Origin of the sequence: Pseudomonas sp. PSE1(2024) (assembly GCF_050990555.1) — a bacterium.
GTDB lineage: Bacteria > Pseudomonadota > Gammaproteobacteria > Pseudomonadales > Pseudomonadaceae > Aquipseudomonas > Aquipseudomonas aphyarum.
In genome coordinates this window covers 4145631-4376316 of record NZ_CP158967.1, presented here as the reverse complement: position 1 = coordinate 4376316, position 230686 = coordinate 4145631, and the positions used below count along the sequence as shown (strand labels likewise).

The window sequence follows — 230686 nt, the reverse complement described above, 5'->3', positions numbered from 1 at the left end:
CTGATCCTGCTGTCCGGACCGGGCCAGGTGATCTTCGTGGCGTTGATGATCATGACCGCGCTGCTGCTGTTCAAAGTCATCACCTCGACCGATTACAAGGGCGCGCCGATCCAGACCAAACCCAAGGAACTGATCGCGATTCCGCTGGCGTTCCTGCTGGTTCAAGGCTTGTTCGAACCGGACTTCGGCTCGTTCGCCCGGCACTTTTCGATGGTGGTGCCGGTGCTGTTCGTGGGCCTGGGTCTGATGCTGCGGGCGAACAAACCGGTGAAGGTTGAATCAAGAATTCTGAATTGAGGCGGGTGCTTTATGTCGAGCAAGAAAAAGTCCCTGGAGATCGAAACCCTGCGTGGCCTGGCGTGCCTGTTGCTGGTGCTCTATCACGTGATCGGGCCGTTGGGCGGTGGTTTGAAAATCGACATCGGCTCGCCGTTCCGGGTGATCGCCGATTCGATGGTGTACGTGCGCATGCCGCTGTTCACCTTCATCTCCGGCTACATCTATTCCATCTACAAGATTCGCGGCAATGACTTTTCCGCGTTCTTCAGCGGCAAGGTGCGGCGGCTGATCGTGCCGCTGTTTTGCGTGGGTGTGCCGTTCTCGGTGTTGCAGGCGGTGGGGCCGGGCGTGAACAAGGATGTCAGCGTGATGGATGCGCTGTTGTCGTTCTATGTGCCGATCAACCACTTCTGGTTCCTGCAGGCGGTGTTCATCATTTTCATGTTCGTCGGCCTGCTGGAATGGCGCGGGTTGCTGCGCACGCCAACGCGCCTGTATCTGCTGTTCGCGTTCGCGGCGGCGGTGTTCCTGCTGCCAGCGTTTCCGGTGGATGCGTTCGGTATCAACGGGGCGATTTATCTGCTGCCGTTCTTTGTGGCGGGCATGATCGGCCAGGAGAAAGTCAGCGAGCTGAAGCAGACGTTCAAGGTGATCGGCCCGCTGGTGTTTGTGCTGATCTCGCTGACGCTGTTGTACGTGGCGTCGGTGGACCGCGAGCTGATCGTCGACCGCCGCAGCCTGATCGGCCTGACGGTGGGCTGCGTGTCCTGCCTCGCGCTGCTGTCGAGTGACATGCGCTCGAAGGCGCTGACCTGGCTCGGCGGTTACTCCTATGCGATTTTCCTGTTTCATGTGTTGTTCGCCGCCACGTCGCGCTCGATCCTCGGCCGCTTGGGCGTGAAAGACGAAAGCGTGCTGGTGTTCTGCGGCGTGACGTGTGGCTTGCTCGGGCCGGTGGTGTTGTCGATGATTTTCAGTCGGTTCAACTTCACCTCCGTGCTGTTCCTTGGCGAACGTGCCGCGACCAAGAAGAAACCGGCAGCGACCATCGCGCCGGTGGCGCAGACCCGATGAAGGAAGCGATTCATGCTGGCTGTTGATGATGTGCCGCCGGTGGCGGCGTCGGTGGTGCAAATCGGCGATGCTCGCGAGCGGTTTGGCCAGTGGCGCGAGGGCAAGGCCGGCAAGGTGTTGTCGATCTCGGTGATCGGCGACAGCTACAGCGCCGGGCAGGATTTCTACCTGAACAAACTGGTGCAACGGGTGGCCGGGGAGGTCGGGTTTGCCGGGCCGGGTTATGTCGGCTTCAACCACGGCGCAGCGTTGGGCGGCACGCATTTCAAGTACACCCGCAGCAGCGAAAAATACTTCGGCGGCGACTGGCAGGTCTCCGGCCTCGGCCAGGCCAGCCCCGACAGCCGCACGGTGACCGGCCGCCCCGGCGCCTGGCTGCAAGTCGAGGCCAACCCGACGCCCGCCATCAACACCGCCGTCACTCAGGCGAAACTGCTCTACCTCGGCAACGGTGATTCCAGTGAGTTGCGTTATCGCTGGTCACCTTCCGCCGACTGGCAGCCGTTGAAACTCGCGGGCGAGGGTGTTCAGGAAGTCCCGTTGTCTGGCACATCCGCCGCGACCGACTGGGCTTTCAGGCTGGAAGTGGTTAAGGGCACGCCGACCTTGTTCGGCCTGTGGCTGAGCAACGATCAGAACGGGATTCGGGTGTCGAAACTGGCCGCGTCCGGCGCGGCGTCGGCTGATTTCTACCACGACGATGCCCGCTGGCAGGCGCAGTGGAAAGCCGTTGTGTCGAAGATTCCCGCAGACATTTACCTGATCATGCTCGGTGGCAACGATCAGGGTTTTGGCGTGAAGCCCGAGCAGTATCTGCACAACGTTCAGGGGCTGGTCGGCATGCTCCGCGAGATTCAACCGGCGGCGAGCATCAACCTGATCCTGCGTCAGGACACCACCCGCTCCAGCGCCTATCCGATGTCGGCTTATGCGCAGGTCATCGAGCCCTGGGCCCGTGAGCAGCGTCTGGGTTACGCCAATCTGCAATGCGCGTTCGGCACCGACGTCAAACGCTACGCCGCAGCCATGATCGGGCCGGACAAGATTCATCCGGTCCCGGCCACGGGTGGGCGGGTGATTGCCGATTACTTCTATCGTTGGGTCGTGGGCGGACAGCAAAAAGTCACGCCACAGGACAACTGTGGCGAGACTTCGAAGTAGTCGTCAGTTGTCGAACAGATCCAGATGGCTCAGCAGCTCTGCGGTTTTTTGCGGCATCAACTGCGTCACGCAACGGGTTTCCACGTTGACGATGATCGCCGGGTCGTTGCAGCAGATCCGCACGCGAAAACGCCAGTCGCTGAAAATCACTTTCAGGCCGTCGCGGTCATCGACCTCCAGCGCCTGTTCGCCATAGATCCGTTTCAGGTGGGCGAGCAGGGGATAGGGATCGCGCATCGGTCGGCGTATGTCCCCGGAGGAGGGAAACACACCGATGCGATCGACCAGCAGCAGGGTGCCCAGCCACGGGCCATTGGCGCTGGGCAATGGCTGATGGCGGGATAACCAGCTCATCACCCCGAGGTTGTCCACCTCACGTTCAATCTCTGCGGAATGTTGTGCAATGTTCATGGTTGCCTCGTTGGATGTGCGTGCTGCAATGAATCAGTGGGGGCCGCTCAGCGGCCCTTCAGGTAAACGTTGTCGTAGCAGAAGTTGGTCGCCTGCAGGTAACCCTCGGCGTCGCCGCAGTCGAAGCGCAGCCCCTTGAACTTGTAGGCCAGCACGCAACCGTTCTGCGCCTGTTTCATCAGGGCGTCGGTGATCTGGATTTCGCCGCCCTTGCCCGGCTCGGTGTCGGCGATCAGGTCGAAGATGTCCGGCGTGAGGATGTAGCGGCCGATGATCGCCAGGTTCGACGGTGCGTCTTGCGGGGCCGGTTTTTCCACCATGTGGTTGACCCGGTAGATGCCCTCGGAAATCGCCTCGCCGGCGATCACGCCGTACTTGTGGGTCTGGTCGCGCGGGACTTCCTGGATGGCGACGATCGAGCAGCGGAATTTCTTGTACAGCTCGATCATCTGCGTCAGCACGCCGTCGCCTTCGAGGTTCAGGCACAGGTCGTCCGCCAGCACCACGGCAAAGGGCTCGTCACCGATCAGCGGGCGGCCGCTGAGGATCGCGTGGCCCAGGCCTTTCATTTCCACCTGACGGGTGTAGGAGAACGTGCAGGTGTCGATCAGCTCGCGAGTGCCGGCCAGGAATTTCTCTTTCTCGGTGCCACGGATCTGGTGTTCGAGTTCGTAGCTGATGTCGAAGTGGTCTTCCAGTGCGCGCTTGCCCCGTCCGGTGACGATGGCCATGTGTTGCAGGCCGGCGTCCCGTGCTTCTTCAACGGCGTATTCGATCAACGGCTTGTTGACGATCGGCAGCATTTCCTTGGGCATGGCTTTGGTGGCCGGCAAGAAACGCGTGCCATAACCGGCAGCGGGGAACAAACATTTACGGATCATAAAAGTTTCCTGGTCATTCATGGCGCACTGCCATCGTTTATTGCAATAACGAAGGTTGCAAGTTATTGAAGCTGTACTTTAATACCTGACTCGGGAGATGAGTGGCAAATAGCAATGAGTGTAAAACACGACAATGTTATGAGATGTCGGTTTGACAGTTATTGGTTATTTTTAGTCGGCATCCGTTGATAGTGATGAATGCGCGGGAGTGCTAATAAGTACCAGGCAATACAGTTTGGCTTGTAAAAATATTTATAGCCAGTGATTGAACTGTTTTTGTTTCTGGTTGTTGTCGCGCGGTTTGTGTGAATCAAGACACACATTAAACAAACAGCGCTTGACACGCGAGTTGGCACTTTTCCCACTTATGGACCGCGCTATGAAGATTCTGGTAACGGGTGGCGCCGGCTATATCGGCTCGCACACCACACTTGCACTACTTGAAGCAGGTTATGAAGTTGTAGTTCTGGATAATCTTTGCAACAGCAGCGACGCCGCCTTGCACGCGGTGGAAGCCATTTGCGGCAAAAGTGCGCTGATGATTCGCGGAGATGTCTGTGACCGGGCCCTGCTGGACCGGATTTTCCAGCAGCACGCCATCGATGCCGTGCTGCATTTCGCCGGGCTAAAGGCCGTGGGCGAGAGCGTGCGCAAGCCGCTCGAATACTACGAAACCAACGTCAGCGGCAGCATCACGCTGTGCCAGGCGATGGCAGCGGCGGGGGTGTTCCGGCTGGTGTTCAGTTCGTCCGCCACGGTCTACGGCGAGCCTGAGCAGATGCCGATCCGCGAGGACTTCCCGACCGGCAATCCGACCAATCCCTACGGTCAGTCCAAGCTGATCGTCGAAAACGTGCTGCGCGACCTGTGCCAGTCCGAACCGCGCTGGAGCATTGCGCTGCTGCGCTACTTCAACCCGATCGGCGCGCATCACAGCGGCCAGATGGGCGAAGACCCCAACGGCATCCCCAACAATCTGGTGCCTTACATCAGCCAGGTGGCGGTCGGCAGCCTCAAGGAGTTGTCGATCTTCGGCGACGACTACCCGACGGTCGACGGCACCGGCGTGCGTGATTACATCCACGTCGTCGACCTGGCGGACGGGCACCTGAAAGCCCTGCAAACCATCGCCGACCGCACTGGCATTCATACCTGGAACCTCGGCACCGGCGATGGCTACAGCGTGTTGCAGGTGCTGCGCGCCTTCGAGCAGGCCTGCGGGCAGCCGGTGCCTTACCGGGTGATGCCACGGCGTTCCGGGGATATTGCCGAGAGCTGGGCCGACGCTTCGAAGGCGGCGAAGGAACTCGGCTGGAAAGCCACGCGCAACTTGCAGGACATGGTCACCGACACCTGGCGCTGGCAATCGAATCATCCCCGGGGTTATCAGGGATGATGGCGTTTTAGTGCAATGTTAGTTTCAGTCAGGTTGTTAGATATCGTCGGGAAATTAGACTGGCAATGCCTTTTGCAAGTCCGTAGATATAAACCTGCCGTTCGACTTTTATCAGTTGGGTAAGACTGTGAAAGAACAACGGATCTTGTTCGCGCTTTTTGCGACTTGAACTCTACCACCTCTAACGAACACCCGATGTTCAGGTGCGATGTTAGAAAGGAGTTGATATGAAGAAAGTGATGGCGATCGCCCTGTTGACGATGTTGAGCAACTGGGCCTCCGCAGCTGAAGCGCCGCTTACAGCAGTGACCAATGTATCTGGCAGTGTCGCGGCTTCTACAGCGCCTGCTGCCAGTACTGCCATGGTCGCCAGTGCTGTAGCGGCGTCCAACAGTGGTGGAAGTGCCAACGGCGGTACAACGGGTACCACCGGTACCACGGGTACAACCGGCACGCACAACTAACTGAAGTATCTGTTGGTGCAGTACAGGGTCGCCCGACGAAAGTCGGGTGACTTTGTTTTTGGATTCGCCCTTGAATAGCGTAGTGCCATTATGACCCGTCGTTTTTCTCTTTTATTGTTGGCAAGTATCGCTTTGCAAGGTTGCATGTTCTCCCCCGGCCAGTACCTGAGCACCAGTAGCATCACGCGCCAGGGTGCCAGCGAAAGCAGCCGGGTCGAGCTCATTCAGATCACCCCCAAGCTCATCGCCATGAACCGCGCCACGTACAAGCGTGAGTCGGTGCCGGCGGAGTTGTTGGCGACCCCGGCCGAATACCGCATCGGCAGCAACGATGTGCTGTACATCACGGTCTGGGATCACCCCGAGCTGACCGCCCCTTCGGGTGCGCAACAGCAGATCGATGCCAACGGTCGTCTGGTACGTTCCGACGGCACGTTGTATTACCCGTACATCAAGGAAGTCCAGGCCGCCGGCAAAACCATCCAGCAACTGCGCTCGGACATCGAGCAACGCCTCTCGGCGTTCATTGCCGAGCCGCAAGTGGATGTCGCGGTGCTGCGTTTTGCCAGTCAGAAAGTCGTGGTCTCGGGCGCCGTGGCCAAGGCCGGCCCCCAGGCGATTTCGACCAACCCGCTGAGCGTGGTCGAGGCCCTCGGTTCGGCCGGTGTCGATACCAACAATGCCGACTTGTCCGGGCTGATGCTGACGCGCAACGGGCGGGTCTATCCGCTCAATCTCGATGCGCTCAATCAGCAGGATTCCGAATTGCAGAACGTCTACCTCAAGGGTGGCGATCAGCTGTATCTGCCGTACAACGACAACAAGCGCATCTACGTGATGGGCGAGGTCAACCAGCCCCGTGCGCTGAGCTTCAAGACCGCCACCATGAATCTGTCCGACGTGCTCGGTTCGGTCGGCGGCTTGAGCCAGACCACCTCCAACGGCAACGCCGTGTACGTGATTCGCGGGGTGGAAAACCTCGACGTGGAGCCGGCGAAAATTTATCAGCTGGAAGCCGAGTCGCCGACCGCCATGGCGCTCGCCTCACACTTCGAAGTGCGGCCCCAGGACGTGGTGTATGTCGGGCCTGCCAACGTGACTCGCTGGAATCGCCTGATCAGCCAGTTGGTGCCGTCGGCATCGATTGTCGGGACCGGGGCTTCCGCTGCGAAGAACTGGAGCGAATACAGTAACAACAGCAAATAAGGCCGCCGACTGTGAAAACGTTGAAAGTGGGCGTGTGCCTGATGGCGGCCGTTTTGTTGAGTGGCTGCAATCCGCTGATGAGCGCTTCGTTGAACAACCTCAAGGCGTCGGTCATCGGGCCGGATGAACTCGATGTGTCGGCGGAGCAGGTGGCCGGGGTCAAGTATCCCCAACTCAAACTGACCACACCGTCCGGTTCCGGGGTGCTGGCGCTGGTGCGCGAACGCGAGGACCTGCAGTTCTGGGTCGCCTCCGGCAAGCAGGTGCTGCTGATGCGCGACGGCCTGGCGATGCGCAGCATCGGTCTGGGCGCGGAGGGTGATCTGGACGGCACTCGCCTGTCCGATGACTCGCCGTTCAAACAAGGCCTGCACCGAATCACCGACGGCTACACCAGCCGCCGCTGGATCGACCTCTACAAGGGCCAGGAAGTCGGGATCATCCTCAACAGCCGCTTCTCCCGCCGCGCCCTCGAAACCCTCGAGATTCTCGACAAGGAATACACCGTGCTGCGTGTCGATGAGCAGATTGACGCGCCGGCCATCGGCCTGCGCGCGACCAATCGTTACTGGGTCGATCCGGTGGACGGTTTCATTGTGCAGAGTGAGCAGCAACTGACCTCGCAGTTGCGGGTCAGGATCGTGCAACTGACCCCTGACCGCAGGCATCTCCCGTGAAGCGGCTCAGAGCGCTGGCGGCGTGTTTGATGTTGCTCACCGGGGGCAGCGAGGCAGCGGTCATCGTCAGCGGTGATGTCGCCAACCCCGGCCCGGTCGAATTGCCGGCGGGCGGGCGTTTGCGCGATGTGATCGGCGAGGCCGTGCCGAATGCCGAAGGTTATTGGCTGGCGGGCGTTCTGTTGCGTCAGTCATTGCTGGAAGAACAGACGCGACTCAAGGTCGGCGTGCTGTTCGATCTGGATGTGCTGCATCGCATGGCCATGCTGTTCGACAAGCCGAGTCGTGCGGCGCTGGCACAGCGACTGGCCGAGCAGGTCCGGCAGATGCCGGTGACCGGGCGGCAGATCGCCGATCTCGATCCGGTGGCGGTGGAAGTCGGTTTCGCCCGCAACATCCGTCTCGACGATGGCGATCAACTGATCTACCCGAAACGGGTCGACGAAGTCGAAGTGCTGGGCGCGGTCGCCGAGCCGTGCCGCTTGCCTTACCAGCCGTTGCAGGAAGCCCGCGAATACCTGCAGGGCTGCACGTTGCTGGAGGCCGACGCCGATGCCGACTACCTGTGGCTGATCCAGCCCAACGGCGAATCGCGGCGGGTCGGCATCGCCCACTGGAACCGCGAGAGCGGGCAGATGCCCGTGGCCGGCAGCAAGATTCTGGTGCCGGTGAAAAACGATGATCTGGATCCGCCTGTCCCTGAACTGAATCAGCAGTTGGCCGAATTGATTGCCACGCAGTTGGCTGAGGTGGTTCGTTGAATTTGCGTTTTGCAGCAGTGTTGTTATTGCCGTGTGGCCTGGTGCATGCCGAGCCACGCATTACCCAGAATGACTTCGGCGGCGTCGGTCTGTTGCAGACCCCGACCGCGCGCATGTCGCCCGCCGGTGAGTTGAGCGTCAACGCCAACCGCACCGAACCGTACAGCCGATACAGCGTTTCGTTGCAGCCGCTCGACTGGCTGGAAGGTTCGTTTCGCTACACCGCCATCACCAACCGTCCGTACGGTTCCGAAGCGCTGAGCGGCAGCCAGAGCTATAAGGACAAGGCGGTCGACGCCAAGGTCCGGCTGTGGCAGGAAAGCCACTGGGCGCCGGAAGTGGCGCTGGGCTTTCGAGACATCGGTGGTACCGGTTTGTTTGCCAGTGAATTCTTCGTCGCCAACAAGCGCTACGACAATTTCGATTTCAGCGCCGGCATCGCCTGGGGTTACATCGGTAATCGCGGCGACTTCGACAACCCGCTGGGCTGGGCCAGTGATCGCTTCAAAACCAGACCCGATCTGGAAGGCACCGGTGACGTCAACGCCGGGTCGTACTTTCGCGGCAAGCCTGCGTTTTTCGGCGGCGTGAGTTACCAGACACCCTGGGATCGTCTCAGCCTGAAACTCGAATACGAAGGCAACGACTACAAGCACGAGCCGAAGGACAACATCATCAAGCAGGACTCGCCGATCAACCTCGGCGCGGTGTTCAAGGTGACCGATTCCCTCGATCTGAGCGCCGCGTGGGAGCGGGGCAACACGGCGATGTTCGGCGTCACGTTCCACACCAACTTCGTCAGCCGCAAGGCCCCGGCCAAGACCTTCGACCCACCGGCCGAACCGCTGCCGGCGAAGGCGCCGGCCACGACGATGGAGGAGGTCAACTGGGCCGACGTGTCGCGCCGCTTGCAGCAGAACGCTGGCTACAAGGTCGAGCGCATCACCCAGCGCGATTCCGAACTGATCGTGTACGGCGAGCAGCAGCGCTACTTCCATTCGCCCAAGGCCGTTGGCCGCGCGAGCCGGATTCTCGACAACAGCGTCAACGACGACATCGACTGGTTCACCGTGGTCAACAAGCGCTACGACCTGCCGCTGGAAGAAACCAGCGTGCCCCGGCAGACCTTCCGCGAAGTGATCAACAACGAAGAACCGCTGGAATCGCTGCACCGCACCACCGAGATCAATCCGGCAATGCCGCGCAACGAGAAAACCCTCTACACCGAAGCGCCGCAGCACTTCAATTACGGCGTCGGCCTGGGTTTCAAACAGAACGTCGGCGGCCCCGATGGTTTGCTCTATCAGTTCACTGCCGATCTGGACGCCGAGTACCGCTTCAACCGCAACACCTGGTGGAACGGTTTGCTCAGTCAGAACCTGATCAACAACTTCGACAAGTTCACCTACGACGCACCCAGCGGCCTGCCGCGTGTGCGCACCGATTTGCGTCAGTACCTGACCACGTCGGACACCACCATGCCGCTGTTTCAGGTCAGCCACGCCGAGCAACTGGACAAGGATTTGTACGGCATGGTCTACGGCGGTTATCTGGAGTCGATGTTCGCCGGGGTCGGGGGCGAGGTGCTGTTTCGTCCAACCGGCAAGCGCTGGTCGATCGGTGCGGACCTGAACTATGTGCGTCAGCGTGAGTTCGACCAGGGCTTCGGCCTGCGTGATTACTCGGTCTGGACCGGCCACGTCACCGGCTACACCGACCTGCCGTTCGACACGCTGGCCGCGGTCAGCGTCGGGCGTTATCTGGCGGGCGACTTTGGCGGCACGGTGGATATCTCCCGCGAGTTCTTCAACGGCGTACGTTTTGGCGCCTGGGCGACCATCACCACCGCCGGCAGCGCCGAGTATGGCGAGGGTAGTTTCGACAAGGGGCTGTACCTGTCGATTCCGTTCGACGAAATGATGAGCATGTCGACCATGCGCCGCGCCAACCTGGTGTGGGCGCCGCTGACCCGTGACGGTGGCGCGCGGCTCAATCGCAGCTTCCAGCTGCATTCGATGACGGACAGTCGGGAAGGGGACATGTTCTATCGGAACTTCGGGAAGATTACCGAGTAGGTTCGGGAGAGCGGGGAGTCAGTGGGAGTGGGGTTGCTCCGGGCGGTGTTCCACCGCTATCGCGAGCAGGCTCGCTCCCACATTTGTTTGAGGTGAATAGCAAATCCTGATCCGCTCATCATCCTTGTGGGAGCGAGCCTGCTCGCGATGGCGCTAGTACAGCCAACATCAAAGCATCTGTCACTCCTCGGCTTCAGAGCCCCGACCACCCCCCAAATCCCGCCCACAAAAAAGGGGACTTTCGTCCCCTTGCGGTGTTGCCTTCTCAAGCGCTGCGTCTCAGTAAATATCCTTCGACAGCAGGGTGAACGGCGTCTTCACCAGGATCTTCACATCCAGCCACAGCGACCAGTTGTTGATGTACTTCAGGTCGATCTCGACGCGCTTTTCCATCTTGTCGAGCGTGTCTGTCTCGCCCCGGCAACCGCTGATCTGTGCCAGGCCAGTGATGCCCGGTTTGATTCGGTGGCGGGCCATGTAGGCGAGGATCTTGCCCGAGTAGTAGTTGTTGTGCGCGACGGCGTGCGGACGTGGGCCGACCAGCGCCATGTGGCCTTGCAGCACGTTGAACAGTTGCGGCAGCTCGTCCAGCGAAGTGCGACGGATAAAGCGACCGACTGGCGTGATGCGCGAATCGTTGCGGCTGGCCTGTTTGACGTCATGGTCATCGTGCACACGCATCGAGCGGAATTTCCAGACCTTGATCACCTTGCCGTTCCAGCCATGGCGATCCTGCTTGAAAAACACCGGGCCGGGCGAGGTGAGCTTCACCGCCAGCGCCACGGCCAGCAGCACCGGGCTCAACAGGATGATCGCCAGCAGGGCGACGGCTTTCTCCACCAGGCTCTTGCTCAGCGCAGCGGTCGGGCGGCTGGTCAGCGGGCTTTCGTTGAGGTAGATCGCCGGCAGACCGTCCACGACTTTCACCGAGTGGTTGAGCAGCGTCAGGCTGTTCAGGTCCGGCACCCAGACCACGTCAACGTTGGCATCCAGCAGATCGACGTACATGGCTTCGATGTTGGCGGCTTCCGACAGCGGCAGCGTGATGTACAAGCGGCGGATGTCGTGGGTCTGGATCAGCTCGAGCAATTCGTCCTGAGCGCCGACGACGCGAGGGGCGTCCGCTTCCAGGGACGGCTTGTCGCCGTTGCTGACCAGGCCGACCAGCGGCAGGTTTTCGTGCTGGCTCAACTTCTTCGCCAGGCCCAGCGCCAGTTCGCCGGTGCCGACGATCAGGGTCTTGTGTTCGCTTTTGCGCGAACGCTGGTAGAACTTCGAGAACGCATGCAGCGGTGCGTAAAGCAACGCCTGGCCGAGGAAACCGTAGACCGCCCACTCAAGGATGACCTGGCGGGAAAACAGCGCATCGGCCTTGCAGATGAAGGCGATGAACGCCAGCCCGGCCATGGTCATGAACCAGCCCACGAACAGTCGACCCAGCCCGGTCAGGTAATTGTCTCGCTTTCGATACGCGCCGCTGAAGGTATAAGCCGGCACCGAGGCCAGTACCGCCAGGATTGTGCACATCCGATAGTAGAACTCGACGGTGCCCGTGTGCTGTTCGGCGAGTATGAACAACAGTGAAACAATGAAAGTCTGTGCCAGCGCCCATTGGCCCCAAAAGGTCAGTCCCTTGAGGCCGGTGTTTCGATTGATACGAAGAGAAAGATCCATACGATATCCCCAAAAGACGTCCATTCAGGTTTCGACAGTAGAAAACCGAGTTGTTAAGCAGACTTGTTATTGTTGTTTGAGCCAGTGTCTTGAGGTAACAACGCCGGTATGCGGAACTGTCGTCAGTCAATAGACTAAGTTATTACCGGGGATGCTGTCTGACGAGTTCTAACAAGATGGCACAGTGCCAACTTATTTAAATTTCCAATATTCAAACGTTAGAAAAGGTCGAAAGGCAGGGGGTGAATAATCAATCTTGTGTTTGCTATCGTAGGTGGGGTCAGGAGGCGGGTATAACCAGGGAGGGGTGAAACCAAACAGAGTGCTTTTTTATTTTTGTAATCGCACTTGTATCTGTTTGTCTTGGTAGTGAGGGATGTTGTTTAGGCAACAACTTCCTGGATCAGGCAATAACCGCGATTGCGTACGGCACGAAACAATCGTTCACCGTTGCTGGCGTTCTTGAATTTGTCTTGAAGACGGCTCAGGCACATTTCCAGTCCCCGGTATTGCTCCGGCTCGCGACCGATGCTGAGGATCAGATCGTCCCGACTGACAACACGTTCTTCGTGGTGGAGCATTTTGCGGACCAGTGCGGTTTCGAGCCCGGTGAGACTGATTTCGACACCCTCTTTCGTCAATGCACCCTGATCATTGTCCAGGTGCCAGGCTTCAGTGCAGGGCGCGTCGGACTCGATCGTTCGGGAAGTGTCAGCGGGGTCTTCGGCCATGGCCGTGGAACTGTGGAACGAATGCGCCGATTGTGCGGCCAGCCATTCCGATTCGAGAGTGGCCAATATGCGCTGGGTATCATGTTCGATGCTGCGTGCGACATGCTTCCTTGTGCCGCGTGGGTAAGTGAACTCCATCAGCATCGGAGTGGAAGAGGGCGAAGCAACACCTTCAATAAACATTTGTGCCTGGGACGTGCCAAACGAATTGAAACGTTCGCTGGAGAGGATGTTCTCAAGTTCACGTTGCGACGCCGAGCTATTAGTCACGACAACAAAGTATTTTCTTGGGAGGGTTGTGCTGGTTTCCATGTCTCTCTCCTAAAGTACACACCAAATTTGGCGAAAAAAATAATGGGCAGGCGAGCAATGTTTTCCTCGGAAATAATCGACAGGCAGGGTCTGGGCCCAATGATGGCCCTCGATAAGTTCCACTCGGTCTGCTTTTAGAGTAATGGTTTATTGTTATGTTTAAGTGTTGCAGCGCTCATGCAATTGACAGCTTTTTATTAGATATGTGACGCAGTTAAAACAGTGAGACATCGGATTTTTAGCGCGTTGCATCAGACGTTCCCTCGTAAGCTGCAAAAGAGTGATTCCCTGAATCAGGCGGTCGAGATCAACCCCCTCATCAGACGATAGCCATACCCGCGAATGCTCTGTATGGCGTTCGTACCGTACACGTCCTTGATTTTCCCACGCAAGCGGCTGATGGATTTTTCCAGCGCCCGAGGATCGTAGAAATGGGTGTTGAGCCCCATGATGCTGGCGATTTCATCATGGCTGAGAATGTGATTGCCGGTCTGCGCAAAGGCTTGCAGGATCTTCATTTCGGCAAAGGAGATATCGAGTTTCTTGCTGGTGTCCGAGAGGCAGATGCGGGTGGGATCCAGCACCAGGCTGATATCACGCTGCCATTCTTCACTGTTGAAGAACTCGCCCAGCAGTTCGCCGCTTTCATCGGATAAGGTATTGAGTTTGATACAGAAGTCGGCACCGGCCAGGAAATACTTGATCTTGTTGAACGCGCCGCGCCCGGTGATCACCGCACAAATGATCGGCTTCAAGTTGTCACTGCGCAGGCTTTCCACCCGTGCCAGGTTGTCTTCAAGAGCCTGAGGGCTGTCGATGACAATGAATATGGCCCGATACAAGCCGTGATATTCATTTTGCTGATATGAACTAGCGTAAGAGTCGGCCTCAATGGCCATATCAGACTGCACATGCTTCGCGATTAGCGCGCTAAAGTGTTCAGCCACGCCACGGGTACGACCCAGAGTGAGAACACCTGGTTCGTCGCTTGTGCGGCGCGGGCTTCTAGTCGCTAAGTTACCTGTGAGCATCATGCATTGACTCGAAAAGGTGCTGACATCGGGATGTTAAAGCACCGGTTCTCATCTGTGACTGACAATTGGTAACATTTGCGCGGATTTTAGACGTGGCTCCCGAGTTTTCTAACAATAATTAAGCTTTTCAAGCTTTTAGTTGCTTTTTTCGGGGCTCTGAACTAACGAAAGAGGGCTCGTTAGATGGTGGCAATGTGCAATGGTGCCACTATTTTGTAATTGTGGCGACCTGTTTTTATGTCCCTTGGCCACTACTGATTTGCACGCCAGTACAGGGAGTGTGAGGTGGATCACATTTTAAGGGGCGATGTGATTTTTAGCTATAACACTGACAAGTTCACACACGGACGTTTATTAACATGCCTTGAGTGTGGCTTTTGATAAGACATATTCTCCGTCCCCGAGTCGGGCAATGGGTGTGCATCTGCCAATTGTTTTACTTCAGATACTCAATGCCTGAATGCACTTAACGGCGCGCCCTCAAATAGCGTGCCGACGGAGGATTAATGGATTTACTGACCTTGTTCAAGGTACTGATTCTTGGGGCGGTAGAAGGCCTGACCGAGTTCCTGCCCATTTCCAGTACGGGCCACCAGATTATTGTTGCCGACTTGCTGGAGTTCGGCGGCGAACGCGCCATGGCGTTCAATATCATCATTCAACTGGGCGCCATTCTGGCCGTGGTCTGGGAGTTTCGCCCGAAGATCTTCGAGATCGTCAAAGGCCTGCCGACCCAGAGCAACGCACAGCGTTTTACCCGCAATCTGCTGATCGCTTTTTTCCCGGCGGTCATTCTCGGCGTGTTATTCGCCGACACGATTCATGAATACCTGTTCAACCCGATCACCGTTGCCGTTGCATTGGTCGTGGGCGGCATCGTGATGTTGTGGGCCGAGCAGCGCGATCATGTAGTGAGTGTCGACCATGTGGACGACATGAAGTGGGCCGACGCGCTGAAGATCGGTTGCGTGCAATGCCTGGCGATGATTCCGGGCACGTCGCGCTCCGGTTCCACCATCATCGGCGGTTTGCTGTTCGGCCTGTCACGCAAGGCCGCCACGGAGTTCTCGTTCTTCCTGGCAATGCCGACCATGGTCGGTGCCGCGGTGTATTCCGGCTACAAGTACCGCGAACTGTTCCAGAGCAGCGACCTGCCAGTCTTCGCCCTGGGCTTCGTCGTAGCGTTCATCTTCGCAATGATCGCCGTGCGCGGCCTGCTGAAGTTCATTGCGAACCACAGCTACGCCACCTTCGCCTGGTACCGGATCGCCTTCGGCTTGCTGATCCTTGCCACCTGGCAATTTGGTTGGGTGAACTGGACGGCGGCCGCAGCCGCCTGATCATTGACTACTGATCAGTGCAGCGACGGCGAGGTCATTCAATTCAGAGTCGGGCGAATCCTGACGAAACCGCTGCAACGCCGAGGTGAAATACGCAGCTTGCAGCATGCCGTCACTGGCGAGGAAATAACGTGCCGCTTCTATTTCCTCTACCGAATACACACGTTTTTTCAGTCCGGAAATGTCCGACATCCCGTCGACTGTGACCATCGTCGTCGTGAAAACCAGAAAACCAGACATTTGGGTAGATTGAAAAGGGCCATTTTCCCCGTTGCCGCACCCCTTCGCAAAATCACAGGATGCATAGGCGCTTGCATAGAGAGTCGAGAGTAAAGCGAGGAGGGTGAAACGCTTGAATAAAACACAGCTGAACGTGGGCATAACCAAAAGACATCCTGTCAGTACAACAAAACACCGGGCAACGCTCATTCGTTGCCCACACGCTCAACGCGTCGATCAACGCCCGGCCAGCAACTCCGCCGCCTGATCCAGCAACGCCAGCGGATCCTTGGCCTTGTGGATATCCACCGACAACAGCTGACGAAACTTGCGCGCCCCCGGGAACCCGGTGCCCAGGCCCAGCACATGCCGGGTGATGTGATGCATCGCACCGCCGGCCAGCAAATGCTCGGCTATATAAGGCCGCAACTGCGCCAGCGCCTCGGCCCGGCTGATCACCGGCGCGGTGCTGCCGAACAACTGCTGATCCACCTCGGCCAGCAGATAAGGATTGTGATACGCCTCGCGCCCCAGCATCACCCCGTCAAAGGTCTGCAAATGCTCATGGCAGGCCTCCATCGTCTTGATCCCGCCGTTCAGAATGAACTCCAGCTCCGGAAAATCCGCCTTCAACCGCGCCGCCACGTCATAACGCAACGGCGGAATGTCACGGTTCTCCTTCGGCGACAACCCCTCCAGAATCGCAATCCGCGCATGCACCGTAAAACTGGTGCACCCGGCATCCCGCACCGTGCCGACGAAATCGCACAGCTCCTCATAACTGTCCCGCCCATTGATCCCGATCCGATGCTTCACCGTCACCGGAATCGACACCGCATCACGCATCGCCTTCACACAATCCGCCACCAACTGCGGATGCCCCATCAGGCACGCCCCGATCATATTGTTCTGCACCCGATCACTCGGGCAGCCAACGTTCAGATTCACCTCGTCGTAACCGTGTTCCTGCGCCATGCGTGCGCAAGCAGCCAGGTCCAGCGGGACACTACCGCCTAACTGCAAGGCCAGCGGGTGCTCGGCTTCGTTGTGACGGAGGAAACGCTCGTGATCGCCGTTGAGCAGAGCGCCGGTGGTGACCATTTCGGTGTAGAGCAGGGCGTTTTTCGACAGGATGCGTAGGAAGAACCGGCAGTGACGGTCAGTCCAATCCATCATCGGGGCCACACTGAAGCGGCGAGACGGCTCGGAACGGGGATGGCTAGTGTTTACGGGCGCTTCGGGTTTTTCGAAATTCATTGATACTGATCTTTTATACAGCGGTTTTTACCCATTTTTCCTTGTTTTCTGAAGTCGGTTGCTACAATGTAGCAAGCGAACTCGGCAATGTAGCAACTGGAAATGGGCACGATCACATCACGCAAGCGCAAGGACAACTCGACGGCCTACACGGCGCAGATACGGATCAATCGGGACGGGCGCACAGTTTATCAGGAAAGCCAAACCTTCGACCGAAAGCAGGTCGCGCAGGCTTGGATCAAACGGCGTGAGACGGAGCTGGCAGAGCCGGGTGCGATTGAGCGTGCAAACCGTAAGGGTGTGACGATCAGGAAGATGATCGAGCAGTACCTGGACGAGTACGAGAAGATCCGGCCACTGGGCAAGACCAAGAATGCGACGTTGAAGGCGATCAAGGATACCTGGTTGGGCGACCTCGACGACTCGGCTTTGACCAGTCAGAAGCTTGTGGAATTCGCACAGTGGCGGATGAGTAAAGAGGGTGGCGGTGTTCAGGCGCAGACAGTCGGTAATGATCTCTCCCACCTGGGCGCGGTTCTGTCCGTGGCGCGACCGGCATGGGGTTACGAGGTAGATCCGCTGGCCATGCCCGACGCACGCAAGGTGTTACGAAAGCTAGGTATGGTGAGCAAGAGCAAAGAGCGCAACCGTCGGCCGACGCTCGATGAGTTGGACAGGTTGATGAAGCACTTTTTCGAAATGCAGGTTCGTCGACCTGAGTCGATCAACATGCCGAAGATGATTGCGTTTGCTCTCTTCTCGACGCGCCGGCAGGAGGAGATCACGCGGATTCGCTGGGATGATCTTGATGAGTCCCGGCAGGCCGTCTTGGTACGTGATATGAAGAACCCCGGACAGAAGATCGGCAACGATGTGTGGTGTCATTTGCCAGATGAGGCCTGGGCGATCCTGCAGAGCATGCCCAAGACCGAGCGGGAGATCTTTCCTTACAACTCCAGGTCGGTATCCGCATCATTCACACGGGCGTGCCCGCTGCTGGGAATTGAGGACCTGCACTTCCATGATCTAAGGCATGAAGGGGTGAGCCGCCTGTTCGAGATGGATTGGGATATTCCGAGGGTGTCCAGCGTGTCGGGACACAGGGATTGGAATTCGCTGCGTCGTTACACACACCTAAGGGGGAGGGGGGACGCATACTACGCTTGGAAATGGTTAAGCGCAGTGGCAGGTAATGATGGTCAGATCGTGATGTACGGCGAGTAATTGGAAAACACGGATGTGAGAGCTGAAATGAATTAATATGACGGAATTGGTCGAGTATGTAGTGACAAAAAAGAATAAATCCTTAGGTTTTTATATCCTTTTGTCTAAGGAAGGAGAGGGGAATGAATAGTAGAACACTAAGGGACGCGCGAAATCCCCGCAAAAATCAATTAGTTTTTCTCATTTGTTTGTCAATCATTGAAAAAATTAATTGTTCAATGGTTGTAAAATTCGATTTCGGAAATATATAAAGTGGCGATCGCTCAGTCATTAACAACCACAGCAAGCCTGCATTATACGCCGTTTATCAGAGAGCTATTTGATACCCTTCTAACAGACTCATGGTGTGAGGTCAGTTCTAATAGGGCGATAGAGTTTGTTGAAGGGGAAGCTGACGTTGCTGTAGAAAAGCTCGTACCTTATGAAACCCGCTCTGAACAAGGAATTTTCTTCACTGCGGATGATATCACGATGAAGATAGTAAATTCTTTGGCAGCAGAGGTCGCAGTTGAAAAGTCATTCTTTGATCCATCCTGCGGTGCAGGAAATCTTTTATTGGGCATTGCTAAAAGCTATCCCATTAAAAAGAATCTCAATCGTACGATAGAATATTGGTCAAAAAAATTTGGCGGTTGCGATTTGCATGATAACTTCGTAATTGCAGCGAAGCTTCGATTAATTGCTCTTGCTGCGATTAGGCATGGATTGCCTAGTATATCGGAAGGTCAGTTGGCAAGTTTTGTTCGTAAATTTGATAAGTTCTATACCGGTGATTACTTAGAGGCAGACGTTGGTGGTGATTTTGATTGTGTGGTTGCCAACCCTCCGTTTGGACATGTGGTAGCAAGTCGATCTAACGAGTGGAGTAGCGGTAGAACTCAACTTGCGGCAATTTTTGTGGATAAAATTATCTCGTCGGGAAAGAAAGGACAAAAGCTCGTTGCAGTGCTTCCGGACGTGCTCAGAAGTGGTTCTAGATATGAGCGTTGGCGTGAGAAACTTGCCAAAGAGACTAGTTGCGGGGCTGTTGAACTGCATGGGCGCTTCTCGAAAAGTGTTGATGTAGATGTTTTTATATTGAATCTTAATAACAAGCCTTCAGTTGTTGGGCAAATCATTGAGTGGGTTCCTCCGGTAACAGATACAGAAGGCTCTGTGCGATTAGGAGATTTATTCCTAGTGCGGGTTGGACCTGTAGTGCCACATAGATTGGAAGAGGGGGATGAAGATTTTCCTTTTCTTTGTGCAAAAAATGCTCCCGCGTTTGGTGTTACCTTTCCTGAAGAGCGAATAAAATTTGGTGGGACTAAGTTTTTGCCACCTTTTGTTGTGGTAAGGCGAACGTCAAATCCATGTGACAAGAATCGTCTGATAACTACTTTGGTCAAAGGAATTGAACCAGTGGCAGTTGAGAATCACTTGGTTGTAATGAAGCCGTTTAAGGGAGGGGTCAACAGCTGCTTAAAGTTGATAAAGGCTCTGAAGGATCCAAAAGTTACCTCTCGCCTCAATAATGTCATCAGGTGCCGCCACCTTACGACTAAGAGCATTTCTTCGATGGTTCTGCAGGGGGTGTAGTTGTGAGTGATGTCCACTTCAGGTTTTCACCCAATATATTAGTACGACTTGGTGAGGAGTTAAACCAAGGTAGCGACCAAAGCATTCTGGAATTAATAAAAAATTCCTACGACGCTGATGCGAAAATATGCACTGTCGAGCTTATTAATACTACTACTCCAGGTGGTTCCATCATTGTAAGTGATGATGGAGACGGAATGTCTGTTGAAAACATCAAAAACTCATGGCTTGTACTTGGTAAATCGTCAAAAAATAGCTTGCAAACGACAAGGTTGGGTCGTACGCCATCTGGTAGTAAAGGTCTTGGCCGGCTCGCAGCGCTTAGGATGGGGCGGTCTGTACGTCTTGAGTCAACATTGGCGAATTCGGCCACCAGCAGTGTTTTGGATGTTAACTGGGATAAGTTTGATAATGCCGGTACCGTTGAGGATGTGGGTCTGACCATACAGTCGGTAGCCTTGAGCAAAAGTAAAGGAACAAAAACAGAATTGAACGGATTGAGGTCAGCAGTTCGTTCAGAAGAGTTACAGCGACTTGCTCGTGTGGTGTTGCTACTGACAGACCCCTTTGAAGATAAAGAATCTGGTTTTAAAGTCGATTTAAAGTCTAAAGAATTTGAAGAAATAAAGAAGCTTTTAAGCAGTAAGTACTTCGATACCTGCGAATATCATCTATCAGCGAGCCTAGATGAAAATGGCCGTGCGACTGCTCAAATCCTCGACTGGCAAGGTAAAGTCTTGTATGTCGGGGATCACGAAGATATTCGGCGTAAAAAAGATTTGAGTGGTTATCTCTCCCCAAGTTGCAAATTCGATTTCTGGGCATTCCTGTTGAAAGCGGAGGGCTTTACTTCAGGTAAGGGTGTCAATCTCAAAGATGTAAGAGAGTGGCTCAAGCATTTCGGAGGTGTGCATGTATACCAAGACGAGGTGCGAGTTTCACCTTACGGCGGGGGTGGTGACGACTGGTTAGGTATAAACTTAATTCGTACGCAAAATCCTGAGGAAAGGCCGAGTACTAACAACTCTATTGGTAAGATTTCCCTGAGCAATAAAGGGTTAAGGGTGTTGGTTCAGAAAACAGACCGTTCTGGCTTTATCGAAGATGATACGTTCGCCGAGTTAAAAACATTTGCAGTAGATTGCTTAGAGTGGATGGCGAAGTGGCGATTGAGCCAAGCAGAGCGGAGAAGACAAGGAGAAAGAGCTTCTGCGCCAGCAGCTGCTACTAAAGAGAAGGCCAACCTTACAGAAATAATTTCAGAAGCTCCGCCTAAGATACGGCAGAAAATTACTGCAGCTTTTGATCAGTATGCGAAATCCCGGGATAAAGAGGCCGACAATCTTCGTAAGGAGATACAACTTTACCGTACGCTTAGTACGGCAGGCATAACAGCTGCAACCTTTGCGCACGAGTCACATGGTAATCCGTTGAAGGTTATTGAGCTCTCGACATCGGTTTTAGAAATAAAAATGAAGCAGGCCATTGCTGCCGAAAAGCAACCGATCATTGTTACTCTTATTGAGAAAATTCGAAAAGCGCTAGATGCATTATCTACACTAAGTTCTGCCACGTTAAGCCTTGTTCGTGCAAATAAGCGTCGTATTGGCAAGGTCGAAATTAATTCGGTAATAGTGCAAATAGAGAAAATGATGTTGCCTTTTTATAAGGCGCGCGACACATCTATCAAGTTAAGTCTTAGCTCGAAAGATCCATATCTGCGATGTTCAGAAGCAGCGCTTGAATCGATACTGACGAACTTGTTGAATAATGCATTGAATGCGTTCAGGCGCGAAAATTCCAATAATCGGATTATCGAAATATCAACTACTGTTGATGGCGATACTTGCGTTATTGTGGTTGCTGACTCCGGTCCTGGTATATCACAGCGAAATGTATCTGAAATTTGGCTTCCAGGTATTACTTCTGACCCGGATGGTACAGGCTTAGGTCTTACAATTGTAAAAGATACTGTAAAGGATTTAGGGGGAGAGGTACACGTAACACCTCGTGGCGAGTTGTTAGGTGGTGCTGAGTTTAGGATTACTCTGCCAATTATAGGGAGTTAATATGCAAGCCGTAAACATCGAGGGAAGAGATATTTCCCGCGTCTTTTTAATTGATGATGATCCATCGGTCAGGGAGCTTTATGAGTACCATCTGGATGACTTGAGAGTGGATACTGAGGAGGTATTACATATTTCCGGTATGGAACAACTCCTTAAGGCGTCCAATGATCATGATGGGTTTGTTTGCGACTTTCATCTGAATAACTCTAGGTATTCACCAATTAACGGTGATGTGATTGTTTCGAGTTTGTATAATAAACATATACCTGCCGTGCTCTGTTCTAGAGACGTTGACACGATTTCCTCTGTCAGGCGATTGAGACACTCTATTCCCTGTATTATCGAGGCTCGGAATCTTAATGGCGAGAGTGTCATGGAGGCATTTGCTACGTGCATACGTGAGTTCTCTGGGAATTTTTCTAGTATTAGACGCCCTTGGCCAACTTTGATCCGAATTGAAAATATCGTGCAGGAGTCTGCAGCCATCCTTCGTGTCGCAGCTGTGGTACCTGGTTGGGAGTCTCAGTCCATAATTGAAGTCGATATTTCTAAGGCGGAAGTTGGGTTTTGTTCGGATATAGTACAGTCTCTAAAGAGTGGGGATGTGTATAGGTGTAAAGCTCAAGTGAATTTGGATGCGGAAAGTCAAAGCGATATCTATATAAAGGATTGGCTATCGATATGACATCCACTCTTGCTGTTTTAGATGTCGGCCATGGTAGCTCATGTGTTTTAATGAGCTGCGGGAAAACGGTGGTTATTGATACCGCAGATCGCACTCATCTACTTCATTATCTAGAATGTAAGGGTATTGAAGAGATCGATATGATAATAATTTCACACACTGACTCGGATCATGTTGGTGGGTTGATAAATATCCTTGCTAATCCCAAGTATGTTATTAAACATTTGGTTTTAAACTGTGACTCGAAAAAGCAAAGTAAATTGTGGGGAGATGTGCGTACGCTCGTAGATGATCTCATGAGTCGTGGCGCAATTACGGTCACTATGGGTGTCAGTGCGAGCCAAGCATATGGATGGGCGAATGTTTCTGATGAAGTATCCATTGAAATTGTTTCTCCCACGCCCCTAATGGCTTTGACCGGGGCGGGCTCCGCTCTGCCGAAAAGTGCCAAGGCTCTTACTAGTAATTCGATAAGCATTGTTGCTAGGGTTCTCTTTAAAGGTTCTCCAGTTGCTCTGGTTACCGCGGATATGGATCGCTTGGCATTAGATGAAATTCTACGTTCGGAATGTGCCGTGGAATCCAAATATTTAGTTTTTCCGCATCATGGTGGTTTGCCCGGCGGCGACGACCCAGCGAAGTTTACAGAGGATTTGCTTTCGGTTGTGAAACCAGACGCTGTAATTTTTTCAAATGGTCGAGGTCGTCATGGCACCCCGCGTGCAGAAATAATAGATGCAATTAAAATCTGTTTGCCGACAGTTAAAATCGCTTGTACTCAACTTGCTGTTAAATGCTGCGAAAAGCCATTGAGTCGCGATGATTTCAAACCTTTTGTATATTCAGCGGGCGCGGGTAGTCACTCTTTTTGCGCTGGGACTATCGAGATCGATCTCGAGACTGGCTTGGCCGATAATAGGATGCTTCAAGCACACTCAAGCTTTGTGTCGGGATTACCATCTTCCCTTTGTACTATACCCGTCGTTATGCTTCCAATAACATAGGTTGCTTAGGCCCCTTCGGGGGCCTGTTTTTTAAGTATATTAGTTGTTTCTTCCAAAAAGTTTCTTCTGTTCCTCAGTCGCTTTCGTTCGTTGTCGGTCTATATATTCGGCCAAGTCTTGTATGTGGATGCCTAAGGATGCTTTCTGTGAGTTTGCCCCTAATCTTGTTATAGGTATCTCTATTTCTCCCGATAAACATTTGCTCTTAAATTTCTCGACAGTTAAACCCATGTAATCAGTACATACTTGGCTGAGTGGTATAACTGCCTGTCCGCTATATTGCGCCATGAGTAAAAATAGCGTGTTCATGCCACCTCCTGGCTTTTATTTATAGATAACTTCATCCGTAGTTTTGATGAGTAGAGCTGCTTATACCCCACGGCAGGCTGCGCGGGCGGGCGATTTTGAGCGGTTAGCGTTGCATTGGGTGTGGCTGCCTCGCGCAGCTTTTCGTGGGGTATAAGCGCCTCGGTGGTGCTGCTGGAAGGAGCAATAATGCCTGCTGCTGCGCAGCAGAGGCTGTTTGTTTCTAGTGTGTCGACGCTGGCTTCCTTGCGGAGCAAAGCGGTCTGGGATTGGGTGTTGGGCTGGTCCTTTTGCATGCCGCTTTCCTCCGAGGTTTGATTGCGAGGTGGTTCATCAGCCGCTGATGAGGCGTGAGCCGGGTTGTGGTGGGTGTGGGGGTGGGAGCGGACTTGGCTCATGCGGCGCTCTCCTGATTTACCGGCTGCAGCAGGGCAGCCATGGCCAGCGCTTGGTCGCGGAGGGTGCGTGTGTCGCGTTCCAGTTTTTTACCGGTGCGAAAGGCGCTGAACGTCTCACAGGCAATCCGTAGTTTTTCGGCGATTTCCAGAAGGGTCAGTCGTTCTTGGTCACCCAGTTTTGACGCGGCGAGGGCGCGCTCGTAATGAGCGTAAAGTTTCTCGCGTTGGTCATTGGCCTGGCAGAGGGCGAGTTCCAACTTACGGTTCTCTTCCCAGTTTTCGGATCGCTGAATGGCTTTGCCTTCTTCCATTCCATCTTGAAATCCAACGCAGCCGCCGACGTCATAGCCTTCGCTGTAGCCCTGTGATTGGCCCTCGTCATGGCCATTACTGAAACCGTTCCGGTAGGCGAGCCAATAGATGGCGGCCATCATGAGGACGATTGCTAGCAGCGCGTAAATTTGAATTGCGGTCATGTGGTGTGCTCCTGGTGATGTCATTGGCTGGTGGTGGCAGCCGTTCGATTTATGGTTGTTACTCGTTGCTGTCATCCTGCTGTCGCTGCATGTCTTCGTCGGCCTTGTAGGCGCGGATGTCGATCAGAGAGGCGACGTGGCGGATATGGGCGTACTTCGGTGCCTTGCGGCTGGTGTCCAGCGTGGTGATGGGGAGCTGGATGCGGCCGCTGCTGATCTCGGCGACGAAGGATTGCTCGTTGAGGTTGCGGAAGTACTGCTCGCGCACTTTGTCCAGCGGGATCAGGACGTCGCCGAAGATGCGATAAAGCAATTCGACGGTGGCTGATTCCGGTGCCGGGTGCAGGCGCAGCGGGTTTTGGGCTGTGTTACTCATGGCTTTGTTGGGCCTCCTTGCGTTGTTTTCTGGCCGGGTGGTTCCAGGCGTTCAGGCAGTGCCGTTTGGTCAGCTCGCGCAGATGTTCGGGCACTTCGAGGAGCGCGGCGTTGCGCTCCTCTCGTGTCCGCATGGCGATGATCTGGCGGGCGTATTCCCTAGGCCACGTCACGGTTGTCTGCCGGAATGGCAGGCAGGTCGATGCCCAACTGTTCGGCCAGCCAGCGGATGCCGGGTTGTTTCACCCTGGTCGACTGGCTGTACTGCATGCCGAGTTGGTCGTGGTACCACTGGCCGTCCTTGATGCGCAGATAGTCGCGGTCGCGGTTGGGGTAGGCCGGTAGGTTCTTCTCATTGAGCAGGCCTTTTTCCCGCATGCGGGCGATGAGCTTTGGCCTGGTGAGGCCGAGTTGGGTTGCGGCTTGGGCGAGGGTGCGTTCCATGGCGCTCCCCTCATGCCGCGTGCGCGGCTGGGGTGGCCGCTGCAGCGAGGTGGGTGATGGACTCGGTGACCTTGCCGTAGATCTCGACATCGGTGCCGTACGCGGTGAAGCAGCGGGTGTGCGGACTTTTGTTGCCGATGCTAAGGATAGTGGTGACACCTGAGCGCGATTGGGTGCGATGCAGCGCGACCTGAAGGGGATAGTCGAAGCCCATATCGAGGCTCAGTACGCCACCGGTGCGTACCAGCTCGAACACACGTTGCTTGTCCGAGACCTCGAAGCGGCCATATTCGTGGCTGGAGTGCGGGCGGTGCACCAAGTCACTTGTGTTGCTTGCGTCGAATGGGCCGTTAGCGATCTCTTCGATGAAGTCGGCCAGCTTGAGGTGCGTTTTCTTGTCGTTCTGCAGGGTCAGCGTGTGGCGTTCGCTGCCCAGTTCGACGACGAAGGTGCTCTCCGTTGTGCCACGTTCGACCTTGAGCCGGAACGCCAGGCACTCACGCTTGGGCGCTGTCCGGAGGACGTGGTTGAAGGTCTCGGTCAGGTTGACCTGGGCGTTGAGCAACTGCAGCGTGCGATTGTCGATTTTGTACTTGATCATGCTGCATGCCCTCCACCGTTCGGATCGAATGGGGCAGGGGCGGTGCGTGCTTTCAGCTTAGGTTTGCTGGTGACAAACGCGCAGCCGCATTCGCGGGCCAGGCGGCGAATCTCGAAGATTTGGAAAGGGTTTGCAGCGGCGGGATGGACGTGCAGGCTTGCTGTGGTGTGCATGGTTTTGCCTCGCTCTGTGGTAGAAGAGTGAGGGGATAATAACCTTAAAGGTTATTTGGTCAACTGTTAAATATACCTATTAGGTTAACTTCTGTGGTTTGTATACAAAAAAGCCGCTAAATAATAGCGGCTTGCGGAGCAAGGGCATTCGTCATTGCTTCGTATTTGACGAGTTCTGAGCGGTTTGTGAGGTCTGATTTGATTGGGCGGTAGCTGCTTGAGTATTTGCAGCCTGCCCTGCGGAAGCATTGGATTTATTTGAAGTCTGTCGAAGGTTTGCCATCAAATCAAGCGACTCCTGAGATACTTGGGAGCCAGTAAGTGTGGTTTTTTCTGACATTTTTGCCGCCTTATCGATGTATGCATTCGCTGCCGTTGAGATACCAATCACGGAGGCTAAAATTACGCCCGCCATAAATGACGTTACTGCAATGCGATCTAGATGGGCAAGGACGGGATCGCTTGCCGGACCATTCGCGAGGAGGCTGTCCTGGATGTATTTTGCGTTCCGGCTGAGAATCCCGAGTACGCAGCTCAGCGTCACGAGGAAACAAATCATCGAAAGAAGACTGAGGATCAAGCTTTCGATAGATCGAACGCCGACAGTCGAAATCAGGGTGATGATCAAGCCAATGCCCCCGGCGCTAAGGGTCAAAAGGCTTTTATCTAACTCAAACTTAGTCGTCATCCATGCATTGATTGCTGCTGCATAAAATTCGACGTCTTTGGCTTCTTTGATTCGTGAATTTTCTTCGGACATTCGTGAGGCTCTGTCGCAGGAGGGAGTCTATAGGTCAGAGATTTTCCATCGTGCACGTCCGCAAATGGTCCATTCCTCTGTCATTCGGATAATTCGTTCTGGCCAGTCTGGATTTAGAGCGTAAAGGTATTGCTCACTGCCTTCCTGCCTTAGCTGTTTCAAAGTGGCGGCCTGATCTCTTGTGCGTTTTGCAGCAACGAAGTGTCCCGGTAAGGCTTCAAGTGATGGGTCAATGACTATTTTGTCTCCTTCCATGAATTTTGGCTCCATGCTCACTCCCTCGACTCTAAGAATGAAAGCACGAGGGCCTACAGGGCCTGGCGAATCGATCCACTCTTCTGCATCCCGAGGGTCAAAATTCGCGTCTGGTTCGCACCATGCTCCAGCTGCAATTGATCCCATCACTGGTAGCTTACGTCCTGTATGACTTAATACTGTGGCGTTATTGAACTCACCTAAGCCATAGGGCATATCCAAATAGCCCACATGCAAATCAAGCGCTTTTTCGAGCTCGCGTGCGATTTGATCGCCAATACCTTTTGTAGGATTTTTCCCCCCAAATGCGCTGACTTGAGCAGGAGCCTTTCCAAGACGATCTGCTATGTCTATCAGGCGTAGCTTCTTCTCGGCCAAGACACGGCGAAAATTATGGAGGCGGGTATCTGAGATTTTCATATGCCGATTCTGGCGTGATTAACCTGCAAGGTGAATTTCCGATTTGGTATTGTTTTTGATAACCCAAAAGGTTAAATTTGATTCATGGAGGGCTAGCTATGAGTTTGCGCAAATACATCAATAATTTGGACACTGAGGCTCTTGCAGCGTACGCAACTCGATGCGGCATTGCTCTGAGCTATCTGCGTCTGCATGTCAAATATGCCAGCAAAGACCCAAGTGTCTCCTTGATAAAGGCGTTGACCCGAGAAAGTGAAGGTCATGTGTCTCTGATCGAAGTACTTGAGCATTTTGGTATTACCGAATCGAGCATCGATAAAGCTGCATAGCAAAGAAAAAAGGCGACCCGAAGGCCGCCCAGTTCCTCCCGGCACGCACCACCACAGCGCTGTCGGGTCGCGATAAAGACAGGCGGGCACACCACATGCGAAACCGCCTCCCTTTATCGCGCTTTCCAAGACTCGGAAGCCTTGGTGTTGCTGCCTTTTCCACCACAGATTGGGCAGCTGTTGCGCCAGGGGTGAGCAACGGATTGCTCGCCCCGGCACGGTGCCGGTATCGATCCCGAAGATCTATCCGGCGTTTGGGCCTCTTCAAGCCACGCGGCAAATGTAACACCACTGCATGTCGCGCGGCACTGGCAACTTACAAGGATTAATGCCATGAGCCGTATCATTCTGAGCTCTCTAGACCGGGCGCAGCGGGAGATTCTGCCGCTCGATCTCGCGCTTTACCATGCCGCACGGGACTACCCCGGCGGCGCCGCTGCCATCGCCGCCACCACTGGGCGAAATGCGACCACGCTGCAGCACAAGCTTTCCCCAACACACCCCAGCCACACCGTAAACATTCAGGAATTCGGTGAGATTCTGGAACTGACCAAGGATCGCCGCATTCTGGATGCGGTGCATGCTTTGGTCGGTGACACGATCTGGCAGGAGCTGGCCGAGGCGTACACCAGTGATATGCCCGAGACGTTGACTACTGGTATCGCCGAATACTTCCGCAAGGTGGCGGATCTAGCAGACACCTGGGCCAAGAGCATCGGCGACGGTGTCGTTACTGATGATGAATTGGCTGCGATTCGCCTGCAGGTATTTCGCGGGATTCAGGGGCTGCTGGGGATGTTCAACCGCGCCACATATGTCAACCAGACAACGCGGGGTGTTCATCGTGGCTGATATCGCGGATTTTGCTAATGACCTGGTGCAGGAGCGGCTCGATCAAGCGCTCGCCGCACGCAACGCCGCCAAGCCTGCTTTGGCGGCGCATTCGTTTCTGTTCTGTGAGAACTGTGAAAACCCGATCCCTGAGGGACGCCGGATCGCTGTTCCTGGCTGTACACAATGCGTGACCTGCCAAGAGGTCCATGAGATCTTGGGGGCCGTTTATGCTCGATGAGGTCTTGGGGCAATTCGCGGATTATGGTCTTGAGCCTGCGCAGCCGCTGGTGTTTGGCAAGCTGACCCGGTGCAAAACAGCGCAGGACAAGGGCAAGGAAAAGAACGGCTGGTACATCGCCCATGAGCACCGCACCGAGAAGGGCGAGACGCTGATTTTCGGCGCATTCGGTGATTGGCGTTCGGGTGAGTCGCAGAAGATCAAGGTCAAGGCCGGGCGGATGTCGCCGGAAGAGCGTGAGGTCATGCGCGCTAGGCAGGAAGAGGCGAAGCGCCGGGCTGCGGAGATCGCAGCCAGCGCGGCGCGTCGTGCGGCCAAACGGGCGGCGGGTATGTTCAAGCGCATGCCGGAGAAGGGCCGTAGCGACTATCTGGATCGTAAGCAGATCGTCGGTATCGGTGTTCGGTATGCCCCGCGAACTGGTGCATTCCTGGTGCCGATGTGCAACGTGCGTGACGAGATTGTCGGCCTGCAGGTGGTGTTTCCAACCAAGCAGGAAGACACCGGACGGGACAAGACGTATTGGCCCTATGGGATGTCGAAGGAGGGCGCTTTTCACCTGATCGGTCCGCATCCGGATCCGGGTGAGCCGGTGTTGGTGTGTGAGGGCTACGCCACGGGCGCAAGCCTGCATATGGCGACGTCGCTGACCGTGGCCATCGCCTTTGACGCCGGCAACTTGCTGGTGGTGTGCAAGGCGATGCGTGAGCGCTTCGCCGGCTGCCCGCTGATCATTTGCCGGGACGATGACTGGAAGACCACGAAGCCCAACGGTGATGCCTGGAACCCTGGTGAAGAGAAGGCAAACAACGCGGCGCTGATCGTCGGTAGCCAGGTGGTTGCGCCGATCTTTTCCGGGGAGCGGGAGATCAAGTGGACCGACTTTAACGACCTGCATGTCGCCGAAGGTTTGGAGGCGGTGCGCCGTCAGGTACTGGCGGTGGTGAAGCCGCCGGCCGCGGGTGGCTGGAAGGACATGCTGGCTCGAAGTGAAAGCGGCGCGCTGATCGCGCACATGCAGAATGTCGAGTTGATCCGGGCCAATGATGAACGTTGGGCCGGGGTGATCAGTTACAGCGCGTTCAGTTCGAAGATCGTGAAGCTGCGTGCGGCGCCTTATGGCGGCGGCACGGGCGATTGGGCGGACATCGATGATGTGCGGGTGATGAAGTGGCTCGCGCAGCAGTACAACTTGCGGGTCAAGGCGTCGCATGTGATCGAGGCGGTGAGCGTGGTTGCGCATGACCATGCGTTTCATCCGGTGCGGCAGTATCTGCGCAAGCTTGAGTGGGATCGCGTGCCGCGCCTGGAAAGCTGGCTCACGGATGTCATGGGCGTGAAGGCCACCGATTACTCGAGCAAGGTCGGCAAGCGCTGGATGTTGTCGGCCGTGGCGCGGGTGATGAAGCCGGGCTGCAAGGCTGACTCGGTGATGATTCTTGAGGGTGCGCAGGGCGCCGGTAAGTCGACGGCGATGAGCATTCTCGGCGGCGAGTGGTTCATGGATACGCCGTTCGCCCTCGGCGACAAGGATGGCTTTCAGGCGATCCGGGGCAAGTGGATCGTCGAGCTGGGTGAGCTGGACAGTTTCAACAAGGCTGAGAGTACCAAGGCCAAGCAGTTTTTCTCGGCGTCGACGGATACCTACCGCGAGAGCTACGGCCGTCGCACGATGGACGTGCCGCGTCAGTGCGTGTTCGTGGGCACGACGAACCAGGACGAGTACTTGAAGGATGCGACCGGTAATCGGCGTTATTGGCCGGTGGCGTGTACCAAGGTGGATCTGGAGCTGTTGCGTTCGATCCGCGATCAGCTGTGGGCTGAGGCGGTGTTCTGTTACGACGCGGGCGACCTCTGGTGGGTGACGCTGGATGAAGCGGCGATGTTCGGCGAAGAGCAGGACGAGCGCTTTGTGGTGGACGAGTGGGAAGGGCCGATTCTGACCTGGCTGGAAGAGTCGCAGATCGGCGAGACCACCACCGGCAGCGACGTGCTGACCAGTGCTTTGAAACTGGACTTCGGGCATTGGGGCAAGCCGGAGCAGATGCGCGTCGGGGCGATCATGCATCGATTGGGATGGCGGCGTGTGCGGTTGCCTCCGTTGGTGAAGAGTGGGCAGCGACCGTGGGCTTACAAGAAGCCGGCAGGGTGGGGTGGGGCTTCTGCCTTGAAGCGCGAAGTGTTCGAGGAGCCTTGCTTTGATTAAGGAGATCGATTCGCTACTTCGGTTGTGGGCTCAGGAGCTGCATTCCGAGCATTCGAAAGGGGGGGCTTGCTGGGGGGAACATGGTTGCCATGATGATGGAGAGCAATGGGCAACTGATTCGGGGGCGGCGGGCTTTTCGTGCGCCGCTGGAGAGCTCTCTCGACATCGAGCTGATCGTGACCAAGCATCTGGCGCCCGAGCTGGTGACGGTTGTGCGAGAGCATTACTGCACGCTCGATGTTGATATGCGCTTGCGGTACGCGCACTGCGGTTGTGGCCGTGACACGTACTACCAGCGTTTGCATGAGGCACACCTGCAGATCTTCGGAGTGATGATGGGGTTGGCTGCGTGACCCCTGGCATTCGTCCGACTGTTGCTGTCCCACTGGCCCGTCTTGTCCCGCTGCGTTTTGATGCAGTGGGACAGGTACGGGCCTTGTCGTTGTTGGGCTGTCCCACCGTCCCGCTACAAAGTGCCTCCCGCCCGTGTAAGCGTAGCGGGCAGCAATACGCGCGTTTCACGCGCATGCGTGTTCTTAAGATTCTTCCTTTACACGAGAAAGGAGAGAGATAAGTAGGACAGTGGGGCGAAGCCCCGAATTTAGGCGCTCTCAGGCGTCCCACTTCGATTTCGAATGGTGGGACAGATGGGACGCCGCCGAAACAGCAGAATGCCGGGGTGGGATATTCGCCGACATTCGCTAGGCGTTCACCCGGTGTTACCCACATATTCGCCGGGTGGCATTAAACCGGGGTTGCTGCCACCGGAATCGACCTGTAAAAAGTAGTCATCTTCGATAGGTGCGACCGCAGAGAGCGGCAGGCACCACACCACCAAACCCGGCCATTGCGCCGGGTTTTTGCGTTTAGGGGTTGGCGATGACAAACGAGCAACAAGCGCTGGCAGAGATGCCGATCTGGTTAGTGATCGTCCTGGCCCTGGTCGGCGGCGTATCGGGGGAGATGTGGCGGGCCGACAAAGATGGGGCGCGGGGCTGGGCGTTGTTGCGCCGCCTCGCGCTTCGGTCCGGGGCCTGCATTGTCTGCGGGGTGTCGGCGATGATGCTGATGATCGCAGCCGGCATGACGATCTGGACGGCGGGCGCCTTGGGTTGCCTGACGGCAATGGCCGGTGCCGATGTGGCCATCGGGTTGTACGAACGCTGGGCTGCCAAGCGGCTGGGCGTCTGCGAAGTCCCGCCAGCCGGGGGCGAGCAAGGGTGATGCACCGATCTGGGGCGCCGAAAACCGCCGGGGACCCTGGCGAATTTCGGGGGGTACGGGGTCGGAAACCCGCGGGACTGTGTTAGCGGACGGTTCACCAGCTTAGTGAACTGAGGTGAACAGGTGAACTCGTGGGGTGAACTGGAGAATTAACCATGACAATCATCAGCAAAACGGAGTTTGCGGCCCGGCGTGGTTGGGCCAAATCCTATGTTTCAAAATTGGCCAGCCAAGATCGGCTGGTCCTCACCGAGAACGGCAAGATCGACCTGGAAGCCACTGAGGCACTGCTCGATAAAACCAGCGACCCCAGCAAGACCGCTGTCGCTGACCGGCATCAGCAAGATCGGATTCAGCGTGACGTTTACAACCATCTGTCGCCCCTTGCGGAGCCGACTTCCACGGCTGCGCCGCCGCAGCTGATGCCGAGCGACGGCAAACACCCCGATTATCAGAAGTCCCGCGCTCTGCGGGAGCACAACATGGCCAAACTGGCCGAGATCGAGCTGGGCAAAGCGCAAGGTTCGCTGGTGTCGAGGGAGGCCGTCGAGACCGGCGCCTACGACGCGGGCCGATTGCTACGCGACCAGTTGTTCGGACCGCTGCCTCAGCTGTCCTACGACTTGGCGGCCATGACCGATCCCTGGCAGATCGAAAAACACCTCACCGCGACAATCCGTCGAACGCTGGAGGAAGCCGAGCGGCTTTCATCAGCGGACCTTGATCATGCCTTAACAGTGAACTGAACCTATGCACACGGAATTTTCTGACGGTGCAAAGGTGTACCGTGAGAATTACTTTCGTGGCCTGCGGCCCGACCCCGATCTCTGGATCGACGAATGGGCCGACGATTACATGCGGATTCCGCGTGACACCGGTGCTCCTGAGCCCGGCCAGTACCGCACTTCACGGACACCTTATGCCCGCGAGCCAATGCGCTGCCTTTCGCCGGCTCATCCCTGCAGGCGCGTGGTCACCATGGTGGCTTCGCAATTGATGAAAACGCAGATCGCCTTGAACTGGATGGGTGGTCTGATCCATATGGCCCCCTCGAACATCTTGGCGCTACTGCCCAGTCTCGGCCTGTCCAAACGGGTATCGGGGCGGATTAGCAAGACCATCCAAGCCACCCCTGTATTGCGCGAGCGGGTCGCGGCCACTCGGTCGCGGGACGCGCGCAACACCATGGACACCAAGGAATTCGAGGGTGGCTCGCTGTACGTCACTACCGCAGGTTCTGCTGCCAACCTGTCGGAGCTGTCGGCACGCTACATCTACGGTGACGAAGTCGACCGCTGGGAGAACGACGTCGGCCAGGAAGGTGATCCGATCAAGCTGGCAGAGACGCGCGCGACCAACTTCGGCCGCAATGCCAAGATCTACTTTTCCAGTTCACCGACGATCAAAGGCGCCTCGCGGATTGCCGATCTGTTCGAGTCCAGCGATCAGCGCCACTACTACGTGCCTTGTCCGCACTGTGGGCACATGCAGGTGCTGGAGTGGGAAAACCTGCTGTACTCGGCCGATTTCAGCGTAGTGCATTACAAGTGCGCGGCGTCCGGGTTGGACTGTGACGTTCTGATCGAGGAGCACCATAAGAGCGACATGCTCGCCCGGGGCGAGTGGCGTGCGCACGCTAGCGGCGACGGCAAGACGGTGGGGTTTCATCTCAGCGCCTTGTACTCACCGACCGGCTGGATGGACTGGACCTCGCTTGCCATCGAGTTTGAAGACGCGAAAAAAGCTCAGGCTCAAGGCGATACCAGCCTGATGCAGGTGTTCTACAACACCCGGTTGGCCAAGGTCTGGGACAGCGCGCTCGAACAAACCAAGGCGGAAGTGCTAATGGCCCGTGCGCGGCAGGAGGCCTATACCCTCGGCACGATGCCGGCCGGTGTACTGATGCTGACCGGCGCCGTCGACGTACAGGCCAACCGCCTAGAAATGATGGTGATGGGTTTTGGTGTTGGCATGGAGCGCTGGATTGTGGATCACCAGGTCATCTGGGGCGATCCAGCCGATGAGCGCACCTGGTCGGTGCTGGACGAAAAACTCAAGGTTCGCTACCGGCATCCTTGCGGTGTTGGCTTAGGCATCCTTGCCGTTGGCGTCGACTCCGGCGGTCACCACACCGATGAGGTTTACCAGTTCTGCCGAGTTCGTCGCTGGCGCAACGTCTTTGCCATTAAAGGCGCGAGTAAGCCCGGGAGACCGGTCATCGCGCAGCGTCCATCACTGGTCGATGTGACCTGGAAAGGCCAGACCGAACGTAACGGTGCCGAGTTGTGGTTCGTCGGGACTGACACGGCCAAGGACTGGATCTACAACCGCTATCCGTTCCCGGACGGGCCAGGCTCTCTGCACTTTGCCAACGACTTACCGGACGAATTCTTCGCTCAGTGCGTGGCCGAACGCAAAGTCGTGCGTTACGTGCGCGGTCACAAGCGCATCGAGTGGGTCAAGGGTAAAGCCGAACGCAACGAAGCCCTCGATCTGATCGTGTACTGCTTGGCCATGGCCCATTACCTCGGCATCAACCGTTACCAAGAGCACGACTGGGATCGAGTGCGTCAGGCGCTGGCGCAGTCAGGGTTATTCGACGATGCGCCGGCCAAACCGGTCCCGGCCGAGCTCGTTGAACAAGCCCAAACAGCCGAAACAGTGCCGCCGGCTGCTGTCCGGCAAGCCCAGTTGTCACCACCAACACCGGCTGCATCTGTCGCACCCGCGCGACCTGCTGCATCGCCATCACAACGCCGCAGCTCTACCAGCGGTTATCTGAAGAGACGCTGATATGTCCTTTACCCAACAGCACCTCGACGTGATCGAGAAGGCCATCGCGCGCGGTGAAAAAACCGTTCGCTTTGGCGACCGCACCGTCGAGTACCGCACCATCAACGAGCTGCTGCAGGCGCGCGAAGAAATTCGCACCTCGCTGCTCAACGCTGCGGGGACGCGTTCACGCGTGGTCCGGCTTTACCACGGAGGCAAGGGACTGTAATGGCTCGTTATCCGACGCTGACCCGTAACGGATTCTTGCTGCCGTCGAACATCAAGGCCAGTTACGAAGGCGCCGGGGAGGGCCGCCGTTCTGCTGGCTGGGATGCGCCCGACAATGGCTTGAACACCATCAACACGCCGGCTCTGCGCAATCTGCGCTCACGTTCGCGGGCCGCAGTGCGCAACGACCCGTATGCCTTTAACGTCATCGAAAAGCGCGTCAGTAACCTGATCGGCACCGGTATCAACCCCAGGCCCAAGACGGACGACGACGTGCTGCGCAAGCAACTGCAGGAACTGTGGGAAGACTGGGTCGATGAATCGGACGCCGATGACCTCACCGACTTCTATGGCCAGCAGGCGCTCGCTGCGCGTACGGTGGAAACTTCCGGAGAATGCTTTATTCGTCTGCGGCCACGCAGCCTGGACGACGGTCATGCGGTGCCGCTGCAACTGCAGTTGCTCGCGCCGGAGTTCGTGCCGCACGACAAATTCGAAACTACTCGCGATGGCAACGTAATCCGTGCCGGTATCGAGTTCAACTCGTTCGGCAAGCGCGTGGCGTACTGGATGTATCGGTCGCACCCGGGCGATCCCTCATCTTTGAATTCCGGCTACAACCAACTCGTGCGGGTGCCCGCGACCCAGGTACTGCACATCTTCGAGCCGCTAGAGCCTGGGCAGTTGCGTGGCGTGCCGCGTTTGTCGCCGGTGCTCAAGCGCCTGCGCAGCCTGGACAACTACGACGACGCAGTGCTGTTTCGTCAGGAAGTAGCCAACCTGTTCGCGGGCTTCATTACCCGACCGCCGCCGGACTCCGGTCCCATGCCGCGCGATCCGGTCACCGGTCAGCCTCTGGTGACCGACCGCGACGGCTTTACGCCAATGGTCGCGCTTGAGCCGGGCACCATGCAGGAACTCGGGCCGGGCGAAGAGGTGGAGTTCTCCAAACCACCGGATGCCGGCAACAACTACCCGGACTTCATGCGGCAGCAACTGATGGCCGCTGCCGCCGGTACCGGCACGCCCTACGAGATCCTCACCGGCGATATGCGCGAGATCAACGACCGCGCCTTGCGCGTCGTGCTCAACGAGTTTCGCCGGCGGCTCGAGCAGCTGCAGTTCAGCGTTTACGTGCATCAGCTATGTCGTCCGGTACGCGCGGCCTGGATGGACATGGCGGTGCTTTCCGGTGCGTTGGTGCTGGAGGATTACGCCCAACGTCGGCGTGAGTATCTGCGTACACGCTGGGTGCCGCAGGGCTGGGCCTACATCCAGCCGGTGCAGGACGTGCAGGCGCGCACGATGGAAGTCAAAGCCGGTTTCGCCTCTCGCAGCGAGATGGTGCTGCGCACCGGCTACGACGCCGAAACGGTCGATGCGGAAAACGCCGCCGATCTCGCCCGGGCCGTTCGCCTGGGCCTCAAATACAACACCCTCGACGTCATCGAGCCGCTCGACGACAAGGAGCAACCATGAGCAAACAGGCGCGACCGCGCATTTACAACAAGGCTGGCGAGCGCGTGCAGGTCTCGGACAAGAGCTGGTACGCCATGCAGGCCAATGGCGAAGCCCAGCAGCGAACTATTGAAGTGTTCGTCTACGGCGAGATCGGTACCTGGGGCATCACCGCCAATCAATTTGTCCAGGATCTGCGCGCCTTGGATGACGGCGTGTCGCCAGTGGTGGCGGCGTTCAACAGCGTCGGTGGCGATCTATTCGACGGACTGGCCATGCACAACGCGTTGTCGCGCCTGGGAGAGCGTTGCACAGGCCGGGTTGATGCGTTGGCCGCAAGCGCCGCCAGCGTAGCGGTGTGCGGTGCGCACCGAGTGGTGATCGCGTCCAACGCCATGTTGATGATTCACAACCCTTGGACCTACGCCGCCGGCGATGCCGAAAGCTTTCGCAAGGTCGCCGATGTGTTGGACCAGACCATGGAAGCCATCATCGCGGCCTACAAGGCCAAGGCTCCTGACATCGATGAAACCGAACTGCGCCGCCTGGTTGCGGCCGAGACCTGGTTGACTGCGAATGAGGCAGTGGCACTGGGACTTGCTGACGAGGTCGGCGATGGCGTCAAGGTCAAAGCGTGCCTGGGGCAGGGCGCCGTGTTGCAGCGCTTTCAACATGTCCCAGCTGAGCTGCTGGCCCAACTCGATGAACCCACGGAGCCCGAACCGGAACCTAAGCCAATACCGGAGCCGGTGCCGCCGATTGCGGATGATCCACCGGCGCCGGCGTCCAATGCTGCGCAACTGGCGGTACTGATCAGTCAGCGTTGCACGGCAGCGGGCATCAGCAACCTGATCGAGCCGCTGCTCGCAGTCACCAAGCTGGAAAGCGAAGCGGTGGTGCAGACGGCGCTGACCCAAGCCAAAGCCATCAACGACCTGTGCGTCGCCGCGCGGTTACCGGAGTTCAGTGCCGAGTATGTCTCAGCCGGCCTGGATGCCACAGCGGTACGTGCCCGCCTGTTCGAAAAACTGGTCGGCAGCGGCAAAGGCTTCGAGATCGACAACAGCCTGCCGCTAGCCGATGACCCTCCGCCGAAAGTGCAGGCCAAGCAAATCGACCAGCCCTCGATCTGGTCTGCACGCCAAGCGGCGCAGACCGGCAAACGAACCTCACTTACTGGAGCTACTGCATGAACATTCAACGTGAACCGATGCACGCCGGCGAATTCCTGCTGTCCGAGGGCGCTGGCACCATTTCCCGCGAAGCAATCAACGTCGCCGCCGGCCCGGCGCTGGAGCCTGGTCAGATCCTGGGTCTGGTCACCGCCACCGGCGAATTCGCCCCGTACAACCCGACCGCTGAAGACGGCAGCGAGAACGCGCAGGCGATTCTCTTCGGCCCGCTGAGCATGTCCGACATTGTCCGTCGCGGACGCGCCGTGGTGCGTCTGGCCGAGGTCAGCGAAGCGCATTTGACCGGTCTGGATCTTGCGGCCGAAAAAGCGCTGGCCGCCCATAACGTGATCGTCCGCTAAGGCGATCAACTTCGAATTTTCAGCCCGCCCTGTGCGGGTTTTTTGTTTTCTGGAGACTGCTTCATGGCTGACATTCAAATCTTCAACGACGAGGCGTTTTCGGTGTCCTCGTTGACCGCCGCCATCAACGAACAGGAATACGTACCTGGGCGCATTGGCAGTTTGGGTCTGTTCCAGGAGGAGGGCATTACCACCCTGACCGTGCAGATCGAGAAGGACGGCGACACGCTTGCCCTGGTACCGGCCGGCGAACGCGGTACGTCTGGTCTGGTGGTGTCGGGCAGCAAGCGCAACCTGATCCCGTTCAACACCGTGCACCTGCCAGAACGCTTCACCATCAAGGCTGACGAGATCCAGGGTATTCGTGCCTTTGGATCGCGCTCCGAGTTGCAATCGGTGCAGGACGTGGTCAACAAGCGTTTGGCCAAGGCGCGCCGTCAATTGGACGTCACCCATGAGTTCCAGCGGCTCGGCGCGCTGAACGGCAAAATCTACGACGCTGATGGCAAAACCGTACTGCTCGATCTTTATGATCGCTTCGGGGTTCAACGTCGGTCGTTGTCAATGAAATTGACCGGTGACAAAAAGTCTTTTCGTGTGCAATGCGGTGAAGCGCTGGACATGCAGGAGGAAGCTCTGGGCAGTGTGACCCGCAGCGGTTCGCGCGCGTTCTGCGGCAAGAACTTTTGGAATGCAATGTTGGAGCTTGATGAGGTAAATAGAACGTATCTCAATACGCAGCAGGCGGCTTCGCTGCGTGGTGATGCCCGCGAGAGTTTCGACTACGGCGGCATTACCTGGGAGCGTTATCGCGGCAAGATCGCCGGCATGACCTTCGTGCATGATGACAAAGCGCTGTTGATCCCCGAGGGCGTTCCGGACCTGTATATCTCGGTGTTTGCTCCTGCCGATTACATGGAAACGGTCAACACCGAAGGCGTGCCGTACTACAGCAAGATCGAACCTCTGCCATTCAACAAGGGCATGGCAGGTGAAGCGCAGTCCAACCCGCTGCACATGTGCACCCGGCCGTTGGCACAGATTCTGTTGGAAATGTAGTCATGGGCATTCGCGAGCTGATGGCCGATGTCGACGACATTGTTTTCGAAACACTGGGCGACAGCGCGCGGATCGAGGGGCGCAGCGAACCGGTGCTGGGCATGTTCTCGGCGCCTTGGTTGCAACCGCGGATAGGTCGGATGAACACCGCCATTCGTGAGCCGCGCTTCGAGGTCCGCGTCGCTGACGCCGATGGGCTGAGCAAGGGGCTGCTGGTAAGCGTTGACGTACCGGAGCTCGACGGTGGTGGAGATTACGACCTGCTGCAGCTTGAGCCCACCGGTGACGGCCTGGTCGCCTTGATTCTGAGGAAACGGCCATGAGTGTCGGCAGCTACTTCAAGCCTTCGGCCGGCGGCGGGATGATCTCGCTGCAGACCTCGGCGGCAGACCTGAAAGCCTTTCAGGATTTCGCCGCCCTGGTGCCCAAGGCCGCCGCTGCTGCACAGCGGCGAGCCATCAACAAAACCCTGCGATGGCTCGCCACGCAAATTGCCCGCGCCGTTGGCCGACAGGAGCGCATCGCGGTGGCTGCTGTGCGGCAGCGGCTGCGAGCTTACCCAGTCAGCGGTGGGGCGAACAGCGGCAAACTCTGGTTCGGTCTCAACGCCATGGAAGCCAGTCGCATCGGTCGTCCTCGGCAGAATCGGTCCGGTGTGTCGGTGGCCGGTCGACGCTTTCAGGGCGCGTTCTTCAAGAAAGTTTATGGCAACAGCGCGGACGTCTGGATCCGCACGGCCAGCAAGCATTTCGACGCCAGTGACTATCCCGACAGTGATGTCAGCGGGGCGGGCGGGGCCAGTTCGGGCTGGATCGCCGAACACGGCAGCCGCTTTCCACTGGCGAAAGCCAAGGTCTCGCTGGAGCAGGCGCGGCCACATTTCGAAAGCTGGATCCGCAAGGCCGACGAACAGTTGCTGCACGTCCTGCAGCAGGAACTCAACTTTGAGCTGCAGAAGCACCTGAGGGGGAAATGACGTGACGGATCAAGTCGACGAGCCGTTCAGTCTTGAGCAGTTGTATTACGCCATTGAGCGGCGCATTCAGGATCACTTCCCGGGTCTGCAGGCCGTGGCCATGTGGCCGAATGACCTGGATCGCCTACCGTTGCCGGCGGTGCTGATCGAGCTGGCTGAGATGGAGCCGGGACTTGACCCGGGAACGGGCGAAACTGGTTTGGCCTGTAAGTTCGAGGCGCGGGTCATCACTGATCCTATCCAGCCGGATCACCATCAGCAGGCGGTGTTTCTGGCCGGTCATCTTGGCGCGCTACTGCGCATGCAGAGCTGGGGTTTGGCGGTCGAACCGGCCGAGTTCGTGCAGGCCATGCCGGACTGGACCAAACCCGAGCTTGACGGCTACACCGTCTGGGTCGTGGAGTGGACGCAGCAGATCTACCTCGGTGACGCCGAATGGCCATGGCCGGATCAGCCACCGGGCACCCTGGTGCTGAACATCGAACCGGGCGATGGTCCGTTCCGGCCGGAGGACGTGCCATGAGTGCCAGTTACGTCGCGGCGCAGCATGACCGCATGCTCGCCGGCTTGGTCAAGGACTGCTACGTGGTCGCAGTCGACCTTACCTCATCACCACCGGCCTGCCGCGTTTCAGACGGAGAGTGGGTCAGCGGCTGGGTGCGCTGGCACAGCATCGCTGCCGGCAAGGCGCGTCACTGGCGAGCGCCGAGCCTGAACGAGCAGGGCACCCTGATCAGTGCGAGCGGCGACGTGGCGCAGGGTACATTCATTCCTGGCCTGTACGGCAACGGCGGCCCACCGCCGGACAACCGCGACCATGTCGAAGTCTGGCATTTCGAGGATGGCGGGCGCTTGGTCTACGACTGGCAGGACAGCATTTACAGCATCACCCTGCCCACCGGCACGGTCGCCATCAAGGTCGGGGCAACCCTGGCCGAGGTGACCGACAACGCCGTCACCGTGAAGTCGGGAACGATCGATCTCGAAGGGAAAGTGAACATCAAGGGACCGGTCAATATCGACGGGCCACTGCACGCCACGCAGAACATCACCAGCGACGGTGCGATCCTGGACACCACCGGCAACACTGCCAACCACAAACACTGATAACCCTTTCCAACCAGCCCGCATTACGCGGGCTTTTTCATGCCCGGAGCAATCATGGCCAAACCTCAAGACGATTCAACGACGCAGGATTCTGCCGCAGTTATCCAGCCGATCTCGGCCTCGTCACTCACTTTTCGCGACACCCTCTACACCTCGCGCACGGTGATCCTCCCGGACGGTCGCACGCTTCCTGTGATCAAGAGCCTGGTCTCGGTCGAGGCGGGCGATGACATCGCGCTGAAGTGCCTCAAGGCCCACCCTGAATATGAGCAGCTCAAGGAGTAGACCCGATGATCGGAATGGATCGCCACACCGGGCAGCCCATCTCCGGTATCGAGCATTTACGTCAGTCGGTTGGAGACATCCTCGGTACGCCGCTGCTGAGCCGTCGTGAACGGCCGGAGTACGGCAGCAAGCTACGGCGCATGGTCGACCTGCCCATCAACGAAGGCTGGAAAAGCGCGGCGCAGGCTGAGGCCGTGCGGGCTCTCAACCAATGGGAGCCACGGCTCAAGCTTCAGCGCGTTGTGGTGGTTTCAGTCCTGGGCGGTCAAATCAATTTCAAGATCAGCGGCGAGTACCTCGGTGAACGCGGCACGTTGGAGGTGTGGGTATGAGTACCCTGGTAGATCTTTCGGAGCTGCCAGCGCCGGACGTGCTGGAGCCGCTGGACTTTGAGGACACCTACAGCGAAGCGCTGGGCGTGTTCCGTGGACACATGGGTCAGAACTGGACGGCCTCGCTGGAGAGCGATCCAGTGACCAAGCTGCTGGAGGTCGGCAGCTACATCAAACTCGGCAACCGGGCGCGAGTCAACGACGCGGCCAAGGCCCAGTTGTTGGCCTATGCCACCGGCACTGATCTGGATCACCTGGCCGCCAACGTCAACCTCAAGCGCCTAGTGATCCAGGCTGCAGATCCGTTGGCCGTGCCGCCGGTTGAGGCGGTGATGGAGTCCCACGATGCGTTGCGCGAGCGGGTGCAGCTGGCTTACGAAGGCCTGACCACTGCCGGGCCGCGCAACAGCTATATCCTCCATGCTCGGAACGCCTCGGCGCTGGTTGCCGATGCAACGGCCGAAAGCCCGAAACCGGCCTGCGTCGATGTCACGGTGCTGGGACTGGAGGGAGACGGCACGGCTGGGCCACAGATATTGGCTTTGGTTGCGGCGGCCGTAAACGACGATGACGTGCGTCCTGTCGGCGACCGCGTCACCGTTCGCGGCGCCGAGATCCTCCGGTATCGCGTCGACGCCGTGCTGCACATGAAAGGCACCGGCCCGGAAAATGATGCCGCGCTTACGGAGGCGATCCGTCGGTTGGAGGCCTGGATCAATCCCCGGCGCCGGCTGGGCGTCGAGGTGGCTCGGTCTGGTGTCGATGCGCAGCTGCATGTCGCCGGCGTCGGCCGGGTCGAGCTGAAGGATTGGCAGGATCTGAAACCCACCAAGGCACAGGCCGCTTACTGCACGGGTTACACCGTCGTGCTGGGAGGTTGAATGCGCAGTCTCTTACCGCTCAACAGCACGCCGCTGGAACGGGGTATCGAAGCGACCTTCGCCGAGACCACGTTGGTCCCATTGCGTACGTTGTACAACCCCGACACCTGCCCGGTGCATCTTCTGCCACATCTGGCTTGGGCCTGGTCGGTCGACCGCTGGGATCCGGCTTGGCCGGAGCCGGTCAAGCGCGCCGCGATCAAGGCATCGTTCTACATCCACAAGCACAAGGGCACCATCGGTGCTTTGCGTCGGGTAGTCGAGCCACTGGGTTACCTGATCGAAGTGCTGGAGTGGTGGCAGACGGTACCGGAAGGCGTGCCGGGCACCTTCGCTCTGAAAGTCGGCGTCCTCGATACCGGCATCACCGAGGAAATGTACCTCGAACTCGAACGTCTGATCGATGACGCCAAACCCGTCAGTCGGCAACTCACCGGCCTGGCCATCAGCCTTGAAACGCAAGGCGACCTGAACATTGCAGCGTCCCTCTACGAAGGTGACGAAATCGACGTCTACCCGCCTGTGATGCGTGACATCGAAGTCACGGGCAGCTTCGGCGTGATCGGACGCGAACACTCCATAGACACCCTGGACATCTATCAATGACTGATGCGAATTCTCAGTTTTTCGCCATCCTCACGACTGTGGGAAAGGCCAAGCAGGCAAACGCCGACGCGCTCGGTATTCCCTGGCTGATCACCCAAATGGGCGTCGGGGACGCCAATAACATCGATCCGGTCATCCCCGCTGAGGGGCAGACCAAGCTGATCAACGAGTGGCGGCGTAAGCCGCTTAACCGGCTGTTCGTCGACCCGGTCAACCCGGCGGTGCTGATTGCTGAGCAGGTCATTCCGGCGGACGAGGGCGGGCGCTGGATCCGCGAGGTCGGCCTGTACGACGCGGACGGCGATCTGGTGGCCGTGGCCAACTGTGCGCCGAGCTTCAAGCCGTTGCTGTCACAGGGCTCGGGCCGCACGCAGATCGTGCGCATGAACTTCGTCGTTACCAGTACTGGCAACATCCAGCTTAAGATTGACCCGGCGGTGGTACTGGCCACGCGCGCATTTGTTGAGGCGGCGATTCTGGAAGTGCTGCCGAAGAACAAGACGCCGGGTCAATACACGCGGGTCAAGGTCAATGATCGCGGGCTGGTGGTGGAAGGTGATAACCCGAACACACTGGCAGGCATGGGTATCACGGACACCTACACCAAGACGCAGATCGAGGCGATGATTGCCGCTGCCTCGGCATTGCCGGTCGGTGTCATGGCGCCGATTCCAGTCGACAAGATCCCGCCCGGGTTTCTGGAGCTGGACGGCTCGGTTAAGAGCATCGCCGTCTATCCCGATCTGGCAGCGTTCCTCGGTAGGCTCTACAACAAGGGTGATGAGGGCGTCGGCAATTTCCGGTTGCCGGAGTCGCGCGCCGAGTTTCTGCGCGGCTGGGATCATGGGCGTGGCGTCGATGCTGGGCGGGCAATGGGTAGCTGGCAAGACCATGCGTTTCAGAATCACTTGCATGCTCTGCGGCAAACAGTAACGACTGCAACCTCTACAGGCACGGGTTTGGCGGTGGTCCTCAGTGGAGCGGGTACTGGCGGCAACACTGACGTACCAATGACGGGCAACGTGGGCGCTGAAACCCGTCCTCGCAACTTGGCGGTCATGTGGTGCATCAAGGCCTGGAACGCACCGATCAATCAGGGAAACATCGACATCCAGGCGCTCACGGCGCTGGCCACGCAGGCCACGGAGGTCAAGCTCGGCACGGCCAAGATTGCTACGCAGGCGCAGACTGACGCGGGTGAAGATGACGCCACTATCGTTACGCCGAAAAAGCTGCGGATGGGGGTTTCGTGGAACTTCGGCGTCAATGGCTGGTTGGCGCTGCCGTCGTGGCTGGGTGGGCTGATTATTCAATGGGGCGGTGCAACAGCTCAGGTGGGCACGACCATTACGCAAAACACCTATGCGTTTCCAATGGCCTTTCCGAATCAGGTTCTAAGAATTCTGGGTTATCGAAGTTCCGAAATGCAAAACGGGAACGCGCCTACGACCGATCACTTTTTTACAGCAAATCTCCTTAACTGGACGGTCACTCACGTCCGTTCTCAAGGGAGCCTTGCAATCCCATTCGTCTATCTGGCCATCGGTCGCTGAGGTGAATATGAAATACGCGACTTTTAGTGATTCCGGCGAGATCATCGGGCGGTTTGATGACCGCTTTCACGCGACGATTCCCGATGACGCAGTCGTTATCCCGGAAAAATTGTGGGGGCCAACGTTGAATGACACGGATGGTGTGTGGCGTTTGGTGGACGGCGAGCTGGTCAAGCAGCCACTGCCAGAGACTCTGCCCGACTTTGTGCAGATGGTGGCCGACGAGCGCTACAAACGTGAGGCAACCGGCGTCACCGTCGAGGGTCTGCAAATCGAAACGACCCGCGACAGTCAGGCGCTGATTGCCAGCACCGGTTTGTCTGCCGTCCTTGATCCCGAATATCGCTGCAACTTCAAGACGGTGACCGGCTTTGTCGAGATCGGATCGGCGCAAATCATTGCCATCGCCAAGGCCGTGCGCACCCATGTTCAGGCCTGCTTTGACCGTGAACTGACGCTGTTGCGCGCCATTGAGGCCGGCGACTACCGCGAGGACATGCTGTTTGAGGGCTGGCCGGGTTCCATCCCGCCTGATCCTGTCGAGCTGCAATAGTCGCCCCTCACTGCAGGGGCGTTTTTCATTGCGCCCCACACAGCAATACCTTGAGCCTCGCCAATACGCGGGGCTTTTTCGTTTCTGGAGAATGAGCCTTATGAGTTTCTTTCACGGCGTCACGACCACCTCGGTCGATACCGGCGCGCGCACCATCTCGCTGCCGTCTTCGTCGATTATCGGCTTGTGCGACACCTTCACCCCCGGATTGCTCGGCGGCGGTACCGCCAAGGCCGGCGAACTCAAACTGATCACCACCGAGCGCGAGGCCATCGCCGCCTTCGGCGCGGGGGCTGCGATCACCAAGGCCTGCCAGGCGATCTACACCAAGGCCAAGGCGGTGATCGTCGCCATCGGTGTGCCGAAGATGGACGACCCGGCGCTGCAGACCTCGGCGATCATCGGTGGCGTCTTGGTGTCAGGTCAGCGGACCGGGCTGCAGGCGCTGCTCGATGGCAAAAGCCTGTTCAACACCCAGCCGCGATTGCTGATCGCACCAGGTCATTCGGCCACTCAGGCGATAGCCACGGCGATGGACGGTCTGGCGCAAAAGCTGCGGGCCATCGCCATCATCGACGGGCCATGCACCACCGACGAGGCCGCCATGGCCTACGCCGACAACTTCGGCAGCCGCAACCTGTTCATGGTCGACCCCGGTGTGCAGTTCTGGGACACCGATGCCAGCAAGACTGTTGATGCGCCGGGATCGGCATGGACCGCCGGCCTGTTTGCCTGGACCGACGCGACCTACGGTTTCTGGGCCTCCCCGTCGAACAAAGAGTTCACCGGCATCACCGGGACCACCCGAGCCGTCGAGTACCTGGACGGTGATGAGACCTGCCGGGCCAACCTGCTCAACAACGCCAATATCACCACGATCATCCGCGACGACGGCTACCGCCTGTGGGGTAACCGCACCCTGTCGAGCGATCCTAAATGGGCGTTCGTCACCCGCGTGCGCACGCTGTTTATCCTCATGGACGCGGTCCAGGCCGGGCACAAGTGGGCGGTCGACCGCTCTATCACCAAGACCTACGTCAAGGACGTCACCGATGGCCTGGAAGCATTCATGCGCGACCTGAAAAATCAGGGCGCGGTGATCAACTTCGAAGTGTTCGCCGATGAAGAGCTGAACACGGCCAGCCAGATCGAGCAGGGCAAGGTGTACTGGCGGATCCGCTTCACCGACGTACCGCCGGCCGAGAACCCAAATTTCCTCTTCGAAGTTACCAACCAATGGATGACCGAAGTGCTTGAAGCCGCCTAAGGAGGCCACCCGATGAAACCTGAAGTTTTGTCCAATTGCGCGGCGTTTATCGACGGCGTGAGTTTTGCCGGCGATGTGCCGAGCGTGACCTTGCCCAAGGTTGTGCTGAAAACCGAAACCTACCGGGGCGGCGGCATGGCCGGTGAGATCGAGATCCCGGTCGGTGTCGAAAAGCTCGAATCCGGATTCACCACCAACGGCGTGCGCCGTGAGGCGTTGAAGTGGTTCGGGCTGTCCGACCGCACCGCCTGCAACGCCGTATTTCGCGGCACGTTCAAGGGCCTCCAGGGCAAGGTCACCCCGGTGATCGTCACCATGCGCGGCGGCCTGAAAGAGGTCGACATGGGCGACTGGAAGGCCGGTGAAAAAGCCGAGACCAAACACAACATGGCGCTGACCTACTACAAGCTCGAAGTCGGCGGCCGGCTGATTTACGAGATCGACATGGTCGGCATGGTGCTGGTGATCGACGGTGTCGACCAGCTCGCAGACGAACGTTCGGCCCTGGGTCTTTAAGGAAATCCAACCATGAAGCAAGAAATTCAATCGACCACTGAAACGCAGCTCCCCAAATGGCTGCAACTGTCCGATGAGGGGTTTCGCATCACCCTCAAGTACCCAACCGAATTATCCGGTGTGACCGTCGACACGCTGATGATGCGCGCGCCCTGCGTGCGGGATGTTCGGGCGGCACAAGCGTCGTCCAACGGTGACGCGGAGCAACGTGAAATGTCGCTGTTCGCTTCGCTGACCCAAACCCCCGAAGCGGATCTGATGGGACTGAAAATGGTCGACTACCTGCGCCTGCAGGCGGGCTATTTTCGCCTGGTCACGGACGAGTAAATGCGACGGCTCAACGTTGAAGCTCCTGGCCAAACGCATGGCCAAAGAAACCGGGTTCTCGGCAGCTGAGATCACGGCCATGCCCTTCAACGAACTGGTGTGGTGGCTCTCTGACTGAGCCACCGCTCAACACTTTCCGACGCATAAGGCACGCTCATGGCGAAGAACCTCGCGCTTGGCTTTGTCATTGGCGGCGCCGTCGATCCGACGGTAGGCAAAGCGTTCAAGGACGTCGAAAGCAAGATCAAACACCTGGACTCGGTGGGCAGCAAGGCCCGAGTCCTGCAGAACACCATCGGCGACACCATGCGTTTGCGTGATGAATGGCGCAAGGCGCACATGACCGGTGCCGCAGGCGCAGACAAGCTGCTGGCCAAGTACGAAAAGAACCTCGAACTGCTTAAGAAACAGGGCGTCGAGGTTGGGCGGTTGAGTAAGGCTTACGCCACCATGGGCCGCGTGGCCGCCGGTGCCGAACTCAAAGCCCTCGGCCACCGACAGATCGAGGAGGGTCGGTCCGGCCTGAAAAGCACCCTCGGTCAAGCCGGTGCATTGACCGCCGCCGCAGCCATCCCGACCAAGGTCAGTGCCGACTACGGCGCGATCATTCGCGACATCGCGATCAAGGCCAACATTGCCAATTCGCCGGAAGAGGCGCAGCTGTCCAAGACGGTGATCGACACCTCGCGCGATACCGGTATGGCACGCAATCAGGTGGCCGAAGTGGTCAACGCCCTGGTCGGTGCAGGCATGGAGCTGGACAAGGCGCTGGCCTACGCCCCGACGGCGGCCAAGTTTGCCATCGGCCAAGGATCGGAAGGCTCCGAAACGGCCAAGATGATCAACGCCCTAGGGCAGAACGCCAAGATTACTGACCCCAAAGTAATGGAAAAGGCGCTGGAAGCCATCGCCTATCAGGGCCAGGCAGGCAGCTTTGAAGCGGTCGACATGGCCAGGTGGTTCCCCGAGCTGCTGGCCGGCATGGGCAAGCTGGGCATCACCGGCATGGACTCGGTGACGCAGCTGGGCGCCATGCTTCAGGTGCAGATGAAGACGGCCGGCGGTTCGGACGAGGCCGCGAACAACCTCAAGAACTGGATGGAAAAAATCGGTTCCGGCGAGACGGTCGACGCCTATAAAAAGGCCGGTATTGACTACAAGGGTTCGATGCAGACCGGTTTGCAAAACGGCATGTCCACGCTGGAATCCAGTTTTGCCCTGGCCCAGAAATACATTCAGGCGACCGATCCGAAGCGAGCCGCCGAGATGGCCAAGGCTACAGCCGCGATCAGCAAAGAGGCCGACCCCGAAAAGGCCAAGGCCATGATGAAGTCACTGGAGGAGGCTTTGCGCACCGGTGACTTGTTCGCTGACATGCAGGTGAAAGCAGCCCTGACGGCGTTCATGCAGAACAAGGATCTGTACAACCAGCTGAAAAAAGACTCGGCCGGGGCCACCGGTATCCTCGACAAGAACCTCGCCGAGCGTCGGCAAACCTCGGCGCAGAAATGGTCCGAGATGGCCCAGTCCATGGACGATGCCATGCGCAGCATCGGCGATGCGATTCGGCCGGTCACCGATGGCGTGGCTGATGGCATCAATAACGTCAGCCGCAAGCTGTCGGTTTTTGCCGATGAGTTTCCACGGGTCACGCTCGGCATTGGTACGGCCGTGGCTGGACTGGTTGCGCTGAAAGGCGCCGTCAGCGCCTTCAAGGTTGGCAAGGGCCTGATGAATCTCGGGCGTGGCACCTTGATGGGCAACCCGAATATCCCGCAAAAGGTGATCGTCACCAACCTGCCAGGGGCTGGGGGTGGGCTGGATGCCGGCGACTTGGATGGCGGCGATGGCAAGAAGAGCAAGAACAGAAAGAGAGGTGGCAGGGAACGTGGCGGTCGTGGTGGCTCGATCTCCGATGGCGTCAAGGGGCCGGCGATGCTCGCGGTCGTCGACGCCGGTTTCAAAGCCTACGACACCTACCAGAATGCCGAGACTCAGGACGAAAAGGCCGAAGGCTACGGACAAGCGGCCGGCAGCTTGGCGGGCACTTTGGCTGGTGCGGCCGCCGGGGCTGCCATCGGCACCGCGGTGCCGATCATTGGCAACATCGTAGGCGGCGCGATTGGAGGTTACATCGGTTATATGGGCGGCGATCTGGCCGGCGGAATTCTGGGCAAGAAACTGTTCGGCACCGACGAGTCGCTGAAGCGCGTGCCAGACGCAGGACCCTTGATGATGGCCAACGCCGGAAAAAACCTGCCGCCGGTGATGGGCGACATTGCAAAGTCATTTGAGCCCAAGCCCGCTTCTGGTCCATTGGCTCCTGCAGCGATGGGCGATGTGGCCCGGTCGTTTGCGGCTCCCGCCGTTGCCCCCGTTCCACCGGCCCTGTTGGCCGCACCAACGCCTGTCGCCAGATCCGAGGCGCCGAAGATGGAACAACGGGTCGAGATCTCGGCGCCGCTGCACATCACCGTGCAAGGCGATGCCAAGGATCCGGCACAGATGGCGCGGGAGCTGCAGCCCTTCATCGCGCAACAAATGCAGCAGGCCACGCAGCAGCTGCAGAACCGCAAACTCTACGATGAACCGCATGTGTAAGGAGGACTGATGGCCTACATGGACCAACTGCAGTCGGGGCTCAAGCAACTGGCGGCAGCAGGAGAGACCGGGCGGCGCAACCTCGACGGCATGATGGGGCCGGTCAACGGCGCGATTAGCGAGATCAGCGGCGCCGCCTCGGAGCTGGAAGGCATTCCATTTGTCGGTCCGGCAATCGGGGAAAAGCTGCAGCGTGTGATGCGCGGGGTGAATGCTGCCCAGGCCAAGGTCGGTCAGGTGGTGGCCACCTACACCAAGGCTGCGCGAGCTGTATCAGAGATCGATGAGCGCATGGGCCAACTGAAGGAACAGGCTGCCCGGGCGTCGACCGCGATCAACAAGATCGCCGGCAAGGTTAGCCCGTCGCTGGGGAACATCCTGCCGACCGGATCGCTTGCTGGTGACGCGACGCCGGTACCGGAAGCGGTGAAGCCATTCCCGCATCTGCTGATCGTGCAGCCCCTGGACCCCAAAGCGGTGCCGTATTACTTCAACCTGGATACCGCCGCCTTCGACGAGCTGCGGCGCTCGACTGAATACCGTTGGTCTTCGCAGGAACGCCTGACGCGGCGGCCGGCGCAGCAAGCGGTGGGCATCGGTGAGGAAAAGATCACCCTTAAAGGCGCGATCTTTCCGGGCTTCAAGGGCGGCATCAAGCAACTGGACACCCTGCGCAGCCTCGGCGCTCAGCAACTGCCGCTGACGCTGACCACCGGCTATGGCGACGTGCTCGGCACCTGGTGTCTGAAGAGCGTCGATGAAGAACAGAACGCGCTGCTGCAGGGCGGCATCCCGCGTAAGCAGGCATTTACTTTGGAGTTTGTTCGTTATGGCGATGACCTGCAGAACGTCTGAGGGGGATCTGCTCGACACCCTGTGTTACCACGCTTATGGTCACCTGAACGGAACGGTCGAGGCGGTGCTGGATGCTAATCAGGGCCTCGCCGACGAGCCGCAACCGCACCGCGCCGGCATCGTGATCGAGCTGCCGGATCTGCCGTCGCCCGACGACAGTGAGGTGATGCTGTGGGGCTGAAATGTCGCCTGGATTTGTGATGGCAATTTGCTAGACAAATCCGGCGCCGATAGACTTGTCATTTTTAGGAAAATGCGAGCGCTACTACATGGAAAAGTCGACAGAACTGAGAGAAGTCAAACGCAGTATCAAAGAGGAAATCCCTCATCGCATCATCTGGTTCGTCATCTCCGTTGCAGTAATAGCTCTATTAGCTTTGATCCCAGTGATCGGCTGGATTTTGGCATTGGTGATGGTGTTTGCGGTTTTTACAAAGATTTTCGGTTCTCGGGAATCCTTTCTGGTCGGCAACTGCCCTACCTGTACCAAGCTGTTGCCTGTCCCTGATACAGACGTTTTTGCTTGCCCCGTTTGCAACAGTGTTATTGCTGTTGGAGAAGACAGCCTGACCATCGTTAAAACCGACTGATCTGCAATGCCATGTAGCTAGCAGAAAAGATGAAACCTATTAAGCCCGCCTTGTGCGGGCTTTTTATTGGACGAAACAATGACCCCTATCTTTCGTGTCGTGGCCGACGGCGCTGACATCACCCAGCGGATCAATGACCGCCTCCTACAGCTGAAGACCACCGACAAACCGGGTATGGAGTCCGACGAGTTCGAACTGCGCATCGACGACCGCAATGGCGCAGTGGTGCTGCCTCCACGCGGGGCCAGTATCGAGATTTACCTGGGCTACGCAGAAACCAAACTGACCCGCATCGGCCGTTACGTCGTAGACGAGATCGAGCTGTCCGGCCCGCCGGATACGTTGGTGATCACTGGAAAGGCCAGCGACATGCGTGGCAGTGGCAAGACCACCCGCAGCGGCAGCTGGGAAAATGTGCCGTTGTCTCGGATCGTCGCCGACGTCGCGGCTCGCAACGGCTGGCTAGCGGTCTGCCCGGTTCAGACCAAGGTGCCGCGCGCCGATCAGCTAAACGAGTCGGACTTCAATTTCCTCACGCGCCTGGCCAAACAATACGACTGCACGGCCAAGGTGGCCGACGGCAAGTTGCTGGTCATGCCACGGCAAGCTGGGCAGAGCGCCTCGGGCAAGGCGTTCGGAGTGGTGACGATTCAGCGAAGTGATGTCAGCCGTTTTCAGTTCAGACTCGGCGACCGCAACACTCACAAGGCCGTATCGACCAAGCACCAGGATAAAAGGACCGGCAAGCTCGCGGTGGTCACCCTCGACAACGACGAATCGCCGGATGGCTTGCCGCCGGTGCATACCGACCGGCACATCTACCCGAACAAGTCAGCCGCCGAAGCGGCAGCCCAGGCGCGTCTCACCGCGTTCAACCGCTCCACGGCCGGCGTCCGGCTGGAGATGGTCGGACGCACCGACCTGTTTGCCGAACGATCGATCAACGCTCGAGGCTTCAAGGTAGGGCTCGACGGCGAATACCTAGTCGACTCGGTGGAGCAGGTGTTCACCCAAGCCGGCTGGAGCACAACGGTGGAGTGCAATGGCGGCAAGAAGGGTAAGGCGAAAGCCAAAGGCAAGAAGAAAAAAACGGCGAAGGATCTGAAGGTTGTTCAGATCAAGCAGTAGTGCCGCGTTCCATCACTCAGGAGAAATTCATGTCACTGACAGAACAACAGTTGCAACGCATCATGCCCAACGCCCGCCGCCAAGCGGGCGTTTTTGTTTCTGCGCTCAATGCTGCCATGGCTCACCGGCAGATCAACACTCCGCAACGCCAAGCCGCGTTTCTCGCCCAGGTCGGGCACGAATCCGGTGAGCTCAATTACGTGCGCGAACTGGGCGGCGACCAGTACCTGAGCAAGTACGACACCGGCAGTCTGGCCGTGCGGCTGGGCAACACGCCCGAAGCCGACGGCGATGGCCAGCGCTACCGTGGCCGGGGGCTGATCCAGATCACCGGCCACAACAACTACCTTCGCTGCAGTTTGGCGCTGTTCGGCGACGAGCGTTTGCTGCGCACGCCGGAGCTGCTGGAACTGCCGCAGTGGGCCGCGGAGTCGGCCGCGTGGTTCTGGTGGGTTCGCGGGCTGAATGCCCTGGCGGATCAGGGCGAGTTCGAGGAAATCACCCGCAAGATCAACGGTGGCCTGAACGGTCTGCAGGAGCGACTGCAGTTGTGGGAGCGGGCGAGGGCGGTGTTATGCGCCTCGGCGAACTGATCCCGGCGCCGTATCGGCTGTTTGGCAAAGTGGTGCTGTTGGTCACACTGGTCGGCGGATCCGCTGCCATCGCCTGGCAAGTGCAGGACTGGCGCTACGGCAAACAGCTCGCCGAGCAGGCTCGCCTCCACACCGAAACTCTCAATCAACTGGCCCTGGCCTCGGCCGCGCAGCAGCGTGCCGAACAAGACAAGCGCCTCGCGCTCGAGCAGCGCCTGGCATCCAGTGAACAAACCCACTACCGAGCTTTGAGCGATGTACAACGTGATCAAGATCGCCTGCGCGACCGTCTCGCCACTGCTGATCTGCGCCTGTCAGTCCTACTCGATGCCACCATCGATGCCGGCAACGGATCGGTGCCAACCTCCGCCACCACCGGCGGCGTGGTTCATGGCTCCGCAAGAGCCGAACTTGACCCGGCGCATGCTCAACGAATTATCGGCGTCACCGACGACGGCGACCGGGGGCTGATTGCCCTTGCGGCCTGTCAGGCATACGCCAAAGAAGTCTCAACACCGAAGTGAAAAGAGCGGCCGGTCCGGATGCGTCAACATCCGGATCGACCGCCGTCCCTGCAGATGGTCCCTGCAAGTCCAGCCAAGGCTCTTGCTCCGTGCACAAAGCGCGGCGAGCCTAGCACCTGTTTATGCATACAGTAAAGGTCTTGCTTTTTATGTCTACACCCATCATCCCTTGGATGGGCGGCAAGCGCCGCCTGGCCGATCGCCTCCTCCCGCTTTTTCCGCCACACGAATGCTACGTCGAAGTCTTTGCCGGTGGTGCCGCGCTCTACTTCATGAAGCCCCAGCCATCGCCCGTGGAAGTCCTCAACGACATCAACGGCGATCTGGTTACGCTTTACCGCGTCGTGCAGAATCACCTCGAAGAGTTCGTGCGCCAGTTCAAATGGGCGCTCAGCTCGCGGCAGGTGTTCGAATGGCAGAAAATGACCCGCCCAGAAACTCTCACCGACATCCAGCGCGCCGCCCGTTTCTTCTACCTGCAGCACCATGCCTTCGCCGGCAAGGTCTCCGGGCAGACGTTCGGCACCGCGACCACCGCACCGGCCATCAACCTGCTACGGATCGAGGAAAACCTCTCGGCCGCGTGGCAGCGCCTATCCGGCACCTACGTCGAAAACCTGCCCTGGCTTGAATGCGCGGAACGCTATGACCGTGCCCATACCTTCCACTACATGGACCCGCCTTATTGGCAGACCGCCGGCTACGGCGTGGACTTTCCGTTCGAGAACTACGAACGTATGGCCGACTTCATGCGCCGCTGCAAAGGCAAGGTGATGGTCAGTATCAACGACCACCCGGACATCCGCCGTGTTTTCGAAGGCTTCCACTTCGAGACCTTGGACATTCGCTACACCACGGCCAATCAGCGGCAGGGGAAGACTGAAGTCAGTGGCGAATTGGTGATCATGAACTGGGAGCCGGCAGCGTTGGGCGGGTTGTTCTGACGGATGCAGGTGGTTTTTTCTTTAGTTCTCACCCTCCCGTCTATCCGATATTTCCTTCAGAAATTGACCGAATGCCGTTCTGAACGTTAACTGTATATTCGTACAGTATCGGAAGTCGTGCGTCATGAGCTTTTCAATCCTAGGCCCTATTGCTGTGGCCGGTCGGAAATTACCTTTTTGTCTTTTCCGGGTTCCGGCAGGTTTTCCTTCGCCGGCAGCGGATCACATCGAAACCCACATCTCGCTCGACGAAGTGCTCAACATCCGGGCCCCGCATGTTTACTTGGTGAAAATTGCCGGAGAGAGCATGCAGGGGGCAGGAATCTTCGACGGTGATTTGGCGGTAGTGGATCGTTCACTGGAACCGGCAAATGGGCATATTGTTGTTGCGCTGCTTAACAATGATCCGCTTTGCAAGCGGCTGTGCATCCGTGGAAAAGAGGTGATCCTCCTGTCCGAAAATCCCAAGTATCCACCGCGCTACGTGCTGGAAGGCGATGAGCTGGCGATCTGGGGCGTGATCATTGGTAGCGTGCGCAGTCATGTCTAGGCAGGTGCCGGTGTTCGGCCTGATCGATTGCAACAGCTTCTACGCCAGTTGCGAGCGGGTGTTTCGTCCTGACCTGGCAAAGGTCCCCATCGTTGTCTTATCGAATAACGACGGTTGCGTCATTGCCCGTAGCTACGACGCCAAGCCATACGTGAAAATGGGCGAGCCGTACTTCCAGATCAAACACAAGCTTAAGCAGCACGGCATCGTCCCCTTCTCATCGAATTACGCGCTGTATGGTGACATGAGTGAGCGCGTCATGACGCTGATCGAGTCCATGGTGCCCGCAGTCGAGGTCTACAGCATCGACGAAGCCTTCGTCGATCTCACCGGCATCAACGATTTAGACGGCCTTGGTCGAAAAATTCGGAGTCAGGTCCTGAGGTGCGCTGGCATTCCAGTCGGGATTGGTATTGCTCACACCAAGACGCTGGCCAAGCTGGCCAACCATACGGCCAAACGCCTTCAGGCGCAGACGGGCGGTGTCGTCAATATTTGCGACCCAATTAAGCGTGACTGGGTGCTGCGCAACACTGACGTTTCAGAGGTGTGGGGTGTAGGGCGTCGAATGAAAGCGCACCTGAATACATTGGGCATCAAGAGTGCGATGGATCTGGCAAAAGCAGATCCTTGGACGCTACGCAAAAACTTCAGTGTGGTGATCGAAAAGACGGCGCGCGAACTGGCCGGCACCCCCTGTCTGGAACTAGAGGAACCCGATCCTCCGAAGCAGGAGATCTGCTGCAGTCGAATGTTCGGCACCCGGCTGACGGAACTGGCACCGATCAAGGAGGCGGTGGCCACGTACATGATGCGCGCCTCAGAAAAGCTCAGGGCGCAAAAGTCGCTGTGCAAGAAAGTGCGCGTGAGCATCCGTACCGGGATGTTCAATCCTGAGGAGGCGAAGTACGCCAATGGTGTGGTGATCGATATGCCTTACCCCACGGATGATGTCCGGCTACTGACCAAGGCCGCAGTTGATGCGCTGGATCGGGTATATCGCCCTGGTTTCAAGTACAGCAAGGCGGAGGTATTACTGATGAGCCTGTGTCAGCCAGGCGAATACACGGATGATCTGTTTGCGGCTTCTCAACCGACCGAATCTACCAGGGTGATGGCCATACTGGATCAGATCAACGAACGGTGGGGAAGGGGGACGCTGCGAGCGGCGAGTGTCCCTAGTAGCCCAGCGTGGGCCATGCGGCGTGAAATGATGAGTCAGAGCTACACGACTCGCTTGGACCAATTGTGGACGATCAACTGTAGGTAGTAAATCGTCCGCTATCGGCCAAAAGCCGCCACTCCTGGTAGTTAATTCGTCGGAGCCCCCCCGATTACTTCTATGCAAAATCGAGGGGGGCGTCGTTTTTAATTTTGGAGGCTATTTGCGAGATGTATTTTTAGCGCTAACTAACCTGCGGCGGAACCACCGACCGACTAGATGCAATCCTCTCTAAGATGGCTTCGAGCCTATCCTTTACACGAATTACTGTTGGGCCGTTGTAGTTACTTTCGGTATTTGTTAGTTTCGTTATGTCCTTGAGCATTTTTTTGCAAGCGTGCTCGAAGTCCGATTTATATCTTTTTGCTAACCCCTCGTAACATGTGTCGTAAAAATCCTTGTATTTGTCAACCTGCCTGAATTTATAAATATCGTTATCGATTTTCATGAATAGGCTATGGGCTTTTGAGAAGAGATCATGTGCTATTAGTACATTGGAAGGTTCGAGTGCTTGGAGTAAATATAAGCGACCTTGTTGGGTGTCATGATGGTTTGTATGGTAATTTACTTTCTTTTTGGCTAGCGCATAGGATTGGTCCATATACTGCTGAGCTTTGGAATACTCTTTAGATGGTAGGTGGGCCATGGCATATTGCAACCAAAAATGCGGGTCGGATTTCAACCATCTAACATTGGTTTTCAAGTTTTCATAATATCGTTTTATTGCGGTTTTCTTATTGGTATCTGGAAGCAGTCGTTCAATGAATGAAAACTTAACCAGAGAGCGGAATACTTCTGTTTCTTCTCGAACTTTTCCGTCGCGCTCGCCGTATTTTTTGACGATTTTAAGTAGCTGAGTGGTTATGTACGTTGAGGAAAAGTGATGTTTAATTAGAGAGAGGCAGAACAAGCTAGATTTCGAAGCTATGCCGCGCGACGAAATTCTGAATAGCTGGTTAAAGCTATCATTTTGCCTAAGGCTGTCTTCATATATGTCGTCATTTAATGCTATTTCAGATATAAAGCTGTTTGTTGTTGGTAATCCCATTATCTCAATTATACAGATTGCAAAGACGGTATCTTTATAATGCTGCGTTTCAGCTGACGAACAGAAGCTCATAAGCGAGTCAATTCGATGCTTTATCTGTGGTGAATTGAACAGACTGAGGAGTGCAAGCGAAATCTGTGCATCATTATCATTAAATAAGAACTCACGCTTTTGTCCTTGAGTAAGTCCTGCCTTATCACCCCAGCCGCCGATATTATCTACTATGTCGATAAACTCTTCGGCTTCTTCAGTTGAGAGATGGTCTGCGCTGAGTTCTTGATATGTAAACCCACTGTTGCGAAGGTCTAGTCTGAGTCGTTCATGCGCGTGCAGCCTAGTCATTGCTACTACAAAAATATTTTCGGGCTTATGGGTGCCAATATAACAAAGAAGTTCTAGGTGGTTGTGGTAATCGTCGATCACCAACACCGATCGCCCATTTGTTTCGCGAATTATTTCGAGGTCGTCGGTGAAGTCTGCGTCATGATCGATGATTGAGTAAACATCAAAGCCACGCACCTGAAGAAATGGCATAAGCTCGCGAGATAATATTGATTTCCCGTTACCGAAAGTACTGCTGATTATAGTGTGGCGCTTTGCTTCAAGAAACCTAAGGATCGTTTCAAGCTCTTTTCTCTTTACTATTGCAGAAATTGGCGGGGCGCTAGTGATGTTATAGTCGATGGCATTCTTCTTTATTTCGCCATGATATATTAAATTTTCTACATCCTTGTCTTGTATTGTGTATTCACCATCATCGGTAGTATACATATCAAAAAATACTAGGGAGCGCTCACTGGGCGCTTGAGATTTATTTAGCTCAATTGATTCAATGTATTTTGCAAAACCCTCTGCCCCGATCGGCAGAACATGGCCAAATTTATTTAATGTGAAAATGTTTTTAGCTGACGGGTTAGGCTGGGTTATGAAGTAGGTTTTTTCTCGCAGGTCTTTATTGTTAAAAAGTATTTTTTGGATATCAATATCATACATGGAGTACCCAATAAAAACTATAGCAGTACTTATTTCTAGGTCGCGCTTAAACTGGTAGTACCAGGGCGAATTTAAAAAGTTGTCAGAGCTAATATAAGATGATGTAGAAAGCTTGAAGCCTTGTTCAATGGATTCGGCAGTTAATGAGTTTATAGATCCGTTTATATGAATGCATAAATTGCTCGCTTTTGAATGCTGATCAGGTCTAGCGGTGAGATCGATCGAGTCCAATCTCTTACTTGATTTTAAAGCGCCTAACTCCATTACGTTATCGTAATTTGTTGTGTAATATCTTCTCCAATTTGCCGCCATAATTAAATCTTGGCTCGGAGAAGTTTGTTTGACGGTGAAGGTGTCTCTAAGTAAATCTATAAGCAAGGACTTGTTGTGATTTTCAAGATAATAATCTGCTGCGAACCTTAGGTCCTCATCCTCATCGAAATTGCCAAGGTTACAGATTTTTTTTGCGAGGTCGGCGGCACGAGGTGGGGGGAGGTTTTTGATATTGATCGCATCTGCAGAAAAGCCGGCACCTGTGAAGAGTATTGCTTTTCCAGAGGCTATGGACGATGCGATTGCGTCAAGCGTATCAGAATGTTTTTCAATTGCAGATGTCATTGTTTCGTCCTTGACATAAAAAAACAGAATGTATCTGCTGTATGGGTATGATGTCCATATGCTATCGACACCGTATAGGCAGTTGTGGGCCTTGGCGGTTATAAGTTGGCGTGCGCAATCGACAATGCCCGTGATCTGATGGTGGCCATAATCTACATCGCTTTTAGCAAACGTACGCGATCTCTTACGTCAAGGGCAAAGCCCCCCGTTTGGGACAATGTCGGTTGAGCCGCAAAGGTTATTTCTTGATTAGGTAGGGCGGTTCGATCAGTCGAGCTCCGGATAAAGAAAAATAATTCTTTAAACTCAAGAGGATGAAGTGGCCCAAGATTTTCTAGGTACATCGGACTGACTGCTTTTGGCCGAAAGCTGCCGCTCACGGAATACCGCTTTTGGCCGATTGCTGCCTGCAAAGACGATATTAGGATTGCCGTATCCGCATAATCGCATCTGTGATCGCTTTTGCATTTGTGTCTAAGGTCTCCATAGCCATCACAGCGTTATCTGCAACCACTGCTGCGCCACTGGCTGCAAGCCAAACGGCAACCTCCTCGATTGCCGCCGCCAGTGCATGCTGGTTGTGCAGGAGCAATGTCAGGGCGTCAGCAGTGGCGATATTAGAAGCTGAGTTAGTTGGCATGCGATCCATCCTGGAAATGAGGGGTTCGCGAAGCCTAGCTCATGCGGCCGCCGCAGAGAGGCTTAGATACCGCATGCTTAAAAATTGCTACGCCGCGCAGATGATTTGAGACTTTAGCCAATCAGTTGGGAGGGGAGGTGGGACACTGCATCCAATCCATCATCGGCGCGACGGAGAAACGGCGGGAAAGTGGGGCGGGTGTGGCGGTGATTGGGGGCATTGGGAGTACGGAATCGGTGTGGCTGGGAGGTGGGGGAGTTTATCAGGAATGACCGGTCGGGCTCAGTGATATCCGGCGGAAATACAACCTTATCAAGTGTGGGATTAAGCAAGACAGCCATGAAATGGACTGATAGCATCGGGCTATCAATAAGAGTGAGGAAGGGATCCCATGCTGAAAAAACTCGCATCATCTGTTCTCGTCGCCGGCGCCCTGCTTGCCTCCGCCCAAGGGGCTTTCGCCGAAGAAAAGCTGTTCAAGAACTACGTCTACCAAACCCCACTAGCAAAATTCACCGAAGCGGCCGGTTACTACGACTGCTCCGAAGACGTCGGCGGAACCGCGAGGTGCATCGACGATGTGGATTTCCTTGAAGAGAAATTCACCGTCGCGCTGATCTTCTCCGGTGACAAGCTGATGATGGTTTCACTCATCAGCCCGTTTGATCAGAACCTGTATGTCAAAGCCATCGCGGGGCTTTCGAAGTCATTCACGCTGGTTTCCATGAGCGATGAGAAATCCATCCTGGATATGTTCGATACCGCGAGAAAGTCGAGAAGCACTGAAGAGCTGACGACGAAGATTTCCAATTTTGAACAGGTTGGTCTGGCTTCGGGGAATCTGACTTATACGTTTCTTGAAGGGTTGAACGCTAAAGGGCAAACCAATGCTGTTAGTGCGTTGGCTGCTGCGCCGGAGAATATTCGGTCCGCTGAATTGGTGATGGCGGGGCAGGGGGCGGATTCGGGGATGATTATTCGGTTTACGTTTCCGCGTTTAGAGGCGAATAAGATTTTGGCTGAGGCTAAGAAGCCGGTTGAGGATTTTTGATTGTTTTGTTGAAAGACTCTAAGGAATGATCTGTTGAAAATAGTGGGGATGAGCCCAACCCAGTATTTTCTCAGTCGTCGTGCAAAACACGCTTTTCTGTCGCCTATTTATAGCTACGCTAATCGGGTCATTGAGCACATGGACAAAGTAAGAATAAAGCTCGTAATCATCGGTCATATGCCACTTCATCTAAGCCTCAGCGAGGTTTCGGCTTGGCGCTCTGAAGTATTTGAGTTGGTCGGTGGCGTTGATAATTTTGCATTGCGCTGTGACTCCGACAGGGGAGATTGGGTTTTCTCCGATAAGCTGCTAAAAACTCAACTCCCGGCACATACTGATGCTGACTTTTTAATAGCGCTAGTCAACGTGCCAATCGAAGACAATTGGTACTCGAGGCGTCTGGGAGGCAATCAAATTGTTTTCACGTTCAGCCAAATTAGAGAGTTCCTTGCCTGGGAGAATATTCCGCTCGAGAACGCGATTTTTCGAATTTTATATAGTTACACATTGTTATATCGGCGCTCGGGCAACAAAATTCCAGGCTTTGGCGTAGCGCCAAGCTTTACCCACGACGAAACACGTGGATGCCTTTTTGACATGAATGGCATAAAGTCTGATCTTGTTGAATCGTGCAACAAACCTATTGTTTGCGGAGAGTGTGAGGAGCGTCTCAGGAACGAACGCGTTTCAACCCAAATGATAAAAACAGTGCAGAAAGAAATTCGAAAAATACGGAAGCATCTGTACTACAGAGCTTTTGATTTCGTAAAGGCTAAGCCAGTAGCAACGCTAGTAATATCAAGCACGTTTGCCATACTGTTGGGTGTCGCAGGCTCATTAATCGCTTCGTATATTTACGACAACGTTAAGCCTCAGCCACCTGTAGACATACAGAGTCAAATTAGCGAAGCCACTGAAGTGGACAGTTGATTCTCAATGCGAGTCATTATTTATTCTACATCAGAACAAACGGGGGGCGGGAGGGAGGTAAATAAATCAGTCCCTATTGTTTTTTCTGAAGTTATAGCGAATTTTCAAAGTGTTAATGTGGTTGATGCTATCTAGTGCATTTGAGATCCTAAGGGTTAAGCGATAAATAAGGAGTGTTGCATGATTAAAGATGAAGCCCCATGGGCTGATGATTTGATGGGCCGAGAACAAAGCGCTAATTTTTTGACATCCTACCTTCTTGCCAATCCCAGCATAAAAGTTTTGAATGTCAACTCTCCATGGGGAGCAGGAAAATTTTTCTTTCTACAGCGTTGGAAAGCGCAGCTAAGTAAAAATCACGTTTGTGTATTTTTCAATGCTTGGGAAACTGACTATTCTTCGGAACCGTTAGTGGCATTGGTGACGTGTATAGAGCAGCAGACAACTGGCAAATCTGTAAGTGTCGAAGAAGCTGGTAGAAAGGTGATTAAAACTTCGAGCGAGCTAATAAAGAGAGCCGCACCGTTAATCGCAAAAGGCTTGGTGAGGAAGTTTACCGGCGCTGACTTTGACGAAGTGTTTGGTGACAGTGCCGCCGATGACACAGCTGATGCTGCAGGTGAAGCCACTACTGATGTTATTGAATCTCTAATTCAGGAACAGTCCAAAACAGCAGTCCATGTAGATGAGTTCAAAGACGCTGTTTCAAAACGATTGGCGGCAGCGGCTAAGGAGCACGGTCTTGAAAGTCCAGCATTTATATTTATTGATGAGTTAGATAGATGTCGTCCCACATACGCGATTGAATTGCTTGAGCGCGTGAAACATTTTTTTGAGTTGAAAGATTGCACTTTTATAGTTGCATCTGACTCCACTCAGTTGGCTCACTCGGTTCGAGCTGTTTATGGTGAAAAATTCTTTTCTGAGCGATATCTTAGTAGGTTCTTTGATGCTGAGTTTCGGTTGGATAATAGCAGCATATTTTCGATAGCAAAACAGCATGCCTTCGAGTTCCCATTGGCGGAGCTCCATCTGAAAATAGGTGGTTGGGCTCGTTCGATGCATTCTAGTCAAGGTGAAATTTCTCCTAGGGGAGATACCGTTTGGACCGATCAAAGAAACTATCCAATACATGCTTTATTGTTGGTCGGTATGACAAGATACTTTAATGTTGAGTTGAGGGAAATGCTTAGATACGCTCAACAGATAAATAGTATGGCAAGTGTTCTTCCTGAGCATGAATTTCATTATTTTTGGGCGGCGTTCTTGATATTTGCAAAAGGAACAAACGAAGAGTTGTATCAGTCTTTGTCTTTTCCCGATAAGGCGGAAAAAGTCATAAAGGAATTTGAGGCTGGGCGGGCGACGCCGGTAACCTTTACGTTTTCTTTAGGGCATGAAACTATCGGTGATATGGCAATATTCTATACAAGAATGATACATGCGACTAAAGACGAGTGGCGGAGCATGTATAACAGCGCTAAGGGATGGAGGGAAGCGGTACTTGGTCAGATGGATGAACATAACTTAGATATTGTAAAAACATATCGCAGAGTTGTAGAGCTTGCACACCGTTTGTCATGACGTGATGGAGACAAACAGCGCCAATTAGCTACGTGATGCAGTCAAATGCGCATATTTTCATTCTGTCGCACGTTTGGCTGTTTTTCCGCTAGCATAATCCATCGCAACCGCCCTTGCTTTATCAGAGCAAAGGGGTAGATTTATTTATTTTGGATTTCTGGGTGTTAAATAAATCTGTTCCCATTCTTAGTCCTAAATAAAAGAACCCGGCTGCAGCCGGGTTTTTATTATGTATCTGCCACTAAGAATTCGCGTCGCTCCTAAGGTGTGGCGACATCCTTATCTTCAATTTCATCATTGACAGCTTCTTGAACAGTATTCGTAGTGGCGTTTTTTTGCACCGGGATAGGTTGGTAAAAGAACTCTTCGCTTAAGTCTTTTGCCATGTGACTTTTTAGTACTTCTATCTTTAGAGCCGTTTGCTCTTGGAATTTTTCATGATCGCTGATGTTCAGATTTTTTGCAGAAGAATGAACTGTTTCTCGAGCTACTACCAAAAGCCTGGCAAGAGTGAGTCTGTCGCCATGGATTTTGAATATTTTTTGTATCATCGAATACGCAAGCTTCCAACTATAAAATATGGCGAGGCCAAATATGGCTGCAAACGGTATTCTCAGTACAAAGGCGGCAAGCACATCAGTTGCTGATTTGTACTCTGCGGTAAGTAGATTTCCAGCTCCCACGTATACTTGATACGTTGAGAAAATTATTGCTAGCAGGGGAAGCACTATTAATGCTGAGTAAATTTTCGCTTGTGACTTTCCTTCGTCTACATAGGGGCCATATTCGTCAGAGATAAGGTTTCTATCATTGGTTAACTTCTGTAGCTGTGTCTTCAGATCAGCAATGTTTTTATTTAAAGTTTCCGCCTGTTGTGTGAGTTGTTCTGCATTGTTTTTTGCTTCTATAGATTTGTTCTCGAGATGTTTTGTCTCTAGCTCCATTTGCTGCAGTTTTATTTTTGAGTTTTCTAAGTTTGCTAGTGCTTTTTCACTTTCTGTTTTTGTTTTTTGTTGTTGAGTTGTTAGTAGTTCTATTTCGGTTTCCAGCTCGGCTTTTGCCGCATGAATTCCGGAGATTAAATTGTTGGCAGCTGAGACTTCCGCTTTTGTGTCAATCTTGAATTGAGAAATGATGCGTTTTAGTTCAATGGTTTCTTCAATGTCCGCAGCGTATTTTGTTAGTTGTTCTTGGTTTGCGCCATATAGCTCTACTTTTTTTATTTGCGGTTTTAGAAGTAAAGATGTGCTCGATATCTCGAACCATTCGCAAAAACGCTGGACCCAAATATAAGCATAGGATTGATTGTACTGTACGGCTGCTTGGTAGGGGTCTCTGCCAGAGACTTTTATTGTTACTGTCGTGTCCTTGGATATTTTTTCCGGTTTTTCTCCGTATATATAAATTAACCGTAGGTAGGTGAGGCTATCAGGTGTGAATCTTCGTGCTGCGCTCGTGGGTTTGACGCCACCTGGAACTCCGCTTTCCGTTAGGAGTGTTTGGAACTGTGGTGTTGACTTCCAGAACATATTCTGAGATTGAACCAGCGTTGGTAGCTTTTCCTCGAGCGTGACCAGACTGCTTTCGAGATCTTCTTGTGAGTTTTCAGACATGGCTATTTCCATTTTTACGATATAGCAGAACAATAGCAGAATGGCACATTGCTGCTATTGAGGTCTCTGCAACTCCTGATTAGCAGCCCGCTTGGTTTTTTTCTGAGGCATACAACCATCGCAACATTTGCGGCTTGCATTGATCCCTAGCCGTCACAGTTCTCTCCTTCCCAGTCGTCTTGTCCCGGTAGTACGCGATGGTCCTCATGAAATCCCCCTTGTTCTCCGCCAGATCCTCAACGGTATCCTCTGGCAGGTTGCTCTCCAGTTCCAGGCTGACGGTGTATCCGTTATCCATGCTGAACGTGTGCTGCACGCTCCTGCAATACAAGATGATTTCGTGAATCTCAGGTTTCACCCCTTCAAGCTTACAGGTCAATCCGGGATCAGATCCGGCCGGTGTATGGCCAAGGTATAAACAGGGGAGGCCAGATTTATTTAAGTAAGTTTTTTAATATTTACTTGGTCAGAACCCCGCCGGAGTCATCTGATTACAGAACCAGATAAACAAGAAATTTTGTCACGTTTAAATCCGATTCTTCATTGTTACTCTTGGCCTACACATCCTTGCGCCACCCCCTACACCTAAGACAGAATCCGCCGGCTTGTGCGTCTAGCCCGTGGCTTTTATCGTTCTCGGGTCACTGAAACCAGTGATCGGGTTTGGTAGCCCGTGTGTTAGATGTACAGCGTCATCGTCTCCGGTCGTGGTTTCGGCCGGGGTCTATGGTGGTCATGTACAGGGCGTCTTCGGGCGCGCCGGCTCCTAACACCCGGTCTACCAACCTGTTCATGGCCGCCACCCTTCGTTTGGTAGCGAAAGGGTGAAGCCTTCACTAAAAGTGTTAGGAGTTTCATCCATGTTCAAACCAACACCCAACCCACCAGAAACCGATCCAGTCTCCCCCTACAAATTCCCCGATTCACGAACCCTGAACGAAGCCGCCGAGCGCGCCCTCGATCACTACCTCACCCCACAGCAACGGATCATGGGCAGCCACACCCAACATGACCCGATGTACTTCGCCAACCCGGCCTACGACACCGAATCCCTGCTCGCCAACGCCAGCGAATCCTTGGGATCAGCCTCCGAAATGCTCAACAACTTCGCCGCCACCCTGGAACCCGCCCACCGCAAAACCGCCATCGGCATTGCGCAGTTGGTGATGTTGGGGTCTTTGGCGGTGAATCAGGCGCTGGATAACGTCGAGCCGAAGTAGGTTCGGGCAACCCTCTGCTGTGGAGGGCTGATCGTCAGGCGTGGGTTCAACCTGAACCCACGCTGAAACCCCCGCAAGTTTCATCTTCCCACCACCCGCGCACGCCTACGATCTCTCTACAAGATCCCGACCCCACCCGAGCGCCAAACACCATGAACAATCCACTCAAAGCGCTGTTGATCGTCGCAACCGTCTCGGTTCTAAGCGCCTGCTCCGGCTCCGGTGGCTTGACCACCACCAGTTGTTTCTCCAGCGACTGTCAGTCGCCGCAGGCGCGTAATGTGAATACGTTGAAGTTCGGCGGGAGCAATATCGGTAACAGTTTCAACCAGTACAGCTCCGGCCTGATGCATGACGACTGAGGGTTACTGGGCCGCGGGTACGGCGATCCATTCGCTCAGGACTTTCTGGTATTTGCCGGTGACTTTGCTCAGGTGCAGCCACTGGTCGACGTAGAGTTTCCAGCTGATGTCGTCGCGCGGCAGCAGGTAGGCTTTTTCGCCGTATTGCATGAACTGGCTTGGGTTGACGGCGCACAGGCCAGGTTTGAGTTTTTGTTGGTAGAGGGCTTCGGAGGCGTCGGTGATCATCACGTCGGCCTTGTTGTCGAGCAGTTGTTCGAAGATGGTCACGTTGTCGTGCAACGCCAGTTGCGCCTTGGGCAGGAAGGCGTGGACGAAGGCTTCGTTGGTGCCGCCGGCGGGTTCGACCAGGCGCACGTTTGGCTGGTTGATCTGGTCGATGGTCTGGTATTTGGACTGGTCGGCGCAGCGCACCAGCGGGATCTTGCCGTCGACGTCGAGGGTGTTGCTGAAGAAGGCTTTTTTCTGGCGTTCGAGGGTCACCGAGATGCCGCCGACGCCGATGTCGCATTTGCCGGCCTGCATGTCTGGCATCAGGGTTTTCCAGGTGGTCTGCACCCATTCGACCTTGACGCCGAGGCTGTCGGCCAGGGATTGCGCCATGGCGATGTCGATGCCTTCGAAACCGCCGTCCAAGCGTTTAAAGGTGTAGGGTTTGTAGTCGCCGGTGGTGCAGACGCGCAACTGGCCCTGTTGCTGGATGGTGTCGAGGTGCGAGGCCGGTTCTTGTGCATGAGCGGCGCCGGCCATGGCCAGCAGGCCGCAAAAGATCATCGTGCTTTTTCGAATTGTCATGGAGATCGGGCTTGTGCAGTGGGAGTGCGGGCCAGTGTAGTGAATGCGTTTGCCGGGTGTCATCCCGGCTCCGGGCTCAGCGTGCCCAACCACGCCACCAGCCCCACGATCAACAGCGCAATCACCAGCTCCGATGCCACGCTGCGGCGCAAGGCATTGGCCGCCACCTGATGTTGCCCGGCGCGCAACGATTGTTCGAGCAACGGCCCGAGGTGGAATCGGTTCAACGCGGCCAGCACCAGCATGCCCCCGAACAACACAACCTTGATCGCCAACAGAATCCCGTAGGTGCCGAGCAGGACTTCGCCCAGTGTCGGGCCGACGATGAACAGGTAATTCGCCACGCCGGTGGCCGACAGGATCAGCACAATTGCCGCGCCGACGCCTTCGAAGCGTTTGACGGAATCGGCCAGCGAACGAATGCGCGCCTCGCTGCACAGTGCGTCGAGCCGCGACATCAAGATCAACGCGAGCATTGCGCCTAGCCACGCACCCGCCGCGAGCAGGTGCAGGATGTCGCTGAGCAGATGCCACGCGTTATCCATCGCGCCGTGACCGCTCCAGGCCAGGGAGGCGAGGGCGACTGAGCCGGCCATCGATGCCAGCCACAATCCCGGCCAGATCATCACGACAATCAGCGCAATCATCCGCAGCGTCCACGCCAGCCCGACGTCGGTTTCCAGCACCATCATTTGCAGGTGCGGCCACAGCGCCGCGAATTGTGTTTCGCCACTCATGGCGCGGGTCATCAGCACCAGACTCGCTACTGAGAGCAGTGCCCCGATCAACGCCATCCCGCGCAGCATCGGCCGAAACCGCAGCACCGCGTCAACGCTGTACCGCCCGAACAACGCCAGCCCGAACAACAGCAGCAAATCCACATACAGCGCCAGACGCAGGAGGATGTTGATCAGTTCAGCCATCGCTCATTTCACTTTGAACGTGACGTTGCCGGTGATCGGGTGCGTGTCCGACGACACTGCGCGCCATTCGACCTTGTAGGTGCCGGCCGGCAAGGGCGAAAGCGGGGTGACGAGCATGGTTTTCGGGTCGCTGCCGGCGCTGACTTTGGCCTTCATCGGCATGGGCGAGTGGGCCATGCCGGGCATTTCGGTCATCACCAGTTTGGCGCCGGAGAACTGGGTCAGCAGATCCTCCGAAAACCGTAGCTCGATCTTGCCGGGCGCCGCGCCGTCGGCACCTTCGGCCGGGGTCGACGTCAGCAGTTTCGGATGGGCCTGGGCCAGGGTGCTCAGGAGCAAACCGCTGGCGAGGACGAGGGAGATTTTCAATGTGCGCATGCAAGACCTCGGTGTTGTTTTTTGATGGGATTCAGAACCACAGCCGCACGCCGAGGACGAGTCGCGCTTCGCTGCGATCCTCGCCTTCTTCCCGTGCGTAATCGGCGGTGTGGCCGTAGGTGCGGTTCCAGGTCACGCCGATGTAGGGCGCGAATTCGCGGCGGATTTCATAGCGCAGGCGCAGCCCGACTTCGGTGTTCGCGAGGCCCGAGCCGATCCTGCGTTGCGGGTCGTTTTTGCCGTAGACGTTGAGTTCGGCGGTCGGCTGAAGGATCAGGCGATTGGTCAGCAGGATGTCGTAGTCGCCCTCCAGCCGCACCGCACTCTGACCGTTTTCGCCAATGAAGGCCGTGGCTTCGGCTTCGAAGTTGTACAGCGCCATGCCCTGCAGGCCGAATGCGGCCCAGGTTTGCGGGGCGCCGGGTTTGAAGTCCTGGCGCACGCCGGTGACCACGTCCCACCACGGCGAAATCGCGTGGCCCCACAGCGCCTGGATTTCCGCATCTTCGGTCTTGCCGTTGCTGCGTTCACCCTCGGAGCGCAGCCACAGCCGATCGATGTCGCCGCCGATCCAGCCGGACAAATCCCAGGCCAGGGTGCTGGCATCGTCGGCGTTCTGCCATTCGAGTTTGTCGGCGAGGAAGTAAGTATTGATGGCGCTGTCGTGGACCTGGTGTCCGGCATGGCTGGTGAACACGGCGGCGCGGTCGGCGTCGGTCAGCGCCGGGATCGGCGTGCGGCTTTCGGTCGGCGCGGCGGGCTGCATCATGCCGTCGTCCATGCTTTGCAGATCGCCCATCTGGCTGTGGTCCATGCCCTGCATGTCGCTGGCGGCGAATGCCGGGGCCATCGAAAGAAGTGATAACGAAAACGCGGCAAATCGAGTCATGGTCGGCGTCCTCATTCTTCCACCCGCACTTCGCGGAACATGCCCATTTCCATGTGGTACAGGAGATGGCAGTGATAGGCCCAACGGCCGAGCGCATCAGCCGTCACGCGGTAACTGCGGCGGGTGCCGGGCGGCATGTCGATGGTGTGTTTGCGCACCTGGAAGTCGCCGTTTTCGTCTTCCAGATCGCTCCACATGCCGTGCAGGTGAATGGGGTGGGTCATCATCGTGTCGTTGACCAGCACCAGGCGGATCCGCTCGCCGTACTTCAACAGCAGCGGCTCGGCATCGGAGAACTTGATGCCGTTGAACGACCAGGCGAATTTCTCCATGTGGCCGGTGAGGTGCAGCTCGATGGTGCGGCTCGGGTCGCGGCCGTCCGGGTCTTCGAAAGTGCTGCGCAGGTCGGCGTAGGTCAACACGCGGCGACTATTGTTGCGCAGGCCGAGGCCAGGGTCGTCGAGTTTCGCGGCGGTGGTCATGGCTTGCATGTCCACCAGCGGGTTGTCCTTTTCGCTGTCGGGGTGCGACTGCATCGGGCCCATGTTCATGCTCGAGTGATCCATGCCGCTCATGTCCATCGAACCATGATCCATGCCGCCCATACCCATGTCGTCCATGGTCACCAGCGGGCGCGGGTCCAGCGCCGGTACCGGGGCCGACAATCCGGCGCGGGCGGCGAGGGTGCCTCGGGCGTAACCGGTGCGATCCATGGCCTGGGCGAACAGGGTGTAGGCGTCGGCGGCGGGTTCGACGATCACGTCATAGGTTTCCGCCACGGCGATGCGCAACTCGTCGACGCTGACCGGTTTGACGTGCAGGCCGTCGGCGGCGACCACGGTCATTTTCAATCCGGGGATGCGCACGTCGAAGTAGGTCATGGCCGAGCCGTTGATCAGCCGCAGCCGCAGCTTTTCGCCGGGGCGGAACAGGCCGGTCCAGTTGGAATCGGGCGCGTGGCCGTTCATCAGGAAGGTGTACGTGGCACCGCTGACGTCGGCGATGTCGGTGGGATTCATCTTCATCTGCGCCCACATCGTGCGATCGGCGACGGTGGCGCCCCAGCCTTTTTCGCCGACGTCATGGATGAAATCGCCGACGGTGCGCTTGTGGAAGTTGTAGTAGTCGGACTGCTTTTTCAGGGTCTTCATCAGGCTGGCCGGGTCTTCGTCGGTCCAGTCGCTGAGCATCACCACGTAGTCGCGGTCGTACTGGAACGGCTCCGGTTCCCGGGCGTCGATCACCAGCGGTCCGTAGACGCCGGCCTGTTCCTGCAAGCCGGAATGGCTGTGATACCAATAGGTGCCGTGCTGGCGAACCTTGAACTGGTAGACGTACACGCCACCCGGCTCGATGCCCTTAAAACTCAGGCCCGGCACGCCGTCCATGTTGGCCGGCAGCAGAATGCCGTGCCAGTGGATCGACGTGCTGTCCTTGAGCCGGTTGCGCACCCGCAGCGTCACGGTGTCGCCTTCACGCCAGCGCAGCAGCGGGCCGGGCAGGCTGCCGTTGATGGTCATCGCGGTGCGAGGCTGGTCGGTGAAGTTGACCGGGGTTTCGCCGATGAACAGCTCGAAGTCGGTGCCGCTTAACTCATTAACCTGGCCAGGGCTGTTCAAGGCCCAGACCGGCGTGCGCAAAAGGCCGAGGCCGCCGAGCAATCCGCTGGCGGCGAGGCCTTTGACGAAGGTGCGTCTTGAGATGGTGGAAGGCATGCGCTGGAAGTCCCCGTTTGACCAATGACGGGGAGGCTAACCAGCGACAGCTTTCAGCTGGCTGAGGGGCGGATTACAGTTGTGTCAGGTTCAACCTACAGACCGAGACCTTCTTGGACGACCAACAACAGGTTGTTTTCCGTCAACGCAATCGCATCCAGCTGTTGCCCGGTCTCAAGCGTCTGCAACCACCAATGACTTTCGCCGTGTTCATCGACCGTGCGCAGCAGCGACGCTTCGCGCCCCGGCAGGACGATTTGCACGCGCCCCGAGCCGTCTTCGGTGAAACGGGCGATGGGGTCGAAGGTCAGGCTGTGGTGGTTGGCTTCGATGATCAACTGGTCGATGGCGTAGTCGTGGGTCTCGCCATCCGGTGAACTTTCGCAAACATGGGTAGGATTTCGCCGAATCTTCAGACCGACCTCGGTGACCGGTTGCAACCAGCCCTCGATGCGGTGATACAAGGCGTAGACCTGGGCCGGCCAGCAATCGATCTCCAGTTCGGCGCAGGTGATTTCGTCAGCATGGGTGTGCCGGGTTTGTTTGAGTTTCGCGGCGAGTTCGTCTGCTTTACTCATGTCGGTTCCCTGTAGTGATTTCAACTTCATCGTAGTCCTTTCAAAGTAATGCAGGTTTTGCCCTGCGTCATGCGCTTGCAACACGGGCATGACTCAATCAGCGTCTGGCCAAGTGATGGTCAGACCACAGAAACCACGGACGCACGCGTCCCAAGGAACGGGAACATGAAAAAGCTTTTTACAATTATGGCGCTGATTGCGCTGACGGTCGGTAGCATCGGCCTGAGTTCGGCACGCCAGTCGTCTGCCAGCAAGGCGGAATCGGTGGCGGGGGTATTCGATTACTACCTGCTGACGTTGTCCTGGTCGCCGACGTTCTGCCTGACCCACAAGGACGACCCGCAATGCACCGGCAAGGGCTACGGTTTCGTCCTGCATGGCCTGTGGCCGCAATACGCCAAGGGCGGCTGGCCGGAGTCCTGCCCGCCGCTGACCAACCTGTCGGCTGCCGAAACGGCCAAAGGCCTGACGCTGTTCCCGACCAAAAAACTGCTCGATCACGAATGGAGCAAGCACGGCACCTGCAGCGGCCTCGGCGCGATGGGCTATCTGGACGAAGCAGACAAAGCCGTGGCCGCGGTGAAAATCCCGGAAGAGCTGCAACCGTTCAGTAGCTCTTATTACTTCGAAGCGCAGGAAATTGCCGACCTGTTCCGCAGGAGCAATCCGGGCATCCCGTCAGACGGCATCGCCGTGATCTGCAACGGCCCGGAACTCTCGGAAGTGCGCGTGTGCATGGGCAAGGACCTGCAATTCGGCGCCTGCGGCAAGGGCGTGAAAACCCAGTGCCGGGCGGGGGATATCCGGGTGCCGCCTTCGCGTTGACCGGAGCGATTACCGACCATAAAAAACAGGCGCCTTTTCAGGCGCCTGTTTTTTTGCGTGCGGGTTTGAACAACGCCGCGACTTTGTTCATGCTTGCGCGCCAATGGATGATGACGCGACACCGCAAGGAGCTTTTCATGAGCGGAAAACCCGCTGCCCGAGTGACCGATCCGACCGCCTGCCCGTTGCCGGGACATGGCACCAGCGGTAAGAAAACCTTATTGCTTCTTCTATTGACCATCTTGTGTTCAGCCTGCGCTAAAAACCATACGGTCCCGCCTGCAAATCTCAATTTTCTGACGATAGAGAGAAAGCCCAACGGCCTGTATTACGAAATTTACTAAGGCTCTGATGTAAATCTTTTGGATCTGTTTGGGAGAGGAATGAGGGAAGGCGCCGCTTCGACAATGTTGGATTGTGCGCTGGGTGACGATCAGGACTTCTCTATCACTAACCGATTCAGGTATTCGGCGTACGGGCTGATTGATGTAGATGAGGCCAACAAAGCCGGCGGGAAATACAACTACGTGACGAGTGCAACTTTAAGGCAGACCGTAAATAACGGTTCAACTCAGGAATTTCTTTCAATTCAGGAGTTGAATGGCCTGTTGTCCGGAAAGCTCCAGGTTCCCTGCAAAGTCGTCATTACCGCCTGGGGCTACAAACCCTACTACTCAAACACCATGAACCTCCCCGTCGCTGACCTGCTGCGCGAAGGGAACAAGTTCTGAGCTCATTGCTAAAAGGGAACATAAGTGGGGTCAGGGCGATTTTCTACCAGAGAAGTAGGCAGTAAATCGTCCAGCGACTTGCTGCTTGAATCGATCATGGAGGAGCTCTCGTGAGGTACAAATTTCTTCTTTGCATACTTATGGTCATCTGCTCCGGGTGTGCAAAGGATCATGTAAAACCTCCGGCAAATTTGAGCTTTGTGTCTGTTGCAAGAGAACGAGCGCTCTACGACGTTCGGTATCAATCGGACGTGGATGTTCTGGACCTTTTTGACCGAGGCGAACGTAAAGGAATGGCGTCGGGTACTCTTGAGTGCGCCTTGGGAGACGACGAAGACTTTGCGGTTGATAAATCAATGCAGTTTTCTGCCCTCGGTTTGATTACCTCGGACAAGGGGCAGGCGAACAAAACGGGATTTTCCTATCTGACCAGCGCGTTTTTGATCGAAACCTCTAGCGACAGAAGTTCCGACAGAAATCTGTCTGCGGTCGAGCTAAACCAACTCCTCTCAGGCAAACAACAAATCCCCTGCAAAGTCGTCGTCACCGCTTACGGCTACAAACCCTACTACTCAAACACCATGAACCTCCCGGTCGCAGACCTGCTGCGCGAAGTCAACAAGCCCTGAGCTCAGCGCCATTCGGGGGGGATCAAGCAAATCCCCCCGCATCCACCCCCAATTCCCCCCGCAGAAACTCCACCAACCCCCGCTGCAACCCACTCAACACCCCCTCGCGGCTGACCAGCGCCAGCTCCGTCGGCGGCAGCGGCGGCAAGTCCGTGCACAACCGATGCTCCGGCAACACCGCCGACGCCGGCAGAACCGAAACCCCAAGCCCTGAGGCCACCGCCGCTTGAATACCGGTCAGGCTGTGGCTGCCGAAGGCCACCCGCCAGGGGCGTTGCGCCACGTCGAGCAGGCGGATCGCCCGTTGTCGGTACAGGCAGCCCTGTGGAAACAGCGCCAGCGGCAACACACCACTGGATGAGTCGAACTCAGCACCCTTGACCCAAACAAGTCGTTCCGGCCAGGTCGCCCAGGCGGGACCGCTGTCAGGTTCGCGTTTGATCAGGGCGATGTCGATTTCGCCGCTGTCGAGGCGTTGCCTCAGGTCGAGGCTCATGCCGCTGACGGTTTCCAGTCGCGCTTGCGGGTGGCTGCGGGTGAAGCCGGCGAGGATCAGCGCCATGCGTCGGGCGTCGAAGTCTTCCGGCATGCCGATGCGCAGGATTTCCAGGTCCAGATCGCTGGCCAGGGCTTCGCTGGCCTCAGCGGACAAGGCCAGCAGACGGCGGGCGTAGTGGATCAGCAGTTCGCCGTGCTCGGTGACGCTGACATTCTGCCCGGTGCGGTCGCGCAACAGGAGGGCGTGGCCGACCATTTCTTCCAGTTTGCGTACCTGTTGGCTGACCGTGGATTGGGTGCGGTGGACGCGTTCGGCGGCGCGGGTGAAGCTGCCTTCATCGACCACGCAGACGAAGGTTTTCAGCAGTTCCAGATCCAGCATGGCGGCGGTCTCGATATTTGTTTGGCAACTGACGGTTGGCTATTTATTTAATTTCACACTATCACCCCGAGTTCATAAGCTGAAGCCCTCACTTGCAGAGGAATGCCCCCATGACCTTGATCAACACACCGCGCCCGCAATGGCTGACCTTCGATTGTTACGGCACCTTGATTCAATGGGACGAAGGCCTGCGCGCCGTGGCCGAGCGGATCCTGAGCGAGAAGGGCGAGCACCGGGTCGACGCCGGGCGCCTGATCGAGGTTTACGACCGCCACGAACATCGCCTGGAACAGACGCCGCCGCACCGCTCGTTTCGAGAACTCAGCACTCTCGGCCTGCAACTGGCCCTGGAAGAACTGGGCCTGACGAGTGCCAGCGAAGACAGTCAGCGCCTGGCCGCCGCGATTCCGCAGATGCCGCCGTTTCCCGAAGTCGTCGAGACCCTCGCGCAGCTCAAGGCCAAGGGTTTCAAGCTGTGCGTCGTCTCCAACACCGATGACGACATCATCGCCGGCAACGTCGCTCAACTCGGCGGCCATATCGACCGGGTGATCACCGCGCAACAGGCCGGCGCCTACAAACCGGCGCCGCGGCTGTTCGACTACGCTCATGAACAATTGGGCGTCAGCCGCGATCAGGTGGTGCACATCTGCGCCAGCCCGATGCTCGACCACACGGCGGCCCGCGACATGCATTTTCGCTGCGTATGGATCGACCGCGGGACCGGTCGTCAGTTGCTGCCGGACTATCGGCCCGACGCGATCCTCAACACGCTAGACGAAGTGCTGCCGCTGTTCTCGTCCCTCGGCTGGTAAGAAACCTCGCCCGTCATCAAGGAGTTTCGCCATGGCCCATACCCTGACCGGCAGCGCCCGACCCACGCGTTGCGCCTCGTTGAACCTCGACAGCGAAGCCATCATCACCGCCCGTCACGAACTGGCAGCGTGCTTTCAACTGGCGGCGCTGCACGGGCTGGAGGAGGGGATCTGCAATCACTTTTCGGCGATGTTGCCGGGGCACGCTGACCTGTTTCTGGTCAATCCGTACGGCTATGCGTTTTCCGAAGTCACGGCACACAAACTGCTGGTCTGCGACTTCGACGGCAACGTGGTGGACGGCGAGGGCCAGCCGGAGGCCACCGCTTTCTATATTCACGCGCGCCTGCATCAGCGACTGCCCCGAGTAAAAGTCGCGCTCCACACGCACATGCCGAACGCGACGGCGTTGTGCCTGCTGGAGGGGCCGCCGCTGTTGTGGCTGAGTCAGACCGCGCTGAAGTTCTACGGGCGCACGGCGGTGGACGAGCATTACAACGGGCTGGCGCTGGATGAGCGCGAAGGCGAGCGGATTGCCGGTGTCATGGGCGAGGCCGACATTCTGTTCCTGAAAAATCACGGGGTGATTGTCGCCGCGCCGACCATCGCCGAAGCCTGGGACGATCTGTATTACCTGGAGCGTGCCGCGCAAGTGCAACTGCTGGCGATGGCCACGCAACGGGTATTGAAACCGGTGCCGCACGCGGTTGCGCAACGGGCGTACGAGCAGATGCGCGAGGGCGATCCGGAAAGTGCGCGGGCGCATCTGCACAGTGCGATGCGGCGGTTGTCCCGTCAGGGTTGATGCAGGCAAAAACGGGCAGGCAAAAATAATTTGTGTCGCAGGTCATCCAATTGCCCTGCGCGCCGATAGCAACAGGGTCGGGATTGTCGCGGTGGCACTTGGTTGCCCCACACAACCCGGTGGGCTACGCTCACAAAAAAACAAGGGTTTCGGGCCTTTGCCCCTGTCGTACCTGCCCAGGACACGCTTTTGCCTATCCCCATTCACGATCCGCACCAGGCCCCCGGCGGCACTCTCAAGCGTTTGCCCCTGCGCAAGGCGGCGGTGTTGTTCATCGTTGCCGTGTGTCTGTGCCTGTCCGGTCTGCTGTATTTGCAGATCGAGCAGTCGCGGCGCCAGGATCTGACGAACGCGCAGATGTCGTCGGCCAACCTGACCCGGGCCATGGCGCAGCAGGCTGAAGACACCTTTCTGGCGGCGGATCTGGTGCTGACCAGCCTGGTCGACTGGATTCAGGACGACGGCTACGGCGCGGCGCAGAAGCCGCGTTTGCAGAAAACCCTCGCGCGGCGGGTGCAGCAACTGGAGCAGTTGCACGGCATGTTCCTGTTCGACCGCGAAGGGCAGTGGGTGATTACCTCGTTCCCGGATCTGCCCCGCGGCAATGGCGTGGCGGATCGCGAGTACTTCAAGTTTCACCAGCAGAACGTGTCGGGTGTGGCGCACATCGGCCCGGCGATCCGCAGCCGCGAGAACGGCGAGTGGATCATCCCGATCTCGAAACGGGTCAACGACCGCGCCGGCAATTTCCAGGGCGTTTTGCTGGCCGGAATCAAGATGTCGTACTTCGACAAGTTCTTCAAAAGCTTCAGCCTGGACGACAACGGCACCATGTTCCTCGGCCTGACCGATGGCACCTTGCTCGCCCGTCGGCCGTTCGACGAGGCCCTGATCGGTACCTCGCTGGCCAAGGGTGAGATCTATCAGAAGCTGCTGCCCAACGCCTCCGCCGGCACCGCGATGATCGATTCGGTGGTCGACGGTGTGACGCGTCTTTATGGTTACCGGCAGTTGGAAAGTTATCCGCTGGTGGTGTCCGCCTCTTCATCGCGGGACACGATTCTTCAGGGCTGGCATGACCGGGCGTTCCAGTCCAGCGTGATCGTGGCGCTGGTGATGCTCGGCGTGGGGCTGTTCGGCTGGGTGTTCATTCATCAGGTGCGCGATGGTGAGCGGATCGAGAAAAACCTGCGCAAGGCCCAGCGGGCGCTGGAGCAGATCGCCACCCACGACAGCCTCACCGGCTTGGCCAACCGGCGCCTGTTCGAGCGCTCGCTGGAAGTGGAGTTTGCCCGGGGCGCGCGGCAGTCGAGCCCGGTCAGCCTGATCATGCTCGATATCGATTTCTTCAAACGCTACAACGATGCCTACGGCCACGTGGCCGGCGACCATTGCCTGACGCAGGTGGCGCAGGTGGTGAAAAACTGCTGCCAGCGCAAATCCGATCTGGCGGTGCGCTATGGCGGCGAAGAGTTCGCGGTGTTGCTGCCGGACACCGACATCAACGGCGCGCTGGCGATTGCCGGGCAGATCCGCCGCAGCGTCATGGACAAACACATCACCCACAGCGGCTCGCCGACCGGTTATCTGACGGTGAGCCTGGGCTGCTATTCGTTTATTCCGCTGGGCAACGACAGCCCGGAGCTGTTCATCCAGCGCGCCGATGCGGCGCTGTATCAGGCCAAAAATGCCGGTCGCAATCGCGCGGCCGTGTTGTCGATGGACGTCGGCCTCGGCGAATTGCTGCGCTCGGATCGCTGACAAAAAACGCGGTCGGGTTCAGACACAGGCCATGGCACTTACCACGGCCTGCTCTTGTTCGTTCAGCTGCCGGTGCCACCACCGGCGCCGCCAGTCCCGCCGCCGGCCGAACCGGTCCCGCCGCCAGCCCCTGAGCCTGAACCGCTGGCGCCGCCGTTGGTGCCGGTGCCTTTGCCCATGCCATCGGAAGTGCTGCCACCCGAAGGTGCGCCGGGCGTGCTGTTTGGTGGCTGGGTCGAGCCGCTGGTGGCGCCGGACTTGGTGCCCGTGGCATCGGCGCCATCGTTGGCGGCAAAACTGGCGGTAGAGGCGGCGGCCAACAAGCCTGCCAACAAAATTGAGGTCAATGTGCGCGTCATCATGGTCTGTCTCCGGAAAGGGGATCTACCTGATATTGGTCTGACGCGCACAAGGCTTGGTGCCGGCCGAGTGACGAGCGGTTTTTTAGAAGTCCACAGTCGCCGAAACCTTCAGCGTGCGCGGCGTGCCCTGGGTCAGGTAACCGCCGTTGGCCGAAGCCCAATAGGCTTCGTTGGCGACGTTCTCCAGATTGGCTCGCAGGGTGATCTGCTTCTCATCCAGTTTGAAGGCATAGCGCGAGCCCAGATCGAAGCGGTTCCACGCCGGAATGCTCTGGGTGTTGGCCGCGTTCAGGTACTGGCCGCCGGTGCGCAACATCCGCGCGCTGAGGGCGGCGCCTTCGAGGCCCGGAATGTCCCAATCGGCGCCAAGGTTGAACTGGAAGCGCGGCACCCCGACGGCGCGGTTGCCGTCATTCACGCCGTTGCTGCTGCCTTCCAGTTCAGTCTTCATCAGCGTTGCGCCGCTGAGCAGGCGCAGGCCGTCGAGCGGTTCGCCGTAGACGTTGAGTTCCACGCCTTTGTTGGTCTGCTGGCCGTCGACCCGGAAGATTCCGTCCTGGGTGTAGCTCGACGGTTGCTCGATGCGATAGACGCCGAGGTTGGCGCCGTAGCTGCCCATGTCCAGGCGCACACCGGCTTCGATCTGCTTGCTGCGCACCGGGGCGAAGGTTTCGTCGCGGTTGATCGCCGTGGTCGGCGGCGTCGGGCCCTTCGCCAGGCCTTCGATGCGGTTGGCGTAGAACGACACGTGTTCCCACGGCTTGATCACCAGACCGTAGACCGGGGTGGTGATCGACTCTTCATAACTCGAAGTGCGGGCGCCGGTGGCGGTGCTCCAGCCGTCGACTTTCAGCGCTTGGCGACGCACGCCGAGGGTCAGCAGGATGCGGTCATCGACGAAACCGAGGGTGTCGGAAATCGCCTCGCTGCGCAGGATGTTCTTGCCAGTGATGCGCGGGTCGTTGATGTCGCTGGCAAATGAGGTAGGCGCCGGGCGCGGCTTGTCGGTGACGTTGTACAGGTTGGTGCTGTAGCGCCCGGCGGTGCCAATGGTTTCAAACGCCGAGCGTTGCTCGCCCCAGATGCCCGCCCAGCCGAGGTTCAACTGGTGCGTGACGGGGCCGGTGTCGAAGCGGCCGTTGAGCCCGGCCATGGCGCTTTGGTTGTCTTCGTCGTGGGGCGAATAGAGCATGCCGCCGCGGGCATTGCCGTTGAGGTCGGTGACGGTCAGCGAAGAGTACACGCCGTTCTCGCGGGTGTGCTTGGCACCGCCGGACACGTAGGCGGTCCAGTTATCGTTCAGGTCGTATTCGGCGCGGGCCATGCCGAAGGTGTCTTCGAGTTGCGAATAGCTCCAGCTCTGGGCGTAGCTGGCGTTGGCGTGCGGCACCTTGGGGGCTTTGGTCAGGCTCGAATCGACATAGATCACAGAGCGACCCTGGTTGATGACCTGCTTCTGATAGCCGAAATCGGTCGAGACCCGCAGGCGATCGCCGCGATAGTCCAGGCCAACGCTGAACAGCGACGAGCGCTGATCTTCGTCATCGACGGCGGTGTCGCCTTCGCGCTGCATCAGGTTGACCCGCGCGCCGAAGCGGTTGTCCTCGCCAAAGCGCTGGCCCAGATCCAGATGCCCGCCGACGCGGCCGTCGGCGCTGTAGTCGAGGGTGACGCTGCGGGTCGGGGTATCCATCGCGCGTTTGGGTTGCAGGTTGATCCCGCCACCGATGCCGCTGCCGCTCGGGGTCACGCCGTTGACGAAGGCGTTCGGGCCCTTGAACAGTTCCACCCGGTCCAGCGCTTCGACGGCAATGATCTGCCGGGGCAGCACCCCGTACAGGCCGTTATAGGAAATGTCATCGGAGGCCAGCGGCAGGCCGCGGATCATGAACATCTGCGAGAAGTTGCCGAAGCCGTTGGACTGGCGCACCGAAGAGTCGTTGAGCAACACATCGCCGACGGTCTGGGCCTGCTGATCGGCCATGGTCTTGGCGGTGTAGCTGGTGACGCTGAAGGGCAGGTCGTTGACCTCCTGGTTGCCGAGCATGCCGATCTGCGCGCGGCGGGCGACCTGTTCGCCGCCGTAGGTGTCGCCGCTGTCGTCGTGCAGGGCGCTGACGTTGGTGGCGCCGAGTTCCAGCGCGCCGTCCGCCGCGACTTTCGGGGCCACGGTGTAACCGTTGTGACCGGTGCTGATCAGTTCGAAACCGCTGCCTTCCAGCAACCGGGCAAAACCGCTCTGCGCGGTGTAACTGCCTTGCAGGCCGGGGCTCTGGCGATTGCCCAGTTGCGCCGGATCGAACGACAGCGGCACGCCGACGCTGACCGCAAATTGCGCCAGCACATGGCTGAGCAGGCCGGGGGCGATGTTGACGCTGCGGCTGGCGCTTTCACTGACGCTGTCGGCGGCGTGGGCGGCGGTTGGCAGCAGTGCGCTGAAGGCCAGGGCCAGGCTCAGGTTCAGGGCCTTGAGCGCAAACGTGGCGGGACGGGGCGATGGCATTGCGGTCATTCGGTGTTCCTGTCGGGGGCGTGGAATTGAAAGGTCTATCCACTCACCGGACGAGTCGCGAAAAGGTATCAGCGAATATTGAAAATATTTTCCGAGGGCTCAGACACGGGGCTCCACCGACAGCCAATAGCGGGTCAGGCTGTTGATGTTCAGCGGCAACGTATCGCTGAGCAAACTCAGGCTGGCGTCGGTGTCGCGCAGGGAAAACGCCCCGGACACGCGCATCGCCGCCACGTCCGGATGACAACGCAGCACGCCGCGGCGATAGCGGCTCAGTTCGCCGAGCAATTCGTCGAGACGCATGTTGCTGGCCAGCAGCATGCCTCTGTCCCAGGCCAGGGACACGGTGTCGAAGGTTTCGGCGCTGTCGAAACTGTTGAGCTTGAAGCGCTGGCGCTCACCGGCCTTGAGAATCGCACTCTGCTTGAGCAGTTGCGGGGTGATCTGAACCTGGCCTTCGAGCACCGACACCTGGCTGCGCGAACCCTCGGTGCGTACGCAGAATCGCGTGCCCAGCGCGCGGGCCACACCTTGCGGGGTTTCGACAATGAACGGACGGGCGCTGGCATCTGCGGCGGTGTTGATCAGCACTTCGCCGTTGAGCAGCAGGACGCGGCGCTCCACCGGGCTGAAAGCGATGTCCACGGCGCTGTCGGTGTTGAGCACCAGTTGAGTACCGTCCGGCAATTGCAGGTTCTTCTGCTCGCCGACGGCGGTGCGCTGGTCGGCGGTCCATTGCTCCCACGGCACATGCTGCGAAGCCATGCCCAGCGGCCCGGCCATCAACAGCAAGCCGAGGCGGGTGAGGGTCTGGCGACGGCTCAGGCCTTCTTTGCGGGACGCGCGTTTCAAGGTCTGGATCGCGACGTTGGCCGGCACGCTGCGCAAATCCCCCAGCAGTGCTTCGGCCCGTTGCCAGGCGATGGCGTGCTCGGCGCTGCGGGTGCGCCATTGGGCGATGGCCTGATGGTCGGACGGGGTCGCGGTGCCGGAATGCAGTTGCACCAGCCAGTCGGCGGCTTCGCCGAGAATCTGCGGGTTGATCATCGACGAATTCATCAGGCGACACTCAGGCAGGCAATGAACGCGGTACGCATGTGGCGTTTGACGGTGATCAGCGAAACACTCAGGCGCGTGGCGATCTGCGCGTAGGTCAGGCCTTCGATCTGCGACAGCAGGAAGGTCTCGCGGGTCTGTTCCGGCAGTTCGCGCAGCAGCGCTTCGATGCGCCACAGGGTTTCGAGAATCAGGTAGCGGGTTTCCGGCGACGGGACTTCGGCGGCGGGCAGATGCGCGATGGTTTCCAGGTACGCGCGCTCCAGGTCCTGGCGCCGCCAGCGGTCGATCACCAGACCTTTGGCGATGTGCGTCAGCAGCGCCCGGGGCTCGCTGCCCAACGGCTTGATCACCTGACGGGTGAGCAGGCGCAAAAACGTATCGTGCGCCAGGTCGGCCGCCTCGCAGCGGTTGCCCAACTTGCGCTGCAGCCAGCCCTGCAGCCACCCGTGGTGTTCGCTGTAGAGCGTCTGGACTTGCTGATTCAACGGCTGATCGAGGGACGACATGAAGGGCAGATACTCGTTTCGGGCGTCCGTTGCCAAGGGTGCGATCATGAGTGCGAAAGCGGTGCAATTAAGAATTGATCGCATTCTAGTGGCACAGAACGAGCGCTGGCAATTGCCCCGCAACACTTTCTTTTCTGACGCCAGAGGAGTGGCCTACCCGTCTTCCGGGAGATTGGCTATTTGCCTGGCCCGGCACCGGGACTAACGTAGCCACACATTCACTTGCCCCGGAGAGTCGCCATGAAACCTCGTATCGATTTCTACACCGCGTCCCCAGATGCCCTTAAAGCGATGATCGCCCTGGAAACCGCCGTCTCGAAACTGCCGCTGGAAAAGACCCTGATCGAACTGGTCAAGCTGCGCGCTTCGCAGATCAACGGCTGCGCGTTCTGCATCGACATGCACACCGCCGATGCGATCAAGGGCGGCGAAACCCCGCGCCGGTTGTTCGCCGTGACCGCGTGGCGTGAGGCGCCGTTCTTCACCGAACGTGAACGCGCCGCGCTGCTGTGGACCGAAACCCTGACTCAACTGAGCCTGACCCACGCCCCGGACGAAGACTACGAAGCGGTCGCCGCCCAGTTCTCGCCCAAAGAAATGGTCGACCTGAGCGTCGCAATCAGCACCATCAACAGCTGGAACCGTCTGGCCGTGGGCTTTCGTAAAACCCCGCAAGCCTGATCGATCAATGTGCATCGGCACTCGGCGCGGCCGGTGGTTGCACCTTGCGCATCAAGGGCACCATCGCCGTGGCGATGCCGAAGCACACCATGATCATCAGGAACGTGTCGCCGTAGGTTTGCGTCTGCGCTTCACGGTAGGTCAGTAGCCATAGCTGACGCAGGCTGGCGGTGAGGCCGACATCGCCGCTCTGACCCAGCGCGGCAAAGTTGCCGCCGACCTGGGCCAGCCACTGATTCACCGCTTCGTTGCTGCTGTTCAGATGCTCCGCCAACCGGGTGAAGTGCAGGTTGGTGCGGTCGTTGAGAATGGTTGCGCACGCGGCAATCCCTATGGCACCGCCCAGATTGCGCATCAGGTTGAACAGGCCCGATGCATGCTTCAGCCGCGCGGGTGCAAGCCCACCGAGCGTCAACGTCACCGCCGGCGGCACCGCCAGTTGCTGGGCAATCCCGCGCAGCGCTTGCGGCAGCATCAATTCTCCGGCGCCCCAGTCGTGGGTGATCGGACTGAATTCCCACATCGACAACGCGAATAACGCCAGGCCCGCCATCATGATCCAGCGCAGATCGATGCGATTGGCCAGAAAGGCGTACAGCGGAATCGCCATGATCTGGAATACCCCGGTGGAGAAAACTGCCAGACCAATATCTAGCGCGCCGTAGCCGCGCACCCGGCCGAGAAACAGCGGCGTCAGGTAAATCGTCGCGAACAGGCCGATCCCGGTGACGAAGGAAAAGAAGCAGCCGAGGGCGAAGTTGCGATCCTTGAGCGCGCGCAGGTCTACGATCGGATTGGCCACGTGCAACGTGCGGCCGATGAAGGCCAGCCCGGCGAGGCCACTGATCCACGCGGTGGTCAGAATCGTTTGATCGCTGAACCAGTTCCAGCGCGGGCCTTCTTCGAGGGTGTATTCCAGGCAGCCGAGAAACAGCGCCAGAAACACCATGCTCAGATAATCCGCGCCCTTGAGCAGCGACAGTTCCGGCTGATCGATCTTGACCAGCAACGGCACTGCCACGGCGACGAAAACCCCCGGCACCAGGTTGATGTAGAACAGCCAGTGCCAGGACGAAATGTCGGTGATCCAGCCGCCGATCACCGGGCCCAGCGTTGGTGCCAGCGACGCCACGGCGCCGATGGTCGCGGCAGCAATCACTCGCTGTTTGCCGGTGAAGAAAAAGAACGCCGTGGTGAACACCAGCGGAATCATCGACCCACCGAGAAACCCTTGCAGCGCGCGAAAGGCGATCATGCTCTGGATGTTCCAGGCGATACCGCAGAGCAGGCTGGCGAGGGTGAAGCCGACCGCCGAAGCGCAGAACAGCCAGCGTGTGGAAAACACGCGCGACAGCCAGCCCGACAACGGAATCACGATGATTTCGGCGATCAGGTAACTGGTCTGCACCCACGCCGTTTCATCAGTGCCGGCGGACAACCCGCCGCCGATATCGCGCAGCGAGGCCGAGACGATCTGGATGTCCAGCAACGCGATGAACATGCCGATGCACATCGTGGCGAAGGCGAACACTTTGGTCGCCGTCGTCATGTCGGCGGCATTGAATGGCTGCGCGGAGGCGGTGAGGGCGGTGCTCATGGCGCGCTGGCCACGGCGGTGGTTTCAGGTTGGGCGCGGGTGTCGACTTCAGCGGTCACCGACAGTCCCGGACGCAGGTGGCCGAGCACGCCGTCGGCCGGGTCGAGCAGGATCCGCACCGGCACGCGCTGAACGATTTTGGTGAAGTTGCCGGTGGCGTTTTCCGGCGGTAGCACGCTGAACTGCGAACCGGTGGCCGGGGCGAGGCTGTCGAGGCGACCGTGGAATTCCTGGCCTGATAAAACATCGGCGCGGATGCTCACGCGCTGGCCGGGTTTCATCCGCGCCAGTTGGTCTTCCTTGAAGTTGGCATCGACCCACAGACCGCTGGCCGGCACCACCGACAACTGTTGCGAACCGGCCTGCGCATAGGCGCCGACCCGCGCGCGGCGGTTGCCGATCACCCCGTCGACCGGGGCACGCAGTTCGGTGTAGCCGAGGTTGAGTTGCGCCAGATCACGCTCGGCCCGGGCTTGCTGGAGGGCGGCGCGGGCCTGTTGTTTCTGGGTTTCGATCACGGTGAGCTGGCGTTGCGCGGCCAGCAGTTCGGCCTGGGCTTTGGCGCTCAAGGCTTGCGCGGTCTTGAAGGTGGCATCGGCCCGTTGCGCGCTTTCCACCGAGACTGCATTGGTGGTCACCAGACGCTTGTAGCGGGCGTTGTCGTCCCGCGAGCGGGCGGTTTCGGCGCTGGCGGCATCGATGCCGGCGCGGGCCTGACCGATCACCGCTTGCTGCAATTGTTCGGTGGCGTCGAGGTTGGCCAGCAGCGCTTCCTCGGCGGCGACCGCGCCTTCGGCCTTGGCCAGATTGGCGCGGTAGTCGCGCGCGTCGAGGCGAATCAGCACGTCGCCGGCCTTCACCTTCTGGTTGTCGCTGACCAGCACTTCCTCGATGTAACCGGCGACCTTCGGCCCGATCACCGTCACGTCGCCGCCAATGTAGGCATCGTCGGTCTCCTCGAGAAAACGCCCGGCGCCCCACCAATGCACGGCGTACAGCCCGGCGAACACCAGCGCGGCCAGCCCCGCAGTGGGCAACAGCAGGCGTTTGAGCAAGGGAGGTTTGGGGGCGCTGACCGGAACGGCGAGATCGGGTTCTACGGTGGGCATGCTGGTCATGGCGTAATACCTGGGAAAACGGATCGTTATTACGGCTGTAATATGACGCGAGTAATATTTTGTGGCAATTGATTTTTATCGCCGGTCGTCAGTTGCTTCAGATGTCCGATTAATTGCGCAAGAGCCTCAGGGATTGGAGCGTGGTCGAAACGACGCTGCGACTGCCACGATCAATCGATCGAGCAACAACGGCACGATGCCAAGGCTGTTTTATGAGCGGTGGATTGGTGTTAGCCACGAGGTCTCAGGCCCTCGGGGAAACCCTGATGATCTGCAACTTGCTGGCGTTATCGCTGGCGATCCGCGCTAAAAGGGCATTTGTTTAAGAAATGTAAGCAGCGTAGGAAGCGTCTTGCAATTGTGTAGGAAGGCTCTGACTATCACCGCTATTGATGGGGTGGCATTAAGCCAGTTGATTGCAAGGATGTTGAGTGCCGTATTCGCTTTGCGCTGTTTCTCGTAGTCGTTCCCTGCCTCGCCCGCTGTTGTCGGCCTTGTTGTTGAGTGTGTGTGCGCCCAGCGTTCTCGCCGCCGAAACTCCAGCCCCTGGCCAGGAAGTGCTGCGCCAGCAACAACTGCAACAGCGCGATCTGCAACAGCTGCAACTCGAACAGCGCAAGCGCCAACTGGAGCGCGGCGCGTTCGGCCCGACGCCTGCCACTCCGGCCATTCCTGAATCGATCAAACCCGACGAACGCTGCTGGCCCTTGAGCGGCACGCGCATCGGTGGCGTCACGCTGATCGATAAAGACAAACTCAACGCCCGGATCAAGCCGCTGCTGACGCCGTGCATGGGCGTCGGCCAGATCAACCATTTGCTGGCGACCATCACCGCGCTGTACGTGGAGAAGGGCTACATCGCAAGTCGGCCGTACTTGAGCAGTGCGCCAGTGGCGGGGCAATCGCTGGATATCCTGATCGACGAAGGCTACATCGAGTCCATCGAACTGGCGGACCAGAGCCTGCCGGTTTCCCTCGGTGGCGCGTTCCCCGGAATGCTCGGCAAGCCGCTCAACCTGCGGGATCTGGAGCAGGGACTGGATCAGTTGAACCGTCTGCGCTCAATCGATTTGACCGCCGACATCGCCCCCGGCAGCCAGCCCGGTGCGTCAAAAATCATCCTGCGTTCGCGTACCTCCGGGCAGTCGCGCTGGAGCTTGGGCCTGGGCGCGGACAACCTCGGCAGCGCCAGCACCGGTCGTGATCGCGACACGTTGAGCCTGACCCTCGACAGCCCGCTCGAACTCAACGATCTGTTGAGCCTCAGCGCCAGCGACACCCTCAATCAGGGCGACCGCTACAGCCGCAACGCCAGCCTCTATTACGCGATTCCCTACGGTTACTGGACGTTCAGCACCTTCGCCAGCCACGCTGAATACCGCGCGCCGTTCAAGCTCAGCACGCTGACTTTCCACAGCACCGGCATCACCGATCAGCTCAGCCTGCGCGCCGACCGTGTGTTGTGGCGCGACCAGAGTCATCAGCTCAGCGCCAACCTGCAACTGGCGCACAAGGACGTCGACAGCTATCTGGAAAACGTCCGCCTCGGCATTCAGAGCCCGACCCTGACCGTGGCCGAGGCCGGGCTCAATCTGTTCTGGCTCGACCGCGCGGTGTGGAACCTCGACGTGAATTACGCCCAGGGTTTAAGCGGGTTCGGTGCCGACGACGATGCCGATCGCCAGGTCAAGAACTTGCCCAAGGCGCAGTTTCGCAAATACCGCGCCGGCCTCAGCCAGTGGCGCAACGGCCAGCTCGGCGCGCAAGCCTGGCAATGGCAGAGCCAGCTCAATTTGCAGTACAGCCCGGATCCGCTACCGGCCATCGAGCAATTGCTCGGCACCGACGATTCCGCCGTGCGCGGTTACCGGGTCAGCAGTGCGTCCGGGGCCAGCGGCGCGATCTGGCGCAACACCCTGCGCCTGCCGCTGCGTACTGATTTTCCCGTGCAGGTCACCCCGCGCGTCGGCCTCGACCACGGCTGGATCAAGGCCGATCACGGCGCTCCGGTTCAACGCCTGAGCGGCGCCAGCATCGGCCTCAATCTGGGCTGGAAAAACCTGCAAGTGGATGTCGATTACCAACGCAGTCTGAACACCCCAACCGGCCTGCACCGCGAGCCTGAAACCTGGCTGATGCGGGTCGGATTACAGATATGAACGTCAGTGAACAACAGCCATCGGACCTGAGCGCGACAGCCGTGGCCTTCAACTCAACGCGCAACGTGATGCCGCACTACATGGAGAGTTTTTTATGCCAATGAATACCTTTGCGTTTCATCTTTCCCCACGGGGCAAACTGCGCTGGGCCATCGCCAGCCTGTTCCTGGTCGCTCACCTGCCGGGCGCCATCGCCGGCGGTGTGGTGGTCGCGCCCGGCCCCGGCGGCACCGCGCAATTGCAGACCCAGGGCGGCGTCCCGATCGTCAACATCGTCGCGCCCAACGGCTCGGGCCTGTCGCATAACCAGTTCCTCGACTACAACGTCGACCGTCAGGGGCTGGTGTTGAACAACGCCTTGCAGGCCGGGCAATCGCAGCTCGCCGGTCAACTGGCGGCCAACCCGCAATTGCAGGGCCAGGCCGCGAGCGTGATCCTCAACGAAGTGATCAGCCGCAACCCGTCGGCTATCAACGGCGCCCAGGAAATCTTCGGTCGCGCCGCCGACTATGTGCTCGCCAACCCGAACGGCATTTCGGTGAATGGCGGCAGCTTCATCAACACGCCGAACGCCAATCTGGTGGTCGGCCGGCCCGAGCTGAACGACGGCAAGCTGCAAGCTCTGAGCACCCGCGACGCCACTGGCCAGTTGCAGATCCAGAGCGGCGGGCTGCGCAACGGTGAAGGCTCGATCAACCTGATCGCGCCGCGTATCGACAGCCAAGGCGCAATCAGCGCTCGCGATCAACTGAACCTCACCGTCGGACGCAATCAGATCGATTACGCCAGCGGCCAGGTGAAAGCCGTGGACCCGGCGGGCAACACCACCGATCAACGAATCGACGCCAGCCTGTTTGGCGCGATGCAGGCCGGGCGCATCAACATCGTCAGCACCGCTGAAGGCGCGGGCGTGAAGGTCGGCGCTGTGCAAGTCGCCGGGCGTGACGGTGTGCAGATTCGTTCGGCTGGCGACTTGAGCGTCAGCGGTCAGGCGATCCCGGACAGCCTCGACGTGACCCGCGCCGGCATTCGCAGCAGCCAGGGCGACGTCGGCCTGCACAGCGGCAAGGACCTGACCCTGGCCGCCACCGATGTCAGCGGTCGTGACGTGAAGGTCGAGGCCAAACGCAATCTGACCCTGACCACCGTCGAAAGCCGCAAGCTCCAGGAACAGCGCGAGAACTGGAACAACAGCACCATCGGCATCACCTGGGAAACTTATGAGCGCACCAAGACCGACAGCGATTCGCGCCAGCACGGCAGCCAGATCGTCGCCAGCCGCGACGCGCAACTCTTGTCCGGCAAAGACACCGAACTGCAAGCCGCCAAGGTCGACGCGAAGAACAACCTCAGCGTGCAAAGCGGCGGCGATCTGCGCCTGACCGCCGCCACTGAAAGCCACACCCAGACCGATCAGGGCAAGCACCGCAAACACCTGTGGAAAGCCGATTGGGACAGCAGCAGCGAAGAGCAGCGCAGCATCACCAGCCAGCTGAAGGCCGGCAACATTGCCCTGCAAACCGCCGCACTGTTGCGCTCCGAAGGCGCTGAATTGAACAGCGCCGGCGATCTGCAACTGGCCGGCAAACAGGTGGAAATCACCACCGCGACCCGCACCCATCGCAGCAGCGACAACCGCTATTCCGGTGACCTGGTCGGTGGCGGTTTCTTCGGCAAGACCGGCGACGCCGACAAGGGCCAGACCCAGCATCAGGGCAGCAAAATCAACGCGGCCGGCAAGCTGGTGGTCAAGGCCGACGACGTGCGCATCAGCGGCAGCCAGGTGCGTGGCGGCAAGGACGCCAGCGTGATCAGCGACAACGGTTCGCTGACCATCGACGGCGTGCAGGACACCTCGCACAGCAACAACCACGACAAGGACAGCAAGTTCTTCGGCATCACCAAGGACGAGTCGCGCCAGAACAGCAAGGACAGCACCACGGTGCGCAGCGAGCTGGCTTCCGACAGCAACCTCAAGCTCAAGAGCGCCAAGGACATCGAAGTCGCCGGCTCCACAGTCAAGGCCGGCGGTTCGCTGACGGCGGACGCGGCGGGTGACGTAAATGTGCATTCGACGCAGAACACCCACGACAGCAGCAACAGCACGCAGACCCGTGGTTTCGACGCCTACGCCAAAGAGCAGACGGCGGAGCAGTATCGCGCCGGCGTGCATTACGAAGACAAGGCGCAAACCGTCACCGCCAACGACGTCACCCAACAGGGTTCCAGCCTCAGCGGTGGCAGCGTGCAGGTGAAGGCGGGCGGCGACGTGACGCTCAAGGGCGCCGAGGTGAAATCCACCGCCGGCGACACCAGCCTGAGCGGCAAGAACGTCTCGTTGCTGGCCGAGCAGGACAGCCACACCACCTCGACCGAAACCCGCAGCACCGGCGGTGGTTTCTACTACACCGGCGGCCTCGACCGCGCGGGCAGCGGCGTGGATTTCTCGCATAACACTTCGCAAGACACCACCGGCAAAACCACTGCGCAAACCACCGGCGTGCAGAGCAGCGGCAGCCTGAACATCAACGCTGATAAACTCGCCACCGAGGGCGCGCAACTCAAGGCCGGCAACGGCCTGAACGTCGCCGCCAACGAAGTCGACAACCGTGCCGCCAGCAACACCGAAAGCAGCACTCACAGCGAGAGCAACTGGTCGGCGGACATCGGCGCCAACGTCGAGTACAAGGACATCGCCCGACCGATTGCCGGCGCGGTGAAAGAAGTGCTCGCCGGCAAGGTGCCGGACAAGGATGCACTGGCCAATCTCGGCCAGCCGAACGTCGGTATCGACGTGGCAGTCGGTCATGCCAGCGCCGATAAAACCGAGCAGGGCAGCAACGCTGTGGTCAGTCGGTTCGACGGCCAGACCGTGGACGTGAAGGTCGGCGGCACGCTGCACGATCAGGGCACCCAGTACAACGCCAGCGCCGGCAAAGTGAACATCAGCGCCGATAAACTGGTGGCCGATGCCGCGAACAACACCCACAGCAGCACCGAAAAAACGGTGGATGCCAAGGTCGACGTGCGCGTCTACACCAAGACCGGTGAAGACGTGAACGTGGCCGGCAGCGGCGCGGGTGGCAGCAGTCAGTCGAGCAAAAACAGCTCCACGGCGGTGGTCGGCGGTTACGCTGGCAACCAGGGCGTGAACATCAATGTCGGCGGTGATGCACAGTTTGAAGGCAGCCGTTTCGACGGTGGGCAGGGCGGTGTCAGCGTCAAGACCGGCGGTGATCTGGCGCTGAGTCAGGCCAACGACCGCCAGAGCAGCGACAGCTCCAGCCTGCGCGGCGACGCCTCGCTGACCGTCGGCACCTTGCCCGGCACCGACGGCACCAACGTCGATCTCGGCGCCGGGTTTCAGCTCGATCACAAAGGCAACCAGACCACCGACAGCCAGGCCCACGTAGCCAGTATCAATGGCAGCGGCCTGGTGCAATTGAGCAGCGGCGGCAATCAGGTGCAGCAAGGCACGAAGATCGACAGCGTTGCTGCTATCGACCTGAAAGCTGGCGGCAAGCTCGATCTGCAAGCGGCCACGGATTCGCACGTCGCCACCGGCAGCAATCTCGGCGGCGGCCTGAAGGCCGGCGGTAGCAAGACCAGCAGCGAGAAGAGCCGCGATCAGGGCGGCAACCTCAGCGGCAACTTCAACATCGGCCGGGTCAACGAGAACACCCAGACCCTCAGCGGTGGCCAGCTCAACAGCCAGAACGGCATCGCTTTGAGCGGTGATTCGGTGCACCTGCAAGGCACTCAGGTCGGCGCGCCAAACGTCAGCATCGACGCGCAGAAGGGCGGTTTCGTTCAGGAGTCCGCGCAGTCCACCGACAACCGCAACAACTGGAACGTCGCGTTGAATGCCGGCGGCAATCTGAGCAAAAGCACACCGACCGCCGCCGATGAAAAAGTCAGCAGCGACCACGGCTTCAATGCCGGGTCCAAGGTCGGCGTTGACTACCTGCAAGGCACTACCCAGCAGAACAGCCAGATCAAGGCTGACACTGTGGTGTTGAACAGCGGCGGTGATGCGAGCCTGAACGGTGCGCGGATCGATGCGCGCAACGTCAGCGGCAACGTGGCGGGTGATCTGTCGGTCGAAAGCCGTCAGGACACCAGCACTCACGCCAAGGTGGATGTGGATCTGGGCCTGACCGCCAAGAAGACCCCGGCCGACGACAAGGGCAAACTGGCTGGCACCGACTACAAGCCAACGCTGAAAGTCGACGGCGAATACGCGCACAAGGACAGTGTGAAACAGGCCTCCGGCATCAACGCTGGTGAGGGTGTGAATCTCACCGTCGGCGGCGCCACGCAACTGACCGGTGCGCGGATTTCTGCCGCCGAAGGCAAGGTCGATCTGGGTGGTTCGAAGGTCAGCAGCAGCGATCTGAGCAACCTCGACTACGGCGTAAAAGCCGGCCTCGACCTGCCACACAAAACCGAAGAAAACGCACCGAAGGTGTCCCTTGAAAACGGCAACCTGAAAGTCGGCCCGGTGATCCTGAGCGGTCATCTGGACAGTCAGTCACTTCAAGCGGGTATTGACGAAAAAGGCTGAGCCACCATGCGTTCAGGGCTGCTCAACCAAGGTGGCTTGACAGCCCTGCGATAATGGAACGTGCACCGCAGCTTGCGCGGTGCATTTCATCAAAACGCAGAGGAATGTGTTCCATGGATAATCAAGCGCTCAAGGCCTTGTTCGACCAGCAGTCAGCTGTCTACGACAAACAATGGGCCGGGATGGCGCCTATTCGCGACGCCCTGTACCTGCTGCTTGATTCTGTATTTGCAAGCCTGCCGACCAATGCCCGCATTCTCTGCGTCGGCGTGGGTACCGGTGTGGAAATGGCCCATCTGGCGCAGCAGTTTCCCGGCTGGCAATTCACCGCAGTCGACCCTTCGGGCGCCATGCTCGACGTGTGCCGTCAGCGAGCGAAAGAGGGTGGTTTCATTGACCGCTGCCGGTTTCACGAAGGCTACCTCGATACCCTGACGGATGAATCCGGTTACGACGGCGCGACCTGTTTTCTGGTGTCGCAGTTTTTGCTCGATCCTCAGGCGCGTATCGACTTTTTCCATGAGATTGCCCGTCGTCTGCTGCCGGGCGGGGTGCTGGCGAACGCTGATCTGGCCTCGGATACTCAATCCCCGGCCTATGAAGCATTGCTGCGTCACTGGATGACGCTGATGGCCTCGGCCCAGGTGCCGGCGGAGATGCTTGAGCGAGCGCGCACGGCGTATGCCCGGGACGTGGCAATTCTGCCAGCGCCGCAAGTCGCCGGTCTGATCGAGTCGGCCGGGTTCGAGGCGCCGGTCCAGTTCTTTCAGGCGGGTTTGATGCACGGTTGGTTCTGCCCGCGCAAGGCAGAGATTGCCGCGGGTTAGAGCGCTGGAGGGCTGGGAGAAAACAGCTTCGTCGGCATTCCCGAGGAATCCATTGCTTCGGCTTAATAGGAAGCATTACTATTCACGCCCCTTTCCTCAGCACGCCGCAATGATCCCCATGCTGCCCCGCAGACCCGGCTTTCTCGAGCATTACGAAGAGTTGATCGGCACCTGGACCCGTCGCCTGCGCAATCGCTCGCAGGCCGAGGATCTGGCGCACGACACCTTTGTGCGGGTGCTCGAATCCGATTCGTCGACGGTGCAGCAACCCCGGGCGTATTTGCACCAGACCGCGCGCAACATCGCGGTGGACGGCTATCGGCGTGAGGACCGGCGGGGCGCCATGGAGTCGGAGGCGATCGATCTCAGTGAGTCGCCGACCGGCGATCCGGAGCATTACATGCATGCGATCCAGCTGGCCGATTCCATCGAACGGGCGCTCACGGAGCTGCCGGTCAACTGCCGACGAATCTTCGTCTGGCAGAAGATCGAGGGCCTGACCCAGGCGGAAATCGCCGAACGCCTGGGCCTGTCCAAGAACATGGTGGAAAAGTATATGATCCGCACCCTGCGGCATCTGCGTGATCGCCTGGACGGGGCGCAATCATGAGCCGTGGCGTCTTTTCATCCCCAGCCAAACAGGACATTCCATGATGGATACTCGTGATTGCGCGTGCGGGCAAACAACGGTGCGCGATGACGCGGCACGCTGGTTTGTGCGTTTGCAGGAGCCGGCCGTCAGTGTCGACGAACAGCAGCGCTTCGACGCGTGGCTGAACGAACATCCGCAGCACCGTGACGAATTCCAGTTGCTGCAAGGCTTGTGGACGGCGGCGGATCTGCTGCCGGCGCCACGGCTTAAAGCTTTGTGCGAAACCCCGCCGGCGCGGCGCGAACGCCGTCCGTTGTTGCGTTATGCCGTGGCGGCGAGCGTAGTCGCGGTGGCGCTCGGGCTCGGGCTGTTCAGTGGTTTGAATCATCCGCAAGGTTACAGCGCCGAATTCGCCACCGCGCTGGGCGAGCGCAAGCATGTTGCGCTGCCGGATGGTTCGGTGATCGACCTCAACAGCCGCAGCCGTTTGCAGGTGCGTTTCGAGAAGGATCGGCGGCTCATCGAATTGACCGAAGGCGAAGCGATGTTCAGTGTCGAGCACGACACGTCCCGCCCGTTCGTGGTCGAGGCCGGCAGCGGCAAGGTCACGGTGACCGGCACCCGTTTCGATGTGCGGCGTGACGTGACGCAGACCCGGGTCGCGGTGGAGCAGGGCACGGTCAAGGTGCAGGGCCGTGATGCGGCCGAGGCCGATTTCATCAGCCTCACTGCCGGCCTCGGCACGCGGATCGATGCCCAGGGCAAAGTGGCGCCGGCGTATGCGGTCAACCCGGCGGAGCTGACGGCCTGGCGCAGCGGCAAACTGGTGTTCAACAACGCCAGCCTCAGCGAAGTCGCCGAGGAAGTGTCGCGTTATCGCGACAAGCCGCTGAAAGTCGCCAACCCGACCGTCGCCAATTTGCGCCTGACCAGCGTGTTCAAATCCGACAATACCGATGCCTTGCTCAAGGCCTTGCCAAGCATCCTTCCGGTGGCCGTGCGCACCCTTGCCGACGGCAGCCAGGAAATAATTTCAAAATAAAATTCAGGTTTTTTTCGAGTTCGTCGTCTTCCTGTTCAACTGCAACTGGTTTGCATTAACAGCCGCACACTCTTGCGATCCACAGGACTCCGTTCGACGTGAAAAACTCCACCGCCAAAAATAAAAAATCCCCTTGGTTGCCGCTGGCGCTTGCGCTGGCGGTCAACGCCGCCGTGCCGATGGCCTTCGCCGCCGAAGCCATTCACATCCGCGCCCAGCCGCTGGGTCAGGCCCTGAGCGAACTGGGTCAGCAAACTTCATTGCAGGTGTTTTTCAGCCCGGACCTGGTCGCCGGCAAACAGGCGCCGGCGGTGGACGGCAACCTTTCTCCGGAGCAGGCCCTGCGCCAATTGCTGCAAGGCAGCGGACTGGATTATCAGATCAATGAAGGCTCGGTAACCTTGTCTCCAGCCCCCACTTCCGCCGCCAACGGCCCGCTGGAGCTGGGCGTGACCGACATCAAGGTTGTCGGCGACTGGCTCGGCGACGCCAACGCCGCCGTGGTGCAGAACCACCCCGGCGCGCGCACGGTGATCCGCCGCGAAGCGATGGTCGAGCAGGGCGCGATGAACGTTGGCGACGTGCTGCGCCGCGTGCCGGGCGTGCAGGTGCAGGAAGCCAACGGCACCGGCGGCAGCGACATCTCGCTGAACGTCGGCGTGCGGGGTTTGACGTCGCGCCTGTCGCCACGCTCCACCGTATTGATTGATGGCGTGCCGGCCGCGTTCGCTCCGTACGGTCAGCCACAACTGTCGATGGCACCGATTTCTTCCGGCAACCTCGACAGCATCGACGTGGTTCGTGGTGCCGGCTCCGTGCGTTACGGGCCGCAGAACGTCGGCGGCGTGATCAACTTCGTGACCCGCGCAATTCCGGAAAAAACCACCGGTGAAATCGGCACGACCCTGGAAACCTCGCAGCACGGTGGCTGGAAACACATCGACACCGCGTTCCTCGGCGGCACCGCCGACAACGGCATCGGCATGGCGCTGTTGTACTCGGGCGTGAACGGCAACGGTTACCGCGAGCGCAACAACGGCAACGACATCGACGACGTGATCCTCAAGACCCACTGGGCGCCGACCGATCAGGACGATTTCAGCCTCAACTTCCATTACTACGACGCCAGCGCCGACATGCCCGGCGGCCTGACGCAGAAGCAGTACGACGACAAACCGTTCCAGTCCGACCGCGACTACGACGGCTTCAGCGGCCGCCGCAAGGACGTGTCGTTCAAGTGGATCCGGCAGATCGACGAGCGTACCCAGGCGGAAGTGCTGACCTACTATTCCGACAGTTTTCGCGGCAGCACCATCGCCGCCCGCGATCAGAAAACCCTCAGCTCGTTTCCGCGTTCTTACTACACGCTGGGCATCGAGCCGCGCGTTTCGCGTGTGTTTGACGTAGGCCCGACCACTCAGGAAGTCAGCGTCGGTTACCGTTATTTGAAAGAGGCGATGCACGAGCAGTCGAGCCGTCTGGCGCTGGTCAACAACGAGCCGGTGGTCACCAAGACCTCCGACGGTCATGTGTTCCAGGATCGCACCGGTGGCACCGAGGCCAACTCGGTCTACATCGACAACAAGATCGACGTCGGCAACTGGACCGTGACCCCGGGTATTCGCTTCGAACACATCAGCACCGACTGGCATGACCGCGCCGTACTCGACACCGCCGGCAAACGCGTCCCGGAGAAAAACCGCAGCATCGAAAGCAACGAGCCGCTGCCAGCCCTGAGCGTGATGTATCACCTGTCCGATGCGTGGAAGCTGTTCGCCAACTACGAGACGTCGTTCGGCAGCCTGCAATACTTCCAGCTCGGCCAGGGCGGCTCGGGTGACCAGACTGCCAACGGTCTGGAACCGGAAAAAGCCAAGACCTACGAAATCGGCACGCGCTACAACGATGACGTGTGGGGCGGGGAAGTGACGCTGTTCTACATCGACTTCGACGATGAGCTGCAATACGTCAGCAACGACGTGGGCTGGACCAACCTCGGCGCGACCAAACACCAGGGTGTCGAAGCGTCGGTGCACTACGACATGGCGGCGCTCGATCCACGCCTCGACGGCCTGACCGCCAACGCCGGTTTCACCTACACCCGCGCCACGTACGAAGGCGAGATTCCTGGCTTCAAGGGCCGTGATCTGCCGTATTACTCGCGTCAGGTGGCGACCGTCGGCCTGCGTTACGACATCAACCGCTGGACCTACAACATCGACGGTTTCGCCCAGTCCAAGCAGCGCGCCCCCGGTACAGGTGTGAACGCCGACGGTGGCTTCAACGGCAACTACATCACCGAAGGCACGGCAGACGGGCAGTACGGCGACATTCCAGGCTACGTGACCTGGAACGTGCGTGGCGGCTATGACTTCGGCTCGCAGCTCTCGAACCTGAAGCTCGGCGCCGGGGTGAAAAACATCTTCGACAAGCAGTACTTCACCCGCTCCAGCGACAACAACTCGGGGATCTACGTGGGCACGCCACGGACGTTCTTCGTGCAGGCCAGCGTCGGTTTCTGATAGACCGAGGTGGCTTCATCGCGGGCAAGTCGAATCGTCGAACCGCAGCTCCCACAGGGATCGCATGTATCTTGTGGGAGCGGGTTCGTTTCGGGTGGCGCTTAGAAGATGTTTCTCAGACCTTGAGCGCCTTCCCACCGATGGCCACCGCCACCAGCAATGTCGCCATCAGCCCGAAGGCAAAACTCAAACTGCTGGCGTGGGCGACAAATCCGATCACCGCCGGCCCTGCCAGAATCCCTGCATAACCCAGCGTAGTGATTGCCGGGACGGCGATGCTCTCCGGCATCACCGTCTGCTTGCCCACTGCTGTGTACAGCACCGGCACGATGTTCGAACAGCCGGCGCCGACCAGCGCATAGCCCAGCAATGCGGCTTGCCAGCTCGGGGCGAAGGTCGCCAGAAACAATCCCGCCGCCGCCAGCAGACCGCCAAACAGAATGATCCGGGTCGCACCCAATGCCCGGACGATCCGGTCACCGGTCAGACGGCCGGCCGTCATGGTCAGCGCGAACGCTGCGTAACCCAATCCCGCATAGGCGGTGTCGATCCCGCGTTCCTGCGCCAGAAACACCGCGCTCCAGTCCAGCGCTGCGCCTTCGGTGAGGAACACAATGAAGCACATCCCGCCGATGAACAGCACGATCCCGTGGGGCACTGCGAAGGCCGGCCCCGAGCTTTCACTGCCGTAAGGCAACATGTGCGGCACCGCCTTGAACAGCGCCGCGATCAACACCACGACCACCACCAGCATCGCCGCCAGTGGCGACAGCCCGAGACCCAGCAGGGCGCTCACGCCCGCCGCGCCGACGATCCCGCCGAGGCTGAACAGGCCGTGAAACCCCGACATCATGTTCTTGCCGCTGGCCCGCTCGACGATCACCGCTTGCAGGTTCACCGTCGAATCCACCGTGCCCAGTCCGGCGCCGAACATGAACAACGTGGCGATCAGCGCCGGAATCGACGACACCGTCGCCAGCAACGGCAATGCTGCACAGATCAGCAGGGTGCCGCCGGTTGCCACTTTTTTGCATCCAAACCGGGTGGCCAGAATCCCCGCCAGCGGCATCGCCAGGATCGAACCGACGCCCAGGCACAGCAACAGCAACCCCAACGTCCCTTCATCGAGACCGGCGCGCGCCTTGGCGTAGGGCACCAGCGGCGCCCACGCGGCGATGCCGAGCCCGGCAATGAAGAAGGCGATGCGCGTGGACATCTGTTCGAGGCGTCCGGGAACGAACGTGTCTTGAGGGGTGAGGCTGGTCATAACGATCCTTGGCAAAAAACGTTTCAGCAGCGGACATCCTTGCACAGCTCTTTCGCTGGAGCGAGCCCGCTCGCGTCTGCAGGGCGTTGCGATTTACAGTGGCGCCCCTGTCGACGGGAAAAACAAGGGCGGGCTCATGACGCAGTTCTACGATGCACGAGGCAATATCTACGGAGTCGTTTCACCCCAGGCGCTGCGCGCTGCCGGAATCGAATTACCAACGGGCGCCGCGCAGTGCGCGCTGTCGCGGCAGGCATGGAGCTCCGCTGCCATTGCGCTGTGCTGCGATTGGCCCGAAGGTCGGCGCCCCGCCGGCAGCAAGTCCCATCGCAGCGATGGCCTGTTGATCGGCCCGTTTCAATCCGCGCCGCCCTTCGACCTGCTGATCGTCAACACCGACGGCACGCTGGCTGAACGCAGCGGCAACGGCCTGACGATTTTCTCCCAGGCGCTGCTCGAACAGGGGCTGATGCCGCAGGAGGGTGCGACGTTGCGGGTGCATCACGACAAACAGGACGCACAATCGCCAGTGCCGACATCGGTGAAACCGGCGCAGGTGGCGGGCGTGCAGGGCTTCTGGCTGGACCTTGGCCAGCCCGGTTTTGGCCCGGCAGCGGTCGGTGCGCTCGGCGTTGAACCGGCGCCGTTTAACGGTGTGGCGGTCAGCCGTGTTCGGCCGCTGGCGCAGCTCGATCCCGCGTGGGCGCACAGCCAGTTCGTGCGTATCGGCAATCCACATTGCGTGACGCTGGTTCAGGATGAAGCCGCATTGCCGAGCAACGCGCAGATGCTTGAATCGCCGCTGACGGACCGTCTGACCGCCATCGCCTACGCCATGCCCAGCGGCGCCGGCCAGCCATGCCCGGCCGGGGTCAACCTGCAATGGGCGATGCGCGCCGGCGATCAACGCATCGTCGCGCGAGTGTTCGAACGGGGCGAGGGGCCAACCGCCTCATCCGGTACCAGCGCCAGTGCGGTGGCGAGTGCGGCGTGGCGGGTGGGCTGGGTATCGGCGGGAGAAGTGCAGGTGGTGATGCCGGGCGGTACCGCGCCGATCCTGTTGGAGGAACGCGACGGAGAACTACTGCGAGTGCGCCTGTTCGGCACGGCGCACCCGACAGAAAAGTGAAGTCCCTTTCATGATCGTCCCCCCGGGAACGATGGATCCCTTGGACTTCACTGTGAGCCGGTTCGCTGCGGTTGTCGCCTGTCAGATCTGACAGGTTGGCTCTATCGTTTTGCGATAAAACCTCTGCGAACCATAACCACCGCTCAACCTTCCATGAACTCCACCACCGGCATCTGCCGCTTCATCAGCACTTTGCCGTTGCGGATCGAATACAGCGGCAGGCCCTGGCTGCGGATCACTTCGTAATCGCTGTCCGCCGACAGGATCAACAGGTTCGCCGGGCGGCCCTGTTCCAGACCGTAGCGTTCGCCAAGGTGCATGGCCTTGGCGCTGTTGTCGGTGACCAGATCCAGCGCGCTTTGCAAGTTGCGGTAGCCGAGCATGTGGCAGATGTGCAGGCCGGCTTCGAGTACCCGCAGGATGTTGCCGTTGCCCAGCGGATACCACGGATCGACGATCGAGTCCTGACCGAAGCACACGTTCATGCCGGCTTCGAGCAACTCGTTGACGCGGGTCACGCCGCGGCGTTTCGGGAAGTTGTCGAAGCGCCCTTGCAGGTGAATGCTTTCGGTCGGACAGGAGACAAAACTGATCCCGGAATGCCCGAGCAGGCGGAACAGTTTGGCGCAGTAGGCGTTGTCGTAGGAGCCCATTGCGGTGGTGTGGCTGGCGGTTACGAGGGCGCCCATGTCGCGACTGCGAGCCTCTTCGGCCAGCACTTCGAGGAAGCGCGAATGCGGGTCGTCGGTTTCGTCACAGTGCACATCCACCAGGCAGCCGGTGCGCTCGGCCAGGTCCATCAGGAACTTCACCGAGCTGACGCCTTGGTCGCGGGTGTACTCGAAATGCGGAATCCCGCCGACCACGTCCGCGCCCATGCGGATTGCTTCTTCCATCAGCTCGCGACCATTGCGGAACGATTCGATGCCTTCCTGGGGAAACGCGACGATTTGCAGGTCGATCAGGTGACGGCTTTCCTCGCGTACTTCGAGCATCGCCTTGAGCGCGGTGAGTTGCGGGTCGGTGACGTCGACGTGGGTGCGCACGTGCTGGATGCCGTGGGCGGCGAGGGTCTGGATGGTTTTCTTCGCCCGGGTCTTGGTGTCTTCCTGGGTGATGGTGACTTTGCGCTCGCCCCAGCACTCGATGCCTTCGAACAGCGTACCGCTCATGTTCCAGCGCGGCTCGCCGGCGGTCAGGGTGGCGTCGAGGTGAATGTGCGGCTCGACGAAGGGCGGCACCACCAGATTGCCGCCGGCGTCGAGGTCGTCGGGGCCCAGGGTCGGCGCTTCGGTCTGGCGCGCGATGCTGCGGATCAGGCCGTCTTCGAGGTGCAATTCGTGCAGACCTTCCTGGTTGCGCAGTCGGGCGTTGATGATGTGCATCGGGCGAATCCTTTTATAGATCTTGTAGAGGGGCGGCCGCGTTGCGGGCGCCGAGCAGGCCGGTCACTGCGATATACGTTAACGCGGCAACGGCGATCCCGACCAGCGGCGCGACCCACGGCGAGCCGAACGCCGCGACGGTTCCGGCCGCGTAAGCCGCAAGCCCCGGCCAGTTGAACGCCGGTAACCGTGCGTCGGCCAGACGCGGATAACGCCCGCGCCAGCGGAAGAAGAAGTCCGCCATGATCACGCCGCCAATCGGCGGAATCACCGTGCCGAGCAGGATCAGATAAGGCACCAGCATGTCGTACATGCCGAGCAGCGCGAGCGCCGTGCCGATCACGGCACCGACCAGGGTCACGGTCTTGCGGCGCCCGGTGCGCAGCAGGTTGCAACCGGCAACGGCGAAGTTGTAGATGGTGTTGTCCTGGGTGCTCCAGATGTTCAGCAACAGCATCGCCATCGCCGCCATGGCGAAGCCTTGCAACAGCAACACTTCGACCACGTCGGGTTGTTGGTAGACGATTGCGCCATAGGCGCCGATCAGCACCATCAGGCCGTTGCCGATGAAAAAACCGATCAGGCTGGCGAGCACCGCGACCCGAGCCGAGCGCGAAAACCGCGTCCAGTTGGTGGCCTGGGTCGCGCCGCTGACGAAGGTGCCGAACACCAGTGTGATGGCGGTCGACCAGTCCAGTGAACCGCTGGGCACGACGCTGAGCAAGCCGTCGAGGCCGCCGACTTTCACGGTCGCAACCCACATCGACAGCATCAGCAGCAACATCATCGCCGGCACTGCGATGTACGACAGAATCTCCAGCCCGCGATAACCGACATACGCCGTGGCGCAGAACACCAGGCCGAACAGCACCATCAGCCCCAGCACCGTGGCTTCGTTCAGATCGAAATACTTGCCGAGCACCACCGCCGCCGTCGCGGTGCCCCAGGCGTACCAGCCGATCTGGGTGAATCCGAGGATCAGGTCGCTGAGCTTGCTGCCGACTTCGCCAAAACAGAAGCGCCCCATCAGCACCGAATTCAGCCCGCTCTTGAAGGCGATGTAACCGAGGCCTGCGGCGTACACGCCGAGCAGCAGGTTGCCGATGACGATGACGGCGAGCATTTCGCCGAAGTTGAACGCCACGCCGAGCTTGCCGCCGGCAAACATGGTCGCGGTGAAGAAGGTGAAACCCAGCAGCACCATCGCCGTGGAGGCCAGGCCTTTGCGCGCGTGCATCGGCACTTCGCTGAGGGGGTAATCGTTGCCGGGATCGTTTTGCGTCATGGGGGCGTTCCTTGCTGGAAAGGGGAGGACGCGAAGAGGTTGCAGCGGTCGTGCCAAACGCGATGTTGCGGATATTTATAGACGAGGCACGGATGATCGGCGCGAAAGCAGTGCATTGAGCGCCGTGCCGAACCATGTGGGAGCAGGGCTGTTCCCACAGGGTCACGGGAATGGATCAGAGGAATCGCAACAGGGCGGCAACGATGGCTTCAGGCGCATCCTCCTGCACCAGATGCCCGGCATTCGGAACCGGATGAAACTGCGATCCCGGAATCATCTTGTGCAACTCGCGTCCGCGCTCGATGGGAATCCACTGATCCTCTTCACCCCAGAGAATCTGCACCGGGCAACGGATCGTCGGATACAGCGGCTGCGCCTCCAGCGTGTAGCGCTGATCCATCTGCGCGATCTGCCGGTAGAACGCCGCTTGCCCCGGATCGCCCAGCCACGGCTGCACGTAGGGCGCCAGTTCATCATCGGGAATATCCCGGTGAATCGCCCCGCGAATATAGGTCGGCACGATGGCGCGCTGGATGTAATCCGGCAGGCCGCTGAACGCCGCCTCATGCTGGCGCACGTGCTGCACGAACGGTGATCCCCACGGCGTCAGCGCCACCGGGTCGATCAGCGTCAGGCTGCGGTAATCCTTGCCATTGAGCAGATGCGCGCGCAGCACGGTGGCGCCACCGAAGTCGTGGGCGACCACGTCCGGGCGTTGCAGATTCCAGTGATCGAGCAACTGAGCGAACAATTCGTTCTGCACGCCGAGGGAGACATCGGCGTCCGGTTGCTCGGATTGGCCGTAGCCCAGCAGGTCGAAGTAATGCACCCGGTGCGTGGCGAAAAAGTGCGGCGCGATGCGGTGCCACACATAGGAAGAGAAGGGCGTGCCGTGCACGAACACCAGCGGCGGGCCGTCGCCGCGTACCCCGTGGCGAATCTGTCGCCCGTTGAAATCAAAGACCTGATCCAGCAGCCAGTCCGTCATGGGCCTGTCCTCTTGGCGGGTTCGAGCCAAAAAGCATAGGCGTAAAAAAACCACCGGTCTCGGTGGTTTTTTGTGTCGCGGGAATTACTCGCCGCGATAGATGCAACCGCTGGTGCAGGTCTCGTGGATGCGGATCGCACTGAGTTCCGGCAGCAGGGGCTTCAATTCATTCCAGATGAATTTGGCCAGCACTTCGCTGGTCGGGTTCTCGAGGCCCGGAATGTCGTTGAGGTAGTTGTGGTCCAGACGCTCGTACAGCGGCTTGAAAATCGCCTTGATCTCGGAGAAATCACGGATCCAGCCGGTGTGCGGATCGAGGTCGCCGCTCAGGTGAATCGCCACTTTGAACGAGTGACCGTGCAGGCGTCCGCACTTGTGGCCGTCCGGTACGTGGGGCAGGCGGTGGGCGGATTCGAAGGTGAACTCTTTGAAAATTTCCACAGTGATTTCAGCTCTGTTCAGATGGCGTTCGCCGCAGCGAATTCGGGCAGGCGGCGAGTTTACCAGCTTGTCTTCGGCTGTGCTGACTAAAGGGTCAGCAAGCGCTCGGCGAGGCGACCATTGGCAGTCAGTTCAAGGAATTCGTCACCCATCCGGCGGCTCTCGTCCATCGCCGCGCGCCAGTATTTCTGCCGGCTCGGCGCATCGCCCATGAAGCGCTTGAAGTCGTTACGGTCGGGGAGTTTGCCGTAGGGCAGGCGCGCCAGGTATTCCTTCGACGGCGCGAGCAACAGCACGTCCTGCAAGCGCTCGACCGAAGCTTTACGCCAGGGCAGGGTCTTGTCGAACCAGCCCGGGATCACCCGGTCGGTGAAGTGCGGATAGAGCACGATGCCGTCGCCGCTGTAGGGCAGGTCGAGGTGATAGTCGAGCAGACCACCGTCGCGGAACGTGCCGGCACCAGCGCCCGGCAAGTCGCGCACGCCTTCCATGACCATCGGGATCGATCCCGAGGCCAGCAGCGCCTGACGCAGATTGCCGGCGTCGAGGGCGACGAAACGCGACGGGAAGTCATTCAGCGCATGCACCGGCGGCGCCAGGCGCGGGTCGTGGATGATCAGCCGTTCGAAGTGCCGCGACAGCCGCGCGCGGCCCCGCAGGTTATCGGCGATCACCGAACCCAGCGCCAGCCCGAGCCGGCCGCGATGGTCGTCCGCCAGCCCGCCGTGGCTTTTGACCACCATGATGTTCAGGCGGTAATGGGCGTTGTCGAGGAGCAAGGCATCGCGGCCGTCGAGCAGGTCATCGAGCATGCGTTGCGAACTGCGGCTGACGTCGCCGATGGTCACGCCTTTGTTGAAGTTCTGCTCGGTGTACAGCTGACCGAGGCGGCGGATGCCTTCGGCGGCGTCCGGCAAACAAGCGCTGGCGAAGCGCCAGGAACCCACCGACGCACCGATCAGCGAACGTTCGCGCGGCGCCGCCGGCAGCCACTCGCCGAACAACGCCAGATCCAGCCCCTGAATCCCCAGCGCCTTCGGCCCACCGGCAGCGCCGGGCAGAGTGCCGACGTCGGCGGCGTTCAGGCCCTGGGCACGAATGCGCGCCATGGCTCGGGGGCCGGCCTTGAGGGTCAGAGAAGGGAACTTGATGTGAATGGCGGTCATACCGGTCTCGATCGTTAGCAAGCGAAAGATTATAAGCACATGTTGCCGTGGCTGCAGGAGCAGACCCCATGATGGCAATTCAGTTTCAGTTAAGTTCGCACCGTTAAGGTGCCGCCCGTAGCGACACATAAAAATACGGAGACACCATGAAAACCCTGACTGCCCTGACCATTGCCTCGATCATCGGCCTCACCGCCGGCACTGTTCACGCCCGCGATCTCGGCCCGGATGAAGCCCTGCGCCTGCGCGACGCTGGTACTATCGTCTCCTTCGAGAAGCTCAACGCCACCGCGTTGGCCAAACACCCGGGTTCGACGATCACCGACACCGAGCTGGAAGAACAGTACGGCAAGTACATCTACCAGATCGAACTGCGTGATCCGCAGGGGCTGGAATGGGATCTGGAACTGGACGCGGTGAGCGGGCAAGTGCTCAAGGATCATCAGGATACGTAATGAAGGTTAATGTTCGCGCCACCCGCCGTACGGCATTGGCGCTGGTGATGTTTTGCTCGACGGCCGTGGCCCGTGACCTGGGTCCGGACGAAGCCCTCAATCTGCTCAAGCAGGGCGTGATCCTGCCGCTGGAGCAAGTGCTGCAGCAGGCGATGGACCGTTATCCCGGCGCGAAACTGCTGGAAGTCGAGCTGGAAGAAAAACACGACGTCTACATTTATGAAGTCGAGTTGCTGACCGTCGAAGGTGTGGCCCGCGAGCTGCACCTGAAGGCCGATACCGGCGAACTCGTGAAAGACAAGGAAGATTGACCGATGCGCTTGCTTCTGGTGGAAGACCACGTACCGCTGGCCGACGAACTGCTCGCCGGCCTGCAACGCCAAGGCTACGCGGTGGACTGGCTGGCGGACGGGCGCGATGCGGTCTATCAGGGCAGCAGCGAGCCCTATGACCTGATCGTCCTCGACCTCGGTCTGCCCGGCGTGCCGGGGCTTGAGGTGCTGGCGCAATGGCGCGCCGGCGGTCTGACGATTCCGGTGCTGATCCTCACCGCCCGCGATTCCTGGGCCGAGCGCATAGAAGGCCTGAAGGCCGGTGCCGACGATTACCTGACCAAACCCTTCCACCCGGAAGAACTGTATTTGCGCATCCAGTCGCTGCTGCGCCGCTCCAAGGGCCAGGCCAACCAGCCGACGCTCAAGGCCGCCGGGCTGCACCTGGACGAGGGCCGCCAGTGTGTCGTGCGCGACGGTGCCGACATCCAGCTGACCGCTGCCGAATTCCGTCTGCTGCGCTACTTCATGCTGCACCCGGAACAGATCCTCTCCAAAAGCCACCTCGCCGAACACCTCTATGACGGTGAAACCGAGCGCGATTCAAACGTGCTTGAAGTCCACGTCAATCACCTGCGGCGCAAGCTCGGCAAAAGCGTGATCGAAACCCGTCGCGGCCAGGGTTATCTGTTTGGCGGACAGGCTTCGTGAGATCGATCCAGCGCCGCTTGAGCCTGGGGTTGATCAGCGTACTGGTGGTCGTCGGCGTGCTGCTGGCGCAAACCAGTCTGTGGCTGTTCGAAGTGGGATTGCAGCGCTATTTGGAAGCCGGGTTGCGTAACGACAGCGAGAGCCTGCTGGTGGCGCTGGTTCGCGGCCCGCAAGGCTTGCAGCTGGATGAGCGGCACTTGTCGCCGGCCTACCAGCGACCGTTTTCCGGGCATTACTTCCGCATCGATTTCGCCGACAGCCATTGGCGCTCCCGCTCCTTGTGGGATCAGGATCTGCCGTTGCTCGAACGCTCCGGCCTGCACAGCAACCTGCAACTGGGGCCGGACGGTCAGCAACTTTTGGTGCTGCGTTCGGACTATCGACGGCTCGGCCAGTCGATTTCCATCAGCGTGGCTCAGGATTACACGCCGGTGCGCGAGAGCTTCCAGCGCATGCGGCAGATCGGTCTCGGCCTCGGGCTGGCCGGGTTGCTGCTGATTCTGTTGCTGCAACGCCTGACCGTGCGCCGCGCGTTGCGTCCACTGGAAAAGGCTCGTGAACAGATCGCCCAGTTGCAGCAGGGCCAGCGTTCACAACTCGATGAGCAAGTGCCGGCGGAACTGGAACCGCTGGTGGCGCAGATCAACCATTTGCTGGCGCACACCGAAGACAGCCTCAAGCGCTCGCGCAATGCCTTGGGCAATCTCGGGCATGCGCTGAAAACCCCGTTGGCGGTGCTGCTCAGTCTGGCGTCGAGTGAAAGGCTCGACGCGCACCCGGAGCTGCGTAAGATCCTCAAGGAACAACTGGAACAGGTTCAGCAACGACTGAACCGCGAGCTCAACCGTGCGCGGCTCTCTGGCGATGCGTTGCCGGGAGCGTTGTTCGATTGCGACGCAGAGCTGCCGGGGTTGCTGTCGACGCTGAACATGATTCACGGCGAGCATCTGGAACTCAGTTACGTGGCCCCGCCGGGCCTGCAATTGCCGTGGGATCGTGAGGATCTGCTGGAACTGCTCGGCAACCTGCTGGACAACGCTTGCAAGTGGGCGGATGCCGAGGTGCGGCTGAGTGTGGTCGAGGCGGCTGAAGGTTTTGTGCTGAGCGTGGAAGACGACGGGCCGGGGATTCCCGAGGCGCAGCGGGCTCAGGTATTCAGCCGGGGAGCGCGGCTGGATGAGCAGACCCATGGGCATGGGTTGGGGCTGGGGATTGTGCGGGATATTGTCGAGACGTGGGGCGGGGTTCTGGTGTTGGGGGAGAGTGAGTGGGGTGGGTTGAAGGTGGAGATTCAATTGCCTCGGCGGTAGCCTTCAAGAGCCCCCTCACTGTAGAGACCGGTACATCCTTTACACATTAGACCGGGGACATCGTTTACACCTTTTACAGGCTTGATACGCGGTTGGCTCCGCGTTCAAGCCTGCCTAAACAGAAGGTGCAAAGGTACAACTCCCACACGTCATCAGCCACTTCCTTCAGCGCGATGTCCTCGCCGATCAGCGCCTCGCCCAAAAACATTCGTTGCCCCTTCCACTTGAACTCGCCGTTCGAGCGAACCTTGCGTACCTCAACATCAGGGCCGTATTCGACTGCAGGCAAGTAGCCCGGATACGGGCGCAACGAAGGTCTGTAGACGGAAGCCGGCGGCTTCATGCCCAGTGCGGTGTGTGGTCGATCATGATTGAAGTCCCGGACGAACTCCTCAAAGGCCAACTGCTGGCGCACGAGATTTTCCGCAGGTGTCCGCAGTACCGCTGCTTTGAGAGTGCGGTGCATCCGTTCGTGTCGACCGTTCTGGTCAGGACGCCCAGGCGTGATTGTCTCGATGTGGATGCCATGCCTGATGAACCAGACAGACAACTTCGACAGCCGTGCCAAACCGGTCGATGCGAAAGGCGCCCCGTTATCCGTGCGGATTACGTCCGGCAATCCAAACTCCCGAAAAGCCCATTCGAACCCCTGTCGCGTCGGCTCACTGTGCGTGCCGGGCAGCGCCCGGCAGAGCAGCAGATAGCGGCTCATCTGATCGGTAATGGTCAACGGATAGCACCAATTACCATCCTGCATCCTGAACTGCCCTTTGAAGTCGGCACACCAGGTCTGGTTGGGTTCATCGGCCGGGCGTAAATGCGTCGGAGCACGCGGGCGCAAAGGATAGGGGCGCCGCGCAATGACCAAGCCAGCCTTCTTCAACCACTCCCCAGCAGTGCTCGCGGCCGGCCATGGGATCTGTGGATCGGACTTTCGCAGGCGATCAATGATCTGTTTGGGGCCTCGATCAGGATGCTCGTTTTTCTTTGCCAGCAATGTGGTAATGATTTCATCCGGGGTTTGATGAGGGCAGTTCAAAGGCTTGCGGGATTGCTCTTTCAAGCCATCCACGCCGAGCGCTGCATACCGATCCAGCCATTTATCGACGGTTGGCCGGCTGACCCCATAACGCCGGCTCAATTGGCTCTTGGTGTAGCTGCCACTGAGCCAGTCACTGACTAATTTCACTCGTTGATCCATCGGGGACTCTTGATTCCAGGGCATGGTCAGCACCTCCTGACCATGATTGATACCTGTAAACCATGTCCCCGGTCTCAAACGTAAAGGATGTACCCGGTCTTTACCCACCCTAACCCTCTCCCGGAGGGAGAGGGGACTGACCGAGTTGTTTTTCCGAGTTACGCCGACCTGATCTATCGAGTTGAACTCAGGTTCCGAACAGCATGAAGATCTACTCCCTTTCCCCCTCGCCCCCCTGGGGGAGAGGGCTGGGGTGAGGGGGTAAGCTCTTGATCTTCAGCAATCCCGAGTCAAACCCGAAACTGATCCATCAAACTCTGCTGCTGATTCGCCAGGCTATTGAGCGACTGACTCACCCGCGCCGATTCATTCGCCTGCCCCGACAGCGACTCCGTCACATCACGAATCGTCGCCACGTTGTTGTTGATCTCTTCAGCCACCGCGCTCTGCTCTTCGGCAGCGCTGGCGATCTGCAGGTTCATGTCGCTGATTACCGTCACCGCATCGCCGATCTGGCGCAGCGCCGTCACGGCCTGGCCGACCTGTTCGACGCTGCCCTGGGCCTGACGATGGCTGTTGCCCATCGAACCGACCACATCCTGGGTGCCGTTCTGCAATTGCTCGATGACCTGGCGGGTTTCTTCCACCGACTCTTGAGTGCGGCGGGCGAGGTTGCGCACTTCGTCGGCCACTACCGCAAAACCGCGACCTGCTTCCCCGGCACGGGCGGCTTCGATGGCGGCGTTGAGGGCCAGCAGGTTGGTCTGTTCGGCGATGGCGCGGATGGTTTCCAGCACGGTGCCGATCTTCTCGCTGTTGGCGGCCAGGCCTTCGACTTGCACCATCGCTGCGCTCATGTCGGCGGCGAGGGTGTCGATGCTGGCGGTGGTGCGGTCGATCACGGACAGGCCCTGACGGGTGGCGCGGTCGGCATCCTTGGCCGCTTCGGCGGCCTGCGCGGCGCTGCGGGCCACGTCCTGGGCGGTGGCGCTCATTTCGTGGGACGCGGTGGCCACCTGATCGACCTGACGGTATTGCTGCTCCATACCGGCGCTGGTCTGGGTGGCAATCGCGGAAGACTGGTCGGCAGTGTTGCGCGCGTCCTGAACCGAGCGTTTCACCTCGGCGATGATCGGTTGCAGCTTGTCGAGGAAGCGGTTGAACCAGCCGGCCAACTGACCGAGTTCATCCTTCTTGTCATAGGCCAGACGGCGGGTCAGGTCGCCTTCGCCGCTGGCGATGTCTTCCAGCATGTGGGCCACGCCGAGGATCGGCTTGGTCACGCTGCGTGCCATCAGCCACACCAGCAGCAGGCCGATCAATGCGGCGAGTACGCCCAGGCTCAGCTCGATCAGAGTGCCCGAGGTGTTGCTGGCATCCAGTTGCTGCTTGAGCGCTTCGGCGCGGCTTACCAGCACTTTCTCAGGCACATCGAGCAACACGCCCCACGACGGGCCGCCGGGAATCGGCTGGAACGGCGACAGCACTTTCAGCTGCGCATTGCTGTGCAGGCTGCTGACGGTGTGGCTCGAAGCGAGCAGGCGCAGCAGTTCGGCGCCGTTGGTGGTGTCCACGGCATCCAGGCGCTGGCTGAGTTTGTTGGCGTCCGGGCTGTAACCGGCGAGCAGGCCAGCGGGGCTGATGATGCTCACGGCGGTCTGGCCGTCGTAGAGCTTTTTGCTGGCGCTCTGGCTGATCGCTTGCAGGCTGTTGAGGTTGATGTCCACCGACAGCGAGGCGATGACTTTGCCGTTGACCATCAGCGGGAACACGATGCTGGTCATCAGCACCTTTTGCCCGTCGATCACATAGAAGTAGGGTTCGATCACGCACGGCTTGAGCGTGGTGCGCGGGCAGGTGAACCAGGCGTTGGCGGCCTGGCCGCTGGGGCCGGTGCTGGTGTCGGCCATGTCGCTTTCCGGCAGTGCCATCGAGGTGACTTTGCCCGGCGTCGGTTGCGACCAGTACAGGGCGAAGCGGCCCTTGTCGTTGCTGCCGAGTTCCGCCTGGCCGGCAAACAGCTCGTCCTTGCCGTCCAGCGCGTTGGCTTCGAACACCAGCGACAGGCCGAGCAATTCCGGGTTGGCCTGCAGCGCCGATTTCACCTGACGGGTCATGTCCTCGCGCAGGTCGAAGGCATCGAGAAAGCGCTTCTCGGCCTGTTCACGCAGGAACAGCACCTGACGCGAGAAACCGTGGCCATATTGATAGGCGTCCATGAACTGCTGGCGAATGCCGGCGGCCTGGACCTCGCCCTGGGATTCGATGCGAGCCTGAGCCGATTCGGTGAGCATTTCCATGCTCGAAGCTTTCACCAGTTCGGAACTGTGCTCCATGCGATACAGCGAAAGACCCACCAACAGGGTCACGATACCGGCCAGGCAGAGCCCGGCGAGCAGGGTGATTTTCCATTGGATGGAAAGTTGTCTGAGTGACATGGAAACGTCCTTATTCGATAAATATCTGAGACTTTGCACTGTAACGGCCGCGTTTCGGCTTTCTTTATGGCGTAAATGCAATGGGGCGAATTGACGCATGTTGTGGCGGATATGCCCTGTTCAGCGGATTGATCATGGAAAGTTACACAGTGTTGCGACCAGTCGCTTTGACACTGCGCCCGCGCTGCGGCACAGTGCGCGCCCTTCTAATAAGACCCTCTATGCAAATCCGCTGGCGACCCTCGTGGCTTGCCGGCCGGACTCATCCTGTCTGGCGGTGAATGGCTTTACCGTCGTGTTTTTGAGGTAGTGAAATGAATGCAGTGATTGCTGCGGTCGGCGTCATGCTGATCCTCAGCCTGTCCCGGGTGCATGTGGTGATCGCGTTGATCGTCGGTGCGCTGGTCGGTGGCCTGACCGGTGGTCTGGGCATCGACGCCACGCTCAAGGCCTTCAACAGTGGCCTGGGTGGCGGGGCGACAGTGGCGTTGTCCTACGCGTTGCTCGGCGCTTTCGCCGTGGCGATTGCCAAGTCCGGCCTGGCCCATGCGCTGGCCGACAAGGCTCTGGCGATGGTCGACCGCCAGCATGCGACCGGTGGCGGCAGCGTCAAATGGATGCTGATCGGCCTGCTGTGGGTGGTGGCGATCGCTTCGCAGAACATCCTGCCGATCCACATCGCGTTCATTCCGCTGCTTGTGCCGCCGCTTTTATATGTATTGACCAAGCTGCAACTGGACCGCCGGTTGATCGCCTGCGTCATGACCTTCGGCCTGATCACGCCGTACATGGTGTTTCCGGTCGGCTTCGGCAACATCTTCCTCAACCAGATCCTGCTGGCCAACGTCAGCAAGGCCGGCGTGGATATCAGCCAGATCAACGTCATGCACGCCATGGCCATTCCGGCGGCGGGCATGGTGTTCGGCCTGTTGCTGGCGGTGTTCTTCAGCTACCGCAAGAAGCGGGTCTACGACCTGGAAAAGATCGAGCAGGTGGAGCAGGTCAGCGTCGCCTACAACCCGATGACGATCGGCATCGCCGGTCTGGCCATCGCGGCGGCGTTCATCATTCAGTTGCTGCTGGATTCGATGATTATCGGCGCGCTGGCCGGGTTCCTGATCTTCTCGGCGTCGGGCATCGTCAAGTGGCGCGAGACCGACGACCTGTTCACCGAAGGCATGAAGATGATGGCGATGATCGGCTTCATCATGATCTCCGCCTCGGGTTTTGCCGAAGTGCTCAAGGCCACCGGTGAAGTGCGTTCGCTGGTTGAAAGCGCGGCGGCGTGGATCGATCACAGCCAGGCGATTGGCGCGCTGCTGATGTTGCTGGTGGGGTTGATGGTGACCATCGGCATCGGTTCGTCGTTTTCCACGGTGCCTATCCTGGCAGCGATTTTCGTGCCGCTGTGCGTGCAACTGGGCTTCAGCCCGATGGCGATCGTCTGCATCGTCGGCACGGCCGGGGCGCTGGGCGACACCGGTTCGCCAGCTTCGGACTCGACCCTCGGCCCGACCTCCGGCCTGAACGTCGACGGCCAGCATCACCACATCTGGGACACCGTGGTCCCGACCTTCCTGCACTACAACCTGCCGCTGCTGGCGTTTGGCTGGGTGGCCGCGATGGTCCTCTGACCTGATCGTTCCCACGCAGAGCGTGGGAACGCCTCCTGTGACGCTCTGCGTCACGCTTCTGGACGCAGAGCGTCCCGGGCTGCATTCCCACGCAGAGCGTGGGAACGATCGGCGTCGAGGTGTCGAAGCGTCCGTGTGGGAACGATCTGAGGTAAAGCTCAACTTTTGGTTTCGCGTGCCGTTAAAGCCTTTATCCACGCCAATAAAACCAAAAGAGTGAGCCCCCATGCGCCTGAGTCTCAAGGCTAAAGTCCTGTCCCTTGCCGTCCTTCCGGTCTTGCTCTTTGCGCTGGTGATCAGCCTGACCACGCTGTTCATCCTTCAGGAACAGGCGCGCAAGGAAGTCGAACAGACCCGCGAACGCCTGCTCGGCGACGCCAAGGCCACCCTGGCCAGCTATGTCGCCGTGGCCATGACCACCATCAAACCGTTGTACGACGCCGCCGCTCCCGGTGACGCCGACGCGCGGGCTCAGGTGATCAAGTTGCTGTCGAGCATCAAGTACGGCAAGGACGGCTACTTCTTCGGCTACGACTCCGAGACCGTGCGCCTGTTCAAGGCCAACGACCCCGAAGGCGTGGGCAAAAGCTTCAAGGACAACCGCGACCCGAACGGCGTTTACGTCAACCGCGATCTGGTGAAAGTCGCGAAGGACGGCACCCACTACCTGCAATACAGCTCGCCGTTGCCGGGCAATGCGCAGGTGCTGGTGCCGAAACTCGGCTACACCGAATACCTGGCGAAGTGGGACATGGCGGTCGGTACGTCGGTCAACCTCGACGGCATCGAAGCGCAAGTGGCGGTGGTCGAGGCCAAGGTGCAGGAGCGCATGCAGGGCGTGGTGCTGAGCATCGTCGGCGTGGCGGTGGTGGTGCTGCTGGTGATCGCGGCGGCGGGGATGCTGCTTGCCAACACCATCCTGCGACCGCTGACCCTGATGAAAGCCAACCTCGATGACATCGCGGCGGGCGAGGGTGACCTGACCCGGCGCCTGACCATCACCAGCCAGGACGAACTCGGCGAACTGGCCGGCTCGTTCAACCGGTTCGTCGACAAGATCCACGGCCTGGTGCGGCAGATCACCGAGATGACGTCGCAACTGACCGGTCTGGTGACGCAGGTGTCCGATCAGGCCCAGCGCTCCGATCAGGCCATGGAACGTCAGCGCCACGAAACCGATCAGGTCGCCACGGCGATCAACGAAATGTCCGCCGCCGCGCAGGAAGTCGCCAAGAGCGCACAGAACGCCGCCGTCGCCGCACAGCAGACCGACGAAGAAGGCCAGACCGCCAAGCGCGTGGTGGCCGGCAGCATCAAGCAGATTCATGCGCTGGTGGACGACATCCGCAGCAGCGGCGTGTCCCTCGACAGCCTGCAGCAGGACGTGTCGTCGATTGTCGGCGTGCTCGGGGTGATCCGTTCGATTGCCGAACAGACCAATCTGCTGGCGCTCAACGCCGCGATCGAAGCGGCGCGAGCCGGCGAGGCCGGGCGCGGGTTTGCGGTGGTGGCGGACGAGGTGCGGGCGCTGGCGTCGCGCACGCAGATCAGCACGCAGGAAATTCAGGGGATGATTGACCGCTTGCAGGCGGGGACGCAGTCGGCGGTTGAAGCGATGCGCCGTTCCAGCGAGGCGGGTGACGGTACTTCGGCTCAGGCCAATCAGGCGGGGGCGTCGCTGGATGCGATGGCGGATCTGATTGCGACCATTAACTCGATGAACGCGCAGATTGCCAGTGCTGCCGAGGAGCAGACGGCGGTGGCCGAAGAGATCAACCGCAGCGTGCATCAGATTGCGGTGGCGGTGGATAACGTGGCGGATGAGACCCAGTTGGGGGCGCAGACTTCGCGCAGTCTTGCGGACTTGGGGCAGCGGTTGGGCAAGCTGGTTGGCCAGTTCCGTATCTGATGGCGCTGTCGGGACAGACCATCACGATCTGTCCCAATACGGCACCTCGCCAAAACACTCAATAAAGAAATCAATCACCGTCCGCACCTTCACCGACAACCGCCGGCTCCCCGGCCACAGCACCGAAATCTGCTGCGGCTCCACACTGTTCGACACCTGATAATCCCCCAACACCGGCACCAGAGTGCCCTCGCGCACCGCCTCGCCGATCAGCCATGATGGAAACATCACCAGCCCCAGCCCTTGCACAGCGGCCTGGGTCAGGGTGTCCGCGTGGTTGCCGGTGATCGGGCCCTTGACTGAATACGGTGTCCACTCGCCCTGATCCTGACGGAAGAACCAGCGCTGCTGACCGGTCGCGCCCTTGTAGGCCAGGCACTGGTGATTTGCGAGGTCTTCGGGATGCTGTGGCATGCCGAAACGCTTGAGATACGCGGGACTGGCCGCGACCTGAAAGCGGTGCGGCGCGAGGATCCGCGCCTGCATGCTTGAGTCGTGCAGCGGACCGATGCGGAACAGCAGGTCGGCGCCTTCCTGCAGCGGGTCGATGTAGTGGTCGGTCTGCTGGATGTCCAGTTGCAGCTTCGGATAGCGCTCGCACAAACGGCCCAACCATGGCGTCAGGTGGCGCTGGCCGAACACCACCGGGGCGTTGATCCGCACCAGGCCGGTCGGTTCGCTTTGCTGTTCCTGCAACGCCTGTTCGGCTTCTTCCAGTTGCACCAGCACCAGCCGCGCGTGGTGGCCGAGCATGCGCCCGGCTTCGGTCGGCGTGACCGCGCGGGTGTGGCGGTAGAGCAATTGCTGGTTCAGCGCCTGTTCCATCAACTGGATCTGCCGGGAAATCGAGGAGGGCGCCACGCCCTCGCGGCGGGCGACTTCGGAAAAACTGCCGTGGTCGAGCACCGCCACAAACAGCCTTAGCGCCTTGAATCCCAGTTCGTTGAGCCCGTGCATGGTCTGTCCTGCTGTGCGAGTTGCGCAAAAGTGTTGTCCAGATGCTCCCATTTATCGCACAGCTGCGCCAGCCGATAATCCGCGCCATCGTTTCCTTCAGAGGTTTTTCAGATGCAGTCGTTTGATGAAGTGAGTGCCGCGCCGGCCCCGGTTGTCCGGCCGGGTTTGCGTTTGTTGCTGTTGCCGCTGGTGATTCTGGCCGGCATGGGTTTGTCGGTGGAGGCGGGATTGCTGGGGCCGTTGGGTGAGCAGGTCGGGCATTTGTGGGCGACCTTGAGCATTTTCGGCGTGGGGTCGGCGATTCTGTTTTTGTTGTTGCTGTTTGCGGGGCCGCAGAAGGGGCCGGCGCTGACGGATCTGCCGCGCTGGCAGTTGATCGGCGGGTTTCTGGGGCCGATGTATGTGGTGGTGTTGACGCTGGCGACGCCGCATATCGGGATTGCGATGACGATGATTGCGATTTTGTCGGGGCAGGTTGGCAAGAGTGTGTTGATTGACCATTTCGGGTGGTTTGGGGCTACGCGCAAGAAGGTCAATGCTGAGCGGTGGCTGGCGTTGGGGTTGATTGTGGCGGCTTTGGTTTTGATTGCGCGGGGGTGAGTGATGAGTCTGGTTATTTTGTTGGCGGTGGTGGTGTTGGCGGGTGCGGTGTTGAGTGTGCAGGCGGCGATCAATGGGCGTCTTGGGGAAACCGTTGGTGTGTTGCGCAGCAGTTTGTTGACGTTTGTGGTGGGGGCGGTTTCTACGGGGTTGTTGATTTTGTTTTTTGAGCCTGCTCAGGCGGTGAGTTTGCTGGATGTGCCGAAGTGGCAGTTGAGTGGGGCGCTGTTTGGGGTGGTTTATATGATGGTCATGGTTGGTGCGGTGCCTCGGGTGGGGACGGCTGTGGCGACGGTGGCGGTGATTGTCGGGCAGTTGGGGATGGGGATGTTGATTGATAATTTTGGGTGGTTGGGGAATCCGGCGATTGAGCTATCGGGGGCGCGGGTTTTGGCGATGGTCTGTCTCGGGCTGGCGCTGGTTTTCATGTATCGCAGTAGCGTGCGTCAGGCTGATTGATTGAGTGAATATCCGTTTCTTCGGGGGTGGCCGCTGGCGGTTTCGCTCTTACAGCGAGTCACTTTGGCAAACGCCCCAAAGTAACCAAAGGTCTTGGGCCCTGACGTTCGGCCCTCGCTGTGGCTCGGGTTCCTTCGCTCCGGGATTGATCCGGGGGCATCGCCTACGGTTTGCTTCGCTGCACCTCCTCTCGATGCATGCGGCTGCGCCGCACGGTCGCTGCGCTCCCACCCCCGGATCAATCCCTCCACTCAGCCTGCCGACGGGCCTTGAGATCAAAAGCTTTACTCGAGCTAACGCTCATTGTGGTGAGTGGTGGGGGGAGGGTTGAAGGGTGAGTGGTGAGTAGTGAGTGGTTTGGTTGTTGGGTTGTTTTCACCTTCTACACTGGTAGCACGGCTTGTTCTTTCGGCCTCAGACAACCACCACCAGAGGAGTCTGTTTCATGGCAGATAGAAAATGCGATTGTCCGGGATGTCGTTGCACGATCAAGGAGGGTGAGCATTCTTATGTGGCGCACGGTAAGCATTATTGCTGTGAGGCGTGTGCGCATCATCACAAGAGTGGTGAGGAGTGTTCTGGCAAGGGGTGTCAGTGTGCGCATCCCAAGTAATCGTGGGTATTGAAAAAGTGGAGCCTAGTCGGGCTCCACTTCCAGTTTCAGGCTGTCGTCGTCCAGGCGTTCGGTGTGGCGGACGTTGCCGTGCAGGCGGCGGCCTCCGACGTTGACGACGATGGTTTTGGCCTTTTCAAGGTCTTCCGGCAAGGGGGCCGGGACGCGCAGGGCGAAGCGGTAGGGGTCGTTTTCGACGGGTTCCAGGCCAACCGGGCAGTCGACGCTTTTGGTGATGCGGCCGAACAGGGTGTCCAGGCCGTAGTCCAGGTGCGCCGGGCTGTTGATGGTTGTCATGTTGTTCCCCCCGAAATAGTCCCCGCCTGCGCGCAAGCTTAGCTTGCCGGTCGCCATGTGACGTTTTCCACGCCGAATTTTTCTGCCATCGGCTTGCTGGTTTTCTGCACTTTCTCCCGGCCGAAACGCGGGATGCGGCCGACTCCTGCGTCGCAGCTTGCCCAGTGCCACGCCTCGGTGTTGTCCATTTTGTCCGAGCGGATAATGAACGACTTAGGCGCGCCGTGAAGGGTGTAATCGATGACGTACAGTTTTGCGTTGTTCATAAAGCCCATCTTCCTCCCTGTGGTAATAGAAGGATCGCTGCGCTCCGGGAAAATTCACTCGGATTGTCCGACGGTATCTATCAATGGCGAGCGAAGGTGCGGACTGGTTACCATGGCGCTTTCGCCCACCCCGATGAATGTTCGCCATGGCCCTCGCTGCGCCCCCTGATCTGAGTGATACCGATGTGCCGGTGCAACCGCTGGCGCGGACGTATCCGCGTGGGTTGTTCATCGAGCCGCATGAGCATGTCTGGGGGCAGTTGCTGTATGCGATGAGCGGGGTGATGTGGGTCGAGACCCCGCACGAGGCGCTGGTAGTGCCGCCGCAGCGGGCGGTGTGGTTGCCGCCGGGGGTGCCGCACGGGATTCGGGTGGTGTCGGATTTGCAGATGCGCAATATCTACCTGCGCCCGGCGCTGGCGGCGACGCTGGATGAGACGGTGCAGGTGATCGAGGTCGGGGGTCTGCTGCGCGAGTTGATTGTCGGGCTGGTGGCGCAGGGCGACAGCGGGGATGCCGAGTATTACGAGGCGCTGGTCGGACTGGCGCTGCTGGAGCTGAAACGTGCAAGGCGTTCGCAGCTGAAGATCCCGTTGCCGGACGATGCCGACCGGCGGTTGATGAGTCTGTGTCAGGCAGTGATGGCCGCGCCGTCGCTGGATATTCCTTTCGAACAACACGCCGAAAACGCCGGGGCCAGCGTGCGAACGTTGGCGCGGTTGTTCAAGGAAGGGCTGGGCATGGGCTTCGCCGAGTGGCGGCGGCAGGTGCAGTTGGCGACGGCGGTGGCGGAGTTGATCCAGGGCGTGCCGGTCAGCGCGATTGCCCGTCAGCTGGGGTATTCGCCGAGCAGTTTCAGCGACATGTTCCGCCGTGAGCTGGGTGTTGCCCCTTCGCAGTTCGATGGCGGGCCGCTTGCCGGCTGATTTGGCCGAAATTCAGAAGTCCTTGGCCGATGCCGGTCGCCGCCTTTCCCTAGACTCTGCCCATTCCCTTTGTGTGGCGGAGTGATCCCATGAATTACCTGATTTCACTGGGCGTCGGGCTGGGTGTCGGCCTGCTGTATGGCGCGCTGGATGTCCGTTCTCCGGCGCCGCCGACCATCGCGCTGGTGGGCCTGTTGGGCATGCTGGCGGGCGAGCAGTTGTGGCCGATGGGCCGGCAACTAGTCAGTGGCTGGCTGTCCTGAATCCTGTCTTTTTCCTTCGGTGGAGATTTCCATGAAAGCACTGCAATTCGATAAAACCGGCGACCTGTCGTCCCTGCGCTTCGTCGAGGTGCCGACGCCGGTGCCGGGCGCTGACGAGGTGCTGGTGCAGATCAAGGCCGCGGGCCTCAATCCCAGCGACGTGAAGAACGTGCTCGGGCGTTTCCCGTACACCACGCTGCCGCGCATTCCCGGTCGGGACTTTGCCGGTGTGGTGGTCGAAGGGCCGCAGGCGTTGATTGGTCAGGAGGTCTGGGGCACCGGGCGTGAGCTGGGTTTTTTCGCCGATGGCTCCCATGCGCAGTTCGTCAAATTGCCGGCCAATGGCGTGGCGCACAAACCTTCGCATCTGAGTTTCACTCAGGCCGCCAGCCTTGGGGTGCCTTACACCACGGCGTGGGATGCGCTCGAGCGCAGTCTGGTGAGTGCCGAAACCCGTTTGCTGGTGATTGGTGGCGGGGCAGTGGCGACGGCGGCGCTGGCGCTGGCCAAGGTGCGCGGCGCGCAGTTGCTGGCGGCGGCGCGGCGGCCGGAGCAGGTCAGGGACTTGCAGGCGCAGGGTTATCAGACGATTCAGCTGGATAAACCCGAGGAGCTGGGTGCGCAGGTCAACGCCGTGTATCGCGGCGGTGCCGACGTGATCTTCGACACCACCGGTTTCTGGCTGCCGGCCTCGGTCGCGGCGCTGGCAACTTTCGGGCGGATCGCGATCATCGCTGCGCCAGTCGATGGGCATGTGCAGTTGCCGGCGCTGGCCCTGTATCGCAAGGGCGGTTCGGTGGTCGGCATCAATTCGTTGCTGTATGGCGTTGAAGCCTGCGCGGCGATGCTGGAACAGTTTGGCCGGTTCTTCGACGAAGACCTGCTGCCACTGCCGCAAGGGCTGGTCGAAGCGCCGCTGGCCGAAGGGCTGGCGCGCTATGCCGATGTCAATCAGGGCAGCGGTGACAAGGTCATTCTTATCCCCTGACCGCCGCTGTTCTGCATGTCATAACAAAGCCCTGCGGGAGCGAGTTTCGCACCCACAGGGCTTTGTGGGTCTCAGGATTGCGGGACGCCGTTCTCCCACGCCGACCAGTTTTTCAGGATGTCCTGCACCAACGGATTGCCCGCGCGGTAGAGGTTTTCCAGTGCCGGCACAAATCCGCCCTGATCGGCGTACTTGAGCAGGTTGTCCACTTCGCTGCCGCCCGGCGCCGGACGGTCGAAATCGGAGCCGGCGCGCACCACGGCGAGGCGCTGCACGTCCACCAGACCCTCGCGACTTGCGCGCAGCAAGGCTTCGTAGGTGGAGTTGTCTTCCTGTTGGGTGGTGCAGTATTCGCCCTGGTTGTCGGTCAGCAATTTGGTCCAGACCTCGGCGCGTTCGCTCAGGCGTGTGCCGGAGAACCAGGTGTTGCCCGCCAGCGTGTCGCAACGGGTGACCACCGGCGGTTGATTGGCCGGTGCTGCCGGGTATTTCAGGCGCCACGCGGCCGATTCCTTGCTTTCGCTCAGTTCGACCTTTTGGCTCAAGGCGAAGGCTTTTGCTTGTAGCTTCGGGTTGAGTTCGAAGACTTCGGTCTTGTAGTCCAGCGGCGGTTTTTCGTTCGGGCCTTGAGTGTTGATGCCGAGGTAACCGGTCGGCCAGCTCGATGGCGCATCGCGTGAATCCAGCTCCCACTGGGTGCCGAACTCGACCAGATAATGCGCCCAGGCGGCCGTGCCGATGGTCCCGTGCTTGGGGCTGATGCCGGCAATCCCGGCAATCAGGAAGTAGCTTTTGCGCAGGTCGAATTTCGGCGACAGCGCCAGTGCCAGTGTCGAAGCCGCTGCGTTGGTCTGGCCCATGCCGGTGGTCATCAGGCAGACCTGCTGTGTGTTGCAGCGGATGGTCGGGTATTCGGCCGACAGGCCCGGCACGCGGACTTCCTGTTTGAGTTCGAGGCGATCGATCCAGTGCTGTGCCTCCGGAGCGAACATGGTGATCAGCACGACTTTCGGCTGAATCGGTGCCTCGGCCGCCCATGCGGTGGAAGAGAGCAGGGCGGCAGCGGCCAGTGATACACGCGTCATTGCTTTCATGATTGCTCCTGGATTCAGAACTGATAACCGACGCCGGCGTAGTAACCCCAGCCGTTGGAACGCGCCCGGAAATTACCGTCGCCAAAATTCAGCTCGCTGCCATCCTCCCAGTTGCCGCCGTTGTGGAAATAACGGCCGACCAGGGTGAAGCGCAAGTGGGTGAACGAGTACAGCAACACGTTGGTTGCCACCGTGGCATTGGCGGTGCGCGCCGGGTTGTCCTTGTGGATGTCCGAGCCGAAATCGAAGTTGGTGAAGCCGATGTAGGTCAGCGAGGCACCGTTGCTGAATTTGTCGATCGGCACGATGTACTTGAGTTGCGCGCGGTAGCCGTCCCACGAGTATTCGTTGCTGGCGCCGTAGTTTTCCCACTGGTAGCGCCCGTACAGGTTGGCCGACAGATTGACCCGCGAATGGGTGTCGATGTCGGTGCCGAAACCGCTGTACAGCGTGTTGGCGCGGTTCTCTTTACGGCTGCCGTGGTCGTAGATCCAGTCGAACGCCACGTACCATTCCTTGAATGGCCCGATGGCCAGGCTGCGGCCGGCGAGGTAGTCGATGGAGATGCGCGGCTCGTGCTCCATGAACACCGGCGAGCCGTGATCCCACACGCCTTTGTCATGGCTGTTGCCGATGTTGAAGATCTTCGGAATGTCGATGTAGCCATACAGCTCGAACGGGCCCTTGCGCCCGAAGTACTCGTATTCCAGGTAGATGTCGTCCGCCGGTTGCGGGCCGAAACTGATGTCCTTGCTGCCGATCAGCATCAGGTCCTGGTTGTACCAGTCCGACAGGTACGCGCCTTTTTTCGGCGGGCTGGCTTCGGGGCTGAGGGCTTCGCCCTGGGCGGAGTCCTCTGGAAGGGCAGGCTGCGCCAGCGTGGTCTGACTGAGAACTCCGGTAACGCCGGCCAGTAGCAGGGAAACAGCAAAAGTGCGCACACCGCGACGACGGTGGCAGGAGGAAACGTGCATTCAAAGTCCTTTTTGCGGATCACGGCCCGGAATCATGGGGCCTGTACGGTTTTGTAACGAAAAGGCAGTCAACGGTAGCTCGCAAACGTTTGCACAAGCCGTACCAGTTTCTCAAGTGGCTGAAAAATCGATTGATTCGCGGGTTTAGCTGGCGGCTCGGTCAACTCCCCTCAAAAGCGTCTGAAATAGCCCTCAAGTCCTTGCTCAGAACGGCCGGAAGTATCGACGCAGGGCCTTATCGCACAAAAGTATTAACACTATTTAACCGGTGCTCCATCGCAGGGCATCAACTAGCGTGTGTCTGGAATGGGACGGTTTATCTGATGACCGTCATACGCTTGATACGCGTGCTGAATCTTGCCGCAGTTGCACGCCTTCAAGGACGAAATTGGCCACGCAAGGAGTAACCCGTGGAAGCAAGGTTTGGTGTCGCCCTCGTTTCGCGTTTTTCCCCACTGTCCCTTGCTGTGCATCTGAGCGTCGCCGGGCTGCTGTTCGGTGGCGTCAGCGAGCAGGCGTTCGCCACTTGCTCGGCGGCGGGCTCCACGATTACCTGTTCGGGCGTTCCGACCCTGCCGCTGTTTCTCAATGACTACAGCAGTGCCACCAGCGGCCTGACGGTCAACGTCACCAACGGCGCGCAGATGAACGCGACCCTGGGTGGCAAGGTCATCAACCTGACCGGCGCCAACATCAACCTGAACAACTCCGGCACCCTCGACCCGGCCTTGCTGGGCCTGGTGTCGATCCTCAGTGGCGGCGCGTTCATCGGCACCGGCGCAACCAGCACCGTGAGCATCGTCAACAACACCACCGGGCTCATTCGCGGCACCGGCATGTTGCTCGGACTCAACCTGACCAGCATCGACGGGCTGGGGATCGCCGTGAACAACTCGGTCTCGGGCACCACGACCATCACCAACGACGGCACGATTACCTCCACCGGGCTGTCGGTTGGCGGCATCACCCTGGCCGATACGCCAGTGGTCGGGGTGTATGGCGGTTCGCAAGTCAACATGACCAACAGCGCCAGCGGCACGATCAACGGCCGGGTTGCGTTCGAGACGTCGGTGGCGGGCAACACCTTCACCAACGCCGGTAACATTACGGGCGGCGTGTCGATGGGGGCGGGCAGCACCAACACCTTCTACGCGATCACCGGTTCCAGCGTTAACGTCGGCGACGGTGTGCAAGTCTCCGTCGGCCTCGGTGGCCTGATCGGCATCAATCTGACCTTCGCCCCGACCGGGACGATCGATGGCGGCGCGGCCGGTACCAACACGCTGATCCTGCAAAACCCGATCGGCCTCGGCGGCGGCACCACCGGGACCGGCACCGCGTCCAGCGCAACCTACGTCAACTTCAACAATCTGACCCTCAACAGCGGCACCTGGACCTTGCAGGGGCCATTGGTCAGCGGTGCGACCACCCTCAATGGCGGTGTCGCGCAGTTCAATGACAACGCGGCGTTCGGCAGCGGTGTGCTGACGTCCAACGGCGGGATTCTCCAGGCCAGCAATGCCGGTTTGACGCTGTCCAACCAGATCAACCTGGGTGGGACTGGCCTGACTCTGCAGGGCATCAACGGCATGACCCTGAACGGGGTGATTTCCGGCACGGGCGGCCTGACCAAGATCGGCAGCGGCCAGATCAACCTCAACGGCATCAACACTTACACCGGCAACACCGTGCTCAATGGCGGTGTGGTGCTGGTGGGCAACAACCAGGCGTTCAGCACCGGGGGCATCACCGTTGGCGGCTCTTCAAGTATCTCGGCGACGACGCCGATTTCGCTGGCGAACGCGATCACGCTCAACAGCACCCTGACCGCGACCGGCACGGGTGCGCTGACCCTGGGCGGAGTGATCAGCGGCGCCGCCAACCTGACCAAAACCGGCAGCGGCAGCCTGACCCTCAATGGCATCAACACCTACACCGGGATCACCAGCCTCAGCGCCGGCACCTTGCGTGTCGGCAACAACAACGCCCTGGGCACCGGTGTCCTCAACACCAGCAACGGCACCAGCCTCGACAGCACCGGCAACGTGACCCTGGCCAACAACGTCGGCATCACCGGTGCGCTGAACGTGCTCGGCAGCAATGCCCTGACCCTGGCCGGCATCGTCTCCGGCACCGGCGCGATCACCAAAAGCGGCAGCGCCAGCCTGACCCTGACCGGCAACAACACCAACAGCGGCACCACCGCGCTCAACGGCGGCAGTTTGCTCGTCGGCAGCAACACCGCCCTCGGCACGGGCGCCTTGAACGCGGCGGCCGGCACCACGCTGGATGCGACCACCGCCGTGACCCTGGCCAACGCAGTGGCGCTGGCAGGCGGGCTGACCATCGGCGGCACCCAGGCGCTGGGCCTGAGCGGTGTCATCAGCGGCGCCGGCAACCTGATCAAGGGCGGCACCGCGAACCTGACCCTCAGCGGCAACAACACCTTCTCCGGCGGCACGGCACTGAATGCCGGGACGCTGATCGTCGGCTCCAACACCGCGCTGGGCACTGGCGCGCTGACCACGGCGGCGGGCACCACCCTCGATGCCAGCACCGCCGTGGCGCTGAGCAACGCCGTCGCCCTCGGCGGCAACCTGAACATTGGCGGCAGCGCCAACCTGACCCTCGGCGGCGTGGTCAGCGGCAGCGGCGGGCTGACCAAAAACGGCGCGGCCAACCTGATTCTCAACGGCGCCAACACCTTCAGCGGCGGCACCACGCTGAACGCCGGCACCCTGACCGTCGGCAACGCCGCCGCTCTGGGCAGCGGCGCCCTGACTGTCGCCAGCGCCGCGACTCTCGATAGCAACACCTCGGTCATCCTGAACAACAACGTCGCGCTCAATGGCAACCTGTCCATCGGCGGCAGCAACGGCATGATCCTGGGCGGCGTGCTCAGCGGTGCCAGTCAACTGATCAAGAACGGCACGGCCAACCTGACCCTCAACGGCGCCAACACCTTCACCGGCGGCACCGCGCTCAACGCCGGCAGCCTGACCGTCGGCAACGGCGCGGCACTCGGCACCGGCACGCTGACCGTGGGCGGGGCGGGCGCAACGCTCAACAGCAGCGCCAACGTGACGCTGAACAACGCGATTGCCCTCAACTCCAACCTCACCGCCGGCGGCGCCAACCCGCTGACCCTCGGCGGCGTGATCAGCGGCGGCAGCAACCTGATCAAGACCGGCTCGTCGACCCTGACCCTGACCGGCAACAACACCTACACCGGCTCTACGTCGCTGAACGCCGGGACACTGATCGTCGGCTCCAACACCGCCCTCGGCACCGGCATCCTCAATGCCGGCAACAACACCACGCTGGACGCCAGCACCGCGACCAGCTTGGCCAACAACGTCAACCTCGGCGGCAACGTGACCATCGGCGGCAGCAACGCGCTGACCCTCGCGGGTGTAGTCTCCGGTGTCGGCGGCCTGACCAAAAGCGGCCCGGCCGACCTGATCCTCAACGGCGCCAACACCTACTTCGGCAACACCGCGCTGAACGTCGGCAAGCTGATTGTCGGTAGCAACACCGCGATCGGTAGCGGCGCGTTGAACGCCGCGGCCGGCACCACGCTGGACACCAACACCGCCGTCACTCTGGGCAATCAGGTCAACCTCGCCGGTGCGATGAACATCGGTGGCAGCGCCGATCTGACCCTCACCGGCACCGTCGCTGGCGCCGGCAGCCTGGTGAAAAACGGTGCGGCCAATCTGAACCTCAATGGCACCAACACTTACGCCGGCGGCACCACCCTGAACGCCGGTACGGTGACTGTCGGCAACAGCTCGGCGCTCGGCACCGGCACCTTGACCGTTGGCGGTGCGGCAACCCTCGACAGCAGTTCACCGCTGGTCAGCCTCGCGAACGCAGTCGTGCTCAATGCGGCGCTGAGCGTCGGCGGTACCCAGGACCTGACCCTCGGCGGCGTGATCAGCGGCGCAGGCCAGTTGATCAAGAACGGCGCAGCTAACCTGACCGTCAATGGCACCAACACCTTCAGCGGCGGCAGCACGCTTAACGCGGGTACGCTGACACTGGGCTCGGCCGCTGCGCTGGGCAGTGGCGGCCTGACCGTCGGCGGCGCTTCGACGCTGGACACCAGCACCGGCATGAGTGTCGGCAACAACATTACTCTCAACGCCGGCCTGACCCTGGCCGGCAATAACACCCTGAACCTCAGCGGCGTGATCGATGGCGTCGGCAGCCTGACCAAGGACGGCTTCGGCGACCTGACGCTCAGCGGCAACAACACCTTCACCGGCGCGCTGAACATCGCCTCCGGCAGCGTCACCACCGTGAGCAGCGGGGCGCTGGGCAATACTTCCGGCGCCAATATCAGCGCCGGTGCCAATCTCTTTCTCAACAGCAGCAACAGCCTCAACGGGCTGAGCGGCAGCGGCAGCGTGCAGGTCGCCGGCGGCAACACCCTGACCGTGGGCGGCGTGAGCAGCACCAGCACCTTCGACGGCGACCTCGGTGGCAGCGGCACCCTGACCAAAGTCGGTACCGGGACACTGAACCTCACCGGCATCAACGGCATCACCGGCAACACCAACGTCAACGGCGGTACGCTGAACCTCACCGGTTCCCTGGCCAGTTCCCAGCTCAACGTCAACAACGGTGCGACCCTCACAGGTACCGGTTCGGCGCTGGGCTTCATTACCGTCAACAGCGGCGGTCATCTGGCGTTGTCCTCGGGCAATACCTTGTCGACCTCGTCGCTGATTCTCACCGCCAACAGTAATGTCGACGCGAGCCTCGCCACGCCATCGACCTCTTCGCTGATGAACATCGGCGGCAACCTGACCCTCGACGGCAACCTCAACGTCACCGATGCCGGCGGCTTTGGCGTCGGTGTCTATCGCCTGTTCAACTACATCGGCGCGCTGACCGACAACGGCCTGACCGTGGCCGGTGTGCCGGTGGGTTATGGCCTTGGCGACATCCTCGTGCAGACCCTGGGTAATCAGGTCAACCTGATCGTGTCGGCCCCGAACACCAACTTGCGTTTCTGGGACGGCAGCCAGACGATCCCGAACGGCACGGTGGATGGCGGCACGGGCACATGGACTGCCGACGGCACCAACTGGACCAATTCCAACGGCACGCTGAACCAGACCTGGGCTGGCGACTTCGCAGTGTTCCAGGGCACGGCCGGCACGGTGTCGGTCAACGGCACGCAACTGTTCACCGGGATGCAGTTCCTCACCGATGGCTACAACGTGGTCAACGGCACGTCGGGTCTGCTGACCGCCGTCAACGGCACCGGCGGCACCACGGCGATGCGGGTCGATCCGGGCGTTACCGCCACGGTCGGCGTGAACATCAACGGCAGCGGCATCATCAACAAACTCGACGCGGGCACTCTGGTACTCAACGGCGCCAACAGCTACACCGGCGGCACGCAACTGGACGGCGGCACATTGGTCGTCGGCAGCAACACCGCGCTGGGCACCGGTGCGTTGATTGCCAATGCCGGCACGCAACTCGACAGCAACACCGCCGTGACCCTGGCCAACGCCGCCACGCTCAACGGCAACCTCACTGTGCTCGGTAGCAATGCGCTGACCCTCAACGGCGTCATTTCCGGCACCGGCGGCTTGATCAAGAACGGCTCGGCCAGCCTGACCCTCGGCGGCAACAACGCCTTCCTCGGGCCAGTGGCTTTGAACGCGGGCGGTCTGATTCTGGCGTCGAACAGCGCGCTGGGCTCGGCCACCCTGAACGCGGCGAACGGCACCACCCTGGATGCCAGCGGCGCTTTCACGGCGGGTAACGCGATCAACCTGGCGGGCAACCTCGGCATCGTCGGCAGCAACGATCTGACGCTGAGCGGCGCGATCAACGGCGCCGGCAGCCTGACCAAGAATGGCGCGGCCAACCTGATCCTCAGCGGGGCCAACAACTTCCTCGGTGGCATCACCCTCAATGCCGGCACCCTGACCGCCGGCAGCAACGGCGCCCTCGGTCTGGGCAACCTGACCGTCGCCGGTGCCTCGGCGCTGGACAGCAACACCTCGGTGTCGCTGGGCAACAACGTGGTGCTCAATGCCAACCTGACCAACACCGGCAACAGCGACGTGTCGCTCAGCGGCGTGGTCAGCGGCACTGGCGGTCTGATCAAGAACGGCGCGTCCAACCTGACCCTCAATGGCATCAACACCTACAGCGGCGGCACCACACTGAACGCCGGCACCGTGACCCTCGGCACCTCGGCGGGTCTGGGTTCCGGCGCGGTGACGGTGGCGGGCGCCTCGACCCTCGACACCACGGCGCCGCTGGTGCTGGCCAACAACATCAACGTCAATGCCAACCTCAGCGTGGCCGGCAACAACAACCTGACCCTCGGTGGCGTGATCGCCGGGGCGGGCACCCTGACCAAGAACGGTCTGGCCGACCTGACGCTGTCCGGCAACAACACCTTCAGCGGCACCTTCGATGTGCAGTCCGGCAGCCTGACCACCCTGGGCAACTCGGCACTGGGCAGCAACGCCGGCGTCAATCTCGGCGCTGCGGCGACCCTCAATCTCGGCGGCTCCGGCAGCCTCGCCAGCCTGACCGGCACCGGCACCGCTCTAATTGGCGGCGGCAACACGCTGAGCATCGGCGGCAACAACGCCAGCAGCATCTTCGACGGTGTACTTACCGGCACCGGCGAGTTGAGCAAACTCGGCACCGGCACGTTGACCCTGACCGGCCTCAACAGCCTGACCGGCAACACCACGGTTAACGCCGGTACCTTGAACGTCAGCGGCTCACTGGACAGCGCCAGTGTGCTGGTCAACAGCGGCGGCACTCTGACCGGCGGCGGTTCGCTCGGCGGGGCCGTGACCGTGGCGGATGGCGGTCATCTGGCCGGCGCCACCGGCAGCACCCTGTCGGTGAATTCGCTGGTGTTCAACGCCAACTCCAACTTCGATGTCGGCCTCGGTACACCGGTCTCCGGTGGCGGCAACCCGCTGGTCAATGTCGGCGGCAACCTGACCCTCGACGGCACGCTTAACGTCAGCGACATCGGCGGTTTCGGCAGCGGCGTGTACCGGTTGATCAACTACACCGGCGGTCTGACCGACAACGGCATGCTGATCGGCACCGTGCCGGGCAGCGTCACCCCGGGCGACCTGACCCTGCAAACCGCACTGGCCAACCAGATCAACCTGCTGGTCACCGCACCGGGCGTCACCGTGCAGTTCTGGGACGGCAACCAGCTCGTCGCCAATGGTTCGGTGGATGGCGGCAGCGGTACCTGGGGCACCGGCACCACCAACTGGACCGACGTCAACGGCACCACCAATCAGGCCTGGACCAACAGCTTCGCGGTGTTCCAGGGCACGGCGGGCACCGTCACGGTGAACGGCGCGCAAACCATCACCGGCATGCAGTTCGTCACCGATGGCTACAGCCTGCAGAACGGCACGGCCGGTTCGCTGAATCTGGTCAACGGATCGCTGGGCAATGCCACCGTGCGGGTCGACCCGAACGTCACCGCCACCGTGGGCGTGGCGCTCAACGGCGCCGGCACACTGGGCAAATACGACACCGGCACCCTGGTGCTCAACGCCGCCAACGGCTACACCGGCGGTACTGCGCTCAACGGCGGCAAGATCGTGGTCGGCAACAACGCGGCCCTCGGCACCGGCGTGTTGACCGCCGCCAACGGCACGGCGCTGGACAGCAACGCAGCGGTCAGCCTGGCCAACGCCGTGGTGCTCAACGGCGGACTCACCGTCGCCGGCTCCAACGCATTGACCCTCGGCGGTGTGGTCAGCGGCAGCGGCAGTCTGATCAAGACCGGCGCATCGAGCCTGACCCTCAACGGCAGCAACACTTACAGCGGCGGTACCCAGCTCTCGGGTGGCTCGCTGATCCTGGGCAACAACAGCGCGATCAGCAGCGGCGCCCTCAGCGTGCTGGGCAATGGCACCCTCGACAGCACTTCTGCGCTGCAACTGGCCAACGCCATCAACCTGGGTGCGCAACTGACCCTGGCCGGCAACCAGAACACCACCCTGATCGGTGCGATCACCGGCAGCGGCAGCCTGGTGAAAAACGGCAGTGGCGACCTCATCCTCAGCGGCGCCAACACCTACAGCGGCGGCACGACGCTGAACGGCGGCAGCACCCGTGGCGACACCAGCAGCCTGCAAGGTGCAATCGTCAACAACGCGACGCTGACCTTCGAGCAGAACAGTGACGGCAGCTACACCGGCAATCTGACGGGCGTCGGCACTCTGAACAAAACCGGCACCGGCGCCTTGCTGCTGACCGGCAACAACACCTTCACCGGCAACACCGCGGTGCAGGCCGGTTCGCTGAACGTCAACGGTGTGCTCAACAGTGCCAACGTCAACGTCGCCAGCGGGGCGAAAATTGGCGGCAGCGGCGTGTTCGCAGGCGCCGTGCAACTGGCCAACGGTGCGACGCTGACGGGCGGCGGCACTGCAACGCCGTTGTCGGTCGGTTCGCTGGCGTTGTCTTCGGGCACTAACCTGGACTTCACCCTCGGCTCGGCCACCAGTTCCACAACCGTGGTCAACGTCGCCGGCAACCTGACCCTCGACGGCACGCTGAACATCAGCAATGCCGGCGGCTTTGGCACCGGGGTCTATCAACTGTTCAGCTACGGCGGCAGCCTGACCAACAACGGTCTGGTCTACGGCAGCCTGCCGGTATCGGCGGCCAACCTGACGCTGCAGACCGCGCTGGCCAATCAGGTCAACCTGCTGGTACAGAACACACCGGGTGAAGTGCAGTTCTGGAACGGTGGCAAAACCAATCCGGACGGCAGCATCGGTGGTGGCAGCGGCGTGTGGGGGCCGAATACCAACTGGACCGATCCGAGCGGTACCCAGGCGCTGGCGTCGAACGGTCAGTTCGCCGTGTTCGGCGGGCAGAGCGGGACGGTCACCGTGCAAGGCAATCAGAACTTCACCGGGTTGCAGTTCCTCTCCAGCGGTTACAGCCTGGTTCCAGGCGCTGGCGGTACGCTGACCCCGGTCAACGGCCCGGGCGGCAGCCTTGCGCCGGTACGGGTGAATGCCGGTGGCAGCGCGGAAATTTCCGCACCGCTGGTGGGCAGTGGCGGTATCGAGAAGCTGGATTCCGGCACTCTGGTCCTCAGCGGCGCCAACACCTACAGCGGCGGGACCACGGTCAGCGGCGGTACGCTGATCGGTAATACCACCAGCCTGCAAGGCAACATCCTCAACAACGCATCGCTGGTGTTCCAGCAGAACGCCAACGGCCAGTTCAACGGTCGCCTCAGCGGTGTCGGCGCCCTGGCCAAACGCGGTGCCGCGCGCTTGCTGCTGACCGGTGATCAACCCTTCAGCGGCACCGTGGCGGTGGATCAGGGCGTGCTGCAAGTCGGCAGCCGTGCGGCGCGGGCCTCCCTCGCCGGGCAGGTCACCGTGGCCAATGGCGCGGGCCTGAGCGGTAATGGCAGCGTCGGTTCGGTGGTCAACCATGGGGTGGTGGCTTCCGGTGGCGAGGACGGCACCTTGAGTGTCGCCGGCAACCTGACCAACGCCGCCGACGGTGTACTGGCCCTGACCGTCAGTTCGCCGACCGCCACGCCGCTGGCAGTCGGTGGTACCGCCGCCCTGGGCGGTGGTCTGCAGGTCAACAGCCTGGCGCCGTTCACCGGCAACACCGTGTACTCGCTGATCACCGCCGGTGGCGGGGTGAACGGCACCTTCAGCGCTGCCGATCTGCCGCAATATGCGTTCCTCGACACGGCGCTGGTGTATGACCCGAACGCGGTGACCCTGGTGGTCAGCCGCAACGGCAACTCGTTCGTCGACGTCGCTGCTACCCGCAACCAGCGCAACACCGCTTCGGCGTTGATGCGTAACGGCGCGGCGGGCGCTGCGTTGCAGAACGAAATCATCAATCTCAGTGTGGCGGGCGCACGTAACGCCTTCGACAGTCTGTCGGGTGAAATCCATGCCAGCACCGCCAGCGCAATCCTTGAGGATTCGCGCTACGTGCGGGACGCGGTCAACGACCGTATGCGCCAGCCTTCGTGCAGCGCACCGGACGATCCACGCCGCGCCCTGGCCCCGAGCGACAATCAGTTGAGCAGCAACGGCTGCCACGGCGAAATGGTCGGCTGGGCCCGCGCACTCGGGGCCTGGGGCGAGTCGGACGGCAACAGCAACAGCGCGAAGCTGGATCGCAACCTGAGCGGCTTCATGCTCGGCACCGACAAGCAGATCGACGACCAGTGGCGCGTCGGCATGGCCGCCGGCTACACCCGCAGCGATCTGGATGCTCACGATCGTCGCTCGGATGCCACGGTCGAGAGCTACCACCTGGCGGCGTACCTCAACTCGCAATTCGATGCCCTGGCGGTGCGCCTCGGTGCGGCATACAGCTGGCACGACATCGAAACCAAGCGCGACGTCAGCGTCGGTGCCTACAACGATCGGTTGAAGGCTAATTACGACGCGCGCAGCGCCCAGGTGTTCGGTGAAGTCGGCTATGCCATCGAAGCGGCCGGGATTGCCCTGGAACCGTTCGCCGGTCTGGCGTACGTCAACTACGACAGCGACAAGGCCAAGGAGAAAGGCGGAGTGGGGCGCCTGCGCGCCGAGTCCGATCAGGACATCACCTTCTCGACCCTGGGCGTGCGCGCCGGCAAGGTCATCACCCTGACCAACGGCGGGCAATTCACTCCGCGCGCGGCGCTCGGCTGGCGGCATGCCTTCGGCGACACCAAACCTGACGCCGACCTGACCTTCATCGACGGCGGCGCCTCGTTCAACACCCAGGGCGTGCCGATTGCCAAAGACAGCGCGGTGGTCGAAGCAGGCGTGGACTTCCAGATCAGCCCGACCGGCAAACTCGGCATCGGTTATTCAGGGCAGCTGTCGAACGAGAGCAACGACCATGCGATGACCATCAGCTTCAGCCTCGGATTCTGATTCAGGAGCGAAGCACTTCAGCCGCCCGAAAGGGCGGCTTTTTTTTGATCACCGCTTTCGTTTTGTTATCCGTTTGAACGAGTGCTCATTGTTCTTTCAGTTGTACTTTAAGTTCGATCTCAACGCGTCGGTCTACCGCTAGGCATTCCTTTTGTTCAGGTAGCGGCAGATCTCTGGTGCATGTCGACTTGGGTTGTAGTGAGCCCTGTCCGAGGCGTTTTACTTGTGCCTCAGGCAAATCGGAAAACAGTTCCTTGATCTCTGCATACACGCTGTCGGCGCGCCGCATGGACAGGGCGGCGTTAGAATCTCCCGTCTTGAGCACGGGGATTCTGTCAGTGTGGCCGATGATGTTGGCGGAAAGTATTTTCAGATGATCCGCTGCCAGCCTGAGTTCGGTTTCCTGAGTAAATTGAGCGAGTTGTTTCTTTCCGTTAGCGCTGATTTTGTCGTCGTAGATATCGAAAAGCGTGTCGGTGTTGACGGTTAAGCAAGTCTTGAAACTATTTCGCTTGTTCTCCGGAGTCAGGACTTTAACGCCGCTGCGATCCAGTTCGATTTTTGCGATTTTTTTGTTCCATTTTTTGCTTTCAGTATCGTAGGCGAGCAGTTGTACGAGACTGCGTTCGCCCAATCCATGCCAGAGGACATTGAAGTGATGAGCAATGTTGGTTTGGTTTCCCTCTTTCGTACAGCCATAAATGGAGAGGTTCAGTTCCTTTGCGGTGTCGCTGATGATTCTTTGATTTTCTTCGCTTAACACCAGTGAAACGTCTTTTTGCTGGACTCCAATAAAGCCAAAGGTTCCGTCAATGAACTTGCCGAAAACGGGTGGCACCATGGCTGCTGGAATAACGATGGCAATGACCAGCAAGACGATTCGTTGCAGTGCTCGCTTTTGTTTTTCAGCGGTATCGGATACGTCGGATTTCCAGTGGTTTGCTGCAATGTACAAGATGAGTCCGCTGGCGATGGGCGCAAAGAAGGCAGCCCAGTCCTCCATGAAATAAGCCACCAAGGCGAGAGCGCTGAAGAAAAACAAGCTGAATAAAATAGAAAATACTTTGTCAATGATGCTTTTTTCTTTGAATGCGGCGAAAGCAAAGTTGAACGCTATAAAACTGCTGCCCAACCAATACGAGTACAAAAAACCAAACCCTAGCGCGATGAAGATAAAAACCAGGCTGTCTGCCAGGTTGAGTCCGGTCGGGAAGAAATTTATCAGGAACGCGCAGTAACCCCACGTTATAAGAATGCCAAGTGCAACTGTTGATTTGGCTGCAAAGGATGCAAGTTTTTGAAGGTTTTCAAGTAATTCAGACACGAGTTTTCCCGAGGAAGGCCCTGCACGCGATGCATGCAGGGTTTGTTTTTCTTAATTGATCAAGCAAGAGAAACGACAAGCCATCTTTTGACGGTCAGGTAAAACTGACTTGGCATAGATGGGTGTCAGGTGGTGAGACTGTTTTCCAGCACCAAAAGCAATCTGTCGTTTTCTGCCATCGCCTGCCTCAGGTTTTGATCTGACCGTTCGTTAAGCGCGATCAACTCGCGATCCCGGTTCACGCCCAGCGGATCCAGCTTGTCTACAAGATAAACAACAAAGGTACTGGCCAGGCCTGTCAGAGCTCCGACGATTACAGCTGACAAAACCGCGCCCAAGGCTCCTAGCCCGGGAATCATGAGCATCTGTTTTTCGATGATTTCTTCCAGTGCGACCCCGGCGATGATCACACCGCCTGCGCAGGTAATCTTGATCGCCTCGTGGGCGGCCTCACGTAATGTGAGCCCTTTCGGGGGCAGTAGCAGCGTTTTGAGTGCCTTGAGCAGTGACATGAATCCTTCACGAAACATGCGAACCGCGCGTTTGCCGGTGGTGACGAAGACGTTGATCAGCGTTGTCACCAGGTTGGCCAGAACGCCGGCCACGAAGCCTCCACCGCCTGCCGCCAAGGCTGCTTGCCATTGATTTGCGACTCGCTTCGCAATGCGTTCCAGGCGGGTCCGCAACTCTGGCACCAACGACTCGTGAGAACGGCCATTGCGGTACAGATCTGTAAGTTCGTCGAAGGTCGCGCTGAAGAATTCGATGAGCATGACGCCGAAGGCTTGCTGAAAGGCCATCTTGCCACCTTCCTTCAGGCTGGTTTTGGCGAGATCAGCCTTGAATTTGTCGCTCTTGTAATAGGCATCACTGAGCTTCTTTTCATACGCCTCACGTGCTGCTTTGTCCTTGGCCAGGAGCAGGTCGGGGTTTTGTGCGATTGCCTCTTGTTGCTTGAGTAGTCGCAGACGATTTTCGTCTTTGGGCGTCAGCTCTTGTTTGTTGGACAAGCGCTGCATTTCTTCCTGACGGCTCTGAGTGTTCTTTTGCAGCTCTTCGACGAATTGAGTAGCGCTTTTTTTGCCTTTTGACTGGTTCAGTGCTTTTTTGGTTGGGTTCAGATTCGAATCTGCATTCGCCAGTGTCGGCGCATCCGCGTCCGCCAGTACGCGCCCACGATCGGTATGAATCACATTCGCCGAAATGGTGTGATCAAGGTTGCGCGGATCCTGGTTCTTGTTCTGGCTGAAGGTTTCGTTGGTATAAGCGTCCTTCAGTACGCCTGAATTCTGGTCGAGGGTATCTTTAGCGTTTTTTGCGATGTAAGCCTTGTCCCCATGGAACTTGGTCGAATCGTACGCGGGCAGATCCGCATATTTTTTTGCTGCAGCATCGGTCGCATATACTTCGTTTCTGGCGTTATTGATTGTGTCGACATTACCTCCTTTCTTGTCGTAAACCGCCAGCACTCGACCGAGTCCGAAAGGCACTGCGATGGCTTGTAATACTTCCCGTCTGCTGTCGCCGACCAGTTGGTCGAATCGTTGCTGGCTGAAAGCGTCGGAGTACGCTTTGAGCACCGCATCGGATTCATCGTCAGACACGTGCAGATCCACCGTAAAGTCAGCTTCAGTGAAACTTTGCTCCAATAGTACGGGGTTGATAGAGATGTCACTCAATTGTCGAGCGAGATCAGCCTCAGGCAATTCAATCAGTCGGGGGCCTTTGGCGATTGCTGCTTGCTGGCGTTGCCGGGCTTTGAAACGTTCAATTCGATCCGTCATGGTGTTTCTCCTTTCAAGCAGCGGCAGACAACTGTGCCCATCCCGAGCGAAACGCCTTTTGCGTCACACTCATTTCGCCGTTCAGTGTTGTGACGAAATCAATGATCTCTTCAAACAATGGCTGCGCCTCGGGTCCGACTTTTCGTGCGCGAATGAAAGCTTCTTTGAGCGTGGGAGGGTTGAGGGACAGCAGGTTTATTGCAGTTTGTACTTTGGCTGGCAGGAACCCGCCCCCCATACCCATCAGGAATTCGTCGATCTGCTGTTTGTCCTCATTGCTGGCTACCCCGGCGCAGGCGGCGCTTGCCTGGGCGACAGCTTGCATGGCAATCAGCATCTTGAAGTAGGCTTCGTGGCTATCGATGCAGGCCTTGGCTTTGGCCAGTGCCTCGGTGAAGCGCTTTTCCCGAACTTCACTCTTGGCTTTCTGGCGCATTTCACCGCGAGCCTCCGCGTTTTTTTCCTTACGCTCTTCCAGCTCTTTTTTGGCATTCCAGAAGGTTGCCATTGACGTGCCGAATTCGGCCACATAGTCACGGGAGCTGTCGTAACCGCTGGCTATGGTTTCGCGTGTGAAGTCGTAGGCATCGCCAAGTACATCACCCACTTTGTCTGCCGCTTCCACCACGGACTCAACCGCCGAGGTGTAGGCGTCAGCTACAACATCGGCAGCGCTGGAGGCGGTTTCGACAGTGGAGTTGTAGGCATCGGATACAGCATCACCGACCTTTTCAGCCGCTTCAGTCACAACGTCCGCAGCATCGGCAATCGTTTCTACAGTGGCGTCATACAGATCGCCGACTTTATCTCCGACAATGTCCGCGGCTTCTGCCACCGTCTCACGCGTCGCGTCAAATGCCCGGCCCACAGCGCTGGTGATCGAAGAAAAAATGTCAGTCGCGTGAAAGTTTTCCGCTCGCGGGATGGCGGGTTCGCGTACCCAACTGTCGATAAACGATTCTTCCATGGGGCTGAAGGCGCGAAGTTTCATAAGTAATCCCTGACTTTTTAGACGTTCGGGGATTCTCCCTGGTTGAAGGGTGATGTCAATATGCCTTCAGTTATCTTAGGAGGGATTGACACGGCAGCCCCGTTTGGCTCTCTGCTAGTCTTTGCTTCATTCCTTGCCGAGAGACTGCCCTCATGACCGAGCCCATCCGTCTGACCCAATACAGCCACGGCGCCGGTTGTGGCTGCAAGATTTCGCCCAAGGTGCTGGAGGTGATTCTGGCCGGCAGCGGGGCGCAGAACCTTGATCCGAAACTGTGGGTCGGCAACGCGTCGCGCGATGATGCGGCGGTGTATGAAATCGATGCCGAGCGCGGGGTGGTCTCGACCACGGACTTCTTCATGCCGATCGTCGACGATCCGTTCGACTTCGGCCGCATCGCCGCCACCAATGCGATCAGCGATATCTACGCCATGGGCGGCGATCCGTTGATGGCGATTGCGATCCTCGGCTGGCCGGTCAACGTGCTGGCGCCGGAAGTGGCGCGAGAGGTGATTCGCGGCGGACGTGCGGTGTGCGATGCGGCGGGGATTGCGCTGGCCGGCGGGCATTCGATCGATGCGCCGGAGCCAATCTTCGGCCTGGCCGTCACGGGGCTTGTAGAAAAGCGCTTCATGAAACGCAACGACACCGCCACCGCCGGTTGCCTGCTATACCTGACCAAGCCGTTGGGCATCGGCATCCTCACCACCGCCGAGAAGAAGGGCAAGCTGCGCCCCGACGACATCGGCGTGGCCCGGGACTGGATGTGTACGCTGAACAAGCCCGGCAGCCGCTTCGGCAAACTGGCCGGGGTCACCGCCATGACCGACGTCACCGGGTTCGGGCTGCTCGGGCATCTGGTGGAAATGGCCGACGGCAGTCACCTCACGGCGCGGATTTTTTACGACCGGGTACCGCGTCTGGCGAGCGTCGAGTATTACCTCGAACAGGGCTGCGTGCCGGGCGGCACCCTGCGCAATTTCGACAGTTATTCGAGCCGCGTCGGGCGGGTGCAGGAATTGCACAAGCGAGTGCTGTGCGACCCGCAAACCAGCGGCGGGCTGCTGGTGGCCGTCACACCCGAAGGCAATGCCGAATTCCTCGCCGTCGCTGCCGAACTGGGCCTGACACTGGAACCCATCGGCGAACTGCTGGAGCGAAAGAGTACCGCCGTCGAGGTGAATTGATGGCCGTCGACTTCACGGACTATCGCGACATCTTCCTCAACGACCGGCCGTTGATGGACGCCCGTGCGCCGGTCGAATTTCACAAGGGCGCGTTTCCCGGTGCGCTCAATCTGCCGCTGATGAACGACATCGAGCGCCAGCGGGTCGGCACTTGTTACAAGCATCACGGTCAGCAGGCGGCTATCGAACTGGGCCATCAACTGGTGTCCGGTGCGGTGAAGGCCGAACGGCTCCAGGCTTGGGCGGCATTTGCCCGGGCGCATCCAGAAGGGTTTCTGTATTGCTTTCGTGGCGGCCTGCGTTCGCAGATCGTCCAGCAGTGGCTGAAGTCGGAAGCCGGCATCGACTATCCGCGTATCGGCGGTGGCTACAAGGCGCTGCGGGGTTTTCTGATCGACACCCTCGAATCGGCCCAGGCCGAGTGTGATTTCGTGTTGCTGGGCGGCATGACCGGCACCGGCAAGACCGAAGTGCTGGTGCAACTGCGCAACAGCGTGGATCTGGAAGGTCATGCCAATCACCGAGGTTCCAGCTTCGGCAAGCGCGCCACCGGTCAGCCGTCGAACATCGATTTCGAGAACCGGCTGGCCATCGACTTCCTGAAAAAGCGTGCGGCCGGCATCGAGCAGTTTGTGCTGGAGGATGAGAGCCGGGTGGTGGGCAGCTGCGCGCTGCCGCTGTCGCTGTATCAGGGCATGCAGCAATACCCGATGGTCTGGCTCGAAGATCGTTTCGAGCAGCGCGTCGAGCGGATCCTGCGCGATTACGTGGTGGATTTGTCTGCCGAGTTTCAGGCAGTGCATGGGGAGGAAGGTTTCGGTCGGTTTTCCGAGCGCTTGCTGGATAGCCTCGACAACGTGCACAAGCGTCTGGGTGGCGAGCGGCATCGACGCATGCGGGTGTTGATGGAAGAGGCGCTGGCGGAGCAGGGCCGCAGCGGGGCGGTGGATTTGCACCGCGCGTGGATCGAAGGTTTGCTGCGCGAGTATTACGACCCGATGTATGTGTTCCAGCGCGAGAAGAAGGGCGGGCGGATCGAGTTTGCCGGGGAGCGGCAGGCCGTTATCGAGTACTTGCGTCAACGCGATAAACCCAAGGCCTGACGGGGCCCGAGCGGGCCCCGGGCAAACTCAGGTCGGACAACTTTCCTGGCCGTTATCCAGCCCCTGTTTGTAGCTGTGGCTCTGCAGGCTGGCCTTGCCGTTGTGCCAGGTCAGGGTCAGCACATACAGCGAATCGTAATCGCTGGACTCCCAATCCTCGGTGATCTTCTGCTTCTCGCCGACAGCCTTGCCCGCTACCTTGTTGATCAGCTCCGGCAGGTAGCCGTGGGACCACGCGGTGTAGATGGTCGAGTTGTGGTACTTGTCTTCGATCAGCTCCCGGGCCAGATCGCTGGTGTCATTGGCCGAGAACTCGATGTTCACCGGCAGACCGAGCTTGATCGCGGCGGGGCTGATGGTCATCAGCGGTCGGATGTAGCTGTAGGAGTTGTCCAGCTCGCCTTCCTCGACATTGCGCGTCGGGTTGGCGGCGAACACATAGTCGGCCTTGCCGAATTTTTCCGGCAGCAGGGTCGACAGGTCGATCGCCCGGTTCAGGCCCTGGCAGTTGAGCTGACCGAGACCGCCGGCCGGTTTCTCCGCGTGGCGCAGGAACACCAGGGTCTGGGTGCCGTCCACCGGTTGCGCACGGCTTTCGCTGGATTCCAGCGACAGGAACAGCGCGCTGACCGCCAGCAGAGTGGGCAGGGCCACATACGCGCGATGTTTGAAGCGTTTGGCGACTTTCATCAAGTTCGTCATGGGATAAGGATTCTTCAGTCTGTTCGGTTAAGGCTGACAAACCTCTGCACCGGGGCTCGCGCGCCGGATGTTTTCCCTGTCATCAATGGCTTGCTTGGAGCCCCCTGAGGCCTGTTTGGTTCGATCCGGCTACGTGCGCCGCACTTTACCGTTCAGCCCGTGCGATTGAAGGGAAGGTTAATCACAGGATGTTGCGGATTTAAGTAAGCCGGCGGGCGAGGGCGTAAAGAACCCGAGCCAGAGCGCTGATCGTGGATTATGCTCAGGCCTTTCATTTTGTGACTGGATGCTACACATGACCGATCTGTCCGCGTTCCCGATCACCCAGAAATGGCCGGCGCAGTACCCTGACTGGATTCAGCTTTATTCCCTGCCGACCCCCAACGGCGTCAAGGTCTCGATCATGCTCGAAGAGATCGGCCTGCCGTACGAGCCGCACCGCGTGGGCTTCGACACCAATGACCAGATGTCTCCGGAATTCCTGTCGCTGAACCCGAACAACAAGATCCCGGCGATCCTCGACCCCCACGGTCCCGAGGACAAACCGCTGCCGTTGTTCGAATCCGGCGCGATCCTGATCTACCTCGCCGACAAGAGTGGCCAGTTGCTGGCCCAGGAAGGCGCGCTGCGCTACGAAACCATCCAGTGGCTGATGTTCCAGATGGGCGGTATCGGCCCGATGTTCGGCCAGCTCGGTTTCTTCAACAAATTCGCCGGCAAGGACTACGAAGACAAACGTCCCCGTGACCGCTACGTCGACGAAAGCAAACGCCTGCTCAGCGTCCTGAACACCCGCCTGGAAGGGCGCGACTGGATCATGGGCGAGCGCTACACCATCGCCGACATCGCCACGTTCCCGTGGGTGCGCAACCTGATCGGCTTCTACGAAGCCGGCGATCTGGTCGGCATCAACAACTTCCCGAACGTCACCCGGGTGCTGGAGCGCTTCCTGGCGCGGCCGGCCGTTGTGCGCGGCCTGACCATCCCGTCCTGACGCCACAAATAACCCTGTGGGAGCGAGCTTGCTCGCGAAGGCGTCGTGTCAGTCACACATCTTTTTCTGATACACCTCCTTCGTCGGATCGCCGCCCGGAGCAAGCTCGCTCCCACAGGAATAGTGATGACGCCCGCAGATTGTTGCGTGCCCGGTAATGCACTGTTGATTGATCCAGGTTTGTACCCCGTCCCCCGCAAGGCATAAGCTTCGCCCCCTACGACTTTCGTCTCATCCGCTGTTTTCAGGAAAGGCCCCATGTCCAGTCAGTTCCCCGAAGCACGTCCACGCCGTCTGCGCCGCAATGCGAGCCTGCGCAGCCTGTTCCAGGAAACCGAGTTTTCCCTCAACGATCTGGTGCTGCCGATCTTCGTCGAAGAAGAGATCGACGACTTCGTGCCGATCAAGAGCATGCCCGGCGTGATGCGTATTCCCGAGCGCAAACTGGCCGGCGAGATCGAGCGTTATGCCCGCGCCGGAATCAAGTCGGTGATGACCTTCGGCGTGTCCCATCATCTGGACGCCAACGGCAGCGACACCTGGCGCGAAAACGGTCTGGTGTCGCGCATGTCGCGGATCGCCAAGGATGCCGTGCCGGAAATGATCGTGATGTCCGACACCTGCTTCTGCGAGTACACCGACCACGGCCATTGCGGCGTGATGCACAACCATGAAGTCGACAACGACCAGACCCTGATCAACCTGGGCAAACAAGCGGTAGCCGCGGCGCGTGCCGGTGCCGACGTGATCGCGCCGTCGGCGGCGATGGACGGCCAGGTGCGGGCGATTCGCCGGGCACTGGACGATGCCGGCTTCACGCAGATTCCGATCATGGCCTACTCGACCAAATTCGCCTCGGCGCTCTACGGCCCGTTCCGCGAGGCTGGCGGCAGCGCGCTGAAGGGCGATCGCAAAAGCTATCAGATGAACCCGATGAACCGCCGCGAAGCCCTGCGCGAATCTTTGCTCGACGAGCAGGAAGGCGCCGATGCGCTGATGGTCAAACCGGCCGGGGCGTACCTGGACATCATCCGCGACATCCGCGAAGCCTCGAACCTGCCGCTGGCGGCGTATCAGGTCAGCGGCGAGTACGCGATGATCAAGTTCGGTGCCCAGGCCGGGGCCATCGACGAAGATCGCGTGGTACGCGAAAGCCTCGGCGCGATCAAGCGCGCGGGTGCGGATCTGATCTTCACCTACTTTGCGATGGACCTGGCCCTGGCCGGGATTTAAGCAACATCACAAAACCCAATGTGGGAGCAAGCTCGCTCCCACAGTGGTTTGTGGTGTTCTGAATCAGGTAAAAAACGGCCGGATCCCGTGATCACGAAAGTACCGCTCGATCACCTTCGGATCCGCGCTGTTGTCGGCAATCGCCACGTAGGTATCGGGGCGCAGCAGGTAAAAGCCGTTGCGCCCCAGCCCTGCCGTTTCAAACGCCGGACGCCAGTCGAACACGTGCAGCGGCAAGTGATGTTCATTGCACCAGGCGATCATCTCGTCGCTGGTGTCGCCGTACACATGCACCTGCCAGCACGGATGGCGCAACGGCTCGTAATTATCCCCCTCGCCATCATGGGCCCACGGCAAGCGGTCGCCACCGTGGACATGCCCGGCCACGCCTTCGCTCAACGCCATGCCCCGATAGTTGACGGTGATTTGCGACACCGTGCGAAACAGGAATTCGCGACTGGTCTCGAATGAGGCCATTTTCGGAATCAGGAACGGCGCCAGCCGCGTGCGCAACAGGTCGGCCATGCGACCTTCAGCGGTGACGAAGCTGAAGACCTTGTCGGTGGTCGACACCAGTCGCCGGGCGAAGGCGATGCGCTCGGTTTCGTAGCTGTCGAGCAGTTTGGGCGTAGCCGCGCCGCCGAGTACTGCCGCGAGTTTCCACGCCAGATTGATCGCATCGCCGATGCCGGTGTTCATGCCTTGGCCGCCGGCCGGGCTGTGTACGTGCGCCGCATCACCGAGCAGAAACGCCCGGCCCTTGCGAAAGTGATCCGCCACCCGGTGATGCACGCGGTAGGTGGAGAACCAGTTGACGTCCTCGATGTGCACGTTCAGATGTTCGATGGCGCGGTTGCTGACATCGGAAAATTCCAGGGTTTCGGCGCGATCCGCACGTTCGTCACGCACGGTGCCTATCAACCGCGCACGGCCTTCGCCGGCCAGCGGGAATACCGCCAGAAAGTCCGCTTCATCCAGATCCAGATGCAACTCGCCGTTGAGCGCCGGGCCGCTGGCCTGCACATCCGCGACATAGAAAATCTGCTGATAAGTGCCGCCGGGAAAACCGGTGTCGAGGGTTTTGCGCACGACCGAACGGGCGCCGTCACACCCGGCCAGATAGCAGGCCTGACAGATTTCCTGCTCGCCATCCGGCAGGCGCAAATGCGCGGTGAGGCCGTCGCCGTTTTCGGTGAAACTCTCAAGCGTCGTGTTGCGCTCGACGGTCACGTCGTAGTCTTCGAGGCGGTCGATCAACAGTCGCTCGTGTTCGTCCTGCGGGTACATTTCCAGAAAGGCATAGGGCGTCAGGCCTTCGCCGATCCGGTTCAGCGGCAACTGCGCCACGGGTTTGCCCTTGACCCAGAAATTCGCCGCCGCCACCCGGTGACCGTTGCGCACCACCGCATCGGCCAGGTCCAGTTGCCGGTACAGCTCAAGGGTGCGCGCCTGCACCGCCAGCGCCCGCGACGTGGTGCCCGGCGCGGAAGCCTTGTCGATGATGCGCACGCGCACGCCCAGTTTGCTCAGCCACAGGGCCAGCACCAGTCCGGTGGGGCCTGCGCCGATGATCAGAACATCACTGCGGTTCATGGTCTGTCCTCCTCGCGTGTCCTGACCCCAGGCTTGCCACTGAGTGTGCAGCAGCAAGTATGGATCAGACGGCGAGGGCGGCCAGTCGGTCTGCCAAACGGGACGATGGAACAGTGCCGCCGGCCCGCAGTCCTATCCTGCACCCTGCGATTGAGCGTAGGGTTAACCCGGCTCAACGGACTGGATGAAGCGTTATGCACACCCCTCGATTATTCGTCAGCCTCGCCGCGCTGCTGGTACTGGCCGGTTGCGCCGGTCAACGCAGCGAAGAACCGGCGCCGCGCCCGCCCGCCGAGGTCAAGGCGCAGATCGTGCGCCTGCTGCCGGCAAAAACCGTCGACCGCCAGGGCTGGGCCACCGACATCTACGCCGCGTTCGCCGCCCAGGGCATCAGCCCGACCACGCAGAATCTGTGTTCGGTGCTGGCCGTCGCCGAGCAGGAATCCACTTTCCAGGTCGATCCGCCGGTGCCCGGCCTGGGCAAGATCGCCCGTGATGAAATCGACCGCCGCGCCGCCAAGGTGCATATCCCGAGCCTGTTGGTCAGCGGCGCCTTGCAGGTGCGCTCGCCCAACGGCAAGACCTACAGCGAACGCCTCAGCGCCGCTCGCAGCGAAAAGGAATTGAGCGCGATTTTCGACGACTTCATCGGCTCGGTGCCGATGGGTCGCACGCTGTTCAGCGGTTTCAACCCGGTGCACACCGGCGGACCGATGCAGGTCAGCATCGAATTCGCCGAGCAGCATGCCAAGGACTATCCGTACCCGGTGGACGGAACGATTCGCCGCGAGGTGTTCAGCCGTCGCGGCGGGATGTATTTCGGCATCGCCCATTTGCTGGGTTACCCGGTGAGTTACCGCGAGCCGCTGTACCGATTCGCCGATTTCAACGCCGGCTGGTACGCCAGTCGCAATGCGGCGTTTCAGAACGCGGTCAGCCGGGCGTCAGGCATTCCGCTGGCGCTGGATGGCGACCTGATCCGCCCGGGCGCGATCATGCCGGGCAGCACTGAACTGGCGGTGCGCGCCCTCGGCAAATCACTGGGCATGCGCAATCCGGTGATCCGCGATCAACTGGAGAAGGGCGATAGCCTGGCCTTCGAGGAGACCAAACTGTATCAACGGGTCTTCGAACTGGCGGAGCGTGCGGAAGGCAAGTCACTGCCCCGTGCGGTGTTGCCGGGGATCGTGCTGCAGAGCCCGAAGATCACCCGCAAACTGACCACGGCGTGGTTTGCCAAACGGGTCGACGAGCGCTATCGGCGCTGCATGGCCAAGGGCTGAGGACGATCAAAAGGGAATAAAAAAACCCGGCTGACGGGAGCCGGGTTTTTTCTGGGTTGTTGCGATCAAGCCATTCATTCAGGCAACGCGGCGTTCGATCAGACGATCCGAACCACCTTCGGCAACGCGGCGTTCAATCAGGCGATCCGAACCACCTTCAGCGACGCGACGTTCGATCAGACGATCCGAGCCACCTTCAGCAACGCGGCGTTCGATCAGACGATCCGAACCACCTTCGGCAACGCGGCGTTCGATCAGACGATCCGAACCGCCTTCAGCGACGCGACGTTCAATCAGACGATCCGAGCCACCTTCGGCAACGCGACGTTCAATCAGACGATCCGAGCCACCTTCGGCAACGCGGCGTTCGATCAGACGATCCGAACCGCCTTCGGCGATCATGGTGTGGGCAGGTTTGGCGGCAAATGCGTTGAAGGCCAGAACCGAGAGGGCAATGCTGAGGATGACTTGGCGTTTCATGATGGTGTGCTCCGGGGGTGTTGTTTGTTTGGTATGGAGCCGATGTTACGCCCGGGATTTTTTAAGAGAACTTCATTGACGTGATGGTGAACATCGACGCCGATGATGGTTTGTCACAACACCTTCACTGCGCGGCCAATCGCCTGGATCGGCCCGGTGGGTTTGCCGATCGGCGAACCGTTGGCGCCTTCCAGCGTCAGTTCGAACAACTGGTTCGGTTGCAGCGGCGGCAGCTTGTCCAGCGGGATCGACAGCGCTTGGCCCGGTTTGACCAGCCCCAGCGACACCGGCCCCTGCCAGCCGTCGGCCTTGGTCCAGAACTCCAGCGCCTTGTCCGCCGGCACCTCGACCACGCCCAGCGGAATCAACTGAATCTCCCGTGGATTGCTGGCCTGGATCACCCAGCCCGGCGCCTTGTCCTGCGGGGCGACCAGCACCACCAGAAAGCTCGGTTTCGGTGTGGTTTGAGTTAGCAGGATCGAACCCAGCAACAAAGTCGCGGCCAGCCCGGCAGCGCTCAAACCGCGCCACAGCGACAGGCGATTCCACCATGAAATCTCGGGCGCCACCTTATGGCTGAGTTGCCCGACACTGCGTTCAATGCGTTGCCACAGCTGCGACGAGGGCTGATGCGCCGGGGCGAGGTCGGTCAGCTCCAGCAGCCGCCGCTCCCAGGCATCCACGGCCGTCTGCAGCTCGGGCTCGTTGGGCAAGCGCCGTTGCACTTCGGCGCGCGCTTCGGCCGAGAGCGTGCCGAGCACGTATTCGCTGGCCAGTTCATCGCGTTCCTGCGCCGATTCGGTGGTCATCCCATGCACTCCCGCAACGCATTGAGGCTGCGCTTGATCCAGGCTTTGACGGTGCCCAGCGGCGCGTCGAGGCGTTGGGCGATCTGCGCGTGGCTGTAACCGTCGACGTAGGCGTGAAGGATGCAGCGGCGGCGTTGCGGTTCCAGTTGATGCAGGCAGCGATGGATGCGGGTCGATTGCGCCAGCGCATCGAAGTCGTCATCAATCCCCAAAGATTCGTTGCTGTCGTTCAACGGCGTTTCCCGGTCGTGATTGCGCAGCACATTCAGCGCCAGATGCCGGGTCACGCTGAACATCCAGCCCCGGGCCGAACCGCGCGCCGGATCGAAACCCGCCGCGCCGGCCCAGATCTTGATGAATGCGTCGTGAACGATGTCTTCGGCCAGCGCCGTATCACGCACCAGACGCCGGGCCACACCGAGCAGCCGCGGGCTTTCCTGCACATACAATTCGCGCAGGGCCCCGCGCTCGCCGCGGGCACAGGCGGCGAGGCGGGCTTCGTAATCGAACGCGGTTTCGGGTAATGGCATGTCCTGCAATCTAGCAAGCATCGGCCAAACGTCCAGTCAGGCTCAGTTCGCCGCCCAGAAAATGTAGTCGGCCTGGTACTTCACCACTTCCTGTTTGCCCTTGTTCGCCGCCGTGCATTCGCTGCCCGGCGCCACGCCACCCTTGAGCGCGACGCGCTGGATATAGCTCACGCCGCTCATGGCGCCTTTGCCCTCGGCGGGGTTGGCCTTGACCAGTTGATAGGGCAGGTTGCCCGGGCTCGATGGCGCAACGGCCAGTTGCGTGCCGGTGACTTTCGAACCGTCCTTTGCCTGCCAGGTGGCAGGCGGGCCGAAGTAGGTGCCGACCTGCTTGCCGCTGCGATCGTTGAGCACCGCTTTCGGGCCGACGAACACCCACTCGGTCTGGCCGGCGACATTGGCCTTGTCCCGGCATTCGTAGGTGATCTCGCCGACCCCGGTGGTTTCCATCGCGATCTTGTGGCCGTCCGGCACTTTGATCGCGTCGGGATAACTGCTTTGGGCGAAGCTTGTCGAGGCGACGGCGAGCAAACCGGTGAGGCCGATCAGTTGGGTGATGTTCATCAGTGTTTCTCCGAAAAAGGGTAAACCGCTGACAGCCGAAAGAGGGCTGTTACAGGGACTACCCGTGACGGAGCGGTTTGGATGCAGTGGCCGGAAAATAAACTTCAAACCCCATCGATTACCCCCTGTGGGAGCGAGCTTGCTCGCGAATACGGTGTGTCAGCCACATAAATGCTGACTGATCCGACGCCTTCGCGAGCAAGCTCGCTCCCGCAGGGTTCTTTGTCAGGCTTCAGGCCGGAGGCTTTCAGCAACGCCTGGGTGTAGGCATGCTGCGGCGCCGCAAAAATCTGGCGCGACGCTCCCTGTTCCACCACTTTGCCGTCCTTGATCACCATCAAGTCGTGCGCCAGCGCATGCACCACCGCCAGGTCATGGCTGATGAACAGGTACGTCAAGCCATGGCGGATCTGCAACTGCCGCAGCAATTCCACCACCTGTTTCTGCACCGTGCGATCCAGCGCCGAGGTCGGTTCGTCGAGCAGAATCAGAGCGGGTTCCAGCACCAGGGCCCGGGCGATGGAAATGCGCTGGCGCTGGCCACCGGAGAATTCGTGGGGATAACGATGCCGGCTCTGCGGGTCGAGGCCGACTTCCTCCAGCACGCGGATCACCGCTGCTTCACGCTCTTCGGCCGTGCCGATGCCGTGGGTCAGCAGGCCTTCGGCGATGATTTGTTGCACCGACATCCGAGGGCTGAGGCTGCCGAACGGGTCCTGGAACACCACCTGAATCTGCCGCCGCAACGGACGCATCAATCGCTGATTGAGCAGGCTCAATTGCTTGTTGCCGAAACGAATGTCGCCCTCGGATTCCACCAGCCGCAGAATCGCCTGGCCCAGTGTCGACTTGCCCGAGCCGGACTCGCCGACAATGCCCAGGGTCTTGCCCCGTTGCAGCCGGAAACTCACGCCGTCCACGGCCTTGATGTATTCCTGGGTGTGGCTGAACAACGCCTTGGGCAGCGGGAACCAGACTTTCAGATCATCCACCTCCAGCAGGTTGTGATCGTAGCGGCTCGGCACCGGTGCGCCGGACGGTTCCGCCTCGATCAGCAGGCGGCTGTAAGGATGCTGCGGGGTGCGGAACAGCGTTTCGCAGTCGGCTTGTTCGACGATTTCCCCGTGGCGCATCACGCACACCCGTTGGGCGATACGCCGCACCAGATTAAGGTCATGACTGATGAGCAGCAGCGACATGCCCAGGCGTTGCTGCAACTCGATCAGCAGCTCGAGAATTTTCTGCTGCACGGTCACGTCCAGCGCTGTGGTCGGCTCATCGGCAATCAGCAATTCCGGCTCGTTGGCCAGCGCCATGGCGATCATCACCCGTTGCCGCTGGCCACCGGAGAGCTGGTGCGGATAGGCCTTCAAGCGCTGCAACGGCTGGCGAATGCCCACCAGTTCCAGCAGCTCCAGCGTGCGCTGGCGCGCGGCACGGCCCTTGAGTCCCTTGTGGATCTCCAGCACTTCGCTGATCTGTTTTTCCACCGTGTGCAGCGGGTTCAGCGAGGTCATCGGCTCCTGGAAAATCATCGCGATGCGATTGCCGCGCAAGCCGCGCAGTTGTTGTTCGCTAGCGTGCAGCAAGTCCACGCCGTTGTAGCGGATGCTGCCCGTGCTGCTGACGGTCTTGGCCGGCAGCAAACGCAGGATCGAGTGCGCCGTCACCGACTTGCCCGAGCCGGATTCGCCGACCAGTGCCAGGCACTCGCCACGGCGGATGTCGAGGTTCACACCGTGCACCACTTCGTGCCCGGCGAAGGCGACGCGCAGGTCGCGGATTTCAATCAGGTTGTCGGTCATTTCAGCTCCGGGGATCAGGATCGCGGATCGAACGCGTCACGGCAGGCTTCGCCGATAAACACCAGCAGGGACAGAATCAGCGCCAAGGCAAAAAACGCCGTCAGCCCTAGCCACGGCGCTTGCAGATTGCGCTTGGCCTGGCCGATCAGTTCACCCAGCGACGCGGTGCCGGCGGGCATGCCGAAGCCAAGAAAATCCAGCGCGGTGAGGGTGGCGATGGCGCCGGTCAGAATGAACGGCAGGTAGGTGAGGGTGGAGGTCATGGCGTTGGGCAGAATGTGCCGGCGCATCAGCTCGCTGTCCGTCAGGCCCAGCGCCCGCGCGGCCTTGACGTATTCCAGGCTGCGCCCGCGCAGGAACTCGGCGCGCACCACGTCCACCAGTGCCAGCCAGGAAAACAGCGCCATGATCCCCAGCAGCCACCAGAAACTCGGCGAGACGAACCCCGACAAAATGATCAGCAGGTACAGCACCGGCAGCCCTGACCAGATCTCCAGCACTCGTTGCCCGAGCAAGTCGACCCAGCCGCCGTAATAACCCTGCAACGCTCCGGCGACGATGCCGACCAGCGCACTGACAGCGGTGAGGATCAGCGCGAACAGAATCGAAATCCGCGTGCCGAAAATCACTCGCGCCAACACATCCCGCGCCTGATCGTCGGTGCCCAGCCAGTTGCTGGAGGACGGCGGACTGGGTGCCGGTTCCGTGAGGTCGTAATTGACCGTGTCGTAGCTGAACGGGATCGGCGGGAACAGCATCCAGCCGCCCTGATCCTCGATCAGTTTGTGCACGTAGCTGCTGGCGTAATCCGGCTGGAACGGCAGTTCGCCGCCGAAATCGATTTCCTGATAATCGCTGAGGATCGGGAAGTAAAAGGCGTCGTGGTAGCGGATCACCAGCGGCTTGTCGTTGGCGATCAGTTCGCCGCCGAGGCAGATCAGGCACAGCCCGATGAACAGCCACAGCGACCAGCGCCCGCGCCGGTTGGCCTTGAATTGCGCAATGCGCCGCTGGCCCAGAGGGGAAAGTGTGAACATCAGGCAGTCCTCGCCGAGAAGTCGATGCGCGGGTCGAGCAGGGTGTAGCAGAGGTCGCCGATCAGCTTGATCAACAGGCCGAACAGGGTGAACAGAAACAGCGTGCCGAACACTACCGGATAGTCCCGTGACACCGCCGCTTCGTAGCTCATGCGCCCGAGGCCGTCGAGGTTGAAGATGGTCTCGATCAGCAGCGAGCCGGCGAAAAACACCTCGATCAATGCCGACGGCACACCGGCCACCACCAGCAGCATCGCGTTGCGAAACACATGGCCGTAGAGCACGCGTCTTTCGGTCAGGCCCTTGGCGCGCGCGGTGATCACGTACTGGCGGCTGATCTCGTTGAGGAAGCTGTTTTTGGTCAGGATCGTCAGCGTCGCAAAACCGCCAATCACCAGCGCCGTCACCGGCAACACCAGGTGCCAGAGGTAGTCGCCGATCTTGCCCCACGGGCTCAGGCTGTCGAAGTTGTCGGAGACAAGACCTTGCACCGGAAACCAGTTGACGTAGCTGCCCCCGGCGAACACCACGATCAACAGGATCGCGAATAGAAACGCCGGCATCGCGTAACCGACGATGATCGCCGTGCTGCTCCAGACATCGAACGCGCTGCCGTTGCGGATCGCCTTGCGAATGCCCAGCGGGATCGAAATCAGGTAGGTGATCAACGTCGCCCACAGGCCAAGGGACAGCGACACCGGCAGCTTCTGCACGATCAGATCCGTCACCTTCGCACCGCGAAAGAAACTGCTGCCCAAATCCAGTTGCGCGTAGTTCTTGAGCATCAGCCACAGGCGTTCGTGCATCGGCTTGTCGAAGCCGTAGTGGTGCTTGATCTCTTCGATCAGCGCCGGGTCCAGGCCACGGCTGCTGCGCCCGGCACCGCCGATCGCGGTGACCTCGCTGGCGCCGCCCATGCTGTGCCCGCCGAAACCTTGCAGGCGGGCGATGGCCTGTTCCACCGGGCCGCCGGGCGCGGCCTGCACGATGACGAAGTTGACCACCAGAATGCACAGCAGCGTCGGGATGATCAGCAACAGACGTCGACTCAGATAACGCCACATGTCACTGGCCCCCCGCGAGTTGGTGCAGGGCACTCATCTGCTGGTTGGTCAGCGGCTTGGCCGAGACCTCCCACCACGTATCGAGGCCTTCGCTGTAGATCGGCTGCACCGGCGGCCTGCCGAAACGGTTCTGAAACACCGTCGGCGTGCCTTTGGAGTAGTAGTTGGGAATCATGTAGTCCCCCCATTGCAGCACCCGGTCGAGGGCGCGGGCGTAACGCACCATGGCGTCGCGGGTATTGGCCTGGACCAGGCCGTCGATCAGCCGGTCCACCGCCGGGTCCGCCAGTACCATCGAATTGGAACTGCCGACCTGCGTGGCGCTCTGTGAGGCATACAGGCTGTACAACTCGCGGCCCGGCGAGACGATCGGATCGCCGCTGCGCGGAAAACTGGTGACGATCATGTCGTAGTCCCGGGCGTTGAGCCGGTTGATGTACTGCGCCGAATCGATGCGTCGCAGATTCAGGGTGATGCCGATCTGCGCCAGGGTGCGTTTGTACGGCAGCAGCATGCGGTCGAAGCCACCCTGACCGTCGAGGAAGGTGAATTCGAATGGCTCGCCGGCGGCGTTCACCAGTCGGTTGTTTTTCGGCGTCCATCCGGCTTCGGCCAACAGCTTCAAGGCCTGCAACTGCTTGTCGCGGATGTAGCCGCTGCCATCGGTTTTCGGCGCCTGATAGACCCGGCTGAAAACCTCGTCCGGAATCTGTCCGCGCAGCGGTTCGAGGATCGCCAGTTCGCCGGCGTCGGGCAGCGCGGTGGCGGCCATTTCACTCTTCGGCCAGTAGCTGTTCTGGCGCACGTAGAAGCCGCGCATCATCTGCTTGTTGGTCCACTCGAAATCCCACAGCAGGCTCAGCGCCTGGCGCACGCGGCGATCCTTGAACAACGGGTTCTGCAGGTTGAACACAAAACCCTGGGCGCTGGTCGGTTTGTCCGGGGCGAGAATCGCCTGTTGCAGGCGACCGTCGCGCAGGGCCGGGCTGTCGTAGCCGACCACGTAGCCGGACGAGGAAAACTCGCGGTTGTAGTCGAACGCGCCGGCCTGCAGCAGTTGTCGGGCGACGTCGGTGTCGCCGTAGAAATTCACGGTCAGGCTGTCGAAGTTGTACAGCCCGCGACTGACCGGCAGGTCTTTGCCCCACCAATCCGGATCGCGCTGGAAACCGATGCTGCGTCCGGCGTCGACCTTGCTCACCCGGTACGGGCCGCTGCCCAGCGGTGGTTCGAAACCGCCGCCGTTGGCGAAGTCGCGGGTCTTCCACCAGTGCTCGGGCACCGGTCGCAGCGACGCCAGATCCAGCGCCAGGGTGCGGTTGAGGTTGTTCTTGAAGGTGAAGCGAATCTGCCGCGGACCTTCGATCAGCACGTCCTGCACATCGGCGTATTGCTGGCGATAACTCAGGCTGCCCTTGGTCATCAACAGCTCGAAGGTGTAGCGCACGTCTTCGGCGGTGATCGGTGTGCCGTCGGCGAAACGCGCCTCGGGATTCAGATTGAAACGCACCCACAGGCCGCCGGGATCGCGCTCCATGGATTGCGCCACCAGACCGTAGACGGTGTAGGGCTCGTCCAGCGAGCGGAACGCCAGCGGCGAATACACCCAGTCGTTGACCTGCACCACGGAAATGCCCTGATCGGCGTACGGAGTGATGTAGTTGTACTGACCGATCTCCATCGAAGCGCGGCTGAGCGAGCCACCCTTGGGGGCGTCGGGATTGACGAAATCGAAGTGCTGGAAACCGGCGGGGTATTTCGGCGCCTCGCCGTACACCGTCATCGCGTAGCTGCCGCCGGCCAGTGCAGCTGCCGCGTTGCACAGCAGCGCGCTGCCGAGCAGCAGGCCGGCCATGTTGCGCATGAATGTCATGAAGTCGTTCCTCTGAGCCGGAAAAACCCGAAGCGGCGGCAGGCCGCTGCGGGATGCGAATTCGCAAGGGGAAGGGGCCGGCCGGAGTCTTGCGCGGCCCCGACCGGGACTCAGAAGTGGTACGTCATGCGCGCAAACAGCGTGCGGCCCAGCGGATCGGTGTAGCGCGGGTCATAACCGCTCTGGAAGTTGTAGGCCTGGTTGGAGAACGGCGGATCGCGGTCGAACAGGTTCTTCACCCCGGCATCGACGTCCAGCACCTTGTCGAAGGTGTAGCCGGCCGACAGGTCCCACACCGAATACGATGCGACCCGCGCGTTGGTCTCGCGGTCGTAGTCGTTGTAGCCGGTGGTGAAGCGGTTGGTCAGCGCCGCGCGGGCGGCGCCGAAGGTCCAGGAACCGGTCAGGTTGTGTTTCCAGCGGGCAATCACCCCGTCACCCTTGAAGTCGCCGACCTTGTCGGTGAACGGGCCCTTGATGGTGCTCTGGAAGTCGTACTCGTCGACATAGGTGCCTTGCAGGCCCAGACCGAATTGACCGTACGGCGTGTTCGGGAAGCGATAGTCCAGCGACACATCGACGCCGTTGGTTTCGACGATGCCGAGGTTGGCGTTGCCGGTGACGATGTAATTGAGCGTGCCATCGGCGTTGCGCACGAAGCGGTCAGGGTAACTGCCGGCCTGATCGAACACGGTGGATTCCGGGAACGGCTGGATCTGGTTGGAGATGTGAATCCACCAGAAATCCAGTCCCACGGACAGATTACTGACCGGTTGATAGACGAAGCCCAGCGTCACGTTGCGCGCCTTCTCCGGGGCCAGGTCTTCGTTGCCGCCGATCTGGTTGAGGAACTGCTGACCGCAATCGCGCCCGCCGTTGCCGCCCGGTTGCACCACGCCGCCGGTACACAGTACCGGGTCGTTGTAGTAGCCCTGGGTGTAGGTGATGCTGCGCGGCGAATACAACTCATACAGCGACGGCGCGCGGAAGCCTTCGCTGTAGGCGCCGCGCACCACCAGTTCCTTGAGCGGCTGATAACGGAACGAATATTTCGGGTTGGTGGTGCTGCCGAAGTCGCTGTATTTGTCGTGACGCACGGCGGCGGACAATTCCAGGCTGTCGAGCACCGGCACGTTGATTTCCGCGTAGGCGGCTTTCACGCTGCGGTCGCCCTCGACGCTGCCGGCCGGGTCAATGCCCAGGCTCTGGATGTCGCCGGCGAAGGCTTCGAAGTCCTGGTGGAATTTCTCTTTCCGGTACTCGCCGCCCAGCGCCAGACCCGACGGGCCGGCACCGAACCAGTCACCGATTTCGCGGCTGATCCGCCCGTCGAAACCGGCGACCCGACCGACCGCCGTGGAATAGGCGCCGTGGTACGCGGCCTGGTCGATGTATTGCTGACCGGCGCTGGTCTGCGGGCCGAACGGGTTGAGCAGGCCGCTGGCCAGACCGTCGATCATCGCCTGATCGCTGACGTAGCCGCTGGTGACGCTGGAGACGATCTTGTTCTGGTTGTACGAGGCGCCGACGTTGTAGTCCCAGCCGCCGACCAGACCGTCGAAGCTCAGCAAAAAGCGCTGGCTGGTGTTCTGGTCTTTCGATTCGCGCGGGCCGGCGGCAGTTTCGCGCCAGTTCACGTCCACCGGTTGCGTCGGGTCGAGGGCGAAACCGGTGGGCGCCGGGGTGATGCCGTTGCCGGGGTAGTACGGCGAGGACGAATCCAGGCTCAGACCGGTCAATGGCGCCGGGCCGACGGCGGTGGCGTTGTTGTTGCGCGACCAGAAGTATTCGAGGTTGACGTTGTGGTCGTCCGCCAGTTTGCCGGTGGTCTTGCCGAAGAACGAAGTCTTCTCGGTCTGCGGCACCAGGTCGATGTACTCGCGGGTGCTGAAACGGCAGAGGCCGTCGCGGGCCACCAGGTTGGGGCCGTTGCAATTGCTGTTGGCCAGCGGGTTGGTGGCGTTGCCGTTCTGGCTGTAGTTGCCGGGGAACGCGGTGCCGGAGGTCTGGTCCAAGCCCCGCCCGGGCACGTAGTCGCGGGCGAAGGAGCGGTCGTTGGCGTCGAGGTTCTGCTGCTTGTTGTAGTTGAACACGCCGAGCACGTTGAAGCGGTCCTGTTCCAGGTCGCCGTAGCCCCAACTGGCGCTCATGTCCTTGGTCGCACCGCCGCCGCTGTGGGTCGGGGTTTCGCCGCCGAGGGTGAGCTGGCCGTCGGTCATGGATTTCTTGGTGATGAAGTTGATCACCCCACCGATGGCGTCGGTGCCGTACAGGGCCGAGGCGCCGTCGCGCAGCACTTCCACGCGCTCGATCGCGGCAAACGGGATCATGTTCAGATCCACCGCGCCGCCGGCCGAGTTGGTGCCCGACAGGGCGTTGTTGGCCAGTCGGCGACCGTTGAGCAGCACCAGCGTCTTGTTCGCGCCGATGCCGCGCATGTCGGCGAACGAGGCGCCGCCGGTGGCTGCGCCGACCGAGCCCGCGCTGTTGTTGATCGACTGGCTGCCGGTGATGCGCTGCACCAGTTCGGCGGTGGTGGTCACGCCCTGTTTGCGCAGCTCTTCAGCCTTGAGCACGGTGATCGGCACCGCCGTTTCCGCGTCGACCCGACGGATCGCCGAACCGGTCACTTCGACCCGTTGCAGTTGCGTGGTCGGCGCGACCACCGCCGCGGCGGCCGGGACGCTGTTGTCGTCCTCGGCAGCCTGAACCCCGGCGCCCATCCCCATGGCCACCAGGTACAACGGAACGAAACGGTGGCGGGAAATCGTCGCCACCAAGGGTTTGAGCGTGAAGCGTGGAGTGTTCATCAGCATGGTTGTTTCCGACTTTGTTAGACGTTTATCGAAATGGCCTTGTGAGCCCTCTTTGCACGGAGCACGGTGGTGCCGCGCCGCGAAAACCACTTTCTTCAAGCAAGCCGATCCCCTCCGAAGACGCGCTGCGTTTTTTCGGTCGGCCGATTGCGACGGGATTCAACGAACGGTGTCGGGCGCGTCCCTCACTGCGCGCCCGGCACCGCCGTCAGCGGGTGGTCATCACCGATATCTTGGTGATGCCCGAGCGCTCGATGGACGCCATGGCTTTGGCGACCTGGCCGTAATTCACGGCGGAGTCGGCCTGCAGCTGCACGCGCACTTCGGCGTCCTTGGCCTTGACCTCCTTGAGGCTGGCCTCCAGTGATTCCGGCGCCAGCTCGGTCTTGGCCAGGAAGAACTTGCCGTCCTGATCGACGCTGACCACCACCGGATCCTTCTTTTCGGCGGGGGCGACGGCGTCGGTTTTTGGCAGGTTGACCTTGATCGCGTTGGTCATCAGCGGCGCGGTGACGATGAACACCACCAGCAGCACGAGCATCACGTCCACCAGCGGCGTGACGTTCATTTCGCTGAGCACTTCATCGCTGTCTTGAGTGGAAAAGGACATCAGCTGGCCTCCCGCACGGCGGCCGTGGATTTGGCGATGGCCTGGCGGCTGATGGAAAACGCGCTGCGTGAGGCGAGGGCGTCGAAGTCGTGGGCGAAGTCATCCATGTCCGCCGAGGCCAGCTTCAGGCGCCGCAGGAAGAAGTTGTAAATCAGCACCGCCGGTACCGCGACGGCAATCCCCACACCGGTAGCGATCAGCGCGTGGCCGATGGGCCCGGCCACGGTTTCCAGGCTGGCCGAACCGCTGGCGCCGATGCTTTGCAAGGCTTCCATGATTCCCCACACCGTGCCGAACAGGCCAATGAACGGCGCGGTGCTGCCGATACTGGCGAGGATCGCCTGGCCGTTTTCCAGCGAGCGGCGTTCCTTCTGGATCTGCTGGCGCAGGTTGCGCTCCAGTCGGTCGGAACGGTTGATGGTGTGCGCCAGTTGCTGGGTGGTGCGCGGGGATTCTTCCACCAGCAAGGCTTCGAAACCGCTGCTGGCGATCCGCGCCAGCGAGCCCGGATACTGGCTGGCGTGTTCGGCGGCGGTCAGCAGGTCCGGTGCGCCCCAGAAGGCTTTGCTGAACTGTTTATTCTGGGTTTTCTGGCGCAGGTATTGCGCCGACTTGACCAGCAGGATCGCCCAACTGACCACGGAAAACAGCACCAGCCCCCAGAGCACGCCGGGGACAATCATCGAAGACAAAGAATCGTTCATGGCTACACCTCGCTTGCGTTAATCGGTTGTGAGTTCGGTTGTCGCGCCGTCATTGCGGCAATTTGAAATCGATGGTCTGGGTGGCGAAGCCGTCGATCGGTGTGTCGCCGCGTTTGGCCGGGATGAACTTCCAGGCCTTCACCGCTGCAACCGCCGCTTCATCCAGTTGCGGCTTGCCGCTGGATTTGGTCACCGTCACCGAGCCTGCGCGACCGTTGGCCAGCACCTGAATCCGCAGCACCACGCTGCCTTCCCAGTTGCGCCGCAGGGCCAGCGACGGGTATTCCGGCGGCGGGTTGCCGAGGCTGGCGAGGCCGGAAATCGCCGCCGACTCTTTCACCGGCCCCGGTGCCGCAGCAGGTGCCGGCGGCGCACTCGGGGTGGTCGGGGCGGCAGGCGCTGCCGGTTGCGCAGGGGCGGGCGGCGCTTTCGGCGGCTCGGCCTTTTTCACCGGTTTGGGTTTCTCGACCGGTTTCGGTTTTTCGATTGGCTTGGGTTTCTCCACCGGTTTGGGCGGTGGCTTGACCGCGTCCTCGTCTTCCACCGGTTGTTCCGGTTCGGGCGGTGGCGGTGGTGGGGGCGGCGGCTCCGGTGTCGGCGGGGCCGGCGGTGTCGGGCTGGTGAGCTCGACGGTCATTTCCGGAATTTCCGGTGGCGTGGGCAGCGGTTCGGCCCGCGCCTGTTGGAAAAACCACCAGGCGCCGCCGTGTATCAACGCCGACACCGCCACCAGCAACAGCATCTGCTGTTTGTTCAGGCCGCCGGGCTGAGAAGTGTTGGCCTTGTAGACGGGCCGACCCGCCACCGACGCAAGCGCTGCGTTCGGTACTGGCCCCGGCGGCGTTCTGTGCTTTACCGCATCGTTCATTAAAGCTCCCTCGGGTGGATGAAGGGCAATAAGGTGCCGTTCGAACAACACAGCGTTGTTCGAGTGAGTGGTCGCAACTTTCATACAGGTGTGCAGAAGCCGATAGTTGAACTATCTATTGAACAGGGCTTGTGCAGCTTATTGCTTCAGTAATGTCGACTTCGATGGTTCATTGATCCGGTCCGTGGCTGTTCTTTTATAAGTGAGTGTGCAATTGAGTGGCGAACATCATTCGTGCCCTCATGGTGGATGCAATAGCAACCGCTGTGCCAAAGAGTGACCAAATGTGTATCGGTTATTTCATGGGTGATACGTATGTCGCATTTATATAAGTTTCATTAAACAGGCCGGTTTTCCTGGGCGCATAACCTCACGATGGCCCTGATTGCAGGGCTTTTTTCAGGGCGAGACAGCTCTGGCGCGGTATCGCGCTGTTCAGCGAGATAGAGCGGCTGTTCTCGTGTCGGCCAGGGCGCGTGATGGTGCGTGGCGGACTGATTTGGTGCGGGTCAGTGTTTTAGCGGGTCACAGGCGAATGTTCCTCGTTCTTGTTCAAGTAAGGTCTGTCGTTCCGCTGGGTCGGTGTAATGACGGAAGTGCGGTTTTGGTGCACTTCGAGCATTAACTCCGAACAGCAAAACTTGTACGGGTGTGCTGTCTGAAAGTTATTGTCGAACAATCTGTTCTGGCATTCATTAATGCAGCGCGCACGCAATGACTGCTTGCGTGCTATTTAAAAAATAAATAGTGCAGGTGTTCAGGTAATAAAAGGAATGCACGGACTGTTCGGCGGGCGAACGTGGCGCAGGTAAACGGGCATGGAGAAAAGAGGGTGGCGCAGCAGATGAAGATTCACGCGGTGAACTCCTTGTTGCCAGCTCGGATACGCGAACTTTTGGTTCGGTATCGCACCTTACAAGAACGCGGATAGCGTTCGCTGATTGCTCTTGGTGCGGGATGGGCACCGCCAGCGCTGTTTTGCGAGATCAGGGATTCGCAAGCTGCCGATGAATGCGCAATCCGTGCCAAATTCGATACAACAGCTATAAATAGGGCCAGGCAGGACGCCTTTCGCAGTGGAGGAGGGGTTATGTATCAGCTCTACGGACATCGCAATTCAGGGGCGGCGGCCATCGAGGCGGCGCTCGAGCTGTGCCAGGTGGCTTACCGCTTCATCGATATCGAGGCCAGCGCGGAAGCGGCGCAGGAGCTGGCGCGGCTCAATCCGCTCAAACAGATCCCGACCCTGCAACTGCCGGACGGCAGTGTCATCACCGAAAGTGCGGCGATCCTGATTCATCTGGGGCAAAGCTTTGCGCAATCCGGCCTGCTGCCGGCCAATGGCGCTGACCGCGATCAGGCGATTCGGGGCCTGGTGTACATCGTCAGCAATTGCTATGCGGCCATCGGGATCATTGATTACCCGGAACGCTGGCTGGTGATGCCGGACGAGGCCTCGCGACAGAATCTGATGGCGGGTGCGCGGGAACGACTGCACTGGACCTGGGAGGTGTTTGCCGACCAGTTCTCGGCCGAGCTGTACCTGGACGATGAAACACCGGGCGCACTGGATGTGCTGGCGGCGGTGGTCACGCGCTGGGCCGGTGCCCGCGAACACCTGCGCCAGGCCCGACCCGGTTTCCATGCGTGGCTGCAACGCATCGACCGACACCCGGTGCTGGCGCCGGTCTTTGCGCGGCATTGGCCCGGCTGATTACTCCCCGCGAATGTACTGCTCCAGCTGTTTGATCAGCTCGGCCTGTTCGGCAATCGCTTCCTTGACCAGGTCGCCGATCGACAACAGGCCGATCAGCTTGCCGTCCTCCACTACGGGCAAGTGACGCAGACGTTTGTCGGACATGATGCCAAGGCAAGTGTCGACGGTCTGGTGGGTGTCCACCGTAATCACGTTCGCCACCATGATGTCGCGTACCGGCGTGCCCACCGAAGAGCGCCCGTGCAGCACCAGTTTGCGCGCGTAATCGCGCTCGCTGATGATGCCCACCACTTTGTCGTCTTCCACCACGAGCAAGGCGCCGACGTTCTTCTCGGCCATTTTCATCAGCGCTTCGAGCACCATGTGATCGGGTTTGATCTGGTGCACTTCCTGATTTTTCTGATCTTTGAGCTTGAGCAGCTGGGCGACGGTTTTCATGGCGGTTACTCAGGTGTTGTCGTTGTTCTCCAAGCATCGTAGACGCAGGCGCACAGAGCAAGGCCGCAAAACGGCAGATAACACGCAAAAAACGTCATTTCCCGGTAAATGACTCAAACCCTTTGCCGATTGCAGGTGCGACCACAAGCCGCCACATGTTTCGAAACAGAGCCCGAAACGAACAGCGCTGCGTTTTTTGTAGACTCCAGGGCCCTTAATGTCATGGATGACAGCTTTAACATGCAAAACGTACGGATCAGCAGCCAACAATCGCCCGACAACGCAGCAGCCCGATCCATCGCAGGTTCAATTCCTTCCTGGTTGTTGAAGTCCAGAGACGCTCATCGTCTCGCCATGCGGACAGCAGCCGGGCGTGATCTGCCCTGGTATCACCAGGCGTCGGCAGCGCAACGCATGGCCCTCAAAAAGGCACTTGAGGCCAGTTGGCAATCACGCAACCAGTCCGACAGGATCTTTGGCCGTCTCAAGGAAATCGAAGCGTTCGCCGAGTCGTTATTGATCGAAGCGCTCAAGACCCGATTCGGCATCACAGTCGATATCAGAACGACTTATCTCAGAACCTATCGTTCAACGGGGTTGGCCGGTGGGTTTGAAATGCGGACAGTGTCCTTGCTCGAAGCGGCGCTGAACAACTTCGAAGTCGAGGAAACACGAGGCGGTTATTTCGACGCAGCCAGCCAGTTCATCACCCGACCTTCGGCGACGGGGCAGTTCGAGATCGTCCCCGTCAAGTCTCGGCTGTCAGTCGAGGCCTTTGCCTCACTCTGTCGTGAACTGGATATCGGTCGCCAATACCAGACCTGTCTGAACGGTTTTTTCGACTTCACCCAACCGGTGGCCAAGGCACGGCTGCAACTGGCGTTTCAGACCTGTGAAAAAGACGCTCTGGTGGTAGCCAGCGAACTCGCGCTCCTGAAAGGAGACATTGATTCGCAGACCCATGCGCTGCTTTTGCGGCTGACACAAGGAGACCGATTATTAACGCTCGGCGTAAAAAACCTGCATTGCCATACGGTCACGATGATGGGGATCGATCTGAGTTCAATCCTTCTGATCGCGGCAGACCTTGAGGGCAGCCGCTCGGTCGAGCCTGTCATTGCCTACGTCCCTCATGATCCCCGGCATCCGGTCAGGCAATATCCCTCGGCTGCCCGTTTCGCGGCGGTGCTGACCGACCAGTTGCGGGATCCGGATTACCAGCAGTTTTTCAGTCGTTTCGTTCCCCATCGGCACCGTGGGAATTTCTTCTTTCAGCTCAATGAGCGGCTTGTAGAACTGAAATGGCATGCGTCCGATCCTGGTACGCAACAGCCGACGTGGCGCCCCGAGCCGGTGGCCAATCCGGATTTGAGACTGGCCGGTGCAAGAATTGCCGGTGAAGTCTGGGACCACGTCTTTACACGTCACTTGAATCAGTTGTTCGCCGACGCCAGGACTCGGGCCGTTCCGACTGGCGATGAAGACGCGAAGTCGCGCTGGGCGCGTTGGGACAGTTTTCAGAAGGTCGCTCTAACTGTGCTTGAGGTTGGCCTCTTCGTTGCCGCACCCTTTGCGCCTCTTTTGGGCGAGCTGATGCTGGCCTACACCGCTTATCAGCTGCTGGATGAAACCTTCGAAGGCATTGTGGAGTGGTCTGAAGGGCAGCGCATTGAAGCGGCAGAGCACGTCCTCGGCGTGGTCGAAGACCTTATTCAGTTGGGCGCTCTGGTAGCGGCAGGTGAGGTGCTGACTGCCTTGAAACCGCTCAAGTCATCGCCATTGATCGAGCGAATGGAAGTCGTGGAGTCGAGCGATGGTCGATCGCGTTTGCGTACCTCGGAGCCGGAAACGACCGTTGCGCAAGATCACGAACGCGTCGATGAGACACCACTCGGCACGGGAGACATGCCAGGCCTGGAGGCGCGCTTCAAGGCGCTCTATCCACAGTCGACCGAACAGACCTTCGTTGATTTTGTCCGCAAGTCAGGCACACCAGCTCAGGCACTGCAACGGATTGGCGAGCTAGAGCAAAACTATCAGGCAATGAGCGATACCCTGGACGGGTGGGTGGCCATCGAGAAGGGTGATTTGTTGCCCATGGATCAGCGTTACCACAAGGGACGCTTTGCCGAGGCGATCAAGCGTTGCTGGCAAGCCGCGCATACACCTTCGGCGAACGGTTACACCCTGGATCTGGACTTTCACTGGACCAGTGACTTCCTGGAATATCTGCCGACGCTGGACGTCGAGTTCCCGCATGTCAGCGCCTTGCGGTTTCGCAGTGCGGAGTTGCGTACCGATATCGATGGATTTCTGGATTATTTCCCCGATCTGAAATCACTGGACTTAAGCGACAACAACCTTGTTGCACTGCCGAGTCTGAAGGGGAGCTTGAGGGGGCTGGAGTCGTTGGATATGTCCGCCAACCAATTGAGCCTGAGCGCTGAAAGTGTCGCGGAACTGGCGGCTCTGACTCATCTGCAAACGTTGAGTCTTGGGAATAACCCAGCGTTGTCGCGGCCACCGGACATCAGTCGCCTGTCTGAGCTTGTGACGCTGGATCTGCATGGCAACGGTCTGGTGGATTGGCCCCAAGGATTGTTTGCCCTGGCAAGGCCGCGGGGCTTCGAACTGGATCTGCTGGACAATCCGATTGCTCGAATACCTCAGGTGGTACCTGGCTCCGAACAGGCCAGACTGGTTGCCCGTACACGTTTGAGCCGTGATCGATTGCCTGACCCGGTTCGTGAGCAGTTTCAGGCCTGCATGCGTTCAGTCGGTTATGACCCTGCGCGCAGCTACCCGCCCAAGGGTGAGAATACCAGTGTGCACTGGCTGGAGGGCGTGAACGGCTCGGAACTGCAGAGCAGGCAGACCAGGTGGAATCAGCTTGAGGCGCAAGCGGACTCCCAGGGTTTTTTCGAAGTTCTGGAGCAGTTGGTCGAATCGGCTGATTACATCGAAGCTGCGAACCGTGCGGAGCTTACGCAGCGGGTTTGGCGAATGATTGATGCGGCTACGCAAGACGCGCCGTTGCGCGAGGAGCTGTTTGGCATGGCCATCCATCCAGAATCGTGCGCGGATGCCGGTGCGCAGATATTCAATGAAATGGGCATCAAGGTATTGATCCGCGAAGCTCATATGGCGGGCACTCCCGAGCAGATTGAAGCTGCACTGATAACGCTGGCCAAAGGCAAATCCCGACTGGATCAGGTCAATGAGATTGCACGGGCCACTGTCAGGTCCCGTCTGCTGGCTGGTGAAACATTTATCGCAGTGGATGAAGACGGGGACATGACTGGCACGATCGATGAGGTGGAAATTTATCTGGCGTTCCAGACCGGCCTGGCGCAACGGCTGGAACTGCCGTGGCAATCGCGGGGCATGTTGTTTCGGGAGATAGGCGAGGTCACGGATGCCCGGATTGATAAGGCTTATGACTCCATCCTGGGACTTGAGGCGGGTGAAGGGCTGGTCAACCAGATCATCGAGCAACGCTTCTGGCGCAAATATCTGAAAAGACGGCATCCGCAAGTGTTTGGGCAGAATGCTCTGGAATTCAATACAAGGCAGGAGGCGTTGTTCGCGCGACATGTGACGGGGGCGCTGACGCAGCCAGTGTACGAGCGAGAGTTGCTGGCATTGGCCGAGGAGCGTAAGGGGTTATTGAAAACGCTGACGCTGGATGCGTTGAACAAAGCGGCATAGGCCGTCGCGAGATAATCGCCGCTCAGGCTCACCCTGACCGGCTTTCGTCTACCTGCACGCCGCTTATTGCAGTGCATCCAGCTGGTTTTTCCAGATCTCGTGTGTCAGGCCGGTGGAGCCTGTCAAAACGTTGAAGGGTTTGACTGCATTGTCGTAAGTGGCCACCAAATGCCCGGCGCAACTGAAGCAGGCTTCAAAAGCCTGAGCGTGTTCGACGTTTTGCAGTCGTTGCGTCACCAGGGAGATCGACTCGGGATCGAGGTCGGCATATGGGAACAGTGTTTTCTGGATGTAGAGGGCGGCACTGGCGGCCTGCACTTCTGCATGAGCCCCCGGCAGGCCTCGACTGGCGGGCAGTTTCATATCGCTGGCTCTGATATGCAGCTCCATGCGCTCCAGTATTTGAGAGTGGATAGCGGGCACTTCGTACTCCATCCCTGCGAGACTGGTGGGCTCGGTTGATGCGCCTACGTACACTTTGACTGCGAAATTTCTGTCTTTCAGGCGATTGGTGTATTGCTTCTCCATATGGTCTTTGAAAAGCCCGAAGTCAGTGATCTGATAGACGCCCAGAGAAGCGAGATTGTCGTCTCCAAGGGTGTAATCGACCGGTCTGGACAGATGGATCCCGTGTTCGGCACTCGTCAGGGTTTCCGTCAATGGGATATTGATGAAGTCAGTGAGGATTACGTCCTCTTCCGCGCCTTCCCCCGGGATCAGTGCGCCGGCGTGTGCCACGGCAACGTTGCTTCGAAATTTCTTCGAGAATCGAGAATCCGGGTTTGCCGCCAGTCTTTTCTTGATCTGTGCAGGGGTGCCTGCCGCTGCAGTGTTGCCCGCCGTTATCATGGCGGTCGTTCGGCCACTGACTCGCTGGTTGAGCCTTTCGCCAGTCAACCCAAGCACGTCTACAGCGCTGACGGGATTGTTCCTGACCATCGCATACAGATTCCATCCATCCACCGCGCCAGCCGGGTCAGCACTGATCCAGCGCAGGCACCACCAGGCGTAGTAGCGCCTTCCATAGGCATAGAGCCCGGTTTCGTCCATCTCCTCGCCCGAGTAACGCAGGGTCTTGTAACTCACTTCCCGTGCCGAGCCTGCCGTCAACGCGGCCGTACCGCCGAAAGGGTAGTAGTCTTCCTGGCTGATCAGGCGGGCCTGCTGATCGAGCTCGATCATGCCGGAGTGCTGAATGTCGTCGAGGCAGTAACGCACTTGATCGTTATCGACTTCAGCGGGGCGTCCGGCGATCCAGTGCAGGCAGCGCACATTGCCAATCGCATTCGGCAAGGTAATGACATGCAAGACCTCGCCGGTTTCCCGCGTGCGGATTTCCAGGCCGTGCAGGTAGTAAACCTGTTGAAAGTGAGAGGTGGACGGGGTGTGAGTCTCATGCCGTTTGGAAACCCTCCTGCCACCGCTGTAGCGATAAGTTTCCTTGTCATCCGGTTCGCTACTGCGCTCAATCAGCGTGACGCTGCTCAGTTGGTCGTGGAGGTTCCATTCAAGGGGTTGACCCGGATGCAACTGCTGAAGATTGCCATGACGATCAAACAGCGCGGGAAAGTCCGGGTCGGGATCTCCTGCCTGCCATTGCACGCCCCGATTGCTTGAAGGCTGAATGAACATCTGTCGGGTATACCCACCCACCGCGCGGGTATGTACCATCCGGGTCATATTGCCGCCTGTGTCGTAACTGTAGGTCTGGCGGTAATTGAGATGATGGGCGGGATCGCTCGGCACCGGGCGGCCCGGGGTGCCGGTCGCAGGCAAGGCGTCATGACCGGTAGCGCTGATCAGTCGGTACAACGAGTCATAGGTAAAGTGACGGATCCCGCTGATACGCTGGTTAGCAAAAAACTTCGGTTGAAAGGTGTGATCCTGAAGGCTGACCACGTTGCCGGTATTGTCATAGCCATACTCCAGATACTGGCGCAGGGGCTGGCCGGGCACCCCAGCCTTGATGCTGGTCAGCCAGCCATTGGCATCGTCGTAATTCCAGGTTCGAATCACCCCATTGCCCAGTGTCTGTTCCTCGGGCAACCCTTCTGCGTTGTAACGACAGCCTTTGAGAATGTCCTGGACGGAGTGGCTGCCAGCAAGTTGCAACGTCACCTGTATCAGTTGTCCGGCGACGTCGTATCGAGATTTTTGCAAGTGACCACCGGCATCGGTCTGGCTGAGTGGCTTGCCGTCGGCGCCGTAGTGCCATCGGGTGGTGTAGGTAGCGCCATCGAGCGTTTGGGTTTCTGCAAACGGCAACCCCGACAGACTGAATGGTCCGAAGTCCGTTGATCCTGAAGGGTCGACTTTGTGAATGAGCTGTCCGCGGATGTTTTGCCCGGGATCAGCGTCCGCCTGGCCGTAGGTCAGTGTTTCGATATCGGGTTGGTCATTCACTCCGACGGCAAGCAGGCGCAAGCGGCTGTCGTAGACGTTGTTCCATACGTTGCCGCGTCCATCCCAGCGGGTGAGCACTTGATCGGCCAAGCCGGACAGGATCACACGATCACCGGAGTCGACACTCTCGGTCTTGAGCACTTGCCCTATCAACCCATGCACGGTCACCAGATTGGGTTTGGGTGCGCTGCCAAAGAGGCGGGGATCCCAGCACTCCACCAGGCGGCCAGCGGAGTCGTAGTGATTTCGGGTAATCAGTGACTCTGTCGGTGCCCCCGCCGTCGTGCGCAAACAGGACACCTCGCGAACCGTCAGGCCTCGCCCGTCCATAACGATGAGTGAAGGCGTACGGTGATGTACGGAGGCATTCAATTTGCCCAATCCTGCGATGCATCGCACCAATGAGTGTTCGAGGCAGTTCCTATGCGAATGCTATCAACATTGATGTGACGGGTAACCTGTCAACTTTGACAGTGCCCAGGCTTTGGCGCTCGTCAGCAATATCGCCCCGAGACGCGTAAACTCGCCACTCTGGTTCAATTGTTGAGGCTGCAGTGGTGGATTTACAGCAGGGCTTCGTCCTGACCCGGCATTGGCGCGACACCCCGGCCGGCACCGAAGTCGAGTTCTGGCTGGCAACCGACGCCGGGCCGCGCCGTGTGCGCCTGCCGCATCAGCCGTCGGTGGCGTTCATCCCGGCGGCGCAGCGCGAGCAGGCCGAGCGGGTGCTGGCGGACGAAAAGAACGTCGAACTGCGCCCCCTGGCCTTGCAGGATTTCGAGCATCGCCCGGTGCTTGGTCTGTATTGCCAGCAGCACGGCCAGTTGATGCGCCTCGAAACCGCGCTCAACCGTCACAGTGTCGATGTTTTCGAAGCCGATGTGCGACCGCCCGAGCGCTATTTGATGGAGCGTTTCATCACCGCGCCGGTGTGGTTCAGCGGCACGCCCGATGCCGACGGTGTGCTGCTCGACGCGCACCTCAAGCCTGCACCCGACTATCGCCCGCAACTGCGACTGGTTTCGCTGGACATCGAAACCACCGAGCAGGGCGAGTTGTATTCCATCGCGCTCGAAGGCTGCGGCGAACGGCAGGTGTACATGCTCGGTGCGCCGAACGGCGATCACAGCGTCGTCGACTTCGACCTCGAGTACTGCGAATCGCGGACCCTGATCCTCAAGAAACTCAACGACTGGTTCGCCCGCTACGACCCCGACGCGATCATCGGCTGGAACCTCGTGCAGTTCGACCTGCGGATTCTCCACGAACACGCCCGGCGCCTCGGCGTGCCGCTCAAGCTCGGGCGCGGGGGGGAGGAAATGCAGTGGCGCGAGCACGGCAGCCGCAATCATTACTTCGCGGCAGCGGCAGGAAGGCTGATCATCGATGGCATCGAATCCCTGCGTTCGGCGACCTGGAGCTTTCCCTCGTTCAGTCTGGAGAACGTCGCCCAGACGTTGCTCGGCGAGGGCAAGTCCATCGACAACCCGTACCAGCGCATGGACGAGATCAACCGCATGTTCGCCGAGGACAAACCGGCGCTGGCCAAGTACAACCTCAAGGACTGCGAACTGGTCACGCGGATCTTCGCCAAGACCGAGCTGCTGAAGTTTTTGCTGGAGCGCGCCAGCGTCACCGGTCTGCCGGCGGATCGCAGCGGCGGCTCGGTGGCGGCATTCACCCATTTGTACATGCCGTTGATGCACCGCCAGGGTTTTGTGGCGCCTAACCTCGGCACCAATCCACCGCAGGCCAGCCCCGGCGGGTTTGTCATGGACTCGCAACCGGGGCTTTACGAATCGGTGCTGGTGCTCGACTACAAGAGCCTTTATCCGTCGATCATCCGCACCTTTCTGATCGACCCGGTTGGGCTGATCGAAGGCTTGCAGCATCCTGACGACAGCGACTCGGTGCCGGGTTTTCGCGGCGCTCGTTTCTCTCGCACCCGGCATTGCCTGCCGTCCATCGTCGCCCGGGTCGCCGAGGGTCGCGAGACCGCCAAGCGCGAACACAACGCGCCGTTGTCCCAGGCGCTGAAGATCATCATGAACGCTTTCTACGGCGTGCTCGGTTCCAGCGGTTGCCGGTTTTTCGATACGCGACTGGCGTCATCGATCACCCTGCGCGGCCACGAAATCATGTTGCGCACCCGGCAGTTGATCGAAGCCCAGGGCCACGCGGTGATCTATGGCGACACCGACTCGACTTTCGTCTGGCTGCGTCGCCCCCACGGTCAGGAAGAAGCGGCGACCATCGGCCGGGCGCTGGTTGCACACGTCAACGACTGGTGGCGCGAGCATGTGCGTGAGCAATACGGGCTGGAAAGCGCCCTCGAATTGCAGTTCGAAACCCACTACAAACGCTTCCTGATGCCGACCATCCGTGGCGCGGAAGAGGGCAGCAAAAAGCGCTATGCCGGCCTGGTGACTCGTGCCGACGGCAGCGAAGAAATGGTCTACAAAGGCCTGGAAACCGTGCGCACCGACTGGTCGCTGCTGGCCCGGCAATTCCAGCAGGAACTGTACGAGCGGATCTTCCAGCGCAAGCCGTATCAGGATTACGTGCGTGAGTACGTGCGCAAGACGTTGGCCGGCGAGTTCGACGAGCGACTGGTCTACCGCAAGCGCCTGCGCCGCACCCTCGACGACTACGAACGCAACGTGCCGCCCCACGTGCGCGCCGCACGGCTGGCAGACGATTACAACGCGCAACACGGTCGCCCGCGCCAGTACCAGAACGGCGGCTGGATCAGCTACGTCATCACCCTGGCCGGGCCCGAACCGCTGGAAGTGCGCCGCGCGGCCATCGACTACGACCACTACATCACCCGCCAGCTGCAACCGGTGGCGGATGCGATCCTGCCGTTTGTCGACGACGATTTCTCAACCCTGATCGGGGGGCAACTGGGCCTGTTTTGAGTCCAGCAGTTGCAGGGTCCATTCGTCCTGAATTCCGTGGAAGTAACGCTCCAGCGCCTGATGCCAGAGGCTGTCGTCGTCGGCGAACTGGGCGAACAGGGTCATTGAGGAGTGGAATTTCAGGTCGTCCGGGTGGCCGAAAATCTCGGCAATCGAACGCTGCTGCACATTCAGTACAAGCTGCGCACACGTGCGCAGCCGGGCGCCGAGCAGCTCATGGGCCAGATAGGCCCTGGCCTCGCCGGCCGAGCCAATTGCGAACCGCCGCGACATCTCGCTGCCGCCGAGCCCGGCGAACTGCGGGAACACAAACCACATCCAGTGGCTGCGCTTGCGGCCCTCGTCGAGCTCGCGCTGGACCCGTTCGAACACCGGATCCTGGGCGAGCACGAAGCGTTGCAGGTTGAATGGATCGTCCTGATCAGTGCTTCTCATGGCGAAGCCCTCTGTCAGTCGGCGGTGGCTCAGACCATGGCCAGCCGCTGCTTGCGTTGTGGCGCGTGAAACGCCTGGTCCAGCGCCGCCAGATCCCCGGCATCGAGTTGCAGCTGCGCCGCTTGTGCATTGAGCTGCACGTGTTCCGGGCGCACGGCCTTGGGAATCGCAATCACCCCATCCTGACGCAGAATCCACGCCAGCGAAACCTGTGCCGGGGTCACGCCGTGACGAGCGGCAATCTGTTTCAGCACCGGCTCGGCAAGCATGGCGCCGCCCTGGCCGATGGGGCAGTACGCCATCAGCGGCATGCGCTGTTGCTGGCACCACGGCAGAAGATCGAATTCGATGCCGCGTTCCTCCAGGTTGTACAGCACCTGATTGGTCGCGCAGGCCGAACTCGACAGTTCCTCAAGATCGTCGACGTCGAAATTCGACACGCCCCAGCGACCGATCTTGCCGTCCTCGCGCAGACGCTCGAAAGCCTCGACGGTTTCTTCCAGCGGATACTGGCCGCGCCAATGCAGCAGATAGAGGTCGATGTAATCGGTGTCGAGCCGGCGCAGGCTGCGCTCGCAGGCCTGGGGAATGCCTTTGCGGCTGGCGTTGTGCGGGTAGACCTTGCTCACCAGGAACACTTGATCGCGCAGGCCGGCGATGGCTTCGCCGACCACGCTTTCGGCACCGCCCTCGGCGTACATTTCGGCGGTGTCGATCAGGGTCATGCCCAGCTCGATGCCGCTGCGCAGGGCGGCCACTTCACGCTTGTGCGCCGAGCGGTCTTCGCCCATGCGCCAGGTGCCCTGACCAATCACCGGAACCTGCACGCCAGCCAATTCGAGGGTACGCATTCAAACCTCCTTTCTGAAACGGTCGATATCTTTAAGTGGGCAGCAGGATAGCCCATGGGTTCCCAATGAGGCGTATCCACCAGTTAAAGCGTATATGGCGAGGCTCTGTTGTTCCGATGTCTTGAACTGGAATTTCGGAAGTGCGCAAGAAGTTGCGCAGTTGTCCGTAACAAGACCCGGTTAAAACCTCCTGCAAGCCTTGCCAATCAAGGCCTCCAGCCAAGTGCGCAAGAAGTTGCACAGTACTGCGCAACTTCTTGCGCACTTTTCGACAAATGCAGTGGGAATTTTCGCCGTATCTGTGAAGAAAACTTACCAAGCCCCCGGTTTATAAGGGTTTGAAAAAGTTGGCATACTAATTGATGGCCATTGGCCGCCTTTTGGGTGATATCACCGGTCGAGGCACCTTCACTACTCAAAGAATTTTTGCCGCCAGATCCTTAGCGATCTGGCGCGTATCGCAGCACTGCGCAAGGGACAAGGGAATGTTCTCACCGGCCAACCAGCCTCATTTCAATCTGACCATCGATGGCGCGGACAGCGACTTTCAGGTGCTGTCGTTCACCGGTCGGGAAGCCCTCAACACTCCCTTTGAATTCGAGCTGGAACTGGTCAGCGAAAAGGCCTCGATCAACCTCGAAGGTCTGCTGCACAAACTGGCGTTTCTTCAGCTCTCGCCGAGCGGCACCGGGATCCACGGGCTGATCTACAGCATCGCCCAGGGCGAGGCGGGCAAGCGCCTGACCCGCTACAAAATCTCCCTGCGACCGCAGCTTTCGTACCTCGCGCACCGCTTCAACCAGCGCATTTTCCAGCAGATGACCGTGCAGCAGATCATCAGTGAGGTGCTGGAAGAGCACGGGATCCTCGCCAGCGATTACCACTTCCAGCTGAGCGCGATCTATCCCGAGCGCATCTACTGCACGCAGTACGATGAAAGTGACCTGCACTTTGTCCAGCGCCTGTGCGAGGAGGAGGGGATCCACTACCACTTCCAGCACACCTCAAGCGGCCACAAACTGACCTTTGGTGATGACCAGACGGTGTTCCCGAAACTGGCGCCGGTGGCGTATCAGCAGGACTCCGGGCTGGTGGCGGACCAACCGGTGGTCAAGCGTTTCGGCCTGCGCCTGGCCACCCGCACCAGCCGCACCACGCGGCGCGATTACGACTTCGTCAAACCGAAGATCGAGCTGGAGAGCGACGCCAAGAGCAGCGCCCAACCGGACCTGGAAGATTACGATTACCCGGGCCGCTTCGTGGATCGCGAGCGCGGCAAGCACCTGGCCAACCGCAACCTCGAACGCCACCGCAGCGACTATCGCCTGGCCGAGGGCAACAGCGACCAGCCGATTCTGGTCACCGGGCATTTTCTGGCCCTGACCGACCACGCCAATCCGACGTGGAACGACCTGTGGCTGCTCACCGAAATCTTCCACGAAGGCAAGCAGCCGCAAGTGCTGGAAGAGTCGGTGACCAGCGACACCACTGACCTGAAGGACGATTTCCATCAGGGCTATCGCAACCGCTTCAACGCCATCCCCTGGGACGTGCCGTATCGTCCGCCGCTGGATCACCCGAAGCCCAAGGTCCTCGGTTCGCAAAGCGCCGTGGTCACCGGTCCCGAAGGTGAAGAAATCTTCTGCGACCAATACGGCCGGGTGAAGGTGCAGTTCTTCTGGGACCGCGAAGGCCAGCACGACGACAAGACCACCTGCTGGATGCGCGTGGCCTCCAGCTGGGCCGCTGAAACCTTCGGTTCGATCAATATTCCGCGGGTCGGCATGGAAGTGCTGATCACATTCCTCGAAGGCGATCCCGACCAGCCCTTGATCACCGGTTGCCTGTACCACGGCGCCAACCTGCCGCCGTACAAATTGCCGGACTTCAAGACCCTGGCCACGGTCAAGAGCAAGGAATACAAGGGCAGCCGCGCCAACGAACTGCGCATCGACGACACCACCAGCGAGATCAGCATCGCGCTGCGCAGCGATCACGGCGCGAGCGCGATCAACCTTGGTTACCTGACCCATCCACGTCCTTCAGGTGGGCAGCCACGCGGCGAAGGTTTTGAGTTAAGAACCGACCGTCACGGCGCCGTGCGTGCCGGTGCCGGTCTGCTGATCACCACCGAACCGCGACCGAACGAATCCAAGCACCACAAGGACCTGCCGGAAACCGCCGAGCGCCTGGCCACCGCCAGCGATCAACAGGACGGGTTCGCCACGCAGGCCAAAGAGCTTCAGGCTCAAGAGGCCGGCGATCAGGACGACGTGGCCAAAGCGCTGCACGCCCAGCACCAAGGCGTACTCGGCAGCGGTCCGGCGAACCTCACCGCCAACGAATTCCCCGAGTTCACCGAGCCGCATCTGGTACTGGCGAGCCCGGCCGGTATCGCCCTGACCACGCCGCGCTCCAGCCATATCGCCACTGGCGAACACCTGGCGCTGAGCAGCACGGGGCACACCAGTTTCTCCATCGGCAAACGTCTGCTGGCCAGCGCCAGTCGCGGCATGCGCCTGTTCGTGCAGAGCATGGGCTGGCGGCTGGTGGCGGCGTCCGGCGACATCGACGTCAAGGCGCTCAAGGACAGCATCAACCTGCTGGCCAAACTCAACATCACCGCCAACGCTGACCGCATCACCATCACCGCCAAGACCGAACTGGTGATCCAGGGCGGCGGCAGCGCGACGACCTACAACGCCGGCGGCATCACCCACGCCACCAGCGGCCCGTACACCGCGCATGCGGCGAACTTCGCCTACACCGGGGCGAAATCCCTGGCCGGCGTGTTCCCGGAACCGCCGAAACCGGGCAAGGGCAACCTCGAATTGTTCAACCAGTACGCTGGGCGTCAGGGCATCAAGGACGGCGACTACGAAGTCATCGATGCGCTGGGCAAAAGCATCAAGGGCAAGCTCGACGCGAAGGGGTTCGCCAGTGTTGCCGGCGCCGCACCGGGCCCGGCGCGGGTGCTGTTCGGCAAGGATCCGGCGGACACCTGGAGCGACGGCAGCTACATCGGCAAACCGGAATGGCCGTTGAATCCGCCGGGCGCGGAAGACATTCCGAGCCAGGTGCAGGCCATGGTGGCGCAGGCGTTGCCGAGCAAGAACTGGGACATGTTGGAGAAGGGCAAGGAATTGGCACAGACAGGGATGGGTGCAATGCAGACCGCGCAAGGTGCGATGCAAACGACGCAGCAGGTGAAGGGTGCAGTGCAAGGCGGAGCGGCCGGGCTGCCGAAACTGGCGAGTGCGGCGTTGCCGAGTGCGTCGGGGATTCTCGGGGCGGCGAGCAAGGCGGGCAAGTTGCCGAGTCTGCCGGCGCCGACGCTTCCAAAAACTTCCTTGAAAACCCCGGGCCTGCCGGCGGGTGAGATGCTGTCATGACCACTGAAAGTGCTGCTGTAAAACGTGAACCTCAGGTTGCCATTGTTCCCCTGAATGCCATCGATATTCAGGACGTTGCGAGTAGCGCGGCGACTTTCGACGCTTGGCTTCAATCCACCAGCGGCGGGGTGGTCACCCTCGACCGGATCAAAAACGTTGCCGGTGCTTTACCCGTGGTGGGCAACATCATGGCGCTGGTCGATGCGTTGGGTGACATCGTCACGCTGTCGAACGCGCAGAAACGTGATCTGCTCGCCTGGGCCAGTCTCGGTATCAATCTGATCGGTGTTTTGCCGCTGCCACCGGCGATGGCGGCAGCCCGGATGACCCTGCGTCCGACGCTGTTTCTGGTGCGTCAGGAGATGAGGGCCAGCAGCAAGTTATTGCTCAGCACCTCCGTGATCGAGGTGCTGGTAGGTCACCTGAACGCCTCGATTATCGGCACGCTGGATGATTTCGTTGAACAGGCCAAAGGCAAGCTGCCGGGCATTCTGGCGGACGCTGGCAAGCTGGGCGAAGACGTTATCAACGAGATTGCCAAAGGCCTCGAGACGGTGGCCAATGGCAAGCTTGATGCCAAGGGCGACCTGAACGCGGCTGGTGCACAAGCGAGTGCGGCGGTCGATCAATTCAAGAATGATCCCCTTGCATCGTTCGGCAACATCTTCGGCGCCGCGTGCAGCGCTTATAAGGCCGCAGGCAAAGGCTTGGCCAACAGTGCAGCCGATCACCTGCTGCCCGATGACGTGAAGAAGCGGGTTGCTACGGAAACCGCAAAACTGCGGGCGATGGGCCCGGAACTACGCACCCAATTAAGCAAGCTGGACGACGAGTCCGTTCAGAACTCCATTGGTTGGTTGCTACTGATCCTTTCCAGCGCCGTGACGTTGTGGCGCAAGCGCAATGCCCATGGCCAGAACGCCGCCGTCCACCCGGAGAAGACCGGACAGGCGAAGCGTACGGCATCTGAGGGGCAGTTGGCCGCCCACGGCCAACAGGCACCGGCGAAAGGCGCGCCCAATCCAAAGAAAGGCCCCTGTGAATGTGCCACGGACTTCAGCATCAATTTCGCCTTGGGTTCGGAAAGCCTCAGCCATACCGATTTCAGCCTGCCCGGCCCCTTCCCGATCGAATGGACACGCACTTACAACTCTCGTCTCGACGCCTACGATCAGAGCGAACTCGGCGCCCGCTGGATCAGCGAATTCACCACGCGTTTCGACTGCGTGGATGAAGGCCTGACGTTCTACGACGCCGACGGCCGTGACCACAGCTATCCGCTGCCCAAAGTCGGTTTGTTCCACTACGACCCCATCGAAAACATCACCCTGGTTCGTGCCAGCGAAGATCAGCTGTTGCTGTGCCGTGGTTTCGAACGCAAGGAAACCTACGTCCGCCGTGGCCAGCGTTTTGTGCTGAGCAACATCTCGCTGCGCAACGGCGCCGGAATCATGCTGCATTACGAGCATCGCCACGGCGAACAATCGGTGCTCTCGGACCTGATCACCTATCAGGAAAACGACTTCACCAAGGTTCACTTGCACCTCGGCACGCTGATTGACGATCACGGCCGACTGACGGGTCTCTGGCAAATCGTTGACGGCGAACCGCAGCGACAGCTCTGCGCCTACCAGTACGACGCCTATGGCGACCTGATTCAAGCACAGGACGAGAACGGTGCAGTCTGGTCGTATAAGTTCGAGCATCACCTGATCACCCGCTATACCGACCGCACCGGACGCGGCATGAACCTGCAGTGGGACGGTCCGGGCTCCAAGGCCAAAGCCATCCGCGAATGGGCCGATGACGGCAGCTTCGATACGCGCCTGGAGTGGGACGAAAACATCCGTCTGACCTACGTCACCGATGCGCTCGGCAACGAGACCTGGCACTACTACGACATCCTTGGCTACACCTACCGCATCCGTTACGCGGATGAGCGTTCGGAATGGTTCTTCCGCGACGAGGCCAAGAACATCGTGCGCCGCGTCAATGCCGACGGCAGCACCGATCGCTACAGCTACGATGAACGCAGCAACTTGCTCGAACACATCCGCGCCGATCACACGGTGATGCATTACGCCTACGACGATCAAGACATGCTGATCAAAATCAGCGATGCTGAGGGTGGTCAGTGGCAACGCGCCTATGACGACCAAGGCAACCTGGTCGAAGCGCTCGATCCGCTGGGCAACAAAACCGAATACGCCTACAACAAATCCGGTCAGCCCACCGCGATCAAGGATGCCAACGGCAACGAAAAGGCCCTGGATTACAACGATGCCGGGCAGTTGGTTGAGTACGTCGATTGCTCGGGCAAGACCAGCGCCTGGGAATACAACGAACTGGGGCAGATGATCTGCTTCACGGACGCCGCCGGGAACTCCACCGAATACGAATACAAGGCCGGCCAACTGGTGCTGATCAAGCACCCGGACAAGACTGAGGAACGCTTTGAGCGCGACGCCGAAGGCCGGTTGTTGACGCATGTCGACGGTCTCGATCGCTGCACCACCTGGAGCTATAGCGCGGCAGGTTTGATCGCCGAACGGGTCGATGCCGCCGAGCAAACCCTGCGCTATCGCTGGGACCGCCTCGGACGGTTAACCGCCCTGGAAAACGAAAACGAACAACGCGCGCACTTCCACTACGACCCGGTCGGACGCCTGTTGGAAGAACGTGGCTTCGACGGTCGCACCACGCGCTATCAATACGATGCTCAGACGGGTCGCCTTGCCCAATCGATCAATGGCAAACGCGTCATCTCGGTGAGCTTCGACCCGATGGGCCGCTTGACCGAGCGTCGCGCCACCCTGGGTGACCAATCGCAAAGCGAAACCTTTGCCTACGATGGCAACGGCAATATGGTGCTGGCCGACAATGCCGACAGCCGCCTGCAATGGTTCCACGACCCGGCCGGCAATCTGCTGCGCGAACACCAACATTACCTCGGACTGGAAAAGCCCACCGTCGCAATCTGGCAGCACGAGTACGACGTGCTCAATCAACGTGTTGCCACCGTACGCCCGGACGGACACCGCGTCAGTTGGCTCACTTACGGCAGCGGCCACCTGCTGGGCATGCGCCTGGACGAGCATGAGCTGATCGGTTACGAACGCGACGACCTGCACCGCGAAGTTGCCCGTCATCAAGGCAACCATTTGCTGCAAACCCAAAGCTGGGACCCGGCCGGTCGCTTGCAGGAGCAACTGCTGGGTCGCAGCGATGACAAAAGCACTCTGCTCAAGCGCGAATACCAATACGACGCTGCCGGCCAACTGACTGACATCAACGACAGTCGTCGCGGCCCTCTCGCTTATCGCTACGATCCGGTCGGCCGACTGCTCAGTGCCGTGACGCGTCAAGGTATTGAAACTTTCGCCTTCGACCCGGCCGGTAACCTGCTGGATGACAAGACTGCCGAAATCCGTCGCCCACTGGATCTGACGCCACCGCGCAGCAAACTGGTCGACAACCTGCTGCGCGAATACGCCGGCACCCACTACGACTACGACGAACGCGGTAATCAGATCCAGCGCTGGCACAACGGCCAGCGTAGCGATATGCGTTGGGACCTGTTTGATCGACTGGTGCATTTCGAAGATCCGCGCTTGAGCGTGGATTTCGCCTACGACGCGTTGGGACGACGTCTGCACAAAAACTCCCGCGCCCACTACAAACAGCGGCCAGAAGCCGGTTCCCTCTGGAACAGAAACGAGCACGCCCGCAAACAGCGTGAACTTGGCTGCGATTTTACGCTTTACGGTTGGGATGGCGACAATCTTGCGTGGGAAAGCAGTCTGGCGCAGGGCGATGGCGAGCCGGGACGCACGGTGCATTACGTCTTTGAACCGGGCACTTTTGTCCCTGTTGCACAGGCTGTACGGCATGCGCCGATCAATCTGATGGGGCTGCCGGATTACAGTGGTGAATACAGCCTTGATGAAGACCCGGTGTGGAATCACAAGGCAACGGCGTTACCGTTTGATGCGTTGTCCTGGTATCAGTGTGATCACCTCGGTACTCCGCAGGAACTGACGGATTCACAAGGCAATATGGCTTGGACCGCGCAGTACAAGGCGTGGGGGCAGGTGACGGAGCAGCGCTCGGAATGGGCGCGGCAGCATGGCGTGACGAACCCGATCAGGTTTCAGGGGCAGTATCACGATCATGAGACGGGGCTGCATTACAACCGGTATCGGTACTATGATCCGGCCACAGGGCGTTTTGTCAGTAAGGATCCTATTCGCTATGCCGGCGGTTTGAATTTTTATGCATATGCTCCAAATCCAGTAAATTGGATCGACCCGCTTGGATTAGCAAAGTCTGGTCGTTGGGAGCCTGTCGGCAATGGCCGCATTCGGATAGACCCGCCGCATGTGGAAAATACGAATCAACAGGTTCACGCTCACTGCCAATGCAAGACAAGGAAGGCTGAAGTTGTGGTTAACAAGGATGGGTCTCAGAGCCATGGTACGCGGGGTAGCGTCTCTGAACTCACGCGGAAAGAAAAAGACTACCTTCGGGATAAAGGTTTCAATCTATGAAAACGCTGACTAAGTTCACCGTGCACGGGACCGCTGTCGGGAGTGATACGAGTATTCAGCTGGATGAGGTTTCGATTCTTGCTGATCCACAAACGATTAGAGAGCTTGGTATTTTTCTTATTAATGCATCGTATGAGATGTCAACGAATGGACTTGAGCATATGCACCTTCAAGATATAGTTGAAGACTTCGACTATGACGCGAATGTGGACTTTATTGCACTTAATAGCGACATAGTTAAAACGTGACCGGATGCTGACGTGCCGCCGCTGATCGAACTTCCCGAAAGCCTGCGTCCACTGTTTCTCGCCGCAGGTTGGCCCACTACCGGCACCGAACCACTGCCCGGTTTCGTCCCACCTGAACACCCGGCCACGGCCCTGCTTGAACAGCTCGCCGGGCTGCGGGTGGGCACCTGTGGCGCAGGCGAGGAATGCGCTACCAGTGATGTCGCATTCGGCACCTTTGAACATCTGCATGGAAGCGAAGAGTTCCTTGAGTGGCAGCAACGCCTGGGCAGTACCTTGGTGAGCATCGCCGAAGTCCAGCACGGTCACGGCGCGCTGTTGATGGACGAGCGGGGTCGCTGCTACGTCTTGAGCCTTATCCATGACGAACTTTGGATGCAGGGACGTGACTTCATTCAGGCCATGGAAACCCTGATTTTCGGGCGCAAGGCCAGTGAGTGGTGCGAGTGATTCGAATCCCCATGAGTTGATGAGTGTAAAGAGTTCGTCTGTCTGTTGGTGCTGATACGATTTTGACCCCGGAGGATATTCTGAATGCACCATCTGCAACATCTTCGATATGACCATCGCTTACAGTGCATTAGGGTGGGGATGATGGGCTCCAGTGACTTGGGTCAACAATTCATTATCGGCAAAAGGCTGAGTTACTGGTCAAAGGAGTGACAACATGAAAGACGCAATCCGCCTCGGCGACTCCACCACTCACGGTGGCAAGGTCCTCGAAGCATTCTCCCGGACCGACCTCAACGGCAAGCCGATTGCCGGAGTCGGTCACAAGGTCAGTTGCCCATTGTGCAAAGGGGTTTTCCCGATTGCCGAGGGCAGCAGCACCTACACCGTCGATGGCGTGCCCATCGCGCTGGACGGCATGAAAACCGCCTGTGGTGCAGCACTGATTGCCAGTGGCCCGAAAGGCGCCGTAATCAGCTGAGTCTCTGAGTTTCTTTTACCCCTGTTTGCACCGGTCGATATCCAGAGTAGGCAGCAGATAGTCCAGGGGTTCAAAAAGCAAAAAGATCGCAGCCTGCAGCAGCCCTACATCAGGATTGATTTTCTCTTGTAGGCGCTGCCGCAGCCTGCGATCTTTTGCTTTTACTTCGCGGAGAACTTCAACACCACGCTCTGGGTGTAGGTCTGGCCGGGATCGAGGCGGGTGCTCGGGAAGTTCGGCTGGTTCGGCGAGTCCGGGTAATGCTGGGTTTCCAGGGTGAACGCGCCCCAGTGTGGATAGACCTTGCCACCCTTGCCCTTGACCGTGCCGTCGAGGAAGTTGCTGGTGTAGAACTGCACGCCCGGTTCATTGGTGAACAGTTGCAAGTAGCGACCGGATTGCGGGTCGCTGACTTCGGCAGCGAGTTTGCTGACGTCACCCTTGGTGTCCAGCGCCCAGTTGAAATCGAAGCCGCCGTGTTTCTCTTCGGCGAATTTCAATTGCGGATGATCGGCCTTGATGTGCTGGCCGATGGCGGTGGGCTTCGTGAAGTCCATCGGCGTGCCGGCCACGGGGGCCAGTTCACCGGTCGGGATCAGTTTGGCGGTGACCGGGGTGTAATGGCTGGCGTGCAGGGTGGCGACTTGCTTGAGGATGTCGCCATTGCCGGCGCCGGCGAGGTTGAAGTAGCTGTGGTTGGTCAGGTTGAGCACCGTCGGTTTGTCGGTGCTGGCCTTGTAGTCGATGCGCAGCTCGTTGCTGTCGGTGAGGCGGTAGGTCACTTCGGTGGAGAGGTTGCCGGGGAAGCCCATTTCACCATCCGCCGACAGGTAGGTCAGGGTCACGCCGACCGAATCCTTGTCTTTGGTTTCCGTCGCTTTCCAGACCTTTTTGTCGAAGCCCTGAGTGCCACCGTGCAAGGCGTTGGTCTTGTCGTTCTGCGGCACTTGGTAACGCTTGCCGTCGAGTTCGAAGGCGCCGTCGGCCAGGCGATTGCCGAAGCGGCCGATGGTCGCGCCGAAGTACGCGGTGCCTTTCTGGTAACCCTGCACATCGTCGAAGCCGAGGACGATGTCGTCGAGCTTGCCGTGTTTGTCCGGCACCTGCAGCGCCTGCAAGGTCGCGCCGTAGGTGATGACTGTGGCTTGCATGCCGTGGCTGTTGCGCAGGATGTATTGCTCGACGGGCGTGCCGTCATTGGTTTTGCCGAAGGCTTTGTGTTCGCTGGACAGGCCGGCAGCCTGGGCGGAGAGGGTGGCGATCATCAGGGACAGTCCGAGGCCGCAGAGTGAGTGTCGGGATTGAAGCATGGTTGACCTTCCTTTTTGTTGTTGTTTTAAAAATCTCTAAATAGTCATGCTAATTGATGGTTGCGTGAAGATTTATAGCGGATGAAACGATTAATGCAAAAATAAAGTCGGACTTAATGCCTTGAGCAGTTAGCGCCGAAGGTCGGGAATCCGCGCCGACACTGCACTTTTGCGAAATCCCCGGCTCTATCCATGGCCAGGGTGCGGTGACTTCCGCCGCACAGGAACGTGTCCGTCAAAGAATTCATGCCGAGAGTTTTGCACCCCATCGCTGCATTCATTTATCGCCCGTGCCTGCTGCTGGCCTTTTTGTCGACGCTGTTGCTCGGCGGTTGCAGCCATCAGGACGGCAACAATTTCATCACCCAGATGCGCGAGGGCAGGCCTCAGGAATTTCTCCAGACCAGCGTCGATCGCATGGCCACGCTGGCGATGCGCGACAACCTCGACAGCCTCTATCTGCTGATGGGCAAGCTGTATTTGCGCAACCCTGAGGAGCTGCGCAAATCCGGGTTCCTCGACGTCAAGACCGCGGTCAAACAAGTGCGGCTGGCCATCGAGCAGCAACAACCGCTGCCGACCCTCGGCGGCAAAAAAGACCTGGCCGCGCTGAGCTATGCCATGAGCCCGGAATTCCTCGGCGACCGGGTCGGCGCGTTCATCTATGCCATCGGCAGCATGCTGGTCACCGCCCACGGCAACCGCACCGAGTTCTACATGACCGATGCGATCAACCCGACCTTCGTCAACAACGCCGCGCGCAACATCGAGAAAGCCACGTGGATCCTCGCCCAACGGCAGAACAAGGAAGGCCAGCCGCTGCTGTTTTCCAACGAGATTTCCGAGGAGGGCAGCAACCTGAGCTTTGCCACGGAGTTCGGCAAAGTCGTGGCGCGTCTGGATTTGCTGACCCAGATGCTCGACGAGCGCTACCGGCGCATCGGCCTGAATTACGCCCAGAGCCTGCTGTTTTTGAATTTTTTGCCAGTGCAGTGAGCCAAGTCGGGTAGAGTGGCGGACGACTGTGTTTGTATACAATCTGTCGTCCGATTTGACTCAAAGGGAGCTGCACCTGTCATGACCGACCCCGCAAGCGCCGAATTCACCCGCCTGGAACGTGCCACCCGCACCGACAAACTGCCTTACGCCGCGTTGCTGGCGTTTGCCATGACCGGCTTCATCGCCATCCTCACTGAAACCCTGCCGGCGGGCTTATTGCCGCAGATCGGCGCCGGCCTCAACGTCAGTGAAGTGCTGGCCGGGCAACTGGTGACGCTGTATGCGCTGGGCTCGATTGTCGCGGCGATTCCGCTGACGGTCGCCACCCGTGGTTGGGGGCGCAAGCGGGTGCTGCTGATGACGGTCGGCGGGTTTCTGCTGTTCAACACCATCACCACGTTTTCCAGCCATTACGGCTTGACCCTGGTCTCGCGGTTTCTGGCCGGGATGGCGGCGGGGCTGTCGTGGGGGATCATGGCCGGCTACGCGCGCGGGATCGTACCGGTGCATCAGCAGGGTCGGGCGCTGGCGATTGCCATGCTCGGCACCCCGGTGGCGTTGTCGCTGGGCACGCCGGCCGGCACCTGGTTGGGCAATGTGATCGGCTGGCGCGCCTCGTTCGGGATCATGTCGGCACTGGCGCTGGTGCTGGCGGCGTGGATCGTTATCGCCGTGCCGGATCGTCCGGGCCAGGCCCGCGCCGAGCGTTTGCCACTGATGCAGTCGCTGCGCTTACCCGGTGTGCGTCCGGTGCTGTTTGTGGTGCTGACCTGGATGCTTGGGCACAACATTCTCTACACCTACATCGCCCCGTTCCTGACGCAGGCCGGTCTTGGCGAGCGGGTCGATCTGGTGCTGCTGGTCTTCGGTCTGTGCTCGCTGCTGGGGATCTGGATCATCGGTCTGCTGGTGGATCGTTGGTTGCGCGGGCTGGCGCTGATCAGCCTCGCGGTGTTTGCCGTGACCGCGCTGGTGCTGGCACTGGTCGCGCCGTCGCCCTGGCTGATTTATGCGTGCATGGCGGTGTGGGGCCTGTCGTTCGGTGGCTCGGCGACGTTGCTGCTGACGGCTGCAGCGGACTCCGCCGGAGAACATGTGGATGTGGTGCAAGCGATGCTCACCACTTCATGGAACGTGGCGATTGCCGGCGGCGGATTGTTCGGCGGTTTGCTGCTGGACCGGGCGGGGGCGATGTCGTTTCCGTGGGCGTTGCTGATCCTGTCGCTGATCGCGCTGGCGACGGTCTGGCTCAACAGTACTCACAGTTTCAAACCAGGCCGACGACAGCACTGATACTGATGAAATGGCATAACGATAGATCCTATCGATATAGGGCGTTATAAGAAAACTGGTTATCCTGCGGGCCGGATTTTTCCTGTGGTTTGTCTGGACGTCTTAATGGAATTGGCAAATTTCGGCCTGGTGATTGCCGGGCTGGTCGTGGGGTTTATCGTCGGCATGACCGGTGTCGGCGGCGGTTCGTTGATGACGCCGATCCTGCTGTGGTTCGGTATCAATCCGGCCACGGCGGTGGGCACGGATCTGCTGTACGCGGCCATCACCAAATCCAGTGGCGTGCTGGTCCACAGGAAGAACAAGAACATCGACTGGGCCATCACCGGCTGGCTGACCCTGGGCAGTGTCCCGGCGGTGGCGATGACCTTGTGGTTCCTCAGCACCCTGCACACTGCGCCGGATGCGATGAACGCAATCATCAAGCAGGCGCTGGGCTTTGTGTTGTTCGCCACGGCGCTGGCGATTCTGTTCAAGAAGCGTCTGCTGGAATTCGCCCACAAACGTGCTGGCGGCAACTACAACCCGAGCGGCGCGCGCCTGAATGTCATGACCGTGATCACCGGTCTGATCCTCGGCACCATGGTTGCCCTGACCTCCATCGGCGCCGGCGCCCTCGGCACCGTCGCGCTGTTCATCCTTTATCCGCTGCTGCCGACCCGCCGCCTGGTCGGCACCGAAATCGCCCACGCCGTTCCGCTGACCCTGGTCGCCGGCCTCGGCCACGCGAGCATGGGCAACATGGACTGGGGCGTGCTGGGCTTTCTGTTGGTCGGCTCGCTGCCGGGCATCTGGCTCGGCAGCCACCTGACCGGCCGCGTCTCCGATGAACTGCTGCGCCCGTGCCTGGCGACGATGCTGGTGTTGATCGGTTACAAGCTGGCGTTTTGATCGGCGAGCATCCATGGCCCTGAAGGCTCAAGCGTCTGGCTGACGCGGTCATAAAAGGTAAACAAATGGGCGACAGGATCGCGCCCGTCCGGTTGCGCAAAATCGGTGCTGACCTAAGCTTTGGGCAAGGCGAAACACTTTTGCCGGGCCCCCCCGGAACAATCGCCGCGATGCGCAATCATTAGAGCGTGGATATCAAAAGGAGATGCGCATGCTCATCAGGTCACTGACCCTGACACTCTTGCTGGCGATTGCCGGCCCCCTGTTCGCCGCCGACGGCGATTCCCCTCTGGACGTCGACAAGGGCATCAACCGCCCGGTGATCGTGATCGCTTCCAGTACGGTCGATTCTTATTGGGTCAGCCTGAAAAAAGCGCTGGACGACCCGGCCAACAAACAAGGCATCGCCGACCGCAAGATCAAGGTCTACACCATCCTGAGCATGAGCGGTCAGGTCGATGGCAAAAGCCTCGAGCAGCAGCAAACCATGGCGCTGCTGCGTTCGCTGAAGCTGGGCGCCGGGGCGTATCCGAAAGTCTTTCTGGTGGGCAAGGATGGAGAGACCAAACTGTCGGCTTCGGGGGATGAAGCGGCGGCGGTCGATTTGAAGAAGATCTTCGACACGATTGATGCGCTGCCTGCCGCCGAGAAAGAAACTACTTCCACCGTGGTGACTGCCCCTGCCGCTGCAGAACCGGCGCCGGCCAAGGGCGCAAAAGGAACCAAGCCGGCGAAACCGACCAAACCGGCCAAGCCGCCGGAAATGCCGGATGATTGATGTTCTGATTCAGGGGTGATCAGAAAAGAAAAAACGGGCGACCTGAGAAGGTCGCCCGTTTTTTTATGGCGTGATTACCGGGTCAACTCACCCAGAATCCTGTGCGCAATCTTCACCCGCTCTCCATTCGGGTAATTGCGGTTCGCCAGAATCACGATCCCGACTTTCTTCGATGGCACGAACGCGACATACGCGCCGTAGCCAGCGGTGGAGCCGGTCTTGTTCAGCAGCACGTTCGCCGGTTCCGGCTGTGGCGGATTCAGCCATTTGACCTTGTGCGGTTCCATGGCCATCGGCGTCGAGTTGCCGTCCAGCAGGCGGTCGAGGCTGATCGGGTAGGTGTAGCGTTCCCAGCCCAGGCCTTGGGCCATGTCGCCGACGGTGTAGTAACCGGTGTGGGTGAGGGCGATGGCTTTTTGCAGCGGTGCTTCGAGTCTGGCGGTGTCGAGGTTGGCCTGGACGTATTGCAGCAGGTCGGCGGCGCTGGTTTTCACGCCGTAGGCTTCGGAATCGAGGGCGCCGGGGCTGACGCGAACGGGTTTGTTGTTCTTGTCGTAGCCCTGGGCGTAGAGCTTTTCTTCAGACGCGGGCACCGACAGGAAGGTGTGCTTGAGTCCTAGTTTCGGCAGCAGGGTTTCGGTCATGACCTGATTGAACGGCTGACTGAGGCTTTTTGCTGCCAGGTAGCCGAACAGGCCGATGCTCGGGTTGGAATACAGGCGATGGCTGCCGGCCGGAAAGGTCGGTTTCCACTGTTGGTAATAGCCGAGCATCTTGTCGGAAGAATCTGCGGCGTCCGGGAATTGCAGCGGCAGGCCGCCGGCGCTGTAGGTGCCGAGTTGCAGCAGGCTGATGTGGTCGAAGGCGCTGCCTTTCAGTTCGGGCCAGTGCTGGCTGGCCTTGTCGGAGAATTCCAGTTTGCCGCTGGCCTGGGCGTAGGCGGCGAGGGTTGCGGTGAAGGTTTTGCTCACCGAGCCGATTTCGAACAGGGTGTTTTCACTCACCGCTTGCCCGGTACTTTTGTCGGCGACACCGTAGTTAAAGTAATGTGCCTTGCCATCGACGGTCACGGCCACGGCCAGACCGGCGATATCCTGTTGCTGGATGACCGGGGTCACAGTGGCTTTGACCAGCGCCTGCAACTGATCGTCGGTTTGCGGGGCGGCCAGGCAGGTGGCGGCGCTGAAGAAAAGTCCGAAAGCGCTGTAGGACTTGAATTTGTTCAGGTTGATCGAAGACATGCTTGAACCACTCTCCATGAGTGTTGATGGTGTTATCCCGCTACACTGCGAGCGTTTTCCGTCGGGCCGGCTGATCGGCGCCGCCAAATCTAGGCAGTCCGGGGTCTTTCGACAAACGATGAAATCTCGGACGAGCCATTAGAAAAATTTGGGACTTGGCATGATTCGACCTCAATTGCCCTTGAATGCATTACGCGCCTTCGAAGCTTCTGCGCGCCATCTGAGCTTCACCCGTGCGGCCGTGGAGTTGTGCGTGACCCAAGCGGCCGTCAGCCATCAGGTAAAAAGCCTGGAGGCGCAACTCGGCGTGATCCTGTTCAAACGCCTGCCCCGTGGCCTGATGCTGACCGGCGAGGGCGAAACCCTGCTGCCGGTGCTGACCACGTCGTTCGATCATATCGCGCAGATGCTCGAGCGTCTGGCGGGCGGGCAGTATCGGGAAATGCTCACGGTTGGCGCGGTGGGCACTTTCGCCGTGGGTTGGTTGTTGCCGAGGCTGGCGGACTTTCAGGCGAAACATCCGCTCATAGATTTGCGGCTGTCGACCAACAACAATCGGGTGGACGTCGCCGCCGAAGGGCTGGATTACGCGATCCGGTTTGGCGCCGGGGCGTGGCACGGTATCGAGGCGACCCGTTTGCTGGAGGCGCCGTTGTCGGTGCTCTGCGTGCCGGAAATCGCCCGGCAACTGCATGCGCCGGGGGATCTTTTGCAGCAGCGTTTGCTGCGTTCCTATCGCACTGATGAGTGGCCGGAGTGGTTTCACGCGGCGGGGCTGGCGACCCATGCCGCGCCGCCCCAGAGCATCGTGTTCGACTCGTCGCTGGCGATGATGGAGGCGGCGTTGCAGGGCGGCGGGGTGGCACTGGCGCCGCCGTTGATGTTTGCCCGGCAACTGGCGGCGGACCTGGTCCGTCAACCCTTTGCCATCGAAATCACCACCGGCAGCTATTGGCTGACGCGCTTGCAGTCACGGCCGGAGACGTCGGCAATGGCGGCGTTCAGGAACTGGTTGCTGGAAATGTCCGGCTAGTGAAAATTCTTGTGGGAGCGAGCTTGCTCGCGATGACGGCCTCAAATTCGAAACATCTATCGGCTGAGACTCCGCCATCGCGAGCAAGCTCGCTCCCACAGGGAATTGCGTTGAATCCGGGTCAGCGCACCAGGCAGGGACGCTTGTTATCGAACGTCCAGCCCGGAATCAGAAACTGCATCGCCACGCTGTCATCCCGCGCGCCGAGTCCCATGCCTTTATAGAGTTCGTGGGCCTTGGCCACCTGATCCATGTCCAGCTCGACGCCCAGCCCCGGTTTCTTCGGCACCTGCACGCAGCCGTCGACGATTTGCAGCGGCGCCTTGGTCAGGCGCTGGCCGTCCTGCCAGATCCAGTGGGTGTCGATCGCGGTGATGTCGCCCGGCGCGGCGGCCGCGACGTGGGTGAACATCGCCAGGGAAATGTCGAAGTGGTTGTTGGAGTGCGAGCCCCAGGTCAGGCCCCATTCGTGGCACATCTGCGCCACGCGCACCGAACCCTGCATGGTCCAGAAATGCGGATCGGCCAACGGAATGTCCACCGACTGCAGCTGAATCGCGTGGCCCATTTCGCGCCAGTCGGTGGCGATCATGTTCGTGGCGGTTTTCAGCCCGGTGGCGCGGCGGAATTCGGCCATCACTTCACGGCCCGAGTAACCGTTTTCCGCACCGCACGGGTCTTCGGCGTAAGCCAGCACATTATGCTGGTCGCGGCACAGACGGATCGCTTCTTTCAATGACCACGCGCCGTTCGGATCGAGGGTAATGCGGGCGTCGGGGAAGCGCTCGGCCAGGGCGGTCACCGCTTCGATTTCGGCATCGCCGCTGAGTACGCCGCCCTTGAGCTTGAAGTCCTTGAAGCCATAGCGTGCGTGGGCAGCCTCGGCCAGACGCACCACGGCATCGGCAGTCATGGCTTTCTCGTGACGCACGCGGAACCAGTCGTTGTCGGCATCCGGTTCGCTGCGGTAGGCGAGGTCGGTTTCCCGGCGATCGCCCACGTAGAACAGGTAGCCAAGCATCTTCACTTCATCACGTTGCTGACCTTCGCCGAGCAATGCCGCCACCGGCACGTCGAGGTGCTGGCCGAGCAGGTCGAGCAGGGCGGCTTCGAGCCCGGTGACGGCGTGAATGGTGATGCGCAGATCGAACGTCTGGAGGCCACGGCCGCCGGCATCGCGGTCAGCGAAGGTCTGGCGCACCTGGTTGAGGATCTTCTGATACGTGCCGATCGGGCTGCCGACCACCAGGCTGCGAGCGTCTTCCAGCGTCTGGCGGATGCGTTCGCCGCCGGGCACTTCACCGACGCCGGTGTGGCCGGCGTTGTCTTTGAGAATGACGATGTTGCGGGTGAAAAACGGCCCGTGGGCGCCACTCAAATTGAGCAGCATACCGTCGTGGCCAGCCACCGGAATGACTTGCATCTCGGTGATGATCGGGGCTTTGGCGATGTCGTGTGCGGTCATTTGGGATTGTCCTTTCAAGCGTGTTTCGGCGCGGCATCGGCCACGGCGACGTCAGGTGCGGATTTGGGTGTCATGCGGGCGGCGAACACGATGATCGCGGCGATGATCGAGGTCGCGGCCAGACCATAGAGGCCGCCCTGGATCGAACCGGTGTGTTGTTCCAGCAAGCCGAAAGTGGTCGGGGCGACGAAGCCGCCGAGGTTGCCCACCGAGTTGATCAGCGCGATGACGGCAGCGGCGATCCGTGCATCGAGGTAGGCCTGCGGAATCGGCCAGAACAGTGACGAAGCGGATTTGAAACCCAGCGCAGCAAAGCAGATCGCGACAAAGGCAAAAATCGGCCCGCCGGTGGTGGACATGAACATCCCCGCAGCGGCGATCAGCAACGCAGTGGCGACCCACGCTTGCTGGTGTTTCCACTTCGCCGAGAACGAGGCGAACGCGTACATGCCGATGATCGACAGCAACCATGGAATCGAGTTGAACAGGCCGACCTGGAAGTCGCTCATCTCGCCCATCTTCTTGATGATGCTCGGCAGCCAGAACGTCGCGGCGTAGATGGTCAATTGAATGAAGAAGTAGATCAGGCAGAACAGGATGATCTGGCGATCCTTGAGCAGTTTGCCCAGCGACGGCCGGATCGGGGTCGCAGCTTCGCGGGCCTTCTGCTCATTGTCGATGGCTTTGACCAGTGCATCCTGCTCGGCGCGTGTCAGCCATTTCGCATCGTGGGGTTTGGCGTCGAGCCAGAACCAGACGAATACGCACAGTCCAACCGAGAACATCCCTTCAATGAAATACATCCACTGCCAGCCGTGCATACCCAGACCTTCGATCTGCAACAGCAGGCCGGACAGCGGTCCGGAAATCAGCGAGGCCACGGCCGAACCGCTGAGGAAGATCGCAATCGCCTTGCCGCGCTCGGCCCCCGGCAACCAGCGCGTGAAGTAGTAGATCACCCCGGGAAAGAACCCGGCCTCGGCCACGCCGAGCAGAAATCGCAGGATGTAGAAGTGGGTTTCGTTCTGGATGAACGCCATGCCGGCGGCCACCAGACCCCAGGTGAACATGATGCGGGTCAGCCAGATTCGCGCGCCGACTTTTTGCAGCAACATGTTGGAGGGGACTTCGAACAGCGCGTAACCGATGAAGAACAGCCCGGCACCGAAACCGTAGGCCGCGGCACCGATGCCGAGGTCGTGTTCCATGTGGGTGCGGACGAAGCCGATGTTCACCCGGTCAATGTAATTGACGATGAACATGATGACGAACAGCGGCAGGACGTGGCGTTTGACTTTGGCAATGGCGGAGGACAGCACGGAATCGGTGCCCTCGTTCATCCCGGCAATGGATGATTTCACTTGGTTTTCTCCCACTCGTTATTTTTATGCGGGGTGTGTCTGATGTTGCGTTGTTGCTAGACATCATACAACTAGATTTTTTTGTCCTACAAGCGGGAGTGCTCAATCAAATTTGTCTACGTGAGGCGGTTTTTATGCTTTTTAAGATTTTAAGTGCCGTGTTTGTTGGCTTTGGTAAGGGTTGTATTAGATAAGGCAGAGCATTCTATGCCAGTGATCGTGGGGCGACTGCTCGGCGCAGTGGAAGATTTTCTAGCTAAAATCGAGTGTTGTCATACAAGTTAAGCTCTGGAATTCATAGGAGCTCATACAAGTCATCGCCTCCAGTGCTACGATCGGCTTGCCCCGATCACCGGAACCGACCATGCAAGAAGACCTCGACGCTCCCGCCCGTAAACGCGCGCACAACCTGGCCCATGACTTGGTGGAAAAACTCACCCAGAGCATCCTGCTCGGCCAGATGTTGCCCGGTGACAAGTTGCCCTCGGAAAACTCGATCGTTCAGGAGCACGGCGTCAGCCGAACCGTGGTGCGCGAGGCGATTTCCAAGTTGCAGGCGTCAGGGCTGGTGGAGACGCGGCACGGCATCGGCACGTTCGTGATCGAGCGCGCACCGGAGCAGGGGCTGCGACTGAATGTCGACACCGCGCTGGGGGTGCGCAGCATTCTCGAATTGCGCATGGGGCTGGAGACGCAAGCGGCGGCGTTGGCGGCGCAGCGCCGCACCGAACAGCAGCTGGTGCAGATGCGTCAGGCGCTGGACGACTATCAGCGTCTATTGGCCAACAACGACAGTTGCGTCGAGGCCGACCGGCGCTTTCATCTGCTGATTGCCGAAGCCACCGGCAATGTCTGCTTCACCGAAATCATGCAGCACTTGGGCAGCGCGATGATTCCGCGCACCCGGGTCAACGCGGCCGAGCGCGGCGCGGTGGATTTGAGCAAGCTCGGGCAACTGGCGAATCTTGAGCATGAGGCGATCCTCAACGCGATCAAGCGCCAGGACCCGGACGCCGCGCGTGCAGCGATGTGGCTGCACCTGACCAACAGTCGCGACCGGTTTTCGGCGGGCGGCGCATAACGGTGTCGCAACTCAAGTCTCAATGGCCCGCACCGCCGCGGGCCGCTCCAGATTCAACGCCAGCACACTGATCAACACCACCGCCGAACCCGCCAGCACCAACAGCGTCGGTCGTTCGCCCAATCCCACGGAAGCAATGCCCATTGCGGTCGGCGGAATCAGGTACAGCGTCATCGTCGCCCGGCTCAGGTCCACATGCTTGAGCACGAATGCCCACGCCAGATAGGCGAGGGCGCTGGGAAACACGCCCAGACCCAGCACCGCCCATTGCACCCGCAGAGGCGCATTGACCACGCTGTCGGCCAGCCCCGGCAAGTAGATCAACAGCAACAACGTGCCGGACCACACCGTGTAGCAAACCAGCGTCAGCCCGTCGTAGCGCCGGGCGTGGTGTTTTTGCAGAGCGAAGTAAACGCTCCATGACACGGCGGCCAGCAGGATCAGCAAACCGTGCGCGTCGAGGCTGCCGAGGCCGCGATCGCCGCTGACCACGATCACCACGCCGACGAATCCCAGCAACACACAACCCCAGCGCCAGGCGCTGATCCGATCCTTGAACAGAAACCGCGCCAGCAACGTGCTGAACAGCGGCGTCGATTGCGCCAGCACACTCGACGCGCCGGCGCTGACGCTTTGCTGACCGATGTTCAGCACCACGTGATGCAGGCTGACGGCAAAAAAGCCCAAGGCTAACAACAGCGGCAAATCCTGCAGGCGCGGCAGATGAATGCCCTTGAAACCTGCAATCACCGCCATGAACAGCGACGCCAGCAGAAAACGCAGCAAGGCCAGATGACCGGGGTCGTAGGCTTGCAGACCGATGTGGATGCCGGTCGGCGAATAGGCCCAGCAACCGACCACGAAAGCCATGGCCAACAGGATTTTCAAAGACGAAGTGGAAGGCATGAGCGAGGCACCAAGAGGGTTGATGCGCCGAGTATCCGGGCGGCCAATCATTCGCCACAACTGACTTATACTGCGCCAACCATTCACTATGAGTGATGAGTTATGGAGCTGGCGCAAATCCGTATGTTCAAGACCGTGGCCGAGGTCGGCAGCATCGCCAAAGCCGCTGAAAAGCTGTTTTGCGTGCCGTCGAATATCACGGCGCGGATCAAATCCCTGGAAGCGGAGCTGGGGGTGGCGCTGTTTCTGCGCGAAGGGCGCGGGCTGCGGATCAGTCCTGCGGGGCAGACTTTTCTCGCCTATGCAGAAAAAATTCTGGCGCTGACAGCTGAAGCCAAACGCGCGGTCGATCCTGCCGCCGAGCCGTCCGGGCCGCTGCGCATCGGCGCCATCGAATCTTCGGCGACCGGGCGTCTGCCGCGCCTGTTGGCAAAATTTCACAAGCGCTATCCGAACGTGGCGCTGGAACTGACCACCGGCACCTGGGGGCAATTGCTCGACGATACCGTCAGCCATCGTCTCGACGGCGCCATCGTCGCGGTGGACGTCGAGCGCTCCCGGCTCAAACGCACGCCGATGTATCGCGAAGAATTGCTGCTGATCGCATCGACCTCGTTCGGGCCGGTGCGCGACCTCGACGATTTGCAGGACAAAACCGTGTTCATGTGGCCGCAAGGCTGTCCGTATCGTGCCGCGCTGGAGCACTGGTTGTTGCGTCAGGGGCTGGCACTGCCGATTGTCAGCCTGGCCAGTTACGGGGCGATTGTCGGTTGCGTGAGTGCCGGCGCCGGCGTGGCGCTGGTGCCCAAAGGCGTGTTCGAGCAATACGCCAAAGGCGCGGGATGTGCGGGTTACGAATTCCCGGAACTGACGGCCATCGACAACTTGTTCTACTGGCATGAAAACGCCGGGGTGCACCCGGCGCGTGAGGCGTTTGTGGCGATGTTGCGCGAGGAGTTTGTCTGAGCCGGATCAGGCCCCGCTCACGTCGCGCATCAACAAGCCGAAGCGCAAATCCACCGCATCGGGAATCGGCAGAAAAACCGTGTGCCCGTCCCCCGGTGCCACGTCGATGGCTTCGCCTTTAAGATTCTGCAATTCATGCAGATCAAAATGGAAGTTGCCCTTCGGCGTCATCAGTTCCAGGTGATCGCCCAGTGCAAAGCGGTTCTTCACTTTCACCTCGGCCAGACGATCCCGGCGCTCGCCGGTCAGTTCCCCCACGAACTGCTGACGCTCCGAAACCGAGCTGCCGTTCTGGTAGTTCTGGTATTCGTCGTGCACGTGCCGGCGCAGGAAACCTTCGGTGTAGCCGCGCTGGGCGAGGGATTCCAGATCGGTCATCAGGCTGCGGTCGAATTCGCGACCGGCCACTGCATCGTCGATGGCCCGGCGATAGACCTGGGTGGTGCGTGCGCAATAGAAGTGCGATTTGGTCCGGCCTTCGATCTTCAGTGAGTGCACGCCCATGCGGGTCAGGCGCTCTACGTGCTGCACCGCGCGCAGGTCCTTGGCGTTCATGATGTAGGTGCCGTGCTCGTCTTCGAAGGCCGGCATCAGCTCGCCGGGGCGGTTGGCTTCCTGTAACAGGAACACCTGATCGGTGGGGGCGCCGAGGCCAAGGGTCGGTTGCGGTTCGAAGGTCTGCACGATCTCGCCGAGCTGGTTTTCAGTGGCCTCCTGCGCCGAATATTTCCAGCGGCAGGCATTGGTGCAGGTGCCCTGATTGGCGTCGCGCTTGTTCATGTAACCCGAGAGCAGGCAGCGGCCGGAGTAGGCCATGCACAGCGCGCCGTGGACGAACACTTCCAGCTCCATGCCCGGCACTTGCTCGCGGATTTCGCCGATTTCTTCCAGCGACAATTCACGGGACAGGATGATCCGGCTCAAGCCCTGTTGCTGCCAGAACTCGACACTCGCCCAGTTCACCGTGTTGGCCTGTACCGACAGGTGGATCGGCATCTGCGGAAAGTGCCGGCGCACCAGCATGATCAGGCCGGGGTCGGACATGATCAGCGCATCCGGCGCCATCTCGATCACTGGCGCCAGATCCTTGAGGAAGGTCTTCAGCTTGGCGTTATGCGGCGCGATGTTGACCACCACGTAGAAGCGCTTGCCCTGGGCCTGTGCTTCGCGAATGCCGAGCGCCAGGTTGGCGTGATCGAACTCGTTGTTGCGCACCCGCAGGCTGTAGCGCGGCTGGCCGGCATACACCGCATCGGCCCCGTAGGCGAAGGCGTAGCGCATGTTTTTCAGGGTGCCGGCGGGCGCGAGCAGTTCGGGGGGGAAGGAGGTCGTCATGGCGGCGTCGGTCGCAAAAGCGCGGCAGGGTAGAGCAGTTGCGCCGAGGGTTTATTGATCTGGATCTATGCTCCATGAAGAAACAGGGCACTCGCGCTGACGCTGACTGACTAAACGGGACGGGCGCGGGTGGCGCCTGACTGACCTGGACCGGACATGAACCAAAAGAGTCTGCAATTCAAATCCCTCACCGTGCTGCTGTTTCTGGTGACGGTCGCCTTTATCTGGATCCTGCTGCCGTTCTACGGCGCGGTGTTCTGGGCGGTGATTCTCGGCATCCTGTTTGCGCCGATGCAACGTCAGTTGCAACTGAAATTCGGCTGGCAACGCAACCTGACATCACTGTGTACGTTGAGTGTCTGCCTGGTGATCGCGATCCTGCCGGTGATCGTCATCAGTGTGCTGCTGGTGCAGGAGGGGGCGACGCTTTACGACAACATCGAAAGCGGCAAGCTCGATATCGGCGCGTATCTGGCGCAGTTCAAACACAGCCTGCCGCCGTACTTTCAGCACTTGCTCGATCGCTTCGGCTTGGGTGAGCTCAATGCCTTGCGCGAGAAGATTGTCAAAGCCTCGATGCAGGGCAGTCAGGTGCTGGCGAGTCAGGCCTTCAGTTTCGGCCAGGGCACGTTCGATTTCGTGGTGAGTTTTTTCATCATGCTGTACTTGCTGTTTTTCTTCCTGCGCGATGGCGCCGAACTGGCGCGCAAGGTGCGCACGGCGATACCGCTGGAGGAGCATCACAAGCGTCGTTTACAGCTGAAATTCAACCGCGTGGTGCGCGCGACGGTGAAGGGTAATTTGCTGGTGGCGATTACGCAGGGCGCGCTGGGCGGGGCGATTTTCTGGTTTCTCGACATTCCCAGCGCGTTGCTCTGGGCCGTGTTGATGGCGTTTCTGTCGTTGCTGCCGGCGGTGGGGGCGGGGATTGTCTGGGTGCCGGTCGCGGCTTACTTCCTGCTCAGCGGGATGATCTGGCAGGGCGTGGTACTGGGTTTGTTCGGGGTGTTCGTGATCGGTCTGGTGGATAACCTGCTGCGCCCGATCCTGGTGGGCAAGGACACCCGGATGCCGGACTACATGATCCTGATCTCCACCCTGGGCGGGCTGGCGGTGTTCGGTTTGAACGGCTTTGTGATCGGGCCGCTGATTGCGGCGCTGTTCATGTCGAGCTGGGCGCTGTTCATCGAAAGCAAACCGAAAGTGCAGCTGCCTTAAGCCTTGAACGGGCCGTTGAGCAATTGTTGCGACAGTGCCTGGGCGGCGGGCAAGGACGTGAGCGGGCCGCTGACCGGCTCGCCGTCGCGCACTAGATACCAGCAGGCGAGCAGCCCCAGCTCTCTGAGCGATGCGGGAACGGCGCTACCGATAACGGACATGATTTGAACCTGAGCCATGAGAAGTACCTCCACCAATCTATGGAGCTACCTTAGGGAGTTGGCCGTTTCAGGGACAATCAACGCTTTCGATAGTGGTCATTGACGCCAGTGAGGGCTGGCTCAATCCACCACTTGATCGAGCATGTGCACGATCTCGTGTTCATTGAGAAACCCCTTGCGCACCAGGTTTTCCGCCAGCAGCGAGAGAAACTTCGCCGTGCGGTGGCCTTCCAGGTGCTTGAGTTCGGTCAGGGCGTTGTAGACCTTGCTCGAGGTGCATAAACCGACGATGCGGTGCGGATTCTGTGTAGGCATTCAAGTCGTCCTTGTTGTTATCAACCTGTTGTATGCGGACGGATTCAGAGTGCGGTTCCGTCATGACAAATAGATGACCGTTTGTGTTTTGCCCCCGACGGTCGAGTCCATCATGCCGACTTTAACGGTTCAAACTGTCCCCACAGCGACCTTGGCGAGATTTTTTCAGACCTTGGCCGACGGACGGTTGGCTTTTCCGCGGGCAATAATCTGCGCGCAATAAAAAGCCCCGCTATCAAGCGGGGCTCTGTTGGCCGGTTACCAGCGCGGACCACCGTAATAGTGTGGCCGGCCGTAATAACCGCGCGGCGGGCCGTAATAGACCGGAGCCGGTTGGACGTAGACCGGTTGCTGCACATAAACCGGGGCCGGCTGGTAGTAGACCGGTGGCGGCGGTTGCTGCACGTAGACCGGTGCCGGTTGAGCGTAAACAGGCTGTTGGACGTACACCGGCCGATCCTGGTTGATGAGCGCCGAGCCGATGATGGCCGAGCCGACGATCGCACCAAATACCGCCGGGCCCTGCCAGCCACCGCCGTGGGCTTCTGCCTGACCCGTGATCGCGAATGCACCAATCAACAAGGCCACGATGGGGAGTTTACGAATCATGATAATTCCTCGGTTCTTCGACCCGGCGTCCGAACCTGCAGCAGGCCCGGAATGGCGCGGGGATACTTCTAAGACAGCAACATTTTGAAAAACAGCACGGCCGCCAGGTAAATTTTGTGTAAGGTCTGTACCGGTTTGTTTACCGTATTTCAGGCATCGGCTGTGATGCCCGGAACAGACCGCCTTATGATCGTTCAGAACCCGATGGCCTGGCTAATCCCGTCCATCCGAAAGTGCATTCGAAGGAGCCTCCCATGCAGATGAACCCCAACAAAGACACCCAATTGTGCATGTCCCTGTCTGGGCGTCCCGGGAATTTCGGTCTGCGTTTTCATAACCATTTGTATGAACAACTGGGCCTGAATTTCTACTACAAGGCGTTCAGCAGTCAGGATTTGCCCGGTGCGGTCGGCGGGATCCGCGCGCTGGGGATTCGCGGTTGCGGCGTATCGATGCCGTTCAAGGAAGCCAGTATTGCGCTGGTCGATGAACTGGATGCTTCGGCGGCGGCGATCCAGTCGATCAACACCATCGTCAACACCAACGGCCATCTCAAGGCCTACAACACCGATTACATCGCCATCGCCCAGTTGCTGGAAACCCACGCGGTGCCGAAGGACGCGACTTTCGCCCTGCGCGGCAGCGGCGGCATGGCCAAGGCGGTGGCCAGTGCCTTGCGCGATGGCGGTTACAAAAACGGTTTGATCGTGGCCCGCAATGAGCGCGCCGGGCGTGCGCTGGCCGACTCTCTGAGTTATCGCTGGCAGGCGGAACTGGGCGACGAGCGTCCGCAGATGCTGATCAACGTGACCCCGGTCGGGATGGACGGCGGCCCGGAAGCAGGGCAGCTTTCTTTTGACGTGGATGTGATCCAGTCTGCCGACACCGTGTTCGATGTGGTGGCGATCCCCTCGGAAACCCCGCTGATCGTGCGCGGTCGTGCCGAAGGCAAAAAAGTGATCACCGGGCTGGAAGTGATCGCGATCCAGGCGCTTGAGCAGTTCGTGCTGTACACCGGCGTGCGGCCGACGGTCGAGCAGTTCGATGCGGCGGTGGCGTTTGCCCGCAGTTAAGTCCTTCGTTTCTGTGTTGGTTTGGCGGGCCTCATCGCTAGCAGGCTAGCTCCCACAGTGGAGATGCATACCTCCCGTGGGAGCTAGCCTGCTAGCGATTGCCGCGACGCGGTTTCTTGCCTTGCTTTGCCTATACTGCCGGATCAGCAAGCACAGACTTGCCCATCACAAAAGCCGAGGTTTGCATGCATCCGCCCATTCTCAACCTGAATGACGTCGAACTCGAACCGCTTCCCGAATCATTGGCCCCCGAGGGCGAAACCGCCGGGCGTTACCAGCAACGCTTCGCCCGGGTCGGCCAGCAATTGGGCGCGCAAAAGCTCGGATATCGGCTGTATGCGCTGCCGCCGGGCATGCGCGGCAGTCCGTTTCACAGCCATCGGGTCAATGAGGAAATGTTTTACGTGGTGGCCGGGGAAGGGGAAGTGCGCCTCGGTGCCGAACGTTTCCCGATCCGCGTCGGCGACGTGATCGCCTGCCCGCCGGGCGGCCCGGAAGCGGCGCATCAGATCATCAACACCAGTGCTGCGGAACTGCGCTATCTGGCGGTCAGCACCCAGCAGCAACCGGAAATCTGCGAGTACCCGGATTCGAACAAATACGCGGTGATGGACAACTTCAACGTCGATGCCGACGGTAATGCCTCGGGATTCGTCGCGGTGGCGCGGCAGGCAGACGGCGTGGATTACTGGGACGGCGAATAACGCCGCCCCGGTGCGTTTATTCTTCGAGGCGGGCCAGACGCTCTTCCAGCGCTGCAATCCGCGCTTCCAGCTCTTCGATGCGCTCCACTGACACGCCGCTGGCAGCGCCGCGATCACTCGGATTCTGTCGTGCCGCGATAATCGCCTCGATGTCCGCCGGATCGCCCAGCGCGTGGGTGTAGCGATCTTCGCGCTGACCGGCCTGACGCGGAATCAACACCGCCAGCTCCCGGGCGATCAGGCGTTCCAGCTGATGCACCACTTGTTCGGCGTCTTCGAATTCATGCATGCGGCCGCTGCGGGTCAGCAGTTCGTTGACGGTCTGCGGGCCGCGCAGGAACATCAGCCCGGTCAGGATCAATTGCGCCGGCACCAGCTCCAGCGCCTTGTCGACCTTGTGCTCCCAGCGGTCGGCGCGGCTGCCCATCACCAGTTTGGCGAAACCGCGGCTTTCGAGGGCGCGCAGGCTCTGGCCGACCTGGCCCTGGGTCAGGTTCATCACCGGTTCCCGGCTGGTTTTCTGGTTGCAGGCCAGCACCAGCGCGTTGAGGGTCAACGGGTAGGTTTCCGGGCTGGTGGCCTGTTTCTCGATCAACGAGCCCAGAATGCGGATTTCCGTGGCGTTGAGCCGTGGTTCGTCGGAGCTGGTTTCAAATTCTGTGGTCATCGCGCGTTCCCTCTGCAGTCGAAGGCGCCTAGCCTAATCCTTGCTGGATAAAAGACAAGCCGCGCCGCCATGCGAGCATGGCTATAATCGCCCCCACGATTCACCCAGCCACCACGTGAGACTGCCATGACCATTTCCCTGTACGCCGCATCCGTCCCGGTTTTCCAACAAATGCTCAACGCCGTGAGCGATGTGCTGAAAAAGGCTGAAGCCCACGCCACCGAGAAAAACATCGACCCGAACGCCTTCCTGCAAGCGCGTCTGTACCCGGACATGTTCCCGCTGGTGCGTCAGGTGCAGATCGCCGTGGACTTCGCCAAAGGCGTGTCCTCGCGTCTGGCCGAAATCGAAATCCCGAAATATGACGACACCGAAACCACCTTCGCCGAGCTGCAGGCGCTGATCACCAAGGTTCTGGCCTTAATCGGCGAGATCAAGCCAGAGCAGATCAATGGCAAGGAAGGCATCGAGATCGTGACTCGTCCGGGCACCCCGAAAGAGAAGCGCTTCAGTGGCCAGGCTTACCTGCTGAGCTACGGCCTGCCGCAGTTCTTCTTCCACGTCACCACCACCTACGCATTGCTGCGTCACAACGGTGTGGAAGTGGGCAAGCGTGATTACATGGGCGCGTTCTAAAACGTTCTGCAACAAAAAGCCCGCCAAGGTTTACGCCTTGGCGGGCTTTTTGTTGCGCCGGGTTTTTACGCCGGACGCTGAGCTTTCTGTTCTTCGCCCAGGCATGCGGCGGCGGTGAACAGCACGTCGGTGGAGGAATTCAGCGCCGTCTCGGCCGAATCCTGCAGCACGCCGATGATGAAACCGACCGCCACCACCTGCATGGCGATTTCGCTCGGGATGCCGAACAGGCTGCACGCCAGCGGGATCAGCAGCAGCGAGCCACCGGCCACGCCCGACGCACCGCAGGCGCAGATCGCCGCGACGACGCTGAGCAGGATCGCGGTCGGGATGTCCACGGCGATGCCCAGGGTGTGCACGGCCGCGAGGGTCAGCACGGTGATGGTGATCGACGCACCGGCCATGTTGATGGTGGCGCCGAGCGGAATCGATACCGAGTAGGTGTCTTCATGCAGGCCCAGGCGCTTGCTCAGTTCCAGGTTGACCGGAATGTTCGCCGCCGAGCTGCGGGTGAAGAACGCGGTGATGCCGCTTTCACGCAGGCACTGAAGCGTCAGCGGGTACGGGTTGCGACGCAGCTTCCAGAACACGATCAACGGGTTCATCACCAGCGCTACGAACAGCATGCAGCCCAGCAGTACCGCCAGCAGGTGCGCATAACCGACCAGTGCACCGAAACCGGAGGTGGCCAGAGTCGAGGCCACCAGACCGAAAATCCCCAACGGTGCGAAGCGAATCACCACGCGCACGATCAGGGTCACGCCGTTGGACAGGTCGCTGACCACTTCGCGGGTGGTGTCGCCGGCGTGGCGGATGGCCACGCCCATGCCGATGGCCCAGGCCAGAATGCCGATGAAGTTGGCGTTCATCAGTGCGCTCACCGGGTTGTCGACCACGCTCAGCAACAGGCTTTGCAGCACTTCACTGATGCCGCCCGGCGCGCTTACCGCGATGTTGTCGGTGGACAGCACCAGATGCGACGGGAACATCATGCTGGCGATCACCGCGACCACGGCAGCGGCGAAGGTGCCCAGCAGATACAGGAACAGGATCGGCCGGATATGGGTTTCCTGGCCGTGCTTGTGGTTGGCGATCGACGCCATGACCAGCACAAACACCAGGATCGGCGCCACGGCTTTCAACGCCGAGACGAACACCTTGCCGATGAAGGCCGTGCCTTTGGCCGCTTCCGGCGCGAACAGCGCGAGGGCGATGCCGGCAATCAGGCCGATCAGGATCTGGGTGACCAGGCTGAGGCTTTTAAGACGTTGCAATAGAGAAGGGGATGAAGCGGTCATAACGGCATCTCTGGTTTTTTATAGGGTGCAAGGTTGCGTGATCCGGGCGATGAATCGGGGGCAGGCCACAGACACGAACCGAAAGGACTGACGCGACAACCACGCCGTTAAACGGGTGGCTGAACAGGGTGTACGTTTTGCAGGGCGCGGACTTTATCACAGCGTCGTCCGGATCCTTCAGACCTGTGACGATCTGCCACCGGATCCATCCACAACTTAGACAGGTTTGTGCAAGTCACTCGGGAAACACTCTGTTAAGATTGCGCATCCTTATTTTCAAGTTCTGCCGGCGGGCCCTCGGGTCAGCGCTGGTGTCGTCGTTTTGCTGGAGTTCCTCATGCTGTTGCCCATCCTTCTGTTGTCTGCCGCCGGATTCACGGTGCTGACCACGGAGTTCGTCATCGTCGGCCTGTTGCCGGCGATTGCCCGCGACCTGGCCGTCACCATCCCGCAGGCCGGGCTGCTGGTGACTCTGTTCGCGTTCACCGTGGCGATGTTCGGTCCATTCTTGACCGCCTATTTCGCCCGCTTCGAGCGCCGCAAACTGTTCATCACCATCCTGATCATGTTCGGTCTGGCCAATACCGTGGCGGCATTGGCGCCGAACATCTGGGTCATGGCGATTGCCCGGCTGATCCCGGCGCTGGGGCTTCCGGTGTTCTGGGCGCTGGCCAGCGAAACGGCGGTGGACATCGTCGGCCCGGACTTCGCCGGTCGCGCGATCGCCAAGATCGGCTTCGGCATCGTCTGCGCCACCGTGTTCGGCATTCCGGTCGGCACGCTGATTTCCGATGCGTTCGGCTGGCGCAGTGCGTTCGCCATTCTGGCGGTGATCGCGTTTGCCAAGGCGTTGCTGCTGTTTGTCTATCTGCCGAAAACCAGCCTGCACCAGCATCAGGTCAGCTTCGCTTCGCAGTTCAAGATCCTGCGCAGCCCGCTGATGCTCGGCCATGTGCTGCTGTCGATCCTGGTGTTTAGCGGCATGTTCACCGCTTATACCTATCTGGCGGACATCCTCGAACGTCTGGCCGGCTTCAATGGCACCGTGGTCGGCTGGTGCCTGATGGGCTTTGGCGCGGTCGGTCTGATTGGCAACTCGCTGGGCGGTCGCGCGGTGGATCGTCATCCGCTGATGGCGTCGGTGATGTTCTGTGCGTTCATGATCCCGGGGATGGTGGCGCTGGTGCCGAACATCAATTCGTCGTTGGGTCTGGCGGCGGCGATGGGTATCTGGGGCGTGACTCAGGCGGCGCTGTTTCTGGTCAGTCACGTGCGCTTGATGAAAGCCGCACCTGAGGCGCCGGCCTTTGCCGCGTCGCTGAACATTGCCGGGGCCAACCTCGGGATTGGTCTGGGCGCGATCATTGGCGGTCGGGTAATCGACAGCGCCGGCCTGGGCTTTGTGGGCTTTGCCGCTGCCGGGTTCATTCTGCTGTCGATTTTCCTCGCCATGGTGCTGATGGTGCTCAAGCCGCGCGACGTCTGCGCGCCGGCTTAAAACGCTGTAAACAGCTCGCGTCGGGCACCTTCGGTAATCGCTTTGATGCCGGGGTGCTTGACCTTGCGCTCCACCGAGATCGCGTAAAACGACTCGCTCACCGCATCGGTCTGGCCGATCAACTCGACGCCGTACTGGCGTTTCACCTCATCGGCAATCACGCTCGGGCCGATGAAAATCCCGCTGCCGGACTGGCCGAACGCCTGCATCAAGGCGCTGTCATCGAACTCCCCGACAATCCTCGGCTGAATCTGCTGCTCGGCGAACCAGCGCTGCAAGCGGCTGCGCACCACGGTTTCCGCGCCGGGGATCAACAGCGGCGCACCGTGCAGGCTGCGCGGGAAATCCTGACCGTATTGCGCTGCCAGCTCGGCGGTGGCGAAAAAACTGATCCCGCATTCCCCAAGCTTCTGGCTGTAGCCCTTGATGTCCAGGTGCGAGGGCATCGGGCTGTCGGAGATCACCAGGTCCAGGCGCTGGATCGCCAGGTCCGCCAGCAGGCGCTCGAGTTTGTCTTCGCGGCAGGTGATGCGCAGTGGCTCGCTCAATTCCATGGTCGGCGCGATCAGGCGATAGACGATGGATTTGGGCACCACGTCCGCCACGCCGACCCGGAACAGGATCTGCTGTTCATTGGGCTGGGCGCGCAGCATCAACTCCAGTTCACCGCCGAGCTGGAACATCTGCTCGGCGTAGGGCAGGGCCTGGCGCCCGGCCTCGGTGAGCTCAAGTTGCCGGCCGACCCTTTGAAACAGTTCGATGCCGTAAGTCTGTTCGAGCAGAGAAATCTGTCCGCTGATGGTCTGTGGCGTCAGATTCAGTTGCTCGCAGGCGCGCACGATGCTGCCGGTCTTGGCCACCACCCAGAAGTAGTGCAGTTGTCGGTAATTGAGCATGGGGTTCGGTCCGTCAAATACAGTTCGTATAAATCGAAGTATAGCCGCTAAAAATACGAATTTTCCTGAAGTGTCTGTCTCCCTAGAATGCCCAGCCATCGACGGCCGGTCTTTACGGCGCTGTCTGTTCTATCGAGGGAAGCATCATGAAACTAAAAACTACGGGGCTGTTGATCGCGTCTTTACTGGTACTGGCCGGTTGCGACCAGGCCGAAAAGAGCGCCCAGCAACTGATGGGGCAGGCGGCCGAAGCGGCCAAGCAAGCCATCGACGACACGCATAAAGCCGCCGAAGAGGCGCTCAGCGATGCCACCGGCAATCTGATCAGCAAGAAAGAACCGAAAGACGACGAAGAAAAATCCGAATCGTCCTCCCAGGAAATCTAAACCGTCTTACACAGAGTCAGGACTGACCCATGGAATATCTGTTAGAACTCGCCGCCAGCCCGACCGCCTGGATTGCCTTGGCCACGTTGGTGGTGATGGAGATCGTGCTTGGCATCGATAACCTGATCTTTATCTCGATCCTGACCAACAAACTGCCCGAGCAGTACCGGCAGAAGGCCCGTCGTCTGGGGATCGGCATGGCGCTGATCATGCGTCTGGCCCTGTTGAGCACCATCGCGTTCATCGTTCAGCTGACCGCGCCGGTCATCGAGATTCTCGGCCACGCGTTCTCCTGGAAAGACATGATCCTGATCGCCGGCGGCCTGTTCCTGTTGTGGAAAGCCACCACGGAAATCCATCACAGCATGGATCCGGCACCGGAAGATCCGAAGACTGCGACGTCTAAGGTGACCTTGGGCTTCGCCGCCGCCATCGGGCAGATCCTGATGCTGGACATGGTGTTCTCGATCGACAGCATCATTACTGCTGTCGGCATGACCGAACACTTGCCGATCATGGTGATCGCGGTTGTGGTCTCGGTGCTGGTGATGCTGTTTGCAGCTGATCCGCTGGCCAAGTTCATTAACGACAATCCGACGGTGGTGATGCTGGCTCTGGGCTTCCTGATCATGATCGGCATGACGCTGATCGCCGAAGGCTTCGGTGCCCACGTACCGAAAGGTTATGTGTATGCCGCCATGGCGTTCTCGGCTTCGATTGAAGTGCTGAACATGATGTCGCGCCGCGCCAAGCAGAAGAAACTGACTGCCGAAGCGTAATCGCCGGAAAACCAAAGGCCGCCTGAACTCGCGAGAGTCCAGGCGGCCTTTTTGTTTGTGTCGGTTACGGAAAGTCAGTGCGCGGTGGCGTGACGGGCGTCGTGTTTCTCGATCTTCCTGATCGGTGCAGGTTGTACCGGGTGGTGATGGCGGCGGGAAATCCGCAACACGCCCCACAGCATGGCGGCGGCAACGGCCAGCCAGCCGGCAATCAGCATTACGATGGTCATGGTCAGGCTCATCTGTGCCTCCTCTTTGCCCTGCGTCGGGCGCTCTTTCTTTGGCTCTTGTCTGAGTGACAGTCTAGTCGCTGGTGTGTTTCAGGCTATTGACCAAAGGTCGGTGGTGACCAATCAGTTCGCTCTATGCAACCGATGCATCTGCCGCTTTGGGCTATACCGCAGCGTGGCGCCGTCCTATGATCCTCGACCAAGCCGGAACACGATGACCGGTAACTGATCAAGAGAGTGACGATGGTGCAGCTATTTTCCCGGATTCGCGCGGCGCTGCTGGTGGCCGGTTGCGTAACAGCATTGGTGGGGTGTGCGGGCAGTGTGGCGCCGGAGGTCAAGCGCCTGCCGGAGCGGGTCGAGCTCAGCGGCACCTTCTATCGCGGTGAGGCCTATCAAAGCGGGCCGCAAGTGCTGGCCAGTCTGCTGTCGCAGCAGGGCATCGTGATTACCCCGGGGTTGCTGGAAAAGCCGCTGCATTTGCCGGGCGCCGAGGACAAGTTGCAACAGAATCTGCAGAGCCTTGCGCGTGAGTATGGGATGGTCGTGTATCCGCTGGACAGCAACCTGCCGGCGTTGCTGACCCAAGTGGCGGCCGGGTATCCGGTGATGGTGCGTTTCAGCGAAGGTTCGGCATTCTGGGCGGAGCCGCGTTACGCGATCCTCTCCGGCTATGATCGTCTGAAGCAGAAAGTGCTGCTGCGCGCCGGGATGAATCGCCGTGAATTGATGAGCTTCAGCTCGTTCGAGTCGGCTCTCGAAAAGTCCGGCGGCTGGGCAGTGTTGATCCAGAAACCGACGCAGATTCCCGCAGCGGTCGATCAACAGCGCTGGCTCAAGGCTGCCGACGCACTGGCTCAAGCCGGACAGGAACGGGAAGCGGCGCAGGCGAGGAAGGCGCTGGCGGCGCACTGAGCTTCCGTTCGTCGCTTGTCGGGCACCCTGGCGGGGGATGCGCTTCTGAACTGTAGCGTCCCGTGTTTTACGGGCGAGGTATCAGGAGACGAACATGGCAATCCCCAATTCACCCAGCGGGCCACATTCTTCCGAGCATGGCAGTGGCGACGACCTGGGTTTCGATCCGGACTCGCCTGACCTGGACGATCCGCAAGTCGATCCCATCGGCCCGGCGAAGGCGCCGAAGGATGTGCAGCCGGGCGATGATCCCAAACGTCCGGCCAAGCCTTACGATCCCTTGGCTGATCTCAAGCCTTGAAGCGAGGTGCGTATGAGTACCGATTCGAGTTTCGACGACCACAAGCCTGACAGTGTGCCCACCACGCCTGAGCCGGAAGTTGATCCGGTGCTGGACCCGGAGAGCCCCATGCGCGATCCGCTGGCGCGTCCGGCGGTGATAACGCCGGAGCATTCGCGCGACCCGAGCGCCGGTGACGGCATTCCCGATGACGACAAGATGCCGTTGCCCAACGACTGAGTGCATAAATGAAAAAGCCCCGACGATTCGGGGCTTTTTCATGAGTGACGGATTATTTGGAGGCTTCGATCACGCCGCTCTGGCGACTCTTGAGGTTCTTGTCGGCCTTGTATTGCTGAGCCACGGCCGGGACGTTGGCGCTCTTGCCGGTTTCCACCCAGCTGCGGATGCGGCTGGCATCGGCGAAGTGAGTGTATTTGCCGAACGCGTCGAGAATCACCAGGGCGACCGGGCGGTTGGCCATGCGGGTCACCAGCACCAGGCAGTGGCCGGCCGGGTTGGTGAAGCCGGTCTTGGTGATGCGGATATCCCAGTCGGCCTTGTTGACCAGGTGATCGGTGTTACGAAAGCCCAGGGTGTAATTGGGTTTGCGGAACGAGACGGTCTTTTCCTTGGTGGTGGTCAGCTCGATGAGCAGCGGCTGTTTGTGCGCAGCCACCAGCAACTTGCTCAGGTCGCGGGCGGTGGAAACGTTGCGCTCGGACAGGCCGGTGGGTTCCACAAAGTGGGTGCTGGTCATGCCCAGTGCCTTGGCCTTGGCGTTCATTGCCGCGATAAACGCAGCGTAACCGCCCGGGTAGTGGTGAGCCAGGCTGGCGGCGGCGCGGTTTTCCGAGGACATCAGGGCAATCAGCAGCATCTCTCGGCGGGGCAGTTCGCTTCGCAGTTTGACGCGGGAAAACACGCCTTTCATTTCGGGTGTGCGGCTGATGTCGACGTCAATCCATTCGTCCATGTTCTGGTGCGCTTCGACCACTACCAAACCGGTCATCAACTTGCTCACGGAAGCGATGGGCACCACCACGTCCGGGTTGCTGGAATAAATGACTTTGTTGGTCTGCAGATCCATCAGCAGGGCACTGCCGGAGGCAATCTTCAATTGCGAAGCGTCTCGAGGGGCAGCGGTAGTTTCGGCGGCGTTGACCGTTGGCGTGAGGAGCGTGCCTGAAAATGCAAAAACCAGGCTCAGGATGGACAGACGAATATTCACGCGGGCGAACTCATGAAGGTTGGAAATGCCGTTCTTTGTAACGGCCTGTGTCGTAAAAACGACGCATTGTAGGAGTATGGTTGAAGAACTGTCGATGGTTGTCCGCAAGGCATGAAAAAGTCGTGAAAAGCCCTGTAAAAATAGGGGTTTCCGGCGAACGGTAAAGGTTTTTTCGAGGGCATGAAAAACCCCGCACAAGGCGGGGTTCTCGGAGGGCGGAAAACGCGACTCAGGCGTGCAGGGTTTTCGGGCCGGGCATGAGGTTAAGATTGGGCCCAAGGTAGTGCTTTGAGCCTGTATCTTGGATTGCTCGACCCGATTCTCCTTGCGGTAACCTGAATGGTCAGTTGCATGTAGAGGTGGCCGTTGATGTCATTCGGGGTCGTGATTTCCGTGGGAATCCTTCCGTGAATAATCTCGCCACTGTTGGTTTTGAATTCAAAGACCCTTTTCTCAGGCAAGACTCCGACAAAGGCCCCGGTTAAGGTCTCATCGTCCTCTTTGATGTTGTCTCGGCTTAACCGCGCTTTACTGCGGCGAACTTGCTCAACGTCGGAGAACTGGAATCTTCGGGTGTTCGTCGTTAGCGCACAGGACGCATCATTTTCAGATAGCTCGTTGAGGAAGTCCGATACGGCAGCTATCGCTCTATCGGCCAGGCGGGAGACTGGCTCGGACAACTCTTCATCGCTTTTGGTCGTGGCCTCAAGCAGCTCGGTTAGAATGTCGATAGCTTGCGATACCGGAGTGGTGCCCTCGATATCAAGCTGCTTGTCCGCAGGGATTTCTTCGAGCTCGAATCCAAAGGATCCGCGAGCTGGTCCAGTAATTAAAAGCTGGTTGCTCAGGCGGTTCGGGATGGGGCCCTTGTCTGCCAGTGATCCGGAAACCGACGCTGCTATTGCCGTTATCGCGACGCTGAATGCCCGGGTCGCATTAGTTCCGAATTCGGCTAGCACGCCGTGTGTCCCCCAAACAGGAACGCCACGATAAGTCAGTCGAACCTTCGCTGGTCGATAGACATGCTTGCCATTGTCGACAAGACAGGCCCGAGCCTGTTCAATTCTTGCCTGAATCGACATGAGGGTAAGTTTGCTTATCCCTGGAGTGGCAGCCTGCTTCTCAAGAAAGCCGAGCTCCGCAGCCTTGTGGGTGTATTCAGATCTGTTCATGTTCAAGCTCCTGCCGGCGTACCACGAGCAAGCCTTCTGCATCTGCATCGTGAGCAGGAGAAAGGTCAACTTTCAAAAAACCTTTCCACTGGCCGGTGCGCCGATGTGACCACATGCTGTACCAATAGGTTGTCATGGCTACCAACGTTTCGGCAGGGTCGCTCAATGACTGGATGTAGAAGTCGATCTTGAACTCTTTCTTGAGATTAGCCCGATCGCCGCCAAGTAGTTTGATTTCGCGGTCGTCGAGGGTGTCAAAAAATACATCACCAGCAGGAGTGAAGGTCACCACGTCAATATCTCGGGGAGGGCGGTGCTCCAGCATCTCGATGTCCTCAGTAAAGCTGCCGTCCAGCCACTGAAAACCGCAATCGATACCCATCTTGTGCAGTTCTGCTCTGTGAGCAAGGTATCCGGCCAAAATATCACACCGTTCCGGGCTGGTCGCGAACCGATCCACCACCTGACCAAGGCTTACCTCATAAGGTGCTCTGATGTGTCCTGCAGGGTCATCCTCGTTAACAGGGGGCAGAACCCCTTCAGCGTTCCATTCTGGTATCAAGTCAGCCTCCAGGCATTTCGCTATTCCAAGCTGCCCGGCGTGGTAGCGAGGTGCTGCCGTGCCGAGTGGGATTGGATTGGTCAAAAATCCAATCCTGCTTCAGTCTGGCCACGATACGCCCAGTCATCTCAACATCCCATGATAGAGATGCTTCAGCGTGTTAGCTCGAATACGCCTCCTCCCATTAGAGATCGGTAGCTCCGTGCATCGATGCCAGCTGTTCTGTCGCGGGACGGTGCGGAGAGTTTTTTCGAGGGCATGAAAAACCCCGCACAAGGCGGGGTTTCCGGAGTGCGGAAAACGCGACTCAGGCGTGCAGGGTTTCTGCCGCGTAGAGGGTGTTTTCCAGCAGGCAGGCGCGGGTCATCGGACCGACGCCGCCAGGTACCGGGGTGATCCAGCCGGCGCGGGGCAGGGCGGTTTCGTACACGACGTCACCGACCAGTTTGCCGTCGTCCTGACGGTTGATGCCGACGTCGATCACGATCGCGCCTTCCTTGATCCACTCGCCCTTGACCAGGCCCGGCTTGCCGGCGGCCACGACCACCAGATCGGCACGGCCGACATGGCCGGCCAGATCCTTGGTGAAGCGGTGGGTGACGGTCACGGTGCAACCGGCCAGCAACAGTTCCATCGCCATCGGGCGACCAACGATGTTGGAAGCGCCGACAACGACTGCGTCCATCCCGTACAGATCGGCACCGGTGCTTTCCAGCAGGGTCATGATGCCTTTCGGGGTGCACGGACGCAGCAGCGGAATGCGCTGGGCCAGACGGCCGACGTTATAAGGATGGAAGCCGTCGACGTCCTTGTCCGGGCGGATGCGCTCCAGCAGTTTGGAAGCGTCCAGGTGCTCCGGCAGAGGAAGCTGAAGCAGAACGCCGTCGATTGCCGGGTCGTCGTTCAGTCGATCGATCAGATCGGTCAGTGCTTCCTGAGTGGTTTCGGAAGGCAGGTCGTAGGCTTGAGAGAGGAAGCCGACCTCTTCACAGTCTTTACGCTTGTGCGAGACATAAACCTGAGAGGCAGGATCGCTGCCGACCAGGATCACCGCGAGGCCGGGAGTGCGCAAGCCTTGCTCGCGACGTTCGGCTACCCGTTGGGCGATCTGCTGGCGCAGGCTGGCGGCGATTGATTTGCCGTCGATTAGTTGTGCAGTCATTGCGCGTGATTAACCATCGAGAGGGGAAAAAAAGAGAACGCATTCTCGCATGTCAAACGGTGAGGGCAAAGGCGCTTGGTCAGCAAATTCCCCTAAGCCCTTTAATTAAATGAATTTTTTTCAAAAAGGATTTGACGACCTTCAGGTCGCTCTATACTATTCGTCGCACTTGTCGGGCACAGCCTAGCACTGGTTAAGAAGGTCGAACGAAATTACGGTTTCGAACGACTGGAAAGCACTTAGTTTGTAGTCCTCCAAGGGTACAGCTAACAAGGCGCCCGTAGCTCAGCTGGATAGAGCATCCGCCTTCTAAGCGGATGGTCGCAGGTTCGAGTCCTGCCGGGTGCGCCATTAGGCAGCATTGGCACAAGTAACGCGATATGGTGGGCGTAGCTCAGTTGGTAGAGCACGGGATTGTGACTCCCGTTGTCGTGGGTTCGATCCCCATCGTCCACCCCATATTTCGAAAGGCGCCAGATGTAACAGTCTGGCGCCTTTGCTTTAAAAAGCTTCATCCGCGGATGTGGTGGAATTGGTAGACACACTGGATTTAGGTTCCAGCGCCGCGAGGCGTAAGAGTTCGAGTCTCTTCATCCGCACCAATCAAAGCTTCATTCATGCCGTTGGCCGGGTGAGGTTCTACAAAGAAGTTGTTTGGCTTCTTTGACACGCAATATGGTGGGCGTAGCTCAGTTGGTAGAGCACGGGATTGTGACTCCCGTTGTCGTGGGTTCGATCCCCATCGTCCACCCCATATTCCGAAAGGCGCCAGATTTAACAGTCTGGCGCCTTTTTTGTTTTACGGTTTCGGATTTTGGCGGCTGCAGGTTTCGGGTCGCAGGGCAGGGTGCTTCGTCGTATTAATGTTGCTCGATGATGCTGCACTGCCCGTCGGCCTTGCTTGCGAGGTCGGCTGTCAGGGAGATGATTCAACCGCCTCTATATATAGAAGAGGTTGGCGCAGAGCCCTGGCTTGAATTGGCTGTATTTGCTAACAGGGCGAGGCGCAACCGTTTGTCCCCGCCTTCAAATGGCCTGCTGTTTTTTTACCCGTTTTCAGTAGGGTGACTTCTTGAGTTTGACCTACTAGAATGCTTGCCCTTGATTCTTGGGTCGGAAACGGCCGGCTAACGTCTGTGCAACGAGGAATATCCATGCAAGTTTCTGTTGAAAATACTACTGCTCTTGAGCGCCGCATGAGCATCACCGTGCCGGCTGAGCAGATTGAGAGCCAGGTCAACAAGCGTCTGCAGCAGACTGCCCAGAAAGCCAAAATTGCTGGCTTCCGTCCAGGCAAAGTGCCAATGAGCGAAATCAAACGTCGTTTCGGTGCTGACGCACGTCAGGAAGCGATCGGCGACGTGATTCAAAAAACTTTCTACGAAGCTGTGGTTGAGCAGAAGCTGAACCCGGCCGGTTCGCCATCCATCGAGCCAAAATCGCTCGAAGCTGGCAAGGACCTGGAATACGTAGCCGTATTCGAAGTGTTCCCTGAGTTCACCGTTGCCGGCTTCGAAGGCATCACCGTTGAGCGCCTGAGCGCTGACGTGGCTGACGCCGATCTGGACAAGATGCTGGACATCCTGCGCAAGCAGAACACCCGTTTCGAAGTGGCCGATCGCGCTGCCCAGAACGAAGACCAGCTGAACATCGATTTCGTTGGCAAGGTTGACGGCGAAGTATTCGCTGGCGGTTCCGCCAAGGGCACTCAGCTGGTACTGGGTTCCGGCCGCATGATCCCGGGCTTCGAAGAAGACCTGGTCGGCGCTAAAGCCGGCGAAGAGCGCGTTCTGAACCTGACCTTCCCAGAGGACTATCAGAACCTGGACCTGGCTGGCAAAACCGCCGAGTTCACCGTGACTGTAAACACCGTTTCCGAGCCAAAACTGCCTGAGCTGAACGAAGAGTTCTTCGCTCAATTCGGCATCAAGGAAAGCGGCATCGACGGTTTCCGCACCGAAGTTCGCAAGAACATGGAGCGTGAACTGCGTCAGGCGATCAAATCCAAGGTCAAGAATCAGGTAATGGACGGTCTGCTGGCCACCAACCCGATCGAAGTGCCTAAGGCTCTGCTGTCCAACGAAGTTGACCGTCTGCGCGTGCAGGCTGTTCAGCAGTTCGGTGGCAACATCAAGCCAGACCAACTGCCGGCCGAGCTGTTCGAAGAACAAGCCAAGCGTCGCGTTGTGCTGGGTCTGATCGTGGCCGAAGTGGTCAAGCAGTTCGACCTGAAGCCGGACGAAGCCCGCGTTCGCGAAATGATCCAGGAAATGGCTTCGGCTTACCAAGAGCCTGAGCAGGTCGTGTCCTGGTACTACAAGAACGAGCAGCAACTGAACGAAGTTCGTTCGGTTGTGCTGGAAGAACAAGTTGTGGATACTGTTCTGCAGAAAGCTAGCGTGACCGACAAATCGGTCTCTTACGAAGAAGCGGTCAAGCCGGTAGAAGCTCCAAAAGCCGACTGATTGTTTTTGCGTTAGAAGCACACACCATAAGCCAGCCTTCGAGCTGGCTTATGCGTATTCAAGACATGACTATTTGGGAGTGACTGCAGAGCATGTTCCGTAATTCCTATATTCAGCAGAACTCTGATATCCAGGCCGCCGGCGGCCTGGTCCCGATGGTTGTCGAGCAATCTGCTCGTGGCGAGCGCGCCTATGACATCTACTCGCGTCTTCTCAAGGAACGAGTAATCTTTCTGGTGGGTCCTGTAGAGGACTACATGGCCAACCTGATCTGCGCGCAATTGCTGTTCCTTGAAGCGGAAAACCCGGACAAGGACATCCATCTTTACATCAACTCCCCGGGCGGTTCGGTGACAGCGGGCATGTCGATCTACGACACCATGCAGTTCATCAAGCCAAACGTATCGACTACCTGTATCGGTCAGGCGTGCAGCATGGGCGCATTCCTGCTGACGGCCGGTGCTCCTGGCAAGCGTTTCTGCCTGCCGAACTCGCGCGTGATGATTCACCAGCCACTGGGCGGTTTCCAGGGCCAGGCATCGGACATCGAAATCCATGCCAAGGAAATCCTCTTCATCCGCGAGCGTCTGAACACGCTGATGGCCAAGCACAGCGGCCGTACGCTTGAAGAAATCGAGCGCGACACCAACCGCGACAACTTCATGAGTGCAGAAGCTGCGAAGGAATACGGTCTGATCGACGAAGTGATCAACCAGCGCCCAGCTTAAAAATAAGCAGCTCAAAATAGGCTTGGTCGGCGCGTCTGATCAGCGGCGGGCTTGAAAAAGCCCGCAATAGCCTTCATCTTGTGTTGCAAGCCTATCGGATTTGGATCGAACGAATGACTGACACCCGCAACGGCGAGGACAACGGCAAGCTGCTCTATTGCTCCTTCTGTGGCAAAAGCCAGCATGAAGTGCGCAAATTGATTGCCGGCCCCTCGGTCTTTATCTGCGACGAGTGCGTCGACCTGTGCAATGACATCATCCGCGAGGAGGTGCAGGAAGCACAGGCCGAAAGCAGCGCGCATAAATTGCCTTCGCCTAAAGAAATCAGCGGCATCCTTGATCAGTATGTAATTGGTCAGGAACGTGCCAAGAAGGTTCTGGCAGTAGCGGTGTACAACCACTACAAGCGTCTGAACCAGCGTGACAAAAAGGCTGACGACGTCGAACTCGGCAAGAGCAACATCCTGCTGATCGGCCCGACAGGCTCCGGTAAAACCCTGCTGGCCGAAACACTGGCCCGCTTGCTGAACGTTCCGTTCACCATCGCCGACGCAACCACCCTCACCGAGGCGGGTTATGTGGGTGAAGACGTCGAGAACATCATTCAGAAGCTGCTGCAGAAGTGCGATTACGACGTAGAAAAAGCCCAGATGGGCATTGTCTACATCGACGAAATCGACAAGATTTCGCGCAAGTCCGACAACCCGTCGATCACCCGGGACGTTTCCGGTGAAGGCGTGCAGCAGGCCTTGCTCAAACTGATCGAAGGCACGGTCGCTTCCGTTCCGCCGCAAGGTGGCCGCAAGCATCCGCAGCAGGAATTCCTTCAGGTTGATACCCGTAACATCCTGTTCATCTGCGGTGGCGCATTCTCCGGTCTGGAGAAGGTCATTCAGAACCGTTCCACCAAGGGTGGCATCGGTTTCAACGCAGAAGTGCGCAGCAAGGAAGAAGGCAAGAAAGTCGGTGAATCCCTGCGTGAAGTCGAGCCTGACGATCTGGTCAAGTTCGGTCTGATCCCGGAATTCGTCGGTCGTCTGCCGGTTCTTGCGACGCTGGACGAGCTGGATGAGGCTGCTTTGATGCAGATTCTCACCGAACCGAAAAATGCCCTGACCAAACAGTATGCCAAGCTGTTCGAGATGGAAGGCGTGGATCTGGAATTCCGTTCCGACGCGCTGAAATCGGTCGCCAAGCGTGCCCTGGAGCGTAAAACCGGTGCCCGTGGCCTGCGTTCGATTCTCGAAGGTGTGCTGCTCGACACGATGTATGAAATCCCCTCGCAGTCCGAGGTGAGCAAAGTCGTGATCGATGAAAGCGTGATCGAAGGCAAGTCCAAGCCACTGTATATCTACGAAAACAGTGAGCCGGCTGCCAAGGCTGCACCGGACGCGTAAGCGCCCGGTCTGCCGGAACAAAGAAGGGGCCTTCGGGCCTCTTTTTTTTTATGTCGTTTTTTACATCCCCTTTGCGCTTGTTTTTTTTCAAGTCAGCCCCCATCTTGGTTTCAAGCTTAATTCCATCTGATTACGGCCATATGGCCGCCGTAGAGGCGAAATCATGAAGACCACCATCGAATTGCCTCTCCTGCCATTGCGTGATGTCGTTGTGTATCCGCACATGGTTATCCCGCTGTTCGTGGGGCGCGAGAAATCCATCGAAGCCCTCGAGGCCGCGATGACGGGCGACAAGCAGATCCTGCTGCTGGCCCAGAGAAACCCGGCTGACGACGATCCCGGTGAAGAAGCTCTCTATCGCGTAGGTACCATCGCCACTGTTCTGCAGCTGCTCAAACTGCCTGACGGCACCGTCAAGGTTCTGGTCGAAGGCGAGCAGCGTGGCGCTGTCGAGCGCTTCAGCGAAGTCGATGGCCACTGCCGTGCCGAAGTCTCGCTGATCGACGAAGTCGACGCCGCCGAACGTGAATCCGAAGTGTTCGTGCGCAGCCTGCTGTCGCAGTTCGAACAATATGTGCAGCTGGGCAAGAAAGTCCCGGCTGAAGTCCTGTCGTCGCTCAATAGCATCGACGAGCCTGGCCGCCTGGTAGACACCATGGCCGCGCACATGGCGCTGAAGATCGAGCAGAAGCAGGAAATCCTCGAAATCATCGATTTGTCGGCCCGGGTCGAGCACGTTCTGGCCTTGCTGGACGCCGAGATCGACCTGCTGCAAGTCGAAAAACGCATTCGTGGCCGCGTCAAAAAGCAAATGGAGCGCAGTCAGCGCGAGTACTACCTGAACGAGCAGATGAAGGCCATTCAGAAAGAGCTCGGCGACAGCGACGAAGGCCACAACGAAATCGAAGACCTGAAAAAGCGTATCGACGCTGCCGGTCTGCCGAAAGATGCCCTGGCCAAGGCCACTGCCGAGCTGAACAAGCTCAAGCAGATGTCGCCGATGTCCGCCGAAGCCACCGTGGTGCGCTCGTACATCGACTGGCTGGTTCAGGTGCCGTGGAAGGCTCAGAGCAAGGTGCGTCTGGACCTGGCTCGCGCCGAAGACATTCTCGACGCCGATCACTACGGCCTCGAAGAGGTCAAGGAACGCATCCTTGAATACCTTGCCGTACAGAAGCGCGTGAAGAAAATCCGTGGCCCGGTGTTGTGCCTGGTCGGTCCTCCGGGCGTGGGTAAAACCTCGCTGGCCGAGTCGATCGCCCATGCCACCAACCGCAAATTCGTGCGCATGGCCCTCGGTGGCGTGCGTGATGAAGCGGAAATCCGTGGTCACCGTCGGACTTACATCGGTTCGATGCCAGGAAGATTGATTCAAAAGATGACAAAAGTGGGTGTGCGCAACCCGCTGTTCCTGCTCGATGAAATCGACAAAATGGGCAGCGACATGCGTGGCGACCCGGCGTCGGCGTTGCTGGAAGTGCTCGATCCAGAGCAGAACCACAACTTCAACGACCACTACCTGGAAGTCGACTACGACCTCTCGGACGTGATGTTCCTGTGCACCTCGAACTCCATGAACATTCCGCCGGCGCTGCTGGACCGGATGGAAGTCATCCGTCTGCCGGGCTACACCGAAGACGAGAAGATCAACATCGCGGTCAAGTACCTGTCGCCGAAGCAGATTGCAGCCAACGGCCTGAAGAAGGGCGAGCTGGAATTCGACGAAGAAGCGATCCGCGACATTATCCGTTACTACACCCGCGAAGCCGGTGTGCGTGGCCTCGAGCGGCAGATTGCCAAGGTCTGCCGCAAGGCGGTCAAAGAGCATGCGCTGGAAAAACGCTTCTCGGTAAAAGTGACAGCTGATCTGCTGGAGCATTTCCTCGGCGTTCGCAAGTTCCGCTACGGTCTGGCCGAGCAGCAGGATCAGATCGGTCAAGTGACCGGCCTGGCCTGGACTCAGGTGGGCGGCGAACTGCTGACCATCGAAGCCGCTGTGGTGCCGGGCAAAGGTCAACTGATCAAGACCGGTTCGCTGGGTGACGTAATGGTCGAATCGATCACTGCGGCCCTGACCGTGGTGCGCAGCCGTGCCAAGAGCCTGGGCATTCCGCTGGACTTCCACGAGAAGCGCGACACCCACATCCACATGCCGGAAGGCGCTACGCCGAAAGACGGCCCGAGCGCCGGTGTAGGCATGTGTACAGCGCTGGTGTCGGCTTTGACGGGGATTCCTGTGCGTGCCGATGTTGCCATGACCGGCGAGATCACCCTGCGTGGTCAAGTCCTCGCCATTGGCGGTCTGAAGGAAAAACTGCTGGCCGCTCACCGTGGCGGAATCAAGACAGTGATTATTCCGGAAGAGAACGTGCGCGATCTGAAGGAGATTCCTGACAATATCAAGCAGGATCTGCAGATCAAACCGGTTAAATGGATTGACGAGGTCCTGCAAATTGCGCTGCAATACGCGCCGGAGCCCTTGCCGGATGTGGCTCCGGAGATAGTTGCCAAGGACGAAAAACGTGAGTCTGACTCTAAGGAAAGAATTAGCACGCATTAATACGCTTTTGCCTGGGGGGCTTCCTTGACAGCTTTTTAGAGCCCTTGTTATAAAGCGGCTCTTAAGTGTCTGTAGGCCATTCAGCACTCGTTTTTGCTTTCACCAAAAAACTTAGAATCATACTCAAATAGATATAAGGGGACTTAGAGTGAACAAGTCGGAACTGATTGATGCTATCGCTGCATCCGCTGATATCCCGAAAGCTGCTGCTGGCCGTGCGCTGGACGCTGTAATCGAATCCGTCACTGGCGCTCTCAAGGCTGGCGACTCCGTTGTTCTGGTTGGTTTCGGTACTTTCTCCGTGACTGATCGTCCAGCTCGCATCGGTCGTAACCCACAGACCGGCAAGACTCTGGAAATCGCGGCAGCCAAAAAGCCAGGTTTCAAAGCCGGTAAAGCCCTGAAAGAAGCCGTCAACTAAGTTTGATTCAGGTTTTTACCCATCCGGGTCGGGGTCATGCCTGACTTGGCAGCGGAGCGGTAGAGCAGGCGGTTGGAATAGCTGCCTGTCACACCGGGATCGAGGGTTCGAGCCCTGTCCGCTCCGCCAGTTACGAGAAGGCGCATCCTCGGATGCGCCTTTCTTCTATCCGGATTCTACCCACGCTCCACGGTTGCCTAATTTTGAAGTTCAACCGTTTCTGGGGGACGCATGCTGCAGAATATCAGGGACAATTCACAAGGCTGGATTGCCAAGACCATTATCGGAGTCATCGTTGCACTGATGGCTCTGACCGGTTTCGACGCCATTTTCCAGGCCACGACTCACAAGAATGAGGCGGCCAAGGTCAACGGTGAAGAAATCAGCCAGAACGAGCTGAGCCAGGCGGTGGATATGCAACGCCGTCAGCTGATGCAACAACTGGGCAAGGATTTCGACGCTTCCTTGCTGGACGAAAAAATGCTGCGCGAATCGGCCCTCAAGGGTCTGATCGATCGCAAGCTGCTGCTGCAAGGCGCAGAACAATCGAAATTCGCTTTCTCCGAAGCGGCCCTGGACCAAGTGATCCTGCAGACGCCTGAATTCCAGGTCGACGGCAAGTTCAGCTCCGACCGTTTCGATCAGGTGATCCGTCAACTGGGCTACAGCCGCATGCAGTTCCGCCAGATGCTGGCTCAGGAAATGCTGATCGGCCAACTGCGCGCCGGTGTGGCGGGCAGCGGTTTCGTGACCGACGCTCAGGTGCTGGCCTTCGCCCGTCTGGAAAAACAGACCCGCGACTTCGCCACGCTGAACATCAAGGCTGACCCTTCGGCCGTCAAGCTGACCGATGACGAGGTCAAGGCTTACTACGACGAGCACGCCAAGGAATTCATGACCCCGGATCAAGTGGTCATCGATTACCTGGAACTGAAGAAGGCTTCGTTCTTCGATCAGGTCGCCGTCAAGGACGAAGACCTGCAGGCGGCGTATCAGAAAGAGATCGCCAACCTGTCGGAGCAGCGTCGTGCGGCGCACATTCTGATCGAAGTGAACGACAAGACCACCGAAGCTCAGGCCAAGGCGAAGATCGAAGAAGTCCAGGCGCGTCTGGCCAAGGGCGAGAAGTTCGAAGCGCTGGCCAAGGAGTTCTCGCAGGATCCGGGTTCGGCCAACAATGGCGGTGACCTCGGTTATGCCGGTCCTGGCGTTTACGATCCAGCCTTCGAGAAAGCCCTGTACTCGCTGAACAAGGATCAGGTTTCCGAGCCGGTTCGTACCGACTTCGGTTTCCACCTGATCAAGCTGCTGGGTGTCGAAGCGCCTGAAGTGCCGACCCTGGCCAGCCTGAAGGACAAGCTGACCCGCGAGCTGAAAACCCAGCAAGTCGAGCAGCGTTTCGTCGAGGCGACCAAGCAACTGGAAGACTCGTCGTTCGAAGCATCCGACCTGGCCCAGCCGGCGCAGGATCTGAAACTGACCGTGCACACCTCCAAGCCGTTCGGCCGTGAAGGTGGCGAAGGCGTTGCAGCCAACCGTGCTGTAGTGACTGCCGCGTTCAGCACCGAAGTGCTGGAAGAGGGTGCCAACAGCACCGCCATCGAGCTGGATCCGGAAACCGTGATCGTGCTGCGCGCCAAGGAGCACCTGAAGCCTGCTCAATTGCCGCTGGAAAGCGTGGCCACTGCCATTCGCGCTCAGTTGACCAAAGAGCACGCCAGCGCTGCTGCCAAAACCAAGGCGGAGCAACTGATCGCCAGTCTGCGTGATGGCAAGACCCCGCTGGACAAGGCGGTGGACGGTCAAAGCTGGAAAGTCACTGAAGCGGCGAACCGCGCTCAGGAAGGCGTTGATCCAGCGGTGCTGCAAGCGTTGTTCCGCATGCCGAAACCGGCCGCGAAGGACAAGCCGACCTTCACCAGCGTGACGCTGGCGGACGGTAGCCTGACCATCGTGCGCCTGAACGGCGTGAACGAAGCAGCGGCTCCGACCGATGAAGAGAAAGCGCAATATCGTCGCTTCCTCGCATCGCGTGTGGGCCAGCAGGACTTCGCAGCGTACCGCAAGCAGCTGGAAGCCGAAGCCGACATCAAGCGTTTCTGATGCCTGGCTGAGCCGCAAGACCCGAGCCCCGGATGAAAATCCGGGGCTTTTTTATGCGCGCTATCCGGCGTTCGGGAAACCATGACTTCGGGCATTGATGGTCGCATACAGAGTCAGCAGCAACAGACCTGCGACCAGCCACGGGTAAGTCCCGACGCCCAGGTTGTTCAGCAGCAGACCGCCCGCAAGTCCGCCGCCGGCAATTCCGACATTCCACAGGGTCACCAGCATCGATTGCGCGGTATCGGCAGCCTCCCTGGCAGTTTTTGCCAGGGCCGTCTGCAACAGCGAGGGCATCGCGCCGAACGCCAGGCCCCAGACGGCGGTGGCGGTGTAGACCACGCCCGGCCATTCGCGCCACAGGCCCAGTGCGATCGCCGACAGCAGGAACAGCGTGGCACTGACCAGTGCCAGCTGACGCAGCCAGCGATCAATCAGGCTACCGACGATCCACAGGCTCAGTACCGATGCCAGACCAAACACCAACAACACCCGGTCGATTTCTGCGCCAAGTCCCGATGGCTCCAGAAAGGGCGCGATGTAGGTGTACAGAAGGTTGTGCGCGACGACGTAGGACAAGGTTACAAACAGCACGGATCGCACGCCCGGCAAGGTAAACACCTGACGCAGTGGCAGGCGTTTTCCCGCGCGTTCACCGGCGAAGTCCGGTACTTGCCAACGCACCCAGATCACCAGCAGCAACGTCAGCCCGGTCATGATCGCGAAGCTCAGGCGCCAGCCGACTACCGTGCCCAGCAGCGTCCCGGCCGGAATGCCCAGCGACAGCGCAAGCGGCGCCCCGAGCATGGCCACCGTAATCGCCCGGCCTTGTAAGTGAGGTGCCACCATCCGGCTCGCGTACCCCGCCAGCAAAGCCCACAGCAGCCCGGCGAACACGCCTGCGATCAAACGTGCAATCAGGGTCAGCCAGTACAGCTCCGACAACGCGGTGATGCTGTTGGCGATAGCAAACCCACCAATGGCCGTCAGCAGCAGCGGGCGCCGACGCCAGCCACGGGTGGCAATGGTGAGTGGAATCGCCGCCAGCAACGAACCGATGGCGTACAGCGTGACCAGTTGCCCGATCAGTGCCTGAGAGACATCAAGCCCAGCGCTCATCTGCGGCAACAGGCCGGCGGGCATCGCTTCGGTCAGCACGGTGATGAACCCGGCGGTGGCCAGCGCTAGCAGTGCGCCCAGCGGTAGTCGTTCGTCGTGCTGGACGCTATTGGTCAGCGGTGTAGAGGTGAGTTGCGCATCGTTCATGAACCAGCATCCCTTTTGCCGAGAAAGACGAAGGCCATAGGGTAGGGCGCTGCACATTCGGGAAAAACAGGTTAGGGTTCCGAACATCTCGGACAAGAATGTCGTGAATCAGGGTGGGATGAATGGACAGCCTGGGCAGTATTTCGGTGTTCGTGCAGGTGGCGGAAACCCGCAGTTTTACCGAGGCGGGCCGTTTGCAGGGTGTGTCTTCGTCGGCGGTCGGCAAAAGCATCGCCCGCCTGGAGGCACGGCTCAATGTGCGGTTGTTTCACCGCACCACTCGCAGCATCACGCTGACCAGTGAAGGCGCGCTGTTTCTTGAACGTTGCCGCAAGATCCTCGCCGAAGTGGAGGCGGCGGAATTTGAGCTGTGCGATGCCGCAGCGGCGCCTCACGGCAAGTTGCGGGTCAGCCTGCCGCAGGTGCATGACCTGGTGATGCCGGTCATGAACGAATTCATGGCGCTGTACCCGCAGATCGAACTGGATCTGGACCTGACCGATCGCATAGTTGATGTGGTTGAAGAAGGTTTCGACGCAGTGATTCGAACGGGTAAACCGCGAGACTCGCGACTGATGGCACGACCGTTGGGCGAGTTTCATATGGTGTTGGTGGCCAGCCCCGCGTACCTGCGCGAGCGCGGCGAACCGCTGACCCCGGCCGATCTGGCCGAGCACGCCTGCCTGCGCCATACCTTTCACGCCACGGGCAAACTGGAGCCCTGGCCGCTGAAGCGCGAGGAGGGCGCGCCCGAACCGACCCTGCCGACACGCCTTGTGAGTACGTCGATTGAGGCCGTGCGGCATGCGGCGCTGGCGGGCATGGGCATCGCCTGTCTGCCGGACTTCATGATCCATGAAGCGCAGCAGCAGGGTCGCCTGCAGCGCGTGCTGGAGGAGCATCTGGAGCACGTCGGGCAGTTCTGGGTCCTGTGGCCATCAAGCCGGCATGCAACCGCCAAATTGCGGGTGTTCATCGATCATTTATCGGCGCGACTTTTTCCTGTCGCCCATGACCGGTAGAGTTGTAACTGTTTTAAGACACTAATCCATACGCCGCGGGGCAGCGATCTGTTGCACAATACGCCCCGGACCGTTTTCCCCTCAGGATGTTTAATGTTGAATTCTATTCCCGTGCGTTTTTTCGGGTTGGCGTTGTTGCTGACCGCCGCTGCCGGCTGCTCCAAGGACAAGCCTATCTACGAGCATGAGAATTTCGACGACTCCGGCACCTTTTCGCGCAATTACCCGGTGACCGACACCGCCAGTTGCGAAGCGGCCCGCCGAGCGTTGCTCAGCCAGGGCTACATCATTACCAGCAATGACCCGAAACTGGTCAGCGGGCACAAGAGCTTCCAGCAGACCGGCGAAACCCACCTGGAGATCAGCTTCAACGTGGTGTGCGCCGATGATGGCAGCGCCGGCCATCACGCCACCGTGTTCGCCAACGCCCTGCAGGACCGCTACGCGCTGAAGAAGACCAACAACTCCGCAAGCCTCGGTGTCGGCGTACTGGGCTCGGTGTCGATGCCGATCGGCTCGTCTGACGATTCGATGGTCAAGGTCGCCAGCGAAACCGTGTCGTCGCAGAAGTTCTACGAGCGTTTCTTCACGCTGGTCGAGCTGTTCCTGCCGGCCGACGCGAAGAAAGCTGCGCACATCACTGAAAAACCGAAGACCGACCTGGGTGTGCCGGAAGCCAAGCCAGCGCCGGCTCCGTTGGCCCCAGCACCTGCGGCTGAACCGACCCCGACCCCGGCCCCAGCGCCGGCCGCCGAGCCCGCGGCGGCACCGACGCCAGCGCCAGCAGAAGCGACCCCGGCCAGCTCCGAGCCGGTAGCACCGCCGGCCGAAGCCGCGCCGATCACCCCGGCACCGGTTACCGAGCCTGCACCCGCGACGGAAACCATCACGCCGCCGGCCAACCCGACGGACATGCCGCCGCCCTCCGAGCCGATTCCGGCCATGCCTGCCTCCGGGCAGTAAACTTCACGCCACGCCTCCGACCCCTGTCGGACGCGTGGCGTTTTGTTGTCTCCCTTGAGCTTCTTCCTGCAAGCCCCGTCGAAAAATTTCCCGCGATAAATTCCTGACCGCCTGCTACGTTTATTTCATGAAGGACGCGTTTCATTTTTCCTTCACACGGGCACTTTATGCTCGAGGCACTGGTCATTTGTTCCAGGCCATTTCAAGCAAGCGTCAGGGGGATTACGCAATGGATGACTATCAAGAAGAACTGCTCGAATTCCAGGCTTACGAACTGGATTCACCAGAGCCTGCGGAAGACGCTACCGAGCTGTAAGGCGTCAGCCTGTCTTGCGGTGACTGCGGCGAAACTCGCCCGGTGTCTGGCCGTTCCAGCGCTTGAAGGCGCGCTGGAAAGCTTCGGCCGAAGCAAACCCCAGCAGGTAGGCGATTTCACCGAATGCCAGTTCGGTGTCGCGGATGTAGGTCATCGCCAGATCACGGCGGGTGTCATTGAGGATCGCGCGAAACTGCGTACCTTCTTCGGCCAGCTTTCGCCGTAACGTCCAGGTCGGCAGCTTCAGGCGTGCCGCCACTTCTTCCAGATCCGGTTCCCGGCCACCATTGAGCAAAGGCCCGAGCAATTGCGTGATGCGTTCGCGCAGGCTGCGGGTGCGGGTCAATTGCTCGAGTTCCCGTTCACACAAACCGAGCAAATGTTTCCAGGTGCTGGGGCAATGCTCCGGGTTGCGTTGGGCCAGGCTGGTGAGGCCCAGGCGCAGTTGATTGTGTTCGGCGCCGAACTGGATCGGGCATTCGCCGAGTACGGCATAGGCGTCGCGATAATCCGGACTGTCGAACTCGATTTCGATCCGTTCGGCGCGCAACGGCTCGGGGCTGACGCTGGACAACTGATGCAGCCAGCCGGCAATGATCGAATCCACCACAAAGCGGTTGTAGGCGTTGTACGGGCTGATCGAGTAGAAGCGCAGCCACGCACCGCTGGCGTCTTCGTGGAAACTCGACTGGCCGCGATAGTTGGAGCCGTACAACGGTTCGAAACGAGTCAGGCAGCGAGCGGCTTCGCGCACGGTCGGGGCCTGCGCGGCGGTCACACCGGCCAGTCCGGCCTGGCTCAAGCGACTGAGTTGGCCCATGCGCAAACCCAATGCCGGATCGCCGGTGAGCTGGATCGCGCCATGCCCCAGGCGCATGTAGCGCGGGATCGACAGACGCGCCCCGGCTTCGGCCAGTCGTGCGGCATCCAGGCCGTACTGTTCGAGCAATGGCAGCGGATCGACGTCATGGCTGCGCACGGCATCGGCCAGGCTGTGGACGAAGCCCACCGACAGATCCCCGAGACGCATCGGCTGCGGTTTCATGGGTTACAACCAGAGGTTCAGCAGGCGCGCGCCACGGGCCTCGCTGTCGGCGAACTGCTGGCCGTTGCTGCTGAGGAAACTTTGCCCGGAACTCGGTTTGTCCCAGAACTGCCCGCGCAGGAACACACTCATGCCGGCCAGCGCCTTGCTGGCCGGCGGTTGCGCGGTCAGGGTCAGTTGGTGCCAGGCCTGGCCTTCACTGACGTCTCCCGGTTTCAGGCTGACCGAGTCCGGCACGCTCAAGCCCTTGTAACCCTTCCACGGTTGATCCCAAACGCCATGACCGACGACGAACGCGGGCACCGCGATCAGCTGCGCGCCTTGCTCGTCGAGTTTGCGGTAGTTGTCCGGATACCAACTGTCGCTGCCGATCAACACGCCGAGGCGTCCGGCCGGGGTGTCGATCACATTGATCCGGGAAGCTTCGCGGGTGCCGGATGGCTCGTCCTGATCGAAGATCGGACGCATCTGCCGTTGTGGCTGGCCGAGCGGGGCGCCATCGCGGCCAAACACTACGGTGCTGTTGTACAGCGCACCACTGCCGGCCTTGAGCCGGCCATCGGTGATGTTCGGTTCAGGCAGCACGATCGAGCCGGCCACCAAAGTGATGTGGAATTCCTTGGCCAGACCGCCGAACAGCGCCTGATAGTCCTTGGCCATGTCCCGGGACTTCATGCGCAGGTGCGCGTCATCCAGACGGCTGCTGCCCTTGGCGGTGAGCCAGGCGCGAGCAAATTGCACCGGATTGCTCGCCGCCAGCCAGTTCATCGCTTCGGCGAGGGTGGCGGCCTGGTACAGCTCGTCTTTCTCGCCGCTGATCATCAGCCAGGTGCCGACATGCTCCGGCAGGATGACCACGGTTTTTTCATTCAAGAGCCCCTGATCCTGCGCCTGCTGCAAATAGGCGGCGAGCTTGCGGTGCAGGCGTTCGGGGCTTTGGTAGTCGGTGGGGAACAGCTCGGGCTGGATGCCCAGCAGGTTGCCACGGTCGGCGGGCGTGCCCTGATCGACCGCGAGTTTGATCCGCAGGTCCGACAGGTAATGACCGGCCGGGCGGTCAGCCGCCCACATGGCGTAGAAGGTGAGCGCGGCGATGAGCGCCATGGAAAAAGTCAGGTACAGAAGTTTGCGCATGAAATCCAACAACAACCGGGTACAGGGTGTGCGGACAGGGTAGGGCGCCAGCCCCGGCTTGCCAAGGGGCGCTGCGCATTTGGATCAATAACTTGTCAGTTACGGTCATTGAGTGACAGCGATGCGACTCCTAATCTGTCGAACATGACTGACGGGGGACGCAGAGCTCCCGCATTTTCCGTGATCGCTCGCTGTGGAGTTAACGATGACCGCCACTCAATACCCGCACCTGTTGGCCCCGCTGGACCTGGGATTCACCACGTTGCGCAACCGCACCCTGATGGGCTCGATGCACACCGGCCTTGAGGAAAAGCCGGGTGGTTTCGAACGCATGGCGGCGTATTTCGCCGAGCGTGCCCGTGGCGGCGTGGGCCTGATGGTCACCGGCGGTATCGGTCCGAACGACGAGGGCGGCGTGTACTCCGGCGCGGCCAAGCTGACCACCGAGGAAGAAGCGCTCAAGCACCGCATCGTGACGCGCGCCGTGCATGATGCAGGCGGCAAGATCTGCATGCAGATCCTTCACGCCGGCCGTTATGCCTACAGCCCGAAACAGGTCGCGCCGAGCGCCATTCAGGCGCCGATCAACCCGTTCAAGCCCAAGGAACTGGACGAGGAAGGCATCGAGAAACAGATCAGCGATTTCGTCACCTGCTCGGTACTGGCCCAGACCGCCGAGTACGACGGTGTGGAAATCATGGGTTCGGAAGGTTATTTCATTAACCAGTTCCTCGCCGCCCACACCAACCACCGCACCGACCGTTGGGGCGGCAGTTACGAAAACCGCATGCGTCTGCCGGTGGAAATCGTTCGCCGCGTACGTGAAGCGGTCGGCCCGAACTTCATCATCATCTTCCGCCTGTCGATGCTCGACCTGGTGGAAGGCGGCAGCACCTGGGAAGAAATCGTCACCCTGGCCAAAGCCATCGAGCAGGCCGGCGCGACCATCATCAACACCGGCATCGGCTGGCACGAAGCGCGAATCCCGACCATCGCCACCAAAGTGCCGCGTGCGGCGTTCAGCAAGGTCACGGCCAAGCTGCGTGGTTCGGTGAATATTCCGCTGATCACCACCAACCGCATCAACACTCCGGAAATCGCCGAGCAGATTCTGGCTGAAGGCGATGCCGACATGGTTTCGATGGCGCGCCCGTTCCTCGCCGACCCGGACTTCGTCAACAAGGCTGCCGAGGGTCGCGCTGACGAAATCAACACCTGCATCGGCTGCAACCAGGCCTGCCTCGATCACACCTTCGGTGGCAAGCTCACCAGCTGCCTGGTCAACCCGCGTGCCTGCCACGAGACCGAGCTCAACTACCTGCCGGTCAAGCAGATCAAGAAAATCGCCGTGGTCGGTGCCGGTCCTGCCGGTCTGTCCGCCGCCACCGTGGCCGCCGAGCGCGGGCATCAGGTGACCTTGTTTGATTCGGCCAGCGAAATCGGTGGCCAGTTCAACGTCGCCAAACGTGTGCCGGGCAAGGAAGAGTTCTACGAAACCCTGCGTTACTTCAAACGCAAACTGCAGACCACCAACGTCGAGGTGCGCCTGAACACCCGCGTTGACGTGGCAAAACTGGTCGAAGGCGGTTACGACGAAGTCATTCTGGCGACCGGCATTGCGCCGCGTCTTCCGGCGATTCCGGGCGTCGAGAACGCCAAAGTGCTGAGCTACCTGGATGTGCTGCTCGAGCGCAAACCGGTCGGCAAGCGTGTGGCGGTGATCGGCGCCGGCGGTATCGGTTTCGACGTCTCGGAATTCCTCGTCCATGAAGGCGTGGCCACCAGTCAGGATCGCGCCGCGTTCTGGAAAGAGTGGGGCATCGACACCCATCTGGAAGCCCGTGGTGGCGTGGCCGGGATCAAGGCTGCACCGCACGCACCGGCCCGTGACGTGTTCCTGCTGCAACGCAAGAAGTCCAAGGTCGGCGACGGTCTGGGCAAGACCACCGGCTGGATTCACCGCACCGGTCTGAAGAACAAGCAGGTGCAGATGCTCAACAGCGTCGAATACCTGAAGATCGACGACGAAGGCCTGCACATCCGCATCGGTGAAACCGGCGAGCCGCAAGTGCTGCCGGTCGACAACATCGTCATCTGCGCCGGCCAGGATCCGCTGCGCGAGTTGCACGACGGTCTGGTTGAAGCCGGGCAGAACGTGCACCTGATCGGCGGCGCCGATGTGGCGGCCGAGCTGGATGCCAAACGTGCGATCAATCAGGGTTCGCGTCTGGCCGCCGAGCTCTGATCCACCCTAGAATGCCGGCTCTTTGCACAGAGCCGGCCTTCATGTTTCTGCCTCCCACCGACTGGCTGGCCCCAGCCCCCCTCGAACCGCTTCATCTGGACTGGCTCACCGCCGCCGGCATTGAAGTGGCGATCCTGCGTCTCGACCGCATCGATCCGCTGATCAGCGGCAACAAGTGGTTCAAACTCGTCGAACATCTCAAGGTCGCCGACCGCGCGGGTGCCGAAGGCATCATCAGCCTGGGCGGTGCACACTCCAATCATCTGCATGCACTGGCGGCTGCCGGCAAACGCCTGGGATTCGCCACGGTCGGGCTGTTGCGCGGGCATCCGCAGGACACGCCGACGGTCAGGGATCTGCAGGATTTCGGCATGCAGTTGCACTGGCTCGGTTACGGCGGTTATCGGGCGCGGCACGAGCCGGGGTTCTGGCAGCCTTGGCTGGCGCAGTATCCGACGCTACATCCGGTGCCTGAAGGGGGTGGCGGTTTGCCGGGCGCGCAGGGTTGCGCGTCATTGAAGGAGCAGGTCATTAACCAACTCGGGAAGCTCGGCTGGGACGACTACCACGGTTGGTGGCTGGCCTGTGGCACGGGCACCACGCTCGCGGGATTGGTGTTGGCCGAGGCCGGACAACATGCGGTGTACGGCGCAATGGCCGTGCCCGACGATCACGGCGTCGCAGCCAATGTCGAGGCGATTGTGGGCAAGGCTGGAGGCTACGAACTGATCGACGCCAGCCGTGGTGGTTTCGCCAAGGTCGATCCGGCGTTGCTTGAATTCATCGCGCAAACCGAACAGGCCAGCGGCATTCCCCTCGAACCGCTGTACACCGGCAAGGCCTTACTGGCGCTCAAACAACAGATCGAGGCGGGCCGCTTTGCCCGAGGTTCACGCTTGATCTTCATCCACACCGGCGGCTTGCAGGGCCGGCGCGGCTTCGACGGTTAACCCTGGCTGCGCTTGGGCATCATCCGCAGCAGCGTGTTATCGCGCACCACGTAATGGTGATAGATCCCCGCCAGCGCATGCAGGCCGATCAGCCAGTAGCCGATGGTGCTGATCAGCACATGCCAGTGCTCGACGTCTTTGGCGAACACCTTGTCTTCACTCACCAGCAACGGCAGGTCGAAACCGTAGAACATCACCTGATGACCTTCAGCGCTGGTGATCAGCCAGCCGAGAATCGGCATGCTGATCATGAACAGGTACAAGGCCCAGTGCATCAAGCGTGCGAGGGTGGTTTGCCATTGTGGCGAAGCGGGGAAGATTTTCGGCGCCGGGCCCAGGCTGCGGGCGAACAGGCGAAACCAGACCAGCACGAACACGGTCAG

General features: G+C 59.7%; 211 protein-coding genes, 4 tRNA genes and 4 pseudogenes (2 of these 219 only partly in view). 130 read left to right on the top strand and 89 right to left on the bottom strand.

Annotated features, from left to right (window positions below; all coding sequences use genetic code 11):
- The 3 genes in view from ABTV87_RS19835 to ABTV87_RS19825 are tightly spaced (at most 12 nt apart) and all read left to right on the top strand, a layout consistent with a single transcriptional unit that may run on beyond the window.
- Positions 1–297 carry the end of a hypothetical protein gene (locus ABTV87_RS19835; protein ID WP_007951624.1) on the top strand. The gene continues 807 nt to the left of window position 1, outside the view, so the window shows 297 of its 1104 coding nt (coding positions 808–1104); its start codon lies off the left edge, out of view; it ends in the stop codon at positions 295–297.
- A gap of 12 nt (positions 298–309) precedes the next feature.
- On the top strand, positions 310–1353 hold the full coding sequence (locus ABTV87_RS19830; protein ID WP_433898230.1) for an acyltransferase family protein: 1044 nt from the start codon (positions 310–312) through the stop codon (positions 1351–1353).
- 12 nt (positions 1354–1365) lie between these two features.
- A complete protein-coding gene (locus ABTV87_RS19825) occupies positions 1366–2514 on the top strand; it encodes a GDSL-type esterase/lipase family protein (RefSeq protein ID WP_433898229.1) in 1149 nt (382 codons plus the stop codon).
- Between the two features lie 3 nt (positions 2515–2517).
- Here ABTV87_RS19825 and ABTV87_RS19820 read toward each other — a convergent pair whose 3' ends face one another.
- Both ABTV87_RS19820 and galU read right to left on the bottom strand, forming a co-directional pair.
- Complete coding sequence (locus ABTV87_RS19820) at positions 2518–2925, bottom strand: mannose-1-phosphate guanylyltransferase (protein WP_085608230.1); 408 nt, start codon at positions 2923–2925, stop codon at positions 2518–2520.
- Positions 2926–2972: 47 nt separating this feature from the next.
- The gene (gene galU, locus ABTV87_RS19815; protein ID WP_007951629.1) at positions 2973–3806 is read right to left on the bottom strand and encodes a UTP--glucose-1-phosphate uridylyltransferase GalU; all 834 of its coding nucleotides are present in this window, start codon (positions 3804–3806) and stop codon (positions 2973–2975) included.
- Between the two features lie 379 nt (positions 3807–4185).
- Between galU and galE the strand changes: the two genes are divergently transcribed.
- The 6 genes from galE (at position 4186) to ABTV87_RS19785 (ending at position 10385) form a co-directional block, all read left to right on the top strand.
- Positions 4186–5202 carry a UDP-glucose 4-epimerase GalE gene (gene galE, locus ABTV87_RS19810; RefSeq protein ID WP_127799012.1) on the top strand — a complete coding sequence of 339 codons (1017 nt, stop codon included), beginning with the start codon at positions 4186–4188 and terminating at the stop codon, positions 5200–5202.
- Between the two features lie 227 nt (positions 5203–5429).
- On the top strand, positions 5430–5666 hold the full coding sequence (locus ABTV87_RS19805) for a hypothetical protein (RefSeq protein ID WP_003226528.1): 237 nt from the start codon (positions 5430–5432) through the stop codon (positions 5664–5666).
- A 90-nt stretch (positions 5667–5756) separates the two neighbouring features.
- The gene (locus ABTV87_RS19800) at positions 5757–6872 is read left to right on the top strand and encodes a polysaccharide biosynthesis/export family protein (RefSeq protein WP_176240358.1); all 1116 of its coding nucleotides are present in this window, start codon (positions 5757–5759) and stop codon (positions 6870–6872) included.
- An 11-nt stretch (positions 6873–6883) separates the two neighbouring features.
- Positions 6884–7549: a YjbF family lipoprotein gene (locus ABTV87_RS19795; RefSeq protein WP_258712103.1), complete on the top strand. Its 666-nt coding sequence runs from the start codon at positions 6884–6886 to the stop codon at positions 7547–7549.
- A complete protein-coding gene (locus tag ABTV87_RS19790) occupies positions 7546–8310 on the top strand; it encodes a capsule biosynthesis GfcC family protein (RefSeq protein WP_408980454.1) in 765 nt (254 codons plus the stop codon). Before ABTV87_RS19795 ends, ABTV87_RS19790 begins: the two co-directional genes overlap by 4 nt.
- Positions 8307–10385 carry a YjbH domain-containing protein gene (locus ABTV87_RS19785; RefSeq protein ID WP_433898228.1) on the top strand — a complete coding sequence of 693 codons (2079 nt, stop codon included), beginning with the start codon at positions 8307–8309 and terminating at the stop codon, positions 10383–10385. The genes ABTV87_RS19790 and ABTV87_RS19785 overlap by 4 nt, the downstream gene beginning before the upstream one ends.
- Before the next feature lie 279 nt (positions 10386–10664).
- Here the strand turns inward: ABTV87_RS19785 and ABTV87_RS19780 are convergent, their stop codons facing one another.
- The 3 genes from ABTV87_RS19780 to ABTV87_RS19770 form a co-directional block, all read right to left on the bottom strand.
- On the bottom strand, positions 10665–12059 hold the full coding sequence (locus tag ABTV87_RS19780; protein WP_433898227.1) for an undecaprenyl-phosphate glucose phosphotransferase: 1395 nt from the start codon (positions 12057–12059) through the stop codon (positions 10665–10667).
- Positions 12060–12442: 383 nt separating this feature from the next.
- Positions 12443–13102 carry a winged helix-turn-helix domain-containing protein gene (locus ABTV87_RS19775; protein ID WP_085608234.1) on the bottom strand — a complete coding sequence of 220 codons (660 nt, stop codon included), beginning with the start codon at positions 13100–13102 and terminating at the stop codon, positions 12443–12445.
- Between the two features lie 293 nt (positions 13103–13395).
- Positions 13396–14136 carry a winged helix-turn-helix domain-containing protein gene (locus ABTV87_RS19770; RefSeq protein WP_258712100.1) on the bottom strand — a complete coding sequence of 247 codons (741 nt, stop codon included), beginning with the start codon at positions 14134–14136 and terminating at the stop codon, positions 13396–13398.
- 506 nt (positions 14137–14642) lie between these two features.
- Here ABTV87_RS19770 and ABTV87_RS19765 point away from each other — a divergent pair.
- Positions 14643–15476, top strand: coding sequence for an undecaprenyl-diphosphate phosphatase (locus ABTV87_RS19765; RefSeq protein WP_007951638.1), 834 nt, complete (start codon positions 14643–14645; stop codon positions 15474–15476).
- On the opposite strand, the gene ABTV87_RS19760 is transcribed toward ABTV87_RS19765, so the two are convergent.
- Together ABTV87_RS19760 and dusA are read right to left on the bottom strand one after the other, a co-directional pair.
- Positions 15477–15857, bottom strand: a complete 381-nt coding sequence (locus ABTV87_RS19760; protein ID WP_433898226.1) for a DUF2388 domain-containing protein — start codon at positions 15855–15857, stop codon at positions 15477–15479.
- A 75-nt stretch (positions 15858–15932) separates the two neighbouring features.
- A complete protein-coding gene (gene dusA / locus ABTV87_RS19755; protein WP_433898225.1) occupies positions 15933–16952 on the bottom strand; it encodes a tRNA dihydrouridine(20/20a) synthase DusA in 1020 nt (339 codons plus the stop codon).
- A gap of 102 nt (positions 16953–17054) precedes the next feature.
- On the opposite strand from dusA, the gene ABTV87_RS19750 reads away from it, so the two are divergent.
- From ABTV87_RS19750 to ABTV87_RS19730, 5 genes are all read left to right on the top strand, one after another.
- Positions 17055–18176, top strand: a complete 1122-nt coding sequence (locus tag ABTV87_RS19750; protein ID WP_433898224.1) for a site-specific integrase — start codon at positions 17055–17057, stop codon at positions 18174–18176.
- Between the two features lie 252 nt (positions 18177–18428).
- On the top strand, positions 18429–19754 hold the full coding sequence (locus tag ABTV87_RS19745; protein ID WP_433898223.1) for an N-6 DNA methylase: 1326 nt from the start codon (positions 18429–18431) through the stop codon (positions 19752–19754).
- 2 nt (positions 19755–19756) lie between these two features.
- Positions 19757–21823 (top strand): ATP-binding protein, encoded by a 2067-nt coding sequence (locus ABTV87_RS19740; RefSeq protein ID WP_433898222.1) that lies wholly within the window; start codon positions 19757–19759, stop codon positions 21821–21823.
- Between the two features lies 1 nt (position 21824).
- Positions 21825–22508: a response regulator gene (locus tag ABTV87_RS19735; protein ID WP_258717322.1), complete on the top strand. Its 684-nt coding sequence runs from the start codon at positions 21825–21827 to the stop codon at positions 22506–22508.
- Positions 22505–23512, top strand: coding sequence for a ComEC/Rec2 family competence protein (locus ABTV87_RS19730; RefSeq protein ID WP_433898221.1), 1008 nt, complete (start codon positions 22505–22507; stop codon positions 23510–23512). The genes ABTV87_RS19735 and ABTV87_RS19730 overlap by 4 nt, the downstream gene beginning before the upstream one ends.
- A 39-nt stretch (positions 23513–23551) precedes the next feature.
- Here the strand turns inward: ABTV87_RS19730 and ABTV87_RS19725 are convergent, their stop codons facing one another.
- The 9 genes from ABTV87_RS19725 to ABTV87_RS19685 form a co-directional block, all read right to left on the bottom strand.
- Positions 23552–23821, bottom strand: coding sequence for a pyocin activator PrtN family protein (locus tag ABTV87_RS19725; RefSeq protein WP_433898220.1), 270 nt, complete (start codon positions 23819–23821; stop codon positions 23552–23554).
- Positions 23818–24216 (bottom strand): hypothetical protein, encoded by a 399-nt coding sequence (locus ABTV87_RS19720; protein WP_433898219.1) that lies wholly within the window; start codon positions 24214–24216, stop codon positions 23818–23820. Before ABTV87_RS19720 ends, ABTV87_RS19725 begins: the two co-directional genes overlap by 4 nt.
- Positions 24213–24692, bottom strand: coding sequence for a hypothetical protein (locus tag ABTV87_RS19715; protein WP_433898218.1), 480 nt, complete (start codon positions 24690–24692; stop codon positions 24213–24215). Before ABTV87_RS19715 ends, ABTV87_RS19720 begins: the two co-directional genes overlap by 4 nt.
- A gap of 58 nt (positions 24693–24750) precedes the next feature.
- Positions 24751–25068: a pyocin activator PrtN family protein gene (locus ABTV87_RS19710; RefSeq protein ID WP_139055611.1), complete on the bottom strand. Its 318-nt coding sequence runs from the start codon at positions 25066–25068 to the stop codon at positions 24751–24753.
- Positions 25061–25201 (bottom strand): hypothetical protein, encoded by a 141-nt coding sequence (locus ABTV87_RS19705; protein ID WP_194089616.1) that lies wholly within the window; start codon positions 25199–25201, stop codon positions 25061–25063. The genes ABTV87_RS19710 and ABTV87_RS19705 overlap by 8 nt, the downstream gene beginning before the upstream one ends.
- Before the next feature lie 25 nt (positions 25202–25226).
- Positions 25227–25511, bottom strand: a complete 285-nt coding sequence (locus ABTV87_RS19700) for a phage antirepressor KilAC domain-containing protein (protein ID WP_433898217.1) — start codon at positions 25509–25511, stop codon at positions 25227–25229.
- A 10-nt stretch (positions 25512–25521) separates the two neighbouring features.
- Positions 25522–26112, bottom strand: a complete 591-nt coding sequence (locus tag ABTV87_RS19695) for a hypothetical protein (RefSeq protein ID WP_433898216.1) — start codon at positions 26110–26112, stop codon at positions 25522–25524.
- A 324-nt stretch (positions 26113–26436) separates the two neighbouring features.
- Positions 26437–27045, bottom strand: coding sequence for a hypothetical protein (locus ABTV87_RS19690; RefSeq protein WP_433898215.1), 609 nt, complete (start codon positions 27043–27045; stop codon positions 26437–26439).
- 27 nt (positions 27046–27072) lie between these two features.
- Positions 27073–27720, bottom strand: a complete 648-nt coding sequence (locus ABTV87_RS19685) for a LexA family protein (RefSeq protein WP_433898214.1) — start codon at positions 27718–27720, stop codon at positions 27073–27075.
- Positions 27721–27818: 98 nt separating this feature from the next.
- Here ABTV87_RS19685 and ABTV87_RS19680 point away from each other — a divergent pair, with 98 nt between their 5' ends.
- The 36 genes and pseudogenes from ABTV87_RS19680 to umuC all read left to right on the top strand — a co-directional run bounded on the left by ABTV87_RS19680 (position 27819) and on the right by umuC (position 57060).
- Complete coding sequence (locus tag ABTV87_RS19680) at positions 27819–28049, top strand: hypothetical protein (RefSeq protein ID WP_433898213.1); 231 nt, start codon at positions 27819–27821, stop codon at positions 28047–28049.
- A gap of 333 nt (positions 28050–28382) precedes the next feature.
- Positions 28383–28901, top strand: coding sequence for a phage regulatory CII family protein (locus ABTV87_RS19675; protein WP_433898212.1), 519 nt, complete (start codon positions 28383–28385; stop codon positions 28899–28901).
- On the top strand, positions 28894–29121 hold the full coding sequence (locus ABTV87_RS19670) for a TraR/DksA family transcriptional regulator (protein ID WP_433898211.1): 228 nt from the start codon (positions 28894–28896) through the stop codon (positions 29119–29121). The genes ABTV87_RS19675 and ABTV87_RS19670 overlap by 8 nt, the downstream gene beginning before the upstream one ends.
- Positions 29111–31327 (top strand): VapE domain-containing protein, encoded by a 2217-nt coding sequence (locus ABTV87_RS19665; RefSeq protein ID WP_433898210.1) that lies wholly within the window; start codon positions 29111–29113, stop codon positions 31325–31327. Before ABTV87_RS19670 ends, ABTV87_RS19665 begins: the two co-directional genes overlap by 11 nt.
- Positions 31320–31680, top strand: a pseudogene (locus tag ABTV87_RS19660) (hypothetical protein). Before ABTV87_RS19665 ends, ABTV87_RS19660 begins: the two are co-directional and overlap by 8 nt.
- Before the next feature lie 526 nt (positions 31681–32206).
- The gene (locus tag ABTV87_RS19655) at positions 32207–32551 is read left to right on the top strand and encodes a phage holin family protein (RefSeq protein WP_095139908.1); all 345 of its coding nucleotides are present in this window, start codon (positions 32207–32209) and stop codon (positions 32549–32551) included.
- A 155-nt stretch (positions 32552–32706) separates the two neighbouring features.
- Complete coding sequence (locus ABTV87_RS19650) at positions 32707–33297, top strand: terminase small subunit (protein ID WP_409318882.1); 591 nt, start codon at positions 32707–32709, stop codon at positions 33295–33297.
- A 4-nt stretch (positions 33298–33301) separates the two neighbouring features.
- Positions 33302–35344 carry a phage terminase large subunit family protein gene (locus ABTV87_RS19645; protein ID WP_433898209.1) on the top strand — a complete coding sequence of 681 codons (2043 nt, stop codon included), beginning with the start codon at positions 33302–33304 and terminating at the stop codon, positions 35342–35344.
- Position 35345: 1 nt separating this feature from the next.
- Complete coding sequence (locus ABTV87_RS19640) at positions 35346–35552, top strand: phage head-tail joining protein (protein ID WP_273900633.1); 207 nt, start codon at positions 35346–35348, stop codon at positions 35550–35552.
- A complete protein-coding gene (locus ABTV87_RS19635; RefSeq protein ID WP_433898208.1) occupies positions 35552–37030 on the top strand; it encodes a phage portal protein in 1479 nt (492 codons plus the stop codon). The genes ABTV87_RS19640 and ABTV87_RS19635 overlap by 1 nt, the downstream gene beginning before the upstream one ends.
- Positions 37027–38202, top strand: coding sequence for a head maturation protease, ClpP-related (locus ABTV87_RS19630; protein WP_433898207.1), 1176 nt, complete (start codon positions 37027–37029; stop codon positions 38200–38202). Before ABTV87_RS19635 ends, ABTV87_RS19630 begins: the two co-directional genes overlap by 4 nt.
- Positions 38199–38543: a head decoration protein gene (locus tag ABTV87_RS19625; protein WP_409318878.1), complete on the top strand. Its 345-nt coding sequence runs from the start codon at positions 38199–38201 to the stop codon at positions 38541–38543. The genes ABTV87_RS19630 and ABTV87_RS19625 overlap by 4 nt, the downstream gene beginning before the upstream one ends.
- A gap of 63 nt (positions 38544–38606) precedes the next feature.
- Positions 38607–39602 (top strand): major capsid protein, encoded by a 996-nt coding sequence (locus tag ABTV87_RS19620; protein ID WP_433898206.1) that lies wholly within the window; start codon positions 38607–38609, stop codon positions 39600–39602.
- A 2-nt stretch (positions 39603–39604) separates the two neighbouring features.
- Positions 39605–39925, top strand: coding sequence for a head-tail joining protein (locus ABTV87_RS19615; RefSeq protein ID WP_103368794.1), 321 nt, complete (start codon positions 39605–39607; stop codon positions 39923–39925).
- Positions 39922–40578, top strand: a complete 657-nt coding sequence (locus tag ABTV87_RS19610; RefSeq protein WP_433898205.1) for a hypothetical protein — start codon at positions 39922–39924, stop codon at positions 40576–40578. Before ABTV87_RS19615 ends, ABTV87_RS19610 begins: the two co-directional genes overlap by 4 nt.
- Position 40579: 1 nt before the next feature.
- Positions 40580–41101, top strand: coding sequence for a hypothetical protein (locus ABTV87_RS19605; protein ID WP_433898204.1), 522 nt, complete (start codon positions 40580–40582; stop codon positions 41099–41101).
- A complete protein-coding gene (locus ABTV87_RS19600) occupies positions 41098–41685 on the top strand; it encodes a phage baseplate assembly protein V (RefSeq protein WP_433898203.1) in 588 nt (195 codons plus the stop codon). The genes ABTV87_RS19605 and ABTV87_RS19600 overlap by 4 nt, the downstream gene beginning before the upstream one ends.
- Positions 41686–41739: 54 nt before the next feature.
- A complete protein-coding gene (locus ABTV87_RS19595; protein WP_433898202.1) occupies positions 41740–41970 on the top strand; it encodes a hypothetical protein in 231 nt (76 codons plus the stop codon).
- Positions 41971–41975: 5 nt separating this feature from the next.
- A complete protein-coding gene (locus ABTV87_RS19590; protein ID WP_433898201.1) occupies positions 41976–42302 on the top strand; it encodes a GPW/gp25 family protein in 327 nt (108 codons plus the stop codon).
- Positions 42299–43183 carry a baseplate assembly protein gene (locus ABTV87_RS19585; RefSeq protein WP_433898200.1) on the top strand — a complete coding sequence of 295 codons (885 nt, stop codon included), beginning with the start codon at positions 42299–42301 and terminating at the stop codon, positions 43181–43183. The genes ABTV87_RS19590 and ABTV87_RS19585 overlap by 4 nt, the downstream gene beginning before the upstream one ends.
- Positions 43184–43789, top strand: coding sequence for a phage tail protein I (locus tag ABTV87_RS19580; RefSeq protein ID WP_433898199.1), 606 nt, complete (start codon positions 43184–43186; stop codon positions 43787–43789).
- Entirely contained in the window at positions 43786–45342 is a 1557-nt protein-coding gene (locus ABTV87_RS19575; RefSeq protein ID WP_433898198.1) for a phage tail-collar fiber domain-containing protein, read from the top strand. Before ABTV87_RS19580 ends, ABTV87_RS19575 begins: the two co-directional genes overlap by 4 nt.
- 7 nt (positions 45343–45349) lie before the next feature.
- A complete protein-coding gene (locus ABTV87_RS19570; protein ID WP_433898197.1) occupies positions 45350–45895 on the top strand; it encodes a DUF4376 domain-containing protein in 546 nt (181 codons plus the stop codon).
- Between the two features lie 100 nt (positions 45896–45995).
- Positions 45996–47162, top strand: a complete 1167-nt coding sequence (locus ABTV87_RS19565; protein WP_221533925.1) for a phage tail sheath subtilisin-like domain-containing protein — start codon at positions 45996–45998, stop codon at positions 47160–47162.
- A 12-nt stretch (positions 47163–47174) separates the two neighbouring features.
- Positions 47175–47678 (top strand): phage major tail tube protein, encoded by a 504-nt coding sequence (locus ABTV87_RS19560; RefSeq protein ID WP_134785654.1) that lies wholly within the window; start codon positions 47175–47177, stop codon positions 47676–47678.
- Between the two features lie 12 nt (positions 47679–47690).
- The gene (locus ABTV87_RS19555) at positions 47691–48005 is read left to right on the top strand and encodes a phage tail assembly protein (protein WP_433898196.1); all 315 of its coding nucleotides are present in this window, start codon (positions 47691–47693) and stop codon (positions 48003–48005) included.
- 156 nt (positions 48006–48161) lie between these two features.
- Positions 48162–50606 (top strand): phage tail tape measure protein, encoded by a 2445-nt coding sequence (locus ABTV87_RS19550; protein WP_433898195.1) that lies wholly within the window; start codon positions 48162–48164, stop codon positions 50604–50606.
- Between the two features lie 9 nt (positions 50607–50615).
- Positions 50616–51461: a phage tail protein gene (locus tag ABTV87_RS19545; protein ID WP_433898194.1), complete on the top strand. Its 846-nt coding sequence runs from the start codon at positions 50616–50618 to the stop codon at positions 51459–51461.
- Positions 51436–51642, top strand: coding sequence for a tail protein X (locus ABTV87_RS19540; protein ID WP_433898193.1), 207 nt, complete (start codon positions 51436–51438; stop codon positions 51640–51642). The genes ABTV87_RS19545 and ABTV87_RS19540 overlap by 26 nt, the downstream gene beginning before the upstream one ends.
- 88 nt (positions 51643–51730) lie before the next feature.
- Positions 51731–52051, top strand: coding sequence for a hypothetical protein (locus ABTV87_RS19535; protein ID WP_433898192.1), 321 nt, complete (start codon positions 51731–51733; stop codon positions 52049–52051).
- Positions 52052–52129: 78 nt separating this feature from the next.
- On the top strand, positions 52130–53179 hold the full coding sequence (locus ABTV87_RS19530; RefSeq protein ID WP_433898191.1) for a phage late control D family protein: 1050 nt from the start codon (positions 52130–52132) through the stop codon (positions 53177–53179).
- Positions 53180–53208: 29 nt separating this feature from the next.
- Complete coding sequence (locus ABTV87_RS19525; protein WP_433898190.1) at positions 53209–53772, top strand: glycoside hydrolase family 19 protein; 564 nt, start codon at positions 53209–53211, stop codon at positions 53770–53772.
- Complete coding sequence (locus ABTV87_RS19520) at positions 53754–54296, top strand: lysis protein (protein ID WP_433898189.1); 543 nt, start codon at positions 53754–53756, stop codon at positions 54294–54296. The genes ABTV87_RS19525 and ABTV87_RS19520 overlap by 19 nt, the downstream gene beginning before the upstream one ends.
- Positions 54297–54445: 149 nt before the next feature.
- Positions 54446–55240 (top strand): DNA adenine methylase, encoded by a 795-nt coding sequence (locus ABTV87_RS19515; protein ID WP_433898188.1) that lies wholly within the window; start codon positions 54446–54448, stop codon positions 55238–55240.
- A 124-nt stretch (positions 55241–55364) separates the two neighbouring features.
- On the top strand, positions 55365–55790 hold the full coding sequence (locus tag ABTV87_RS19510) for a LexA family protein (RefSeq protein WP_433898187.1): 426 nt from the start codon (positions 55365–55367) through the stop codon (positions 55788–55790).
- On the top strand, positions 55783–57060 hold the full coding sequence (umuC, locus tag ABTV87_RS19505) for a translesion error-prone DNA polymerase V subunit UmuC (protein WP_433898186.1): 1278 nt from the start codon (positions 55783–55785) through the stop codon (positions 57058–57060). The genes ABTV87_RS19510 and umuC overlap by 8 nt, the downstream gene beginning before the upstream one ends.
- Before the next feature lie 136 nt (positions 57061–57196).
- On the opposite strand, the gene ABTV87_RS19500 is transcribed toward umuC, so the two are convergent.
- Complete coding sequence (locus tag ABTV87_RS19500) at positions 57197–59671, bottom strand: SIR2 family protein (RefSeq protein WP_433898185.1); 2475 nt, start codon at positions 59669–59671, stop codon at positions 57197–57199.
- 421 nt (positions 59672–60092) lie between these two features.
- On the bottom strand, positions 60093–60311 hold the full coding sequence (locus tag ABTV87_RS19495; RefSeq protein ID WP_433898184.1) for a hypothetical protein: 219 nt from the start codon (positions 60309–60311) through the stop codon (positions 60093–60095).
- Between the two features lie 391 nt (positions 60312–60702).
- On the opposite strand from ABTV87_RS19495, the gene ABTV87_RS19490 reads away from it, so the two are divergent.
- The 3 genes from ABTV87_RS19490 (at position 60703) to ABTV87_RS19480 (ending at position 63876) form a co-directional block, all read left to right on the top strand.
- Positions 60703–61362: a hypothetical protein gene (locus ABTV87_RS19490; RefSeq protein ID WP_433898183.1), complete on the top strand. Its 660-nt coding sequence runs from the start codon at positions 60703–60705 to the stop codon at positions 61360–61362.
- Positions 61363–61395: 33 nt separating this feature from the next.
- Positions 61396–62292, top strand: coding sequence for a hypothetical protein (locus ABTV87_RS19485; protein ID WP_433898182.1), 897 nt, complete (start codon positions 61396–61398; stop codon positions 62290–62292).
- A gap of 180 nt (positions 62293–62472) precedes the next feature.
- On the top strand, positions 62473–63876 hold the full coding sequence (locus ABTV87_RS19480; protein ID WP_433898181.1) for a KAP family P-loop NTPase fold protein: 1404 nt from the start codon (positions 62473–62475) through the stop codon (positions 63874–63876).
- Positions 63877–64136: 260 nt separating this feature from the next.
- Here the strand turns inward: ABTV87_RS19480 and ABTV87_RS19475 are convergent, their stop codons facing one another.
- Together ABTV87_RS19475 and ABTV87_RS19470 are read right to left on the bottom strand one after the other, a co-directional pair.
- Positions 64137–65489 (bottom strand): hypothetical protein, encoded by a 1353-nt coding sequence (locus tag ABTV87_RS19475; protein WP_433898180.1) that lies wholly within the window; start codon positions 65487–65489, stop codon positions 64137–64139.
- Between the two features lie 54 nt (positions 65490–65543).
- A pseudogene (locus ABTV87_RS19470) lies at positions 65544–65906 on the bottom strand (phage late control D family protein); the annotation flags it as partial.
- Between the two features lie 443 nt (positions 65907–66349).
- On the opposite strand from ABTV87_RS19470, the gene ABTV87_RS19465 reads away from it, so the two are divergent.
- Together ABTV87_RS19465 and ABTV87_RS19460 are read left to right on the top strand one after the other, a co-directional pair.
- The gene (locus ABTV87_RS19465; RefSeq protein WP_007955862.1) at positions 66350–66709 is read left to right on the top strand and encodes a DUF6124 family protein; all 360 of its coding nucleotides are present in this window, start codon (positions 66350–66352) and stop codon (positions 66707–66709) included.
- Positions 66710–66861: 152 nt separating this feature from the next.
- A complete protein-coding gene (locus ABTV87_RS19460; RefSeq protein WP_085648165.1) occupies positions 66862–67071 on the top strand; it encodes a hypothetical protein in 210 nt (69 codons plus the stop codon).
- 3 nt (positions 67072–67074) lie between these two features.
- Here ABTV87_RS19460 and ABTV87_RS19455 read toward each other — a convergent pair whose 3' ends face one another.
- From ABTV87_RS19455 to ABTV87_RS19430, 6 genes are all read right to left on the bottom strand, one after another.
- A complete protein-coding gene (locus tag ABTV87_RS19455) occupies positions 67075–67866 on the bottom strand; it encodes a transporter substrate-binding domain-containing protein (RefSeq protein ID WP_258712069.1) in 792 nt (263 codons plus the stop codon).
- 59 nt (positions 67867–67925) lie between these two features.
- Positions 67926–68789, bottom strand: a complete 864-nt coding sequence (copD, locus tag ABTV87_RS19450) for a copper homeostasis membrane protein CopD (RefSeq protein ID WP_258712068.1) — start codon at positions 68787–68789, stop codon at positions 67926–67928.
- Between the two features lie 3 nt (positions 68790–68792).
- On the bottom strand, positions 68793–69167 hold the full coding sequence (gene copC / locus ABTV87_RS19445) for a copper homeostasis periplasmic binding protein CopC (RefSeq protein WP_258712067.1): 375 nt from the start codon (positions 69165–69167) through the stop codon (positions 68793–68795).
- Positions 69168–69198: 31 nt separating this feature from the next.
- Positions 69199–70056: a copper resistance protein B gene (locus ABTV87_RS19440; RefSeq protein WP_433898179.1), complete on the bottom strand. Its 858-nt coding sequence runs from the start codon at positions 70054–70056 to the stop codon at positions 69199–69201.
- 11 nt (positions 70057–70067) lie between these two features.
- Positions 70068–71771: a copper resistance system multicopper oxidase gene (locus ABTV87_RS19435; RefSeq protein ID WP_433898178.1), complete on the bottom strand. Its 1704-nt coding sequence runs from the start codon at positions 71769–71771 to the stop codon at positions 70068–70070.
- A gap of 95 nt (positions 71772–71866) precedes the next feature.
- Positions 71867–72349: a hypothetical protein gene (locus ABTV87_RS19430; protein ID WP_085608248.1), complete on the bottom strand. Its 483-nt coding sequence runs from the start codon at positions 72347–72349 to the stop codon at positions 71867–71869.
- Positions 72350–72514: 165 nt separating this feature from the next.
- Here ABTV87_RS19430 and ABTV87_RS19425 point away from each other — a divergent pair, with 165 nt between their 5' ends.
- From ABTV87_RS19425 to ABTV87_RS19410, 4 genes are all read left to right on the top strand, one after another.
- On the top strand, positions 72515–73174 hold the full coding sequence (locus ABTV87_RS19425) for a ribonuclease T2 (protein WP_085608249.1): 660 nt from the start codon (positions 72515–72517) through the stop codon (positions 73172–73174).
- Complete coding sequence (locus tag ABTV87_RS19420; protein WP_433899879.1) at positions 73171–73518, top strand: hypothetical protein; 348 nt, start codon at positions 73171–73173, stop codon at positions 73516–73518. Before ABTV87_RS19425 ends, ABTV87_RS19420 begins: the two co-directional genes overlap by 4 nt.
- 39 nt (positions 73519–73557) lie before the next feature.
- Entirely contained in the window at positions 73558–73905 is a 348-nt protein-coding gene (locus ABTV87_RS19415) for a hypothetical protein (protein ID WP_433898177.1), read from the top strand.
- A gap of 140 nt (positions 73906–74045) precedes the next feature.
- The gene (locus ABTV87_RS19410; protein WP_433899872.1) at positions 74046–74534 is read left to right on the top strand and encodes a hypothetical protein; all 489 of its coding nucleotides are present in this window, start codon (positions 74046–74048) and stop codon (positions 74532–74534) included.
- A 22-nt stretch (positions 74535–74556) separates the two neighbouring features.
- On the opposite strand, the gene ABTV87_RS19405 is transcribed toward ABTV87_RS19410, so the two are convergent.
- Positions 74557–75414 (bottom strand): LysR substrate-binding domain-containing protein, encoded by an 858-nt coding sequence (locus ABTV87_RS19405; protein ID WP_433898176.1) that lies wholly within the window; start codon positions 75412–75414, stop codon positions 74557–74559.
- A 110-nt stretch (positions 75415–75524) separates the two neighbouring features.
- Here ABTV87_RS19405 and ABTV87_RS19400 point away from each other — a divergent pair, with 110 nt between their 5' ends.
- From ABTV87_RS19400 to ABTV87_RS19390, 3 genes are all read left to right on the top strand, one after another.
- Entirely contained in the window at positions 75525–76229 is a 705-nt protein-coding gene (locus ABTV87_RS19400; RefSeq protein WP_433898175.1) for a haloacid dehalogenase type II, read from the top strand.
- 31 nt (positions 76230–76260) lie between these two features.
- Positions 76261–77034 carry an aldolase gene (locus ABTV87_RS19395; protein WP_433898174.1) on the top strand — a complete coding sequence of 258 codons (774 nt, stop codon included), beginning with the start codon at positions 76261–76263 and terminating at the stop codon, positions 77032–77034.
- Between the two features lie 189 nt (positions 77035–77223).
- A complete protein-coding gene (locus tag ABTV87_RS19390) occupies positions 77224–78795 on the top strand; it encodes a sensor domain-containing diguanylate cyclase (protein WP_433898173.1) in 1572 nt (523 codons plus the stop codon).
- Positions 78796–78857: 62 nt separating this feature from the next.
- On the opposite strand, the gene ABTV87_RS19385 is transcribed toward ABTV87_RS19390, so the two are convergent.
- The 4 genes from ABTV87_RS19385 to ABTV87_RS19370 form a co-directional block, all read right to left on the bottom strand.
- Positions 78858–79157, bottom strand: a complete 300-nt coding sequence (locus tag ABTV87_RS19385; protein WP_007955886.1) for a hypothetical protein — start codon at positions 79155–79157, stop codon at positions 78858–78860.
- Positions 79158–79239: 82 nt separating this feature from the next.
- Positions 79240–81669, bottom strand: coding sequence for a TonB-dependent siderophore receptor (locus ABTV87_RS19380; protein ID WP_433898172.1), 2430 nt, complete (start codon positions 81667–81669; stop codon positions 79240–79242).
- 99 nt (positions 81670–81768) lie between these two features.
- Positions 81769–82728 carry a FecR domain-containing protein gene (locus ABTV87_RS19375; protein WP_433898171.1) on the bottom strand — a complete coding sequence of 320 codons (960 nt, stop codon included), beginning with the start codon at positions 82726–82728 and terminating at the stop codon, positions 81769–81771.
- The gene (locus tag ABTV87_RS19370) at positions 82728–83234 is read right to left on the bottom strand and encodes a sigma-70 family RNA polymerase sigma factor (RefSeq protein ID WP_433898170.1); all 507 of its coding nucleotides are present in this window, start codon (positions 83232–83234) and stop codon (positions 82728–82730) included. The genes ABTV87_RS19375 and ABTV87_RS19370 overlap by 1 nt, the downstream gene beginning before the upstream one ends.
- 240 nt (positions 83235–83474) lie before the next feature.
- Between ABTV87_RS19370 and ABTV87_RS19365 the strand changes: the two genes are divergently transcribed.
- Positions 83475–83915, top strand: a complete 441-nt coding sequence (locus ABTV87_RS19365; protein ID WP_074689185.1) for a carboxymuconolactone decarboxylase family protein — start codon at positions 83475–83477, stop codon at positions 83913–83915.
- A gap of 4 nt (positions 83916–83919) precedes the next feature.
- Here the strand turns inward: ABTV87_RS19365 and ABTV87_RS19360 are convergent, their stop codons facing one another.
- Together ABTV87_RS19360 and ABTV87_RS19355 are read right to left on the bottom strand one after the other, a co-directional pair.
- On the bottom strand, positions 83920–85512 hold the full coding sequence (locus ABTV87_RS19360; RefSeq protein ID WP_433898169.1) for a DHA2 family efflux MFS transporter permease subunit: 1593 nt from the start codon (positions 85510–85512) through the stop codon (positions 83920–83922).
- On the bottom strand, positions 85509–86630 hold the full coding sequence (locus tag ABTV87_RS19355) for an HlyD family secretion protein (RefSeq protein ID WP_115078604.1): 1122 nt from the start codon (positions 86628–86630) through the stop codon (positions 85509–85511). Before ABTV87_RS19355 ends, ABTV87_RS19360 begins: the two co-directional genes overlap by 4 nt.
- Positions 86631–87061: 431 nt before the next feature.
- Here ABTV87_RS19355 and ABTV87_RS19350 point away from each other — a divergent pair, with 431 nt between their 5' ends.
- The 6 genes from ABTV87_RS19350 (at position 87062) to ABTV87_RS19325 (ending at position 98336) form a co-directional block, all read left to right on the top strand.
- The gene (locus ABTV87_RS19350) at positions 87062–88789 is read left to right on the top strand and encodes a ShlB/FhaC/HecB family hemolysin secretion/activation protein (protein WP_433898168.1); all 1728 of its coding nucleotides are present in this window, start codon (positions 87062–87064) and stop codon (positions 88787–88789) included.
- A 94-nt stretch (positions 88790–88883) separates the two neighbouring features.
- On the top strand, positions 88884–93353 hold the full coding sequence (locus ABTV87_RS19345; RefSeq protein ID WP_433898167.1) for a hemagglutinin repeat-containing protein: 4470 nt from the start codon (positions 88884–88886) through the stop codon (positions 93351–93353).
- A gap of 113 nt (positions 93354–93466) precedes the next feature.
- On the top strand, positions 93467–94180 hold the full coding sequence (locus ABTV87_RS19340) for a class I SAM-dependent methyltransferase (RefSeq protein WP_433898166.1): 714 nt from the start codon (positions 93467–93469) through the stop codon (positions 94178–94180).
- 109 nt (positions 94181–94289) lie between these two features.
- On the top strand, positions 94290–94790 hold the full coding sequence (locus ABTV87_RS19335) for a sigma-70 family RNA polymerase sigma factor (RefSeq protein ID WP_085608266.1): 501 nt from the start codon (positions 94290–94292) through the stop codon (positions 94788–94790).
- A gap of 40 nt (positions 94791–94830) precedes the next feature.
- Positions 94831–95814, top strand: coding sequence for a FecR family protein (locus ABTV87_RS19330; protein WP_221535657.1), 984 nt, complete (start codon positions 94831–94833; stop codon positions 95812–95814).
- Positions 95815–95912: 98 nt separating this feature from the next.
- Positions 95913–98336 (top strand): TonB-dependent siderophore receptor, encoded by a 2424-nt coding sequence (locus ABTV87_RS19325; protein ID WP_433898165.1) that lies wholly within the window; start codon positions 95913–95915, stop codon positions 98334–98336.
- A gap of 115 nt (positions 98337–98451) precedes the next feature.
- Here the strand turns inward: ABTV87_RS19325 and ABTV87_RS19320 are convergent, their stop codons facing one another.
- The gene (locus ABTV87_RS19320; protein WP_064597996.1) at positions 98452–99603 is read right to left on the bottom strand and encodes an MFS transporter; all 1152 of its coding nucleotides are present in this window, start codon (positions 99601–99603) and stop codon (positions 98452–98454) included.
- A gap of 136 nt (positions 99604–99739) precedes the next feature.
- Here ABTV87_RS19320 and ABTV87_RS19315 point away from each other — a divergent pair, with 136 nt between their 5' ends.
- Positions 99740–100732: a diaminopimelate epimerase gene (locus ABTV87_RS19315; RefSeq protein ID WP_433898164.1), complete on the top strand. Its 993-nt coding sequence runs from the start codon at positions 99740–99742 to the stop codon at positions 100730–100732.
- A gap of 143 nt (positions 100733–100875) precedes the next feature.
- Here ABTV87_RS19315 and codA read toward each other — a convergent pair whose 3' ends face one another.
- The 5 genes from codA to ABTV87_RS19290 all read right to left on the bottom strand — a co-directional run bounded on the left by codA (position 100876) and on the right by ABTV87_RS19290 (position 105997).
- A complete protein-coding gene (codA, locus tag ABTV87_RS19310) occupies positions 100876–102117 on the bottom strand; it encodes a cytosine deaminase (RefSeq protein WP_230731928.1) in 1242 nt (413 codons plus the stop codon).
- 13 nt (positions 102118–102130) lie between these two features.
- Positions 102131–103402, bottom strand: coding sequence for a cytosine permease (gene codB, locus ABTV87_RS19305; RefSeq protein ID WP_007955938.1), 1272 nt, complete (start codon positions 103400–103402; stop codon positions 102131–102133).
- A 175-nt stretch (positions 103403–103577) separates the two neighbouring features.
- Entirely contained in the window at positions 103578–104390 is an 813-nt protein-coding gene (locus ABTV87_RS19300; RefSeq protein WP_221535662.1) for an alpha/beta fold hydrolase, read from the bottom strand.
- Between the two features lie 84 nt (positions 104391–104474).
- Positions 104475–104831, bottom strand: coding sequence for a 6-carboxytetrahydropterin synthase QueD (gene queD, locus ABTV87_RS19295; protein WP_007955941.1), 357 nt, complete (start codon positions 104829–104831; stop codon positions 104475–104477).
- 86 nt (positions 104832–104917) lie between these two features.
- Entirely contained in the window at positions 104918–105997 is a 1080-nt protein-coding gene (locus tag ABTV87_RS19290; RefSeq protein ID WP_221535663.1) for a patatin-like phospholipase family protein, read from the bottom strand.
- 146 nt (positions 105998–106143) lie between these two features.
- On the opposite strand from ABTV87_RS19290, the gene ABTV87_RS19285 reads away from it, so the two are divergent.
- The 4 genes from ABTV87_RS19285 to ABTV87_RS19270 are packed head-to-tail and all read left to right on the top strand — an operon-like array spanning position 106144 to position 108745.
- Entirely contained in the window at positions 106144–106452 is a 309-nt protein-coding gene (locus ABTV87_RS19285; protein ID WP_127798927.1) for a PepSY domain-containing protein, read from the top strand.
- Positions 106452–106763 carry a PepSY domain-containing protein gene (locus ABTV87_RS19280; RefSeq protein ID WP_433898163.1) on the top strand — a complete coding sequence of 104 codons (312 nt, stop codon included), beginning with the start codon at positions 106452–106454 and terminating at the stop codon, positions 106761–106763. Before ABTV87_RS19285 ends, ABTV87_RS19280 begins: the two co-directional genes overlap by 1 nt.
- 3 nt (positions 106764–106766) lie before the next feature.
- Positions 106767–107435, top strand: a complete 669-nt coding sequence (locus ABTV87_RS19275) for a response regulator transcription factor (RefSeq protein WP_011335105.1) — start codon at positions 106767–106769, stop codon at positions 107433–107435.
- Complete coding sequence (locus tag ABTV87_RS19270) at positions 107432–108745, top strand: sensor histidine kinase (protein ID WP_258712056.1); 1314 nt, start codon at positions 107432–107434, stop codon at positions 108743–108745. The genes ABTV87_RS19275 and ABTV87_RS19270 overlap by 4 nt, the downstream gene beginning before the upstream one ends.
- Positions 108746–108818: 73 nt before the next feature.
- On the opposite strand, the gene ABTV87_RS19265 is transcribed toward ABTV87_RS19270, so the two are convergent.
- The 3 genes and pseudogenes from ABTV87_RS19265 to ABTV87_RS19255 all read right to left on the bottom strand — a co-directional run.
- A complete protein-coding gene (locus ABTV87_RS19265; protein WP_433898162.1) occupies positions 108819–109970 on the bottom strand; it encodes an integrase core domain-containing protein in 1152 nt (383 codons plus the stop codon).
- A gap of 266 nt (positions 109971–110236) precedes the next feature.
- On the bottom strand, positions 110237–110941 hold the full coding sequence (locus ABTV87_RS19260; RefSeq protein ID WP_433899871.1) for a methyl-accepting chemotaxis protein: 705 nt from the start codon (positions 110939–110941) through the stop codon (positions 110237–110239).
- Between the two features lie 201 nt (positions 110942–111142).
- Positions 111143–111199: pseudogene (locus ABTV87_RS19255) on the bottom strand (hypothetical protein); the annotation flags it as partial.
- A 1499-nt stretch (positions 111200–112698) separates the two neighbouring features.
- Here ABTV87_RS19255 and ABTV87_RS19250 point away from each other — a divergent pair.
- The 3 genes and pseudogenes from ABTV87_RS19250 (at position 112699) to ABTV87_RS19240 (ending at position 115927) form a co-directional block, all read left to right on the top strand.
- A complete protein-coding gene (locus ABTV87_RS19250) occupies positions 112699–114018 on the top strand; it encodes a Na+/H+ antiporter family protein (RefSeq protein WP_007955962.1) in 1320 nt (439 codons plus the stop codon).
- A 226-nt stretch (positions 114019–114244) separates the two neighbouring features.
- Positions 114245–115021, top strand: a pseudogene (locus ABTV87_RS19245) (cache domain-containing protein); the annotation flags it as partial.
- An 84-nt stretch (positions 115022–115105) separates the two neighbouring features.
- Positions 115106–115927 (top strand): methyl-accepting chemotaxis protein, encoded by an 822-nt coding sequence (locus ABTV87_RS19240; protein ID WP_371855536.1) that lies wholly within the window; start codon positions 115106–115108, stop codon positions 115925–115927.
- 21 nt (positions 115928–115948) lie between these two features.
- Here the strand turns inward: ABTV87_RS19240 and ABTV87_RS19235 are convergent, their stop codons facing one another.
- Positions 115949–116884, bottom strand: a complete 936-nt coding sequence (locus ABTV87_RS19235) for a LysR family transcriptional regulator (protein ID WP_433898161.1) — start codon at positions 116882–116884, stop codon at positions 115949–115951.
- Positions 116885–116995: 111 nt separating this feature from the next.
- Between ABTV87_RS19235 and ABTV87_RS19230 the strand changes: the two genes are divergently transcribed.
- From ABTV87_RS19230 to ABTV87_RS19220, 3 genes are all read left to right on the top strand, one after another.
- Positions 116996–117484, top strand: coding sequence for a DMT family transporter (locus ABTV87_RS19230; protein WP_433898160.1), 489 nt, complete (start codon positions 116996–116998; stop codon positions 117482–117484).
- A 3-nt stretch (positions 117485–117487) separates the two neighbouring features.
- Complete coding sequence (locus ABTV87_RS19225; RefSeq protein WP_433898159.1) at positions 117488–117943, top strand: DMT family transporter; 456 nt, start codon at positions 117488–117490, stop codon at positions 117941–117943.
- 445 nt (positions 117944–118388) lie between these two features.
- Complete coding sequence (locus tag ABTV87_RS19220) at positions 118389–118556, top strand: metallothionein (RefSeq protein WP_074689145.1); 168 nt, start codon at positions 118389–118391, stop codon at positions 118554–118556.
- A 24-nt stretch (positions 118557–118580) separates the two neighbouring features.
- Here the strand turns inward: ABTV87_RS19220 and ABTV87_RS19215 are convergent, their stop codons facing one another.
- Together ABTV87_RS19215 and ABTV87_RS19210 are read right to left on the bottom strand one after the other, a co-directional pair.
- The gene (locus ABTV87_RS19215; protein WP_085667477.1) at positions 118581–118853 is read right to left on the bottom strand and encodes a hypothetical protein; all 273 of its coding nucleotides are present in this window, start codon (positions 118851–118853) and stop codon (positions 118581–118583) included.
- A gap of 38 nt (positions 118854–118891) precedes the next feature.
- Positions 118892–119119, bottom strand: coding sequence for a DUF6555 family protein (locus ABTV87_RS19210; protein ID WP_011335095.1), 228 nt, complete (start codon positions 119117–119119; stop codon positions 118892–118894).
- A gap of 137 nt (positions 119120–119256) precedes the next feature.
- Between ABTV87_RS19210 and ABTV87_RS19205 the strand changes: the two genes are divergently transcribed.
- The 3 genes from ABTV87_RS19205 to ABTV87_RS19195 all read left to right on the top strand — a co-directional run bounded on the left by ABTV87_RS19205 (position 119257) and on the right by ABTV87_RS19195 (position 121296).
- On the top strand, positions 119257–120045 hold the full coding sequence (locus ABTV87_RS19205) for an AraC family transcriptional regulator (protein WP_433898158.1): 789 nt from the start codon (positions 119257–119259) through the stop codon (positions 120043–120045).
- A gap of 89 nt (positions 120046–120134) precedes the next feature.
- Positions 120135–120308 (top strand): DUF1427 family protein, encoded by a 174-nt coding sequence (locus tag ABTV87_RS19200; RefSeq protein ID WP_007958996.1) that lies wholly within the window; start codon positions 120135–120137, stop codon positions 120306–120308.
- A 31-nt stretch (positions 120309–120339) separates the two neighbouring features.
- On the top strand, positions 120340–121296 hold the full coding sequence (locus ABTV87_RS19195) for a quinone oxidoreductase family protein (RefSeq protein WP_433898157.1): 957 nt from the start codon (positions 120340–120342) through the stop codon (positions 121294–121296).
- 71 nt (positions 121297–121367) lie between these two features.
- Here the strand turns inward: ABTV87_RS19195 and ABTV87_RS19190 are convergent, their stop codons facing one another.
- Both ABTV87_RS19190 and ABTV87_RS19185 read right to left on the bottom strand, forming a co-directional pair.
- On the bottom strand, positions 121368–122390 hold the full coding sequence (locus ABTV87_RS19190; RefSeq protein ID WP_433898156.1) for a purine-nucleoside phosphorylase: 1023 nt from the start codon (positions 122388–122390) through the stop codon (positions 121368–121370).
- A gap of 14 nt (positions 122391–122404) precedes the next feature.
- Complete coding sequence (locus ABTV87_RS19185) at positions 122405–123364, bottom strand: nucleoside-specific channel-forming protein Tsx (RefSeq protein ID WP_433898155.1); 960 nt, start codon at positions 123362–123364, stop codon at positions 122405–122407.
- A gap of 410 nt (positions 123365–123774) precedes the next feature.
- Between ABTV87_RS19185 and ABTV87_RS19180 the strand changes: the two genes are divergently transcribed.
- On the top strand, positions 123775–134295 hold the full coding sequence (locus ABTV87_RS19180; protein WP_433898154.1) for an autotransporter-associated beta strand repeat-containing protein: 10521 nt from the start codon (positions 123775–123777) through the stop codon (positions 134293–134295).
- An 85-nt stretch (positions 134296–134380) separates the two neighbouring features.
- On the opposite strand, the gene ABTV87_RS19175 is transcribed toward ABTV87_RS19180, so the two are convergent.
- The 3 genes from ABTV87_RS19175 to ABTV87_RS19165 form a co-directional block, all read right to left on the bottom strand.
- Positions 134381–135619, bottom strand: a complete 1239-nt coding sequence (locus ABTV87_RS19175) for an OmpA family protein (RefSeq protein WP_221535513.1) — start codon at positions 135617–135619, stop codon at positions 134381–134383.
- A gap of 125 nt (positions 135620–135744) precedes the next feature.
- A complete protein-coding gene (locus ABTV87_RS19170) occupies positions 135745–137403 on the bottom strand; it encodes a hypothetical protein (protein ID WP_433898153.1) in 1659 nt (552 codons plus the stop codon).
- Positions 137404–137416: 13 nt separating this feature from the next.
- Positions 137417–138394, bottom strand: a complete 978-nt coding sequence (locus ABTV87_RS19165) for a hypothetical protein (RefSeq protein ID WP_433898152.1) — start codon at positions 138392–138394, stop codon at positions 137417–137419.
- Between the two features lie 152 nt (positions 138395–138546).
- On the opposite strand from ABTV87_RS19165, the gene selD reads away from it, so the two are divergent.
- Together selD and mnmH are read left to right on the top strand one after the other, a co-directional pair.
- Complete coding sequence (gene selD, locus ABTV87_RS19160; protein WP_085608285.1) at positions 138547–139581, top strand: selenide, water dikinase SelD; 1035 nt, start codon at positions 138547–138549, stop codon at positions 139579–139581.
- The gene (gene mnmH / locus ABTV87_RS19155; RefSeq protein ID WP_433898151.1) at positions 139581–140684 is read left to right on the top strand and encodes a tRNA 2-selenouridine(34) synthase MnmH; all 1104 of its coding nucleotides are present in this window, start codon (positions 139581–139583) and stop codon (positions 140682–140684) included. The genes selD and mnmH overlap by 1 nt, the downstream gene beginning before the upstream one ends.
- 27 nt (positions 140685–140711) lie before the next feature.
- On the opposite strand, the gene ABTV87_RS19150 is transcribed toward mnmH, so the two are convergent.
- Positions 140712–141386 carry a hypothetical protein gene (locus tag ABTV87_RS19150; RefSeq protein WP_007958986.1) on the bottom strand — a complete coding sequence of 225 codons (675 nt, stop codon included), beginning with the start codon at positions 141384–141386 and terminating at the stop codon, positions 140712–140714.
- A gap of 295 nt (positions 141387–141681) precedes the next feature.
- Between ABTV87_RS19150 and ABTV87_RS19145 the strand changes: the two genes are divergently transcribed.
- Both ABTV87_RS19145 and hemB read left to right on the top strand, forming a co-directional pair.
- Entirely contained in the window at positions 141682–142380 is a 699-nt protein-coding gene (locus tag ABTV87_RS19145; RefSeq protein WP_007958984.1) for a glutathione S-transferase family protein, read from the top strand.
- Positions 142381–142638: 258 nt separating this feature from the next.
- On the top strand, positions 142639–143613 hold the full coding sequence (gene hemB, locus ABTV87_RS19140) for a porphobilinogen synthase (protein WP_085648205.1): 975 nt from the start codon (positions 142639–142641) through the stop codon (positions 143611–143613).
- A gap of 63 nt (positions 143614–143676) precedes the next feature.
- Here the strand turns inward: hemB and ABTV87_RS19135 are convergent, their stop codons facing one another.
- Positions 143677–145206: an FAD-dependent oxidoreductase gene (locus ABTV87_RS19135; RefSeq protein ID WP_179694343.1), complete on the bottom strand. Its 1530-nt coding sequence runs from the start codon at positions 145204–145206 to the stop codon at positions 143677–143679.
- A gap of 194 nt (positions 145207–145400) precedes the next feature.
- Between ABTV87_RS19135 and ABTV87_RS19130 the strand changes: the two genes are divergently transcribed.
- Complete coding sequence (locus ABTV87_RS19130) at positions 145401–146489, top strand: DUF1615 domain-containing protein (RefSeq protein ID WP_433898150.1); 1089 nt, start codon at positions 145401–145403, stop codon at positions 146487–146489.
- A 78-nt stretch (positions 146490–146567) separates the two neighbouring features.
- Here ABTV87_RS19130 and ABTV87_RS19125 read toward each other — a convergent pair whose 3' ends face one another.
- The 12 genes from ABTV87_RS19125 to ABTV87_RS19070 form a co-directional block, all read right to left on the bottom strand.
- Positions 146568–146969, bottom strand: a complete 402-nt coding sequence (locus ABTV87_RS19125; RefSeq protein WP_074689113.1) for a phage infection protein — start codon at positions 146967–146969, stop codon at positions 146568–146570.
- Positions 146970–147082: 113 nt separating this feature from the next.
- Entirely contained in the window at positions 147083–147778 is a 696-nt protein-coding gene (locus tag ABTV87_RS19120; RefSeq protein ID WP_433898149.1) for an anti-sigma factor, read from the bottom strand.
- Positions 147775–148308, bottom strand: a complete 534-nt coding sequence (locus ABTV87_RS19115; RefSeq protein ID WP_221535520.1) for a sigma-70 family RNA polymerase sigma factor — start codon at positions 148306–148308, stop codon at positions 147775–147777. Before ABTV87_RS19115 ends, ABTV87_RS19120 begins: the two co-directional genes overlap by 4 nt.
- Positions 148309–148350: 42 nt before the next feature.
- Positions 148351–148872 carry a DUF3455 domain-containing protein gene (locus ABTV87_RS19110; protein ID WP_236195380.1) on the bottom strand — a complete coding sequence of 174 codons (522 nt, stop codon included), beginning with the start codon at positions 148870–148872 and terminating at the stop codon, positions 148351–148353.
- 104 nt (positions 148873–148976) lie between these two features.
- Positions 148977–150677 (bottom strand): ABC transporter ATP-binding protein, encoded by a 1701-nt coding sequence (locus tag ABTV87_RS19105; protein ID WP_433898148.1) that lies wholly within the window; start codon positions 150675–150677, stop codon positions 148977–148979.
- 14 nt (positions 150678–150691) lie between these two features.
- The gene (locus tag ABTV87_RS19100; protein WP_433898147.1) at positions 150692–151714 is read right to left on the bottom strand and encodes an ABC transporter permease; all 1023 of its coding nucleotides are present in this window, start codon (positions 151712–151714) and stop codon (positions 150692–150694) included.
- Complete coding sequence (locus ABTV87_RS19095; RefSeq protein ID WP_433898146.1) at positions 151714–152778, bottom strand: microcin C ABC transporter permease YejB; 1065 nt, start codon at positions 152776–152778, stop codon at positions 151714–151716. The genes ABTV87_RS19100 and ABTV87_RS19095 overlap by 1 nt, the downstream gene beginning before the upstream one ends.
- A gap of 1 nt (position 152779) precedes the next feature.
- Positions 152780–154651, bottom strand: coding sequence for an extracellular solute-binding protein (locus tag ABTV87_RS19090; protein WP_258712040.1), 1872 nt, complete (start codon positions 154649–154651; stop codon positions 152780–152782).
- A 110-nt stretch (positions 154652–154761) separates the two neighbouring features.
- Positions 154762–157467 (bottom strand): TonB-dependent receptor, encoded by a 2706-nt coding sequence (locus tag ABTV87_RS19085; protein WP_433898145.1) that lies wholly within the window; start codon positions 157465–157467, stop codon positions 154762–154764.
- Positions 157468–157675: 208 nt separating this feature from the next.
- Positions 157676–158077, bottom strand: a complete 402-nt coding sequence (locus ABTV87_RS19080; RefSeq protein WP_007959059.1) for an ExbD/TolR family protein — start codon at positions 158075–158077, stop codon at positions 157676–157678.
- Positions 158077–158781: a MotA/TolQ/ExbB proton channel family protein gene (locus ABTV87_RS19075; protein ID WP_085608298.1), complete on the bottom strand. Its 705-nt coding sequence runs from the start codon at positions 158779–158781 to the stop codon at positions 158077–158079. Before ABTV87_RS19075 ends, ABTV87_RS19080 begins: the two co-directional genes overlap by 1 nt.
- Positions 158782–158830: 49 nt before the next feature.
- Positions 158831–159649 (bottom strand): TonB family protein, encoded by an 819-nt coding sequence (locus ABTV87_RS19070; RefSeq protein WP_433898144.1) that lies wholly within the window; start codon positions 159647–159649, stop codon positions 158831–158833.
- Between the two features lie 1090 nt (positions 159650–160739).
- Here ABTV87_RS19070 and ABTV87_RS19065 point away from each other — a divergent pair.
- A complete protein-coding gene (locus ABTV87_RS19065) occupies positions 160740–161363 on the top strand; it encodes a glutathione S-transferase N-terminal domain-containing protein (RefSeq protein ID WP_433898143.1) in 624 nt (207 codons plus the stop codon).
- On the opposite strand, the gene ABTV87_RS19060 is transcribed toward ABTV87_RS19065, so the two are convergent.
- Complete coding sequence (locus ABTV87_RS19060) at positions 161364–161804, bottom strand: CBS domain-containing protein (RefSeq protein ID WP_007959054.1); 441 nt, start codon at positions 161802–161804, stop codon at positions 161364–161366.
- 222 nt (positions 161805–162026) lie between these two features.
- Between ABTV87_RS19060 and ABTV87_RS19055 the strand changes: the two genes are divergently transcribed.
- Complete coding sequence (locus ABTV87_RS19055; RefSeq protein WP_433898142.1) at positions 162027–165512, top strand: NEL-type E3 ubiquitin ligase domain-containing protein; 3486 nt, start codon at positions 162027–162029, stop codon at positions 165510–165512.
- Between the two features lie 63 nt (positions 165513–165575).
- On the opposite strand, the gene ABTV87_RS19050 is transcribed toward ABTV87_RS19055, so the two are convergent.
- The gene (locus tag ABTV87_RS19050) at positions 165576–168287 is read right to left on the bottom strand and encodes an RHS repeat-associated core domain-containing protein (RefSeq protein ID WP_433898141.1); all 2712 of its coding nucleotides are present in this window, start codon (positions 168285–168287) and stop codon (positions 165576–165578) included.
- A 185-nt stretch (positions 168288–168472) separates the two neighbouring features.
- Here ABTV87_RS19050 and ABTV87_RS19045 point away from each other — a divergent pair, with 185 nt between their 5' ends.
- The gene (locus ABTV87_RS19045) at positions 168473–170833 is read left to right on the top strand and encodes a DNA polymerase II (RefSeq protein ID WP_433898140.1); all 2361 of its coding nucleotides are present in this window, start codon (positions 168473–168475) and stop codon (positions 170831–170833) included.
- Here the strand turns inward: ABTV87_RS19045 and ABTV87_RS19040 are convergent.
- Both ABTV87_RS19040 and ABTV87_RS19035 read right to left on the bottom strand, forming a co-directional pair.
- On the bottom strand, positions 170798–171268 hold the full coding sequence (locus tag ABTV87_RS19040) for a DUF1810 domain-containing protein (protein WP_433898139.1): 471 nt from the start codon (positions 171266–171268) through the stop codon (positions 170798–170800). The genes ABTV87_RS19045 and ABTV87_RS19040 overlap by 36 nt on opposite strands.
- Positions 171269–171297: 29 nt before the next feature.
- Positions 171298–172119: an aldo/keto reductase gene (locus ABTV87_RS19035; protein WP_085732241.1), complete on the bottom strand. Its 822-nt coding sequence runs from the start codon at positions 172117–172119 to the stop codon at positions 171298–171300.
- Between the two features lie 485 nt (positions 172120–172604).
- On the opposite strand from ABTV87_RS19035, the gene ABTV87_RS19030 reads away from it, so the two are divergent.
- The 5 genes from ABTV87_RS19030 to ABTV87_RS19010 all read left to right on the top strand — a co-directional run bounded on the left by ABTV87_RS19030 (position 172605) and on the right by ABTV87_RS19010 (position 181237).
- Positions 172605–175511: a type VI secretion system tip protein VgrG gene (locus ABTV87_RS19030; protein WP_433898138.1), complete on the top strand. Its 2907-nt coding sequence runs from the start codon at positions 172605–172607 to the stop codon at positions 175509–175511.
- The gene (locus ABTV87_RS19025; RefSeq protein WP_433898137.1) at positions 175508–180058 is read left to right on the top strand and encodes an RHS repeat-associated core domain-containing protein; all 4551 of its coding nucleotides are present in this window, start codon (positions 175508–175510) and stop codon (positions 180056–180058) included. Before ABTV87_RS19030 ends, ABTV87_RS19025 begins: the two co-directional genes overlap by 4 nt.
- A complete protein-coding gene (locus ABTV87_RS19020; RefSeq protein ID WP_433898136.1) occupies positions 180055–180306 on the top strand; it encodes a hypothetical protein in 252 nt (83 codons plus the stop codon). The genes ABTV87_RS19025 and ABTV87_RS19020 overlap by 4 nt, the downstream gene beginning before the upstream one ends.
- A 12-nt stretch (positions 180307–180318) precedes the next feature.
- Positions 180319–180756: an SUKH-3 domain-containing protein gene (locus ABTV87_RS19015; RefSeq protein WP_433898135.1), complete on the top strand. Its 438-nt coding sequence runs from the start codon at positions 180319–180321 to the stop codon at positions 180754–180756.
- 217 nt (positions 180757–180973) lie between these two features.
- Positions 180974–181237: a PAAR domain-containing protein gene (locus ABTV87_RS19010; RefSeq protein ID WP_007951599.1), complete on the top strand. Its 264-nt coding sequence runs from the start codon at positions 180974–180976 to the stop codon at positions 181235–181237.
- A 161-nt stretch (positions 181238–181398) separates the two neighbouring features.
- Here ABTV87_RS19010 and ABTV87_RS19005 read toward each other — a convergent pair whose 3' ends face one another.
- Positions 181399–182547: an aldose epimerase family protein gene (locus ABTV87_RS19005; RefSeq protein ID WP_433898134.1), complete on the bottom strand. Its 1149-nt coding sequence runs from the start codon at positions 182545–182547 to the stop codon at positions 181399–181401.
- Between the two features lie 246 nt (positions 182548–182793).
- Here ABTV87_RS19005 and ABTV87_RS19000 point away from each other — a divergent pair, with 246 nt between their 5' ends.
- The 4 genes from ABTV87_RS19000 to ABTV87_RS18985 all read left to right on the top strand — a co-directional run bounded on the left by ABTV87_RS19000 (position 182794) and on the right by ABTV87_RS18985 (position 186508).
- Entirely contained in the window at positions 182794–183543 is a 750-nt protein-coding gene (locus ABTV87_RS19000) for a hypothetical protein (protein ID WP_433898133.1), read from the top strand.
- 81 nt (positions 183544–183624) lie between these two features.
- A complete protein-coding gene (locus ABTV87_RS18995; protein WP_433898132.1) occupies positions 183625–184839 on the top strand; it encodes an MFS transporter in 1215 nt (404 codons plus the stop codon).
- A gap of 105 nt (positions 184840–184944) precedes the next feature.
- On the top strand, positions 184945–185730 hold the full coding sequence (locus ABTV87_RS18990; protein ID WP_011335062.1) for a sulfite exporter TauE/SafE family protein: 786 nt from the start codon (positions 184945–184947) through the stop codon (positions 185728–185730).
- A gap of 211 nt (positions 185731–185941) precedes the next feature.
- Positions 185942–186508: a DUF4174 domain-containing protein gene (locus tag ABTV87_RS18985; protein ID WP_127798857.1), complete on the top strand. Its 567-nt coding sequence runs from the start codon at positions 185942–185944 to the stop codon at positions 186506–186508.
- Positions 186509–186582: 74 nt separating this feature from the next.
- On the opposite strand, the gene ampC is transcribed toward ABTV87_RS18985, so the two are convergent.
- A complete protein-coding gene (gene ampC, locus ABTV87_RS18980) occupies positions 186583–187749 on the bottom strand; it encodes a class C beta-lactamase (protein WP_433898131.1) in 1167 nt (388 codons plus the stop codon).
- A gap of 160 nt (positions 187750–187909) precedes the next feature.
- Here ampC and ABTV87_RS18975 point away from each other — a divergent pair, with 160 nt between their 5' ends.
- Positions 187910–188782, top strand: a complete 873-nt coding sequence (locus ABTV87_RS18975; protein ID WP_433898130.1) for a LysR family transcriptional regulator — start codon at positions 187910–187912, stop codon at positions 188780–188782.
- Positions 188783–188903: 121 nt separating this feature from the next.
- Here ABTV87_RS18975 and gudD read toward each other — a convergent pair whose 3' ends face one another.
- Together gudD and ABTV87_RS18965 are read right to left on the bottom strand one after the other, a co-directional pair.
- Positions 188904–190247, bottom strand: coding sequence for a glucarate dehydratase (gene gudD, locus ABTV87_RS18970; RefSeq protein WP_433898129.1), 1344 nt, complete (start codon positions 190245–190247; stop codon positions 188904–188906).
- A 14-nt stretch (positions 190248–190261) separates the two neighbouring features.
- Positions 190262–191608 (bottom strand): MFS transporter, encoded by a 1347-nt coding sequence (locus ABTV87_RS18965; protein ID WP_433898128.1) that lies wholly within the window; start codon positions 191606–191608, stop codon positions 190262–190264.
- 364 nt (positions 191609–191972) lie between these two features.
- Here ABTV87_RS18965 and ABTV87_RS18960 point away from each other — a divergent pair, with 364 nt between their 5' ends.
- Positions 191973–192689, top strand: a complete 717-nt coding sequence (locus tag ABTV87_RS18960; RefSeq protein ID WP_096822357.1) for a FadR/GntR family transcriptional regulator — start codon at positions 191973–191975, stop codon at positions 192687–192689.
- 12 nt (positions 192690–192701) lie between these two features.
- On the opposite strand, the gene ABTV87_RS18955 is transcribed toward ABTV87_RS18960, so the two are convergent.
- Positions 192702–193595 carry a DMT family transporter gene (locus ABTV87_RS18955; RefSeq protein WP_433898127.1) on the bottom strand — a complete coding sequence of 298 codons (894 nt, stop codon included), beginning with the start codon at positions 193593–193595 and terminating at the stop codon, positions 192702–192704.
- Between the two features lie 102 nt (positions 193596–193697).
- Here ABTV87_RS18955 and ABTV87_RS18950 point away from each other — a divergent pair, with 102 nt between their 5' ends.
- Positions 193698–194561, top strand: a complete 864-nt coding sequence (locus ABTV87_RS18950) for a LysR family transcriptional regulator (RefSeq protein ID WP_433898126.1) — start codon at positions 193698–193700, stop codon at positions 194559–194561.
- A gap of 6 nt (positions 194562–194567) precedes the next feature.
- On the opposite strand, the gene yegQ is transcribed toward ABTV87_RS18950, so the two are convergent.
- The gene (yegQ, locus tag ABTV87_RS18945) at positions 194568–195896 is read right to left on the bottom strand and encodes a tRNA 5-hydroxyuridine modification protein YegQ (RefSeq protein ID WP_433898125.1); all 1329 of its coding nucleotides are present in this window, start codon (positions 195894–195896) and stop codon (positions 194568–194570) included.
- A 156-nt stretch (positions 195897–196052) separates the two neighbouring features.
- Between yegQ and ABTV87_RS18940 the strand changes: the two genes are divergently transcribed.
- The gene (locus ABTV87_RS18940) at positions 196053–197114 is read left to right on the top strand and encodes an AI-2E family transporter (RefSeq protein ID WP_433898124.1); all 1062 of its coding nucleotides are present in this window, start codon (positions 196053–196055) and stop codon (positions 197112–197114) included.
- Here ABTV87_RS18940 and ABTV87_RS18935 read toward each other — a convergent pair.
- From ABTV87_RS18935 to ABTV87_RS18925, 3 genes are all read right to left on the bottom strand, one after another.
- On the bottom strand, positions 197111–197293 hold the full coding sequence (locus ABTV87_RS18935; RefSeq protein WP_064380832.1) for a hypothetical protein: 183 nt from the start codon (positions 197291–197293) through the stop codon (positions 197111–197113). The genes ABTV87_RS18940 and ABTV87_RS18935 overlap by 4 nt on opposite strands.
- Before the next feature lie 102 nt (positions 197294–197395).
- Positions 197396–197590 carry a hypothetical protein gene (locus ABTV87_RS18930; protein ID WP_007951579.1) on the bottom strand — a complete coding sequence of 65 codons (195 nt, stop codon included), beginning with the start codon at positions 197588–197590 and terminating at the stop codon, positions 197396–197398.
- A 258-nt stretch (positions 197591–197848) separates the two neighbouring features.
- Entirely contained in the window at positions 197849–198199 is a 351-nt protein-coding gene (locus ABTV87_RS18925) for a hypothetical protein (protein WP_007951578.1), read from the bottom strand.
- A gap of 254 nt (positions 198200–198453) precedes the next feature.
- On the opposite strand from ABTV87_RS18925, the gene ABTV87_RS18920 reads away from it, so the two are divergent.
- Together ABTV87_RS18920 and ABTV87_RS18915 are read left to right on the top strand one after the other, a co-directional pair.
- On the top strand, positions 198454–199272 hold the full coding sequence (locus tag ABTV87_RS18920; RefSeq protein ID WP_433898123.1) for a shikimate 5-dehydrogenase: 819 nt from the start codon (positions 198454–198456) through the stop codon (positions 199270–199272).
- 185 nt (positions 199273–199457) lie between these two features.
- Complete coding sequence (locus ABTV87_RS18915) at positions 199458–199976, top strand: cupin domain-containing protein (RefSeq protein WP_433898122.1); 519 nt, start codon at positions 199458–199460, stop codon at positions 199974–199976.
- Positions 199977–199992: 16 nt separating this feature from the next.
- Here ABTV87_RS18915 and ABTV87_RS18910 read toward each other — a convergent pair whose 3' ends face one another.
- On the bottom strand, positions 199993–200643 hold the full coding sequence (locus ABTV87_RS18910; protein WP_007951573.1) for a YceH family protein: 651 nt from the start codon (positions 200641–200643) through the stop codon (positions 199993–199995).
- A gap of 126 nt (positions 200644–200769) precedes the next feature.
- On the opposite strand from ABTV87_RS18910, the gene ABTV87_RS18905 reads away from it, so the two are divergent.
- Entirely contained in the window at positions 200770–201279 is a 510-nt protein-coding gene (locus ABTV87_RS18905) for a DUF1993 domain-containing protein (RefSeq protein WP_433898121.1), read from the top strand.
- 65 nt (positions 201280–201344) lie between these two features.
- On the opposite strand, the gene sstT is transcribed toward ABTV87_RS18905, so the two are convergent.
- Positions 201345–202577: a serine/threonine transporter SstT gene (gene sstT, locus ABTV87_RS18900; protein WP_085608318.1), complete on the bottom strand. Its 1233-nt coding sequence runs from the start codon at positions 202575–202577 to the stop codon at positions 201345–201347.
- 337 nt (positions 202578–202914) lie between these two features.
- On the opposite strand from sstT, the gene ABTV87_RS18895 reads away from it, so the two are divergent.
- Positions 202915–204075, top strand: a complete 1161-nt coding sequence (locus ABTV87_RS18895; RefSeq protein ID WP_007951570.1) for an MFS transporter — start codon at positions 202915–202917, stop codon at positions 204073–204075.
- On the opposite strand, the gene nhaR is transcribed toward ABTV87_RS18895, so the two are convergent.
- Complete coding sequence (gene nhaR, locus ABTV87_RS18890) at positions 204072–204971, bottom strand: transcriptional activator NhaR (protein WP_007951569.1); 900 nt, start codon at positions 204969–204971, stop codon at positions 204072–204074. The genes ABTV87_RS18895 and nhaR overlap by 4 nt on opposite strands.
- Positions 204972–205117: 146 nt before the next feature.
- Between nhaR and ABTV87_RS18885 the strand changes: the two genes are divergently transcribed.
- Positions 205118–205357, top strand: a complete 240-nt coding sequence (locus tag ABTV87_RS18885; protein ID WP_085608319.1) for a hypothetical protein — start codon at positions 205118–205120, stop codon at positions 205355–205357.
- Between the two features lie 29 nt (positions 205358–205386).
- Positions 205387–206136 (top strand): TerC family protein, encoded by a 750-nt coding sequence (locus ABTV87_RS18880; RefSeq protein WP_085608320.1) that lies wholly within the window; start codon positions 205387–205389, stop codon positions 206134–206136.
- Between the two features lie 74 nt (positions 206137–206210).
- Here the strand turns inward: ABTV87_RS18880 and ABTV87_RS18875 are convergent, their stop codons facing one another.
- On the bottom strand, positions 206211–206378 hold the full coding sequence (locus tag ABTV87_RS18875) for a hypothetical protein (protein WP_433898120.1): 168 nt from the start codon (positions 206376–206378) through the stop codon (positions 206211–206213).
- Between the two features lie 231 nt (positions 206379–206609).
- Here ABTV87_RS18875 and ABTV87_RS18870 point away from each other — a divergent pair, with 231 nt between their 5' ends.
- The 3 genes from ABTV87_RS18870 to ABTV87_RS18860 all read left to right on the top strand — a co-directional run bounded on the left by ABTV87_RS18870 (position 206610) and on the right by ABTV87_RS18860 (position 207801).
- Positions 206610–207281 (top strand): peptidase C39 family protein, encoded by a 672-nt coding sequence (locus tag ABTV87_RS18870; protein ID WP_039767624.1) that lies wholly within the window; start codon positions 206610–206612, stop codon positions 207279–207281.
- A gap of 94 nt (positions 207282–207375) precedes the next feature.
- Positions 207376–207582 (top strand): DUF6021 family protein, encoded by a 207-nt coding sequence (locus ABTV87_RS18865; RefSeq protein ID WP_064380821.1) that lies wholly within the window; start codon positions 207376–207378, stop codon positions 207580–207582.
- Positions 207583–207594: 12 nt separating this feature from the next.
- A complete protein-coding gene (locus ABTV87_RS18860; RefSeq protein WP_085608322.1) occupies positions 207595–207801 on the top strand; it encodes a hypothetical protein in 207 nt (68 codons plus the stop codon).
- 52 nt (positions 207802–207853) lie between these two features.
- Here the strand turns inward: ABTV87_RS18860 and pbpG are convergent, their stop codons facing one another.
- From pbpG to folD, 4 genes are all read right to left on the bottom strand, one after another.
- The gene (gene pbpG / locus ABTV87_RS18855; RefSeq protein ID WP_007951562.1) at positions 207854–208792 is read right to left on the bottom strand and encodes a D-alanyl-D-alanine endopeptidase; all 939 of its coding nucleotides are present in this window, start codon (positions 208790–208792) and stop codon (positions 207854–207856) included.
- A gap of 263 nt (positions 208793–209055) precedes the next feature.
- Positions 209056–209964 carry a hypothetical protein gene (locus ABTV87_RS18850; protein WP_085608323.1) on the bottom strand — a complete coding sequence of 303 codons (909 nt, stop codon included), beginning with the start codon at positions 209962–209964 and terminating at the stop codon, positions 209056–209058.
- On the bottom strand, positions 209951–210610 hold the full coding sequence (locus tag ABTV87_RS18845) for a DUF6932 family protein (RefSeq protein WP_433898119.1): 660 nt from the start codon (positions 210608–210610) through the stop codon (positions 209951–209953). The genes ABTV87_RS18850 and ABTV87_RS18845 overlap by 14 nt, the downstream gene beginning before the upstream one ends.
- 223 nt (positions 210611–210833) lie before the next feature.
- Complete coding sequence (gene folD / locus ABTV87_RS18840) at positions 210834–211688, bottom strand: bifunctional methylenetetrahydrofolate dehydrogenase/methenyltetrahydrofolate cyclohydrolase FolD (RefSeq protein WP_085608325.1); 855 nt, start codon at positions 211686–211688, stop codon at positions 210834–210836.
- A gap of 274 nt (positions 211689–211962) precedes the next feature.
- Between folD and ABTV87_RS18835 the strand changes: the two genes are divergently transcribed.
- The 10 genes from ABTV87_RS18835 to ABTV87_RS18790 all read left to right on the top strand — a co-directional run bounded on the left by ABTV87_RS18835 (position 211963) and on the right by ABTV87_RS18790 (position 221362).
- Positions 211963–212039, top strand: a tRNA-Arg gene (locus ABTV87_RS18835).
- Positions 212040–212071: 32 nt separating this feature from the next.
- Positions 212072–212147: transfer RNA gene (locus tag ABTV87_RS18830), tRNA-His, on the top strand.
- Positions 212148–212205: 58 nt separating this feature from the next.
- Positions 212206–212290, top strand: a tRNA-Leu gene (locus ABTV87_RS18825).
- Between the two features lie 76 nt (positions 212291–212366).
- Positions 212367–212442: transfer RNA gene (locus ABTV87_RS18820), tRNA-His, on the top strand.
- 400 nt (positions 212443–212842) lie between these two features.
- A complete protein-coding gene (gene tig, locus ABTV87_RS18815) occupies positions 212843–214153 on the top strand; it encodes a trigger factor (RefSeq protein ID WP_433898118.1) in 1311 nt (436 codons plus the stop codon).
- A 92-nt stretch (positions 214154–214245) separates the two neighbouring features.
- Positions 214246–214881: an ATP-dependent Clp endopeptidase proteolytic subunit ClpP gene (clpP, locus tag ABTV87_RS18810; RefSeq protein WP_007951559.1), complete on the top strand. Its 636-nt coding sequence runs from the start codon at positions 214246–214248 to the stop codon at positions 214879–214881.
- 113 nt (positions 214882–214994) lie between these two features.
- The gene (gene clpX, locus ABTV87_RS18805) at positions 214995–216278 is read left to right on the top strand and encodes an ATP-dependent Clp protease ATP-binding subunit ClpX (protein WP_007951558.1); all 1284 of its coding nucleotides are present in this window, start codon (positions 214995–214997) and stop codon (positions 216276–216278) included.
- A 163-nt stretch (positions 216279–216441) separates the two neighbouring features.
- Complete coding sequence (lon, locus tag ABTV87_RS18800) at positions 216442–218838, top strand: endopeptidase La (RefSeq protein WP_007951557.1); 2397 nt, start codon at positions 216442–216444, stop codon at positions 218836–218838.
- A gap of 148 nt (positions 218839–218986) precedes the next feature.
- A complete protein-coding gene (locus ABTV87_RS18795; protein WP_002552737.1) occupies positions 218987–219259 on the top strand; it encodes an HU family DNA-binding protein in 273 nt (90 codons plus the stop codon).
- A 231-nt stretch (positions 219260–219490) separates the two neighbouring features.
- On the top strand, positions 219491–221362 hold the full coding sequence (locus ABTV87_RS18790) for a SurA N-terminal domain-containing protein (protein WP_085608326.1): 1872 nt from the start codon (positions 219491–219493) through the stop codon (positions 221360–221362).
- Positions 221363–221422: 60 nt separating this feature from the next.
- Here ABTV87_RS18790 and ABTV87_RS18785 read toward each other — a convergent pair whose 3' ends face one another.
- Entirely contained in the window at positions 221423–222628 is a 1206-nt protein-coding gene (locus ABTV87_RS18785) for an MFS transporter (protein ID WP_433898117.1), read from the bottom strand.
- 122 nt (positions 222629–222750) lie between these two features.
- Here ABTV87_RS18785 and ABTV87_RS18780 point away from each other — a divergent pair, with 122 nt between their 5' ends.
- The 3 genes from ABTV87_RS18780 to ABTV87_RS18770 all read left to right on the top strand — a co-directional run bounded on the left by ABTV87_RS18780 (position 222751) and on the right by ABTV87_RS18770 (position 224929).
- Positions 222751–223650 (top strand): LysR family transcriptional regulator, encoded by a 900-nt coding sequence (locus ABTV87_RS18780; RefSeq protein WP_433898116.1) that lies wholly within the window; start codon positions 222751–222753, stop codon positions 223648–223650.
- Between the two features lie 93 nt (positions 223651–223743).
- Positions 223744–224613 carry a DUF2242 domain-containing protein gene (locus ABTV87_RS18775; protein ID WP_433898115.1) on the top strand — a complete coding sequence of 290 codons (870 nt, stop codon included), beginning with the start codon at positions 223744–223746 and terminating at the stop codon, positions 224611–224613.
- Positions 224614–224740: 127 nt separating this feature from the next.
- Positions 224741–224929 (top strand): hypothetical protein, encoded by a 189-nt coding sequence (locus ABTV87_RS18770; protein WP_139834508.1) that lies wholly within the window; start codon positions 224741–224743, stop codon positions 224927–224929.
- A gap of 4 nt (positions 224930–224933) precedes the next feature.
- Here the strand turns inward: ABTV87_RS18770 and ABTV87_RS18765 are convergent, their stop codons facing one another.
- Both ABTV87_RS18765 and ABTV87_RS18760 read right to left on the bottom strand, forming a co-directional pair.
- Positions 224934–225974 carry an AraC family transcriptional regulator gene (locus tag ABTV87_RS18765; RefSeq protein ID WP_433898114.1) on the bottom strand — a complete coding sequence of 347 codons (1041 nt, stop codon included), beginning with the start codon at positions 225972–225974 and terminating at the stop codon, positions 224934–224936.
- 3 nt (positions 225975–225977) lie between these two features.
- Positions 225978–227108: a nitrilase-related carbon-nitrogen hydrolase gene (locus ABTV87_RS18760; protein WP_433898113.1), complete on the bottom strand. Its 1131-nt coding sequence runs from the start codon at positions 227106–227108 to the stop codon at positions 225978–225980.
- Positions 227109–227313: 205 nt separating this feature from the next.
- Here ABTV87_RS18760 and ABTV87_RS18755 point away from each other — a divergent pair, with 205 nt between their 5' ends.
- Both ABTV87_RS18755 and ABTV87_RS18750 read left to right on the top strand, forming a co-directional pair.
- Complete coding sequence (locus ABTV87_RS18755; RefSeq protein ID WP_433898112.1) at positions 227314–229353, top strand: FAD-dependent oxidoreductase; 2040 nt, start codon at positions 227314–227316, stop codon at positions 229351–229353.
- A gap of 41 nt (positions 229354–229394) precedes the next feature.
- Entirely contained in the window at positions 229395–230303 is a 909-nt protein-coding gene (locus ABTV87_RS18750) for a 1-aminocyclopropane-1-carboxylate deaminase/D-cysteine desulfhydrase (protein WP_433898111.1), read from the top strand.
- Here the strand turns inward: ABTV87_RS18750 and ABTV87_RS18745 are convergent.
- Positions 230300–230686: the 3' portion of a cytochrome b gene (locus tag ABTV87_RS18745; RefSeq protein ID WP_064597845.1), read on the bottom strand. 168 nt of this gene lie beyond the right edge of the window; 387 of the gene's 555 nt are visible here — the last part of the coding sequence; its start codon lies off the right edge, out of view; the stop codon is at positions 230300–230302. The genes ABTV87_RS18750 and ABTV87_RS18745 overlap by 4 nt on opposite strands.

Coding starts and splice junctions, on each gene's coding strand:
- ABTV87_RS19830 (WP_433898230.1), top strand. CDS start 310: ATGTCGAGCAAGAAAAAGTCCCTGGAGATCGAAACCCTGCGTGGCCTG.
- ABTV87_RS19825 (WP_433898229.1), top strand. CDS start 1,366: ATGCTGGCTGTTGATGATGTGCCGCCGGTGGCGGCGTCGGTGGTGCAA.
- ABTV87_RS19820 (WP_085608230.1), bottom strand. CDS start 2,925: ATGAACATTGCACAACATTCCGCAGAGATTGAACGTGAGGTGGACAAC.
- galU (WP_007951629.1), bottom strand. CDS start 3,806: ATGATCCGTAAATGTTTGTTCCCCGCTGCCGGTTATGGCACGCGTTTC.
- galE (WP_127799012.1), top strand. CDS start 4,186: ATGAAGATTCTGGTAACGGGTGGCGCCGGCTATATCGGCTCGCACACC.
- ABTV87_RS19805 (WP_003226528.1), top strand. CDS start 5,430: ATGAAGAAAGTGATGGCGATCGCCCTGTTGACGATGTTGAGCAACTGG.
- ABTV87_RS19800 (WP_176240358.1), top strand. CDS start 5,757: ATGACCCGTCGTTTTTCTCTTTTATTGTTGGCAAGTATCGCTTTGCAA.
- ABTV87_RS19780 (WP_433898227.1), bottom strand. CDS start 12,059: ATGGATCTTTCTCTTCGTATCAATCGAAACACCGGCCTCAAGGGACTG.
- ABTV87_RS19775 (WP_085608234.1), bottom strand. CDS start 13,102: ATGGAAACCAGCACAACCCTCCCAAGAAAATACTTTGTTGTCGTGACT.
- ABTV87_RS19770 (WP_258712100.1), bottom strand. CDS start 14,136: ATGATGCTCACAGGTAACTTAGCGACTAGAAGCCCGCGCCGCACAAGC.
- ABTV87_RS19765 (WP_007951638.1), top strand. CDS start 14,643: ATGGATTTACTGACCTTGTTCAAGGTACTGATTCTTGGGGCGGTAGAA.
- ABTV87_RS19760 (WP_433898226.1), bottom strand. CDS start 15,857: ATGCCCACGTTCAGCTGTGTTTTATTCAAGCGTTTCACCCTCCTCGCT.
- dusA (WP_433898225.1), bottom strand. CDS start 16,952: ATGAATTTCGAAAAACCCGAAGCGCCCGTAAACACTAGCCATCCCCGT.
- ABTV87_RS19750 (WP_433898224.1), top strand. CDS start 17,055: ATGGGCACGATCACATCACGCAAGCGCAAGGACAACTCGACGGCCTAC.
- ABTV87_RS19735 (WP_258717322.1), top strand. CDS start 21,825: ATGCAAGCCGTAAACATCGAGGGAAGAGATATTTCCCGCGTCTTTTTA.
- ABTV87_RS19730 (WP_433898221.1), top strand. CDS start 22,505: ATGACATCCACTCTTGCTGTTTTAGATGTCGGCCATGGTAGCTCATGT.
- ABTV87_RS19725 (WP_433898220.1), bottom strand. CDS start 23,821: ATGAACACGCTATTTTTACTCATGGCGCAATATAGCGGACAGGCAGTT.
- ABTV87_RS19720 (WP_433898219.1), bottom strand. CDS start 24,216: ATGAGCCAAGTCCGCTCCCACCCCCACACCCACCACAACCCGGCTCAC.
- ABTV87_RS19715 (WP_433898218.1), bottom strand. CDS start 24,692: ATGACCGCAATTCAAATTTACGCGCTGCTAGCAATCGTCCTCATGATG.
- ABTV87_RS19710 (WP_139055611.1), bottom strand. CDS start 25,068: ATGAGTAACACAGCCCAAAACCCGCTGCGCCTGCACCCGGCACCGGAA.
- ABTV87_RS19705 (WP_194089616.1), bottom strand. CDS start 25,201: ATGCGGACACGAGAGGAGCGCAACGCCGCGCTCCTCGAAGTGCCCGAA.
- ABTV87_RS19700 (WP_433898217.1), bottom strand. CDS start 25,511: ATGGAACGCACCCTCGCCCAAGCCGCAACCCAACTCGGCCTCACCAGG.
- ABTV87_RS19695 (WP_433898216.1), bottom strand. CDS start 26,112: ATGATCAAGTACAAAATCGACAATCGCACGCTGCAGTTGCTCAACGCC.
- ABTV87_RS19690 (WP_433898215.1), bottom strand. CDS start 27,045: ATGTCCGAAGAAAATTCACGAATCAAAGAAGCCAAAGACGTCGAATTT.
- ABTV87_RS19685 (WP_433898214.1), bottom strand. CDS start 27,720: ATGAAAATCTCAGATACCCGCCTCCATAATTTTCGCCGTGTCTTGGCC.
- ABTV87_RS19680 (WP_433898213.1), top strand. CDS start 27,819: ATGAGTTTGCGCAAATACATCAATAATTTGGACACTGAGGCTCTTGCA.
- ABTV87_RS19675 (WP_433898212.1), top strand. CDS start 28,383: ATGAGCCGTATCATTCTGAGCTCTCTAGACCGGGCGCAGCGGGAGATT.
- ABTV87_RS19665 (WP_433898210.1), top strand. CDS start 29,111: ATGCTCGATGAGGTCTTGGGGCAATTCGCGGATTATGGTCTTGAGCCT.
- ABTV87_RS19655 (WP_095139908.1), top strand. CDS start 32,207: ATGACAAACGAGCAACAAGCGCTGGCAGAGATGCCGATCTGGTTAGTG.
- ABTV87_RS19650 (WP_409318882.1), top strand. CDS start 32,707: ATGACAATCATCAGCAAAACGGAGTTTGCGGCCCGGCGTGGTTGGGCC.
- ABTV87_RS19645 (WP_433898209.1), top strand. CDS start 33,302: ATGCACACGGAATTTTCTGACGGTGCAAAGGTGTACCGTGAGAATTAC.
- ABTV87_RS19640 (WP_273900633.1), top strand. CDS start 35,346: ATGTCCTTTACCCAACAGCACCTCGACGTGATCGAGAAGGCCATCGCG.
- ABTV87_RS19635 (WP_433898208.1), top strand. CDS start 35,552: ATGGCTCGTTATCCGACGCTGACCCGTAACGGATTCTTGCTGCCGTCG.
- ABTV87_RS19630 (WP_433898207.1), top strand. CDS start 37,027: ATGAGCAAACAGGCGCGACCGCGCATTTACAACAAGGCTGGCGAGCGC.
- ABTV87_RS19625 (WP_409318878.1), top strand. CDS start 38,199: ATGAACATTCAACGTGAACCGATGCACGCCGGCGAATTCCTGCTGTCC.
- ABTV87_RS19620 (WP_433898206.1), top strand. CDS start 38,607: ATGGCTGACATTCAAATCTTCAACGACGAGGCGTTTTCGGTGTCCTCG.
- ABTV87_RS19615 (WP_103368794.1), top strand. CDS start 39,605: ATGGGCATTCGCGAGCTGATGGCCGATGTCGACGACATTGTTTTCGAA.
- ABTV87_RS19610 (WP_433898205.1), top strand. CDS start 39,922: ATGAGTGTCGGCAGCTACTTCAAGCCTTCGGCCGGCGGCGGGATGATC.
- ABTV87_RS19600 (WP_433898203.1), top strand. CDS start 41,098: ATGAGTGCCAGTTACGTCGCGGCGCAGCATGACCGCATGCTCGCCGGC.
- ABTV87_RS19595 (WP_433898202.1), top strand. CDS start 41,740: ATGGCCAAACCTCAAGACGATTCAACGACGCAGGATTCTGCCGCAGTT.
- ABTV87_RS19590 (WP_433898201.1), top strand. CDS start 41,976: ATGATCGGAATGGATCGCCACACCGGGCAGCCCATCTCCGGTATCGAG.
- ABTV87_RS19585 (WP_433898200.1), top strand. CDS start 42,299: ATGAGTACCCTGGTAGATCTTTCGGAGCTGCCAGCGCCGGACGTGCTG.
- ABTV87_RS19580 (WP_433898199.1), top strand. CDS start 43,184: ATGCGCAGTCTCTTACCGCTCAACAGCACGCCGCTGGAACGGGGTATC.
- ABTV87_RS19575 (WP_433898198.1), top strand. CDS start 43,786: ATGACTGATGCGAATTCTCAGTTTTTCGCCATCCTCACGACTGTGGGA.
- ABTV87_RS19570 (WP_433898197.1), top strand. CDS start 45,350: ATGAAATACGCGACTTTTAGTGATTCCGGCGAGATCATCGGGCGGTTT.
- ABTV87_RS19565 (WP_221533925.1), top strand. CDS start 45,996: ATGAGTTTCTTTCACGGCGTCACGACCACCTCGGTCGATACCGGCGCG.
- ABTV87_RS19560 (WP_134785654.1), top strand. CDS start 47,175: ATGAAACCTGAAGTTTTGTCCAATTGCGCGGCGTTTATCGACGGCGTG.
- ABTV87_RS19555 (WP_433898196.1), top strand. CDS start 47,691: ATGAAGCAAGAAATTCAATCGACCACTGAAACGCAGCTCCCCAAATGG.
- ABTV87_RS19550 (WP_433898195.1), top strand. CDS start 48,162: ATGGCGAAGAACCTCGCGCTTGGCTTTGTCATTGGCGGCGCCGTCGAT.
- ABTV87_RS19545 (WP_433898194.1), top strand. CDS start 50,616: ATGGCCTACATGGACCAACTGCAGTCGGGGCTCAAGCAACTGGCGGCA.
- ABTV87_RS19540 (WP_433898193.1), top strand. CDS start 51,436: ATGGCGATGACCTGCAGAACGTCTGAGGGGGATCTGCTCGACACCCTG.
- ABTV87_RS19535 (WP_433898192.1), top strand. CDS start 51,731: ATGGAAAAGTCGACAGAACTGAGAGAAGTCAAACGCAGTATCAAAGAG.
- ABTV87_RS19530 (WP_433898191.1), top strand. CDS start 52,130: ATGACCCCTATCTTTCGTGTCGTGGCCGACGGCGCTGACATCACCCAG.
- ABTV87_RS19525 (WP_433898190.1), top strand. CDS start 53,209: ATGTCACTGACAGAACAACAGTTGCAACGCATCATGCCCAACGCCCGC.
- ABTV87_RS19520 (WP_433898189.1), top strand. CDS start 53,754: ATGCGCCTCGGCGAACTGATCCCGGCGCCGTATCGGCTGTTTGGCAAA.
- ABTV87_RS19515 (WP_433898188.1), top strand. CDS start 54,446: ATGTCTACACCCATCATCCCTTGGATGGGCGGCAAGCGCCGCCTGGCC.
- ABTV87_RS19510 (WP_433898187.1), top strand. CDS start 55,365: ATGAGCTTTTCAATCCTAGGCCCTATTGCTGTGGCCGGTCGGAAATTA.
- umuC (WP_433898186.1), top strand. CDS start 55,783: ATGTCTAGGCAGGTGCCGGTGTTCGGCCTGATCGATTGCAACAGCTTC.
- ABTV87_RS19500 (WP_433898185.1), bottom strand. CDS start 59,671: ATGACATCTGCAATTGAAAAACATTCTGATACGCTTGACGCAATCGCA.
- ABTV87_RS19495 (WP_433898184.1), bottom strand. CDS start 60,311: ATGCCAACTAACTCAGCTTCTAATATCGCCACTGCTGACGCCCTGACA.
- ABTV87_RS19490 (WP_433898183.1), top strand. CDS start 60,703: ATGCTGAAAAAACTCGCATCATCTGTTCTCGTCGCCGGCGCCCTGCTT.
- ABTV87_RS19480 (WP_433898181.1), top strand. CDS start 62,473: ATGATTAAAGATGAAGCCCCATGGGCTGATGATTTGATGGGCCGAGAA.
- ABTV87_RS19475 (WP_433898180.1), bottom strand. CDS start 65,489: ATGTCTGAAAACTCACAAGAAGATCTCGAAAGCAGTCTGGTCACGCTC.
- ABTV87_RS19465 (WP_007955862.1), top strand. CDS start 66,350: ATGTTCAAACCAACACCCAACCCACCAGAAACCGATCCAGTCTCCCCC.
- ABTV87_RS19460 (WP_085648165.1), top strand. CDS start 66,862: ATGAACAATCCACTCAAAGCGCTGTTGATCGTCGCAACCGTCTCGGTT.
- ABTV87_RS19455 (WP_258712069.1), bottom strand. CDS start 67,866: ATGACAATTCGAAAAAGCACGATGATCTTTTGCGGCCTGCTGGCCATG.
- copD (WP_258712068.1), bottom strand. CDS start 68,789: ATGGCTGAACTGATCAACATCCTCCTGCGTCTGGCGCTGTATGTGGAT.
- copC (WP_258712067.1), bottom strand. CDS start 69,167: ATGCGCACATTGAAAATCTCCCTCGTCCTCGCCAGCGGTTTGCTCCTG.
- ABTV87_RS19440 (WP_433898179.1), bottom strand. CDS start 70,056: ATGACTCGATTTGCCGCGTTTTCGTTATCACTTCTTTCGATGGCCCCG.
- ABTV87_RS19435 (WP_433898178.1), bottom strand. CDS start 71,771: ATGCCTTCCACCATCTCAAGACGCACCTTCGTCAAAGGCCTCGCCGCC.
- ABTV87_RS19430 (WP_085608248.1), bottom strand. CDS start 72,349: ATGAGTAAAGCAGACGAACTCGCCGCGAAACTCAAACAAACCCGGCAC.
- ABTV87_RS19425 (WP_085608249.1), top strand. CDS start 72,515: ATGAAAAAGCTTTTTACAATTATGGCGCTGATTGCGCTGACGGTCGGT.
- ABTV87_RS19415 (WP_433898177.1), top strand. CDS start 73,558: ATGAGGGAAGGCGCCGCTTCGACAATGTTGGATTGTGCGCTGGGTGAC.
- ABTV87_RS19410 (WP_433899872.1), top strand. CDS start 74,046: ATGGTCATCTGCTCCGGGTGTGCAAAGGATCATGTAAAACCTCCGGCA.
- ABTV87_RS19405 (WP_433898176.1), bottom strand. CDS start 75,414: ATGCTGGATCTGGAACTGCTGAAAACCTTCGTCTGCGTGGTCGATGAA.
- ABTV87_RS19400 (WP_433898175.1), top strand. CDS start 75,525: ATGACCTTGATCAACACACCGCGCCCGCAATGGCTGACCTTCGATTGT.
- ABTV87_RS19395 (WP_433898174.1), top strand. CDS start 76,261: ATGGCCCATACCCTGACCGGCAGCGCCCGACCCACGCGTTGCGCCTCG.
- ABTV87_RS19385 (WP_007955886.1), bottom strand. CDS start 79,157: ATGATGACGCGCACATTGACCTCAATTTTGTTGGCAGGCTTGTTGGCC.
- ABTV87_RS19380 (WP_433898172.1), bottom strand. CDS start 81,669: ATGACCGCAATGCCATCGCCCCGTCCCGCCACGTTTGCGCTCAAGGCC.
- ABTV87_RS19375 (WP_433898171.1), bottom strand. CDS start 82,728: ATGAATTCGTCGATGATCAACCCGCAGATTCTCGGCGAAGCCGCCGAC.
- ABTV87_RS19370 (WP_433898170.1), bottom strand. CDS start 83,234: ATGTCGTCCCTCGATCAGCCGTTGAATCAGCAAGTCCAGACGCTCTAC.
- ABTV87_RS19365 (WP_074689185.1), top strand. CDS start 83,475: ATGAAACCTCGTATCGATTTCTACACCGCGTCCCCAGATGCCCTTAAA.
- ABTV87_RS19360 (WP_433898169.1), bottom strand. CDS start 85,512: ATGAGCACCGCCCTCACCGCCTCCGCGCAGCCATTCAATGCCGCCGAC.
- ABTV87_RS19355 (WP_115078604.1), bottom strand. CDS start 86,630: ATGACCAGCATGCCCACCGTAGAACCCGATCTCGCCGTTCCGGTCAGC.
- ABTV87_RS19345 (WP_433898167.1), top strand. CDS start 88,884: ATGCCAATGAATACCTTTGCGTTTCATCTTTCCCCACGGGGCAAACTG.
- ABTV87_RS19340 (WP_433898166.1), top strand. CDS start 93,467: ATGGATAATCAAGCGCTCAAGGCCTTGTTCGACCAGCAGTCAGCTGTC.
- ABTV87_RS19335 (WP_085608266.1), top strand. CDS start 94,290: ATGATCCCCATGCTGCCCCGCAGACCCGGCTTTCTCGAGCATTACGAA.
- ABTV87_RS19330 (WP_221535657.1), top strand. CDS start 94,831: ATGATGGATACTCGTGATTGCGCGTGCGGGCAAACAACGGTGCGCGAT.
- ABTV87_RS19320 (WP_064597996.1), bottom strand. CDS start 99,603: ATGACCAGCCTCACCCCTCAAGACACGTTCGTTCCCGGACGCCTCGAA.
- ABTV87_RS19315 (WP_433898164.1), top strand. CDS start 99,740: ATGACGCAGTTCTACGATGCACGAGGCAATATCTACGGAGTCGTTTCA.
- codA (WP_230731928.1), bottom strand. CDS start 102,117: ATGCACATCATCAACGCCCGACTGCGCAACCAGGAAGGTCTGCACGAA.
- codB (WP_007955938.1), bottom strand. CDS start 103,402: ATGACGCAAAACGATCCCGGCAACGATTACCCCCTCAGCGAAGTGCCG.
- ABTV87_RS19300 (WP_221535662.1), bottom strand. CDS start 104,390: ATGACGGACTGGCTGCTGGATCAGGTCTTTGATTTCAACGGGCGACAG.
- ABTV87_RS19290 (WP_221535663.1), bottom strand. CDS start 105,997: ATGACCGCCATTCACATCAAGTTCCCTTCTCTGACCCTCAAGGCCGGC.
- ABTV87_RS19285 (WP_127798927.1), top strand. CDS start 106,144: ATGAAAACCCTGACTGCCCTGACCATTGCCTCGATCATCGGCCTCACC.
- ABTV87_RS19280 (WP_433898163.1), top strand. CDS start 106,452: ATGAAGGTTAATGTTCGCGCCACCCGCCGTACGGCATTGGCGCTGGTG.
- ABTV87_RS19275 (WP_011335105.1), top strand. CDS start 106,767: ATGCGCTTGCTTCTGGTGGAAGACCACGTACCGCTGGCCGACGAACTG.
- ABTV87_RS19265 (WP_433898162.1), bottom strand. CDS start 109,970: ATGCCCTGGAATCAAGAGTCCCCGATGGATCAACGAGTGAAATTAGTC.
- ABTV87_RS19260 (WP_433899871.1), bottom strand. CDS start 110,941: ATGAGCGCCACCGCCCAGGACGTGGCCCGCAGCGCCGCGCAGGCCGCC.
- ABTV87_RS19250 (WP_007955962.1), top strand. CDS start 112,699: ATGAATGCAGTGATTGCTGCGGTCGGCGTCATGCTGATCCTCAGCCTG.
- ABTV87_RS19240 (WP_371855536.1), top strand. CDS start 115,106: ATGACGTCGCAACTGACCGGTCTGGTGACGCAGGTGTCCGATCAGGCC.
- ABTV87_RS19235 (WP_433898161.1), bottom strand. CDS start 116,884: ATGCACGGGCTCAACGAACTGGGATTCAAGGCGCTAAGGCTGTTTGTG.
- ABTV87_RS19230 (WP_433898160.1), top strand. CDS start 116,996: ATGCAGTCGTTTGATGAAGTGAGTGCCGCGCCGGCCCCGGTTGTCCGG.
- ABTV87_RS19225 (WP_433898159.1), top strand. CDS start 117,488: ATGAGTCTGGTTATTTTGTTGGCGGTGGTGGTGTTGGCGGGTGCGGTG.
- ABTV87_RS19220 (WP_074689145.1), top strand. CDS start 118,389: ATGGCAGATAGAAAATGCGATTGTCCGGGATGTCGTTGCACGATCAAG.
- ABTV87_RS19215 (WP_085667477.1), bottom strand. CDS start 118,853: ATGACAACCATCAACAGCCCGGCGCACCTGGACTACGGCCTGGACACC.
- ABTV87_RS19210 (WP_011335095.1), bottom strand. CDS start 119,119: ATGAACAACGCAAAACTGTACGTCATCGATTACACCCTTCACGGCGCG.
- ABTV87_RS19205 (WP_433898158.1), top strand. CDS start 119,257: ATGTTCGCCATGGCCCTCGCTGCGCCCCCTGATCTGAGTGATACCGAT.
- ABTV87_RS19200 (WP_007958996.1), top strand. CDS start 120,135: ATGAATTACCTGATTTCACTGGGCGTCGGGCTGGGTGTCGGCCTGCTG.
- ABTV87_RS19195 (WP_433898157.1), top strand. CDS start 120,340: ATGAAAGCACTGCAATTCGATAAAACCGGCGACCTGTCGTCCCTGCGC.
- ABTV87_RS19190 (WP_433898156.1), bottom strand. CDS start 122,390: ATGAAAGCAATGACGCGTGTATCACTGGCCGCTGCCGCCCTGCTCTCT.
- ABTV87_RS19185 (WP_433898155.1), bottom strand. CDS start 123,364: ATGCACGTTTCCTCCTGCCACCGTCGTCGCGGTGTGCGCACTTTTGCT.
- ABTV87_RS19170 (WP_433898153.1), bottom strand. CDS start 137,403: ATGACGGATCGAATTGAACGTTTCAAAGCCCGGCAACGCCAGCAAGCA.
- ABTV87_RS19165 (WP_433898152.1), bottom strand. CDS start 138,394: ATGAAACTTCGCGCCTTCAGCCCCATGGAAGAATCGTTTATCGACAGT.
- selD (WP_085608285.1), top strand. CDS start 138,547: ATGACCGAGCCCATCCGTCTGACCCAATACAGCCACGGCGCCGGTTGT.
- mnmH (WP_433898151.1), top strand. CDS start 139,581: ATGGCCGTCGACTTCACGGACTATCGCGACATCTTCCTCAACGACCGG.
- ABTV87_RS19150 (WP_007958986.1), bottom strand. CDS start 141,386: ATGACGAACTTGATGAAAGTCGCCAAACGCTTCAAACATCGCGCGTAT.
- ABTV87_RS19145 (WP_007958984.1), top strand. CDS start 141,682: ATGACCGATCTGTCCGCGTTCCCGATCACCCAGAAATGGCCGGCGCAG.
- hemB (WP_085648205.1), top strand. CDS start 142,639: ATGTCCAGTCAGTTCCCCGAAGCACGTCCACGCCGTCTGCGCCGCAAT.
- ABTV87_RS19135 (WP_179694343.1), bottom strand. CDS start 145,206: ATGAACCGCAGTGATGTTCTGATCATCGGCGCAGGCCCCACCGGACTG.
- ABTV87_RS19130 (WP_433898150.1), top strand. CDS start 145,401: ATGCACACCCCTCGATTATTCGTCAGCCTCGCCGCGCTGCTGGTACTG.
- ABTV87_RS19125 (WP_074689113.1), bottom strand. CDS start 146,969: ATGAAACGCCAAGTCATCCTCAGCATTGCCCTCTCGGTTCTGGCCTTC.
- ABTV87_RS19120 (WP_433898149.1), bottom strand. CDS start 147,778: ATGACCACCGAATCGGCGCAGGAACGCGATGAACTGGCCAGCGAATAC.
- ABTV87_RS19115 (WP_221535520.1), bottom strand. CDS start 148,308: ATGCCATTACCCGAAACCGCGTTCGATTACGAAGCCCGCCTCGCCGCC.
- ABTV87_RS19110 (WP_236195380.1), bottom strand. CDS start 148,872: ATGAACATCACCCAACTGATCGGCCTCACCGGTTTGCTCGCCGTCGCC.
- ABTV87_RS19105 (WP_433898148.1), bottom strand. CDS start 150,677: ATGACCGACAACCTGATTGAAATCCGCGACCTGCGCGTCGCCTTCGCC.
- ABTV87_RS19100 (WP_433898147.1), bottom strand. CDS start 151,714: ATGTTCACACTTTCCCCTCTGGGCCAGCGGCGCATTGCGCAATTCAAG.
- ABTV87_RS19095 (WP_433898146.1), bottom strand. CDS start 152,778: ATGTGGCGTTATCTGAGTCGACGTCTGTTGCTGATCATCCCGACGCTG.
- ABTV87_RS19090 (WP_258712040.1), bottom strand. CDS start 154,651: ATGACATTCATGCGCAACATGGCCGGCCTGCTGCTCGGCAGCGCGCTG.
- ABTV87_RS19085 (WP_433898145.1), bottom strand. CDS start 157,467: ATGCTGATGAACACTCCACGCTTCACGCTCAAACCCTTGGTGGCGACG.
- ABTV87_RS19080 (WP_007959059.1), bottom strand. CDS start 158,077: ATGTCCTTTTCCACTCAAGACAGCGATGAAGTGCTCAGCGAAATGAAC.
- ABTV87_RS19075 (WP_085608298.1), bottom strand. CDS start 158,781: ATGAACGATTCTTTGTCTTCGATGATTGTCCCCGGCGTGCTCTGGGGG.
- ABTV87_RS19070 (WP_433898144.1), bottom strand. CDS start 159,649: ATGAACGATGCGGTAAAGCACAGAACGCCGCCGGGGCCAGTACCGAAC.
- ABTV87_RS19065 (WP_433898143.1), top strand. CDS start 160,740: ATGTATCAGCTCTACGGACATCGCAATTCAGGGGCGGCGGCCATCGAG.
- ABTV87_RS19060 (WP_007959054.1), bottom strand. CDS start 161,804: ATGAAAACCGTCGCCCAGCTGCTCAAGCTCAAAGATCAGAAAAATCAG.
- ABTV87_RS19055 (WP_433898142.1), top strand. CDS start 162,027: ATGGATGACAGCTTTAACATGCAAAACGTACGGATCAGCAGCCAACAA.
- ABTV87_RS19040 (WP_433898139.1), bottom strand. CDS start 171,268: ATGAGAAGCACTGATCAGGACGATCCATTCAACCTGCAACGCTTCGTG.
- ABTV87_RS19035 (WP_085732241.1), bottom strand. CDS start 172,119: ATGCGTACCCTCGAATTGGCTGGCGTGCAGGTTCCGGTGATTGGTCAG.
- ABTV87_RS19030 (WP_433898138.1), top strand. CDS start 172,605: ATGTTCTCACCGGCCAACCAGCCTCATTTCAATCTGACCATCGATGGC.
- ABTV87_RS19025 (WP_433898137.1), top strand. CDS start 175,508: ATGACCACTGAAAGTGCTGCTGTAAAACGTGAACCTCAGGTTGCCATT.
- ABTV87_RS19020 (WP_433898136.1), top strand. CDS start 180,055: ATGAAAACGCTGACTAAGTTCACCGTGCACGGGACCGCTGTCGGGAGT.
- ABTV87_RS19010 (WP_007951599.1), top strand. CDS start 180,974: ATGAAAGACGCAATCCGCCTCGGCGACTCCACCACTCACGGTGGCAAG.
- ABTV87_RS19005 (WP_433898134.1), bottom strand. CDS start 182,547: ATGCTTCAATCCCGACACTCACTCTGCGGCCTCGGACTGTCCCTGATG.
- ABTV87_RS19000 (WP_433898133.1), top strand. CDS start 182,794: ATGCCGAGAGTTTTGCACCCCATCGCTGCATTCATTTATCGCCCGTGC.
- ABTV87_RS18995 (WP_433898132.1), top strand. CDS start 183,625: ATGACCGACCCCGCAAGCGCCGAATTCACCCGCCTGGAACGTGCCACC.
- ABTV87_RS18990 (WP_011335062.1), top strand. CDS start 184,945: ATGGAATTGGCAAATTTCGGCCTGGTGATTGCCGGGCTGGTCGTGGGG.
- ABTV87_RS18985 (WP_127798857.1), top strand. CDS start 185,942: ATGCTCATCAGGTCACTGACCCTGACACTCTTGCTGGCGATTGCCGGC.
- ampC (WP_433898131.1), bottom strand. CDS start 187,749: ATGTCTTCGATCAACCTGAACAAATTCAAGTCCTACAGCGCTTTCGGA.
- ABTV87_RS18975 (WP_433898130.1), top strand. CDS start 187,910: ATGATTCGACCTCAATTGCCCTTGAATGCATTACGCGCCTTCGAAGCT.
- gudD (WP_433898129.1), bottom strand. CDS start 190,247: ATGACCGCACACGACATCGCCAAAGCCCCGATCATCACCGAGATGCAA.
- ABTV87_RS18960 (WP_096822357.1), top strand. CDS start 191,973: ATGCAAGAAGACCTCGACGCTCCCGCCCGTAAACGCGCGCACAACCTG.
- ABTV87_RS18955 (WP_433898127.1), bottom strand. CDS start 193,595: ATGCCTTCCACTTCGTCTTTGAAAATCCTGTTGGCCATGGCTTTCGTG.
- ABTV87_RS18950 (WP_433898126.1), top strand. CDS start 193,698: ATGGAGCTGGCGCAAATCCGTATGTTCAAGACCGTGGCCGAGGTCGGC.
- yegQ (WP_433898125.1), bottom strand. CDS start 195,896: ATGACGACCTCCTTCCCCCCCGAACTGCTCGCGCCCGCCGGCACCCTG.
- ABTV87_RS18940 (WP_433898124.1), top strand. CDS start 196,053: ATGAACCAAAAGAGTCTGCAATTCAAATCCCTCACCGTGCTGCTGTTT.
- ABTV87_RS18935 (WP_064380832.1), bottom strand. CDS start 197,293: ATGGCTCAGGTTCAAATCATGTCCGTTATCGGTAGCGCCGTTCCCGCA.
- ABTV87_RS18930 (WP_007951579.1), bottom strand. CDS start 197,590: ATGCCTACACAGAATCCGCACCGCATCGTCGGTTTATGCACCTCGAGC.
- ABTV87_RS18925 (WP_007951578.1), bottom strand. CDS start 198,199: ATGATTCGTAAACTCCCCATCGTGGCCTTGTTGATTGGTGCATTCGCG.
- ABTV87_RS18920 (WP_433898123.1), top strand. CDS start 198,454: ATGCAGATGAACCCCAACAAAGACACCCAATTGTGCATGTCCCTGTCT.
- ABTV87_RS18915 (WP_433898122.1), top strand. CDS start 199,458: ATGCATCCGCCCATTCTCAACCTGAATGACGTCGAACTCGAACCGCTT.
- ABTV87_RS18910 (WP_007951573.1), bottom strand. CDS start 200,643: ATGACCACAGAATTTGAAACCAGCTCCGACGAACCACGGCTCAACGCC.
- ABTV87_RS18905 (WP_433898121.1), top strand. CDS start 200,770: ATGACCATTTCCCTGTACGCCGCATCCGTCCCGGTTTTCCAACAAATG.
- sstT (WP_085608318.1), bottom strand. CDS start 202,577: ATGACCGCTTCATCCCCTTCTCTATTGCAACGTCTTAAAAGCCTCAGC.
- ABTV87_RS18895 (WP_007951570.1), top strand. CDS start 202,915: ATGCTGTTGCCCATCCTTCTGTTGTCTGCCGCCGGATTCACGGTGCTG.
- nhaR (WP_007951569.1), bottom strand. CDS start 204,971: ATGCTCAATTACCGACAACTGCACTACTTCTGGGTGGTGGCCAAGACC.
- ABTV87_RS18885 (WP_085608319.1), top strand. CDS start 205,118: ATGAAACTAAAAACTACGGGGCTGTTGATCGCGTCTTTACTGGTACTG.
- ABTV87_RS18880 (WP_085608320.1), top strand. CDS start 205,387: ATGGAATATCTGTTAGAACTCGCCGCCAGCCCGACCGCCTGGATTGCC.
- ABTV87_RS18875 (WP_433898120.1), bottom strand. CDS start 206,378: ATGAGCCTGACCATGACCATCGTAATGCTGATTGCCGGCTGGCTGGCC.
- ABTV87_RS18870 (WP_039767624.1), top strand. CDS start 206,610: ATGGTGCAGCTATTTTCCCGGATTCGCGCGGCGCTGCTGGTGGCCGGT.
- ABTV87_RS18865 (WP_064380821.1), top strand. CDS start 207,376: ATGGCAATCCCCAATTCACCCAGCGGGCCACATTCTTCCGAGCATGGC.
- ABTV87_RS18860 (WP_085608322.1), top strand. CDS start 207,595: ATGAGTACCGATTCGAGTTTCGACGACCACAAGCCTGACAGTGTGCCC.
- ABTV87_RS18850 (WP_085608323.1), bottom strand. CDS start 209,964: ATGAACAGATCTGAATACACCCACAAGGCTGCGGAGCTCGGCTTTCTT.
- folD (WP_085608325.1), bottom strand. CDS start 211,688: ATGACTGCACAACTAATCGACGGCAAATCAATCGCCGCCAGCCTGCGC.
- tig (WP_433898118.1), top strand. CDS start 212,843: ATGCAAGTTTCTGTTGAAAATACTACTGCTCTTGAGCGCCGCATGAGC.
- clpP (WP_007951559.1), top strand. CDS start 214,246: ATGTTCCGTAATTCCTATATTCAGCAGAACTCTGATATCCAGGCCGCC.
- clpX (WP_007951558.1), top strand. CDS start 214,995: ATGACTGACACCCGCAACGGCGAGGACAACGGCAAGCTGCTCTATTGC.
- lon (WP_007951557.1), top strand. CDS start 216,442: ATGAAGACCACCATCGAATTGCCTCTCCTGCCATTGCGTGATGTCGTT.
- ABTV87_RS18790 (WP_085608326.1), top strand. CDS start 219,491: ATGCTGCAGAATATCAGGGACAATTCACAAGGCTGGATTGCCAAGACC.
- ABTV87_RS18785 (WP_433898117.1), bottom strand. CDS start 222,628: ATGAACGATGCGCAACTCACCTCTACACCGCTGACCAATAGCGTCCAG.
- ABTV87_RS18780 (WP_433898116.1), top strand. CDS start 222,751: ATGGACAGCCTGGGCAGTATTTCGGTGTTCGTGCAGGTGGCGGAAACC.
- ABTV87_RS18775 (WP_433898115.1), top strand. CDS start 223,744: ATGTTGAATTCTATTCCCGTGCGTTTTTTCGGGTTGGCGTTGTTGCTG.
- ABTV87_RS18770 (WP_139834508.1), top strand. CDS start 224,741: ATGAAGGACGCGTTTCATTTTTCCTTCACACGGGCACTTTATGCTCGA.
- ABTV87_RS18765 (WP_433898114.1), bottom strand. CDS start 225,974: ATGAAACCGCAGCCGATGCGTCTCGGGGATCTGTCGGTGGGCTTCGTC.
- ABTV87_RS18760 (WP_433898113.1), bottom strand. CDS start 227,108: ATGCGCAAACTTCTGTACCTGACTTTTTCCATGGCGCTCATCGCCGCG.
- ABTV87_RS18755 (WP_433898112.1), top strand. CDS start 227,314: ATGACCGCCACTCAATACCCGCACCTGTTGGCCCCGCTGGACCTGGGA.
- ABTV87_RS18750 (WP_433898111.1), top strand. CDS start 229,395: ATGTTTCTGCCTCCCACCGACTGGCTGGCCCCAGCCCCCCTCGAACCG.